At 33.1% G+C, this 230,686-nt stretch carries 186 protein-coding genes, 1 other RNA gene and 2 pseudogenes (2 of these 189 cut by a window edge); 92 read left to right on the forward strand and 97 right to left on the reverse strand.

Annotated elements, in window-relative coordinates; genetic code table 11:
- The 6 genes from NLG42_RS22805 to NLG42_RS22830 form a co-directional block, all read left to right on the forward strand.
- A protein-coding gene (locus tag NLG42_RS22805) for a 3-hydroxyacyl-CoA dehydrogenase/enoyl-CoA hydratase family protein (protein WP_257682503.1) crosses the window boundary here: on the forward strand, positions 1 to 2,372 show its 3' portion. Its footprint begins 19 nt before the window's first position; 2,372 of the gene's 2,391 nt are visible here — the last part of the coding sequence; the start codon falls outside the window, past its left edge; its stop codon occupies positions 2,370 to 2,372.
- Positions 2,373 to 2,470: 98 nt separating this feature from the next.
- Entirely contained in the window at positions 2,471 to 3,652 is a 1,182-nt protein-coding gene (locus tag NLG42_RS22810; RefSeq protein ID WP_257682504.1) for a thiolase family protein, read from the forward strand.
- Between the two features lie 131 nt (positions 3,653 to 3,783).
- Entirely contained in the window at positions 3,784 to 4,134 is a 351-nt protein-coding gene (locus tag NLG42_RS22815) for a four helix bundle protein (RefSeq protein WP_257682505.1), read from the forward strand.
- Between the two features lie 45 nt (positions 4,135 to 4,179).
- Positions 4,180 to 5,985 (forward strand): acyl-CoA dehydrogenase family protein, encoded by a 1,806-nt coding sequence (locus tag NLG42_RS22820; RefSeq protein ID WP_099719345.1) that lies wholly within the window; start codon positions 4,180 to 4,182, stop codon positions 5,983 to 5,985.
- Positions 5,986 to 6,214: 229 nt separating this feature from the next.
- Positions 6,215 to 7,306 (forward strand): glycoside hydrolase family 18 protein, encoded by a 1,092-nt coding sequence (locus NLG42_RS22825; RefSeq protein ID WP_099719346.1) that lies wholly within the window; start codon positions 6,215 to 6,217, stop codon positions 7,304 to 7,306.
- 88 nt (positions 7,307 to 7,394) lie between these two features.
- Entirely contained in the window at positions 7,395 to 9,908 is a 2,514-nt protein-coding gene (locus NLG42_RS22830) for a mechanosensitive ion channel family protein (protein ID WP_257682506.1), read from the forward strand.
- Positions 9,909 to 9,966: 58 nt separating this feature from the next.
- Here the strand turns inward: NLG42_RS22830 and NLG42_RS22835 are convergent, their stop codons facing one another.
- From NLG42_RS22835 to NLG42_RS22850, 4 genes are all read right to left on the reverse strand, one after another.
- Positions 9,967 to 10,452 carry a hypothetical protein gene (locus NLG42_RS22835; protein ID WP_257682507.1) on the reverse strand — a complete coding sequence of 162 codons (486 nt, stop codon included), beginning with the start codon at positions 10,450 to 10,452 and terminating at the stop codon, positions 9,967 to 9,969.
- 87 nt (positions 10,453 to 10,539) lie between these two features.
- Positions 10,540 to 11,436, reverse strand: coding sequence for a transporter (locus tag NLG42_RS22840; protein WP_257682508.1), 897 nt, complete (start codon positions 11,434 to 11,436; stop codon positions 10,540 to 10,542).
- Positions 11,437 to 11,567: 131 nt separating this feature from the next.
- Complete coding sequence (locus NLG42_RS22845) at positions 11,568 to 12,089, reverse strand: DUF4251 domain-containing protein (protein ID WP_257682509.1); 522 nt, start codon at positions 12,087 to 12,089, stop codon at positions 11,568 to 11,570.
- 62 nt (positions 12,090 to 12,151) lie between these two features.
- Positions 12,152 to 12,589, reverse strand: a complete 438-nt coding sequence (locus NLG42_RS22850; protein WP_089058714.1) for an META domain-containing protein — start codon at positions 12,587 to 12,589, stop codon at positions 12,152 to 12,154.
- Positions 12,590 to 12,801: 212 nt separating this feature from the next.
- Here NLG42_RS22850 and NLG42_RS22855 point away from each other — a divergent pair, with 212 nt between their 5' ends.
- Positions 12,802 to 13,329 carry a superoxide dismutase family protein gene (locus NLG42_RS22855; RefSeq protein WP_089058713.1) on the forward strand — a complete coding sequence of 176 codons (528 nt, stop codon included), beginning with the start codon at positions 12,802 to 12,804 and terminating at the stop codon, positions 13,327 to 13,329.
- A gap of 108 nt (positions 13,330 to 13,437) precedes the next feature.
- The gene (locus NLG42_RS22860; RefSeq protein ID WP_089058712.1) at positions 13,438 to 14,640 is read left to right on the forward strand and encodes an LETM1-related biofilm-associated protein; all 1,203 of its coding nucleotides are present in this window, start codon (positions 13,438 to 13,440) and stop codon (positions 14,638 to 14,640) included.
- A gap of 51 nt (positions 14,641 to 14,691) precedes the next feature.
- Here the strand turns inward: NLG42_RS22860 and can are convergent, their stop codons facing one another.
- From can to NLG42_RS22880, 4 genes are all read right to left on the reverse strand, one after another.
- The gene (gene can, locus NLG42_RS22865; RefSeq protein WP_089053179.1) at positions 14,692 to 15,327 is read right to left on the reverse strand and encodes a carbonate dehydratase; all 636 of its coding nucleotides are present in this window, start codon (positions 15,325 to 15,327) and stop codon (positions 14,692 to 14,694) included.
- 123 nt (positions 15,328 to 15,450) lie between these two features.
- Positions 15,451 to 17,088: a SulP family inorganic anion transporter gene (locus NLG42_RS22870; RefSeq protein ID WP_089058711.1), complete on the reverse strand. Its 1,638-nt coding sequence runs from the start codon at positions 17,086 to 17,088 to the stop codon at positions 15,451 to 15,453.
- Between the two features lie 82 nt (positions 17,089 to 17,170).
- Positions 17,171 to 17,383: a hypothetical protein gene (locus tag NLG42_RS22875; protein WP_233207038.1), complete on the reverse strand. Its 213-nt coding sequence runs from the start codon at positions 17,381 to 17,383 to the stop codon at positions 17,171 to 17,173.
- Between the two features lie 205 nt (positions 17,384 to 17,588).
- Positions 17,589 to 18,068 carry a Dps family protein gene (locus NLG42_RS22880; RefSeq protein WP_089053277.1) on the reverse strand — a complete coding sequence of 160 codons (480 nt, stop codon included), beginning with the start codon at positions 18,066 to 18,068 and terminating at the stop codon, positions 17,589 to 17,591.
- A 109-nt stretch (positions 18,069 to 18,177) separates the two neighbouring features.
- On the opposite strand from NLG42_RS22880, the gene NLG42_RS22885 reads away from it, so the two are divergent.
- Positions 18,178 to 19,119: a LysR substrate-binding domain-containing protein gene (locus tag NLG42_RS22885; protein ID WP_089058710.1), complete on the forward strand. Its 942-nt coding sequence runs from the start codon at positions 18,178 to 18,180 to the stop codon at positions 19,117 to 19,119.
- Positions 19,120 to 19,155: 36 nt separating this feature from the next.
- Here NLG42_RS22885 and NLG42_RS22890 read toward each other — a convergent pair whose 3' ends face one another.
- Positions 19,156 to 19,353 carry a hypothetical protein gene (locus NLG42_RS22890; RefSeq protein ID WP_089053175.1) on the reverse strand — a complete coding sequence of 66 codons (198 nt, stop codon included), beginning with the start codon at positions 19,351 to 19,353 and terminating at the stop codon, positions 19,156 to 19,158.
- Between the two features lie 166 nt (positions 19,354 to 19,519).
- Positions 19,520 to 20,185: a tRNA (5-methylaminomethyl-2-thiouridine)(34)-methyltransferase MnmC2 gene (gene mnmC2, locus NLG42_RS22895; protein ID WP_257682510.1), complete on the reverse strand. Its 666-nt coding sequence runs from the start codon at positions 20,183 to 20,185 to the stop codon at positions 19,520 to 19,522.
- A gap of 310 nt (positions 20,186 to 20,495) precedes the next feature.
- Between mnmC2 and NLG42_RS22900 the strand changes: the two genes are divergently transcribed.
- A complete protein-coding gene (locus tag NLG42_RS22900) occupies positions 20,496 to 21,566 on the forward strand; it encodes a branched-chain amino acid aminotransferase (RefSeq protein ID WP_257682511.1) in 1,071 nt (356 codons plus the stop codon).
- A 253-nt stretch (positions 21,567 to 21,819) separates the two neighbouring features.
- Here NLG42_RS22900 and NLG42_RS22905 read toward each other — a convergent pair whose 3' ends face one another.
- Positions 21,820 to 22,200, reverse strand: coding sequence for a pyrophosphohydrolase domain-containing protein (locus tag NLG42_RS22905; protein ID WP_089053172.1), 381 nt, complete (start codon positions 22,198 to 22,200; stop codon positions 21,820 to 21,822).
- An 83-nt stretch (positions 22,201 to 22,283) separates the two neighbouring features.
- On the opposite strand from NLG42_RS22905, the gene NLG42_RS22910 reads away from it, so the two are divergent.
- From NLG42_RS22910 to NLG42_RS22930, 5 genes are all read left to right on the forward strand, one after another.
- The gene (locus tag NLG42_RS22910; RefSeq protein ID WP_099719356.1) at positions 22,284 to 22,472 is read left to right on the forward strand and encodes a hypothetical protein; all 189 of its coding nucleotides are present in this window, start codon (positions 22,284 to 22,286) and stop codon (positions 22,470 to 22,472) included.
- A 157-nt stretch (positions 22,473 to 22,629) separates the two neighbouring features.
- Positions 22,630 to 23,817, forward strand: a complete 1,188-nt coding sequence (locus NLG42_RS22915; RefSeq protein ID WP_257682512.1) for an SRPBCC family protein — start codon at positions 22,630 to 22,632, stop codon at positions 23,815 to 23,817.
- A gap of 78 nt (positions 23,818 to 23,895) precedes the next feature.
- Complete coding sequence (locus tag NLG42_RS22920) at positions 23,896 to 24,438, forward strand: RNA polymerase sigma factor (protein ID WP_089058705.1); 543 nt, start codon at positions 23,896 to 23,898, stop codon at positions 24,436 to 24,438.
- A 33-nt stretch (positions 24,439 to 24,471) separates the two neighbouring features.
- Positions 24,472 to 24,885 (forward strand): hypothetical protein, encoded by a 414-nt coding sequence (locus NLG42_RS22925; protein ID WP_089058704.1) that lies wholly within the window; start codon positions 24,472 to 24,474, stop codon positions 24,883 to 24,885.
- Between the two features lie 18 nt (positions 24,886 to 24,903).
- The gene (locus NLG42_RS22930) at positions 24,904 to 25,362 is read left to right on the forward strand and encodes a sensor of ECF-type sigma factor (RefSeq protein ID WP_089058703.1); all 459 of its coding nucleotides are present in this window, start codon (positions 24,904 to 24,906) and stop codon (positions 25,360 to 25,362) included.
- Between the two features lie 76 nt (positions 25,363 to 25,438).
- On the opposite strand, the gene NLG42_RS22935 is transcribed toward NLG42_RS22930, so the two are convergent.
- A complete protein-coding gene (locus tag NLG42_RS22935) occupies positions 25,439 to 26,500 on the reverse strand; it encodes a beta propeller repeat protein (protein WP_099719359.1) in 1,062 nt (353 codons plus the stop codon).
- Between the two features lie 237 nt (positions 26,501 to 26,737).
- Here NLG42_RS22935 and NLG42_RS22940 point away from each other — a divergent pair, with 237 nt between their 5' ends.
- The 3 genes from NLG42_RS22940 to NLG42_RS22950 all read left to right on the forward strand — a co-directional run bounded on the left by NLG42_RS22940 (position 26,738) and on the right by NLG42_RS22950 (position 31,577).
- Positions 26,738 to 28,099: a hypothetical protein gene (locus NLG42_RS22940; protein WP_257682513.1), complete on the forward strand. Its 1,362-nt coding sequence runs from the start codon at positions 26,738 to 26,740 to the stop codon at positions 28,097 to 28,099.
- A 134-nt stretch (positions 28,100 to 28,233) separates the two neighbouring features.
- On the forward strand, positions 28,234 to 30,207 hold the full coding sequence (locus NLG42_RS22945; protein ID WP_089058701.1) for a KUP/HAK/KT family potassium transporter: 1,974 nt from the start codon (positions 28,234 to 28,236) through the stop codon (positions 30,205 to 30,207).
- Between the two features lie 149 nt (positions 30,208 to 30,356).
- Positions 30,357 to 31,577: an RsmB/NOP family class I SAM-dependent RNA methyltransferase gene (locus NLG42_RS22950; RefSeq protein WP_257682514.1), complete on the forward strand. Its 1,221-nt coding sequence runs from the start codon at positions 30,357 to 30,359 to the stop codon at positions 31,575 to 31,577.
- Positions 31,578 to 31,657: 80 nt separating this feature from the next.
- Here NLG42_RS22950 and NLG42_RS22955 read toward each other — a convergent pair whose 3' ends face one another.
- Together NLG42_RS22955 and NLG42_RS22960 are read right to left on the reverse strand one after the other, a co-directional pair.
- Positions 31,658 to 32,701 (reverse strand): AMP-binding protein, encoded by a 1,044-nt coding sequence (locus NLG42_RS22955; RefSeq protein ID WP_099719362.1) that lies wholly within the window; start codon positions 32,699 to 32,701, stop codon positions 31,658 to 31,660.
- Positions 32,702 to 32,709: 8 nt separating this feature from the next.
- Positions 32,710 to 33,642, reverse strand: a complete 933-nt coding sequence (locus tag NLG42_RS22960; protein WP_257682515.1) for a CPBP family intramembrane glutamic endopeptidase — start codon at positions 33,640 to 33,642, stop codon at positions 32,710 to 32,712.
- Positions 33,643 to 33,756: 114 nt separating this feature from the next.
- On the opposite strand from NLG42_RS22960, the gene arsC reads away from it, so the two are divergent.
- Together arsC and NLG42_RS22970 are read left to right on the forward strand one after the other, a co-directional pair.
- On the forward strand, positions 33,757 to 34,101 hold the full coding sequence (gene arsC / locus NLG42_RS22965) for an arsenate reductase (glutaredoxin) (protein WP_257682516.1): 345 nt from the start codon (positions 33,757 to 33,759) through the stop codon (positions 34,099 to 34,101).
- A 91-nt stretch (positions 34,102 to 34,192) separates the two neighbouring features.
- On the forward strand, positions 34,193 to 36,655 hold the full coding sequence (locus NLG42_RS22970; RefSeq protein WP_257682517.1) for a TonB-dependent receptor: 2,463 nt from the start codon (positions 34,193 to 34,195) through the stop codon (positions 36,653 to 36,655).
- 153 nt (positions 36,656 to 36,808) lie between these two features.
- Here NLG42_RS22970 and NLG42_RS22975 read toward each other — a convergent pair whose 3' ends face one another.
- On the reverse strand, positions 36,809 to 36,982 hold the full coding sequence (locus NLG42_RS22975; RefSeq protein ID WP_089053158.1) for a hypothetical protein: 174 nt from the start codon (positions 36,980 to 36,982) through the stop codon (positions 36,809 to 36,811).
- A gap of 371 nt (positions 36,983 to 37,353) precedes the next feature.
- On the opposite strand from NLG42_RS22975, the gene fumC reads away from it, so the two are divergent.
- Positions 37,354 to 38,739, forward strand: coding sequence for a class II fumarate hydratase (fumC, locus tag NLG42_RS22980; RefSeq protein WP_257682518.1), 1,386 nt, complete (start codon positions 37,354 to 37,356; stop codon positions 38,737 to 38,739).
- A 122-nt stretch (positions 38,740 to 38,861) separates the two neighbouring features.
- On the opposite strand, the gene NLG42_RS22985 is transcribed toward fumC, so the two are convergent.
- Entirely contained in the window at positions 38,862 to 40,064 is a 1,203-nt protein-coding gene (locus NLG42_RS22985; protein ID WP_257682519.1) for an NAD(P)-dependent oxidoreductase, read from the reverse strand.
- 240 nt (positions 40,065 to 40,304) lie between these two features.
- Here NLG42_RS22985 and NLG42_RS22990 point away from each other — a divergent pair, with 240 nt between their 5' ends.
- Together NLG42_RS22990 and ssrA are read left to right on the forward strand one after the other, a co-directional pair.
- Positions 40,305 to 41,507, forward strand: a complete 1,203-nt coding sequence (locus NLG42_RS22990) for a serine hydrolase domain-containing protein (RefSeq protein ID WP_257682520.1) — start codon at positions 40,305 to 40,307, stop codon at positions 41,505 to 41,507.
- 166 nt (positions 41,508 to 41,673) lie between these two features.
- Positions 41,674 to 42,071, forward strand: a transfer-messenger RNA (tmRNA) gene (gene ssrA, locus NLG42_RS22995).
- A gap of 183 nt (positions 42,072 to 42,254) precedes the next feature.
- Here the strand turns inward: ssrA and NLG42_RS23000 are convergent.
- Both NLG42_RS23000 and NLG42_RS23005 read right to left on the reverse strand, forming a co-directional pair.
- Positions 42,255 to 42,419: a PTS sugar transporter subunit IIBC gene (locus NLG42_RS23000; RefSeq protein ID WP_257682521.1), complete on the reverse strand. Its 165-nt coding sequence runs from the start codon at positions 42,417 to 42,419 to the stop codon at positions 42,255 to 42,257.
- Entirely contained in the window at positions 42,416 to 43,894 is a 1,479-nt protein-coding gene (locus NLG42_RS23005; RefSeq protein ID WP_257682522.1) for a recombinase family protein, read from the reverse strand. The genes NLG42_RS23000 and NLG42_RS23005 overlap by 4 nt, the downstream gene beginning before the upstream one ends.
- A 283-nt stretch (positions 43,895 to 44,177) precedes the next feature.
- Between NLG42_RS23005 and NLG42_RS23010 the strand changes: the two genes are divergently transcribed.
- Positions 44,178 to 45,287, forward strand: coding sequence for a DUF4238 domain-containing protein (locus NLG42_RS23010; protein WP_257682523.1), 1,110 nt, complete (start codon positions 44,178 to 44,180; stop codon positions 45,285 to 45,287).
- Between the two features lie 185 nt (positions 45,288 to 45,472).
- Positions 45,473 to 45,967, forward strand: coding sequence for a hypothetical protein (locus NLG42_RS23015; protein WP_257682524.1), 495 nt, complete (start codon positions 45,473 to 45,475; stop codon positions 45,965 to 45,967).
- Positions 45,968 to 46,006: 39 nt separating this feature from the next.
- On the opposite strand, the gene NLG42_RS23020 is transcribed toward NLG42_RS23015, so the two are convergent.
- From NLG42_RS23020 to NLG42_RS23035, 4 genes are read right to left on the reverse strand one after another with little or no spacing between them, the layout of a single operon-like run.
- Positions 46,007 to 46,252: a DUF2188 domain-containing protein gene (locus NLG42_RS23020; RefSeq protein ID WP_257682525.1), complete on the reverse strand. Its 246-nt coding sequence runs from the start codon at positions 46,250 to 46,252 to the stop codon at positions 46,007 to 46,009.
- A 19-nt stretch (positions 46,253 to 46,271) separates the two neighbouring features.
- Positions 46,272 to 46,946: a YecA family protein gene (locus tag NLG42_RS23025; protein WP_257682526.1), complete on the reverse strand. Its 675-nt coding sequence runs from the start codon at positions 46,944 to 46,946 to the stop codon at positions 46,272 to 46,274.
- On the reverse strand, positions 46,924 to 47,931 hold the full coding sequence (locus NLG42_RS23030; RefSeq protein WP_257682527.1) for an adenylate/guanylate cyclase domain-containing protein: 1,008 nt from the start codon (positions 47,929 to 47,931) through the stop codon (positions 46,924 to 46,926). Before NLG42_RS23030 ends, NLG42_RS23025 begins: the two co-directional genes overlap by 23 nt.
- Positions 47,932 to 47,934: 3 nt before the next feature.
- Positions 47,935 to 48,435: a Pycsar system effector family protein gene (locus NLG42_RS23035; RefSeq protein WP_257682528.1), complete on the reverse strand. Its 501-nt coding sequence runs from the start codon at positions 48,433 to 48,435 to the stop codon at positions 47,935 to 47,937.
- 120 nt (positions 48,436 to 48,555) lie between these two features.
- Between NLG42_RS23035 and NLG42_RS23040 the strand changes: the two genes are divergently transcribed.
- From NLG42_RS23040 to NLG42_RS23050, 3 genes are read left to right on the forward strand one after another with little or no spacing between them, the layout of a single operon-like run.
- Positions 48,556 to 49,242, forward strand: coding sequence for an RNA polymerase subunit sigma (locus NLG42_RS23040; protein WP_257682529.1), 687 nt, complete (start codon positions 48,556 to 48,558; stop codon positions 49,240 to 49,242).
- A complete protein-coding gene (locus tag NLG42_RS23045) occupies positions 49,229 to 49,564 on the forward strand; it encodes a hypothetical protein (protein ID WP_257682530.1) in 336 nt (111 codons plus the stop codon). The genes NLG42_RS23040 and NLG42_RS23045 overlap by 14 nt, the downstream gene beginning before the upstream one ends.
- Positions 49,527 to 50,339: an ImmA/IrrE family metallo-endopeptidase gene (locus NLG42_RS23050; protein ID WP_257682531.1), complete on the forward strand. Its 813-nt coding sequence runs from the start codon at positions 49,527 to 49,529 to the stop codon at positions 50,337 to 50,339. Before NLG42_RS23045 ends, NLG42_RS23050 begins: the two co-directional genes overlap by 38 nt.
- A 188-nt stretch (positions 50,340 to 50,527) precedes the next feature.
- Here the strand turns inward: NLG42_RS23050 and NLG42_RS23055 are convergent, their stop codons facing one another.
- The 4 genes from NLG42_RS23055 to NLG42_RS23070 all read right to left on the reverse strand — a co-directional run bounded on the left by NLG42_RS23055 (position 50,528) and on the right by NLG42_RS23070 (position 53,920).
- Entirely contained in the window at positions 50,528 to 51,523 is a 996-nt protein-coding gene (locus NLG42_RS23055) for a hypothetical protein (RefSeq protein ID WP_257682532.1), read from the reverse strand.
- 137 nt (positions 51,524 to 51,660) lie between these two features.
- Entirely contained in the window at positions 51,661 to 52,650 is a 990-nt protein-coding gene (locus NLG42_RS23060) for a putative phage abortive infection protein (protein WP_257682533.1), read from the reverse strand.
- Between the two features lie 459 nt (positions 52,651 to 53,109).
- Positions 53,110 to 53,643 (reverse strand): GNAT family N-acetyltransferase, encoded by a 534-nt coding sequence (locus NLG42_RS23065; protein ID WP_257682534.1) that lies wholly within the window; start codon positions 53,641 to 53,643, stop codon positions 53,110 to 53,112.
- Positions 53,627 to 53,920, reverse strand: coding sequence for a type II toxin-antitoxin system TacA family antitoxin (locus tag NLG42_RS23070; protein ID WP_257682535.1), 294 nt, complete (start codon positions 53,918 to 53,920; stop codon positions 53,627 to 53,629). The genes NLG42_RS23065 and NLG42_RS23070 overlap by 17 nt, the downstream gene beginning before the upstream one ends.
- 920 nt (positions 53,921 to 54,840) lie before the next feature.
- On the opposite strand from NLG42_RS23070, the gene NLG42_RS23075 reads away from it, so the two are divergent.
- Complete coding sequence (locus NLG42_RS23075) at positions 54,841 to 55,254, forward strand: 3-hydroxyacyl-ACP dehydratase FabZ family protein (RefSeq protein WP_257682536.1); 414 nt, start codon at positions 54,841 to 54,843, stop codon at positions 55,252 to 55,254.
- Positions 55,255 to 55,562: 308 nt separating this feature from the next.
- Here NLG42_RS23075 and NLG42_RS23080 read toward each other — a convergent pair whose 3' ends face one another.
- On the reverse strand, positions 55,563 to 57,281 hold the full coding sequence (locus NLG42_RS23080; RefSeq protein ID WP_199170239.1) for an amidohydrolase: 1,719 nt from the start codon (positions 57,279 to 57,281) through the stop codon (positions 55,563 to 55,565).
- Between the two features lie 648 nt (positions 57,282 to 57,929).
- On the opposite strand from NLG42_RS23080, the gene gndA reads away from it, so the two are divergent.
- The 3 genes from gndA to pgl are packed head-to-tail and all read left to right on the forward strand — an operon-like array spanning position 57,930 to position 61,596.
- Complete coding sequence (gene gndA / locus NLG42_RS23085) at positions 57,930 to 59,339, forward strand: NADP-dependent phosphogluconate dehydrogenase (protein ID WP_257682537.1); 1,410 nt, start codon at positions 57,930 to 57,932, stop codon at positions 59,337 to 59,339.
- A 27-nt stretch (positions 59,340 to 59,366) separates the two neighbouring features.
- Positions 59,367 to 60,896: a glucose-6-phosphate dehydrogenase gene (gene zwf, locus NLG42_RS23090; protein WP_099719370.1), complete on the forward strand. Its 1,530-nt coding sequence runs from the start codon at positions 59,367 to 59,369 to the stop codon at positions 60,894 to 60,896.
- Positions 60,880 to 61,596: a 6-phosphogluconolactonase gene (gene pgl / locus NLG42_RS23095; protein WP_089058689.1), complete on the forward strand. Its 717-nt coding sequence runs from the start codon at positions 60,880 to 60,882 to the stop codon at positions 61,594 to 61,596. The genes zwf and pgl overlap by 17 nt, the downstream gene beginning before the upstream one ends.
- 91 nt (positions 61,597 to 61,687) lie before the next feature.
- Here pgl and NLG42_RS23100 read toward each other — a convergent pair whose 3' ends face one another.
- Both NLG42_RS23100 and NLG42_RS23105 read right to left on the reverse strand, forming a co-directional pair.
- Complete coding sequence (locus NLG42_RS23100) at positions 61,688 to 63,763, reverse strand: arylsulfatase (RefSeq protein ID WP_257682538.1); 2,076 nt, start codon at positions 63,761 to 63,763, stop codon at positions 61,688 to 61,690.
- Positions 63,764 to 64,031: 268 nt separating this feature from the next.
- Entirely contained in the window at positions 64,032 to 66,230 is a 2,199-nt protein-coding gene (locus NLG42_RS23105) for an alpha-galactosidase (protein WP_257682539.1), read from the reverse strand.
- A 1,072-nt stretch (positions 66,231 to 67,302) separates the two neighbouring features.
- Between NLG42_RS23105 and NLG42_RS23110 the strand changes: the two genes are divergently transcribed.
- The 4 genes from NLG42_RS23110 to NLG42_RS23125 all read left to right on the forward strand — a co-directional run bounded on the left by NLG42_RS23110 (position 67,303) and on the right by NLG42_RS23125 (position 76,012).
- Positions 67,303 to 70,545, forward strand: a complete 3,243-nt coding sequence (locus NLG42_RS23110) for a SusC/RagA family TonB-linked outer membrane protein (protein WP_257682540.1) — start codon at positions 67,303 to 67,305, stop codon at positions 70,543 to 70,545.
- A gap of 26 nt (positions 70,546 to 70,571) precedes the next feature.
- Positions 70,572 to 72,272 (forward strand): RagB/SusD family nutrient uptake outer membrane protein, encoded by a 1,701-nt coding sequence (locus NLG42_RS23115; RefSeq protein ID WP_257682541.1) that lies wholly within the window; start codon positions 70,572 to 70,574, stop codon positions 72,270 to 72,272.
- A gap of 141 nt (positions 72,273 to 72,413) precedes the next feature.
- Positions 72,414 to 73,847, forward strand: coding sequence for an alpha,alpha-trehalase (locus NLG42_RS23120; RefSeq protein ID WP_257682542.1), 1,434 nt, complete (start codon positions 72,414 to 72,416; stop codon positions 73,845 to 73,847).
- Between the two features lie 149 nt (positions 73,848 to 73,996).
- Positions 73,997 to 76,012 carry a hypothetical protein gene (locus NLG42_RS23125; protein WP_257682543.1) on the forward strand — a complete coding sequence of 672 codons (2,016 nt, stop codon included), beginning with the start codon at positions 73,997 to 73,999 and terminating at the stop codon, positions 76,010 to 76,012.
- Positions 76,013 to 76,176: 164 nt separating this feature from the next.
- Here the strand turns inward: NLG42_RS23125 and NLG42_RS23130 are convergent, their stop codons facing one another.
- From NLG42_RS23130 to NLG42_RS23175, 10 genes and pseudogenes are all read right to left on the reverse strand, one after another.
- Positions 76,177 to 76,626, reverse strand: a complete 450-nt coding sequence (locus NLG42_RS23130) for a hypothetical protein (protein WP_257682544.1) — start codon at positions 76,624 to 76,626, stop codon at positions 76,177 to 76,179.
- Between the two features lie 280 nt (positions 76,627 to 76,906).
- On the reverse strand, positions 76,907 to 77,239 hold the full coding sequence (locus NLG42_RS23135) for an import component protein (RefSeq protein ID WP_089058681.1): 333 nt from the start codon (positions 77,237 to 77,239) through the stop codon (positions 76,907 to 76,909).
- 48 nt (positions 77,240 to 77,287) lie between these two features.
- Positions 77,288 to 78,661 (reverse strand): annotated as a pseudogene (locus tag NLG42_RS23140) (OmpA family protein); the annotation flags it as partial.
- A gap of 2 nt (positions 78,662 to 78,663) precedes the next feature.
- A pseudogene (locus tag NLG42_RS23145) lies at positions 78,664 to 78,975 on the reverse strand (MFS transporter); the annotation flags it as partial.
- A gap of 268 nt (positions 78,976 to 79,243) precedes the next feature.
- On the reverse strand, positions 79,244 to 80,536 hold the full coding sequence (locus NLG42_RS23150; RefSeq protein ID WP_257682545.1) for a serine hydrolase domain-containing protein: 1,293 nt from the start codon (positions 80,534 to 80,536) through the stop codon (positions 79,244 to 79,246).
- A 4-nt stretch (positions 80,537 to 80,540) separates the two neighbouring features.
- Positions 80,541 to 82,022, reverse strand: coding sequence for a glycoside hydrolase family 10-like protein (locus tag NLG42_RS23155; RefSeq protein WP_089058666.1), 1,482 nt, complete (start codon positions 82,020 to 82,022; stop codon positions 80,541 to 80,543).
- A 581-nt stretch (positions 82,023 to 82,603) separates the two neighbouring features.
- Positions 82,604 to 83,428, reverse strand: coding sequence for an alpha/beta hydrolase (locus NLG42_RS23160; RefSeq protein ID WP_257682546.1), 825 nt, complete (start codon positions 83,426 to 83,428; stop codon positions 82,604 to 82,606).
- Between the two features lie 45 nt (positions 83,429 to 83,473).
- Complete coding sequence (locus NLG42_RS23165; protein ID WP_257682547.1) at positions 83,474 to 86,389, reverse strand: FAD-binding and (Fe-S)-binding domain-containing protein; 2,916 nt, start codon at positions 86,387 to 86,389, stop codon at positions 83,474 to 83,476.
- A gap of 94 nt (positions 86,390 to 86,483) precedes the next feature.
- Positions 86,484 to 88,412, reverse strand: coding sequence for a glucosamine-6-phosphate deaminase (nagB, locus tag NLG42_RS23170; protein WP_257682548.1), 1,929 nt, complete (start codon positions 88,410 to 88,412; stop codon positions 86,484 to 86,486).
- A gap of 138 nt (positions 88,413 to 88,550) precedes the next feature.
- Complete coding sequence (locus tag NLG42_RS23175; protein WP_089058662.1) at positions 88,551 to 89,300, reverse strand: DeoR/GlpR family DNA-binding transcription regulator; 750 nt, start codon at positions 89,298 to 89,300, stop codon at positions 88,551 to 88,553.
- A 244-nt stretch (positions 89,301 to 89,544) separates the two neighbouring features.
- Between NLG42_RS23175 and NLG42_RS23180 the strand changes: the two genes are divergently transcribed.
- The 14 genes from NLG42_RS23180 to NLG42_RS23245 all read left to right on the forward strand — a co-directional run bounded on the left by NLG42_RS23180 (position 89,545) and on the right by NLG42_RS23245 (position 110,676).
- Positions 89,545 to 92,625, forward strand: a complete 3,081-nt coding sequence (locus NLG42_RS23180) for a SusC/RagA family TonB-linked outer membrane protein (RefSeq protein ID WP_257682549.1) — start codon at positions 89,545 to 89,547, stop codon at positions 92,623 to 92,625.
- A gap of 10 nt (positions 92,626 to 92,635) precedes the next feature.
- Positions 92,636 to 94,249, forward strand: coding sequence for a SusD/RagB family nutrient-binding outer membrane lipoprotein (locus tag NLG42_RS23185; protein ID WP_257682550.1), 1,614 nt, complete (start codon positions 92,636 to 92,638; stop codon positions 94,247 to 94,249).
- A 26-nt stretch (positions 94,250 to 94,275) separates the two neighbouring features.
- On the forward strand, positions 94,276 to 95,178 hold the full coding sequence (locus tag NLG42_RS23190; protein ID WP_257682551.1) for a hypothetical protein: 903 nt from the start codon (positions 94,276 to 94,278) through the stop codon (positions 95,176 to 95,178).
- A 109-nt stretch (positions 95,179 to 95,287) separates the two neighbouring features.
- On the forward strand, positions 95,288 to 96,487 hold the full coding sequence (locus NLG42_RS23195; protein WP_089058658.1) for an exo-beta-N-acetylmuramidase NamZ family protein: 1,200 nt from the start codon (positions 95,288 to 95,290) through the stop codon (positions 96,485 to 96,487).
- 45 nt (positions 96,488 to 96,532) lie between these two features.
- Entirely contained in the window at positions 96,533 to 97,360 is an 828-nt protein-coding gene (gene murQ / locus NLG42_RS23200) for an N-acetylmuramic acid 6-phosphate etherase (RefSeq protein WP_089058657.1), read from the forward strand.
- Between the two features lie 158 nt (positions 97,361 to 97,518).
- A complete protein-coding gene (locus NLG42_RS23205) occupies positions 97,519 to 99,024 on the forward strand; it encodes a sodium:solute symporter (protein WP_257682552.1) in 1,506 nt (501 codons plus the stop codon).
- A 114-nt stretch (positions 99,025 to 99,138) separates the two neighbouring features.
- On the forward strand, positions 99,139 to 102,135 hold the full coding sequence (locus NLG42_RS23210; protein ID WP_257682553.1) for a glycoside hydrolase family 3 N-terminal domain-containing protein: 2,997 nt from the start codon (positions 99,139 to 99,141) through the stop codon (positions 102,133 to 102,135).
- A 169-nt stretch (positions 102,136 to 102,304) separates the two neighbouring features.
- A complete protein-coding gene (locus NLG42_RS23215; RefSeq protein ID WP_257682554.1) occupies positions 102,305 to 103,513 on the forward strand; it encodes an anhydro-N-acetylmuramic acid kinase in 1,209 nt (402 codons plus the stop codon).
- A gap of 176 nt (positions 103,514 to 103,689) precedes the next feature.
- On the forward strand, positions 103,690 to 104,961 hold the full coding sequence (locus NLG42_RS23220) for an acyltransferase family protein (protein WP_099719397.1): 1,272 nt from the start codon (positions 103,690 to 103,692) through the stop codon (positions 104,959 to 104,961).
- Between the two features lie 199 nt (positions 104,962 to 105,160).
- Positions 105,161 to 106,021: a penicillin-binding transpeptidase domain-containing protein gene (locus NLG42_RS23225; RefSeq protein WP_257682555.1), complete on the forward strand. Its 861-nt coding sequence runs from the start codon at positions 105,161 to 105,163 to the stop codon at positions 106,019 to 106,021.
- A gap of 454 nt (positions 106,022 to 106,475) precedes the next feature.
- A complete protein-coding gene (locus NLG42_RS23230; RefSeq protein WP_257682556.1) occupies positions 106,476 to 108,203 on the forward strand; it encodes a tetratricopeptide repeat protein in 1,728 nt (575 codons plus the stop codon).
- A gap of 171 nt (positions 108,204 to 108,374) precedes the next feature.
- On the forward strand, positions 108,375 to 109,124 hold the full coding sequence (locus tag NLG42_RS23235; protein ID WP_257682557.1) for a hypothetical protein: 750 nt from the start codon (positions 108,375 to 108,377) through the stop codon (positions 109,122 to 109,124).
- 96 nt (positions 109,125 to 109,220) lie between these two features.
- On the forward strand, positions 109,221 to 109,637 hold the full coding sequence (locus NLG42_RS23240; protein ID WP_089058648.1) for a hypothetical protein: 417 nt from the start codon (positions 109,221 to 109,223) through the stop codon (positions 109,635 to 109,637).
- Positions 109,638 to 109,668: 31 nt separating this feature from the next.
- Complete coding sequence (locus NLG42_RS23245; RefSeq protein WP_257682558.1) at positions 109,669 to 110,676, forward strand: TQO small subunit DoxD; 1,008 nt, start codon at positions 109,669 to 109,671, stop codon at positions 110,674 to 110,676.
- A gap of 71 nt (positions 110,677 to 110,747) precedes the next feature.
- Here NLG42_RS23245 and NLG42_RS23250 read toward each other — a convergent pair whose 3' ends face one another.
- From NLG42_RS23250 to NLG42_RS23360, 23 genes are all read right to left on the reverse strand, one after another.
- Positions 110,748 to 111,650, reverse strand: coding sequence for an ROK family protein (locus NLG42_RS23250; protein WP_257682559.1), 903 nt, complete (start codon positions 111,648 to 111,650; stop codon positions 110,748 to 110,750).
- A 130-nt stretch (positions 111,651 to 111,780) separates the two neighbouring features.
- Entirely contained in the window at positions 111,781 to 113,241 is a 1,461-nt protein-coding gene (locus NLG42_RS23255; RefSeq protein ID WP_089058645.1) for a glycoside hydrolase family 125 protein, read from the reverse strand.
- A gap of 4 nt (positions 113,242 to 113,245) precedes the next feature.
- Positions 113,246 to 115,531 carry a GH92 family glycosyl hydrolase gene (locus NLG42_RS23260; protein ID WP_257682560.1) on the reverse strand — a complete coding sequence of 762 codons (2,286 nt, stop codon included), beginning with the start codon at positions 115,529 to 115,531 and terminating at the stop codon, positions 113,246 to 113,248.
- Positions 115,532 to 115,581: 50 nt separating this feature from the next.
- The gene (locus NLG42_RS23265) at positions 115,582 to 117,858 is read right to left on the reverse strand and encodes a GH92 family glycosyl hydrolase (protein ID WP_257682561.1); all 2,277 of its coding nucleotides are present in this window, start codon (positions 117,856 to 117,858) and stop codon (positions 115,582 to 115,584) included.
- 311 nt (positions 117,859 to 118,169) lie between these two features.
- Positions 118,170 to 120,080 (reverse strand): beta-mannosidase, encoded by a 1,911-nt coding sequence (locus tag NLG42_RS23270; protein ID WP_257682562.1) that lies wholly within the window; start codon positions 120,078 to 120,080, stop codon positions 118,170 to 118,172.
- A gap of 518 nt (positions 120,081 to 120,598) precedes the next feature.
- Entirely contained in the window at positions 120,599 to 122,113 is a 1,515-nt protein-coding gene (locus NLG42_RS23275) for a SusD/RagB family nutrient-binding outer membrane lipoprotein (protein WP_089058641.1), read from the reverse strand.
- Between the two features lie 16 nt (positions 122,114 to 122,129).
- Positions 122,130 to 125,219, reverse strand: coding sequence for a SusC/RagA family TonB-linked outer membrane protein (locus NLG42_RS23280; protein ID WP_244281429.1), 3,090 nt, complete (start codon positions 125,217 to 125,219; stop codon positions 122,130 to 122,132).
- A 299-nt stretch (positions 125,220 to 125,518) separates the two neighbouring features.
- Positions 125,519 to 126,529 carry a LacI family DNA-binding transcriptional regulator gene (locus NLG42_RS23285; protein ID WP_089058639.1) on the reverse strand — a complete coding sequence of 337 codons (1,011 nt, stop codon included), beginning with the start codon at positions 126,527 to 126,529 and terminating at the stop codon, positions 125,519 to 125,521.
- A gap of 301 nt (positions 126,530 to 126,830) precedes the next feature.
- The gene (locus NLG42_RS23290; protein ID WP_089058638.1) at positions 126,831 to 127,799 is read right to left on the reverse strand and encodes a type I phosphomannose isomerase catalytic subunit; all 969 of its coding nucleotides are present in this window, start codon (positions 127,797 to 127,799) and stop codon (positions 126,831 to 126,833) included.
- A gap of 290 nt (positions 127,800 to 128,089) precedes the next feature.
- A complete protein-coding gene (locus NLG42_RS23295) occupies positions 128,090 to 130,192 on the reverse strand; it encodes a glycoside hydrolase family 97 protein (protein ID WP_257682563.1) in 2,103 nt (700 codons plus the stop codon).
- A 170-nt stretch (positions 130,193 to 130,362) separates the two neighbouring features.
- Positions 130,363 to 131,238, reverse strand: a complete 876-nt coding sequence (locus tag NLG42_RS23300; RefSeq protein ID WP_089058636.1) for a helix-turn-helix domain-containing protein — start codon at positions 131,236 to 131,238, stop codon at positions 130,363 to 130,365.
- Between the two features lie 192 nt (positions 131,239 to 131,430).
- Positions 131,431 to 133,371 carry an oleate hydratase gene (locus NLG42_RS23305; RefSeq protein WP_257682564.1) on the reverse strand — a complete coding sequence of 647 codons (1,941 nt, stop codon included), beginning with the start codon at positions 133,369 to 133,371 and terminating at the stop codon, positions 131,431 to 131,433.
- Positions 133,372 to 133,617: 246 nt separating this feature from the next.
- Positions 133,618 to 135,657 (reverse strand): protein-disulfide reductase DsbD family protein, encoded by a 2,040-nt coding sequence (locus NLG42_RS23310; protein ID WP_257682565.1) that lies wholly within the window; start codon positions 135,655 to 135,657, stop codon positions 133,618 to 133,620.
- A gap of 145 nt (positions 135,658 to 135,802) precedes the next feature.
- On the reverse strand, positions 135,803 to 138,613 hold the full coding sequence (locus tag NLG42_RS23315; RefSeq protein WP_257682566.1) for a M16 family metallopeptidase: 2,811 nt from the start codon (positions 138,611 to 138,613) through the stop codon (positions 135,803 to 135,805).
- 175 nt (positions 138,614 to 138,788) lie between these two features.
- On the reverse strand, positions 138,789 to 140,171 hold the full coding sequence (locus NLG42_RS23320) for a TlpA family protein disulfide reductase (RefSeq protein WP_257682567.1): 1,383 nt from the start codon (positions 140,169 to 140,171) through the stop codon (positions 138,789 to 138,791).
- 25 nt (positions 140,172 to 140,196) lie between these two features.
- Complete coding sequence (locus NLG42_RS23325; protein WP_257682568.1) at positions 140,197 to 141,669, reverse strand: retropepsin-like aspartic protease; 1,473 nt, start codon at positions 141,667 to 141,669, stop codon at positions 140,197 to 140,199.
- A 6-nt stretch (positions 141,670 to 141,675) separates the two neighbouring features.
- The gene (locus NLG42_RS23330) at positions 141,676 to 142,548 is read right to left on the reverse strand and encodes a thioredoxin family protein (protein ID WP_257682569.1); all 873 of its coding nucleotides are present in this window, start codon (positions 142,546 to 142,548) and stop codon (positions 141,676 to 141,678) included.
- 72 nt (positions 142,549 to 142,620) lie between these two features.
- Positions 142,621 to 144,111 (reverse strand): PKD-like family lipoprotein, encoded by a 1,491-nt coding sequence (locus NLG42_RS23335; protein WP_257682570.1) that lies wholly within the window; start codon positions 144,109 to 144,111, stop codon positions 142,621 to 142,623.
- A gap of 34 nt (positions 144,112 to 144,145) precedes the next feature.
- On the reverse strand, positions 144,146 to 144,919 hold the full coding sequence (locus NLG42_RS23340; protein WP_257682571.1) for a DUF4843 domain-containing protein: 774 nt from the start codon (positions 144,917 to 144,919) through the stop codon (positions 144,146 to 144,148).
- Between the two features lie 15 nt (positions 144,920 to 144,934).
- Positions 144,935 to 146,380, reverse strand: a complete 1,446-nt coding sequence (locus NLG42_RS23345) for a RagB/SusD family nutrient uptake outer membrane protein (protein WP_257682572.1) — start codon at positions 146,378 to 146,380, stop codon at positions 144,935 to 144,937.
- Between the two features lie 10 nt (positions 146,381 to 146,390).
- Entirely contained in the window at positions 146,391 to 149,771 is a 3,381-nt protein-coding gene (locus tag NLG42_RS23350) for a SusC/RagA family TonB-linked outer membrane protein (protein ID WP_257682573.1), read from the reverse strand.
- A gap of 115 nt (positions 149,772 to 149,886) precedes the next feature.
- Positions 149,887 to 151,035 carry a FecR family protein gene (locus NLG42_RS23355; protein ID WP_257682574.1) on the reverse strand — a complete coding sequence of 383 codons (1,149 nt, stop codon included), beginning with the start codon at positions 151,033 to 151,035 and terminating at the stop codon, positions 149,887 to 149,889.
- A 157-nt stretch (positions 151,036 to 151,192) separates the two neighbouring features.
- Positions 151,193 to 151,786 carry an RNA polymerase sigma factor gene (locus NLG42_RS23360; RefSeq protein ID WP_089058625.1) on the reverse strand — a complete coding sequence of 198 codons (594 nt, stop codon included), beginning with the start codon at positions 151,784 to 151,786 and terminating at the stop codon, positions 151,193 to 151,195.
- A gap of 408 nt (positions 151,787 to 152,194) precedes the next feature.
- Here NLG42_RS23360 and NLG42_RS23365 point away from each other — a divergent pair, with 408 nt between their 5' ends.
- The 3 genes from NLG42_RS23365 to NLG42_RS23375 all read left to right on the forward strand — a co-directional run bounded on the left by NLG42_RS23365 (position 152,195) and on the right by NLG42_RS23375 (position 154,376).
- Positions 152,195 to 153,073, forward strand: coding sequence for a helix-turn-helix domain-containing protein (locus NLG42_RS23365; protein WP_089058624.1), 879 nt, complete (start codon positions 152,195 to 152,197; stop codon positions 153,071 to 153,073).
- 72 nt (positions 153,074 to 153,145) lie between these two features.
- Positions 153,146 to 153,979: an NAD(P)H-binding protein gene (locus NLG42_RS23370; RefSeq protein ID WP_257682575.1), complete on the forward strand. Its 834-nt coding sequence runs from the start codon at positions 153,146 to 153,148 to the stop codon at positions 153,977 to 153,979.
- A gap of 4 nt (positions 153,980 to 153,983) precedes the next feature.
- Entirely contained in the window at positions 153,984 to 154,376 is a 393-nt protein-coding gene (locus NLG42_RS23375) for a DUF5367 family protein (protein WP_257682576.1), read from the forward strand.
- A gap of 51 nt (positions 154,377 to 154,427) precedes the next feature.
- Here the strand turns inward: NLG42_RS23375 and NLG42_RS23380 are convergent, their stop codons facing one another.
- Together NLG42_RS23380 and NLG42_RS23385 are read right to left on the reverse strand one after the other, a co-directional pair.
- Entirely contained in the window at positions 154,428 to 155,867 is a 1,440-nt protein-coding gene (locus tag NLG42_RS23380; protein WP_257682577.1) for a glycosyltransferase family 2 protein, read from the reverse strand.
- Between the two features lie 464 nt (positions 155,868 to 156,331).
- The gene (locus NLG42_RS23385) at positions 156,332 to 156,748 is read right to left on the reverse strand and encodes a lipocalin family protein (protein WP_089058620.1); all 417 of its coding nucleotides are present in this window, start codon (positions 156,746 to 156,748) and stop codon (positions 156,332 to 156,334) included.
- A 339-nt stretch (positions 156,749 to 157,087) separates the two neighbouring features.
- Here NLG42_RS23385 and NLG42_RS23390 point away from each other — a divergent pair, with 339 nt between their 5' ends.
- On the forward strand, positions 157,088 to 158,440 hold the full coding sequence (locus tag NLG42_RS23390; RefSeq protein ID WP_257682578.1) for a GH1 family beta-glucosidase: 1,353 nt from the start codon (positions 157,088 to 157,090) through the stop codon (positions 158,438 to 158,440).
- Between the two features lie 308 nt (positions 158,441 to 158,748).
- Here the strand turns inward: NLG42_RS23390 and NLG42_RS23395 are convergent, their stop codons facing one another.
- Complete coding sequence (locus NLG42_RS23395) at positions 158,749 to 159,105, reverse strand: hypothetical protein (protein ID WP_257682579.1); 357 nt, start codon at positions 159,103 to 159,105, stop codon at positions 158,749 to 158,751.
- Positions 159,106 to 160,168: 1,063 nt separating this feature from the next.
- Here NLG42_RS23395 and NLG42_RS23400 point away from each other — a divergent pair.
- Positions 160,169 to 160,372: a hypothetical protein gene (locus tag NLG42_RS23400; protein WP_257682580.1), complete on the forward strand. Its 204-nt coding sequence runs from the start codon at positions 160,169 to 160,171 to the stop codon at positions 160,370 to 160,372.
- Between the two features lie 56 nt (positions 160,373 to 160,428).
- Positions 160,429 to 162,147 carry a tetratricopeptide repeat-containing sensor histidine kinase gene (locus NLG42_RS23405; RefSeq protein WP_257682581.1) on the forward strand — a complete coding sequence of 573 codons (1,719 nt, stop codon included), beginning with the start codon at positions 160,429 to 160,431 and terminating at the stop codon, positions 162,145 to 162,147.
- An 89-nt stretch (positions 162,148 to 162,236) separates the two neighbouring features.
- Here NLG42_RS23405 and NLG42_RS23410 read toward each other — a convergent pair whose 3' ends face one another.
- Positions 162,237 to 162,770, reverse strand: coding sequence for a 5' nucleotidase, NT5C type (locus NLG42_RS23410; RefSeq protein WP_099719440.1), 534 nt, complete (start codon positions 162,768 to 162,770; stop codon positions 162,237 to 162,239).
- 84 nt (positions 162,771 to 162,854) lie between these two features.
- Here NLG42_RS23410 and NLG42_RS23415 point away from each other — a divergent pair, with 84 nt between their 5' ends.
- Positions 162,855 to 163,604, forward strand: coding sequence for a DeoR/GlpR family DNA-binding transcription regulator (locus NLG42_RS23415; RefSeq protein WP_089053032.1), 750 nt, complete (start codon positions 162,855 to 162,857; stop codon positions 163,602 to 163,604).
- A gap of 127 nt (positions 163,605 to 163,731) precedes the next feature.
- Here the strand turns inward: NLG42_RS23415 and NLG42_RS23420 are convergent, their stop codons facing one another.
- From NLG42_RS23420 to NLG42_RS23470, 11 genes are all read right to left on the reverse strand, one after another.
- Entirely contained in the window at positions 163,732 to 164,766 is a 1,035-nt protein-coding gene (locus NLG42_RS23420; RefSeq protein WP_257682582.1) for a DUF2931 family protein, read from the reverse strand.
- Positions 164,767 to 164,774: 8 nt separating this feature from the next.
- Positions 164,775 to 165,053, reverse strand: a complete 279-nt coding sequence (locus NLG42_RS23425) for a hypothetical protein (RefSeq protein WP_257682583.1) — start codon at positions 165,051 to 165,053, stop codon at positions 164,775 to 164,777.
- A gap of 191 nt (positions 165,054 to 165,244) precedes the next feature.
- Entirely contained in the window at positions 165,245 to 166,264 is a 1,020-nt protein-coding gene (locus tag NLG42_RS23430) for a DUF2931 family protein (RefSeq protein WP_257682584.1), read from the reverse strand.
- 64 nt (positions 166,265 to 166,328) lie between these two features.
- Positions 166,329 to 167,981, reverse strand: a complete 1,653-nt coding sequence (locus tag NLG42_RS23435; protein WP_257682585.1) for a T6SS phospholipase effector Tle1-like catalytic domain-containing protein — start codon at positions 167,979 to 167,981, stop codon at positions 166,329 to 166,331.
- Positions 167,982 to 167,983: 2 nt separating this feature from the next.
- Positions 167,984 to 169,840 carry a contractile injection system protein, VgrG/Pvc8 family gene (locus tag NLG42_RS23440; protein ID WP_257682586.1) on the reverse strand — a complete coding sequence of 619 codons (1,857 nt, stop codon included), beginning with the start codon at positions 169,838 to 169,840 and terminating at the stop codon, positions 167,984 to 167,986.
- Positions 169,841 to 169,852: 12 nt separating this feature from the next.
- Entirely contained in the window at positions 169,853 to 170,245 is a 393-nt protein-coding gene (gene tssD, locus NLG42_RS23445; protein WP_257682587.1) for a type VI secretion system tube protein TssD, read from the reverse strand.
- Positions 170,246 to 170,580: 335 nt separating this feature from the next.
- On the reverse strand, positions 170,581 to 172,032 hold the full coding sequence (locus NLG42_RS23450; protein WP_257682588.1) for a TolC family protein: 1,452 nt from the start codon (positions 172,030 to 172,032) through the stop codon (positions 170,581 to 170,583).
- A complete protein-coding gene (locus NLG42_RS23455; protein ID WP_089058604.1) occupies positions 172,025 to 175,192 on the reverse strand; it encodes an efflux RND transporter permease subunit in 3,168 nt (1,055 codons plus the stop codon). The genes NLG42_RS23450 and NLG42_RS23455 overlap by 8 nt, the downstream gene beginning before the upstream one ends.
- 79 nt (positions 175,193 to 175,271) lie before the next feature.
- Positions 175,272 to 176,354: an efflux RND transporter periplasmic adaptor subunit gene (locus tag NLG42_RS23460; RefSeq protein WP_089058603.1), complete on the reverse strand. Its 1,083-nt coding sequence runs from the start codon at positions 176,352 to 176,354 to the stop codon at positions 175,272 to 175,274.
- Between the two features lie 175 nt (positions 176,355 to 176,529).
- A complete protein-coding gene (locus tag NLG42_RS23465) occupies positions 176,530 to 176,901 on the reverse strand; it encodes a hypothetical protein (protein WP_089058602.1) in 372 nt (123 codons plus the stop codon).
- Positions 176,902 to 177,080: 179 nt separating this feature from the next.
- A complete protein-coding gene (locus tag NLG42_RS23470) occupies positions 177,081 to 177,485 on the reverse strand; it encodes a GNAT family N-acetyltransferase (protein ID WP_257682589.1) in 405 nt (134 codons plus the stop codon).
- A 175-nt stretch (positions 177,486 to 177,660) separates the two neighbouring features.
- Between NLG42_RS23470 and NLG42_RS23475 the strand changes: the two genes are divergently transcribed.
- Entirely contained in the window at positions 177,661 to 178,224 is a 564-nt protein-coding gene (locus NLG42_RS23475; RefSeq protein WP_089058600.1) for an outer membrane beta-barrel protein, read from the forward strand.
- 64 nt (positions 178,225 to 178,288) lie between these two features.
- Here NLG42_RS23475 and NLG42_RS23480 read toward each other — a convergent pair whose 3' ends face one another.
- The 6 genes from NLG42_RS23480 to NLG42_RS23505 form a co-directional block, all read right to left on the reverse strand.
- Entirely contained in the window at positions 178,289 to 178,864 is a 576-nt protein-coding gene (locus tag NLG42_RS23480; protein WP_257682590.1) for a hypothetical protein, read from the reverse strand.
- A gap of 172 nt (positions 178,865 to 179,036) precedes the next feature.
- Entirely contained in the window at positions 179,037 to 179,429 is a 393-nt protein-coding gene (locus tag NLG42_RS23485) for an ACT domain-containing protein (RefSeq protein WP_099719451.1), read from the reverse strand.
- Between the two features lie 22 nt (positions 179,430 to 179,451).
- On the reverse strand, positions 179,452 to 180,714 hold the full coding sequence (locus tag NLG42_RS23490; protein WP_257682591.1) for an alpha/beta hydrolase-fold protein: 1,263 nt from the start codon (positions 180,712 to 180,714) through the stop codon (positions 179,452 to 179,454).
- Positions 180,715 to 181,039: 325 nt separating this feature from the next.
- Positions 181,040 to 182,911 (reverse strand): M1 family metallopeptidase, encoded by a 1,872-nt coding sequence (locus NLG42_RS23495; protein ID WP_257682592.1) that lies wholly within the window; start codon positions 182,909 to 182,911, stop codon positions 181,040 to 181,042.
- Between the two features lie 201 nt (positions 182,912 to 183,112).
- Positions 183,113 to 184,693: an NADP-dependent glyceraldehyde-3-phosphate dehydrogenase gene (locus NLG42_RS23500; RefSeq protein WP_089058595.1), complete on the reverse strand. Its 1,581-nt coding sequence runs from the start codon at positions 184,691 to 184,693 to the stop codon at positions 183,113 to 183,115.
- A gap of 75 nt (positions 184,694 to 184,768) precedes the next feature.
- Positions 184,769 to 185,080: a rhodanese-like domain-containing protein gene (locus NLG42_RS23505; RefSeq protein ID WP_071634709.1), complete on the reverse strand. Its 312-nt coding sequence runs from the start codon at positions 185,078 to 185,080 to the stop codon at positions 184,769 to 184,771.
- Between the two features lie 359 nt (positions 185,081 to 185,439).
- Between NLG42_RS23505 and NLG42_RS23510 the strand changes: the two genes are divergently transcribed.
- Positions 185,440 to 186,066 carry a Crp/Fnr family transcriptional regulator gene (locus tag NLG42_RS23510; protein ID WP_089056161.1) on the forward strand — a complete coding sequence of 209 codons (627 nt, stop codon included), beginning with the start codon at positions 185,440 to 185,442 and terminating at the stop codon, positions 186,064 to 186,066.
- 336 nt (positions 186,067 to 186,402) lie between these two features.
- Positions 186,403 to 187,188, forward strand: coding sequence for a sulfite exporter TauE/SafE family protein (locus NLG42_RS23515; RefSeq protein WP_257682593.1), 786 nt, complete (start codon positions 186,403 to 186,405; stop codon positions 187,186 to 187,188).
- Between the two features lie 230 nt (positions 187,189 to 187,418).
- On the opposite strand, the gene NLG42_RS23520 is transcribed toward NLG42_RS23515, so the two are convergent.
- The 5 genes from NLG42_RS23520 to NLG42_RS23540 all read right to left on the reverse strand — a co-directional run bounded on the left by NLG42_RS23520 (position 187,419) and on the right by NLG42_RS23540 (position 192,090).
- Positions 187,419 to 187,874 carry a GNAT family N-acetyltransferase gene (locus tag NLG42_RS23520; protein WP_089056163.1) on the reverse strand — a complete coding sequence of 152 codons (456 nt, stop codon included), beginning with the start codon at positions 187,872 to 187,874 and terminating at the stop codon, positions 187,419 to 187,421.
- 182 nt (positions 187,875 to 188,056) lie between these two features.
- The gene (locus NLG42_RS23525; RefSeq protein ID WP_089056164.1) at positions 188,057 to 188,470 is read right to left on the reverse strand and encodes a helix-turn-helix domain-containing protein; all 414 of its coding nucleotides are present in this window, start codon (positions 188,468 to 188,470) and stop codon (positions 188,057 to 188,059) included.
- Between the two features lie 231 nt (positions 188,471 to 188,701).
- The gene (gene cydB, locus NLG42_RS23530) at positions 188,702 to 189,778 is read right to left on the reverse strand and encodes a cytochrome d ubiquinol oxidase subunit II (RefSeq protein WP_089056165.1); all 1,077 of its coding nucleotides are present in this window, start codon (positions 189,776 to 189,778) and stop codon (positions 188,702 to 188,704) included.
- 2 nt (positions 189,779 to 189,780) lie between these two features.
- Positions 189,781 to 191,124, reverse strand: a complete 1,344-nt coding sequence (locus tag NLG42_RS23535; protein WP_089056166.1) for a cytochrome ubiquinol oxidase subunit I — start codon at positions 191,122 to 191,124, stop codon at positions 189,781 to 189,783.
- Positions 191,125 to 191,496: 372 nt separating this feature from the next.
- The gene (locus NLG42_RS23540; protein WP_089056167.1) at positions 191,497 to 192,090 is read right to left on the reverse strand and encodes an HD domain-containing protein; all 594 of its coding nucleotides are present in this window, start codon (positions 192,088 to 192,090) and stop codon (positions 191,497 to 191,499) included.
- A 228-nt stretch (positions 192,091 to 192,318) separates the two neighbouring features.
- On the opposite strand from NLG42_RS23540, the gene NLG42_RS23545 reads away from it, so the two are divergent.
- The 25 genes from NLG42_RS23545 (at position 192,319) to NLG42_RS23665 (ending at position 216,991) form a co-directional block, all read left to right on the forward strand.
- Positions 192,319 to 193,737, forward strand: coding sequence for an MBL fold metallo-hydrolase (locus NLG42_RS23545; protein WP_257682594.1), 1,419 nt, complete (start codon positions 192,319 to 192,321; stop codon positions 193,735 to 193,737).
- Positions 193,738 to 193,908: 171 nt separating this feature from the next.
- The gene (locus NLG42_RS23550) at positions 193,909 to 194,478 is read left to right on the forward strand and encodes a YeeE/YedE family protein (protein WP_089056169.1); all 570 of its coding nucleotides are present in this window, start codon (positions 193,909 to 193,911) and stop codon (positions 194,476 to 194,478) included.
- 10 nt (positions 194,479 to 194,488) lie between these two features.
- Positions 194,489 to 194,968 carry a YeeE/YedE family protein gene (locus NLG42_RS23555; protein ID WP_257682595.1) on the forward strand — a complete coding sequence of 160 codons (480 nt, stop codon included), beginning with the start codon at positions 194,489 to 194,491 and terminating at the stop codon, positions 194,966 to 194,968.
- A gap of 199 nt (positions 194,969 to 195,167) precedes the next feature.
- On the forward strand, positions 195,168 to 196,745 hold the full coding sequence (locus tag NLG42_RS23560) for a glycerol-3-phosphate dehydrogenase/oxidase (RefSeq protein ID WP_257682596.1): 1,578 nt from the start codon (positions 195,168 to 195,170) through the stop codon (positions 196,743 to 196,745).
- A gap of 227 nt (positions 196,746 to 196,972) precedes the next feature.
- Positions 196,973 to 198,469 (forward strand): glycerol kinase GlpK, encoded by a 1,497-nt coding sequence (gene glpK, locus NLG42_RS23565; protein ID WP_257682597.1) that lies wholly within the window; start codon positions 196,973 to 196,975, stop codon positions 198,467 to 198,469.
- Between the two features lie 17 nt (positions 198,470 to 198,486).
- A complete protein-coding gene (locus tag NLG42_RS23570) occupies positions 198,487 to 199,218 on the forward strand; it encodes an MIP/aquaporin family protein (protein ID WP_257682598.1) in 732 nt (243 codons plus the stop codon).
- A 429-nt stretch (positions 199,219 to 199,647) separates the two neighbouring features.
- Positions 199,648 to 200,109, forward strand: a complete 462-nt coding sequence (locus tag NLG42_RS23575) for a MarR family winged helix-turn-helix transcriptional regulator (protein WP_089056174.1) — start codon at positions 199,648 to 199,650, stop codon at positions 200,107 to 200,109.
- 4 nt (positions 200,110 to 200,113) lie between these two features.
- A complete protein-coding gene (locus NLG42_RS23580) occupies positions 200,114 to 200,746 on the forward strand; it encodes an NAD(P)H-dependent oxidoreductase (RefSeq protein ID WP_089056175.1) in 633 nt (210 codons plus the stop codon).
- A gap of 34 nt (positions 200,747 to 200,780) precedes the next feature.
- Positions 200,781 to 201,347, forward strand: a complete 567-nt coding sequence (locus NLG42_RS23585) for a YceI family protein (RefSeq protein ID WP_257682599.1) — start codon at positions 200,781 to 200,783, stop codon at positions 201,345 to 201,347.
- Positions 201,348 to 201,547: 200 nt separating this feature from the next.
- Positions 201,548 to 202,828, forward strand: a complete 1,281-nt coding sequence (locus tag NLG42_RS23590; protein WP_257682600.1) for a hypothetical protein — start codon at positions 201,548 to 201,550, stop codon at positions 202,826 to 202,828.
- A gap of 298 nt (positions 202,829 to 203,126) precedes the next feature.
- Positions 203,127 to 204,527, forward strand: coding sequence for an anthranilate synthase component I family protein (locus NLG42_RS23595; protein WP_099719463.1), 1,401 nt, complete (start codon positions 203,127 to 203,129; stop codon positions 204,525 to 204,527).
- A gap of 53 nt (positions 204,528 to 204,580) precedes the next feature.
- Positions 204,581 to 205,027: a hypothetical protein gene (locus tag NLG42_RS23600; RefSeq protein WP_089056177.1), complete on the forward strand. Its 447-nt coding sequence runs from the start codon at positions 204,581 to 204,583 to the stop codon at positions 205,025 to 205,027.
- Positions 205,028 to 205,116: 89 nt separating this feature from the next.
- Positions 205,117 to 205,683, forward strand: coding sequence for an anthranilate synthase component II (locus tag NLG42_RS23605; RefSeq protein ID WP_089052999.1), 567 nt, complete (start codon positions 205,117 to 205,119; stop codon positions 205,681 to 205,683).
- Between the two features lie 159 nt (positions 205,684 to 205,842).
- On the forward strand, positions 205,843 to 206,835 hold the full coding sequence (gene trpD / locus NLG42_RS23610; RefSeq protein ID WP_257682601.1) for an anthranilate phosphoribosyltransferase: 993 nt from the start codon (positions 205,843 to 205,845) through the stop codon (positions 206,833 to 206,835).
- Positions 206,836 to 206,884: 49 nt separating this feature from the next.
- Positions 206,885 to 207,664, forward strand: a complete 780-nt coding sequence (trpC, locus tag NLG42_RS23615; protein WP_257682602.1) for an indole-3-glycerol phosphate synthase TrpC — start codon at positions 206,885 to 206,887, stop codon at positions 207,662 to 207,664.
- A gap of 126 nt (positions 207,665 to 207,790) precedes the next feature.
- Positions 207,791 to 208,423 (forward strand): phosphoribosylanthranilate isomerase, encoded by a 633-nt coding sequence (locus NLG42_RS23620; protein ID WP_099719467.1) that lies wholly within the window; start codon positions 207,791 to 207,793, stop codon positions 208,421 to 208,423.
- Positions 208,424 to 208,435: 12 nt separating this feature from the next.
- The gene (gene trpB, locus NLG42_RS23625) at positions 208,436 to 209,617 is read left to right on the forward strand and encodes a tryptophan synthase subunit beta (protein ID WP_089056181.1); all 1,182 of its coding nucleotides are present in this window, start codon (positions 208,436 to 208,438) and stop codon (positions 209,615 to 209,617) included.
- 83 nt (positions 209,618 to 209,700) lie between these two features.
- On the forward strand, positions 209,701 to 210,018 hold the full coding sequence (locus NLG42_RS23630) for a gamma-glutamylcyclotransferase family protein (RefSeq protein ID WP_089056182.1): 318 nt from the start codon (positions 209,701 to 209,703) through the stop codon (positions 210,016 to 210,018).
- 18 nt (positions 210,019 to 210,036) lie between these two features.
- Positions 210,037 to 210,774 (forward strand): carbon-nitrogen hydrolase family protein, encoded by a 738-nt coding sequence (locus NLG42_RS23635; protein ID WP_257682603.1) that lies wholly within the window; start codon positions 210,037 to 210,039, stop codon positions 210,772 to 210,774.
- A 92-nt stretch (positions 210,775 to 210,866) separates the two neighbouring features.
- Entirely contained in the window at positions 210,867 to 211,628 is a 762-nt protein-coding gene (trpA, locus tag NLG42_RS23640; protein WP_089056184.1) for a tryptophan synthase subunit alpha, read from the forward strand.
- A gap of 17 nt (positions 211,629 to 211,645) precedes the next feature.
- On the forward strand, positions 211,646 to 212,191 hold the full coding sequence (locus tag NLG42_RS23645; RefSeq protein WP_257682604.1) for a hypothetical protein: 546 nt from the start codon (positions 211,646 to 211,648) through the stop codon (positions 212,189 to 212,191).
- 176 nt (positions 212,192 to 212,367) lie between these two features.
- Positions 212,368 to 212,997, forward strand: coding sequence for a TetR/AcrR family transcriptional regulator (locus NLG42_RS23650; protein WP_089052992.1), 630 nt, complete (start codon positions 212,368 to 212,370; stop codon positions 212,995 to 212,997).
- A complete protein-coding gene (locus NLG42_RS23655; protein WP_089056185.1) occupies positions 212,987 to 214,306 on the forward strand; it encodes a TolC family protein in 1,320 nt (439 codons plus the stop codon). Before NLG42_RS23650 ends, NLG42_RS23655 begins: the two co-directional genes overlap by 11 nt.
- 12 nt (positions 214,307 to 214,318) lie before the next feature.
- A complete protein-coding gene (locus tag NLG42_RS23660) occupies positions 214,319 to 215,398 on the forward strand; it encodes an HlyD family secretion protein (protein ID WP_089056186.1) in 1,080 nt (359 codons plus the stop codon).
- 3 nt (positions 215,399 to 215,401) lie between these two features.
- The gene (locus tag NLG42_RS23665; RefSeq protein ID WP_089056187.1) at positions 215,402 to 216,991 is read left to right on the forward strand and encodes an MDR family MFS transporter; all 1,590 of its coding nucleotides are present in this window, start codon (positions 215,402 to 215,404) and stop codon (positions 216,989 to 216,991) included.
- Positions 216,992 to 217,224: 233 nt separating this feature from the next.
- Here the strand turns inward: NLG42_RS23665 and yaaA are convergent, their stop codons facing one another.
- The gene (gene yaaA / locus NLG42_RS23670; RefSeq protein WP_257682605.1) at positions 217,225 to 217,983 is read right to left on the reverse strand and encodes a peroxide stress protein YaaA; all 759 of its coding nucleotides are present in this window, start codon (positions 217,981 to 217,983) and stop codon (positions 217,225 to 217,227) included.
- A gap of 426 nt (positions 217,984 to 218,409) precedes the next feature.
- On the opposite strand from yaaA, the gene NLG42_RS23675 reads away from it, so the two are divergent.
- Both NLG42_RS23675 and NLG42_RS23680 read left to right on the forward strand, forming a co-directional pair.
- Positions 218,410 to 219,867, forward strand: coding sequence for a CCA tRNA nucleotidyltransferase (locus NLG42_RS23675; protein WP_129024270.1), 1,458 nt, complete (start codon positions 218,410 to 218,412; stop codon positions 219,865 to 219,867).
- Between the two features lie 18 nt (positions 219,868 to 219,885).
- Positions 219,886 to 220,911, forward strand: coding sequence for a COX15/CtaA family protein (locus NLG42_RS23680; RefSeq protein ID WP_257682606.1), 1,026 nt, complete (start codon positions 219,886 to 219,888; stop codon positions 220,909 to 220,911).
- A gap of 347 nt (positions 220,912 to 221,258) precedes the next feature.
- On the opposite strand, the gene NLG42_RS23685 is transcribed toward NLG42_RS23680, so the two are convergent.
- The 8 genes from NLG42_RS23685 to NLG42_RS23720 all read right to left on the reverse strand — a co-directional run bounded on the left by NLG42_RS23685 (position 221,259) and on the right by NLG42_RS23720 (position 227,977).
- Positions 221,259 to 222,026 (reverse strand): LytR/AlgR family response regulator transcription factor, encoded by a 768-nt coding sequence (locus NLG42_RS23685; RefSeq protein WP_089056191.1) that lies wholly within the window; start codon positions 222,024 to 222,026, stop codon positions 221,259 to 221,261.
- Between the two features lie 37 nt (positions 222,027 to 222,063).
- Positions 222,064 to 222,432, reverse strand: a complete 369-nt coding sequence (locus tag NLG42_RS23690) for a 2TM domain-containing protein (protein ID WP_089056192.1) — start codon at positions 222,430 to 222,432, stop codon at positions 222,064 to 222,066.
- Positions 222,433 to 222,450: 18 nt separating this feature from the next.
- Positions 222,451 to 222,756 carry a 2TM domain-containing protein gene (locus NLG42_RS23695; RefSeq protein WP_257682607.1) on the reverse strand — a complete coding sequence of 102 codons (306 nt, stop codon included), beginning with the start codon at positions 222,754 to 222,756 and terminating at the stop codon, positions 222,451 to 222,453.
- A 2-nt stretch (positions 222,757 to 222,758) separates the two neighbouring features.
- Entirely contained in the window at positions 222,759 to 223,088 is a 330-nt protein-coding gene (locus tag NLG42_RS23700) for a 2TM domain-containing protein (protein WP_257682608.1), read from the reverse strand.
- An 83-nt stretch (positions 223,089 to 223,171) separates the two neighbouring features.
- Positions 223,172 to 223,393, reverse strand: coding sequence for a 2TM domain-containing protein (locus NLG42_RS23705; RefSeq protein ID WP_307774294.1), 222 nt, complete (start codon positions 223,391 to 223,393; stop codon positions 223,172 to 223,174).
- 2 nt (positions 223,394 to 223,395) lie between these two features.
- Positions 223,396 to 224,754: a histidine kinase gene (locus tag NLG42_RS23710; RefSeq protein ID WP_257682609.1), complete on the reverse strand. Its 1,359-nt coding sequence runs from the start codon at positions 224,752 to 224,754 to the stop codon at positions 223,396 to 223,398.
- Between the two features lie 27 nt (positions 224,755 to 224,781).
- Positions 224,782 to 225,402: a hypothetical protein gene (locus NLG42_RS23715; RefSeq protein ID WP_099719474.1), complete on the reverse strand. Its 621-nt coding sequence runs from the start codon at positions 225,400 to 225,402 to the stop codon at positions 224,782 to 224,784.
- Between the two features lie 409 nt (positions 225,403 to 225,811).
- A complete protein-coding gene (locus NLG42_RS23720) occupies positions 225,812 to 227,977 on the reverse strand; it encodes a TonB-dependent receptor (protein WP_257682610.1) in 2,166 nt (721 codons plus the stop codon).
- Positions 227,978 to 228,115: 138 nt separating this feature from the next.
- Between NLG42_RS23720 and NLG42_RS23725 the strand changes: the two genes are divergently transcribed.
- From NLG42_RS23725 to NLG42_RS23745, 5 genes are all read left to right on the forward strand, one after another.
- Positions 228,116 to 228,574: a DinB family protein gene (locus NLG42_RS23725; RefSeq protein ID WP_099719476.1), complete on the forward strand. Its 459-nt coding sequence runs from the start codon at positions 228,116 to 228,118 to the stop codon at positions 228,572 to 228,574.
- 10 nt (positions 228,575 to 228,584) lie between these two features.
- Complete coding sequence (locus NLG42_RS23730) at positions 228,585 to 229,043, forward strand: YciI family protein (protein WP_089056200.1); 459 nt, start codon at positions 228,585 to 228,587, stop codon at positions 229,041 to 229,043.
- Positions 229,044 to 229,052: 9 nt separating this feature from the next.
- Positions 229,053 to 229,628, forward strand: coding sequence for a sugar O-acetyltransferase (locus NLG42_RS23735; protein WP_089056201.1), 576 nt, complete (start codon positions 229,053 to 229,055; stop codon positions 229,626 to 229,628).
- Entirely contained in the window at positions 229,628 to 230,017 is a 390-nt protein-coding gene (gene gloA2 / locus NLG42_RS23740) for an SMU1112c/YaeR family gloxylase I-like metalloprotein (protein WP_257682611.1), read from the forward strand. Before NLG42_RS23735 ends, gloA2 begins: the two co-directional genes overlap by 1 nt.
- A gap of 265 nt (positions 230,018 to 230,282) precedes the next feature.
- Positions 230,283 to 230,686, forward strand: partial view of a chloride channel protein gene (locus NLG42_RS23745; protein WP_089056203.1) — the beginning only. It continues 874 nt past the right edge of the window; only the first 404 of its 1,278 coding nucleotides appear in the window; the start codon lies at positions 230,283 to 230,285; the stop codon falls past the right edge of the window.

Genomic DNA, 230,686 nt, shown 5'->3' on the forward strand with positions numbered 1-230,686 from the left:
AAGTTGCTGTAATTGGATCCGGAATTATGGGTTCAGGAATAGCTTGTCATTTTGCAAATATTGGTGTTGAAGTTTTACTTCTAGACATCGTACCGCGTGAATTGACCGAAGCTGAAGCTAAAAAAGGATTAACTCTTGAAAGTAAAGCCGTTCGCAACCGTGTGGTAAACGAACATTTGGCGAATTCATTAAAATCGAAACCATCTCCTATTTACAGTCAAAAATTCGCAAATAGAATTACAACTGGAAATACAACTGATGATATGGCAAAAATTGCCAATGTCGATTGGATTATCGAGGTTGTTGTGGAACGTTTGGACATTAAGAAATTAGTTTTTGAACAAATCGAGAAATTCCGCAAGCCTGGAACTTTGGTTACTTCAAACACTTCTGGTATTCCAATTCATTTTATGAGTGAAGGACGAAGCGAGGATTTTCAACAACACTTCTGCGGAACACACTTTTTTAACCCTGCGCGTTACTTAAAATTATTTGAAATTATTCCTGGTCCAAAAACTTCTACTGAAGTATTGGATTTCTTAAACGAATACGGCTCTAAATTTTTAGGAAAAACTTCGGTTGTTGCTAAAGATACCCCAGCGTTTATTGGAAACAGAATTGGTATTTACGGAATTCAAAGTTTATTCCACTTGGTAAAAGAAATGGGATTAACGATTGAAGAAGTTGATAAATTGACTGGTCCAGTAATTGGTCGTCCAAAATCGGCTACTTTCCGTACTGTTGACGTTGTTGGTTTAGATACTTTGGTACACGTTGCCAACGGTATTTATGAAAACTGCCCAACAGACGAACAACATGAATTGTTTAAACTTCCTGATTTCATCACAAAAATGATGGAGAACAATTGGTTGGGAAGCAAAACAGGACAAGGTTTTTATAAAAAAGTAGACAAAGATATTCTTTCTTTAGACTTAGATACATTAGAATACCGCGCTGCTAAAAAAGCAAATTTTGCGACTCTTGAACTAACAAAAACTATCGATAAACCAATCAATCGTTTTAAAGTTTTAGTAAAAGGAACAGACAAAGCGGGAGAATTCTACCGTAAGAGTTTCGCTGGAATGTTTGCTTACGTTTCAAACAGAATTCCTGAAATCTCAGACGAATTATACAAAATTGACGATGCCATGAAAGCTGGTTTTGGATGGGAAAATGGTCCATTCGATATCTGGGATGCAATTGGTGTTGCAAAAGGAATTGAAATCATGAAAGCAGAAGGTTTAGCGCCTGCTGCATGGGTTACTGAAATGCTTGCTTCTGGAAGCGACAGTTTCTACTCTGTTAAAGAAGGAGCAACTTATTTCTATAACATTCCTACAAAATCACAAGTAAAAGTTCCTGGACAAGATTCATTCATTATTCTAAACAACATTCGCGAAAGCAAAAAAGTTTGGAGCAATAGTGGTGCAATCATTCAGGATTTAGGAGACGGAATTTTGAACTTAGAATTCCAATCTAAAATGAATACTATTGGCGGCGATGTACTTCAAGCTATCAATAAAGCAATCGACTTATCTGAAAAAGAATATCAAGGTTTAGTTATTGGTAATCAAGCAGCGAATTTCTCTGTTGGAGCTAATATTGGAATGATTTTCATGATGGCGGTTGAGCAGGAATATGACGAATTGAACATGGCAATTAAATTGTTCCAAGATACAATGATGCGTGTTCGTTATTCTTCTATTCCAGTCGTTGTTGCGCCTCACGGAATGACTTTTGGTGGTGGATGCGAAATGAGCTTACACGCTGATAAAGTAGTTGCTGCTGCAGAAACATATATGGGATTAGTTGAATTTGGTGTTGGTGTACTTCCTGGTGGAGGTGGATCTAAAGAAATGGCTTTGAGAGCTTCAGATTTATTCCGCAAAAACGATGTGGAATTGAACGTTCTTCAAGAGTATTTCTTGACAATCGCTATGGCCAAAGTTTCAACTTCTGGTTATGAAGCTTTTGATACTGGACTTCTTCAACATGGAAAAGATGTTATTGTAGTAAACAAAGATCGTCAGATTGCTGAAGCTAAAAAACATGCTTTGATAATGGCAGAAGCTGGTTACACACAACCAATCAGAAGAACTGATGTTAAAGTTTTAGGTAAACAAGCTCTTGGAATGTTCTTAGTTGGAACAGATCAAATGGAAGCTGGAAAATACATTTCTGAGCACGACAAGAAAATCGCTAACAAACTGGCTTACGTAATGGCTGGAGGTGATTTATCTGAAGCAACTTTAGTATCTGAACAATACTTATTAGATATCGAACGTGAAGCTTTCTTATCTCTTTGTACTGAGCGTAAGACTTTAGAGAGAATTCAGTATATGTTAACTAAAGGAAAACCGCTTCGTAATTAGAGAATAAGGTTAAAGAAGCAAGAAACAAGACTTCAAAACAAAGTTTTGTCTTTTCTATTGCCTCTTTCTTCTAATAAATCTTAAAAAAACAAAAACAAATGAAAACAGCATATATAGTAAAAGCATATAGAACAGCAGTTGGAAAAGCTCCAAAAGGTGTTTTTAGATTTAAAAGACCTGATGAATTAGCTGCAGAAACCATTCAGTTTATGATGGACGAACTGCCTGATTTTGACAAAAAACGTATCGATGACGTAATGGTAGGAAATGCGATGCCGGAAGCAGAACAAGGTTTAAACGTTGGACGTTTGATCTCTTTAATGGGATTAAAAGTAGAAGATGTTCCTGGTGTAACTGTTAACCGTTATTGCGCTTCTGGATTAGAAACTATCGGAATGGCGACTGCTAAAATCCAATCAGGAATGGCAGATTGTATCATTGCTGGTGGAGCCGAAAGTATGAGTTTTATTCCGATGGGAGGTTACAAACCAACTCCGGATTATAAAGTTGCTGCCGCAGGTCACGAAGATTACTATTGGGGAATGGGTTTAACTGCTGAAGCGGTTGCTAAACAATACAACGTTTCAAGAGAAGATCAGGATGAGTTTGCTTACAACTCTCACATGAAAGCATTGAAAGCTCAAGCTGAAGGAAAATTCGATAAACAAATAGTTCCTATTACTGTTGAACAAACTTTCATCAATGAAAATGGTAAAAAAGAAACTAAATCATATGTTGTAAACAAAGACGAAGGACCAAGAGCTGGAACTTCTGTTGCTGCATTAGCAGGTTTAAGACCAGTTTTTGCTGCTGACGGAAGCGTAACAGCAGGTAACTCTTCTCAAATGAGCGACGGTGCTGCTTTTGTTTTAATTATGAGTGAGGAAATGGTAAAAGAATTAAATCTTGAACCAATTGCAAGATTAGTAAATTTTGCTTCTTCTGGTGTTGAGCCAAGAATTATGGGTATTGGTCCAGTAAAAGCTATTCCGAAAGCCTTAAAACAAGCTGGTTTAGAATTAAAAGATATTGACTTAGTTGAATTAAACGAGGCATTTGCTTCTCAGTCTTTGGCTGTAATTCGTGAGTTAGGTTTAAATCCGGATATCGTAAACGTAAACGGTGGAGCTATCGCTTTAGGACACCCTCTGGGATGTACTGGCGCTAAGCTTTCTGTTCAATTATTCGACGAAATGAAACGCAGAGGCAGTAAATACGGAATCGTTTCTATGTGTGTAGGAACTGGACAAGGTTCTGCAGGGATTTACGAGGTATTGTAGTTTTTTTTTGGGGAGGAAAGAAGCAAGAAGCAAGACTTACATTTGGGATGTATATATTTTAAAAACATGCCTTTAAAAAGTAGTAAAAAACTTACTTTTAGTTTTTCTTCTTATCTTGCTCAAAAAAAAACATGAGGCACAATTTTAAGAATTTGAAAATTTGGATTTTAGCTATGGAAATTACAAATGATATCTATAAACTAACATCCAGTTTTCCTAAGTTAGAAACATATAGTTTAACAAGTCAAATGAATAGATGCTCTGTTTCAATGCCTTCTAATATTGCGGAAGGTTCAAACAGAGGAAATAAACACTTTCAGCATTATCTGAATATCAGTTTAGGATCATCATTTGAATTACAAACGCAATTACTGATAGCTTTTCAAAATGATTATCTATCTAAAATAAAAACAGAAGAAATAGAAAACAAAATAATTGAATTTCAAAGGATGATATCAGGTTTCATAAATAAGTTAGATTAATCTTTCTTCTTAACTCTTTCATCTTTTAATCTAAACAAAAACAAAATGGCAGATACAATCGAAAAAAACGTAACCCGTGGTGGTCAGTTTTTAGTTAAAGAAACAAAATGCGAGGATATCTTTACACCAGAAGATTTCTCGGAAGAGCAGTTAATGATGCGTGACTCTGTAAAAGAGTTCGTTGACAAAGAATTATGGGCGCATAAAGATCGTTTTGAGAAAAAAGATTACGCTTATACTGAATCATCTATGCGTAAAGCTGGTGAATTGGGACTTCTTGGAGTTGCAGTTCCTGAGGAATATGGCGGGTTAGGAATGGGATTTGTTTCTACAATGTTAGTTTGTGACTACATTTCTGGAGCTACAGGTTCTTTCTCGACTGCTTTTGGTGCACACACAGGAATTGGAACTATGCCAATTACACTTTACGGTACTGAAGAACAAAAGAAAAAATACGTTCCAAAATTAGCTTCTGGAGAATGGTTTGGAGCTTACTGCTTAACGGAACCAGGCGCAGGATCTGATGCAAACTCAGGAAAAACTAAAGCTGTTTTATCTGAAGATGGAAAATACTATTCAATTACAGGTCAAAAAATGTGGATTTCGAATGCAGGTTTCTGCAGCGTTTTCATCGTTTTTGCTCGTATTGGAGATGATAAAAATATTACTGGTTTCATCGTAGAAAACGACCCTTCAAACGGAATTTCAATGAATGAGGAAGAGCATAAACTAGGAATTCGTGCTTCTTCTACTCGTCAGGTTTTCTTCAATGAAACAAAAGTTCCTGTTGAAAACATGTTATCTGAAAGAGGAAACGGTTTCAAAATTGCAATGAATGCTTTAAATGTTGGTCGTATTAAATTGGCCGCTGCTTGTTTAGATGCTCAAAGAAGAGTTACTTCTGGAGCTGTAAAATATGCTAACGAAAGAATTCAGTTCAATACTTCTATTTCATCTTTTGGAGCTATCCGTTCTAAATTAGCTGAAATGGCAACTAATGCTTACGCTGGAGAAAGTGCTTCTTACCGTGCTGCAAAAGATATCGAAGACAGAATTGCTGCTCGTGAAGCGGAAGGAACTACTCACCAAGAAGCTGAATTGAAAGGTGTTGAAGAATATGCTATCGAGTGTTCTATCTTGAAAGTAGCTGTTTCTGAAGACGTTCAATCTTGTTCTGATGAAGGTATTCAGATTTTTGGTGGAATGGGATTCTCTGAAGATACTCCAATGGAAAGTGCTTGGAGAGATGCTCGTATCGCTCGTATCTACGAAGGAACAAACGAAATCAACAGAATGCTTTCTGTAGGTATGTTGATCAAAAAAGCAATGAAAGGTCACGTTGATTTACTTGGACCAGCAATGAAAGTTCAAGAAGAATTAATGGGAATTCCATCTTTTGATACTCCAGATTTCTCTGAATTATTTGCAGAAGAAAAAGGAATCGTTGCTAACTTGAAAAAAGTTTTCTTAATGGTTGCAGGAAGTGCTGTTCAAAAATACGGACCAGAATTAGATGCGCACCAACAATTATTAATGGCAGCTTCTGATATCTTAATCGAAATTTACATGGCTGAAAGTACAATTTTGAGAACTGAAAAATTAGCAAAAGCTCAAGGCGAAAATAAAGTTCAAGAGCAAATTGCAATGGCAAAATTATACTTGTACAAAGCAGTAGACATCGTAAACTTAAGAGGAAAAGAAGGAATCGCTTCTTTTGCTGAAGGTGACGAACAACGTATGATGTTAATGGGACTTAAACGTTTCACAAAATACACCAACTTGCCAAATGTAGTGGCATTAAGAGAAAAAATTGCCGCAAAATTAGTTGCAGAAGATACTTACTGCTTCTAATATAAAAATAGTTTTTAGCTTTTAATTTGTTTAAACCCGCACAACTCCGAAACTGTGCGGGTTTATTTTTTTTGTCTTCCAAGTAAATATACATAAAGATTAAGCGCAATATTTTTGCAACGATTTGCAAAATATTCGTTAAAATTAACTTTTTAAGATAGACAAAATAGTTAAATATCAATTGTATTCCTTTATATTTAGCATTCTAAAAACGCTAAAAAAACATAAAATGAAACAAATTAACCTGATTGTCATGCTTTTGCTGTGCTGCTTATCAACAAATCTTTTTGCACAAAAAAACAAAAAAATGGATATCATTGCTTATTACACAGGCGATGATAAACTAATCAACGAATACGAAGTAAATAAGCTGGATCAAATTATCTTTAGTTTTTGTCATTTAAGAGATGGAAAATTAGGTGTTGATTCTCCTAAAGACTCCATTACTATTAAACATTTAGTTTCTTTAAAAGCTAAAAATCCACAATTAAAAATTATACTTTCACTTGGCGGCTGGGGCGGCTGCGAACCTTGCTCTGCTGCATTTTCGACTGCAGAGGGAAGATTGACTTTTGCAAAATCTGTAAAAGAAGTTAGTGATTATTTTAAAGTTGATGGTTTAGATTTAGATTGGGAGTATCCATCTATCGAAGGTCTTCCAGGTCATTTATATCAGGCAGCCGATAAGCCAAATTTTACAGAACTTCTTAAAATTTTACGCTCAACATTAGGTAAAAAATATGAATTAAGTTTTGCTGCAGGAGGTTTTCAAAAATGTTTAGATGAATCTATAGATTGGAAAGCTGTTGCGCCATTCGTAAATCGTATTAATATTATGAGTTATGATTTAGTAAATGGTTATTCTAAAGTAACTGGACATCATACTCCATTATACAGTACAAATCCAAAAGAAGAATCAACAGACAGAGCTGTTACTTATTTACTAAAACTTGGAATTCCGGCTGAAAAGTTAGTTATTGGAGGTGCTTTTTATACTAGAACATGGAAAAACGTTGCTAATGTAAACAATGGCCTTTATCAATCTGGAGAGCATATTCAAGGGGTTGATTTTAAAAACTTCTCTACTTATTATACAGAAGCTAACGGATGGAAATATTTTTGGGATGATAAAGCTAAAGCGCCTTACTGGTACAATGAAAAAGAAAAAACATTTGCAACTGGAGACGATTTAACTTCAATAAAAGCTAAAACAGAATATGCAAAAGCTAAGAAACTTGGCGGTATCATGTTCTGGGAACTTCCTCTAGATGCTCCTCGCAATGGAATGGTAAATACCATATACGAAACTAGAAACAAATAAAATCAGAATACTAAACAACCTAAAAAAACTTTTTTTAGGTTGTTTTTTTTTATAGTATTTTTGGGGTAACTCCCAAAAGCAAAGTATTATGATATTTTCGACTATAATTCGCAATGCTATTTTTTATAAAAACATCATAATTAACTTTACTGTTTTAAAAATAATTGCAATTGTACTTTTAACTGCCAGTCCAGTTTATACTTCTTATGCTCAAAGTTCACTTCTAGAAGATAGTCTTAAATTAAAAAACGAGATTCCTAAAAATACTAAGATTGAAAGTTTACTCAAATTAGATGAAGAGAAAAGCAGGCAGCTTTACATCGAAAATAAAATAACCAAAAACCATAATTTATTATTTGATGCTATTTCTAAAAACATTCAAGATGCCAATATTATTTTAAAAACGGGTATTGATTACAAAGTTTTTACCACAGAATTAGATTATGCTATCAAACTAAAAAAAACGGCTATAGATGGTATAATCAAAAATCGAAATGATTTTCAAACGCTTAGAAACATAACCGTTACATCGATTATGCTTAATGAATTGCAGACGCGTCTTGAAATTCAGCTTTCAAAGATCAAAAACAACAGCATCGAGTTAAGTAAAATACAAGGGAAAATTGACTCTTTAACAATTCAAAAATCACTTTTTGTACTTCCAAAAGATTCATTGCGAAAGATCCTATATTATGATCGTTATTCTCAAATGTACTCTAATGTCAACTCGCTTAATAAACGATTTAAAGATGCACTTGACAGTATCAGCAAACTGCAAATTACTGCGAGACATTTTAAATATGATCTGCAAAACGACATAATCGAGACCGATAATATTAGGAAAAACGAATTTCAAAATCTATTAGATTCTGATGGAACAATTTTTAGCACCAATTCAAGTGAAATGCCTTTTTATGAATCATTCTTTTACTCGCTTACCAAAGAATCGATCATTTTAATATTCTTCATTTCAAATCATTTTAAAACAATTGTTTTAATGCTTCTGCTTGCAGTCGTTCTAGTCATTTATTTATTGTTTCTTAAAAAGAAGTATAAAAAAGAAGGCGTTTACAATACCACAAAACTTTCCAAACAAATATTTCGACATCCCATTTCGTGTGCCGTATTAGTTTCGTTTACTTTGTTCAATTTTTTCTTCACTTACCCTCCTTTTGCTTTTACAGCTCTTATTTGGTTAGTCTCGATAATTGCTTTAACCATAGTAAATAAAGAATATTTTACACCAAAGGAAAAGTTTGTATGGAAAACTTATGTCATTATTATTCTTCTAGGATTGTATGACAATAATATTCTAACACACTCTGTAAAAGAGGTTATTTTAATTTTAATAATAGCATTTTCATCAATTGCATTTACAATTTATAATCTGAAAAAGAATAAAGAGATTTTAAATCCTTTTTTTAAATACAGCTTATATGTTTTAATAACTTTTGAGACAGCATCTATATTATTCATCTTAATTGGTAAAAACTATAATTTAGGAAAGCTTCTAGCTATAAACGGCATCATAACGGTTTTAATGTATTATTTATTCACCACAACTTACCGTTTGCTTGCTGACATTATAAACTATTCTAATTATTTAAGAGAATCAAACGAAGAGAAATTATTAAACAGCAGCGAATTAGAAAAAATCAGTACCGATCCTAAAATCAATACTTTGTTTGTTCTTGGATGGCTGGTGTCTATAGGCAAGAATTCATATCTTTTTCAAGCTATTCTCGATCCAATTATTAACTTTTTTACAGAACCTCGAAATATTGGCGATTTCAATTATTCTTATCAAAGTATTTTTGTTTTCTTCTTTATCATTATTGCTTCTGTCGTTATTGCTAAAATTGTTGCGTTTTTAACGAGTACTTCTATTAATTCCTCTTCAGGCGTTAAAAAAAATAAATTTGGCAGCTGGATGCTTTTCATACAAATTGCCATATTTAGTGTCGGAATAAGTCTTGCTTTTATATCATCTGGAATTCCTGTTGATCGCTTAACTATTATTATTAGTGCTTTAGGTGTTGGTATTGGATTTGGTCTTCAAACTTTAGTAAACAACATTGTCAGCGGTTTAATAATTGCTTTTGAAAAACCTGTTAACATAAATGATACAATTGAAATAGGCGGTCAAATGGTAAAAATGAAATCTATTGGAATACGAAGCAGTGTTGTGGGAACTTTTGACGGCGCCGATGTTATAATACCAAATGGAGATTTATTAAGCCAACATTTAACGAATTGGACGCTCTCAAACAATAAAAAACGCACAGATATTTCTATTGGAGTCGCGTATGGAACTAATTTAGAAAATGTAAAATCCTTACTAAATGAAATATTAAGAAACCATTCTTTAGTACTTCAATATCCAGAGCCAATTATTTGGATAGCTACTTTTAACAGCAGTTCTATTGATATTGTTGTCAAATATTGGGTTGGGAATATAAATTTTGCAAGTGATGTAAAAAGTGATTTAATTATTGAAATTGATAAAGTTTTTAGAGCAAATAATATCGAAATTCCTTTTCCGCAGCAAGATATCTATATTAAACAAGATCAAAATAAAAGGAAAGACGAAAACGAAAATTGAGCATAAAAAAAAGGCAGTTATTACAATAACTGCCTTTTTTTATGCGAATATAAATCTCTTAATTCAATTTTGCTTTGTCTAATTCTCCAATAAACGGAATTGAATTTTGTATTTCGTTACGAATTGTCGTTTGAAGATAAACTTCTAACTGTATAAATTTTGCAGCATTTATAGATCCAACAGCTTTTTTTGCCTGACCATACGTTTTTGAAAATAACTTTTCGTAGTCAATTTCATTTTTCAAAGCTGCTTTTGCCAGTTGGTCTGCTTTTTCATCAGTTAATGTTGCGTAATTGGCCGCATAATCATTAAGCAATTGAAATTTTGTTTGACCAAGAGCTTTACGCTGTGTTTCATAACTATCATAAACTTTTGTAAATGCTGCAGCTTGTGTATCCGATAAATTCATGTATTCTTTTACAAGATCACTTTTCGATTTTCCATAAACACTTTGTACAACATCTAAATCTTCTTTGAAAGAAGATTGAGCATAAGAAGAAAACGTGGCCGCAGCCAAAATAAAAATAAGACTTAATTTTTTCATAATTTTGATTTTAAATTTGTTCTTAATGGATTATGCATACTCAAATATACTGATTTTTAACACATTAATCGTAAATTTTTTTTCAGTCTAGAAAAATGAATATTGATAAGCCGCTGATAAAGCATAATAATTAAGTCCGTTATTAGTATATGCTCCAACGTGATACTGAAACTTTATAGACTGCCCTTTTGCTATAGGAGTTGAAAATGTTGCTCCTACCCGCCAATTATCAATTTGACTGTCATCAGAAACACCGTCTGTAATTGTTTTTCCGCCAAAGAACCAGTTTGTATTAAATCCTACCCACATTTTATTTTGAAAATAATAACTGGCATGTGCCTGTAAGCTATAAGTTGGCTTTTGTTCTAATTTTTTTCCAAGAAAATCATTATTATTAGTATAAAACCAAATACCGCCATAAGCTTCGGCATATACATGTGCAAAACGTTTTGAAACTCCAATTTCAGGTTTAAATCCCCAACGGTTAGTTCCTATATTAACCTGTTTATCATCATAATATCTACCCGTTGGTATTGAGGTAACCAAACTTACTCCTAAAATCGTTTTTTGCTCAAAATTTCTAAATTCTGTCTTATCGAGTGCCGGCGAACCTAATAAATTAATTCCTAACCGAACTTTCATATCTGCAAATCCAGTTCGTGACCCAGTTAAAACATCACCATTTGTACGAGTTTGAGAACCATCCATGAATGTATAAGGCAAAGCAACCTGCACACGAGCCAATTTATTAGACACCGCAAAAGTTCTAATATAATTCACTGCTAAATTGTGGCTGTGGAGAGTAAAATCTGTAATAGGCAGCGAAGGATCTGTGAGCACATTACCATTCATAAAAACATAACCAATTGCTACAACATTTAAGTCCTTAGCAACATTAGCGTAAACTCTCGGTTCTAAATCTTGGCCGTACGAAGAAAATACCCCGAAGAAAAATAACAATACAAGCAAAAACTTCTCAGACAAAAAACAAGATGACTTTTTTAGCATAAAAATAATTCAGGGCATCATTAATAACAGAAACTCTTTACTCTTTACTCTTTACTCTTTACTCTTTACTCTTTACTCTTTACTCTTTACTCTTTACTCTTTACTCTTTACTCTTTACTAACAACCTTCTTCGGCGCACTTACTACACCATCATAAAAAATAGAAGCCCTATTGTTACTGCTTACAGAAAGAGAACTGTTTCCATTAAAAAAGATCGTAAATACCAAATCATAAACATCATTTCTCCCTTTAACTGTCGCTTTTACAACGTAGTTTTTTTTATTCTTTTCAATCTTCAAATTATAAGGAACTCCTTCAAATTTAATTCCTCCGTCAGTTCCATATCCTACATTATATCCACGTCCAAAAAAGGGTAAATCACAAGTTGTTTTTTCAGTATTAAAATTTAAAAAATAAGTATTATAATCTAAATTAATAATCCTTCCTCCTGTCGGAGTAGTTTTTTGCGCTTCAAAAACAAAATCTTTAGCATCAATCAAAGCCTCAATTTCTTTCTGTTTTTGTAGTTCTCTCTCGGCCTTTAGTTCTTTTTTAGATTTTTGTTGTGCTGAGACAGAAAAATTCAGAAAGACCAGTAATACTAATAAAATAGATAATTTAGTTTTCATCTTTAAATAGCATTTATATTGTTTAACAATAAACCATAATCAAAAAAAAACAGTAAGTAACCTTACTGTTTTTTCGTGAATCTCATCATGACAATATCTCCAGAAATAAATAGAAGTGTTTTCCCTTCATCTGTAATATCATACGAAGTTATTTTTTGAAGTGTATTCATGTACACACTTTCTCCCTGTCCGTCAAGGCACATCATTTTTGTAACCGCCATAGGTTGTGTAAAATCTGTTTTGTTACCATCTAAAACAAGTTTGCCTGTATAGGAATTACAACTATTATTACCCGAAACCTGATTTTCTTTTATATTAAAATTTATCGTTGGTTTTTTATTTGGATATAATCCTTCAAAGGCAATTCTAGGACCTGTAATAAAATTAAGTTCCCAAGTTCCATCAAGTTTAGCCGTTGCATCGCTTTTTTTGCCTTTAGAAGCACTACAAGAAATAAGCATTATACTAAGAAAGGCTAGGATAAAAATTCTTTTCATCATAAAATAAAGTATTAAATTTAAACATATTGAGCCTTTTTTAGAATAAAAATAGAGCTCAAAATCACTACTAATTTACACAATATAATCCGTTTCGTATTGATACTTTCTATAAATTACAAGGAATAGTTTGACTTTTATTTAACTTTTACAACCTCGCTTTGTCGTTATTTTATGTTAAATTTACTTAATATTTAATTTAAATGCCCATAAATATGAAAAAAATAATCGCGTCGTTCGCTATAATTACAGCTTTAGTCATTGGTTGTAAAACAAATACAAAATCAAGTGATGCCAAAACTCTGACTGTAGCTTTAGAACCTAAAAGCAACAGCAAGGTAGCAGGAACGGCAACTTTTACAGAGAAAAACGGTAAGGTGACTTTCACAGCAAAAATATCTGGATTAACACCGGGTGTTCACGCTATACACATTCACGAAAAAGCAGATTGTACTTCTGCTGATGGAAGTTCTGCAGGCGGACACTGGAATCCAACCTTTAAAAAGCATGGAAAATGGGGCGTTGGAGAGTATCACAAAGGTGATATTGGAAATTTCACTGCTGATGAAAAAGGAAATGGAACTATTACAATGACAACTGATGAATGGTGCATTGGCTGCGAGGATGAGACAAAAAATATTCTAGGAAAAGGTTTAATTGTTCATCAAGGTACTGATGACTTTACTACTCAACCAACTGGAAATGCCGGCGGAAGAGTTGCTTGCGCAGGAATTATCAAATAAATAAAGCCTATAACCACTATTTTTTCACAAAAATCTAGTGGTTATTTTATTTTATATTCACACTAAAACAAGAAAAAGATATAGCTTTGCAGCTATAAATTTAAGTCAATGATTAACCCATCTGCACCAGGCTGGATAGACAAGTATTTTAGCGAACAAAAGTTTTCAGAAGCAATCCCTTTTGAAACGACTGATTCGTTTTACTATAAAGTTAGAGAAACTGGTTTTATTTATGGACATATTATTGCAATTGATTCTCGAATTCCAATTCCGATAAAAGGCTGGTTTAAAACCGAAATTTCTAAAGTCGCTTTACTAAATACACTTTACAATGTTTTTTGTTTAGAAAAAAGAGACTTTGAACCTCTGCATTTTATTACCGAAGTTTTAAAATTCTACAAACAAATGAATCCTGAAGGTTTCAATTTGTTTAAAATTTTACTGCCAAAAGATACTCCTTCTTTATCTTTAGAAAATATAATAGATCAAAGAGTACAAACAAACGATAGTATTATCAGCAAAAACTTTTCGCATCTGGTAACCAATGCTCTTTTGTTTATTGATGTTTTGGCATTTAGACAATATTTAGTGCATGGCGAAATTCCCGAAAAATATTTAAAACGGATCGAAGAAACTGTTCTTGGAATTGTTGCATTGGCATTAAAAACCAAAACCATCAAATCTCAGCACGATGATTTGTTAATTAAACTTTTTGAAGCATCTATTCGCTATTCTAAATTCTCAAAAGTTACTGTTGAAACTTTAGAGACTTTACAACTGGACTATTTCAGCAATAAATTAGAGCAATATTACTTAATCGATATGGCCGGAATGGCTTTATGGAGCGATGGTGTTGTAGAAAACGAAGAAGCATATTTTTTGTATTCATTAGGATCAATGATGGGCGTTTCTGATGATTTTGTTACTAAAAGTATCGATACAACAAATACTTTTATTACTACTCATAAAAAGAAAATTCCCTATTTTAACTACTCCAATCCTGTCAAACACTTTTATGATCAAATGACACACAGTGTTGTAAAATTGATTGTAAGAAACAAAAACAGATTGGTTAAGGAAATCATCCAAAGTAAGGAATTAATGGTTTTATTGGCTTATTCTACTACGAGAGATTTGGATGCCAAGGAAAAAAAGAAAGTAAAAAAGCAGCTTTTAGACATTTGCAAAACCATTCCGTCGCTTACCATCTTTTTACTTCCCGGCGGAAGTTTATTACTGCCTATTCTAATCAAGTTTATCCCAACATTATTACCGTCTGCTTTTAATGAAAATCTAGACGAAAACGAATAAAAAAAATCGCCCTTTTGAGGCGATTTTTTCATAACAATTTTCATTTAACTATTAAAGATCAAGCTGATAAACTTCATCAAGCTCTTCATTTGAACTAATATTTACATTTAAATCGGTAACAAACCCAGAATTCAATCCGTAAACCCATCCGTGAAGCATTAAATCTTGACCGCTTTTCCATGCACCTTGTACAATTGAAGTTTTTGCCAAGTTATAAACCTGCTCTTTAGCATTGATTTCAACAAAAGCATTAAAACGCTCTGTTTCATCTTGAATTGAGTTTAAATATTTATCGTGTAAACGATATTCATCTTTAATATGACGAATCCAGTTATCGATAATTCCAACAGATTGCTGACCCATAGCCGCTTTTACACCGCCACAACCGTAATGTCCGCAAACAATAACGTGTTTCACTTTTAAAACATTAACCGCATAATCCAGAACACTCAACATATTCATATCTGAGTGAACAACCATATTTGCAATGTTTCTGTGTACAAAAACTTCACCGGCTTTTGCTCCAATAATTTCGTTTGCAGGAACACGACTGTCAGAACATCCAATCCATAATAAAGGCGGAGTCTGCCCTTTTGCTAAATCAGCAAAAAAATTAGGATCTAATGCTAATGATTTCTCAACCCATTGCTTATTGTTCTCTAGTAACTGCTTATAAAACTCTTTCATTTTTTTGATTTTTTGATTGGTACTTCAACATGCTTAAACATATTAAAAATAACTTACGGTAAAGTTATCTAATTTTCTAATACTTCTCACCATGAAGAAATACCTTTAATTAATATAATTTGTTTAAACTTTTTCTTTTTGTACCATTTCTCTTTTAGCAACATCGTAATAGTGTTCTATAGAGACATGATTATTATTTTCTGGTGTGTTTTCAAGTTCGTAAGCTTCTTTAAATCCTTTCAGCTTCACTTCGATGTTTTCGTCAATAGCGCGTGTTTCTTTAAACTCACGAATTAAATCTAAAACATCATGCGCAATATACTCTGTATCTTCTGCACTAATAACCACTTTAGAATTTTCAGGGATCTCACTCAAAGTCAATTTAATTGCAGCTTTGTTCAAGAAAGAAACTTCTTGTGCTAAATCGATATGAATAATATCTCCGTCTTCGTATTCTTCTTTCTTAAAGCTGTATGCTCTTTTTAAGTTTCCTCTTAATACGAAAATAACACTGATAATAATTCCTAACGCTACACCTTTAAGCAAATCTGTAGCTACAACAAATACTAAAGTTGCAACAAAAGGTATGAACTGATACTTTCCTTTTTCCCAGAAATGTTTGAATGTAGCCGGTTTAGCTAATTTATATCCAACCAAAATTAAAACGGTAGCTAATGTTGCCAATGGAATTTTATTCAAAATAGCTGGAATTGATAAAACACTTATCAATAACAATACACCGTGAATAATCGCTGACATTTTTGATTTTGCTCCTGCATTATTATTTGCAGAAGATCTCACTACTACAGAAGTCATTGGTAAACCTCCTAAAAGTGAACTCACAATATTACCAATACCTTGCGCTCTAAGCTCAACATTTGTATTAGTATAACGTTTTTGAACATCCATTCTGTCCGCAGCTTCAATACACAAAAGTGTCTCAATAGAAGCTACAATGGCAATTGTAATAGCAACTACCCAAACCTGAGGATTTGTAACCGCAGCAAAATTTGGTGTAATTAGAATAGATTTAAATTCGTCAAAAGATTTTGGAACTGGCAATGAAACCAAATGTTCTTTTGCAATCGCCAATGAGCTTCCTGAAGAAACAAAAAATTCGTTTAAAACTACTCCTAGAACAACAGCAACAAGCGCACCTGGAACTAACTTTAATTTCTTTAAAAAAGGAACTTTATCCCAAGAAATTAAAATTACAAGTGAAACAAGTGAAATTACTACTGCTCCTAAATGAATGTGATTAACTACGTCAAACAAGAATGAAAATGAATTACTTCCGTCATTTTGAACGAAAGCCTGATCACCTTCAAAATCTGCATCGTAACCAAATGCGTGAGGTAATTGTTTTAAAATAATGATAATTCCGATACCGGCCAGCATCCCCTCAATAACATTTGTTGGAAAATAATTGGAGATACTTCCTGCTTTTAAGAACCCTAATGCTAATTGAATTAGTCCTGCAATAAAAACAGACATCAAAAACACATCAAAAGCACCTAAATCAGTAATCGCGGTTAAAATAATAGCTGTTAGTCCGGCAGCCGGTCCTGAAACGCTGATATGCGACTGGCTTAAATAACCAACTACTATACCACCAATAACACCTGCAATAATTCCAGAAAATAAAGGCGCTCCAGAAGCCATTGCAATACCTAAACACAACGGAAGAGCCACCAAGAAAACCACTAAACCTGAAGCAAAGTCAGACTTAAGGTTGGCAAAAAGATTAATTTTTTTTGTCATAATACAATACTAAATAAATTATTCATCAAAGTTTTACCGCACTTAATCAAAAATGCAGTTAGTTCAAAATAAATCGGAAGTATTATGCCAAGTTGGGAGGTGGAGCAAAAATGCTCGGAGAAATATTGTCTAGTTTTACAATATTTTCAGACGCGATCGTCTTTTTTTCAATATAAACAGGCATAACAACTTCATGTTGAAGTATTGCTGGATAAACAGCAGCCTTAAGTTCTTTATGAGAATGCTCTTCTTCAGAAAAACTGAAAAATATAGACGTATCCGTGCTTTTCTTCATCACCGTAATAATTGTAGGGGTAGATAAGAAAGCAATGAATATGAATAATAATATGCGAGCAACTAATTTCATTCCAGCAAAAATAACGTTATACAAACAAAATCAAAGCATCCAACCAAAATTTTCATAGAAATTTAACATTCATAAAAAAGACAGAATGTGTAACCTACTCATTCTGCCTCTTATTTCACTAACAAACAAGTTATTACAACTCCTCGTCAAGCCAAGCGTTCATCATCCAGATCGTTTTTTCCTGCTCTGCAATAAAATCACTCATCATCGAATTCGTACCTTCATCGTTAATTTCTGCAGATTTATTCAATATTTCACGCTCAATTTTTAGTAAATCCGATAAAGAACTCACAATTAAATGAACCGCTTTCTCATCATTTGATATGTTTTTTCCAACAGTTAATTTGTTATTTTTAATATAATCCTCAAATGTATGCAAAGGTGTTCCTCCAATTGTCAAAACTCTTTCGGCGATCATATCAATTTTTAATTGTGAATCTGTATACAATTCTTCAAATTTAACATGAAGATCGAAGAAACGTTTTCCTCGAATATTCCAATGAATTCCTCTTAGATTTTGATAATAAACTTGAAAATTTGACAATAGAACATTTAATTCTTTTACTAATAACTCTGATTCTTTTACTGGAAGTCCTAAAATATTTGTTTTCATAATTTTCATTTTTTATAATGAGTTTACTACAAATTTAAGCTAACTTCTTCAAAAAAAACATAAAAAAAAATTATATTTAGTTATTTTTGCATCAAAAAATTCTATTAAAATGACGATAACTCAATTACAATATGTATTAGCCGTTGCAGAGCATAAAAATTTTACGCTTGCTGCTGAAAAATGCTTTGTGACTCAGCCTACTTTAAGTATGCAGATCCAAAAAATTGAAGAAGAACTAAATATTTTAATATTTGATCGAAGTAAAAAGCCAATTCAGCTAACTGATATTGGGCAAAAGATTGTAAACCAAGCAAAAAACATTGTAAACGAAGCGGACCGAATTAAAGATATTGTTGAGCAGCAAAAAGGTTTTATCGGCGGAGAATTTCGATTAGGAATTATCCCAACTATTATGCCGACTCTTTTGCCTATGTTTTTAAATAATTTCATTAAGAAATATCCAAAAGTAAAACTCTTAATAGAAGAGCTTAATACAGATGAAATTATTATAAAACTAAAAAATGGTCATTTGGACGCTGCTATTGCTGCAACTCCGCTTGAAGATGAAAAGATAAAAGAGATCGTTTTATACTTTGAGCCTTTTGTAGCCTATATTCCAGAACATCATAGCAGTTTTCAAAAAGAAGAAATCGAAGTTGCTGATTTAAACATCAATGAAATTTTACTTTTACAAGACGGGCATTGTTTTAGAGATGGAATTTTGAATTTATGCAAACACAGTGCTGATGCTGATCAAAATAATTTTCAAATTCAAAGCGGCAGTTTTGAAACCTTAATAAAATTAGCCGATGAAGGTTTGGGCACAACACTACTTCCGTACTTGCACACTTTAGACTTAAAAGAATCCGATAAACTGAAACTACGAAATTTTAAGGAACCTAAACCCGCTCGCGAAGTAAGTTTAATTTACCCTAAGAGCGAATTAAAAATGCAAATTATTGATGCACTTAGATCAACAATTGCCGGCGTTGTAAAAGGAGCCATTGTTTTTCAAAACGTGCAAATCATCAGTCCGCTGCAAAAGAAATAAAAATAAAAAAGGAGCCAATTTTCGGCTCCTTTTCTTTTATACTTTAATTAGTAGTAGACTTTGTTTTAGTTCTGGTTTTTCAATTATAAAATTTAATAACCATTCTTGCAATTGTTCCATTTCGTATGGTAACAGTGTTTTGATAGCTTTTTCTAATTCTTTGCAGAAAAGTATCGGATCGAAACTTACTCTTTCAAGTATTGATTTCGTGTAATCAAACATTATTTTTGACATAATAAAATAAGATTTTCGGGGGTTATCTATTATTTTAAACTCGAGCCAAATTTAAGCAAATATCATTCATAAAGACAATTTTTAACTTATTTTTTTAAAAACTTTAGCAGCGAATACGTTTTCTTAGTGCATATAAATCAATCTAGAATAATTCTAAATAACTCATTTAGACCTTTTTAAAAGCTCGAAACATCTCTCTTTTCCCAGGAGGTCCTGTTAATTTTTCAACAGTAAATCCAACTTCAATCATGCTTCTTTTAACAACTCCTCGAGCGGCGTAAGTAACAAGAACGCCATTTGGCTTTAAACTATTGTACATTTTCTGAAAAATGGCTGTACTCCAAAGCTCCGGCTGCACTCTATATCCGAAGGCATCAAAGTAAATCAAATCAAAAATTTCTAAATCGTCAATTTCATCAAAAAATTGTTTTCTTTTAGTTAACGAAAATCTTGAATTAATTTCCACTTCTTGATTCCACTCGCTTTCATGCATTTTTTTAAATACTTCCGAAAAACTTTCTGCTTCTAATTCTTGGACATAATTCATTGCCAAAACTTCGCTTGCATCGATCGGATATGCTTCTACTCCAACATAATTAATATTCTGTTGTTTTACTTCAGATTCTAAAAAAGTAATAAAAGCATTTAAACCAGTTCCAAAACCAATTTCAAGAATAGAAACTGGATTACGCTCAAATAATGACAAACCATTTTTTATAAATACGTGTTTTGCTTCCTGAATAGCACCGTGTTTTGAATGATAACTTTCGTTCCATTCTTCCAAATGAATTGTTGTTGAGCCATCTAGCGTTTTAATTATTTCTCTTTTCACGATTTTCAAATTTTACAATGACTTTTCATTGATTTATTGCTCATTTTCACAGTCAAATTTAGTCAAAACAAATGCGTAAAGCCTTAAAAAACGACACTTTTTTCATAAAATCTTTATAAAACTTAGCTAAAATTTTAGGTTTATTATTAGATAAACAAATCTCAGTCAAATGCAGGAATTAATGTAGTTTTACTAAACAAATTATATATTTTTCCGTAATTTTGCATTCAACAAAACCTATTCTTCATCAGATCATTACGTTATATTTTCATTTGAAAGAATACAAATTAGATAAAAACTTTACATAATTATGAGTACAACTCAAACAAGCAAAATTGAAATCAGAAAAGCTACTTCTTCTAAGATAAGCTCTGTAGACTTTGAAAACTTAAGCTTTGGTGCTGTATTTACAGACCATTTATTAGAATGTGATTATAAAGACGGACAATGGCAGGCTCCGGTCATTAAGCCTTATGCTCCTATTTTAATGGATCCATCTTCTAAAGTCTTTCATTATGGTCAAGCAATTTTTGAAGGAATGAAAGCTTACAAAGATGATAATAATGATGTTTGGTTGTTTAGACCCGATGAAAACTACAAACGTTTCAACAATTCTGCTGTTCGTATGGCAATGCCGGAAGTTCCAGAAGATGTATTTATGGAAGGTTTGAATGAATTATTAAAAATCGATCAAGAGTGGATTCAAAGAGGAAACGGAGCAAGTATGTACATTCGTCCTTTTATGATTGCTACAGGACCTGGCGTAATCGCAAATCCATCTGATGAATATAAATTCATGATTTTACTTTCTCCAGCAAAATCATATTATGGAGGTGAAGTAAAAGTAATTATTGCCGAGCACTACAGTAGAGCTGCAAATGGCGGAATTGGTGCTGCAAAAGCTGCAGGAAACTACGCTGCTCAGTTTTACCCAACTAACTTAGCAAACAAAGACGGTTTTCAACAAGTTATTTGGACTGATGATGCTACGCATACAAAATTAGAAGAAGCTGGAACAATGAACGTTTTCTTCAGAATCAATGATACTTTATTAACAGCTCCAACAAGCGAAAGAATTTTAGATGGTATTACCAGAAAAAGTTTAATTGCATTGGCTGAAAAAGAAGGCTTAAATGTTGAAGTTCGTCCAGTAATTGTTTCTGAACTAGTTGAAGCTGCTAAAAACGGATCTTTAAAAGAAATTTTTGGAGCTGGAACTGCTGCAGTTATCAGTGTAATTAAAGGATTCTCATATAAAGGTGAATATTATGAAATGACTCCAGTAGAGAATTCATACGCTTCATTCTTAAAAGAAAAACTAACAAGTCTTCAAAACAAACTTTCTGAAGATACTTATGGATGGACAGTTAAGGTTCAATAATTCAAAGATATTTAAATATAAAAACCCGACAGATTTTAAAAATCTGTCGGGTTCGTTTTTTTTCACAATCTTGTCATTTCGACGAAGGAGAAATCTCCACAAGTAACTCCGCAACGAAAGACCAATCTTTGTAGAGCTTCTAGCGAAGATTTCTCCTTCGTCGAAATGACAAAAATAACGCAAAGCTTTGCGAACTTTACGTTTTTATAAGAACAGTAGAAAAAAACTTAGCGTTCTTTGCGCTTAATCTTCTTTACAACAACTTCGAAAAATCAGGTTTAAAGTAATTTGGCCCTTTCATCACTTTTCCATCTTCACGATAAATCGGTTTCCCATCTTCACCAAGCTTACTCATATTACTACGTTGAATTTCATCAAAAACAGCTTCAATTTTATCCTGCAAACCGTGCTCGATAATTGTTCCGCACAAAATATACATCATATCACCAAGAGCATCAGCAATTTCAACTAAATCATTATTTTGAACCGCTTCAAGATATTCTTCATTTTCTTCTTTCATTAAATTATAACGAAGCAGTTTTTTAGTTTCTCCCAAATCAGCAATTGGAGTATGACTATGACCTATTTTAAAAGCAGTATGAAATTCAGTAACTGCATCTAATTGTTTCTTCATGTTTTTATTTGATTAAATGAAATGGCAAATTAGCAACAATTCGTATACAATTCTCTAAATTTGTCAAAAATAATTTTTAAAGTATGTTTAGTCAAGGACAATTAATTTTCGGACTCTGTTTTTTTATCGCATTTGTAATCGTAATGATTTTCGCTTACCGCAAAGATCTTGTACTTCATAAAGTTTTTTACAAGGGAAATTATAAAGTCCTTATTGCTTTTCTACTTTTTATTGCGATTTTATTTGCGATCAAAATCTTTTTAAAGAGATAGTCAGCCATATTAAACTTTCAAGAAAAGTACAATTTAACCATTCCCCGATCGTTATTTTATAAAGTCCTTTAATTGGAGAAAACGGAATCCAACTTTTATTTTTGTTATTAGTTTGGACTCGCAATAAAATTTATAACTTTACGCAAAACCTGCACAAATGAAGATTCTAAAATATTTATTTCTTTTACTATTATTAAGTTTAGTCGCTCTAACCGTTTTTGTTGCCACCCAAAAAGGGATTTTTTCTGTTGAAAGAAGCAAAGTCATCAATTCGCCAAAAGCTACAGTCTATAATTATGTAAATGATTTTAGAAATTATGAAGATTTTGAATCTTGGTCAACGGAAGATCCATCTATAAAAATGACTTTTCCGAACAAAACCAGCGGAAACGGCGCTTCATTTTATTGGTCGGGTGACGAAGGCAATGGAAATGCAATTACCTTAAAAACAAAAGAAGGTGAAAGCATTGAACAAAAAATGAAATACGACGGCACAGAGGCTGACGTAACTTGGACTTTTAAAGATACTTTAGCAGGAAAAACAAAAGTTACTTGGAAAGCAAAAGGAACTATGAGCTTTTTGTTTAAAATATACACGGCGCTAAATGGCGGTTCCGACAAGGTTATTGGTACTATTTACGAAAAAAGCCTTGCAAATATTGACAAAAATCTAGATTACGAAACAAAAACTTATGCCGTAGAAGTAAATGGAGTTGTAAAGAAAACTGAAACACCTTACATCAAACAGACTTTTACCAGCGAAATTCAGAAAGTAAATAAAAACGCTAGAATTGTAATTCCGAAACTTATTCAGTTCAGCGAGACCAATGGTTTAAGCACAACTGGAAAGCCGTTTATTATTTATCATACTTATGACACTGCATCAGGATTGGCAAAAATTTCGATATGTCTTCCTATAAACAAAGAAATCTCAATTAGTTCTGGAAGTGATATTTTATCAGGAAAACTAAATGGTTTTGATGCTGTAAAAACAACTTTAAAAGGTGATTATTCGCATACTAACGAAGCTATTTCAAAAACAACAGCATACATCAATAATCAAAAGATAAAACCAGAATTAACCTGGTCGCATCTTGAAATTTTATCGATCAGTAAATTAGATGTAAAAAGTCCGTCTAAATTAATAACAGAGATATATTTCCCTATTATTCCTAAAATCGTTCCAGCGACGCCTGTTAGTTCTCCAGTTTATTCGCCTGAACCAGAAGAAGGTGTTGATACTGTGACACATGAAGCGGCAAAACCTGCGGTGACAAAACCAGTAACTCCAAAACCTGCCGCTGCACCAACACAAAATAAAGAAGAAGAGCAATCAGAATTCTAAACTTTTGAAGGTGGTCATTAAACCTTTTGTTTAAAATTCATTCTAACACTATATAAAAGGTTTGATAAATCAAAAAGTTTGACAGACGAGAAGGAATTTATACAACAATTATTAAATCCTAAAACGCAAAATACAGCGTTTCAAAAGCTCCTATCTGATTATCAAAAACCATTGTATTCTCATATTCGAAATATTGTTTTGAATCATGATGATGCTGACGATGTTTTACAAAACACTTTCGTTAAAGTATTTCAATACTTAAAAAACTTCAAGGAAGAAAGCAAACTTTTTTCCTGGATGTATCGCATTGCAACAAATGAAGCTTTGACTTTTTTAAATCAGAAAGCAAAACTAAATGGTATTACATCTGAAAGCCTGCAGAACAAAACAATTGATAATTTAAAATCAGATGTTTATTTTGATGGTGATGAAATTCAGATCAAGCTTCAAAAAGCAATAATTACATTACCAGAAAAACAGCAGTTAGTTTTTAAAATGAAGTATTTTGAAGAATTAAAATACGAAGAAATTTCAGAAATTCTTGGAACGTCGGTTGGTGCATTAAAAGCATCTTATCATCATGCCGTAAAAAAAATAGAAATATATGTTACATCAAATTAAACCTTTTGTAACGAAACTTATCTTATTGTTATTATGAAAGCATTTAAACTAGAAAACGAACCGAAAATACCATCAGGATTTAAAACTCCTGAAAATTATTTTGATACATTTTCGGCAAAAGTTTTACAGCAGATAAACGAAGAAGAGATTAAAGTAATTCCGATTTACAAGCGCAAAAAAACAATGACACTTATTGCTGCCGCTGTAGTTGGTATTGCATTAATGATTCCTGTTGTCAACAATTACAACGCAACTTCAAAAGAACTTGATGAAGCAACTTTAGAAACCTATTTATCTTATCAATCAAATTTGAATCAATACGATTTGCTTCGAGAATTAGACACTAAAGACATTGAAAAGCTGAATAAAAATGTTGCGCTGGAACAAGAAACTCTAGAAGATATTTTATCATCTAATCCAAATATTGAAAATTTAATTTCTGAATAAAAACATAAAAATTAAAATATGAAAACTAAAAATATACTAACATTCCTTCTGTTTTTAGTAAGCTTTTCATTTTACGCTCAAAATGACAAAGCAGATGACAAACGTGAAAAAATCAAAGCATATAAGGTTTCTTTTTTAACAACTGAATTAGAGCTTACTTCAACTGAAGCTGAAAAATTTTGGCCTATCTATAATACTTATGACGACAAACAATATGAACTGCGTCATAACAAAATGAAAACCTACCTGCGTAAACTAGATGATGATAATCTAAGTTCACTTTCAGAAAAAGAAGCAGCAGTATTATTATCACAAATCGAATCTACAGATAAAGAACTTTATCTTTTACGTGAAAAATACACAGCAAATCTTAAAAAAATACTTTCGGCAAAGAAAATATTAAAGCTTAAAAAATCAGAAGATGATTTTAATCGAAAATTATTAAAACAATATCGAGACAAAGCAGGAAAAAATTAAGCTTCTTAAAAATACAACAGCGATAAGAACCCTATATAATAATACTTACTTTATTATTTAGGGTTCTTGTTTTTTTTTACTTAAAATTAAGTCTAACTACTTTATTATGTCCTGCAGCAATTGCCGTATTTCTATTGATAAATCGAACAGTAAAAAACTTCGTATCTGTAGATAATTGCGTCCAATTTTCACCTCCATTTTGAGAATACTGAATTCCCTCAGAGCCTACACAAATAATTTCTTTTCCATTTCCTCCCGGAACATATTGCACACATGATGCATAGCCAAAGCCCATATTCTGTCCAATCAATTCCCAAGTTTTCCCTCCATCTTTTGTAAAAGCTTTGTTATCTACTTTTTTACTCGGATTCTCGTAGTCACCACCAGCAATAAAACCGTGTTTAGCATCATAAAAATCAGCTGTAAAAATACCTGTCATTGTTTTTCCTTGAACAATTGGAGTCTCAACAACTTTCCATGTTTTTGCCTTATCGGCCGAATAAAAAACACGTGCTTTTTTCCCGCCTGAAACCAGCCAAGTATCATTTCCTTTTATAACAACATTAGTATTACTAGCTGCAAAAGCGGCTTCTCCAACTGCATTTGTAGGTAATTTATCGGATAATATCTTAGTCCAAGTTTCTCCTCCATCACGAGTAACAATTATAGAAAAAGTATCTTCTGTTGGATCTCCAATGGCAATACCTTCTTTATCATTCCAAAACTGCATACTATCGTAAAAAACTTTCGGATTAACCTCTTTATAAACCAGTTTTACTTTCTTGTCTTTTTTATCAACGGAATAAAGCAAAGCTGGATTTGCAACACTTAATAGAAACACATTTTTTGAAGTTTGCGCAATGCTTCTAAATTCTAATTTAAGCGTATCACGATAAATATGTTCTTCAAACTTCTCTTTTTTATCTAAATCATAGTAGCCAAAACGAGAATTATCAGCTCCATACCACACTTTATTTTTATCGATTAAGATTGCTCTTATGCTAATTTTATCTTTAAATAAAGTATCTATTGTCATTGATGTAAAACCACTGCTGTAACTAACTTCGGTTTTATAATTAAATGTTCGAAATGACATCAATAAAATAAAAATACCACAAAATAAAACTAGTTTTTTCATATAAATTAAGATTTGGCTGTTGCTAAAATACAATTTATTATAACATTTCAAATAAGTTTTCGCTTTTTTATAAAACAACTTTTTTCTCTCCTTTATCTATCAAAGAAAAACACAATCTTCAAACAACAAAACATAAACATCTGAAATAAAAACACTTAAGGACACATTAAGCAACAAACAAATTTGTGGCATAGTAATTGGATATCTCAAAACATTAATACTTAATATGATTTTATCATGAAAACTAAACTACTTTTTATAGCGCTCGCAGCATTAGTTTTAGGTTCTTGTTCAGCACAAAGCCAAACTACTGTTTACGCAAAAAACTCAGACATTAGTGATAACTTAGATCTTAGAGCGGTTGCTTCAATGTTTGGAGAATCAGCAAATCTTCAAGATTTTGAAAGACGCTTAAATGATCCTAAATATCAAATTTCAAATCTTGATTTAAACGGCGATGATCAGGTTGATTATTTACGTGTGATTGAATCTGTTGAAAACAGAACGCACGTTGTAATTATTCAAGCTGTATTAGATCGTGACGTTTATCAAGACGTCGCTACTATTGATGTAGAAAGAGACAATTACAACAAAGTAAGCGTTCAGATTGTAGGAAACTCGTATTTATACGGTACAAACTACATTTATGAGCCAGTTTATAATGTAGTTCCTGTAATTTATTCTTCGTTCTGGGTTACTAATTACCGACCTTATTATTCATCATGGTATTGGAATTATTACCCAACTTATTACGCCGCTTGGAGTCCATATCCTGTTTACAGATATAGAAATAATATAAATGTTTGCATCAATGTGAATAATAGCTACAACTACGTAAACTACAGAAGAAGCTATAGAGCTCCAGTACTTTATGAATCAAGACGTACTTATGGCTACGAAAGAATAAGACCAAATTATAGTTTCGAACAAAGACACGCTAACACAGGAAACAGATACGATTTAGATCAAAGACGAATTGCAAGCAGAGAATCAAACAGATCTCAAAATACTTATAATTCAAACAGATCAAACACAAACAGAGTATCTTCTAACAGTGATTTTGGAAACAGTAGAAATTATAACGACAACAGATCAACATCTAATAGAAATTATAACAATACAAATCGTTCAACAAATTCTAGCAGAGAAAATTCAACAATTGTATCTAATCCAGTAAGAACAGAAAGCGGCAGAAACAATTCGACTGTTTCTTCTCCAAGAACTTCTTACGAAACTAGAACAAATAGAGTTTCTGAGCAGACAAATCAGCCCTCTAGAGATTATTCTGAAAGCAGAACAAGTTCAAACAATAGAATTAATACTGAAAGAAGTGTTCCAGTTCAAAGAACTGAATCACCAAGAAGTTATTCTGATAGAAGTTCAACAAATAGAACTGTCAATCAATCAGCTGCACCTGTGCAAAGAACAGAGTCACCAAGAAGCTATTCTCAAAACAGAGGCAGTTCTGACAACTCCTCTTATTCAAGACCTCAAAGCGCTCAGCGTTCTGAATCTTCAAGAGGAAATCAGGAATCAAGAAGCAGCCAGCCGCAGAGAGAAAGCAGTTCTGGTTCAAGAGAAGGCGGACGAAGAGGATAACTTAAATATTCTATTTTTTATTTAAAACTAAAAGCACAATTTGGGGATTGTGCTTTTTTTTATCTTTTTAATTATAATTGCTGCTAATTTGTTTTAAAACAGTAAATTTGCAACCGTCTTTTATAAAAATATACATGAGCGCATCGCATAAAAACTTACATAGTAAGTTGTCTATAGGGGGTTTATTGATAACATTAGGGATTATTTATGGAGATATTGGTACGTCTCCATTGTATGTAATGAAAGCCATTCTTGGCGACCATACCATTAATGCCGACATTGTATTAGGCGGTATTTCATGTGTGTTTTGGACTTTGACATTGCAAACCACTATAAAATATGTGCTTATAACTTTAAGTGCCGACAATCACGGCGAAGGTGGGATTTTTGCCTTATATGCCTTAGTTAAGAAAACTAAAATACAATGGCTCATTGTGCCCGCGATTATTGGAGGAAGCGCACTGCTGGCAGATGGTATTATTACACCGCCAATCTCAATTTCGTCAGCAGTTGAAGGTATTAGAGCATTTTATCCTACAATGGAAACTCAAACCATTGTTTATATTGTAATTGCTATTCTTTTTGTCCTATTTACGATACAACAATTTGGAACTAAACTAGTTGGAAAGTTTTTCGCTCCAATGATGTTGATTTGGTTTGCCATGTTGGGAACATTAGGATTTATTCAGATTATGCACTTCCCTGAAGTTATAAAAGCTATAAATCCGTATTACGCTTATCACTTATTATCTGTTCATCCTGACGGTTTCTTTGTTCTTGGTTTTGTATTCTTATGTACTACAGGAGCTGAAGCTTTATATTCAGATATGGGACATTGCGGTCGAAAAAATATTAGAATAAGCTGGATGTTTGTAAAAACGACTTTGGTATTAAATTACTTTGGTCAAGCAGCGTATCTTATTCACCATGAAGGAAGTACTCTACAGCAATTAGGCGGTGAAAACGGGAATCCGTTTTACCTGATTATGCCGCATTGGTTTTTACCATTTGGTATTGTTGTAGCAACTTTGGCTGCGGTTATTGCTTCTCAAGCGCTTATCAGTGGATCATTTACTTTGATCAATGAAGCAATGCGTTTGAATTTCTGGCCAAAAGTAAAAATCAAATATCCTACTGAGGTTAAAGGTCAATTATATATTCCGTCAATAAACTGGTTACTGTTTTTTGGTTGTGTTGGTATTGTACTGCACTTTGAAAAATCAGGAAACATGGAGCATGCATATGGTCTTGCGATTATTTTATGCATGATCATGACTACAATTTTGCTGAATTATTACTTAATCATGAAACGTGTAAAACTGTATTTCATGGTGCCTCTTATTACGATTTACTTATTAATCGAATTCAGTTTCCTTATTGCAAACATTACAAAATTTGCTGAAGGAGGTTATGTAACTTTAATCATTGCGAGTATACTTATTTCTATAATGACGATTTGGTATCTTGCTAAGAAAATCAACAAGAACTATACAAAAGTTGTCAAAATTGACGATTATAAAAAGGTATTAACCGAGTTGAGCGAAGACCTTTCTATCCCTAAATATGCTACGCACTTAGTCTATATGACGAATGCAAATCGTGTTGATGAGTTAGAGGAAAAAGTAATTTACTCGATCCTGCAAAAACGTCCAAAAAGAGCCGACATTTACTGGTTTGTTCACGTAAACATTCTTACTGAACCTTATAAAACACAATATAAAGTTACCGAAATTGCTAAAGACGACATTTACAGAATCGATTTCAATTTAGGTTTTAGAGAACCTACAAAAATCAATTTAATGTTTAGAGAGGTAATTCGTGATATGGTGAAACGCGGTGAAGTTGATATTACGAGCCGTTATGAATCATTGAACAAAAACAATATTATTGGAGACTTTAAATTTGTATTGTCTGAGAAATTTTTATCAAATGACAACGATTTAAGATGGCACGAAAATATCATTATGAACTCTTATTTCTTTATCAAGAAACTGAGTTTGTCTGAAGAAAGAGCTTTTGGCCTAGACAGCAGCTCTGTAAAAATAGAGAAATTCCCAATGGTGCTTCATGCTCCTGAAAACATTGGATTAACAAGAATTATAAAATAACAAACTGCTTGCAGAAACTATTCAAAAAACACTCTTTTAAATTTTATCAGAGTGTTTTTTTTTCTTTTGAAAGAAAGTCAAAGAACAATCAAAATTAAAAATTTAACTTTCAAGCAATTAATAGTACCTTTGCAGCTCAAATATTAGAAATGAGATTACACAGAAATTTAGTTTATACTACCATCGACTCTTTGAATGCAATTTTCAATGAAGGAGAATACGCAGACAAAGTGGTAGCCAGAGCATTAAAAAAAGACAAACGTTGGGGAAGTTCTGACAGGAAGTTTGTTGCTGAAACGATATACGAAATTGTTCGTTGGAAAAGATTATACGCAGAAATTGCAGAAGTTAAAGAACCTTATGACAGAGACAATCTATGGAGAATGTTTGCTGTTTGGGCTGTTTTAAGAGGATATACAATTCCCGATTGGAGACAACTAGAAGGAACTCCTGAAAGAAAAATCAAAGGACGTTTTGATGAATTATCAAAAGTAAGAGCTTTAAAAGAATCTATTCCAGATTGGATGGACGAATTGGGCGCGAAAGAACTTGGCGAAAAAGTTTGGTCGAAAGAAATTACAGCTCAAAACCAGCCTGCTAAAGTTATTTTAAGAACCAATACATTGAAAGGGACTAAAGAAAACTTGAGAAACACGTTGATGGATTTAAATATTGAAACAGAATATTTAAAAGATCAGCCGGAAGCTTTAGTATTAAAAGAAAGAGCAAATGTATTTTTGACAGATGCTTTTAAACAAGGACTTTTTGAAGTTCAGGATGCCAACTCACAATTGGTTGCAGGTTTTCTAGATGTTAAACCTGGAATGCGTGTTGTAGATACTTGCGCTGGAGCAGGTGGAAAAACTTTGCACATCGCTTCTTTAATGGAGAACAAAGGGCAATTGATTGCAATGGATTTGTATGAAAGCAAACTAAAGCAATTAAAATTAAGAGCAAAAAGAAATGGCGCTTTTAACATCGAATACCGCATAATTGACTCTACAAAAGTGATCAAAAAACTGCATGAAAAAGCAGATCGTGTATTAATTGATGCGCCTTGCAGCGGATTAGGAGTTTTAAAAAGAAACCCTGATTCGAAATGGAAATTACAACCTGAGTTTATCGACAATATTCGTAAAGTTCAGAGTGAAGTTTTAGAAAGCTATTCTAAAATTGTAAAACCAGGCGGAAAATTAGTTTATGCAACTTGTTCCGTTTTGCCATCTGAGAATCAAGAACAAGTACAAAAGTTCTTAAAAACTGAAATCGGACAGCAATTTACTTTTGTAGAAGATCGTAAATTATTGGCTTCAGAATCTGGTTTTGACGGATTTTACATGGCACTTTTAGAAAGAAAGAAAGAAATATAAATTTCATCACGATATCTTCGAGATTAAATTCCAAATTCCAGTTTTCAAACTTGGAATTTGGAATTTTTTATTTGGATTCTTTAAGATTGTAAACTCGGTTTACGCAGCAGTTTTCCGTTTTCATTTTCTTTAAACTTCGGAACAAAAACAATTTCTTTCGGCTTTTCGAATTTTCCTAAAACATCAAAGAAATCTGGTGCAAAATCTTGTTTTTCACCTTCAATCACTAAAATTAGTTTTTCACCCAAAGTCGTATCCGGCACACCAGTTACAAAAAAACGACTGTTAATTTTCCCTGCCAACTTCGCTTCTATCTGCTCAGGAATCAGCTTTACGCCGCCACTGTTAATTACATTATCAAATCTTCCTAAAAAGCTAAACTGATTCTCATTTACTAAATCTACCAAATCATTAGTAACAATAGGTTCATTAGAAATTGAAGACACATAAATAATCAAGCAGCCACGATCATCTTTTTCAATCTTTACATTCGGCAAAATTGAAAAGACACTTTCTCCTACTCTTTTGGCCGCAATATGCGTTATAGTTTCCGTCATCCCATAAGTCTCATAAATCTCCGTTTTTAAAGGCAGTAATTTCTCCTCAAGCGAGCTGTCAATTTTTGCTCCTCCAATAATTAACTTTTTAATGTTTTTTAACTTTCCAATCGAATTTTGAACCTGTAAAGGCACCATTGCTACAAAGTCATACTGCTTTTTATTATAAGCCAAAGGCTCTGTACTTGGCACTACAACATCAAGTTCTAAACCTAATATTAAACTTCTAACCAACATCATTTTTCCTGCAATAAACTGAGTTGGCAAACAAAGCAGTGCTTTATCTCCCGGTTTCAAACCAAAGAAATCTCCAGTTGCGAGTGCTGATTGAATCATAGCTTGTTTCTCAAGCCTTACTAATTTCGGAAGACCAGTTGTTCCAGAAGTCGTCATTTCGATATAATCTTTATGATCAAACCAATCCAGAAAAAATTCACCAATAGATCGCTCATATGCATCGCCTTCTTTGATAAAACTATATCCAATTTGACACAAATCTGCAGCGTTCAAGTGATAACCGTCTAATTTAAAATAATTGTGTACATTTTTATGTGTTAAGTTTGGCATGATTGTATTTAATTTGATAATTCTGTTAGATTAATTTTACCTGTTAATTTCTCTTTCCAATTGGTCCAATTGTATTTTTTACTGTAAATAAAAAGCAATATTGGATATACCACAACGACTGGAAAAATGACATCAAAACCAGCTGAAGGTTCTGATAAATCAATAAAAATAGAGTGTGTCTGAAATACTGTCCAATCTGAAGTAACCAATAAAGCTCCCACCAGATTATTCGCGGCATGAAAACCTAAAGCCAGTTCCATTCCCTCATCCATTAATGTAATAATTCCCAGAAGTAAACCTGTTCCTATATAATAAACCATTATAATGTATCCCATTTTTGTAACCTCTGGATTCAAAATATGCATAAACCCAAATATCAAAGAAGTCATCATAAGCGGAAACCATTTATTCTGTGCTAAATTAGCGAAGCCCTGCATTAAATATCCTCTAAAAACATATTCCTCAGTACTTGTTTGAATAGGAATTAAAATTACGGCTATAACTACTAAAATCAAAAACGGAATCAATTTAAAATTCCACACAAACTTTTCTGGCGCTTGAAAATATAAAAATGAAAAACTTGCAATCGAAAAAACTGACCATAACGCAAATGAAAACAAAACACGGCTCCAATCGACCTTTTTACGACTGGTAGTAACCGATAACATGGTTTGATGATGTATGTATTTTACAACAAAATAAACACCTGCGAGCGCAAAAGCAAACGAAAGCATTATTAAAAACAAAGTAAGATTTGGCTCGAATATTTTTAATGCTGCATCGTTGTCCGTTGGAAAACCAGTTTTATCTGAAAAACTTTTCCAAAAAACAGCAATTGTAAAAGGTACCTGCCCAACAAATGAAGCTGTAATAACAAAAACTGAGCCTAGAAGATACTTCCAAAATTTATTTTCAGGTTTAACACCTTGTTCTAAAAACATATATTTAAAATTTTTAAAATGAGAATTCTATTTAAATAGTAAATCCTATTTTTGTTATTGCTAAAATACCGCTTTTTTACAGAACCTATTTCAGCACACTTTAAATATAACAAAATGATACAAATTTATCACAATCCACGCTGCGGAAAATCAAGAAACTGCCTTGCTTTTATTGATCAGACAAATCAAGAATATGAAATAATTCCATATTTAACTGAAACACCAAGCTTTAGTGAATTAAAAGAACTTCTTAAAAAGTTGAACCTGCAGCCCAATGAATTGGTTAGAACCAAAGAAAAAATTTGGATAGAAAACTACAAAGAAAAAACCTTGACTAATGATGAAATTATTCAAGCAATGACAGATAACCCAATTCTAATTGAACGTCCAATTGTTATAAAAGACGGAAAAGCAATTATTGGGAGAGATTTGGATAAAGTGGCTTCTTTTTTAGATTAATACTAAATACCAAATTAACATTTTTTTATGATCTTACACTTTAAACCAAAAGCTACATTTGCGGTCTAAAGAATCAAAGAAACCAAAAAAAATGAAGAAAATCAAATTCGCTGTAATTCTTGTATTGCTTTTTACAAGTTTTTACAACTATGCACAGCAGGGACCGCCTGCAAAAAACAAGGTAAAAATTACTGGAAAAGTTTTAGAAAAAGTTAGTAAACAACCGTTGGAATATGCAACAATTTCAATCACTGCTCCAAACGATACTAAAGTTATTGCTGGTGGAATCACCAATCCAAAAGGTGAATTTGATGTAGCTGTTGCACCCGGAATTTATGATATTAAGATTGAATTTATTTCGTTTAAACCAACCGAATTAAAACAAAAAAGCATTAAAGGAGACACTAATTTAGGTGTTATAAATTTATCTGAAGATGCGGCCCAATTAAATGAAGTTGTAGTTCGTGCAGAAAAATCAACAGTAGAAATTAAACTAGACAAAAAGGTTTACAATGTTGGTCAAGATATGATTGTAAAAGGCGGAACTGTTAGTGACGTTCTAGACAATGTACCATCTGTTTCTGTTGATACTGAAGGAAATGTAAGTTTACGAGGAAGTGACAATATCCGAATTTTAATTGACGGAAGACCTTCTAATGCAATAAATGTTGCAGAAGCTTTACGTCAGCTTCCTGCAGACGCAATTGATAAAGTTGAAGTTATCACAAATCCATCAGCGCGCTACGATGCCGAAGGAGGATCTGGAATCATCAATATCGTCCTTAAAAAAGGTAAAAATCAAGGTTTTAACGGAACATTTATTGCTTCTACAGGACTTCCTGAAGCTTATGGATTAACCGCAAATCTAAATTATAAAACAGAAAAATTAAACTACTTTACTACTTTAGGTTACAACCACAGGACTAATGAAGGAGGAGGTTTAACCAATACATCTTATTTTAACGCCGATGGTACGCCAAAAGGTTTCTTAGATGAAGATCGTGATACCAAAAGAGAATCTGACGGATTTAATGGAAGAGCCGGAATCGAATGGACGGTTGCGCCAAATACTTTCTGGACAAATGCCATCAATTACCAAAACAATTCTGGTAACACAAGAGATTTAATCAATTACAGTAATTTTGATTCTAATCATAACTCTACTGGTAATTCGTTTCGTTTAAATAACGGAGATACCAGCAGTCAGAATGTAGAATATACGTCGAATTTCATTAAAAACTTCAACGATAAAGGACACAAACTTACAGCTGATTTATCTATTTCTAGAAATACAGACAATAACAATAGTATCATTACAGCATCGCCAAATTACAATACAACGCTGAACGATCAGGTACAAAAACAAGTACAATTACAAGCAGATTATGTATTACCGCTTGGAAAAAAAGGCCAATTTGAAGCTGGATATAAAGGAAGTTTTGGCGATTTAAATAACGAATACTTCGTTACAGATGATTCAGGAGCAAAAGATCCAAACCTATCAAACACTTTAGAATACAAAGAGAATATTAATGCTCTTTACACACAATACGGCTTCAAAGTAAACAAATTCTCGTATTTGTTTGGCTTACGTTGGGAAGACACCAATATTCAAGTAAACTTATTAGACAACAACGATTTCAATACTAAAAAGTACAACAACTTGTTTCCAAGTGCTTTTATCAGTTATGAAATTTCAGATCAAAGTAACTTTACAGCAAGTTACAGCAAGCGTTTAACAAGACCTAGAGGTCGTTTCATGAATCCAGCTGTTAACTACTCCAGTAACGTTAACATTTTTCAAGGAAATCCTGACTTAGATCCATCGTTAACAGACAAATATGACATTGGATATATCAAACGCTGGGACAAAGTAACTTTCAATACTTCAGCTTATTTTGAAGATACCAAAGATGTATTCAGCTTTGTTAGAACTCCAAATGGTGAAGAAGTAAACGGAATTCCCGTTATTTTAAGCAGACCTATTAACTTAGGTAAAGAGCAAAAATTTGGTTTTGAGTTTACCTTAAATTACACTCCATTTAAATGGTGGAGAATCAACAGTAACTTCAATCTTTACAACGTAAAAACAACTGGAGAAAATACTTATGTTGATACTAAAGGCAATACAGTAGTACAAAACCTTGACAATCAAGCTAATTCTTGGTTTGCAAGAATCAACTCTAAACTGACTTTACCATACAAAATTGACTGGCAATTGAATGCTACTTACAATGGCGAACAAAAAACAGCACAAGGTAAAAACTTAGGTCAATTTGGAATGAACACTGCTTTAAGCAAAGACGTTATGAAAGATAAGGCAACAATTGCTTTCAACATCAGTGATATTTTCAATTCAAGAATCATGAGATCGTACACTTACCTTCAAAATGACACTACTCTTGAAAGTCAGAGATCATATGGTGAAATGCAATTTCGTAAACGCCAATTCAATTTATCATTTACGTATCGTTTTAACAAACCTAAAAATGATAGAGAAAAAGCACCTAGAAATGACGGCGGCGGTGACGGTGGCGGCGATTTCCCAGGATAAACTATATTAAATTCCAATAAAAAAATCCAAATTCCAAGTGTAAAACTAGAATTTGGATTTTTTTTATTTTTGAAATTTAGGATTTCTGTATTTATACTCCATAAAAAAAAGGACTCGTAAAACGGGTCCTTTTTTTATGAAATCAATCTAAAATTAAATTGATTGTTCTTCTTGTCTTTTTTTGGCTCTTTTTTCTTTGAACATTTCCCAGCTTGCTCCCGTAACCCAATAAGATACGAAACCAACTAAGAAAAACATTAACCAAAACCCTATAGTTAGTACGGTTAAGAAAAGTAAAAAGCCTAAGTACTGTGAAAATTCAAACATGTTTTCCGGAATTTTTGAATGTTACGACAAATGTAAGTTATAAATTCTTCGTTGGCAATAAAATCTAAATCAATTTTCATGAAATAACATTTATACGTATATTTATATTCATTTTAAATAAGCTTTTTTTCAAATCATTATTCAACTGTCTAAATTAGAACAACATGAGTATTTCTAGGAGCTAAAACCCGCTGTCCGCTATATCTTTTGTGTCGAACACCGTCACAAAAGGATGCCGCTTCCATCAGGGCTAGGGCATTCATTTTCAAAAGAAACACATTTTTCAAACAAAAAAGCAACACATTTTATATCTCACAATCGACATTTCACATTAACCGAATACATTTTACAAACAACATAATTATAACAAAATGAAATACAGAATAGAAAAAGACACCATGGGCGAAGTTCAAGTCCCAGCCGATAAATATTGGGGTGCGCAAACCGAACGTTCTCGAAATAATTTTAAAATTGGAAATTCAGGATCGATGCCCAAAGAAATCATCGAAGGATTTGCTTATCTAAAAAAAGCAGCTGCTTATGCAAATTACGATTTAGGTGTTTTGCCTATCGAAAAAAGAGACGCAATTGCCGAAGTGTGTGATGAAATTCTGAACGGAAAATTAGACGATCAATTTCCATTAGTAATTTGGCAGACAGGTTCAGGCACGCAAAGCAACATGAACGTAAATGAAGTAATTGCAAACCGCGCACAAGTTCTTAAAGGCTTTGAAATTGGTGAAGGCGAGCAATTTATTAAAGCAAATGACGATGTTAATAAATCACAGTCATCAAATGATACTTTCCCAACTGGAATGCATATTGCAGCTTACAAAATTATAGTAGAAACCACAATTCCCGGAGTTGAAAAACTTCATGCGACATTGACCAAAAAAGCCATTGAATTCAAAAATGTTGTAAAAATTGGCCGTACTCATTTAATGGACGCTACTCCTCTTACACTTGGTCAGGAAATTTCAGGCTATGCGGCTCAACTTGCGTTTGGACTAAAAGCACTAAAAAACACTTTAGCCCATTTATCAGAAATCGCTTTAGGCGGAACCGCCGTTGGAACAGGGTTAAACACTCCAAAAGGCTATGATGTAAAAGTTGCGGCATATATTGCAAAGTTCACAAACCACCCTTTTATAACTGCCGAAAATAAATTTGAAGCTTTAGCCGCACACGATGCAATTGTTGAAACACATGGAGCATTAAAACAGTTAGCTGTTTCTTTAAACAAAATCGCAAATGATGTTAGAATGCTGGCTTCTGGACCACGTTCTGGAATTGGCGAAATTCATATTCCAGAAAACGAACCCGGATCATCTATTATGCCCGGAAAAGTAAATCCAACACAATGTGAAGCTTTAACAATGGTATGCGCTCAGGTAATTGGAAATGATATGGCAATTGCTGTTGGCGGAATGCAGGGACATTATGAGTTAAATGTTTTTAAACCAGTTATGGCTGCCAACTTCCTGCAATCAGCGCGTTTACTTGGAGATGCCTGCGTGTCATTTGATGAACATTGCGCACAAGGAATCGAACCAAATTATAAACGAATTAAAGAGTTAGTAGACAATTCTCTAATGCTTGTAACAGCGCTAAATACGAAAATTGGTTATTACAAAGCCGCAGAAATTGCTCAAACTGCACACAAAAACGGAACAACTCTAAAAGAAGAAGCAGTTCGTCTAGGCTACGTAACTTCTGAAGATTTTGACACTTGGGTTAAACCTGAAGATATGGTTTAATTGTGAATTGCTAATTAACTCGTTGCGGGTAATTAATACACAAATCATTTAATTATATAAAAAAGAGCTTTCTAAAATTTTAGAAAGCTCTTTTTTATAATGACACAGTTTAGAACAAATAATTATTTACCATCTACATAATCCTGTAAATAACTGAATCTTTCGGTTAATTTACCTTTTTCAGTGATTTTTGCACGTTTTAAAATCCCGTCTTTATCTCCGTTGAAAAAAGCAGGAATTACATGTTCCATAAATTGTTCTCCAAAACCTTCACTTGCATCTTTCGGAATCTCACAAGGTAAATTATCAACTGCCATTACCGCTACAGCAGCTGGATGAAAGAAATCAACTTCTTTATCTTCTAAAGGAAAATAACCATATAAAGGTTCAGCAATCGTCGATGAACGAATCGTACAAGCAATTGGTCCATTAACATCACATGAAATATCGGCCACAACTTTCAACTTACAATCACTCGCATTCAGCATTTCTTTTGTCAAAATCATCGGAGCATTATTAGCATAAAAATGACCTGCAAAATAAATATCTGAAACCTTAGTAAATTTTTCAAAATCTGAAGTATATTCTTCAGGATGATTTACAAAATCTTTAAAATCTAAAGTTTGACCATCAAGTCTTTTATTATATTCTAAAACATCCAACTGAACATAAACAGCCTGCGAGTATTTTTTAGTCAGATAATTATCAATCGTAATCTCTTTTACTTTGATAGCGTCTAAAATTTCTTTTACGCCGCTTCCCACTTTCCCAGTTCCAGTAACAACAAACTTCAAAGCCGGCATTGTTATACGTTTTAAATGCATAATCAAAGCATCTTTTCCTGAAAGGGTTTCTGCTTTAGGAAGTTTAAATAATTCAAACTTTAATCCAAAAGCACGAATTCCGTTATAAACCCCAACCATTCCAGCGTATTTCCCGAAACCAATTAAACGATGATCGTTTGCATCAACAATAGTTTCATGATCATACAAATCAATATTTTTTTCTAAAATTGCCTGTAATAGTTTTCTATTATAAGGTTGTTTTTTGATGGTATGAGAAAAAAAGAAATAGGACTTATTTGGAATTAAATTTTCAACAGGAACTTCTTTCACTCCAAATAAAACATCACAGTTTGAAACGTCATCAGAAACTGTAATCCCCATACTTTTATATTGTATATCCGAAAAAATCCTAATATCAGAACTTTCTACCTCTACGACCGCTTCGTGATACTGTTGTTTCAGTTTAGCCAATTCATCAGGAGCAAACACTACACGTCGATCTGGTGGGTTTTTTCTTTCTTTTATAATTCCAAATTTCATTCAAACAAGTTTAAAACATTAATTAATATAACTTTTTACATCGTTTTTGTTTCAAATATAACAAATTTCGTTAAAGTTTTGTTGTAAAAATACAATTTAGAATGTTTAAAAACCGTTTAAAGCTGACTAACAATCGACTACCTAAAACATTTGTTAATTTTAAGTTAAAGAAAGCCGATTCGCATTCTAAAAATCGCCAAACATAAATATTGAATTCTATATATTTGTTTTTAAAGAACGATGCAAATGATTTTCCTTAAAAAGACAAAGATACCACAAATACTTTTTTCAATACTAGTTTTAAGTTCGTGTGGTAAAGACAAAAAAACAAATACAGCTACTACCTCAACAGTCGAAGATACATTACCTAAAATGAAGCCTTTAGGACCTGAAAAGAAAATATCACAGGCCTATAAAAACTCGGTAACAGGCAGAATAAATCACTTTTATAATAAAAACTGGCCAAACAACAGCATGAACGGCAGTTTTTTAGTTGCTAGAAATGGTCAAATTATATTTGAAAAATACAACGGTTTTGCTAATAAAAATGAAGGAACCAAAATTACTGCCAATACTCCTGTACAAATTGCTTCAGTAAGTAAAGTTTTGACAGCTACGGCAGTTTTAAAATTGGTAAATGCAGGTAAAATAGAATTAGATCAAAAAGTAAATACCATTTTAAAAACGTTTCCATACGAAGACTGTACTATAAGAATGCTTTTAGATCATCGTTCTGGAATGCGCAACTATGCTTATTTCACAGACAGAGATAAATCAGTTTGGGACAGACACAACCAGTTAACCAATAAAGACATTCTAGATATTCTGGCTACAAAAGATATTGGATTAGAATCAAGAACTGGAACTCGTTTCAGCTATTGCAACACTAATTATGCTATGCTGGCACTGATTATAGAAAAAATCACAGGACTTAAATATAAAGAAGCGATGTCTGAAATGATTTTCAAACCTTTAGGTATGACAAATACTTATGTTTTTGATGATGATAAAGACAAAAAAAAGATTGTTCCATCATATAAAGGAAACGGCGTTGAAATTGGTTTTGATTATCTAGATAATGTTTACGGAGATAAAAATGTTTTTTCGACTGTACGCGATCTTTTAAAATTTGACAGAGCTAGAAACTCACCTGATTTTTTAAAACCTGCATTATTAAAACAAGTTTATACGGGATACAGCAACGAACGTAAGGGAACTAAAAATTATGGTTTAGGAATTAGAATGATTAACTGGGAAACGGGACAAAATTTCTATTTTCATAATGGCTGGTGGCATGGTAATACTTCATCGTACATTACTTTAATGAAAGAGAATGTAACGATAATTGCTTTATCTAATAAAATGAACAGAAACACCTATGCTGTTCGTAAATTAGCACCAATCTTTGGAGATTATCCTTTTAATTTTAAAGACGAAGAATAAAATAGTCTTAAAGTCGAAAGTTGAAAAGTCGAAAGTTGAAAGCCGAAAGTCTTAAAAACAGCTGACAATACTGACTTTGGACTTTCGACTTTGGGCTTTATGACTTTTTTAAAAAAATTTTAGTAGAAAGTAAATTCAAATAGCATAAATTTGCAAACTCATTTTTGGGGTCGACTGGTTTTGACAGCAAGTCGAATTGAACAGTAAGCACGTCGAGCATTGAGACCTTGCTCGTAAATATAAGATCTCACACTTTTACACGGCGAAAATAATTACGCTTTAGCTGCATAATCTGAATCATAGTAAGATTGCGCCACGTCTCTACAAGGTAGAGAAGCTGGATTCTCCTAGAAAGCCTTGGTTTGTGGCGTTCTGTCAAGGGGAACCGTAAAAATAAACCTAGATTTCCATGAGCTTCGGGTGGATTTCGAAAATTAAGAAGATAAGTGTTGGGTGGTTGTTTCTGGCCTAGCTCAACAACGAAAATCTAATCAGGAAATAAGCGTGTAGAAAGCTCTTTAGTTGCTTGTTTGGACCCGGGTTCGATTCCCGGCGACTCCACTTAAGGAGACAACTAGTTAATAGTTGTCTCTTTTTTTATAGCCATAAGTCCCCACTTATCTAGCTTTACAGCCACATATTTTAGGTTCGATTTTTTCACGAGGAATCCTTAGTCTTTTAAAACAAACAGTCTCAATGCAGTTCTATTAGAGATGTAATCGGGCAGAATAATGATTCGAAGTCCCGTTAAGGATATAGTATTTTCTTCTCTCTGGGCTTGTCGTAATTTTTTGAGACTAAATATAACAACTCCAATATAATTTTGGCTTCATTTTCGTTTACCTGAATACCGCTCTTAGAAAGAATGGCAATTGCTTTTTCTACCGAAACATTCTTTTCAATAAAGTTCATCTTTTTTCAGTTTTTCGGTTATCCTTTTTTGATAGTATTTTTAAAAATGCTTGATTCAAATTTAAAGATAGATCTCCAGTTTTATAATCAACATTAGTCGGTGGAATAAGATTTACAAGATGTCTTTTATCTGGGACCTCAAATTCAGAAAATCTTTGAAAGATCTCGACTAACGCTTTCTCTTCTATTTGACTTTTTTTATCAATAGCTTTTAATTTAATTAAAATATCACGTACTTCCTTTTTAAGATTTTTGGTATTGACTTGATTCTCTTTTTTTAATTCGTTGTAGTCATCGAGTTTTAATATTCCTGAAATAAATAATTTTCTGCCTTGAGAAAGTGTTAAACTCTCGTCATTTATTTTTCTCTCTAATACTTTCTTAGCAGATAAATAACTTGCTTTCTGTGTCTTTATATTCTGGTCTTCTAAAATATTTTTAAATAATTCAATGGTATTATTTGACAGTATCAACTGTTGAAGCTTCTTTTGATAGCAATCATTAAGAAAAATTGCATTTATCCTTGTTCTGCAGCGATTGCGACAATGGTAATATGGATATTTTTTTAATCTCCCTGCTGAAAAACTTCCGAGAAGTTTTCTATTACAAACAGGACAGGTTAAAACCCCTCCAAGAAAAAACATTGATTGTAAATCATATTTTTTAGCAGTAGTTTTTCTTTTGGTGTTAATAACAGACTGGACCTGATTAAACAAAAACTCAGATATCAATGGTTCGTGTAATCCTTTCACTAGCTGTTCTTCACCAGATTCAAGCTTGACGGGTATAAGCCCACAATAAACTGAATTATGCAAGATCCTGAAAAAGTGTGATCTTGAACATAATAATCCTTTATCTTTAGCTATTTTCATGATTTCAGATATTTTATGATTGTTTTTGGCAACCTGATGAAAAATCCATTTTATAATTTCGGCTTCAGGCTCTTTAGGAGCGATACCTTTTTTGCCGTCCATTGATGTCAAATTGATAAATCCTAATGGTGCTTTACTGGGATATCTTCCCATCAGCTTTGCTCGACGAATACCGTTCGAAGTATTTTGCGCTCTCCTCGCATTTTCTGCTTCCGGAACAGCTAAATATACAGCCAGCATAACTGTGCTTTCCGGCACTGAGAAATCAATTGGCTGGTCAATAGCTTTTGCTGTCGTTTTATATTTCCGAAGCTTTCCAATCATTTCGTAAGCGTATTCAATATTTCGACTAAATCTATCCCATTTGATAAATAAAATATTTTTATCTTCCCCTGATGATTTCTTTTTAATTTCTGAAAATAATCGGTTCCATTCCGGTCTATTGAAATTCTTTGCAGAGTAATCTTCGCGATAAATTCCTTTGATTTCGATATCATAATATTTACAATACTTCAATAATCTATCCTCCTGTTCTGGCAGGGAGTAACCTTTTCTTTTTTGTTCGTCCGTACTTACACGAACGTATAAATAGGCTGACTTCATATAACTAATATTTTTATTCCATTTGCTATTGAACATTTTAAACACATCAAATGATTGATTATAAGAAATCATTCCATACACTACTAAGTAAAACGCCATAAACAACAAAAACATATTTAATCAACTAAAAATCAACAATATATTTTCTCGCAATATTGTATTGATACATTTTAATTGATATATTTAAACAGCATAACTATATCAATTTAAACATCCATGGAGATTAAATTAAATATCACATATTAAATTAAGCCATAAAAAATGCTTTTAAACAGAATATAAAATGGTACAGAAGAAAAAGCAGATTCCGAAAATCCAGCATTTCGTTCCGCAATTTTTCCAGCGTTTCTTCTCTTATGAAAATAATGGGAAAACTATTGGCATGTTTGAGACCAATAGAAATGTTTTTAAAAGTCATATAAAAATATCCTCGCATCTAGGCAAAAAATACTTTTATGGACGTGATGGGGAGCTTGAAAATTGGCTTGCTAAGCTCGAATCAGATTCTGCACCAATTTTTAGAGAAATGTGGGAAAAAGAAAAACTGCCTATTCAACAAAGTGCCAATCATTTTAAAATGCTACACTTTCTTATTGTTTTGGATATTCGAAATCCCATACATTTTAAAATTCTAAAAAACTTTGAGCAAAAACTTCCAAATACTAAGTCTAAAATTAGTGAAGATAATGTCTCTACTGATATGATTCCTGGATTACAGGAACAACAATCCGATAAAGGAAAACTGAATTCACTAAAGTCTGCTGAATTGCTAATACCAGATCTTTTGAGCCTAAAATATAAGCTCATTAAAAATAAAACCTCAAGTCCCTTTATTATTTCGGATAATCCTCTTATCATGTACAATCAGTTTTTAGAAAAAAGAAACTGGAAATTTGGCAGCCAGAGAGACTTTGGACTAAAAGGTCTACAGATGTTCCTGCCGCTAAATGATTCGTATATGTTAGCTGTATATGATTCCGATATCTATAAACTCGGAAACAAAAAAGAGCATATAGTATCGATAGATGATAAAAAGAGTATTGACCAGCTTAACCTCCTGCAATTTCTCAATTCTGAAAATACCGTTAATTTCAATCACAGAGTTACCGAGCATTATATCATTACTCTGAAAGAAAAATCTATGAAGTATAAAAAAGCCAATGATGATTTTATTAGTGTGCATAAAATAAAAGTTCCGAAAGGTAATGATAACCTTATAGCACAAATGATAGAAATGGGTGTTTCAGATTTGAATATTAGGCTAACTCTTCAGAAATTAAATTTTATCTCAAAATCTTGTGCAGTTAAAATGAATTCGATTCAAGATCAATATAGAAAGAATGTAAAATACAAAGGATACACTTACCAAGTATATACAATTACACCGGTTTAGTAAAATTTAAAATAACCATTCCATAAAAGATTGAAATTAAATATAAACATGTATAGGTAATGTAATCCAGATATAGTTGTAGCAAACTGCATCTGTACTACAAACCTTCTCTGTTTATAAATATAAACTTAACGAATTCCTTTTTTCAGATCTAGAACCTTTAAATTCAATTTACTTTACGAAATATGACAAATCATTGGAAACAAACTGGTATTCCTCATAAAGGCTGGAACTTAATCGATGTAATTGATGTAAGGAACGACGGAGAATTAGAAGATGAGACACAATACGAAACTTGCATGATGTGTGGAAATGAAAAAATAAGGTATGTACATATTGTTGAACATTCCGAAGTTGAAGATGAATTCCGTGTCGGCTGTGTTTGTGCTGAAAATATGACCAATGATTATTACAATCCTGGAAAAAGAGAACGAGAATTAAGAAATAGGGCCAGTAGATTAAAGAACTGGCATAATAGAAAATGGAAATTAAGCTATAAAGGCAATTCCTACTTAAAAATAGAGAATCATTTACTTGTAATTTTCAAAGACAAATTTACACAAAAATTCAAAGTCATGATTGACAACACTACCGGCAGCAAATTATTTGAGAATCTTGAGAAAGCAAAACTAGCCGCTTTTAAAGGAATTGAACACTTTAAAAAAAACGGAAAATGGTAAATAAAGATGTGATTAGATACACTAATCACTTCTTTATTTTTAATAATTTTTATCCTTGCTTGATTTGGGATCGTTTCCAGGTTTAACGGTATCGCTATCCCTGATTGGCCCAGCATTTGGCCTGTGAATTCTAACCTCTCCTCCTCCTGAATTTGCTGAAAACTGCTTCGCTAATTTTTCAGCCTCTTTTTGTGTGGAGGTAATTGCCGATGCTCTTTGTCCATTTTCTTTTTGAACATTCCATCCTTCTTGTCCTTTCTTCTGTGTAACGTGATAATTTGACATAGTATATATAATTAAAAATTTATAATTGTTCTTCCTTTATTTTCTTGCTGATACTTTTTGCTAAACTCTTTAATTCAAACAAATCGACTTCCCTTCTTTTTTTGGAAAGGTCCTTAAAAATATAATAAGTACCCTGATGACATCTTTTAAGTTTCTTACCGCTTCCACAAAAACAATCATCATTTCTATATATTTTTGTAACATTAAAAACCGATAAAAATTCAATTACTTCTGTAATTTTCTCTAATTTTAAAAGTTCGCTATAATATTGAAATATCCCCAAAACTCCATGATCAAAATCTCCATTTGCCCATTTACCTTGAGAATCAAAATATATTTGATTAGCCAGGTATGGCAAAACATATATGAGAAAAAAACTTTTAATAGTTATGCCTCTTTGTGAGACTAAATTTTCTTCCTGAAGAGAACAAACACAACAAGATCCATCGTTACTTATATGCCTGTCAGCAATATGCTCAAATTTGTTTCCTGTTTCAAAAAGTCTTGGAAATTCGTGAGGATATCTTAAAGGTACAATTACTTTTATACTGAAACTATCCACATACGTATTTGCACCATCAAATATGTCTACTTCTCCTAAAAGAATTTTAACCTTGTTCTCTACCTCCAACTTCATTTTTGGAAACATTTCCAAAACCGCTTCGATATCATTATCTAGTTTTGATCTTTGCATAAGGCCTATTTTCTCCAACAGTTTCTCTCAAAGAGCTTATATTTGGAACATTTAGTATCTGAGGTTTAATAGTAATATCACCTGAAATTGAGGTAGCTACATATGGTGATGACTTAAGATATTTTATCCAGTCAAAAACATACTGAGTGTAAAAAAAACTATTATCCTGGTCGAAAAATATATAGCGTTTATCAGTTACAACAGAATAAAATTTATCATCAAACTGCGCTCTGTCTTTAACATTCTGTCCCACAATTATTTCATTGCTTCCTGCATAAGCCTGCATCTTAGCCGCTAAGCTCGTATGCAGACTGTAAGTAGCAATCTCACTTGTATCCTCTTTACCAGCAACCCCCCACAGTACCTTGTCATCATCCCCGAAATCAATTCCAATCTTTGTGTATATTCTTTCTATTCCATGTTGCTCAAATACTCTTTTTAAATCATTTTTTACAAAATAACTAAATAAGCTAAGAGCCATTAAACAATGCTGGGTCGCCTTACTTCTGTCTACATTTTTACCTCCAAAATAAACAAACAGCCCATCTCCCTGTATTCTCTGTATGAATCCACCAAAAGCCTGACAGACATTTATGGCTGCCAATTGAATTGTGTTGGTAATAATCATATTGGTTTCCTCATCATACTTTTTAAAAAGATTTGTCGAGCCTTTTATATCAATAAATGCTGAAATGATATAATGTTTTTCAGTATTGGATGTTCCTTTTAAATACGTAAAATCAGGATGATGACCAATTATTTGATTATTTCGGGCAATCGCTCCCATACTTTTTGCAATTGCTGTCAAATCAGTTGAAAGTGACAGTTCAGAACGATTTGAAATATAGTCGCTCATTGTATATTTCTCTAGAGCTACTGCCTTTGTCTGGTCCGAAAATCGAACCGACTCATTTAAATTCTTATGAATTTCGTTTCTATTAAGAGCTTTCTCAATAATGTTTTGATATTTTAAAAATGTTTCCATGTATTATATAATGTTAGTTACTAATGTTAATGCATAAATCAATAGAAGAATAAACTCAATTATTATTAATCTTCCGGCGTAAAAAAGTTTTTTATATTTTGATTGTAAACCACCCGCTAAACTGTAAGCCTGACAGGTCAGATCTTTTAAAAAATTCTTTTCTGACATACCCTTAATTCTAGTTTCATATTGATCAAAAGTGGAATTCCTGACATCCTGAAAAAAAACAACTGACTCACTTTTATCTGATGCACTTTTTAAATAAGGTGTAATGGCAATAAGCGTTATGGTAATACTTGCAACAGCAAGAAATGCTATACTGCCCAGTACGAATACTGAAAAAAAGGTAACATCTTCCGGTTTACTTGAAGCTGCCAATGTTATTATACCTCCAAGGATGGCCGTATTTAAAGCAAGATATAGATTGCTTTTCGTTTGTGTGCTTTCCATATAAACATCAAAGCGGTCAATTATAAATTTCACATGTTCTATTTTTTCTTTCATTTTATCTAAAATAATTTTAAGTTGTATTAATATTTAACTTACAAATCATATATTTGATTTGATATATGAGTCCCCCTCACTCATATACCAAATCCGTTACTAACGCTTTTAGGTATATAGATGGAAACCAAACCAAATGACACAATAGATTTTAAGGAAATATGCAGTTCAGAATTACTGGATTACATTTCTTTTAAATCCGAATATCCAAAAGAAGCCGAATTGGCTTTTGCAGAATTTTGCAGGCGTTTTGAAAAGGATCTGCTTCAGAAAGCAGAAATTTACTGTGTAAGATTTGGCTATAATGAAATCATTGCCTTGGATGTAGCGACCTGCGCTTTTGCCAGAATTTGGAAGTATCCGACATTTGATGTCGCAAAGTCAAAACATAAAAATATTGATAAAGCAATTTTATTATGGATATATCCCATTATGTATACCCAAATATTAAAATTTGAACATGCCGCAACATGTGCAGATCCAAATGAAGAAGAAGCTTTAGAAATAATTACCAATCTGGATAGTCTGGTAGATAAAATATCCGATAGTGATCAAATCGAAGATAAAAAAACCTTAAAAAAGAATTTACAAATTTTAGAAAGTGCCTTTGTAGGATTAACTGAAAAACACAAGATTATTTACCTAACCTATAAAGCATATGAACGAGTTGGAAAGAATATACCTAGAGCCGTGAGTAAGAAACTGCAGGAAACTTTAGATCTTGTTCCCGTTACAATACGGATCTACAAAAGAGACGCTAATAAACATATTGATAACTATTTAAGAGAAAATAATGCAAGAAAATAGTAACCATAATATCAATTCAGAAAATTTAGATACTTATCTGGGCTCAATGGGATTTCTTTATCCAGTCAGTGAAGTACAATTGGACATATTTAATATTCTCTATGACAACTTTGATTTTAAATTAAAAGACATTCATATTGATGTAGATTCCATTATAAATAATAAGATAACCAAAAAGTCAGTCATCCAGCTTAATGAATATGATGCATCGGAGATTAATGAGTTAAAAATGGCAGCTCGAAATGGCAATGAAAATTTATCCCAGGATATAATTGATAAAATGTATGAAAAGCACCGAAAAAAGCGAGATGATGAAAGTTAGTTCTATAATTGGAATTAAAGATTTGGCAGAAACTATAGCATTAGAATATCCAGAAATAATAACTCCTTTAGAGCATATTCTTCTCGAAGAAGATTTAGATTTATATTATGACAATTATGGAAATGCTTTTGACGGAATGACAATCTATGCCGACTCACTGTTTCATGTTCATATTAATACATTTAGGGGAAATAAGCCTGGGAGTCCAAGAGCTCGCTTCAGTATCGCCCACGAGCTCGCCCATTACTTCATTGACAATCATAGGGTCGGATTAAAAAAAGGCCTACTAAAGCCACATCCTTCTAAAAATAATGAGCTTACACACTTTAAGATTGAAAAAGAAGCAGATTATTTTGCTTCCTGTTTATTAATGCCCGAAGAAAGGTTTAAAAAATTTGTCCTAAGAAAAAAATTTGATTTTTCTGTTATTAAAAACTTATCTGAGCATTTTCATACAAGTATAACTGCCACTGCAATACGCTTTGCTGATTTAGGCAATCATCCCATTATGTTAGTTTTTGCTGAGAATGGAAAAATAAAATGGAAAAGCTGCAGTAAAGACTTTCCTTTTCAATATTTACTATACGGCAGCAAAGTTCCAGAAGATTCCGTAATGGGAGAATATTTCTATAAAGACAGGCCATCAACTGGCACGGAAGATGTCTGGGCTGTCGATTGGTTTGATTTTGTTACAGATAGAAACATTCATAGAAAATTTAAAGAACATTGCATACCACATAAAAATTTGACATTTAGTATAATTTGGGAATTATAAATTAAATATTATCTAAAAAAATTAAACTTTTAAATTTTTCAATTAATTCACTCGCATCCAGCTTAATAAAGTTCTGCTAAATCTGTAATCTTTATAAATGAAATTCAATACAAAAAAAAAATAATTTATCTTATTTCAATTAAATTTAATATTCAAATCTGTTGTAGTAGCTACTAGATACTTTACATTTATTGTATTTTCATATTTCCAAATATCTGAGGAACCAAAGTACTGTCGAATAAATCAAATAAATTTTTTCTGCTTTCTTGTGATTTAAAAGTATAACTAACCATGTTTAAATAATTTGGCTTTACATCATCTGTGAATAATTTGAGATTTATACAATCTGTATTCATTTCAAATGCTACACTATTAATATCTAATTCTATAGCCTCTTTATAGGATTTATGATCAAGACTTGGAAAGATATCTTTATACAGGACATTATATTTTGGTTTAAAATATTTAATTAAAGCACCTTCGGTAAAGTTAATTATCTCTTTTTCATTAAGTTCGTTGTTAATAAATTTACGCATAAGTAAGGATGCATTCTGAATTTCATTATCTTGCCTTTTACTTGTTCCACTTAAGCCATCAACAGAGGTATGCATTGTTCTTTCAAAACTTACTAGATTAAGCCAAACTTCTTTATCAGGATTTTTTTGACTTATTTCTGAATAAATTTTCTGAAGAGTTGAATGCTGTTTTAATCTATCGCCTGCATTTCTTTCACCATTTTTACCATATGACTGTCCAATGTACAATAACTCAGCATTCAAATAGTCTGGATGTTCTCTTAAATGCATTGTATAATAAACACTAGATTTAGCAAAAAAGACTTCTTCATCATTATTTAAAATTTTAAAACTCGAAAATGGATATTCTGACTTAATAATAGCATTAGAAAGATTTAAATCTGGAGGATGATGCAATAATACTTCTCGCTCTAAAAACTCACCCTGAATTTGTATTTTGAATGTTAAACGAATTAACTCCCCAAATTCGCATTTTTCGGGGACAATTGTAATTCGCGGCCTAGTCATAATGAAATAAATGTGACATGGAGAATCAATATCATATTCTCTTTGAATTAGTGATCCGTTTAAATCATCTTGTTGACAAAGAGTAATTTTAGACATACGCATTACAATCGAAGACTCAATGAAATTTCGATATTTTTCCATATTTTCGTGGTGTATAATAATTATGGTTTCTCTCCTTTTCTTACACGTCTGCAAGTTATGAAACCAAATATTCTCGGCTGAATGAAAATACGATAACAATAGTGTTGCTTCATTAAATTTGCAAATGGCTGAGACCGTTAGCAGTAGTTTATTTTTTTTCTTAAAGCTTTAATCTCTTCATATTCGTATTCATATAGACTTTCATACTGCACTAAATCATATATTAAGTTAGGTTCTATGTCATTCATACAGCCTAAAGGAATATTCTTTATTAAGTTGTATTTGGTAATTAATTTTTTATTTTCATTTTCTTGCAATATTTCCCATATTTCTCCTAGCCTAGATAAGGAATTTACATAAAAGAGCATTTGCTCATAAGTTGATAATTGAGCACGTAAAGTTTTAACATAAAAATATTTCTTTTTATAATTTAATTCTTTTTTGCAATCATTTATAAAATTTACAGTTTGAAAAAGATGTCTATAATAATGTCCAACTGCATATTGTATTCCTTCAGTTAAATCAATAGACTCATTATTACTAATGTTTGCAGTATCGATTTTATCTAGAACTTTAGTTATTAATTCTGAGCAATATGACATTGCACAAATTCTTTCTTTTAGTGTTTCGTTTTTAGTCAGGTTTGTTCCAAAAAATAAAATTAAATATGCAATATTACTTCGTTCAATTTCTGAGAATTGCCATTCATCTTCTTGCAGTATTACAATTTCATTTTTTAATTTATGGTGACATTCATCTACGTATTTACGTATCTCCCAAAAAGTTTCTATGGAATGTTTGAAAAATTTTCTTTTATTAGTAATTTCGTTTACATTCTCTCTATGAATTAGAAGTAATTGAATAAATCTATTTTCGATTTCTTGCTCTTTTGTGGATTTAATTTGGTAAAATAGTGTTGCAATAAGTAATACAGTTCCTAATAAAGCCAATATTGTGCCTATTAATCCTCCAATAATATCACCAAATTGTCCCCAAATCGCAGGGTCAATTTCCTTTGCATTATGCTCGCCAGTTTTATTTATAAACTGAACTAGGATAAACACAAAAAGTATTGAACAAAAAAGTATTGTGATGTAAAAATTTCCTTTAATATCTCTTTTTTTCATATATTATTAATGTCTTTTTACATTTTTATTCAGTTAGTTTAATTAGTCAACTGAACCCTACTATGCAGAATTGCTAACTTAATTATACTAGCTATAAGATGCATCTAATAATACCAAATCCAAATGAGCTTATGCCATAGATCAGCATTTCTTTCAGGCGAATATAGGAAATATCTTCATTAATTTATTTACTGTTCTAAAGATAAATTATACTATTTATTTATAAAGTGTATTTTCAAACTTAATCATAATTTTTAGATGGAGAATGGGTAGAGCAAACAAAGAAGCCGTAAATGATGTATTCATAAAAAAGTCCGAAAAAAATTTGATTTAAAAGTTAGAATGTAAAAAAATCCTAGATACTATCCTCCCGTCGTATCCCTCCAGTTTTTATGTTATGCAGTATTTAAATTTAGATAAATTTAAAAGGCAACCTATAGGTTGCCTTTTAAACTAAACTTACTTTTCAGTATCTTCTGATTCTTCATCAGGAATTAAACTTTTGATTGTTTCAATTGGCAGAAACATTTTCCCAGTGCTTGGTATCAATATAAAACCATAGCAATTATAGAAATCAATTGCATCTTGGTCTAATGGGTCAACTACTACTGCTCGAATTGCCAAGGTCTTTGAATGTACCACACATTTTTTTAATGCATCAAATAAAAGAATTTCTCCTAATCCTTTTCCCTGTTCCCTCTTATCCATAGCTATCCTGCCAAGTAAGGCTATAGGTATGCTATATGTTTTAGGCACTCTTTTAGTTAACTCAGCAGGAAAATCATCTAATGGAATTGAACCGCTTGACAGCGTATAATATCCAAGTACCTTAGTTGAATCTGCATCTTTGTCTGTTAATACATGACAGACGGATAATAATTTTTGGGCATCCTGCCCCGCTTGCTTGTGAAAATAATCATCTAATAATTCTTTGCCACATTTAAACTCTTTCCTCTTGTGCTCCTTTGAAAGGATTTCAATCTTTAAATTCATTGTTACTGATAAATTTAGTATGGTTCGCTTGAGCCCTCTTAAGTTTATCATTAGCCTTCGGTGGATTTATAATCGCATCTATAAATATCTTTTTGTCCTCTATGGTCTTTAAAACGGTTTCATTGTCTTTAATGATCTTGTTTGCTTCTGCGTTTACACAATAGATTACAAATTCTGATAGATTTTTAAATCCTCTCAGGACTGATGCGTGCTTAATCAACTCCTTATGTTCTTTACTGATACGAACATCGATTCGGTCGTTAATGGTTACCGACATAATCATTCATGTTAAATATGGTTCTACAATTTTGCTATTTTCTTGGTTTAATTTGATTTGGATATTTAATAGTATCTGTTTCTTTATTATTCTTTTTAGAGTTAATTATTCTTTTAATGATAAGTTTTAAATTTGTCTAATGATGCTGTCTTTATTTCTCTTATGAATTTATAGTAATTTATTTTATACTACTTCTTTGTTATTTCCTGAGTTGATATTATTGACATTCATTAAACTTGTTTCCGAACCTCTTTAGTCCTTTAAAGAGTTAGAGTTCGTATCAGTTCTGCAAATGTACGCTTTTTATACGTACAATGCAAGTGCTGCAATTATTATTTATTTTTCATCCATTACTCTTCATGCTTTTTGCATCTATTCTATTGTTTGTTGTTATTATGTTTATTGTGTAATTTTTAATGCTATAAAAAAGTACAATAAGTTCAATTTAACTCTTAACTTCAGCTAAAAAAAATCGATAAGCAAGCTTTTAACTTAAGTAGTAACTATAATTACTAAGGTGTTCAACTGTCGAACACCTTGCGCTATTCTTATAGAATAACTTTTAATAAAAAAAGGTGAGTTTTACCAAAAAAATATTCAAAATATAAAAATGAGTATAAATTCTAACACAAGATCATTTTCTAAAAATCCCTTTAAAAATAAGGTTTCAGGGCTTTTTTGTAAGCTTATCTATAAACATTAATATGGGAATTAGGTGTTCAATTGAGATCCCCTTAATTCCACAAAAAAGCCTGTAAACTTTATGTTTACAGGCTTTTTGTTTTTTAGTTGACAATTTTATTATGTTTTATTGAAAATAACTTTCCCTTAAAATCAAAGACTTTTAAGCGTTTTTGTTTTACAATAAATTTAAGATAAAGCCCAAAATAAATTAATAAATTGCAAAAAATTAAAAAATCATGTTACAAGAAGTTGAAAATCTAATTCCGCATAGAACTCCATTTTTATTTGTAGATAAAATAACATCATTTTCAAAGGAAACAATTATTGGTTTTAAAACATTTGACGAAAGAGATACTTGGTTAAAAGGAAGTGTTCCTCAATCTGATTATATTCCGGGCACAATTTTAATTGAATCAATGGCTCAATGCGGAGGTGCAGGAGTTAAACTTTTAGGAATTACAGATGGAATTTTTGGTCTTGTCAGTATTGAAGATGCTGAATTCTATTCAACTGCAAGGTTTACTGATGAAATAAAATTCGAGATACAGAATATTCGTTTAAGCGAAAAGATAATTAAACAATCAGGAATTGCTTATGTAGAAGATAAAATGATAATAAAAGCGACTTGGATGTGTGTCAAAATACAATAGTGTAATTAATAAAATGCACACTGAATAACACATTTAAGGAATACTTTGCAGACCTGGGTTCGATTCCAGAGACTCAACAAAAAAGCCTGTAAACTCTTTGTTTACAGGCTTTTTATTTTTTAGTTGATTTTTTAATCATTGATAAAAAACTTTGTCACCCTTAAATATATATTAAACCTCAGCTATTTGCTTAACTTTAAACTATAAATCTTACCTTATTATAAATTAATGCATTCTTACTTATCTTAAAGTGAACACATAAAAAAAATTAAATTACATTTTAACTTATGCCATTTTCAAGATAACATCTATTTACTTTTAAATATTGACTTACCATTTTTAATAGTTTCGAGCACTTTAATATCTTTAATTTCCATGTGATCTACTTTTAAAGGATTTTTATCCAGAATTACTAAATCGGCAAATTTACCAGCTTTCAAACTACCTTTTCTGTCTGTCTCATCGTATTGTGAGGCAACATTAATAGTCATTGCCTGCAGACCTTCATACGGAGTAACCCTTTGATCTGCTCCAACAGTCGCTCCTCCTCTAGAGATTCTGTTTACCGCTGACCATAAAACCATCATTTGATCAAGGGGCGCAACGACAAAATCAGTATGATTAGTAGGCTTTAATCCTGCATCAATAGCATCTCTCATCGGGCTTATATATTGTGATTGCTTAAATCCGCGATTTTTCAAGTGAGCTTCATAAAAATAATACGTATGTAAAGTGTAGAATGAGGGACGTATTTTATATTTAGCAAATTTTTGTATCTGATCTTTGCGAATAAATTGCGAATGTATAGATGTTACGTTCCATAGTTTAGAATAATCTCCCTCTCTTGCATATTCATATGCAGTTAGAAAGCCGTCTATTGCAGCATCACCGTTACAATGCAGGATCAAAGGAACTTTTAAATCATAAACCTTTTTTACCATTTGATTTACTTGTTCCTGCGGAAAAGTAAGTTCTCCTTTCCAATCTTTTTCTCCGCTGGGTCCCCCTAAAAGATAAGGCGTAGAAAAATACGCTGTCCTTCCCTGTGGTGATCCATCTATAGTAATTTTCACTCCTCCAATTTTAAATCCTTTATTATACTTTCCCCATTCTGATAAAGGAATTGCTTCAAGTACTTTATCAACATCAGTAATAAAAGGATAAGCAACTATGTCAATAATATTAGCATCGACGTTAGCAACCCTATTCATCGTCTCAATTTGTGAAAAGTGTGATAATCCTTCATGAGCTGTTGTTATTCCAGCCTCTGCATACAACATTTGTCCAGCTTTAGACCAATCAATTTCCTGTTGAGTAGTCATTTTTTCTGACTGTTCCGCTATCGGCAGGTATGCTGTTTCCATAATTAGCCCAAAAGGTTCATTTGTTCCTGGTTTACGAACAATAATTCCTCCCTGCGGTGTTTTAGTTTCAGCATTTATGCCGTATTTTTTTAAAGCTAAACTATTTAGTACCGTTCCATGCATTGATACATGGTCAACACGCACAGGATTATCGGGAAAAGCTTTATCCAAATCATCTCTGTTTAATAACCTCCCATTTGGCATTACAGTATCATCATATCCGTAACCAACTACCAATTCTCCTTTTTTTATATTATGTTTCTCAACAAATGTTCTCAGTGCTGTAATAATACTTTCAACATCTTTTCCTACACCTGAAGGTGGTGCATATAGCTGGCATTGATTAGCAACTGAAAGCGAATTTATATAATGGCTGTGCGGATCTAAAAATCCTGGAAGCATAGTACTGCCTTTTAAATCAATCAAACTTGAATTTTCTCCTGCTGAATTAATAGCTTCATCTTTATCTCCAACATATAAAATTTTTCCGTCTTTCACGACTAAAGCCTCTACATAATTTTCCTTATCTCCATCCATGGTAAGAATATCGCCTCCATAATAAATTGTAGCCGTTTCATTGGCTGCCATATTCTTAGATTCTTTATTACAACTTGAAATGATTATCAAAATGCACATCAATAAAAAAATAGTACTTCTTTTCATGGTTTTAACTTTTTTGATTAGATACGACTATACTTCAGCTAACTTAAAAACTAACAAGCCTATTAATAGATTAATAGTCAGAAGAATAAATATAAAAAAATAAATTGTATTTCAATAAACTAAACACCATTTAAAGTAATATAAAAACTACACATTCATCGGATCATTACTATCAGTTTATCTATTTATAAGGTAAATGAAGCTTATTTACTAAAAAAAAAAAATGACGCAGTAACATTAAGGAAAATTTTGCGCATCTGAGTTAATCAATTTTAAACCTCATTCATTAATAAAAACTTTACTCCTAACTTCAGCATTATTGCAATTATTACCTTTTAGTTGACAGCATGCAATTTCTATTCAAAAAACATTATGAAAACAGCACTAAATCTACCTAAATCAATCTAAAATCCTAAAACAAGTGTGTTTTTCATACTTAAAAAAGTAACACTACACAACCTTAAAGAGAACCGCCAATTCTATATTGTTTCACCATTTTTCTCTAACTTAGCACGGTAAATCTTAAAACGTAAGATTCAAACAAATTTTGTTTTTCTGCAAAGAACTGAATGAAAAAACGTTACTGTATTTTCTCTTACATTTTTTTCAAAAAAACATTCTTCTAATAATTTTAGTTAATTGAAAACTATGAGCAAATTTGATTTTGGAATTGTAGGTCTAGGCGTAATGGGTCGTAACCTGCTTTTAAATATTGCCAGCCATAACTTTGCGGCTGCAGGTTTAGATTTAGATACTGAAAAAGTTAATTCTCTTCAACAAGAAGCAGGTCCAAACGACACTATTGAAGCAACAACTGATGTTAAGCATTTTGTATCGCTTATTAAACAGCCAAGAGCTATTATGTTATTGGTTCCTGCAGGAAAACCAGTTGACAGCGCAATCGCAAGTTTATTACCTCATTTAGATAAGGGAGATATTATTATTGATGGCGGAAATACTTATTTTACAGATACTGACAGAAGATTTTTAGAATTATCTTCTAAAGGAATTCACTTTTTTGGAATGGGAATTTCCGGCGGTGAAAAAGGAGCAAGATTTGGTCCTGCAATGATGCCTGGAGGAGATCAAAAAGCGTACGAAAGACTTCGCCCAATTTTTGAAGCTATTGCTGCAAAAGTAGATGGTGAACCTTGTGTAGAATATTTAGGAAACGGATCTGCTGGAAACTATGTGAAAATGGTTCACAATGGAATCGAATACGGAATCATGCAATTGATTTCTGAAATTTATGACCTAATGAAAAGAGGTTATAATTTGGATGAAAATACGATTCAGAAAACATTTGAAGAATGGAATGAAACGTATGACCTTAAATCGTATTTGATCGAAATTACAGGCAAAATCCTGAAACAGAAAGACGAAGACGGAAGTCCGCTGATCAATAAAATTTCAGATTGGGCAAAATCTAAGGGAACAGGAAAGTGGACTTCGCAAAATGCGATGGATTTACAAGTTCCAGTTCCAACTATCGACGCTGCTGTTGTAATGCGCGATATGTCTAAAACTAAACCAGAAAGAATTGAAGCTGCAACTAAATTAGTTTGGAATACAAATCAAACTGATGTGAACACAAGCGAAGCAATTGATGCATTAAAATCAGCATTGTACTTTTCGATTGTCGTAACGTATGCACAAGGATTAGCACAGCTTCATACTGCTTCTAAAGAATACAATTATGGATTAAATCTAGAAACTGTTGCCAAAATATGGCGCGGAGGCTGTATTATTCGTGCCGCTATTTTAGAGGATTTCAGAAAAGCATTTGTTACAAAAGCAGATTTACCAAACTTACTTTTAGATTCTGGAATCGCTTCAAAATTAACGGATAACCAAGCTGGAATGAGAAATGTAATTCAATTTGCTGTGCAAAAAGGAATACCTGCGGCAGGACTTATGAATTCATTAGCTTACTTTGACGCTTACAGATCTGAAAATCTGCCAACGAATTTAATTCAGGCGCAGCGTGATTATTTTGGAGCACATACTTACGAACGTATTGACAAAACTGGTGTTTTCCACACACAATGGTCTGAATAAAGAACTTTAAACAACACAACACACAAAATGGGTAAGTTCAAAAATATAAATCCAACTATCATTGTAATTTTTGGTGGAACTGGAGATCTGGCAAAGAGAAAGCTCTTTCCCGCTTTTCAAAATCTGTATCTTGATGGCCGTATGTCAAAAAAGTTTCAGATTATTGCTCTTGGAAGAGCAGAAAAAAGCGACGAAGAATTTCGCAGCTATGTCTTAGAAAACCTAAATACATTCTCGAGAAAAAAAGGTCTTTCGGACCCAGAAACTCAAAAATTTCTTTCTCATATTACCTATCATAGTCTTGATATCGACAAAGAAGAATCTTATATAGGATTAAATGAGAAAATAAATACTATTGATCAGTCTTTTGGAGAACGAGCTAATCGTCTTTTTTATCTTTCGATTACGCCGTCTTTCATTTCAACTATTTCTAATAATATCAAGAAAATTGGTCTTGCTGCAAATCCTAAGCAAGATCGTATTATAATCGAAAAACCTTTTGGTTACGATAAAACTTCTGCAATTGCACTTAATGAAATGCTTTCGCAGACATTCAAAGAGGAACAGATTTATAGAATTGACCATTATTTAGGTAAAGAAACTGTTCAGAACATCTTAGCTTTCCGATTTGGAAATTCGATGTTTGAGCCTTTATGGAGCCGAAATTTCATTGATTTTGTTCAGATTACCGTAGCCGAAGAAGTTGGTGTAGAAGAACGCGGTGGATTTTATGAAGGTGTTGGTGCTTTAAAAGATATGATTCAGAATCACCTTCTTCAAATTTTATGTATGACTGCTATGGAAGCTCCGGCTTCTCTTGAAGCAGATGATATTCGAAACCGTAAAGCTGATGTTTTAAAATCTATTCGACGTATCAAACCAGATGAAGTCGATCATTATATTGTAAGAGGTCAATATGACGCAGGAACTATAAAAGGAAAACCGGTTCCCGGATATCGTCAAGACAAAGGAATTGCTCCAGATTCTAATACAGAAACCTATGTTGCAATGAAAATTTATCTCGACAACTGGAGATGGCAGGGAATTCCGTTTTATCTGCGCACAGGTAAACGAATGGAAGAAAAACAATCTTCTATTATTATACAGTTTAAACCCGTTCCACATTCTGCATTTTCTTATGGAAAAGAAGGTATGACACCAAATAGATTGATTATCAACATTCAGCCGGAAATGGATATTAAACTGCAGTTTATGACTAAAAAACCGGGCTTGTCTCTTTCTTTAAGACCGGCAGAAATGGTATTCGATTATTTTGCCTGCTCTACAATGTCACCTGAAGCTTATGAAACATTAATTGCCGATGCTTTGGCAGGAGATCCTACTCTATTTATGCGTTGGGATCAGGTAGAACAAGCTTGGGATGCAATTGATACCATTCAACAAGTATGGAAAACTACAGCGCCTGATAATTTCCCTAATTATAAAGCAGGAAGCTGGGGACCTGAAGAGGCTGATGAATTATTGGCACGCCAAGGACACAAATGGATCCCAAATAAACAAACAAAAGAAGAAGTTTTAGATGATACAGATTTATAATAATACTGAAGAAATTAATATCGCAGCTGCAGACCTTTTTATTGCAGCGGCACAAAAAGCAATTGCTGAAAAAGACAAATTTACAGTAGTTCTTACAGGAGGTTCTTCTCCTGCAGGAGTTTACAAATTACTAGCTTCTGACGATTACAAAAACAAAATAGACTGGAGTAAGGTTTTTATATTTTGGGGAGATGAACGCTGGGTTCCGCTTAATGATGATTTAAGTAATGCTAAAATGTCTTATGCAGCATTACTAAGCCACGTTCCAATTCCTGCAGAAAATATTTTCGAAATGTATAAAGACAATGTTACACCAGAAGATTATGCTGCTGCTTATGAGCAATCTATTAGAACTGTTTTAGGCGATGAAGGAAAGTTTGATCTTATTTTATTAGGAATGGGTGATGATGGTCATACAGCTTCTCTTTTCCCTGGGCAAGCAGTATTAGAAGAGCAAAATAAATGGGTTGATGCCTATTATCTTGAACCTCAAAAAATGTTCCGAATTACACTTACTGCTCCGCTTATAAACAAAGCTGAAAAAATTATTGTAATTGCTTTTGGAGAGAAAAAAGCACCTGCTTTAAAAGAAGTAACAACTGGCGAATACAACCCAAAAACTTATCCGATGCAGTTAATTAAACCTGTTTCTGGAGAATTATTATTTCTTGTAGATAAAAGCGCTGCTGGAACGAATTAAGAAATTGTTTTTAAAACCAATACAAAAAAGTTTATGCTTTAGGCATAAACTTTTTTGTATTTAATATAGATGCAATCCATTAAAGAGTTTGTTACTTTGCTGAATAGAATGACTCTTTATCTCCCAAAACTTTCCAGTCACTTGCTTCTTTTCCTTTCCATTTTATACTTATAGTCTCATTAGTATTACTTTGTTTCAGCACATAAATTGAAACAGGATGATAACCTTCTTTTAGATTTACCTCCTGAATCAGCTCTTTATTCGATTGATAACCAAAATCAGCATCAAACAAACTTGCATTATGTAAACGCATATAAGCTTTTCCAGATGTTTTTAATGAAAAACTGTATTTTCCGTCGGCAGGAACTTTTATATATCCTTTGTAAAGGATCATTCCGGTTTTAGTTGTTTCTGCTTTGCCATTTAAAGAAGTACTTATTTGGCTGGATTGTGCTTTTAGTCCTTTGTCTGAAACTACCCAAGGAAAATCCCCTGAAAAAAATTCTTGTTTGAATCCAGATAAAAGTTTTCCCGAAATTTTAGCGGCAGGAATTAAAGCATCATCATAAGGACGAGGTGCTTCTGCATCTGCATGACGCGTTTGTAAAACGGAAGCCTTCATTTGCAATTGCATATTTTCGAATTCAGGTTTAACTGCTAAATTATTTGTCTCTTTTGGATCATTTACAACATCGTAAATTTCAAAATTATCTTCGGCTGATTTAATATCATAACGAACTCCTGAGAAATTCCCCATTCGTATCATTTGCATTTGTCCGCGTTTTCGGTTTTTGTGTGTCGAATTATCATTTTTAAAATCCGGTGTTTTACCATTTTCAAAGTATTCTACATATATTAAACTCTGCTCCTGTTTTCCTTTTCCAGTTAATGAAGGCAGCAGCGAAACACCATCGGTTCTAGCAGGAGGAATAACTCCGGCTGCCTGCGCAAACGTAGCCATCCAATCTGATAACATTGACGGAGTTGTAACCACTTTTCCTGCTTGAATATGTTTAGGCCAATTTGCCAAAACAGGCATACGAACACCACCTTCCCAACAATCTCTTTTAATACCATCAAAAGGACCATTACTAGAGAAAAATGTTGGTACGAATCCAACAAATTGTGATGGCAAATAAGACTCAATAGATGCACCATTATCTGATGTAAAAACTACCAGTGTATTTTCGTCTATTTTTAAATCTTTTAATAATTGAAGTATATCGCCCACTCCATCATCAATTCGGCGATTGGCAGTTGCATATCTTTTAAAAGTATCCGGCCACGGCACCTCTTTTGTCACTGCATTATTATCATCATCATAAACCGCATTTGCATAATCACTGTGCGTATAAGAATCAGGAATACCAGAAGCTGTGTTAATCATATGTCCCGATTTTCCTGTCCATTGCAAACCTCCATTTAATCCTTTTCCGCTTGGATATTCTTGTGTAGGCAGCTCTAAAACTGCATGAGGAGCATCATACGCTAAATACATAAAAAAAGGTTTCGAAGCATCCTTACTTTTCGTATGCTCTATGATTCTTTTTTTTGCCACTGCCGTCCATAAATCAGTTGTATAACATTTTGCTAAACCTTCGGCCACATTATTATAGTCGTCATAAACTTCTCTTTTGCCACGATACAAACCCTCAACTGGATAATGTTCATGTCCGTCAACGTGTCTCATATAACCAAAATACGAATCGAAACCACGTTTTAAAGGATGTGCAGGCCAATTTGGTCCCGTTTCTTCAACTCCTTGTAATCCCCATTTTCCTATAGCCATAGTTTGGTAGCCGGCTTGTTTTAAAACTGTTGCCAGCGTATGATTGTCTTCTAATGCTTTGTCGAATTGATTGTCTCTAATTTGAGCATTTCCTTGATTTACACCTGTCAGCAAAGAACTTCTAGAAGGTGCGCAAACTGGAGCATTACAATATTGTTGTGTAAATATGGCACCAGAAGCGGCCATCTGATCTAAATAAGGAGTAATTTGATACGGTTTTGACGGATCATTGCTTTTCATTCGCTGATTTTGAAAAAATACACCTATATCACCATAGCCCATATCGTCAACTAAAATATAAATGATGTTGGGCTTTTTCTGCGCAAAGAGGGAACAGCTTGCAAAACATAAAATGATTAATGCTTTTATTTTATTCATATTTCAAAATTTTATTTTTTTACTTAAAAACTTCAGCTCTAAATTTTTAATCCACAAATCCATAATTATCTTATGAAAAAATTTATAAAACAAAATACAGTGTTTTAAGCATGAAAAACAAAAAATACCTACCAGAAAAATCGGTTTGTTTCACTTAAATCTATTTATAAAACATTAGATCGTAATGATTGCCAAACAAAAAAGCAGCTCTTTACGGAGCTGCTTTTTAATCTTTTTATAATTATCAATAACTTATACTTTATTGCGTTTATATTTGAGTAATCTCTAGAACTACACTCGTTTCTACTTTTGATGAAGAAACTCTTAATCCTACATTCATTAAATAATCTCCAGTATACGATTCTCCTGATTCTTCAAGAGTTTTCTTTGCTTCCGGCATTAAATTAATTTCCTCAACTTTATAACTTTTGTTTGGATCTAATCCTTGAAGACGAACTAAATTATACTGGGGATCGTAAAGCGGATACAAGGTATAAGAAAACAAAACTGCTTTACTTTTTGCATTATCAACATACATTAAAACTGCACGGCTTTCATCATACGGCGATACAATTCGGTACATGTCACCATGCCAGATTACAGGACTCAATCGCTTATAATTTGCAACTGCATCTTGACAGTATTTCAATTCATTTGGTTTCAGTTCTTTTACATTAATATCAAAACCTAACTTGCCCATCATAGCTACATCGGTTTTAAATTTGATCGACTGATTTCCCCACGATGTTACGTGATTACAAATTGAAAAGGCTGGAAAAAACTGCGAATAACCCCATTGAATAAATACTCTATTAAATGGATCTGTATTATCACTTGCCCAAAACTCAGTAAAATATTTCAGAAGCGCATAATCTGTTCTTCCTCCGCCGCCAGCGCAAAGCATCATTGGCAGATTTGGATATTTTGTTTTAATCCTGTCTAAAACTTTATAAAGTCCATTGGTATATTCAATAAACAAATGTGACTGCTGATTTTTTAAATACGCAGAATATGCATTGGTCATCATTCGATTGCAATCCCATTTAAAAAATGCTACACCAGAATTTGTCTGCATAACATCGTCTACTGTTTTAAAAACAAAATCCTGTACTTTCGGGTTGCTTAGATCTAAAACCAGCTGACTGCGATAATAACTTTCGGGTCTATTTGGAAGCTTTAAAACCCAATCCGGATGCTTCTCGTATAATTCACTTTTAGGATTAACCATTTCGGGTTCAATCCAAATACCAAACTTTACTCCTGTTTTCTCTGCTTCTTGAATTAAGAAACCAATACCATTTGGCAATTTAGTTTTAGTAGCCTGCCAGTCTCCTAACCCTGATTTATCGCCGCTTCGCGGATATTTATTTCCAAACCAGCCATCATCCAATAAAAACATATCGACACCAAGCGTTTTGGTATCAGCAAACATATCTGTTAATTTTTTTTCATCAAAATTAAAAAAGGTTGTTTCCCAATTGTTCAATAAAGTCAATCGAGGTTTTTCACCATCTTTTATACCATATTTCCCTGCCCATTTGTGCAGGTTTCGACTCGCTTGTCCTTTACCTTTATTCGAAAAAGTATAGATAAATGACGGAGTTGTAAATACTTTTCCTGGTTCAAGACTGTATTCTGACGCAAACGGATTAATTCCTGAACTTATTCTAAGTGAGTTTTTATTATCTAATTCAAAAGCAAGTTTAAAATTCCCAGACCAAGCAATCGTTCCTGCCACAATTTCTCCTGAGTTTTCTTCTGCTTTCGAATTAAGAGACAAGAAAAAAACAGGTGTTTGATACATATTAGTGCGAACTCCCAATTTTGAATCGATAACTTTTGTGCCGCTAGTTAATTCCGTTTCCAGCATTCGTGCCTCTTTGGCCCAGTCACCGTGAAATTGAGTTAACCAATAACGATCAGCATCAAAATGAAGCATTGAAGAGGCATAATTGTATAACATTATTGGTTTCTTTTCGTGATGCACAATTTCCGTCCATTGTTCAACAATATTCTCATTATAAAAAGCCTTATAATGCAGCGTCACTTCTACTGGATATACTTGATCTTTTAATTTTATAATGGTTTCTGTTGTATTGTCATCTATTTTATCGACACGATGGCTCACATAAGTTAACTCTAAAGATGCATTTCCGTCGTTATGAGTTACGCGTATAGCAGATTCGAACAAATTATCAGTTCCATAAGTTGGGTACGCCAAATGCCTCAAATTATTCAATGGATTTCCGTCATTTATTACAAATGATTTTGTGTTTTCTTTTGAAAGTGCATCATATCCAGAATTTCCGTTAAGCTTTGCTCCTAAGTAAGTTTGATACAGTAAGCCATTTTTTCCTGCTTTTAAAATCAAAGCCGAATTTTGTGTTTCAATCTGTATTTGTTTCTCTTGTGCGCCAGCTTTATAAACTAAAGCAGTAAGCACTAATAAAAAGATTATTTTTTTCATAAAAGGTAGTTGGTAGTTATAAGTAGTTATTATTATAAGAATTGAAATCTCATTTTGGTTTTATGCTTGTAAAGTGTAATCTAAGCAACAACTGCATCCTATTTTATAATTGAATCAACAGGTATTAACTTGAGTTCTTGCATTATATAATTCACAATAAACTATATTGTTTTTTCTGTTTCTATTATTTATTTGTGAAAAATGAAATTCAAAAATATTACAATCACATTCACAAACATACTAGTACCTACCAGTTTCTTTTTAATAAATGCTGCACTCTGAAAAATAATCTTGGTTTGAAATAATTTAAGAATGCTAAAAAATCATCATTTTACTGAAAACTCGATCGATAATAAGGATTTTAAAAAAGCAGTTTGAACGATCTCACTCAAGATGTAAGAAGCCAGAAAAAAAACCTACCAGTAAATTGAGTTTTTTTTACTCGTTTTAAATAACAGAAAAACAAATAGAGGTTAACAAACTGATAATGCATAAGTTTCAACCGTTTTAAGTCTAAAAAAACAAATTTTAAAGTGAACTGACACAATTTAAAACAAGCTTATTCTTACACCAATTTAACTTTTTGATACTGGTATGGTTCAAAAATTAGAAAAATTGGAAACAATCGTAAAACTTAGCAAATTTTTTTTTTGATACTATATTATCCATTTTTTCAAAAAACGAGCTGCTGTTTTTTACTCCATTCTAAAGAGACAAAAATTAGTGTTTCCGCTTTTAGATTAGCTGTGAAATATTTTCACCTATAAAAATAATCAGCAAATTCCGTCATTCTAGCTCCTTTCCTGTTTTATGACTTATATTCATATATTATCCACTTTTTTTTCATATTACACTAAATTATGATAATATTTTAAACATATCGCAAACAAACTGGTAGGTACTGGTATGAAAAAATACAGAAACCTTTATAATTTTGATTTTCAATTTTATCTCTTTCTGTAAACAATCTGCACTACTCTATGCATTTCTGTTTGTTTTCTTAAAATGAAAACGAAGGATATTATGAACTAGAACCAGAGAGTACATTACTAACCAAAAACCGTTTTTACAAATGAAATTTTTAATCAAAGACAAACCAACAAACGATTGGCTTTCTTCTGAGTTTTGGAAGACTGCCAAACTAACATCTGGATTGCTGATCGCGATGACTTTACAAGTTTCGGCAGCAACAGAATCAAAGAACGCTTCATTTTTTTCGAAGTTAAACAGTACTTCAATAAAAGGAAATAGCAGCACAGAATCTATTCTGCCGATTTCTGAAATGACAAAAATCTCTTTTTTAGCTGCAGAACAAAAAACTATAAAAGGAAAAGTAACTGGAACAAAGGGAGAACCGCTTCCAGGTGTTAACGTTATTCTAAAAGGAACAAAAATTGGAGTCACTACAGACTTCGACGGAAATTTTACGATTGAAGTTCCTGACTCAAACAGTATTCTTGTCGTTTCATTTACAGGCTTTGTAACTAAAGAAGTCAGTGCTGCAAATGCCGCGAATATTCAACTAGAAGAACAAAATCAAACTCTAAATGAAGTCGTTGTTGTTGGATATGGTACTCAGAAAAAAGGATCAACAACTGGCGCTATTTCATCAATCAAAGGAGCTGTATTAACACAAAATGCATCGGCAAACGTTTCAAATGGAATTGCCGGTCGTATGTCTGGTGTTATTGCAAACAATCGTTCTGGAAGACCTGGCGATGACAGCTCGACTTTATTAATTAGAGGATTCAACTCATTTGGAGGCGGTACAAGTCCGTTGATAGTCGTAGATGGTATTCCTGATCGTGATCTAAATAGGATAAATCCTGATGATATAGAATCAGTTACTGTTTTAAAAGATGCTTCGGCAGCAATCTACGGTGTTCGATCTGCAAACGGGGTAATTTTGGTTACTACAAAAAGAGGTAAAGTTGGCGCTCCAACTATAAAAGTTGACGGATCGTATGGCATTCAGCAGTTAACGAGAATAGATGAAAGGGTTAACTCGTGGCAGTATATGACGTATTACAATGAACTTAATGCTAACAAAGGTACAACACTTCCTTATACGCAGTCTGATATCGATAAATACAAAGCGGGCAATGATCCTAATCATACCAGTACAGACTGGTTACGACAAACGTATCGAAAAGATGCTCCTCAATCAAACGTTTCTCTTTCTGTAAATGGAGGTAACGATCAAGTGAAGTATTTCTTTTCTGGGCAATATCTAAACCAAGAAAGTAATCTTAGAGAAAGTGACGAAAGATACAGACAGTTTAATTTGAGATCTAATATTGATGTCAATATATCTTCAAACCTGAAAGTTAACCTTGATATTGCTACTCGAAAAGAAGACAGAAATTATCCTGCGGTAAGTATGTCAAGCATTATGCACGAAACTGTCAGCATGTATCCGTTCATTCCGGCATACTGGAAAAATGGTTATCCTACTTCGGGAATTGCAAATGGAAGAAACCCAATTTTAATGTCTTCTCCAGCTGCCGGTTACGATAAGGTTTTAAACTTAATTGTAAACCCAAAAATAGGATTTGATTTAAAATTACCTAAAATTACTGAAGGTCTTTCCTTAAATGGTTATGCTGCATTTGATTACAATGTTAGAAGCCAAAAAAAATTCACTAAACCGTGGGATGCTTACTCGTACGATAAAACAAATGATAGTTACAACAATGTAAAAAACAGCACGAGTATTACAAGTGTTTATCAGAATGAACAAATTACAAATCAAAATACTTATTTCATAAAATTAGCATACGATCGCAAATTCAACAAACATGGTTTTAATGCTTTTGTTGGATATGAGCAGAATACAACTGACAAAACGGAAACTTCTGCTTATAGAAGAGACTTATTGAGTGATCAATTAGATCAAATTTTTACTGGAAGCACCAAAGGGCAAAATGCAACAGGCGGCGCTTATCAAGACGGAAGGGAAAGTTATTTAGGGCGTGTTGCTTATAACTATGACAATAAATATTTTGCTGAATTTTCTGCACGTTACAATGGATCATTTAATTTCCCGTCTTCAACACGCTGGGGAATGTTTCCTGCAGTATCTGCAGGTTGGAAAATATCTGAAGAACCTTTTTTCAAAAACAACATAAAAGCAATCGATCAGCTTAAAATAAGAGCTTCTTGGGGAAAAATGGGTAATGATGACTTGAGCGAATGGATTAATGGTGTATTTTATCCAAACCAATATCTTTTCTTGACAAGATATCAGTTAACTACAAATCAACAGAATTACACTTATTTTGGTTCAGATTATACCTTAAACAATAGTATATATCTTTCGTCTACACCAAATCCTAATATTACGTGGGAGATTCAGAACTCAACAAATATTGGTTTTGATTTTGCTTTCTTAAACAACAAATTGACGGCAACTTTTGATTATTTCAGCAACAAAAGATCTGATATTTTAGCAGCAAGAAACGCATCGGTTCCTTTATTCACAGGATTAGCACTTCCTAAAGAAAATATTGGAGAAACGGTTAACAGAGGTGTTGACTGGTCGATAAATTATGGTGATAACAGTCATAACTTTAAATACAATGTAGGTTTTAATCTTACTTATGCACAGAGTGAGGTATTATTTCGTGACGAAGCTTCAAACATTCCTGAATGGCAAAAATCAACTGGAAAAGCAATCGATTCTTGGTTAGTTTATCAAACAAACGGTATTTACCGCACACAAGCAGATGTTGACAATTCGGCTCATTTTGAAGGTGCTAAACCTGGAGATATTTGGGTAAAAGATACAGATGGCGACGGCAGCATAACATCTAATGATAAAGTTAGAATTCCAGAATCAGCTACGCCAAAAATTGCTTACGGTATTCCGATGAGAGCAGAATACAAAGGTTTTTCAATCGACTTACTTTGGACAGGGCAGTCACAGGCTAAACAAATGATTCTTCCGCAAGGTCAAGGAGCAATTGTAGCACCGCCAACATGGTTATACAATGACAGATTTACAGCAGATAATCCTAATTCTAAATATCCTGCAGCTTTCAATGATTCAGATAATAGAAATAATATTCCAGCTGATTTCTGGTTAAGAGATGCTTCTTTCTTTAGATTAAAATCATTAGAAATATCTTATGTATTACCAGAAAAAGCACTTTCTAGATTTGGAGTTTTGAATATGAGATTTTATGCAGGAGGAACTAATATATTTTCTATTGATAATATGAAAAAATACAACAGAGATCCTGAAACTAATAATACTACGGGAGTTAATTACCCTCAAACCCGCATCTACAGAGTGGGCGTAAGTATCGAACTATAATGCTGCAACCAAAAAAATATTTAGACATGAAAAATTATAAAATCAATAAACTAATAGATATGAAAAAGAAGGTATTTATCCTTACTTCTTTTCTTATGATAATTACCTCTTTCACTTCTTGCAGTGAAGATCCGTTAGACAAAGTTCCGTTAGACTCTTATACCGATGCAACGGTTTGGAATGATTTGAAACTTGCTGAAGCTTTTGCAAACAATCTATATACTGTTTTACCTAGTACACAGCACAATTGGAACAATAGAACAAATAGAAGCTGGATTTTATCGACTGCTTGTGACGAAGCTTTTAATAATTTTAACGATTATGATATTTGGACTTTAAATTCAGGAGCTCTTACACCTGATAACGCAAATGATTTTGATATCTGGAAACCAACATATGCTACAATTCAAAATTGCAACATCTTTTTATCTCGAATTGATAAGGTTCCGGGAGACGATGCCACTCGCAACAGATTAAAAGGTGAAGTAATTTTTTTAAGAGCTTATTCTTATTTTAAATTAATAAGCGATTATGGAGGAGTTCCGCTTATTACGGTTCCTTTTGATCTGAATAGTAATTTTAAAGTTGATCGCAGCAGCTATGATCAATGTGTTGATTTTATTGTAACAGAGTTAGACAAATCTGCTGAGTTACTGCCTTTAACTGCTACTAGTCTAGGAAAAATCACAAAAGGTGCCGCACTAGCCATCAAATCAAGAACGTTACTTTATGCAGCAAGTCCGCAATGGAATACTTCTAATGATTTAAACAAATGGAAAAAAGCATCTGACGCCGCAAAAGCGGTTATGGATTTAAATCTTTATCAGCTTTATGATAAAAAGTACGAAGATCTTTTTACAACCGATAATTCTGAAATTATCTGTTCTCGTTTGTCTAGTAAAGATCCACAATGGAGCGCTTTTAACGGTGTAGAAATGTTTAATTCTCCAAGTGGTTTTCACGGCTGGGCAAATTTTGCGCCAAGTCAAAGTCATATCGATGCTTATGGAACTGCTGACGGAAAAGACATTTCTGATCCAACATCTGGTTATAATCCTCAAAAACCATATGTAAACAGAGATCCGCGTTTTTATAAAAACATTGTGTACGATGGACGTGCTTATGGAAAACCAGAATTTTTTAAAGATCGCTATGATGTTGGAAGTTCAAATAAAGCTGAATTTTACGAAGGCGGATTAGATTCTCCTCAAGGATGGGATACTTGGAATGCCAGTAAAACACGTTATACCTTCCGCAAATATTGTGATACAACCTACAATTATAATAGTGAAACACAAACGAACAAAGCTTGGATTATTTCTCGTTTAGGCGAAATTTACCTTAACTATGCCGAAGCACAATTTAAACTTGGTAATGAAGGCACAGCGATTCAATATCTAAATGTGATAAGAAAACGTGCAGGAATAACAATTCCGCTAGCAGGTTTAACTGGTACTTCTTTAGAAAAGAAAATTCGCAATGAAAGACAAGTCGAGTTATGTTTGGAAGGATTCCGCTACTACGATGTTCGCCGCTGGAAAATTGCCGAAGACACCGAAAACAAGCCTTTGATGGGAGTTGTTATTACGAAAAACAGCGACGGTTCAAAAACATATACGTACACAAAAGTTCAAGAGAGAATTTTCAAACCTCAGCATTATTTATTACCTATTCCAAGAGATGAAACTAATAGAACAAGTTTGGCTCAAAATCCGGGTTATAATTAAAAATCGATACTCCCCCAAAGTATCGTTTATTTAAAACTGAGAAACTGCAAACCCACTTTATTTGTTGTGTGGGTTTGCTTTTAAATTTCAATTCTACCATGTTATTTTATTCTAAAAGTAATCCAAACAGAAAACAGCCAAATGAAAAATGTACTTATAATTACTGCTCTAAATTGCTTTTTCTTTTTTAATGGATTTGGTCAAAATACTGCAACTTTCAAATCTACAGATCCAGCAATTGAACTGGCTTTTGAACGTGCAAAAAAAATGGCTTTAAGTTATAAAGGAAATTCAAACGATCCTGCAGGTCCTTGGTATGAAGCTGCACTTCCTGCACGATCTGCTTTTTGTATGCGAGATGTATCACATCAAAGTATTGGTGCTGAAATACTAGGATTAAATAAAGAAAATAAAAATATGCTTTCTTTATTTGCACAAAACATTTCTGAAAATAAAGACTGGTGTTCGTATTGGGAAATCAACAAATACGGAAAACCTGCGCCTGAGGATTATAGAAATGATAAAGAGTTCTGGTACAATCTAAACAGCAATTTTGATGTCATTTTTGCGTGCTGGCGCTTGTATCTATGGACTGGTGATGAAGCTTATATCAAAAATCCAGAATTTGAAAACTTTTTCGAAAAATCGGCAACGAACTATATTGAACGCTGGGTATTAGATTCAGACTCATTATTATCCAGACCTGAATTTCCAAATGCTGGTGTTTCATTTAATATAGAAGACGATTTCCAAAGATGCCGAGGACTTGCTTCTTATTCTGAAGGAATTCCAGGGTTAAAAATGGGAGTTGATTTGGTGGCAGCAATTTACCGCGGATTGTCAACTTACGCTGCTGTTTTAAGACAAAAGGGAGATTTTCAAAAAGCAGAATTCTTCGAGAAAAAAGCTGCAAAGTACCAACAGCAAATAGAACAAATTTGGTGGGATGATTTAACTTCAACTTACAATGTTATTTATACTGCTGACGGGAAATTCAGCAAAGACGGAGGTGAACTCTTTTTACTATGGTTTGATGCCTTAAATGACAAAACCCGAATTAAAAAAACAATCGAGCATATTGTTTCGCAAAAAACAAATGTCGAGAGTTTATCTTATCTCCCCTTTTTATTATATAAATATGGTTTTGAGGATAAAGCTTATCAATATATTTTACACTTGACTGATCCTGAAACAAAAAGAAGAGAATATCCTGAAGTTTCATACGGCGTAATTGAAGGCGTTATACATGGCTATATGGGAATTGAGCCAGATGCTTTAAACAAAAGAGTAACTACTTTACATCGTATAAAAAATGGAATTGCATCTCAAGTAGATAATTTATCTGTTTTAAACACTGTATTGTTTGTAAAACACGAAAATCAAAAAACAACAGTTCAGAACAAAGGAAATATTACGATACAATGGCGGGCAATGTTCTCTGGAAATTATGATACGCTGTTTGTAAATAATAAAAAAATTACCGCCAAACATGATAAAGATGTTATGGGAAATGTATGCTCTTTTGTTGATGTCTCCGTAAATTCAGGACAACAACTAAGTGCATCTTTTAAATAATAACTTAGCAAAAGCAATATTTATCAAAACGACAACACATACAAGTACTACTAACACGATAGATAAAACTTTTGGCGGTAATTATCCAACAGAATAAGCAGCCTGAAAAATGGCTTTTTGCCCCTTATAGAAATTAAAAAACAATTGTAATGAAGAGATTATTTACCAAAACCCGAAAACATTTTTTATTTGTCGCAGCCGCACTTTGTTTTTTTACCAGTAAGCTCTTTTCACAAGAAGAGCGCCGCTGGCAGATTGACAAAGACGGGGCTATTTCTTGGCAGATAAACAACAATATTCCGCATAAAGATCATATCGAAATGAGTGGTAAAAAAATCTCCTGCGTATTACGATATGGTGTTGCTGCAGACGGAACGTTTCAGGCGACCCGCAGTTTGGTTTGGCCAATGCTGAGAACCATCCCAAATAATACCCATGCCAGTTTTACGCGTCAGCTTGCGCAAGATGCTTTTGATTTGGTGACGGTGAATTACAAACCTATTGCTTCAGAAAAAGTCACTTCATTAACGCTGAACGGAACATTATTAGTTAAAAGTAAATCGGGTAATACTCTCGAATTAACGAGACAATTTTTCCCGTCAACAACCTTATCTGGATATTGTGAAATTTATACCATTAAGAATATTTCTAATAAAACTTGTGTTATAGAGATTCCAAAATCAAATGCCATTTACACATCAGATCCCGCAAAAGGAACTGAAGGAAGTTATAATTTGCATGTAGATCTTTTTAATCACGGAAATTTTAATCTGCAGACAAATGAAACAATTCGTTTTTCTGTTTTCTATTCGGCAGGTAAAACAAACGAACAAGTTCCAGTTGTAAACATTGAAGAAGAAAAAGATAAACGCTTAAAATTAATCCAGGAAATTTGGGATAAACTCATTATAGAAACACCTGATGAAGTTTTGAATACAGAATTTGCTTTTGCCAAAATCAGAGCTTCTGAAAGTATTTTTGAAACTAAAGGCGGACCTATGCATGGTCCTGGAGGAGAATCGTATTATGCCGCTATCTGGGCAAACGATCAGGCAGAATATATTGGTCCTTTCTTTCCGTTTTTAGGATATGAATATGGCAATCAAGCATCGTTAAATGCTTATTTGCAATTTGCTAAATTCATGAACCAAGAATATAAACCTATTCCAAGTTCGATTGTCGCCGAAGGAACTGATATCTGGGATGGTGCCGGTGATCGAGGCGATGGCGCAATGATAGCCTACGGAGCAGCACGTTATGCACTTTCTAAAGGAAATGCAAATGAAGCTAAACAATTATGGCCATTGATTGAGTGGTGTTTAGAGTATTGTCATAGAAAACTAAATTCTGATGGTGTTGTAACTTCTGATTCTGATGAACTCGAAGGACGTCTTCCTGCTGGAAAAGCTAATCTTAATACTTCTTCTTTGTATTATGATGCTCTTAACTCTGCTGTATATTTAGGCGAAGCTTTAGGCAAAGACAAAACGCAGCTGAAAAATTATAAAACTGAGGCTGAAAAATTAAAAATAGCTATTGAAAAGTATTTTGGAGCTAAGGTAGAAGGTTTTGAAACTTATAAGTATTACAAAGAAAATGATGTTTTAAGAGCCTGGATTTGTACTCCGCTGACAATGGGAATTTATGATCGAAAAGTGGGAACTATAGATGCTTTGTTTTCTCCAAGATTATGGACAAAAGACGGTCTTGCCAGTATTGCCGGTGATAAAATATTTTGGGACCGCTCGACTTTATATGCTTTAAGAGGTGTATTGGCAGCGGGAGAAACGGATAAAGCACTGGATTTTTTACATTATTATTCGAACCGTCGTTTGTTAGGAGATCATGTTCCGTATCCTGTAGAAGCTTATCCTGAAGGAGATCAGAGACATCTTTCTGCCGAAAGCGGTTTATACTGTAGAATTTTTACAGAGGGATTATTTGGCATTCGTCCTACTGGTTTAAGCAGTTTTGATTTTACACCGAGGCTTCCAAAACCTTGGCCTGTTATGAAACTGCGTCAAATACATGCTTTTGAAAAAGATTTTGATATTACTGTTGAAAGAGTGAATAAAGAATTGAAAGTAACCCTCTCTAATGGAAAAAAAATAGTATTTACCAAACTGATTAAAGACGGAAGTACAATTAATATTCCTCTTAAATAAGACGATAGTTTTTACAAAAAAGGAGCTTCAAAAATATTGAAGCTCCTTTTATTTTTTTTTCTTACATAGATATACTTTGTGCATTTTGCTCTAGTAAAAGCCTCCTTTCAGAAGCCAAAATCTATCAGTATTATATATTAAAATACTTTTACATACTGGATTATTTATACAAAATATAATACTGTTTTATATAAGTCATTTGGCTGAATTTCTGTTGTTTCTGCGTTCAAAACTTCTGTTTGAATAGTATCATTTTTTGGTTGGGCAGCATTTTTAAAATATACCTTCAAGTCATTAACAATTCCCCTTTTTGTTTGGTAACCACTTAGCGCTACCAAATCATTAATCTCTTCTAGACCAGCTACATTGCTATACAATAATTTATCAAATAAACAAACTAAAGCAATTGTTCCTTTCTTTTCCAGCTTCAAAAATTCAACCAATTCTTGATGGCTGTAAACTACAAATATTGATCTGTTTAAACCTTGAGATTTCTGTTTTTTACTATTCAAAAATGAATCTTGCGTAAATTTAAATTCATCCGCAAAATTATTTTTAAACATTTTTAAAAACAATCCTTTATCGTCCCTTACTAAAACTTGTATCTTTTCCATCGTCAATTTCTTTACAATTAATACTCCCTAAACTGAGCTGATTACAGCTCATCAAAATTTCATTTTAGGTTTCGTATTTGTTTTTCTTTTTTGATTTATATAACCTTGATAAACAAAGACAAAAGTATTTCACTTCAAAATTAAACACCTCCACAATAAGACATAAAAACCTCATAATAAGACTTTTATTCACTACACATTTTAAGGAAATATTTTGTAAACAACGAGATAATCTGATAAAAGCATTGTACTATATTCTTTCAAGAAAAGAATAGAAAATTTAGTATTTAATAAAGTTAAATCGATCAACAAACATTGATCCGATTAATGGTATTGGTTTTCTTTTTTGGTTGACAGCATTAACAATCCCAACTATTAAAACAATCAATACGCCAAAACTTAAAATGGTAAAGAATGTTGAAATTACAGGATTAATTGAAAAGATTGGAATAAAAGCGCTGCCTAATACTGCACTGAAAACACCCAACCCAAAGGACTGTTTTAGATGATATTGTGCAAATGAAGATCTTCCTCCATTATGATAAACAAGAAAAGAAATTACCCATCCTACAAGTGTTAAGTAACTAATTATTGATATGGTTTTCCGGCTCATTCTTCTCTTGTTTATCTAGATTTTTTTAAATTTTTAATTAATTATATTTTATAGTTTCGTGATTATAAATTCACTTCTTCTATTCATTTGATGTTGTTCTTCGGTACATTTTACACCATCAGAACATTCATTTACAAGTTGAGTTTCACCATAACCTTTACCTGTTAATCTGTTTGGTGAAATACCGTTTTTTACCAGCCATTTAATTGTTGATTTGGCTCTTCTGTCAGAAAGTTTTTCGTTGTACGCAGCTGTTTGACGGCTGTCTGTATGCGAACGAATATCTATTTTCATTGTTGGATATTGATTTAATACATCTAGAATTTTCACCAAATCCAAGGCCGCTTCTGGACGAATATCTGATCCATCCAAATCAAAATAAATCATTTTAATATCAAAACATTTCCCTAAATCATCTCCTATTGCAACCTGACATGTAACTTTATCCAGCGAAATTGGTAAATACGTTTTTCCTGTTTCTGTTCCAATCGATGTACGAACTTCTTTAGTTGCATAATCTGTTTTTTCAACTCTTACATTATAGCTTTTTCCGCATTCAACAGAAAAACTGTAAAATCCATTTAAATCTGAAATAACAGTACTTTTCAGCACCTGCATATTATCATACAATGAGACTTTGGCACCAGATAAAATAACTCCTGTCTGCGTATCTGTAATAATACCGTTTAACTCCTGAACACAATCCAATTTACGCGTTTCTAAAAACTTATAAATATCATCAGAACCTTGTCCGCCGTCTTTATTTGAAGAGAAGAAACCTCTTCTAGATTTAGTATCAATAACAAATGCAAAATCATCTTGAGGAGAATTGATATCAGCTCCTATATTTTTAATATTTGTTATTTCATTCCCGCTTATTTTACCAACAAATACATCTAAACCGCCAAGTCCAGGATGACCATCTGAAGCAAAATAAATTTCGTTATCAGCTGTTATAAACGGAAAAGTTTCTTTTCCTTCAGTATTAATTGTTTTACCTAAATTCTCTGGAGAACCATAACCACCGTTTCCATTAATACTTACTTTATAAATATCTGACTGCCCAAATGTTCCCGGCATATCAGATGCAAAATACAAGGTTTTTTCATCAGAACTTAAGGCTGGATGCGCCGTACTGTAAGTATCACTATTAAATGGAAGTTCAATAATGTTCGTCCATTTGTTATTTTCAAAAGTTGCTTTGTATATTTTGATTAAAGTAGTTTTATTACCATCTTTTCCTTTTTTGCCGTCAATAAAATTGTTTCTTGTGAAATAAACCGTTTTCCCATCTTTTGTAAAAACCGGCGTCGATTCGTTGAATTTAGAATTGATTTTAGATTTTATTTTTTCGGGTTTATTTGGATTAAAATCTGCATCAATATCAGCTTGATAAAGATTTGTAAAATGTTCACCTGTCCATGTGTCAAATTCTGAGAAAGCGAGCAAAACAAAGAACCAAGACTGAACAAAAACAAAGCAAAAATAAAGACTTTTTTGGTGCCAAATTTATCCGATAAAAAGCCGCTTACCGGCATAAAAAGCGCCAGTGTTAAAACATAACTAATAATTGCATTTTGCATATCGAGCGGAGACTCATGCAGATCTTTAGCAATAGAAGGCAGCGAAGTATTCAAAATTGTTGAATCAAGCATCTGCATAAAAATAGAAGTCGCTAAAATAATGGGTAACACTTTTTTTATCGCTTCACTGTTTTGCTCTGTAGTTACTGTCATCATTCTTCCGTTTAGGCTTGAACTCTTTTGTTTTATTCTTTCTGAAAAAAGTTTGACAACCAAACTTCTATTTCATCCTATGAATAAAGATACAAAAAACATCCTTGCGCATCGTAGACTACTTTTCATAGCCACTTTATTTGCTGCTTTATCTGCCACAACTCGAGCGATAGCGAACAGGCGAAGCAATTACACGAATTATTTTTATTTTATGCAGATTTAGGAGGTTTAATTTGTGGAAATTCGTGTAATTAGCGGCAAACTATTTTTATTTGTTGATTTGTCTCCAAATTTTGGTGCTAAAGTCATCTTTATACATTAACCTGTTTGTTCTTGTTGGATTTACGCGATTGGTCAGAATAATCAAAAACCGGTTAGTATCCCGATTCATAAAGAAAAAAGTTCCTGTAAAACCCGTATGTCCAAAATCATTCGCTTTAAAAAACTCATCTGGTTTACGTTTATCAAAACCAAGTCCGCGGTAAATTCCCTCTTTGGCAAGAGGAGAATCTGTAAATTCTTTTACCACTTTTGAATTTAAAATTTGTTTTCCTTTATAATTTCCATTGTTCATAAGCATTTTGCAGATAACAGCAATCGATTCTGCATTTGCAAACAAACCTGCATTACCAGAAACACCGCCAAAAATAGCAGCAGCTTCGTCATGAACATATCCTTTAATAGTGTCTTTTCTAAAAAAATTATCTAATTCAGTTGGCATTACATTTTCTATCGAAGTCCATTTTAGCGGATTATATCCAATTTTCGAAATTCCTAATTCAGTATAAATTTCATTTGTCAATTGATCTAATTTTGAACCTGTTTTTGCTTCGATCATTTGTTTTACCAAAAGCAAGTTTAAATCGCTGTACAAATATTTTCCTCTCGGATTTGTATTTGCCTTCGCAATCCTTTCATAAACAGACGGATAAAATTCTGGATTCAGCCACATGTTTTTATAAATCTGAATCCAATTTTGCTTTGGCTCAAAAACAAGATATTTTGAATCGTAAACGATGTTTTTGTTTACATACATATTATCAAAAGACTCAACATATTGCTCGGATTTTTTACTGCTCAATAAAGGCGAATTATCTGGTGTAGAAAGCAAGGCTTGATAAAAAGTGATACTTGGCGTTAATCCAGAAGTATGCGTTAGTAATTCAAAAAGCGTTAAATCGGCAATTACAGTGTTTTTATAAAACGGAACAATTTTACCTACTTGGTCTGTAAGCTTTATTTTGTTTTCTCCAACCAAACGCATGGTAACAAGCGTTGCTCCTAAAACTTTAGACATCGAAGCTAAATCGAAAACATCGCCTGTTTTTACTAATTGTTTTTTAGTATAATCATGATAACCGTAATTTTTGGATATCAAATTAAAATCTCCTGTGCCTACGATAATCTGTGCTCCCGGAAAAAAACCTTTTTCAAGGGCATGATTCATCATCGAGTCGATATAAACTTCGTTTCGTTCTACTTTTACCGACTCAAGTTTCTGTGCTTGTATCGTACCTAAGGAAATCAGAAAAACAGTAATCAGTAATACACTTTTTCTCATTATTTTATTTCTTTATAAATTCGACTGGAGCACTTTCTGTCTGCGTCTGACTTAAAGCGGAAACAGCATATACATAATTTTCTAAAGCAGCATTTGGAACTTCTAATTTTACGGCTGTTGTTACATAATAAATATTTACAGCATTAGAAAAATCGGTTATCTTACCTTTTGGAAATCTATAAATTACGTATTTCTTATCATTAATTCCTGCTTTCCATGTAAGTGTTGCTTTATCACCTTTTTGAGCAATCACAGCATTTGTCGGCGGTTGCGGTTTTATTCTTGTAATTCTGTTCGCTTCGGGCGTTAAGGCAATGTATTTGTATTGTTTTTCGATAAGAGCATTTCTTAATGTATCTCCTTTTTTAAGAAATGAGTTTGCTGTAAAATGCATCGAACCATCTATTTGAGGCATCGTACGAATCATTTCAATCTGTTTTACAATTTGATCTGGACTTCTCCATTCTGGTTCTTTTGCCGTTTTTGAAATTTTATAATCGCCGTGTCCAATATACACATTAGTTCCATATTTGTGCGCTGCCCACCATTTTGCCAAAACTTCAAAATTAGCTCTGTCAAAACCAATGTGCCAATACAATTGCGGTGTTATATAATCGATCCAGTTTTCTTTCTGCCATTTCAAGATATCGGCATACAAATCGTCATAATTAGTCGCTCCTGCTCTGGTATCAGAACCATCTGAATCTTTTGCAATATTTCGCCACACGCCAAAAGGTGAAATTCCGAATTCAACTTCCGGTTTATTAGCAATTATGGTATCTCGAATTTGTTTGATGATTAAATCGACATTGTCTCTTCTCCAATCGTCTTTATCTCTAAATTGTCTTGGCTCTTTTGCAAAAGCTTTTTCATCTGGAAACTCTTGTCCCTCGATTTTGTATGGATAAAAATAATCGTCCATATGTATCGCTTGAATGTCATAATTTCGAACTATTTCACCGACTACCGAAGCAACAAAATCTCTGGTTTCTTTATAACCCGGATTAAAATATCTCGATTTCCCATACGTCAAAAATAATTCTGGTTTCTTAAAATACAAATGAGTTTTAGCCAACACTTCTTTAACTGTATCTTTTTGTACACGATACGGATTTAGCCAAACATGAACATTCATTCCTCTTTTTCCCGCTTCATCAATCATCATTTGCAGCGGATCAAATCCTGGAGCAACGCCTTGAGTTCCGGTTATCCAATGCGATGCTGGTTCTTTTGTCGATTTATAATAAGCGTCGGCAGTTGGGCGAATTTGAAAAATTACAGTATTCAAATTATTAGATCGTAAATTATCCAAAATGGTAATCATTTCAGATTTCATCTGCTTGTCTGATAATCCTGGTTTAGATGGCCAGTCGATATTATCTACAGTCGATATCCAAGCGGCACGCATTTCTCTTTTTGGTGATTCCTGACTGAAAGTTTTCGTTTGAAACAGCAGTATCAGCATTAAAATTTTTAGACTTTTCATAAGTACTATTTTGGGTTATTTAGTATAGTTTGTATTTATCGTTGAAAAATTTAACCGCAATCCCGATAACTAACGGGGTTAAAAATTCACACAAAGTTCGTTAAGTTATGTTTAATTTGTCTTTTAATCTTTATGCATTTTTTCTCTCGCAGATTTGCCAGATCAAGCAGATTTTAATTTGTTGAAATTCGTGCAATTAGCGGCAAACAAAAATCCTTTTAATCCTTTTAATCAGTGGCTGTTTTTTCTCTCGCAGATTTGGCAGATCAAGCAGATTTTAATTTGTTGAAATTCGTGCAATTAGCAGCAACAAAAATCCTTTTAATCCTTTTAATCAGTGGCTATTTTTTTTACACAGATTTGGCAGATCAAGCAGATTTGATTTATTGAAATTCGTGCAATTAGCGGCAAACAAAAATCCTTTTGATCCTTTTAATCAGTGGCTATTTTTTTTTACACAGATTTTGCTAAATTAATTCGTGACTAAAAAACCTAACAGGTTTTGAAAACCTGTTAGGATAACCAACCAAAATTTATGCGCTCTTTTTTATTTTACAAAATCACAACACACAATCTCTTACTTAACTTTTATTTTTCTCATTGAAAAAATTATTAAAGAACAACAATTGAAACTTTAAAGAGTTTTCCCAATATTCTATGTTATGCTGCCCGGGACGCTCGATATAATCGTGATTTATTTTTAACGCCAGCATTTTTTTATTCAGTTCGCGATTTACATCGATAAAAAAATCATCGACACCACAATCAATAATCAATTTTAAATGGTTGTCTTTTACCAAATCAAGCATATTGGTAACCGTATTTTTATCCCAATTTTCAGGAAATTCGGTTATAGAACCAAGTCGCTTTTTGATATCCCACTTTTCAGGAAACGGACGAAAATCTACTCCGCCGCTCATACTTCCTGCTGCACCAAATACATCCTGATGTTTAAAAGACAAATACAAAGCTCCATGTCCACCCATGCTCAAACCAGTTATAGCTCTGGCTTCGCGAGTTGCAATTGTTTTGTACTTTTTATCTATAAAAGGAACTAATTCATTGATTACATAAGTTTCATATTTGAAAGCAGGATCTATCGGACTGTCAAAATACCAGCTTGAATAATTTCCGTCGACACCAATTGCTATAAAACCGTATTGATCAACCTGCCTGCCAACTTCTTTAAAGCTTTTTACCCAAGTTGCATAATTCCCGCTGTATCCATGAAGTAGATACACGACTGGAAACTTCTTTTTGCTTTTTTTATATCCATCAGGAACAATTACACAGGTTTTTATGTTCTTATTCATCGAAGCACTAAAAACTTGAATCGTATCAATTTTAGCCGCTTTCGCAGAAAAAAATACGATTAAAAGAAGTAAAGTACAGATTGCTTTTTTCATAAAACTTGCTATTATTTAACTCATTAAGTTTAATTTATAAAAAAATTATTTCAAACAATCTCTTAAAATTGTTACTGGATGCATTGCTTTTCTATTTGTCCCGTCAAAAATTTGATGACGGCAGCTGGTTCCTGCAGCCGCGATTGCCGTTTTTGAATCGGTTGCACGAATTTTTGGAAACAAAGTATCCTCTCCCATTTGCATACTAATTTCGTAATGTTCTTTTTCATAACCAAATGAACCCGCCATTCCGCAGCAGCCAGAATTGTAAATTGTAACCGTGCTGTTTTTGGGTACATTCAGCATTGCAAAAGAAGCTTCAATGGTGCTTAATGATTTTTGATGACAATGTCCGTGAATCTTTATCGTTTTTTCTGTATCCGAAAATTGTCCAGAATGAATTTTTCCTTTTGCAATTTCTGCTTTAAAAAACTCTTCGACAGTAAAAACATTTTTCGACAGTCTTTCGGCACTTTCTTTATCTTTTGCCAATCGCAGATATTCGTCTCTAAAAGTCAATATTGCCGATGGCTCGATTCCGATTAATGGAATATCTTCAGAAATTAAATCCTTGAAAATATTCACATTTTTATTCGCAATTTCCTGCGCTTCTTCCAAAAAACCTTTTGATAAAAAGGCTCTTCCGCTTTCTTCATGATCTGTAATAATAACTTCGTAACCTAATGCGGTCAGAAGTTCATAAGCATCAATTCCGACTGAGACATCATAATAATTGGTAAACTCATCGCAAAAAAGATATACCTTCCCATTTTTAAATGAATTGGTCTCTGCTTCTTTTTTATTTTTTTCGTACCATTTTTTAAAAGTTTTTGGTGCTAAAAGCGGTACTTGTCTTTTGGGTGCAATTCCCATACTTTTTTTAACCAAAGGTAAATTAGCAACAAAATTGGTCATTGATGGAGCAATGCTTCCAAACTTATTCAGTTTCGAGTTGAAAGCAAAAATTTTATTGCGAACAGAAAATCCGTTTGCTTTTTGATATTGGTATAAAAATTCTGCTTTTAAAGTTGCTACATCAACATTACTTGGGCATTCGCTGGCACAGGCTTTACAGCTCACGCACAACTCAAACACTTTATATAATTCTTCGTGGTCAAATTTATTGTCTTTTTCAGAATGGGTTAGATATTCTCTCAGCGCATTTGCTCTGGCACGAGTCGTATCTTTTTCATTTCGAGTAGCGCGATAACTCGGACACAAAGTTCCTCCCACCGAAGGCAATTTTCGGCAGTCGCCAGAACCGTTGCATTTTTCGGCAGCCCTCAAAATCCCTAAACTATCAGAGAAATCCTGAATCGTTTTAATTTCTGGTTCTACTCTTCCCGCTTCAAAACGAAGATTTTCATCCATTTTAGAAGCATTTACAATTTTTCCAACGTTTAAAATAGTGTTGGGATCAAATGCTTTTTTTATTCGTTTCAGCAGTTCATAGTTTTTATCCCCAATCATAAAAGGCAGAAATTCTCCCCTTAAAATTCCGTCACCGTGTTCACCGCTTAATGAACCTCTGTATTTTTTTACCAAATGCGCGACTTCCGTGGATATATTTCTAAACTGGTGTAATCCTTCTTTTGTTTTTAAATTTATCTTCGGACGCAAATGCAATTCTCCCGCTCCAGCATGCGCATAGTAGATGGCACTTTGTCCGTGTCTTTCCATCATCGCCGCAAAATCGGCAATATAATTTGGCAGATCGCTAAGTTCAACTGCGGTATCTTCAATAGAATCGGCCGCTTTATCATCGCCTACAATACTTCCTAAAAGTCCTAGACCTGCTTTTCGAACCTCATTTACTTTATCAATATCAGCTCCATAAATTTTAGGCAGAGCATAACCAAAATTATTATCTTCAAGATCTTTAATCAAAGCATCAGCCTGCAATTCGGCATCTTCCATACTAATATGTGATCCTACTTCAAGCATAATAACTGCTTTTGGTTCTCCCACAATAAAAAATCTATTTTTAGATTGTTCTCTATTGGTTTTAGTACAATCTAAAATGGTATCATCCATCATTTCGCAAGTGTACAAATGATGTTTCATTGCTGTAACCACAGCTTCTAAACTTTCATGAATCGTATGAAAATGTGCCACAACCATAATACTGTTTGTTGGCGGTAAATCGTCAACTTTCAAAGTAATTTCGGTTGTAAATGCCAAAGTTCCTTCACTTCCGCAAAGTAACTTTCCTAAATTAATTGTACTTTCTGTTCCCGAAAATAATTCTGATTTTAACAGCGCATCAATAGCATAACCTGTATTTCGTCTGTGAATTTCAGGCTTTGGAAATTCTCTATTGATTTCATCCTGATTTTCTTTATTGGAAAGTTCGTCGTAAATCGTTTTGTAGATTTTATTTTCAAGCGAATCGCCTTTTGTCTTCTCTATAAATTCTTCGGAAGACAAATCTTTAAAAACAGCAATACTTCCATCACTTAAAACTGCTTTTATCTCAACAATTTTATCTCGGGTAACGCCATAACGAATCGAGGTTGTTCCTGATGAATTATTCCCCACCATTCCGCCGATCATGCAACGATTTGTAGTTGATGTAGTTGGACTGAAAAATAAACCATAAGGTTTTAAATATAAATTCAATTCATCGCGAATTACTCCGGGCTGAACTGTTATGGTTTTCTTTTCGGCATCAAAAGCGACAATTTTGGTAAAATGTTTCGAAACGTCTACAATAATTCCATTTCCTACAGTTTGACCTGCGAGAGAAGTTCCTGCGGTTCGCGGTGTTATTGAGATATTATGTTGTGAAGCAAAGCGAATGATTTTTACAATATCTTCTTCGGTTTTAGGAATAGCCACAGCTTCTGGCATAATTCTATAAGCAGAAGCATCTGTAGCGTACAGTTTTTTATGAAGATCATCATAAAAAAGAGTTCCTTCCAGCGAATCAGATAATTGTTGTAATTGGAGTAAATCAGGCATTATTTGATAATTGGTTGTTCGAGTAATTTAGAAAGTTGGATACCAAACAGGCTTTAAAAGCCTGTTTGGGTATTGATCCTAATCTTTGTATTTATTAATAATCAAAACGTTTAAAAGCTTCGATAGCTTCGTATTCTGCCAATCCTAATTCATCATATAAAACTGCCGTGTTTTTATTACGATCTTCGGCTCTTACCCAAAATTCTCTCGAATCATTTCCTTGAAACATAACTCGGTCTTTTTGAGATTGATGGTATAAAATGGCATGACGTTTCAACAGTACTTCTGATGGAGAAAGCGGAACGGCCATATCAATTTCATGAATATCCCATTCGTGCCAAGCGCCTCTGTATAACCACAACCAGCAGTCATCCATATATTTCTCAGGTTTCAATTCTTTCAAGGCAGCAAAAATCGCATTTAAACATACTTCATGCGTTCCGTGAGGATCTGCTAAATCTCCTGCTGCAAATACCTGATGTGGCTTTATTCTAGCGATAATTTCTTTTACAATGGCAATATCTTCTGGTCCTAATGGATTTTTCTTGACTTGTCCTGTTTCATAAAACGGAAGATCTAAAAAGTGTGTATTTTCATCTTTTAGTCCGATGTATCTTGTTGCTGCATAAGATTCTCTTCTTCTAATTAATCCTTTCAGTTTTCTAACGTCGAGAGAATCGATTTGATTTTCTGATTTGTTGTTCAAAAACTCAATTACAGATTTAAAATTGATATCATTTGGAAGATTTTCTCCTGCAAAATCGTTGCAAACTTCAGCAAATTTAAGTGCTTCATCGTCTGTAACGGCAATATTTCCAGAGGTTTGATACACAACATGTACATCGTGTCCTTGTTTGATTAATTTTGAAAAAGTTCCTCCCATAGAAATCACGTCATCATCTGGATGCGGACTAAAAAGGATAACTCGTTTTTTAGCTGGATTGGCTCTTTCCGGGCGATGAGAATCATCTGTGTTTGGTTTTCCTCCCGGCCATCCTGTAATAGTATGCTGCAGAATATTAAACATGTTAATATTCAAATCGTAAGCTGAACCTTCCTGAGCCAAAAGATCAGACATTCCGTGATTGTTATAATCTCTGTCTGTAAGTTTTAATATGGATTGTTTAGTTTCTTTACAAAGCCAAACGATTGCTTTACTTTTTAATTCTTCAGTCCAAGTACATTCTCCAACTAACCACGGAGTTTCAAATCGGGTTAATTCTGATGCTGAAAATTTATCTAATACAAAAGTAGCATTTGAATGATTTTGCAGGAAAGTTGCAGGAACTTCTGAAGTTATTTCGCCTTGAATTGTTCTTTTAATTATCGAAGCTTTGTTTTGTCCCCAAGCCATAAGTACAATTCTTTTTGATCTAAGAATTGTAGAAACTCCCATAGTGATTGCTCTTTTTGGAACATTGTCAATACCATTGAAATCAGATGAAGCATCGACTCTTGTAATATGATCTAAAGTAATAATTCTAGTTCCAGAATTGATATGAGAACCTGGCTCGTTGAAACCAACGTGTCCAGTACGGCCAATTCCTAAAAGCTGAAAATCTAATCCGCCGGCATCTTTTATTTTCATTTCGTAATCAACGCAATACTGATTCAGTTCGTCTATTGCAATTGTTCCGTCTGGTATATTTACATTTTCAGGTTTAATATCAATATGATTGAATAGATATTGATGCATGAAATAATGATAACTCTGGCGATTCTCCTTGCTCATAGGATAATACTCGTCTAGATTAAAAGAGATTACCTTAGAAAAACTTAATCCTTCTTCTTTATGCAGACGCACCAATTCTTCATACACTTTTATAGGCGAAGAACCTGTCGCAAGACCAAGTACACACGATTCATTGCTTGCTTGTTTCGATCGTATTAAATCAGCAATTTCATGAGCAACAATTTTTGAAGCCTCAATTGAACTTTCAAAAATTACGTTGTGATTTTTTTCAAATCGGGTTTCTTCAAATTTTCCGGGTATATCGTAAGTCAAAGAAGCATTGGTTTTCATAATCTATTCTATTGGTTAAACTTTTTTGGTTTAACAAATATATACAAAAAACAAACCGATTTCATTATTTTGCGTGATTTAACAAAATAAAATCAAAATAATGCAACATAATGCAAATTAAACAAAGCGAAAAATTAGTTATAATATAAAAACACCTGATTTTCTATATTCCTCCAGCCTTTCATCTTCAGGATCCAATTCTGTAACAATTGTATCTAATTGATTAAGATCGCAAACTACGTGCGGCATCTTAGTATTTAACTTATTTGAAGAAAACATTGAAACAACTCTATCTGAAGCTTCTATCATCGCTTTTTTAACAATTGAAATCTCATATCCAATCTCGGTAAGACCTTGTTTAATATTGATACTGCTGGCACCAATAAAGCAAATGTCGGCTTTAATTTTAGACACAACCTGAATCACATCCATACCAATTGTAACCATTGCGTTTTTTTGCATTTTACCGCCAATAAATATTAAATCAATATTTGGATGTTGTGACAATTGCATTGCGATTGGCAAACTGTAAGTATAAATAGTTGCCTTTAAATCTGAAGGAATTAATTTTGCAAAAACCAAATTTGTACTTCCTCCGCTCATTATAATAACTTGGTCATCATGCAATAAAGATAATGCCTTGGTAACAATTTTTTTCTTTTCTTCTTCCGCAGATATTGCAATATTAAAAAGATCAACAGATTTCTCTGTAACCTGAACAGCTCCGCCATATACCTTCTCCAGCAGTTTTTTACTGTCCAATTCATTCAAATCTCTTCTTATTGTATCTTCTGACAAATCCAGAGCCAAAGCCAAATCTGTGGTGACAACTTTCTGTTCTTCAATGAGCTTAGTCATTATATATTTATGTCTCTCGGCTTTCAGCATATTTTATGAATATTAAAATTCAACACAAATATATCAAATATTTCAATTGCAAGAAGATCTTCTACAGAAAACCGCAATAGTCTGCATTTTGAGAGTTAAAAAATAAAATCAGAAACAATTAACATCTAAAACATGCGTTATTTTGCGGTATTTGAATAATTTTTTGAAAAAAAATACACAATCCCGCATTTATTTGAAAATATTTTCTAAATTTCGCCATTCTAACCAAAACAATTAAGCCAATATGAAAAAAAAGTATTTAGTTCTTTTACTTTTCTTTTTCGGAATACTCGCAGGTTATTCCCAAAATTCAACCGTAAAAGGTAAAGTCACAGATGGTAGTGGAAACTCATTACCGGGAGCAAACATTTTAGTTCAGGGATCTAAGGATCAAACTTCAACAGCTGCCGATGGAACTTTTTCGATAAAAGCACGTCAAGGTGATGTTCTTCAAGTGTCTTACATCGGTTTTAACAACAAAGAAGTTATTGTAAACGGAAATGATTTAAAAATTGTTATTTCTGAAAGTGCTCAAACATTAAACAATGTAACAATTGTTGGTTCGATGGGTATTGTACGTAATAAATCTTCTTTAGGATATGCTGTTCAGGAAGTAAAAGGGAAAGAAATTGCAGACACACAACGTCCTAACTTTGCTACTGCATTACAAGGTCGTGTTGCAGGTTTAAATGTAACAAGTACTTCTGGTGCACCGGGTGCTTCGGCAGCCATTCAATTAAGAGGAGTAAATTCGCTTAGCGGAAGCAACTCTCCTTTGTATGTTGTAGATGGTTTACCTGTAAGCAACGAAACAATGGATCAAGGTTTAACTATTTCTAATGCTCCAAACAGAACTCAAGATTATACCAATAGAGGTGCAGATATTAATCCAGACGATATTGAATCTGTGGTTATCTTAAAAGGACCTGAGGCTGCAGCACTTTACGGAATGCAGGCTGGAAATGGTGCAATCGTAATTACTACTAAAAAAGGTAAAAAAGGAGTTGGAAGACTTACTTATTCTACAAATACAAGATTCGATAATTTATACCGTTTTCCAGAAACTCAAAAAGTATATCAAAGAGGTTCTGATGGTGTAAACAACCCAGACTATAGAAGACAATTTGGAACGGCTTACGAACCGGGAACTCAATTTTATAATAATGTTGAGAATTTCTTCAAAACTGCAGTTTCAACCAATCATAACCTTTCGTTTGAAGCGGGTACAGAAACTACTACTTACCGATTATCTCTTTCTAACTTAGAGCAAGAAGGTGTTGTGCCAAATACAGGTTACAGCCGTTTGACTGCAAATTTAAATGCTACTGCAAAAATATCTTCAAAATTAAGATCTGAAGCTAGTTTTAGTTTTACAAAATCAGACAATCAAAAAGCGGCAAAAGGAGCTGGATCTGCTGTACAAATTCCAGGTGTAAGAGATGCAGGATATTTACTTTCGCTTTTAACATGGCCGACAAATGATGATGCCAGTAATTATTTAAACACTGACGGCACAAGAAGAAAAATTACTAGCGGTGCTTTAGATACGGAAACTGATAATCCGTTCTGGGATGTAAACAAAAACTTATCTGAAGATTTTAATAACCGTTTTGTTACCAATGTTGGATTAGTTTACGACCCAACTTCTTGGCTTAACTTAACTGGCCGTGTGGGCTGGGATGTGAATTCTGCTCAAGGTTACAGAGCTATTCATCCAGAATCTGCCGCAGGAATTACTCCTGGAGGTTATATTGAATCATACTATTCTAATACCAGTAATTTAAACACTACTTTATTAGTTACTGCTAAAAAGTCATTTGGAAAATTCAACACCAAACTTATGGTGGGTAATTCTGTTAATGATAATGATTACAAAATTTTATCTACAACAGGAAGCCGTTTCTTCGATCCTAACTTCTACTCTATCAATAATACTGATGCTACAACGCAAAGATCTCAAGAGAGAATTATTCAAAGCAAAATTATTGGTTTCTTTTCTGAGGTGAGTTTAGATTATGACAAAACTGTTTATTTAACATTAACTGGACGTGAAGACTGGACTTCTGTATTACCAGATCCGTTTTTCTACCCTTCTGTTTCAACGAGTTTCGTTTTCACAAACTTAAACGGATTGAAAAACAAAGAAATACTTTCTTACGGAAAATTGAGAGCTTCTTATGCAGAAGCTGCTAATATTCCTTCTCCATATTCTGCACAACCTGTTTTCAATCCGCAATTAACTACAGATGGTGGTTATGCGTATGGTGTTACAGGAGCAAATGCGAATTTGAAACCTGAATTCCGTAAATCATTTGAATTAGGTACAGAATTAAAATTCTTTAACAACCGCGTTGGATTAGATGTTGCTGTTTACAGCACAAAAACAATCGATCCGATTCTAAAAAATATGCGTTTAAGCTACGGAACAGGATTTGTTGTAACTTCTGCAAACTTTGGAGATTTACAAAACCAAGGTTTAGAGATTACTTTAAACGCATCACCAATTAAAAAAGATAATTTCTCTTGGAATGTAAGTGCTAACTTCAGCAAAACACGTTCTGAATTATTAAATCTTCCTTCTGTTATTTCTGAATACTATGTTTCAGATACTTGGCTTTACGGAAATGTTCGCGGCGGAGTTACAGTTGGAAATCCGTTAACGACTTTAACAGGAAATGATTATTTAAGAAATAATGCAGGTGACCCTTTAATTGATCCAAACACTGGTTATGCTTTAAAAGATCCAAACTTTAAAATTATTGGAGATAGAAATCCTGATTTTATGCTTGGTTTGCAAAACACTTTTACATACAAAGATCTTAGTTTATCATTCTTGTTAGACATAAGAAAAGGTGGTGATATTTACAACGGAACTGAATTCTATTTGTACCAAAACGGTTTATCGACTAAAACTTTAGATCGTGAACAAACAAGAATTGTAAAAGGTGTTTTTAGAGATGGTTTAGAAAATTCAGCCACTCCAACACAAAACAATATTCCAGTAAGACCAAGTGTTCAAAACGAATACTACAGAACTGGTGCTATCGATGCTGATTTTATCGAAAAAGATATTAACTGGTTAAGAATGAGAGATATTACTTTAAGCTATCAAATGCCTTCTGAAATATTGAAAAAAACATTCATTAACGCACTTTCTCTTTATGTAACAATGACCGATGTTTTTATCATTACAAATTATACTGGAGCTGATCCTTCGGTTAATGGAACTAATGCTTCAACTGGAGGTGCTGGAGGAACAGGTTTTGACTTTGGAGTAGTTTCTACACCTAGAGGTTTGAACTTAGGATTAAAAATCGGACTTTAATTAATTGACCATGAAAAATATTAAAACATATATAGCCGCATTAGGTCTTGTAGCCACAATGATTTCTTGCAACGACTTAGAAGATATAAACGTAAATCCAAGTTTTCCTGTTGATGTTTCAGCACCAGCTTTAATGTCTCCAATCGAACAGCAAATGGCTGTAGGATTACAATTTGACAACAGATGTTTAGGACGATACACTCAAAATTTCAGTACGGCTACTGCTGGCGCTGTAGGAAGTGAATGGGACCGTTTTGGATATCAATCAAATAGTGATACAGGTGGTGAAATCTGGAAAATGGCGTATTTTTCTATTGGTTTAAACTTAACTAAATTACAGGAAAAAGCAGTTTCAGAACAACGTCATGATATTACTGGAATTGCTAAAGTAATCAGAGCTTGGTCTTGGCAGGTTGCAACTGATTATCATTCTGAATTAATTAATTTTGATCAAGTTTTTACTTCGCGTCTTTCTTTTGATTATGTTCCTCAGGAACAAGTATATGCTGAAGTAGTTCGTTTATTGAATGAAGGTTTAACAGATTTAAACCGTACAGATGGAAATGTTTCTCAGACTTATACTGCCGGCGGAGATAAAATGTATGGCGGAGACCGTACTAAATGGGTTAAGTTTGCTTACGGAGTTTTGGCTAGAAACTTAAACAATCAAATCAATAAAGCTTCTTACAACCCAGATAAAGTAATTGAGTATTGTGATAAATCATTGGCTTCTAATGCAGATAATGCTTTAATTAGATACAACGGAACTGTTTCTGCAGACATCAATTTTTACGGTCCTGGAAGAAATAATTTCAATACTTACCGTCAAACTGATTTTGCTGTGAGAACAATGGACGGAAGTCTTTTTGGAGGCACAAAAGATCCTAGAATTTCTAGAGTTTTGGTGCCGTCAGTAGGTCAATCTGAATTAGCTCCAGCATCTTCTACAAATCCAGATCCGAGTAAATATACTTTTAATGGAAACCCGTTAAATACTACCGCTTCTACAGTTGCGACAAACGTAAGCAGAATTCCAAATATTTATGGAACATATACTGCAGGAACTATTACAACTCCGGGAAGATATCTTTTTAGAGATAAAGCGAATTTCCCTTTAATGACGTATTCAGAAATTCAGTTTATTAAAGCTGAAGCTGCTTTTATAAAAGGAGACAAAGCCATGGCTTTAGATGCTTACAAAAAAGCAATTGATGCTAATATTGATTTTGTAAATACAAATACTGTTGTAAGTACAATTTTCCCTATTACATCGACTATTACGGCTGCTGAAAAAACAGCATTCTTAACCAATGTCAACATCGTTCCAACGGCTGCAAACTTGACAATCAGCCATATCATGCTTCAAAAATATGTAGCTTTATTTGGTTACGGTATGCTAGAAACTTGGACAGATTTGCGTAAATATCATTATAACGCAGATATTTACAAGACAATGAATTTTGTGCCAAACGGAGGTTTATTTGTTGACAATAATGGAAATTTACCATACAGAGTTCGTCCGAGATTTAACTCAGAATATGTTTGGAATTTTGATGCTTTAAAAGCGATTGGAGCTGATAAGGTAGATTACCATACTAAAGAAATGTGGTTTTCTAAAAATTAATGTCTTAAAAACTAAAAATCTATTAGATGAAAAATATATTTAACACCATAAAAAAGTCAATTATTCCAATTCTTGGAGTACTTGCATTTACATCCTGCGGCGACGAAAACGACCAGACTCCTTATCAGAGTAAAGACGGAATTGCAAATGCTTCTAACGTAAAATTTGTTCACGCAGCTGTTGGTCCAAATGGAACTAATTTTCAAATTAATTACTTTACAGGAACTGAAAAAATTTCGGCTGTAAGTGCTACAACCGGAGTGCCAGTCGGGATGAGTTATGGCGCTCAATATCCAGTGCCAATCAATTATGTTTTGATGAAACCGGGTACACAACCTTTAAGCGTTTTGACGCCTGCAACTCCTGCAGTCAGCATTTTCAATGGAAATATTGCTACTGAAACAGGAAAATATTATACGAGTTTCTTAGTATCAACACCGCCGTCTGTTACGCCGCCGGTATATTCTCTTTATCAAATAAACGACGATTTGGCTGTTGCTGATTTAGACAAAACTAAAGCCTATATTCGTTTTATAAATGTTATCAGTAATTCGGCACCTGCAGGTTATGATTTAGGATTACTTAAAGAAACATCAACTATTGGTACAACGCCAGTTACTACAAAAGAAGTTTATACCTATAGAAATGTAACATTTAAGGGCGGTAACGAAAAATACATTGCTATTGAGCCGCAAGACCCAATAGATACAAGAGGATATCAATTGCAGGTTCGTGTTGCAGGTTCTCCAACAAATGTTCCAGGAACAACTACAGGAACAACAATTGCAAACCTTGCCAATTCACCGGCAAATACTGCTTTTGTCCCTAGAGCAGGAAGAGTTTACACAATCTATTGCAGAGGAATTATCGGCGGATTACCAACTGCAACTTTAAATGCACCATCTGTTACTTTTATAACAAATAAATAAGCTTAAAAATCGAACCACTTCAATCAAAAAGTGGTTCGATTTAATTATCTTATTTTGTTTTTTCTCCTTTATTAAACGTAATTTTAATAGTAATTTAAACTTTTGTATTATGTTTCAAGCCTTTAAAAAAATCACTTTTATTCTATTTTTAATTGTTTCGAATGCATCGAATGCAAATTCGTCAACAGAAATTATTAAAAATAAAATCAATGATATCAGTAATGAAATTAAAACAGGAGCTGATAATTTCGAAAAATACATTCCTTTATTAAAAGATAAAAAAGTTGGCATTGTTACCAATCAAACCGGTCTTTTATCCAACAAAAAACATGTAGTAGATTTTCTATTAGAGAAAAAAATAAACATTCAAACCATCTTTGCACCAGAACACGGTTTTAGAGGAACTGCTGATGCAGGTGAACATGTAGTTGACGGAAAAGATTCAAAAACGGGATTATCCATTATCTCTCTTTACGGAGATAATAAAAAACCTAAGCCAGAACAATTATCTGGAATCGACGTGATGGTTTTTGATTTACAAGATGTCGGCGCACGATTCTATACTTATATTTCGTCTTTACATTATGTTATGGAAGCTTGCGCAGAAAACAATGTTCCGCTTATAATTCTGGACAGACCAAATCCGAATGGCGGAATTGTAGACGGTCCTCTTTTAGAAAAAGAATTTACCAGTTTTGTAGGTATGCATCCTATTCCGCTGCTTCATGGAATGACTATTGGTGAATATGCAAAAATGATCAATGGAGAAAAATGGCTTAAAAACGGCGCTCAATGTAAACTTACCGTAATTCCTTGCGTTAATTATAATCGAAAAATGGATTATAGTTTATTAGCAAAACCATCTCCGAATTTACCAAACGATCAATCTATAAATCTGTATGCAAGTTTGTGTTTGTTTGAAGGAACGAACGTAAGCATGGGACGCGGAACCGAAAAACAATTTCAAATTTATGGCTCGCCTTACTTGACAAAAACCAATTTCAGTTTTACTCCAAAACCAAATTTTGGAGCCAAAGATCCAGTTTATAATGGTGTCGAATGTTTTGGCGAAGATTTGACAACTTATCCTAAATTAAAACAACTGGAATTGAAATGGCTGATTAAAGCGTACCAAAATACCAGTGATAAAACTAAATTCTTTAATCCTTTTTTCACAAAACTAGCGGGAACTAAGAAATTACAACAACAAATTGAAAGCGGAACTTCTGAGGAAAATATCAGAAAAAGCTGGGTGAAGGATTTAGAAGCCTTCAAAAAAATGAGAATGAAATATCTGATCTACCAATAAATTTTAATGCAGTAAAGAAAAATTAAAAATTAAAAAAAATCAAAAATGTCAAAAGCAAATCCAGATACAGAAAGAGAATCTCTTTACTCAAATTTAGATAAAATGAGTACCAACGAACTGCTTTCAAATATAAATAATGAAGATAAAAAAATAGCAGCTATTGTTGAAGAACAAATTCCGAATATTGAAAAATTAGTCGATGCGATTGTTACAAAAATGAAACTTGGCGGAAGACTTTTTTATATTGGAGCAGGAACATCAGGCAGAATTGGAGTTTTAGATGCTTCAGAATGTCCTCCTACTTTTGGCGTTCCCGACAATTGGATTATTGGTATTATCGCTGGTGGAGATTCTGCTATTAGAAAAGCGGTAGAAAATGCCGAGGACGATGTTGACCAAGCCTGGAGAGATTTATCTGCCTACGACATTTCGAGTTTAGACGTAGTAATAGGAATTGCAGCTTCTGGAAATACTCCTTACGTTATTGGCGGATTGAAAAAAGCACGTGAGAACAAAATCGTAACCGGCAGTATTTCATGCAACAGCGGAAGCTTGATTTCTAAACAAGCAGATCATCCTATTGAACTAATTGTAGGGCCAGAATTCTTGACAGGAAGTACTAGAATGAAAGCAGGAACTTCTCAAAAATTAGTCTTAAACATGATTTCAACATCAGTTATGATTAAACTGGGAAGAATCTACGGCAACAAAATGATCGATATGCAGCTGTCTAACAAAAAGTTAGTTCAAAGAGGTGTAGAAATGATTGTTGAAGAACTTCAGATTGATGAAAAAACAGCATCAGATTTGCTGAAAAAACACAAAAGCGTAAGAGCTGTTTTATTGGCTCAAAATAAAAATCTGGAAATCTAATAACCAAACCATTCAAATCTTTTATAGATTTATACAATAAAAGTTTAAATCTAAACCTAACAGCTTTTATAGTCTGTTAGGTTTAATCTGCAAAGCAGTACTATTTTTTAAACTTTATTTCTCGCTATTCATAAAACCAAAACCACTAAAGCTATAAAATGACACCAAGTACAATCCTCCTCCTTATTATCATTTATTTCGGAACATTATTCTATATCTCGCATAAAGTGAGTAAAAAAGACAGTGGAAATGATGCTTTTTTTACGGCTAATAAAAACTCTAAATGGTACTTAGTAGCTTTTGGAATGATTGGTACAGCTCTTTCTGGAGTAACTTTTATATCGGTTCCCGGAGAAGTTGGTGCGGCAAGCGGTGAACAATTTAAATATTTTCAGTTTGTTCTGGGTAATGCTATAGGTTTTCTAATAATTACAAAATTATTATTACCGTTGTATTACCGAATGAATTTAACCTCTATTTATGGCTATATCGAGCAAAGAATGGGCGTTTACAGTTACAAAACGGCAGCTTCTATTTTCTTGATAAGCAGAACCGTAAGCTCTGCCTTCAGACTTTATTTGGTTGTAATTGTTTTGCAGCGATTTGTATTTGATTTTTACAATATTCCTTTTGCATTTACCGTATTCATGTCATTAATTCTAATTTTTTCTTATACCTATAGAGGCGGTTTAAAAACGATAATTATTACGGATACTTTACAAACATTTTTCTTAGTTACATCTGTTTTTCTTACTATCTATTTTATTTGCGATCGCATGGATTTAAGTGCCGTTGGAGCATTTGAAGAAGTTAAAAATAGTAACTATTCTAAAATTTTCTTTTTTGATGATTTTATGGGAAGTAAATTCCATTTTATCAAACAAATAATAGGCGGAATGTTTGTGACTATTGCTATGGTTGGATTGGATCAGGATTTAATGCAAAAAAACCTGAGCTGTAAAAATATCGGCGAAGCACAAAAAAACATGTTTACATTTACAGGAATCTTTGTAATCATCAATATTTTCTTTTTAAGTGTTGGCGCCTTGCTATATATTTATGCTAATAAAAACGGAATCGCAATTCCAACTGATTTACTTACAGGCAAACCTAGAACCGATTTACTTTTTCCTGAAATTGCGCTGAATCATTTGGCTGTAGTTCCTGCGATTGTATTTTTACTAGGAATTATTGCAGCGACTTTTGCAACAACAGACTCCGCTTTGACAGCATTAACGACTTCTTTTTGTGTTGACTTTCTAGGAATGGACAAAGCCGAAAACAGTAAGAAAAACACAGTAAGAACAAGACATTTAGTACACATTAGTTTTTCAATTCTGATTTTCTTTGTAATCATTATTTTCAATACCATCAATGACAGCTCAGTTGTTGGAATGATATTTAAAGTTGCATCTTATACTTATGGTCCGTTATTAGGTTTATATGCTTTTGGATTGTTCCAAAAATCAAGACATGTAAATGATAAACTAGTTCCAGTATTATGTTTACTTTCTCCTTTGTTCACGTATTTGATCAATGAAAATTCGAAATTATTATTTTCAGGATATGTATTTGATAATGAATTAATAGTGATAAACGGATTAATAACGTATTTAGGATTATACCTGACAAGTTCACGAAGCAGCGAGAAAATATCTTTTTAAACTATATAAAAAGCAAGCCCAATTTGCTAAATAAAATAAAAGCTCACCCATTGAAAATCATCTTTTAATGGGTAGAAGCTAATTAAAACCTATTCGTTCAAAACAAAATATATTATGAAAAATTACTTCATAAGAATCAGCCTATACACCGCATTTCTTTTTTTGATTACCAATTGTGCTTCTAAAAAAAACACTGCAATTACAGCTGTAAAAACAGATATTCCTTTAAAAGATACTGTTGTTTACAAACCAAAAGCCGCATCTGAGAAAAAAACTTTTTTTAAAGATTCCGACAAAGAAACGGCTTGGGTTGATAGTATTTACAATAAAATGTCGGCGAGAGAAAAAATAGGCCAGCTCTTTATGATTTCGGCTTATTCTAATAAAGATTCCGTACATACAAAAGAAGTCAGTGCCTTAATTCAAGATTATAAAGTAGGCGGATTAATTTTTTTTCAGGGTGGGCCAGTTCGTCAGGCAAAATTAACCAACTTGTATCAGTCAAAATCAAAAGTGCCATTATTCATTGCTATTGACGGCGAATGGGGATTGGGCATGCGTTTAGATTCGACTTATATTTATCCTTGGAATATGACTTTGGGAGCTATTCAGGATTTGAGTTTAATTGAGAATGTTGGAAGAAATATGGCGAATGAAAACAAACGTATCGGAATTCATTTCAACTTTGCTCCTGTTTTAGACATTAATACCAATCCGAAAAATCCAATTATTGGCAACCGTTCTTTTGGAGAAGACAAAGTCAATGTAAGCAACAGAGCCATTGCTTTGATGAAAGGCGTGCAAGGTCAAGGTGTTTTTTGTACAGGAAAACATTTTCCAGGACATGGTGACACCTCTGTAGATTCGCATAAAGCATTACCTCTAATTGATTTTTCGAAAGAACGACTTGAATTGGTTGAATTATATCCGTACAAAAAAACTTTCGACGAAGGTTTAGTTTCTGTAATGGTGGCACATTTAAACATTCCAAGTTTAGAGCCGCAATCTAATATTCCATCTTCTGCTTCTTATAACATTGTAACCAATCTGCTTCAAAAAGAATTAGGCTTCAACGGTTTGATTTTTACTGATGGTTTGGCAATGAAAGGTGCGACTGATTTTAAAGGTCCCGGAGATTTAGAAATAGCTGTTCTTCTTGCTGGAAATGATATTTTTCTTGGTCCTGATAATGTACCCGAAGCTTTTCAAAAATTAGAAGAAGCTTATGCTCAAGGTGTAATTACTGAAGAACGTTTAGCACATTCCGTAAAAAAAATATTGCATTATAAATTTAAAGCTGGATTAAACAAGTACAAACCGATCGATATGAATAATATTTATAACGATCTTAATCCGACGCAAAATGACGCTTTGCATTATAAACTTTACGAAAATGCGATTACCGTTTTAAAAAATGAAAAAGAAATTCTTCCCATCAAAAACTTAGATCAAAAAATTGCGTATGTAAAACTAGGAGATGATGTTAACAGCACTTTTGTAACTACTTTAAAAAAATATACTGAAATTACAGAAGTATCAAATACTAATATTGACAGTTTAAATCAAGAACTAAAAAATTACGATACTGTAATTATCGGCTTTCATAAACTAAATAAAACTTGGGAAAAGCAGAATTTCACTGATACTGAATTGCTTTGGCTGCAAGAAATCGCTAAACACAACAAAGTGATTTTGGACATTTTTACAAAACCATATTCATTATTGCCTGTTACTAATTTTGACGATATTGAAGGATTAGTTGTTTCATATCAAAACTCAAATATAAGTCAAGTTGTTTCTGCAGAAATACTATTTGGTGCTGTCGATGCAAAAGGAAAACTGCCTGTATCGATTAATGATTCGTTTAAGGTAAATGACGGTTTATCAACGGAAAAAACAAACCGTTTAGGATTTACAACTCCAGAAAATGTGGGAATGAATTCTGCTGTTTTATCTAAAATAGATGCGATTGCTCAAAAAGCAATTGACGGAAAAATGACTCCTGGAATGCAAGTATTGGCTGCTAGAAAAGGAAAAGTTTTTTTTCAGAAATCATACGGTTATCACACCTATGACAATCAAAAAAAGGTTACCAATTCAGATTTGTATGATGTTGCTTCCATTTCGAAAATGATTTCTACATTGCCAAATGTGATGCAATTGTATGATAAAAACAAAGTGACTTTAGATACCAAACTAAAAGATATGGTTCCGTTTTTTGCAAAAACAAATAAAGAGAACATCATTTTCAAAGATTTGTTAACGCATTACGCCGGACTGCAGGCTTGGATTCCGTTTTACAAAGCAACGCTTGATAACGATGGCAAACCTTCTGCAAAATACTATCGCAAAACAGCTGATTCTAACTTTTCGACAAAAGTTGCAGACAGCCTTTTTATTCGAAATGATTATCACGATACCATCATGAAAATCATTGCAAAAAGTCCAGTAGCCGTAAAAAAAGAATACAAATACAGTGATTTTACTTTTATAATTTTAAAAGAATACTTAGAAAAGAAAACACATAAAAAGCTTGAAAATCTAAGTAAAGAAAACTTTTTCAGTACACTTGGCATGAATAATACACTTTACAATCCGCTAAATAAATTTGATAAAAACAGCATTGCTCCTACTGAAATTGATACTTATTTTAGACATCAGCTTATTCAAGGATATGTTCACGATATGGCTGCCGCTATGGAAGGCGGAGTTGCTGGTCATGCAGGAGTTTTTTCTAATGCTATGGATGTTGCCAAAATGATGCAGCTGTTTTTACAAAAAGGAAATTACGGCGGTAAACAATATTTTTCTGAACAGACATTTGATGCTTTCAATACTTGCTATTACAAAGACAAAGGGATTCAGAGAGGTTTAGGTTTTGACAAAAGAGTTGGAAAAGGCGGACCAACTTGCAGTTGTGTTTCTGAGGCGAGTTTTGGTCATACTGGATTTACAGGAAACATAGCTTGGGTTGATCCAGAAACAGAAATTGTTTATGTATTTTTATCCAATAGAACTTATCCAGAAGTTGTAAATGACGAGAATAAATTATCTAAAGGAAAAATTAGAGAAGATATTCAAAAGATAATTCAGGACGCTGTTATCAAATAAAAAAAGTTCTACTTATACAAAATCAAAAGGTTAAATAAAATCTGTAATAAATTAACCATATAAAAAATATAAGTTCATTTTAGAGTTTTCTCAAAATACTGCTTAAGTAAACTTATAATACTTACATGGTTTAAAAAAGTATATTTAATGCACTTTTAAAGTAAAAATTATGAATGCAAATTTAGAATCACTGTATGAAATCGCAAAAAAGCCTTCCCGAATTATTGTTGGGTTAATGTCTGGCACCTCTTTGGATGGTTTAGATGTGGCTTTGTGCAAAATTACTGGTTCTGGAGAAAACACTGAAGTTCAATTATTAGAATTTGATACAGTCGATTATTCAGAAGAAATAAAATCAGAAATCAGAAGCGTATTTGCAAAACCTACTATTGATTTTCAGAAACTAGTTTTATTAAATGAATGGATCGGAATTCTTCATGCTAATATGATTCTCGATTGTTTAAATCGTTGGAAAATCCCAACTTCAAAAGTTGATTTAGTAGCCTCGCACGGGCAAACCGTTTTTCATGCTCCAAAAATTCTACATCAGTTGGAAAATTTTACAAACGGTACTTTACAAATTGGAGATGGAGATCATATTGCTGTAAAAACTGGAATCTTAACTATTTCAGATTTTAGACAAAAACATATAGCTGCGGGCGGCGAAGGTGCACCGTTAGCTGTTTATGGAGATTATTTTCTGTTTAGCAAAAAAGGCGAAAATCGCATTATGCTTAATATGGGCGGTATTGCCAATTTTACTTTTTTACCCTCCAATCATAATCCCGAAGAAGTTTTTGTAACGGATACAGGAACTGGAAATACTTTAATTGATGCTTTTATCAGACTTTCATTTCCTGATAAAGCGTATGATAAAGATGCTGAAATTGCAAAAAAAGGTACTGTAAATCTATCTCTTTTAGAAGCTTTAAAAGCTGATGATTTTTTTCAAGCGCCATTTCCAAAAACCACAGGTCCAGAGCTTTTTAGTATTGAATATGTGAGAAATGCGCAAACTAAAAGCGGCACAAAAAATATTTCTATTGAAGATTTATTAGCGACTTTAACTCGATTTAGTGCTGAAACGATAGCAGAAGCCATAAATTCAACAATCAGTAATACAACTTATCCAATAGAAAGTTTTACTATTTATATGTCTGGCGGAGGCGCTCATAATCCGTTGTTGACAGGCTGGCTGAAAGAACTGCTGTCTTGTACTTTTACTAATACTGATTCGCTTGGAATTTCGGGCGATGCAAAAGAAGCAATCTTATTTGCCATTTTAGCAAACGAAACCGTTTCTGGAGGAAACTCTGATTTTGGATCCCGTAAAAGAATTCCATCAGTATCAATGGGAAAAATTTCTTTTCCATCATAAACAAACACTCTAAAAGTCTACCGTATGAACACAAATATTATAAAACAATTTGAACACAAATTTCACAAACAAATTAGTGACAATTAGTGCAATCCGTGTTACTTTTTATAATTGTATCCGTACAGCAGCTTTAAAAGTTCCCTTTTAAATAATTAACAGAACCCAAAACCAACCCAATGACAAAAGAACGCTTAACCTCACTGGATGTATTTAGAGGATTTACAATTTTATTAATGACTATTGTCAACAATCCTGGAAGCTGGGCTTCTATTTATCCGCCTTTAGAACATGCTGAATGGCACGGCTGCACTCCTACTGATTTAGTTTTTCCTTTTTTTGTTTTTATAATGGGAACTGCAATACCTTTTGCAATGCCAACAAAGCATTTTGATGCAGCTGTATTCAATAAAATTTTGGTTCGTTCTCTTCGAATTTTCTGTTTGGGATTATCTCTAAACTTTTTCAGCAGGATACACTTATTTGATTTAGAAGGAATCCCATTATTACTCATTCGATTAGCCATAACTTTTGCCGTTGCTTATGCTCTTTTAGGAAACTTTACTTTAAAGGTTAAAACGTATCTTGTTTTTGGAATTTTTACGTTGATGATTTTTCTTGCTTACAGCAAATTAGAAGCTTTTGAAGATGTTAGAATTCCCGGCGTTCTTCAACGAATTGGTATTGTTTATTTCTTTGCTTCGTTATTGTACTTGAAAACAAATTTAAAATCACAGCTTTTAGTTCTTGCTTCGATATTAGTGGGTTATTATATTTTAATGGCTTTTGTTCCCGTTCCCGGAGTTGGCGCTGCCAATTTTGAAAAAGAGACTAATCTTGCGGCATGGTTAGACAATTTAGTTTTAAATGGACATTTATGGAGCGTATCTAAAACTTGGGATCCTGAAGGAATTTTAAGCACTCTGCCAGCTATTGGCACAGGAATCCTTGGAATGTTTATTGGACAGATTTTAAACTTACAAATTTCTAAAACTGAAATCATAAAAAAACTTGCCATTTCAGGAATTGTTTTGTGGGCTCTTGGTTTACTTTGGAATATTATTTTCCCAATAAACAAATCGCTTTGGACAAGTTCATACGTTTTGTATACGGCCGGAATTGCAACAATATGCTTAACCTTGCTGTATTATATTATTGATGTTGCCAACTATAAAAAATGGACAAAATTATTCTTGATTTGGGGTGTAAATCCAATGATTGTATTTTACTTTTCTGGTGTAATTCCAAGAGTAATGAGTTCTATAAAAATGCAAAGTCCAGATTTAACTGGAGAAGAAATCAATCTTCAAACCTTAATTTACAAATTTTGGATTGTGCCGTGTTTTGAAAATCCAATGAATTCGTCACTTGCTTATGCGATCTCTTATGCTATTTTCTGGTCATTGATTTTATGGGTTTTCTATAAAAAGAATTTAATTTTTAAGGTGTAAAAGACTTTGTTTTTTTGTCACGAATTGACACTAAATTTTTTATTCTAATTAAGTAAATTGATTATTCATTTGAATAATTTAATTCGTAGAAATTCGTGACTCGAGCGACAGCGAACAGACGAAGTAAATTCGTTGCAAAACTTTTCACAAAACCACATCTGAAACTAAAAAAAAGTCCGTGTAATATTAAAGGAGCAAAATGAATTTGAAACAATTATTTACGGTATTTCTTTTTGCTGGGTTTCTTTTCTCTTGCTCATCCAATCTACAAAAAGGTGATCGCACAATTATATCAAACCGTGATAAAATTGTCGTGCATTCTGATTTTAAAAAATATTTTGACAACTGCAATGTCGAAGGTTCGATTGCCATTTATGATAACAATAAGCATAAATGGATTTTATCTGACACGATTGGCACCAAGAAAGAAACACTTCCTGCATCGACTTTCAAAATTATTAATCTGCTCATAGCATTAGAAACAAAAACTATTTCCAGCGAAAATGACGTCGTAAAATGGCCGGGAACTACAGATACTATAAAATATGGTTATCGTCCCGAGATTTACCATGACATAACGGTAAAAGAAGCTTTTGAAGTTTCTGCAGGCTGGGCTTTTGTGGAGTTGGCAAAGAAAATTGGAAAGGATAATTACAAAAAATATTTATCATTGTGTCATTACGGAAATCTCGATATGTCGCAAACGGATGCCGATTTTTGGAATTTTGGCAACTTTAAAATTTCCCCTCTTAATCAAGTCGAATTTCTAAAAAATCTGTACGACGAAAAGCTTCCATTTTCAAAACGTAATATGCAGATTGTAAAAAAAGTAATGCTGACGGAGCAAAATAAAGGCTACTCTATTTATTCGAAAACGGGTTGGACAAGAGAAAACGAAATCAATACTGGATGGTGGGTTGGCTATATTGTAAATAATAATGATACTTATTTTTTTGCAACACGTCTTTTACAAGATCGAAAAATTAATAACGCAGCTTTCGGAAATTGCAGAAAGGATATAACGAAATCTATTTTTAAAGATTTAAATATCGTTAAATAAATTCCGTTTTTGCTACAGTAAATTTCCTGTGAGCGTTTATACAGTTTTAAAAACTGTGCTAACAAACATTCCGTTACTGGAACTATTGCCACTGTTAATCAGCGCTGGAACTATTACTGCATTTACTATAAAATCGAATTGGACTGTCTTATATTGGGGGACAACAGTTGGGGCAATAAAATTTTCTACAGTTACCACAGCAGTTCCTAACGCTGAAAAATGAGGCCGCAAAAACATCTCAATTTGCGGTATATACGAGCTTTTTCAAGTTCGGATATTGTTGTGGCAAAACTACTCTAGAAAGAATTTAAACGATAAAAAGTGAGGGGGACAAATAGGGGACATTTACGTTTAGAAATCTAACAAAATCAATACATTATGTTTTTTGGTTTAGAAACGTAACTTTTTTCGCTATTTTTACGATCCCAAAAACAAAAACCACAACTAAGAAAAAATGTTTTCAAAGAAAATCTACTGCATCGCTTTAGTCTTTTTTGCCTTTCTATTAAAAGCACAAAACGCTCCTATTCAAATTTCTTTTTCAAAAAATGAAATTAAAAATTATGAGGCCGTATTAAATCAGGAAAAATCTTTTGAGAAAGATACAGTGGCATTAAAAAACTTTTTAAAACCACTGCATCAAAATAAAAACTACAGCGTTTTTTATGAGGCACTACTTGCCAATGGATACAGTAATTTTTATAATGCAGTAAACAAAAAAAGCGATTTTCATTATCAGCAGTCGATTAAAAAAGCGGCACTTTTAAAAGAACAAAGCACTGAAATTTGGACACAGCTTAATTATGTAAGTTATCTTTATTATTACAGAGATTTCATAAAGATGACTCCGCTCCTTCTCAAAGTAATTGATAAGATTGAAAAACTGCCAGCCGAAAAAATAATCTTACCAGGTGAATCTTTCAAAAAAATTGGATGGATTATGCAAACACTTGGCGATTATAAAGAGGCGGCATACTATTTAGATCTTGCCCAAAAAAATGCTCCTAAAAAAAGCATCGAATATGCTTCGATAACAAATGCTATTGGTGCAAATTATCTGCATACTTCTGATCTTAAAAAAGCGGAATATTATTTTTTACAAACTGCCAAATTATCGCAGGAAATTCAGAATAAAGTGCGCTATGCTAAAGCTTTGGGAGATTTGGCACTTGTAAAACAAAAACAAGGCGATTTTAAATCGGCTATCTCATTAGTCAAAAAAGACATCAGTATCTCAAAAGCTGAAAAAAGCTACCAGAACACAATGTATGCTTCTATTTTACTGGCAGAACTATATTTAGATGACAACGATTTTACTAAAGCAGATCAAGCTTTAAAAGAGGCTGAGAATATTGTGTACTCAAAAACTTATTTTGAAAAATCAGAACTTCAAATCATTCAGCTTAAATTGAGAATCCTGCAGCATCAAAACAAAGCTGATGAAGAATTAATTTTAAGAAGACGAATGCTTGTTCTTGAAGATTCTCTTAAAAACAAAGATGGTGATATGGCTATCAACAAAGTAAACTGGATGATTCAAAAAGAAAAATTTCAGCAAAATATTAATCGTACAAACGAACAATACAAGAATGAAATTTCGATAAAAAATGTTTATGCCGTAATTATTATTCTTGCTCTTTCCTTATTGATTTTTCTTATTTTTAATTTTAAAAAGCATTTAAAAAACAGACAGATTGAATACAGCGAAAAGGTCTTTTCGTTAAAGACAGAGAAAATAAAAAATGAGCAAAAATTATCTGAAGCAAATGAAAATTTAGATGCGCATGCCGCTCATTTGAAAGAAAAAAACAATCAAATAAAAAGTTTAAGATCTGAAATAAATCAAATTAAAAATTCATCTCACAGCGATTCTGAAAAAGAAAATCTGAATATTTTACTTGAATCGCATTTGATGACGGAGGAAAACTGGAAAATTTTCAAAAAAGAATTTCAAAAAGTACATCCCGAGTTTCATCGTTTACTGGAAGAAGATTTTCCTGAACTTACAGATTCTAATAAACGAATTCTATTACTGCAAAAACTAAATTTTAATAATACTGAAATCTCCGAATTATTAGGGATAACACCTGATGCTGTAAAAAAATCCAAACAGCGTCTTAAGAAAAAACTCGGCGATAAATTCAATATACTTTTTGAGCATATTAGTTCTAAAATTTCATAAATATAGAATCTTAAATGCTGTCTAATTTGAAATTCGAATATATTCTAAAAGTAAAAAGAGAACTTAATTTTTAACTGTACCTTTATAAAAAATTACAAAAACAGAGCCTTTGCACAAATCTGCATGAGGTTCTTTTGTCTTTCAGAACTTTTTTTATAAACGATTTGATCAATGAAAAAAAGAGAAAAATTAGAAATCATCCGAAAACACTATCCTTATGCTTTAACTACTATTGATTATATCAATAAAGTAATTGATTATGTTGAAGAGAAACTAGATTTAGAACCATCACAAATCATATTGGCTGATAGTATTTGCAGTGATGATGTAAACAGCATTCAATATCCTGCAAGAGCTCTGGAGTTTTTAGGTCCTTTTAAAATGGGCGGTTTAGACGGTTTTCCATTTACAGGATTAAGCGGCATGGCAGCTTTTGCAAGTCATGTTCCTGATGATGGGGCTGTTTTTATTTATTATGGGCCTCACATTGGTATTTCTAAAGAAGGAATTGTTGGAAAAATTAATCGCATTGGACAAACAGAGAAGTCGCTTTGCTGTGGAGCGGCAACCGGCGCGCTTAACAAATTAGCCGATAATACTATAAAACCAGGAAATGTAACGGAATTGGATTATCAAATGAATATTATTGAGCAAATTTTATTCAAGCAAAAAGATAAAATTATAAACTCAGAAATTCCATTGATAGAGTCAACCGAAGTAATCTATCAAGCTATTGATGATCGCATTCAAGAACTGATCGCGGCAACGAAATACAATTGTAAATATATCATTCTTGTTGGTGCAATTTTAATTAACAGCGACAGCGATATTGGTTCGTTTTCGGCGGCAAAAAGATTTGAAATTATCAATCTAAAAACGGGTGTGAGAGAAAATATTATCACCGTTTTAAATCCGGAATAATAAAAACAAACGCTGAACTTGTTTATTGAGTTGAAGCAGCTGTTAATGTTATCTAAAATCAATGCGAGTACCGTTTTTTAAACTTATTTTTATAAAATGAATTGGAAAAATTACATCACTTTATTTCGACATCTTAAACAGCTTTTGCTAGTTGTAAGTTTGGTGTATGCTTTTTCTAATTGTCAGATTAAAAAAACTATTCTGCATTTTACCGCGATCGATTCAATCGAATTTTCTCAAAAAACTCAAACTCAATTACCGCAGTTTGGATCTTGCAGCAGCAGTTTAATTCATAAAAACACTTTTGTAAAAAAGGTTATTTCTACACCGCAAATTCCAATTTTACCTAGAACACTTTCGTTTTATTCTCCTGTAAATGAGAATGCTGTTTTTACTAAAGTTCAAGTTCGTCCTGCTTTCGAATTCGGCAAAAAATCTACTACTTATCCTCCTATGTTTATCGTATTTAAAAATCTAAAAATTGCACTAAAAGCGAATTCAATTACAGCTTAAAACAATTTTTTATTTTTAAATTTTATACTGCATGATACAGCAAAAGAAATCTTTTGACACTGCGTCTTTGGCTACTTTATCGTTACGATTGGTAGTTGGCTGGACTTATTTTTCGGCATTTTGGAGACGTCTTATTTTAGAAAACAAATTAATACCTGAAGAAGCAGGTTACATTGGCGAGAAATTCAATCACTTTTTACCCAATTCTCTGGGGTTAAAACCCATAATCGAATATTTAGTTACGCATCCCGAAGCTTTATGGTATGCAATGGTAACTTTTACCATTGTTGAGGGAATTGTAGGTTTAGCATTAATTCTTGGTTTTTTCACCCGTTTAATGAGTATTGGAATATTCTTATTAGCATTTGGAATTCTGCTCGCTTCGGGCTGGATTGGAACAACTTGTTTAGACGAATGGCAAATAGGAATTTTAGGCTTAGCCGCAGGATTTACTTTATTTATAACCGGCAGTAACTATCTTTCGTTAGATTCTTATTTTATTTCGAGAAAGTTCCGTTTTACTAAAACAAAATGGTTTAAATTTCTAGGTTCTGGACCGCTGAATTTAGCTGCATACAAGCGGCTTATTTTAGTAATCGTTGCTTTTATTGCAGGTCTTACTTTGTATACTAATCAATATTTTCATGGAGGCGTTTTTGGAACATTGCATAATAAATCAGTAAAACCAAAACTGGAAATCAGCAATTTTAAAATGCAGAGTACAGAAATGACTTTTGATGTTTATCGAGTTGAAGGTGTTGATGTTTATGGTTCTTTTTTGATTGGTATTTCGCTTCAAGATTCATCTGGAAAATATCTTTTACAATTGCATGGAGCTGATTTAGCAAAATTACCTGCCACGACTATTGACAATCATTATGTTGCCAAAATAAAACCCGGCGCTCATAGCTTGATTATTCCGCTTGGTGCAAAAGCAACAATGCGACTTCCGATCGATCGTAAAACAATGTCTGACAAAGAACATTACACGCTGACTTTAACAGATATAAGCGGTCTAACGTGGAGTGCTCGCCTTTAGTATTTATAAAAAAAGCTGTCCGAAATTATATTTCGGACAGCTTTAAAAATAGAATATTCTATAATTGATTATTATGCTTTATAAAGCATACTTGTGGCACCTAATAAAGCTGCCTGCTCATTATCTGTAGAAATAGAAACTAGGATTTTACTTCCTGCTTCTTTAATTTTTTGATTGAAAACAGGCAAAAAGAATTCGCTTGCATTTGCAATTTTTCCTCCAATGATAAAGCTGTCGGCACCAAATTTTTCTAACCACGGAAGAACAATTGCTGCCAAGTCTTGTCCCATTTGTTCAAATACTTTTACAGCCATTTCGTCGCCGTTTTCCGCCAAATTAAAAAGCTCTAAACCATTGTTTACTTTTTTTCCGCTTAAAGCGAAATAACCAGCCAAAAGTCCGCGAACCGAAACATAATCCTCAGCAATACCTTCTTTGTACGGAAGATCGTAAATTTCACCTTCTTTTGGTACTGAAATACCTGTACTGATTGATTCTCCTTTGTCAATAAAACAAGCGCCAAGTCCTGTACCAAGTGTAATGGCCATTACTTTTTTAGAAAGATTTTCTGAATCTTTAAAAACTTCTCCTTTTCCAAAACAAACAGCATCATTTTCAAAAAGAATTGGAAAATCACTAGAAAGATCTAGTTTATCTTGAAATAAATCGCGCACATTCAATCCGTAAAAATGTTCGTACTTAGATTGGTCTTTTATCCAGCAAATTCCGTTTGTATAATCAAATGGTCCCGGCATACAAACAGCTAATCCTGAAGTTTTTTCGACTTTAGAATTTTTGAATGATGTACGAATTGCTTTTTCCCAAATAGTCATAACCTCTTCCACAGGCATATTAGAATCAAAAGACTCTTTGTGCAGTGAAAAATCCATCACCTTCATATCTACTATATCAATTATCGCTGCGGTGATATGTGTGCCTCCTATATCTAAGCCAACGGCATACTCTTTATTCATTCTTGTTTTTTTGTTTTTGGAATTGAACCATTATGGGGTCAACTAAATTTTAGTTTTGATTCTTTTTCACCAGTAAGAGATTAAGTCTAACAGCCTATTTTTCTTAATCTCTTGATGGCAAATTATTGTTTTAAATGTTTTTATCTTTTAAAATTTGTGGATAATGAATACTGGTGTGTACGATCATTTCTCCAAAAAGTGTATTTGCCCAAGCAAACCATTTTCTAGTAAATTTTGCTACGTCGTCTTTATGAAAAGATTCGTGCATAAAACCAGTATCTGCATTTGTCTTGATTAAGTTGCTTATACATGCTTTTATTTCTTTTTCATCAACACTTGTAATCGCTCTTAAAACAATACTCATTGGCCAGATTGTATCGGTTCCTGTGTGTGGTCCGCCAATACCTTCGCCAGCTTTTCCTTTGTAGAAAAACGGATTATTCTCTGAAAGCACTACTTTTCTTGTGTTTAAATAAAGCGGACTGTCTGGTTCGATTGCTCCTAGATACGGTAACGATAATAGTGACGGCACATTAGCATCATCCATCATATGGAAACTTCCGTATCCGTTTACTTCAAAAGCAATGATTTTTCCGAATTTTGGGTGTTCGATAATTGCGTTTTCTTCTAATCCTTTCTGAACTTGTCCTTGCATTTCTTTTGCTTTGGCAACTAAATCTTTATCTAATAAAGCTGGCAAAGAGAAAATTTCCTGAAGATATCCTAATACTTCAATTGCAAACATATTACTTGGAATTAAATATCCAAATAAAGTACTGTCGTCACTTGGTCTAAAAGTCGAAACAATTAATCCGCATGGTTTTACAGGATAACCGTAACCTCCTAAAGGTACTCCATCTGTAGCCCAAGCTGTAACTCTTTGAAAATTGTATGGCCCTTTATCAGTCCAGCGCTGTTGTTCTTTAAACGTTTGTAAAACCAACAACATAGCTTCTTTCCATTTGCTGTCGAACAAACTTATATCTCCAGTTTCTTTCCAATAACCGTGTGCCAGTCTAATTGGGTAGCATAAACTGTCAATTTCCCACTTGCGCTCATGAATTCCAGGCTGCATTTTGGTCATGTCATTTTTCCATTCGCTTACCTGATTAAAATCTTTATAAAAAGCATTTGCATAAGGATCTAACAAAATACATTTTGTCTGACGGTTGATTACTCCTTTTACCAATTCAGCCAGTTTTTTATCTTCTTTTACAAACGGAATATACGGCCAAATTTGCGCTGTACTATCACGTAACCACATGGCATCAATATCACCTGTAATTACATAAGTATCAGGTTTACCGTCGATGATTTCAAAATCTACAGTAGTATCTAATGTATTTGGAAAACAGTTTTCAAACAACCAAGCCAGTTCTGGGTTAGCTATTTGTTTTTTGATTCTTACAATAGCAGCTTCAATAGCTTTACTTGTAAACTTTCTTTCGGCTGCAGGAGGTCTTTTTGTAATAAAATCTTTTAATGCAAAATTGAAAGTATCCGATTGCATTCCGAAAGCATCTGTTTGGATGGCCAATAATCCTGCTGAAAATATCCCAGCGTTTTTTATGAATTTTCTACGTGATTGCATAATATTATTTTGAAGTTGAATAAGAATATGGAAAAGCGTTTGCTGAAGTTCCTCTTTGTAAATTTGGTGTATCGCTCATGTCAAAATTTAATTCGCCGCCTTTTAATACATCAAAATGATTAATATAATTTTTTGAGTAAGCTGCGTTATTCCATTTTAAATCTTGAGCATATTTATTAGTTTCAGAATTTTTTTGTGCGTTAATCACCAATTCTTTTCCGTTTTCTAATTTTAATGTCAGCTTTTTAAATAATGGTGCTCCTAGAACATATTCTTCCGTTCCTGGGCAAACTGGATAGAATCCCATTGCAGAGAATACATACCAAGCTGATGTTTGTCCGTTATCCTCATCACCACAATATCCATCTGGAGTTGGTTTGTACATACGGTTCATTACTTCACGCGACCAATATTGCGTTTTCCAAGGTTCACCTGCATAATTATACAAATAAATCATGTGTTGAATTGGCTGATTTCCGTGCGCATATTGTCCCATATTCATAATCTGCATTTCGCGAATTTCATGAATAACTGATCCGTAATAACTATCATCAAAAATTGGCGGTGTTGAAAATACCTCGTCTAATTTTGCAGTAAATTTCTTTTGTCCTCCCATTAAATCAATCAAACCTTGTACGTCATGAAAAACGCTCCAGCTGTAATGCCATGCATTTCCTTCGGTAAAAGCATCTCCCCATTTAAACGGATTGAAATCTTTAGGGAAACTTCCGTCTTTATTTCTACCGCTCATTAATCCGATTGATGGATTATAAAGATTTTTATAATTCATCATTCTTTTTTCGAATAAACTGATTTCTTTTTTAGGACGATTTAATGCTTTTGCTAATTTCCAGATTGTAAAGTCATCGTAAGCATATTCTAATGTTCTAGCTGCATTTTCATTGATTTTCACATCATAAGGCACATAACCTAAAGTGTTGTAATACTGTACGCCGCGTCTTCCAACAGCATCCATTGGTCCTTCGTTGTTAGCACCGTGTAATAAAGCTTCATACAACTTGTTGATGTCATATCCTCGTAATCCTTTGATATATGCATCAGAAACTACAGAAGCTGAATTATTACCCACCATTACATTTCTAAAGCCCGGACTTGACCATTCTGGCAAGAAACCGCCTTCTTTATAATCGTTGATTAATGCTTCCTGCATTTCTTTGTTTATAGAAGGATAAACTAAATTCAATAATGGATATAAGGCACGGAATGTATCCCAAAAACCTGTTCCTGCATACATATAACCTGGCAAAACTTTACCATTGTACGGACTGTAATGTACAATTTCTCCTTTTGCGTTTATTTCGTATTGTTTTTGAGGAAAACATGCTGTACGATATAAGCAAGAGTAGAATGTTTTTAATTGCTCGTCGCTTCCGCCTTCTGCGGTTAATTTTCCTAGAACTTTATTCCACTCTTTTTTAGATTCTGCTACTGTTTCTTTAAAAGAAGCAGTTCCTAATTCATTTTTCAAATTCAACTCAGCTTGTTCTTGACTGATAAAAGAAGAAGAAACTTTTACATTTACTATTTCTCCCTTTTTAGTTTTGAAACCTACAACTGCACCAACGTGATCGTCTTTTAATTCTAATTTGTCTTTTTCTAAAACTTTATCATGCCAAGTATAATTGGTTGTAAAAGGTTTGTCGAACTGCAGTACAAAATAGTTTTTAAAGTTCTCAGGAACTCCACCGCTGTTGCGAGTAGTGTAACCAATAATTTTATTTTCTGATGGAATAATTTTAATATAAGAACCTTTATCAAAAGCATCAATTACAATTGAAGATTGTTCATTTTCTGGAAATGTAATTTGAAAATGCGCTGCTCTTTCTGTTGCAGTTATTTCTGTTGTAACATCATAATCTGCAAGGTAAACGCTGTAATAATATGGTTTAGAAACCTCGGCTTTATGACTGAACCAGCTTCCTCTTTCGTCTTCTGCAAAAGTTAATTTTCCAGTAACCGGCATGATAGAAAACTGTCCGTAATCGTTCATCCAAGGCGACGGCTGATGTGTTTGTTTAAATCCTCTAATCTTATCTGCTGTATAAATGTAAGCCCATCCGTCTCCCATTTTACCCGTTTGCGGAGTCCAGAAATTCATTCCCCAAGGTCTGCAGATTGCAGGATAGGTATTTCCGTTTGAAAGACTATGCAAAGATTGTGTACCCATTAACGGATTTACATATTCTACCGGATCTAATGCTTTAACCTGTGCATTTACAAAAATGCAGCACTGTAATAGTCCTAAAAAAATTAAACTTTTTATTTTCATATTCTGTCTTGTTATCCTATTTCTAAAATCTATGTTCTAAAATCTTAAATCTAAAGCGGTCTATCTGCTTTTTTAACACCAAAAGTTGTCGATGGTTTACTTCCCATATACAATTTTAATTCTCCTCCTTTTACAATCATATCATGTGTGATATATGATTTTGTATATGGTTTTCCGTTAAACTCAGCTTTCTGAATATAAATATTGGTTTTGCTGTTATCAATCGCTTTTATTGTAAACGAAATTCCTTCTTTATGATGAATTACTGCTGAATTTACTAACGGACTTCCCATAACGTAAATTCCATTTGCTGGATTAACAGAGTAGAATCCCATTGATGATAAAACATACCAAGCAGACATTTGTCCTAAATCTTCATTTCCGCACAATCCATCAGGTTTTGTAGAATAGAATTTCTCATCGATTTCACGGATTAATTTGGCTGTTTTCCAAGGTTGTCCAACATATGCATAAAGATATGGAATATGGTGGTTTGGCTCATTTCCTTGTGCATATTGACCAATTAAACCACTAATATCTGGAGATATTTCTTCGCCTTCTACTTTATCTGTTATTAAAAATAAGGAATCTAATTTTTTAATAAATTTATCTTCACTTCCAAACAATTCTATTAAACCATAAGGATCTTGAGGAACTAACCAAGTGTATTGCCACGCATTTCCTTCTACATAATCGTCCTTTCTATGTGCTGATGAAAGCGGATTAAATGGTGTTCTCCAATTTCCATCTGTCAATTTACCTCTCATGAATGTAGTTTCTTTATCGAAATAAAGTTTGTACAAATTGGCTCTTTTTGAGAAATAGTTATAATCCTCTGTTTTACCAAGATCTTTCGCCATTAACGCTATACAATAATCGTCGATTGCATATTCTAAAGCGTTTCCAACAGATTCTAACAATTTATCTGCAGGAATGTATTCTAGTTTTTGCACATAATCCATTCCTTCACGCGTTTGCATCGCTGTTTTTTTGATGGCTTCATAGGCTAATGCAACATCATAACCTCTATATCCTTTCATGTAAGCATCAACAATTACGGCGATCGAGTGATTTCCGTTCATTGTATTGGTTTCGTTACCCATTAAATGCCAAACTGGTAATCTGCCTTGCTGCTGATAAATCGCTAAAAATGATTTTACGATGTCGTTAATTTTTTCTTGTTGCGTAATGGTATACAATGGATGCAAACCACGGTAAGTATCCCAAAGTGAAAAAGTCGTGTAGTTTGTAAAGTTTACTTTTTCGTATACTTTTTTGTCTGTTCCTCTATAATCTCCGTTTACATCATTGAATATTGAAGGTGCAAACATGGTATGATACAAAGCGGTGTAAAAAACTTTCATTGTTTTATCGTCTGCTTTGATCTGGATTTTATTTAACTCTTTATTCCATTTTGAAGTTGCTTGTTTTGCTACAGCATTAAAGTCCCAATTTGGAATTTCGGCTTTTATATTGATAACTGCATTTTCATAACTTACAGGTGAGATTCCAACTTTTACTAAAACTTCTTTACTTTTTAAAGTTGTAAAATCTAAAACTGCTTTCATTTTTAGACCTTCACCTTCGTTTCCGCTTACAGAAGTTTTATCATCGTACAATGCCATATTTGAAATTGGCTCAGAAAATTCAATTGCAAAAAAGACACGTTGATCTGCCGCCCATCCTGATGAATATCTATATCCTACTAGAGTGGTTTCGTTTACTTTTTTTATAAACGTTTTTACAGGTTTGTCCCATCCTACACCGTCTGCAAGGTCTAATAAAACGTGATTGTCTTGAGCAGTATTAAAAGTGTATTTATGAAAACCTACTCTTTCGCTTGCCGTTAACTCTGCTTTAATTTTATATTTATCAAGCAGTACGCTGTAATATCCTGCTTTACTTACTTCATTTTCATGAGAGAAATAAGAACCGTAACCTGTTGCCATATCTTCTTTTGTTCCTTTTGTCAAAGGCACTTTTCCTGATACAGGCAATAAAAGAATATCGTTTAAATCTCCAATTCCGGTTCCGCTTAAATGAGTGTGTGTGAAACCTAAAATAGTATTACTGGCATAATTGTAACCACTGCACCAATCCCAGCCTTCAAAAACATTTACTGGTCCTAACTGCACAGCTCCAAAAGGAACATTGGCACCTACAAATACGTGACCGTGACCGGCAGAGCCAATAAACGGATTTACATATTGGGTATAATCTGAATTTGTTTGTTTTACCTTTTTTTCCTGTGAAATAACAGGATTGGCAAAAAACAGGTTTAGAGCTAAAATACCGCTAAAAGCAATTTTGTTGTACTTTGTAAACATATTTTTTTTATTTAGATTCTGAGATTCTGAGATTCTAAGGTTCTGAGATTCTAAGATTTGCTAATTAAACTTAGCACTTCAGAACCTTAGCTTCTTAGAAGCTTTTTATTTGTACTTATTCAAAACATTATATAGAGACTAGACTTTCACGGTTCGTTTTCTTATTTTACTCTCAAAAGAATAATCTAGAACACAAAAAATAACCGCAAAGAGCGCAATGACTCTCGCTAAGTTCGCAAGGTAAACAGATCCACTAAAGTGCGTCTATACACAAAAACCTTTGAACCTTTGAACCTTTGCAGCTTAGTACCTTAATACCTCTTCAAAACATCATATAGAGAATAAACTTTCAGGACTGGCTTTGTTATTTTGCCTTCAAAAGAAATTGTTCTTTCTTCGCCCTCTTTTAAATCTATATAATTATCGCTCCATTTTCCTGTATAACCTTTTATCGAAACGTATACATATTTTGCGGCTTTTGAAGCTTTTAAAATCACTTTATTTCCTTTTACTTCCCAAGTTATTTTTGGGTCTTCCAGTTTTAAATCAATTGGACGTGTAAGATCAATTTCTGGTGTTTTATCATCTCTATACGCTTCTTTCATGGCGTACCAAGCTGCTTTTGGCTGTCTGTCATAATAATCCGTTACGCTCCAGCTTGCAACAGGCCAGCAATCGTTAAGCTGCCATACTAATGTTCCCATATTATAAGGCGCTTTTGAACGGTGAATGCCTATAATATTTTTTAATGAATAGTATTGCAAACATTGTGTGAGGTAAGTATAATCCTCAACACTCATTTTCTTTATTTTGTCAGAACTAATAAAGTAGCGATTTAAATACGAATCTAATTTCATGAATCCTTTGCCGGCTTTTTGATGCGCTTGCAAAACATCCGAATATAAATATCGGTCTTCTGGTAACGTAAATTTTTCTATTGAAGAGTAATTTGGCATAGCCTGCATTCCGTACTCGCTTACAAAACGTCCCGTTTTATTCTGCACCGCTTCAATATCTTCAAGTCCCCACCAAGTTCCCCAATAATGGCTGTCACCTTCTGTAATGCTTTTTGCTTTTGACCAATGGAATAAAGGTGATGAACTTATATATGGTCTTTTAGGATCGACTTCTTTTACCCATTTTGGAATACTGTCTTGAAACAAACGAACGTAGTCTTTCCATAATCGTGTCGAATCTTGCTTTGACATTTTCATGCTTTTTTGCCATCCCCAGCTTTTAAAAGCTTCATCGATTTCATTATTTCCGCACCATAAAACGATGCTTTTGTGATGACGAAGACGTTTTACCTGATATTGAACTTCTTTTTTTACATTGTCAAAAAAAGCATCATCTCCCGGTACCATTGTTCCTGCGAACATAAAATCCTGCCAGACATAGATTCCGTTTTTATCACATAAATCATAAAAATAATCATCTTCATAAACCCCGCCTCCCCAAATACGAAGCATATTCATATTGGCATCTTTGGCAAGTGCAATTACTTTTTCGTACTCTTTTTTGGTTACTCTTGACAAGAATGCATCTGATGGAATGTAATTTGCCCCTTTCATGTAAACTGGCTTGTCATCAATTTTAAAGTAAAATGATGCTCCTTTATCATCAGGCTGTTGTACCAATTCAATTTTTCGGTCTAAAACATATGGTTTCTCAGGAGTTTTTACATCATACGCTTCTAATCTTGGCGTTTTCCAAATTCCGCAAGTTGTGAATTTTGGTCCCCAATCCCATCCAAAATGGTATTGTGCTTTACGCACATAGGCACGAGGATTATCTGGAATTACAAACGGAAAATCTTTTTTGGCCAATGAATCAACAACATTTTGTGCTGATTTAAAAACGACCACTAAATCATTTTTTCCCGGCTTTAAATTCTTTTTTACGTCAACACGCCACTGACGAAACATATTGTCAGCCTTTAAAACCAATTGATTATTTAAATAAACGGACGCGTAAGTATCTAATCCGTCAAAAACTAATTCAGTATTTTTTTTATTTAAAGTTGCAGCACTTACTTCAAAAGTGGTTTTATATTCCCAATCTTTCTTTTCAATCCATTCCAGCTTTTTTTCATTGTCTCTGTAAAATGGATCTGGTATTAATTTATTGTTGAGTAAATCTGTATGAACTTCACCGGGAACAGAAGCAGGATACCATTTTGTAGTTTTGGTTTCTCTGTACTGCCATCCTTTTTTTAATTCCATGTTTTGCGCGTTTGCCACAAATGAAAAATTTGCCAGACAAATACTCAAAACCCAATAAAAGTTCTTTTTAAACTCCATTATAACTCAATACTTAATTATTATGCTTTTGCAACTTAATCGTTGGCAGTTTGAGAAGGAAAACTACGTCTCCACAATCCTCCCTCTCTTTTGGGCTTTTAATACGGAATAACAGTAACTAACAAAATATTCTGAAAATCATTTTCCCTTTTACAGCTGCCAAGTTTTATCTTTTAAATTGTTTATTTAAGATTTTCTATTACACTTCAATAATTAAAAAATTAAGATCACTCAATTGTATGTTCTTTTGAAAGTAATTCCATCTTTTTCAGCATAAGCTCTTTTGTCTTTTGCGAAAAAAAAGGTATTAAAACTACAGAACTAATTATGGATACAAACCCTCTAATTTAATGAAAATTGAAATAGGAAATTAAAAATAAGCCGGGAGGTACTCATACTCCTCCCGAGCTTATTCAACTTAACTAACCAAAATTTTAAAACTACTTATCCCACCAAATTCTCGTTGTCATTAAATCCAACCCTTGGCGTTGTACTGCTTCTTTATAATTCACACTATTTGTGATTAACTCTGACTGATCATAAATTAATCTTCTTGGAATAGTTCCTTTTGTTTCTCCTGTTGGATCATTTACCGGAACTAAAACTGGATATCCTGTTCTTCTGTATTCTGAAAATGCTTCAAAACCATTAAACAATAAAACAATCCATTTTTGAGTAATAATTTGTTCGATTTTTTGAGCTTCAGTTCCTGTTGATTTAAAAGGGTGAGCCGTCATGTAATCGTTGTATTCTGTAAGAGTAACTGCTGGTACTTTGTCTCCAAAAATAGTCAGTACCTGCATTGCAGCTCTTACTCCATCTTCATAATGCTTTTGTGCTGATCCGTTTACATTCCATCCTTTTACCGCTGCTTCAGCTAAAATAAATTCTACTTCAGCGTAAGACATAATTAATGTAGGAGCATCTAAACGTAATACTGTTGACGTATTAGGATCTGAGAAAAGTCTTTTGTCTCCACCTGGAAATTCTCTTGCATCGTTTGCAAGGCCTTGCTGGCTTGCTGGAGAATTATTTCCTGTTGCTTCAAGTTTTGCTAATATTCTTAAACGTGGATCGTTATTGTTTTTCAAATTATCGATAAACGTTTTACTGAATTTTGTATTTGCATCACCTTTATTCAAGTCATTCCTAACCCATGAAGAAGTTATTGGGTTTGTTTTAACTCCTTGTGGTCCTGCATCATGTCTTAAAACTAAGCTGTCATCATTTGAAGTAAAAACTCCTTTAGCAACAGCTTTCTCAACATATTGTTGTGCTTTTGCAGGGTTTACTTTAGATAAACGCATTGCAACTCTTAACATCATTGAATTAGCTAATTTTTTCCATTTAGCTACATCACTTTGATAGAACAAATCAGCGTTGCCTACAAATGCTTTATTAGCATCTAAAGCGCTTCCTGCTTCATCTAATTCTTTTAAAAGATCATTGTAGATTGCTTCTTGAGTATCATACTTTGGAGCATAAACTCCTCCGTTGTATCCTTTTCCAGCTTCAAAATAAGGAACATCTCCATAAGTATCTGTTAACTTTTGAAACAAGAAAACTTTCATGATTCTTAAAGCCTGAATAGCATTAGCATTTTCTGGTGTATCTTTTATAACAGATAATAACTGAAAAATCTGATTCAATCCTTTACCATACGTTTCTCCAAAAAGTGCTCCTGAATATTCAGATGAATAGGTATATTTTGACCCTGAACCACTTAAGGATGAAAATTGCTGTACAATTTGCGCAGCATAAATATTATTTCCTCTTGTATTAGAAAAGTCTTGTCCGTCAACATAAATCTCAGCAAGTGTAAACATAGATTTTACAGCTGGATCTGTCAAAGCATTTGGATTCTGATTCAATTCTTCGAATCCTTTGTCGCATGAAGCTAGTGTCATTGCACCAACAATCGCAACACAGAATATTTTTATAAATTTATTTTTCATCTTTCAATTTTAGTTATTAGAATTTAACATTAAGAGTTAAACCAAAATTTCTTGTCAATGGCATAGATGCTCTTTCAAGACCTTGTGCATTACTATTAGAGTAGTTAGACTCTGGATCAATGTTTGGCACTTTGTCATAAATTGTCCATAAGTTATGAGCAGAAAATGCTAAACTAACCGATTGAAATGGTGTTTTTGCAAGATTTGCTTTTGGGAAATTATAGCTGAAAGAAACCGCTCTAAGTTTAATAAAATCAGCATCGTAAACGAAGTTTGATGTTACATCACTATAACTTCTCCAGTAATCGTATGCAGAAACTGTAGTGTTTACAGGATTACCGTTAACATCTGTACCACTTACTGCTACACCGCCTTCACGACCGCCAAGTGTTTGCTCTGTTAATCCGTAACGAGTTCCTAACTGGTTTGTTGCTGAGTAGATTTCTCCTCCAAATTTAGCATCAACAAAAATTGAAAGTGTGAAATTTTTATAAGAGAAATCATTTGAGAATCCCATAGACATTGGCGCTACACCTTGTCCCGCGATAATTAAATCTCCTCTCATGAATCGGCCGTTAGTGTCAAGTACGATATTTCCTTTTGCATCTCTTAAATAATCGTAAGCTTTGATTATTCCAAATGGCTGTCCTTTTTCTAAAACTACAGAAGCTCTAGAATCTCTATTTCCTTCAAGTGTTTTTGTTGTAATTTTATCAGAAAGATTAAGTACTTCACTATCGTTGTAAGCAAAATTATATCCAACATTCCATGCAAAAGTTGGTGTTTTAATTGCTTTTACATTGATTGCAAATTCAACCCCTTTGTTTAGGATTTCACCCACGTTGATTTTTGTTGTTCTATAACCAGATGCTTGAGAAATATCTGCATCAGTAATATCGTTAGTTGTTTTCTTGCTGTAGAAAGTCAAATCTGTACTCACTCTATTATTGAAGAATGTATTTTCGAAACCAAATTCGATTGTACTAACGTTGTAAGGTTTTAAACCTCTGTTTGGAACTGTATCTCCATTAACTCCTAAAATTGGCTGACCTAAAGAATCTGTTTGTCCATCAGGTGCAGAATATGTTAATGCTAAAGCATAAGCGTCTGGCAAAGCTCCACCAACATTACCCCAACCTGCTCTAATTTTACCATAAGACATCCATTCTGGCATTTGGATAATTTCAGAATAAATTAAACTGGTACTTACAGATGGGTAAAAAGTACTGTTGCTTGATGGATCTAAAGTTGAGAACCAATCTTGACGACCTGTTAAACTAACATATAAGAAATCTTTGTATCCTAAATCTGCAGAATAGAAAAGTGAGTTAACTTCGCTTTCTGAGAATAATTTTTCTGTTTTGTCAGGTTGTGTATTTCCGTAGAAATATTTGAATGGAACAATAAAATTAGTTCCTCTCATTTTAATTCCGCTAAATCTGTTGTGTTGACGGTTAGCTCCAATGAAAGCATCTAATGAAAGATTCTCAACAATATTACCTTTGTATCCTAAATAAGCAGAAGCATTATATTCTGTACGTCCTTCTACTCTGTTCTCATATGATCCTCCTGGGCTGTAGTTAATTCCTGTAGGCTCAATTTCAGTGTATTCGTAGTTGATATCATCCATACCAATAACACCTTTTGCGTAAATTTTATCAGTAATGTTATAATTTACTTTTGCAGAACCGATAAAACGTTTTCTAAGATCATTATTTAAATCTTCTTGTGTTGCAAAATATGGATTCGTTTGGTAAGTGTTTGATCCAAAATAATCAGCTTCACCTCCATTTGCATCGTAGCCATTACTTAACCATCTGATATCTGCTCCTGGATTTAAGAATGTTGTAGTATACGAAGCATTTCTAGGAGAATCGTTCAAATAAGGTCTGTTTTGACTTTTCTCTGTAATATATTGTACATTCGTTTCAATACTAATTTTTTTGTTCGGAGACGAGTTCAAACTTAAAGCCACGTTGTTTCTTCCAAAGTTTGTTCCTGGTAAAATAGACTCATCTTTTGTATTTCCGAAAGACAATCTAAAATTAGTTGTTTCGTTTCCTCCAGAAATTGCTAAAGTATTACTGAAAGAATATCCAGTTCTGTAGAAATTTTTTACGTTATCTTTCCCGTTTGCTTGGTACGGTCTAGTAGTTCCATCAAGTGCAAGAGTAGGTTTTCCGTCATATTTATCTCCCCAACCTAATACATATTTTTCTCTAAGATCTCCTAAATTATTAAATCTTGTAGGAACTCCGTTTACAGGCTCTCCTGATCCGTATTGATCTTGCCACTCTAAAAGACTAATTGGTGTATTGAATGTAGAGTTTGTGCTAAAATCTACTCCAAGACCAGTTCCGCTTTTTCCTTTTTTAGTTGTAATCAAGATAACACCATTTGATCCTCTGTATCCGTAAAGAGCAGAAGCGGCACTACCTTTAAGTACTGACATAGAAGCGATATCGTCTGGATTGAAAGAAGACATACCATCACCTTTATCAGCTCCACCCCACATACCAGCATTTCCTTGCTGACTGTTATCGATTGGAATACCATCTACAACATACAAAGGCTGGTTTAATCCAGAAGCCGAAGTTGCTCCACGAATTACAACACGGCTTGAACCTGATGGTCCAGAAACTGGTGCAGAAACGTTAACACCGGCAATCTTACCTTGTAATGCGTTCCCTAAGTTAATTTCTTTGTTTTTTGTTAGTTCTTCTCCTTTAAGTTCCCCAACAGCGTATCCTAAACTTTTCTTTTGTTTTTTAACTCCAAATGATGTTACAACAACATCTTTTAGTTCTTGTACATTTTCTAATAATACAACTGATATTTTACTTTCGCCTGGCTGAAGTACTATCGTCTTTGATGTAAAACCTATCGAAGACACATTTAAAGTAACCGCTCCTTCTGGAACATTCATTTTAAATCTACCTTCTGTATCTGTAATTGCACTAAACGGTTTTCCTTGAACCTCGATAGATGCAGCAATGATTCCTCTGTTCTGTGCATCTGCCACTACGCCTGTTATTAATCGATTTTGCGCCACAGCTCCTAAGCTGCACAACAATACCATTCCTAACACTGCTAATATTCGTTTCATAAGCTTTTTTTTTGGTAATTGGTAATTTGTTTTGTTTTAACGTGATTGTTTTTAAATAATTAATAAAAATTTGAACTCAATTTTAATATTGCACTCATAAGGCATACGCCCAACAAATACAATGCTTTAATAGCAACGTAAACATTCCTATAACTTTTAGCAATCGATATAGTAAACAGCTCAAAAAAATTAACACAATACTTGAATATTTCGAACTTAAATTACTAAAACGATTTAGTAAAATTCCTAAAAAAAAACGAATCGTTTTTTTCTTTTTTTTATGATTATGCTCTTAAAAATTAAACTGATTCTCTAACAATCAATTCTCCTTTTTTGAGACTTTTTTCTATTTCAAATTTCTCCATATCAGTCATCTGACTCAACAACAATTGTATCGATTTGACCGCAATATCATTAATAGGCTGCGAAATGACTGTTATTTTTGGTGTATGAAGTTTAAAACTGTCATGATCATCAAAACTAATAACCGAAACATCGTCTGGTATCGTTTTCCCAACCTTTTTAAAAGCCTGTAAACCTGCAAGCCCCATATAGTTTGTTAAAAACAAAACAGCATCAATTTGCGGATTTTTTTCTAAAAAACTTACAATCGCTGCAACTCTGGTTTCTTCAGTGCTGTTGTAATCCATGTGAAGTACCAGCGAATCATTATAAATACCAGCTTCTTTTAATGCATCTCGACATCCGTCTTCTCGCGATTTCATCTGAATCATTTCAGATGTGATATTGACAATCGCTATGTTCTTACGACCTTTATTGATCAAAAATTTTGCTGCAGAATTTGACGCCTCATAATTATCCATTACAACATGGCTCACATTTTGTCCTGCAAAATATCGGTCAATTAATACTACCGGCTTTTTTAATCTCAAAAGCAAATCAATACTGCTTTCTATATTTTGTGTCGGAGTAATAATAAACCCATCCACATTTGCCTGCAGTAAACTATGTATTAACTCCTCAGAACGTTCATCATTACCACCTGTACTGCAATAAAAAACGCGATAATCAATATTTCTCGCTTCATCTTCTATTACCCGCGCAAGATCAGCAAAAAACTGATTCGAAATATCCTCAACAATTAACCCGATAGATCTCGTTTTACCTGTTCGAAGACTTGTCGCTATCATACTTGGTCGATAATTAAGTTTTTCAGCAACTTGCTGTACTTTTTTAATTACCGCCGGGCTTATCCCCATCTTCTCTCCTTTATCATTAATAACAAAAGACACCGTAGATATAGAAACCTCAGCTTCTGTTGCAATATCTTTAATAGTTATTTTTTTCATCTAGAGAGTTAATTTTTCATTAAGCTGTTATTAACGATATCACAAATATAACTAAAAATAGTTACTAAAACGATTTTGTAGATATTATTTTAAACAAATCATTATTTTAAAGCCAATAATAATCATATTTAACAGTAATTATATGTGTTTTTAGCATTAATCGTTATTTTTAATAAGATAAAAACGGCATAATTTTAATATGAATATCCTTTTATTAAGAATCTTTACTGAATTATTAACGGGCAATTTAACTCTTTTTTTTGGTTTGCAGCTCTTTTAAATCAAATTAACACTTATAGTTTTACGAAATATAAACTTCTAAAATTGAAGCTTCTCCTTCTAACACATAATTACGCATTCCTGCAGGAATTAAAACGGTATCGCCTTTTTTATATTGATAACTAACATTTTCATATCTAATCTCAAAAGTCCCTTCAATACACATATAAACTGTAAAAGTTTCTCCGTCTTTGTTTCCTTCAATCTTGCCGTCTAGCGGAATAATATTTGTTGTAAAATAAGGACAATCTACAATTACATTCGATTGATTAGATACTGTTTCGTACTTTTTATGTGTATCTACTTTATTGTAATTGATTGCATCAAGCGCTAAATCAACATGTAATTCTCTTGTATTTCCTTGAGCATCTTTTCGGTCAAAATCATATAAACGGTACGTAATGTCAGATGTCTGTTGAATCTCTGCAACAACCAATCCTGCTCCAATTGCATGCACCGTTCCAGTTTCTAGAAAAAATACATCACCAGCTTTTGCTTTTACATCATCAAGAATCGAAACCAAAGTTTTATTGTTTAGATTTTCTAAATATTCTTCTTTGCTTGAGTCTTCTTTAAAACCAACAATAATTCTTGCATCTGCGTCGGCCTGCATAACGTACCACATTTCAGTTTTACCAAAAGAGTTATGACGTTCTTTCGCTAATTTATCATTTGGATGTACTTGTATTGATAAATCTTCGCGTGCATCTAGATATTTAAAAAGCAACGGAAATTGATTGCCAAATCGAGCATAAACGTTTTTTCCTAAAATATCATTTGGAGACTTATCAATAAGTTCTGTCAATGATTTTCCTTTTAATTCTCCATTCGCCACCACACTTACATCACCTTCTACTGTAGACAATTCCCAGCTTTCTCCTGTAATAGAAGAAACAATAGGTTTATTAAGAACCGTTTTTAATTTTTCGCCTCCCCAAATTCTTTCTTTCAAAATTGGTTCAAACTGTAAAGGGTACATTTTCGTATTCATTTTTTATATTTTTTAATTTTTATTTTTTTGCCAATAATTTCACTAATTATCACTAATTAATTCGCACATAACTTAAATCTGCTTAATCAGCATGGAATCTTTTTTTACCACTCCCGATAGCTATCGGGATAAAAGGATTAAAATGATTTAAAAAAATCTGCTAAATCTGCCATCCCGATAGCTATCGGGAGCGTGAAACCTTTTCTGCCACAGATTAGAATGACTAAAAAAAATCCGTGTTTATCTGCGTTTTCGCGATAGCGAATCCGCATCATCCGCGTGCCATTTTTCTACTTTATAGAAATCGCTGCGCCTCCGCTTGATGCTAGTTTTTGTTTCAGTTTTGTTTTACTGTTTACCGTTACTTTTCGAATGTTGTACGATTGCGGATTAGTTTTATAATCTGCCGTTTTTCCATCTTCATAAATTGTAGCTGTAAAGTTTTTTCCCGCTGGAAGAAAACTAAAATCAATTAAAGCTGTACGTGAATTTTCATCTGTAATTGCCCCCACAAACCATTCTTGTTTGCCTTTTGTTTTTCTGGCAATAGTAATATAATCACCTGGTTCAGCTTCTAGAATATAAGTTTCATCCCAATCTAAAGCGACATCTTTTATAAACTGAAAAGCGTCATTAAACTTTATATAATTTTCTGGTAAATCGGCAGCCATTTGCAACGGACTGTACATTGTAACATACAATGCCAATTGCTTAACAAGCGTTGTGCTCAATTTATTTTTCTTCGCTCCGTAAACTGATAAATCACCTTGAAAAATTCCTGGAGTATAATCCATTGGTCCGCCCATTAATCTTGTAAAAGGCAAAATTGTAGTGTGATCTGGATGAATTCCTTCCATCGATTCAAACTCAGTTCCACGAGCTGATTCTTGCGCAAACCAGTTTGGATAGGTACGATGCAAACCTGTTGGACGAACGGCTTCATGTGAATCTACCATAATTTTATGCTTAGCAGCTTCTTTTGCTACATAAGTATAATGATTTACCATTTGCTGTCCGTCGTGATGTTCTCCTCTTGGAATAATTGGCCCAACATATCCTGTTTTTACAGCATTGTAATTGTTATCAACCATAAAGTTTAAAGCATCTTTCAACTGTCTTTCATATTCAGAAACTGATGATGTTGTTTCGTGATGCATGATGATCTTAACGTTTTTCTTCCCAGCATAATCGCTTAATTCTTTCACATTAAAATCTGGATATGCTTTGGTAAAACTATAAATATGTTCTTTTTTAAAAGCAGTATTATCTTCCCAGCCTTCGTTCCAGCCTTCTACCAAAACAGCATCAAAACCATTTGATGAAGCAAAATCTATATATTCTTTTACATGCTTAGTATTTGCTCCATGTGTATTATTTGGTTTTAACTTAGAAAAATCCGTTTTCCCAATTACAACATCCTGATTGTCTGAATACGCCCAAGTAGATCCTCCGCCTGTAAAATATTCCCACCAAACACCAATATATTTTACTGGTTTTATCCAAGAAACATCTTCAAAAGCACAAGGTTCATTTAGATTCAAAATCATCTTTGATGATAGAATATTTCTAGCATCGTCACTTACAACAATAGTTCGCCATGGCGTGAAACTTCCTGTTTGAATATATCCTTTATTGCCAACTGCGTCTGGAACTAAATGTGAACTTAATGAATACGTTTTGTCATTTACATTAAGGCACATTGCCGGAAAGTTTTTTAGCGCAGCTTCGTGAATATTAATATAAAGTCCCTCATTTGTCTTCATCATTAAAGGCGTTTGAGCAGCTAAATTTTTAATTGTTGTTTGCGCAGCTAATGGAACATGTGTTGCATCGTAAACCAAAGACTGCATTTCTGATATTTTTGAAGTTGAATAACTATATTCATTAGTATCATAATCACCCGGAATCCAAAATAATTTATGATCTCCTGTCAAATTAAATTCAGTTGTTTCTTCTTGAATAATAAAGTGGCGCAAATTGTCTTGCACCGGAAATTCATATCTAAAACCTAAACCATCATTAAACAAACGAAAGTAAATAGACATTTTTCGTTTGCTCTTTTCTTGCACAAGATCAACTTTTAATTCATTGTATTGATTTTGTATTTCTTTTTGCTCTCCTAAAACGGGTTTCCAAGTACTATTTTCCGACTGAAATTTCGTTTCGGCAACTTGAAAACCTTTATTCAATAAAATATCAGACTTTATAACAAAACCCATTTTGCTTTCTTGAATTACTGCTTTTTGTTTAAAGTTTAAAGTATAAACCGGTGTTCCGTTTTGATCTAAATGAAATTTCATTGTTAAGTTACCATTAGGAGACTTAAGGTCTTGCGCAGTAACAAATCCGACTAAAAACAATATAAAGAAGCAGCTAAAAAATGTATTTTTCATAAGATAATTTGAGAGAGTAAAAATTCCTAAATCGATTTAGTAAAAATAATAAAATAAATTAAAAAGCAATACTTTGTAGAAAAAAATAAATATAATGGAATAAAAACGCGGTTTAAATTAAGAATAATCTTTCGCGTAAAAAGAGAAAAAGAAATGTAATTTATTGATTTCTATAAATTTTGAAGTCGGCGATAATCTGTTGGAGAAATAGAAGAATGTTTTTTGAAAAAACGTCCAAAAGCAGAAACTGAATTAAATCTAAGTCGATAAGCAATATCACTTATATTGATTGCTGGATTTCCTAATAATACGACGGCTTCTTTTAACAAATGGGCATCGATAATTTCGTGCGGAGTTTTGTCTGCTGCTTTTTTGACAATCTGAATCAGATATTTGTTTGAGATATGTAATTTCTGAGCATAATAACTTACTCCCTTATGCTGTGTTATATTATTCATAACCAGATTAAGGAACTGGAAATAAGTATCTTTCGGATTACTAGCAATTGAAACTGTTTCAGGTGCTTCTTTTGGTAATAATTCGGCTGTTTCTAAAAGCAGATTAAATATAATGGTTCTTACAATTTCATCTTTAAACTTCAAATCGGCCTCAATTTTACTTTCAAGGTATTTCATCAATTTAATCAGCTTTTTGGCATCTTGCTCTTTGAGTTGTATGAGCTCAAATGATCTGTCTTTAAAAAAAGCCAGTCTTTCAATGATAAAAGGATCAGATATGTATTTAAGCAGAAATTCCTTTTCAAAAAACAGCAATTTCATTCTAAAGTCTTCACTGTTATTATGAAAAGCAATAATGGTTGCAGGTCTTGCAATTAGTAAAGTAAATTGTTTTATATCATGTTGATGTCCGTCAATAGCAATATCGATATCTCCTTCAGTACAAATACACAACGAATAATAATCCATTCGAAAAGGCTTCTGAGGATATTCCATTTGTTTTTTACCCGAAGAAACATAATAGGGTAACTTATTATCAACCTCAAAATAGGCTAATGTATCTCTTATTTTATCGTAAGGTTGATCCATCCTATATAAATCCTGCTTAAATATTGTTTTTGGAAAACTAATTTACGTATAAAAATAAGCATTTATTAGGTATAATTCCTTATAAAACATGACCTTTTAATAATTAATTAAACTTAATTCATGCAAAAATGACGCTAAAGCAAAAGCCTTAACGTCATTTATTTGAAATATGATATTATATACAATTACGTTTTAATCTCTGATTCCTCCTATCCAATGTTTTAACTTATTTAATTGTTCATTAAAGAAGGATTCGTGCTCTTGCCCTTCATCAGCATTTTCAACAAGCAGATGTTCGTAGTAAGTTCCTTTTAGAAATTTTCTTAAAAGTCCTTCACCTACTATTGGCTCATAATCGTTTAATGATTGTGCAGCTTTAAGCAAATGACGAATATCGTATTGCAGCGGATTAATGTCCGGCACCTGTTTGTTCAGATTCAATAAGTCGTAAACCGCTATTCTGGCAGTTCGTACAGAACTTTCCATTGTAAATACAATATCATTATTGGTTTCTACAAACTGCCCTACTAATCCTAAATTGGTACAGCCTTCCGGCACTACTTGCGGACGATCGCCTTTTGCTCTCGGCATAAACATAGACGTGATATATGGCATATAAGAACTTCTAACAATGGTATTTTCTACAATATTGTCTAGTTGATCAATGATTCCTAAATGATACGCTAATTCAGCCAAAATCTCATTTCCAGTACATTGCGGCATTGTTTTTTTGACATAATCACCTTCTTTGTCCATAAAAAGGGCATAGACCCAAATTACTAAAATATCATCCGGCTGGTCTGGAAAATGAGGTTGTCTATTACAAGTAAAACTCATTAACCATTTTGAATCGCTGATAGTTACAATTCCTCCTGTTGCCGTTTTTCCTGAGTACGGATCGTTGACACAAAGTTCTTTTACTTTTTCTACAAAGGCAGAAGGTTTACAAGTAAGTGTAGCCGATTCCCAAGAAGATTTTGCAATGTTACCACAGAATTTTTCAGGTTTCCCGAAAACAGGTGATTTAGCGGCTAGATTTTTCCATAATTTCCATCCGGCACTTTGTCCGCTCGTACCATTGTCTAAACCTATAATTGGAGCATTTTTATTATCTCCGTAAAAGGTATCTTCGGTCATAGAACCTGTTGTAGCAATTACATAGTTATCTTTACCTACAGGAATTCTTTCTTCTTTCCCGTTTTTTTCGATAATAATAGCTTCCACTACTTTGCCTTCGGTATTACTGTGAATATCTAAATCTTTAACGAGTGTGTTTAAGTCAATTTGTACGCCTTTACTCTGAAGAAATCTTCGAAGCGGTGTAATAAAGGTATCGTATTGATTGTATTTTGGAAAAACGAGACATGAAAGATCTTTCATTCCGTCGATCGCATGCAGAAAACGGTGCATATACAATTTACATTCTAATAAACTGTGCCAGTTTTCGAAGGCAAACATAGTACGCCAAAAGAACCAAAAATTACTATCTAAGAAAGATTTACTAAAATAGTCTTCGATGGTTAAATCGTCTAAATCTTCTTTCTTTTTAAGGAGCAATTTTATAATCGCAAGCTGATCTTTTTTCTCCAATCCAAATTTACTGAAATCTTTAATTTGTCCTTTATTATGAATCAATCTCGCTTTAGAGTAATTAGGATCATTATCATTAACCAAACGGTATTCGTCTAATACGCTATACGGTTCAGGAAGTTCTAAAGCTGGAATATCCTGAAAAATATCCCAAAGGTTTTCATAAGTCATATCCATTTCACGTCCGCCGCGAATAATATAACCATCTGTAGTATTTCCGGCGCCATCAAGTGATCCGCCATCTACGTGAAGCTGATCAAGAAAAATAATATTCTCACCTGGAACATGAGCGTCACGAATAAAATAATAAGCCGCTGCCATTCCTGCAATACCGCTTCCAACAATATAAATTTTACTGTCTTTATACGATTTTGAAGGAATCCCTTTGTTTCGCTGATAGTTTCCAATTTGATCTGAAAAAGGCATTGTTTTTTCAGGTGTATTAATTTGAACCTCTTTACTAGAGTCCGGTTTGTGGTTCACATTTCCATATTCTTGAGAACCATTAAGTAATTTATCGAATTTTGAAGTGGTAGAACTCATAACTAATCTATTTTTGATTTACTCAAAGTTAAGACTAGCCCGAAGATAATGTGCATCCCGAAATTCGGTAATACTATCCCCAAATTCTTACTTATTTATTTGCTGTATTTCTTTCTGTACCCATTTTTTATTGAGTCCCAAAAATTACTCACAAAAACGCCAAGCAGCCTATTTTCATTAGAAAACCTAAAAAAATTGGAGGCTTGGCGAGATTAAAAAATAACGGTCTAATTTTCTGTCTATGCTTTATTTAAAATTAGAAATTCCGCTTTTCAGCCAATTATAATAATTCTCAATATCAGGATTATAAGCAGACGGCTCTGTAAGATTAGCACTTTTATGATCAACTATTACATAAAACGGCTGCGCATTTGCTTTATAGGTTTTAATTTGCAGATCACTCCATTTGTTCCCGACGGTTTTGATTTTCTTCCCAGTGGTTTCAGAAATATATTGTTCCTTTTCAGGCAGTTCTTTTTTATCATCCACATATAATGAAATCAACACAATATCATTTTTTAACACTTCCAGAACTTTCGAACTAGACCAAACCAGTTCCTCCATTTTCCTGCAATTTACACACGCATGTCCCGTAAAATCAAGCAAAACGGGCTTTCCTGTTTTTTTTGCAAATTCCATTCCCTTGTCATAATCATGAAAACTGATGAGATTTTGAGGACCAAATTCTGCTCCTTCAGGTAAAAGTACTTTTGATACAGAAGCATTATTAGAATTTCCAAATCCATTTGGAGATTCACTGTACTGCATTGGCGGCGGGAATCCGCTGATGAGTTTAAGAGGCGCACCAAAAAGACCAGGAATTAGATATATGGTAAAACTTAGCACCAATAATCCAAATGCTAATCTTCCTACTGAAATATGCTGTAACGGAGAATCGTGCGGCAAGGTAATTTTCCCGAATAAATAAAGTGCCAAAACTCCAAAAACTGCAATCCAGATTACAAGAAAAACTTCTCTTTCCAGCCAATGTAATTGCAGCACCAAATCGGCATTAGATAAAAACTTAAAGGCTAAAGCCAATTCAAGGAAACCTAAAACTACTTTTACCGTATTAAGCCATCCGCCTGATTTTGGTAATGCATGCAGCCACCCCGGAAAAGCGGCAAATAAAGAAAAAGGTAATGCAATCGCCATAGAGAATCCTAACATTCCAATAATAGGCGCAATTCCGCCTTTTGAAGCAGCTTCCACTAATAATGTCCCTACGATTGGTCCTGTACACGAAAAAGAGACAATTGCCAAAGCCAAAGCCATAAAGAAAATCCCAATTAATCCGCCTTTGTCTGCCTTCGAATCGACTTTGTTTGCCCACGCATTCGGAAGCATAATTTCGAATGCTCCTAAAAATGAAAAGGCAAAAATCATTAAAAGCACAAAAAAGATCAAGTTAAACCAAACATTTGTTGAAAGTGCATTTAGAGAATCTGCTCCAAAAGCCCATGTCACAACAGCTCCCAAAAAAATATAAATAGTAATAATCGCAATTCCATAAAAAACGGCTTTTCTAATTCCCTGCGATCTTGTCTTGCTTTGTTTGGTAAAAAAACTGACTGTCATTGGAATCATCGGAAAAACACAAGGCGTTAACAACGCAGCAAATCCTGAGAAAAACGACAATAAAAAAATCGTCCATAAACTTCTCGATACTGTTTTTGGTTCGTTTTTCTTAATTTCTTTTTGAGGCGTTTTTACAATTGTTGCTGCAATTAATTTTTCTGTTTTTTCTTTTACCTCAACTGCAGCAGGTTCAGTAACCTCTATTTTTGTTTCCGTTTTTAAAGCAGCTTCTATTAAAGTTTTCGCTTTCGCGGAAGGACTCACAGTAAACTCCAATTCATCTGAACTTGGCGGAAGACAGTTTTCGTCATTACAAACCATAAATTCAACATCTGCATTGATTTTGAATGGTTTTGATGAAAGTATTTTAATGCGTTGTCTAAAAGTCGTTTCTTTCTCAAAAAACTTAATCTGCATTTTGAAAACAGGATCATTAACCGTTTTTCCTTTTTCTTCTTTTACAGCATCCATTAAAAGGAAATCTGCTCCTTTAATAAAATTAAAACGTGTTGGAATTGGACCTCCGTCAGAAACTTCCTGGCTGTATAAATGCCAGCCAGATTCTATAATAGCTTTTGCCTGCAATTCGTATTCAGTATCAGAAATTTTCTCGACACTGGTTTTCCATTTTATGGGATTGTATATCTGAGCCTTTGCTAATATGGAAAACAACAGGAAAAAGCCCAATAAAAAAATGTTTTTTTTCATGGGTTAAAATCTTTAAGAAAGAGGGTTGAATAGCAAAAAAACAACCCTCTAAGTAATCCGCTATGCAAACAAAATTGCTTACTAATTCAAAAAAACTATTTGATAGGGAAATACAAATTAAACTTTGGTAATAAAAAGAATCAGTTTATTTTAATGGTTTGAAAACGACTTCGTAAGATTTTGCATTTTTAAAAAAAGTATTTGCAAAATCCTGAATGTCTTTTACCGTAACTGCATTTACAATATCAATGTAATTTTTTGGATCATCCATATTAATATTATTTTCAAAATAATTGAAAATTAGATCCATGCTGTTAAAATTAAAATTTTGCTGATCTGCTTTTGCTTTGATATAGTTCTTACTTGTTTTTTCAATATCTTCATTCGAAATATTTCCTTTTCGGATTTTATCAATTTCTTGATATACAATTGGCAATAAATGTTCTACTTTATCTGCGTCACAATCAAATGCTATATTGAGGTTAACAGTAGGTTTAGGAAGCTTTACTAAACTTCCACTAACCTGTGCGCCATATGTTCCTCCTTCTTTTTCTCTCAGGCTTTCGGTATATCTTAAAGTTAAAATATCACCTAAAAATGAAGCCAGAATTATATTTTTTTGAGAATAAGGAAAGTTGTCCTGAAACTTAATTTTAACGGAACTCTTTGGTGTTTCCATTTTTATAAAAACATCTGTGTCTATTTTATTAGAAACCCATTCAACTGTATCATCCCTAAACTTCTCTTTCCTTTTTATTCCAGGTATACTTGCAATATATTTTTCTAATAAAGGTTTTAAAACTTCAGGTTTAATGTCACCCACAATATAAAATGTAAAATTGCTTACATCTGAAAAACGATCCTGATAGAAAGATTTCATTTTATCAAAAGATAAATCATCTATAAATTGTTGATTTACTATGCGAACTTCTGGATTGTTTTTACCATAAATAGCAAAACTTAAACTGTCCTTCATTTTAGATGAAATATCATTTTGTCTATTTTTCAAAGAATTTTGTATGTTTTGTTTTAACAAATTGTACTGGTTCTGATCAAATCTTGGTTTGGCAAAACGTAAGTAAACCAATTGCATCATCGTTTCTGCATCCTTTGTATTTGCACTACCTGTAACTCTTTCTGACAAATTATCAATATCAGCCAAAACATTTACAATCTTTCCTTTTAGTACTTTTTCTAAATCGGTACTCGAAAATGATGCAACACCTGACATCATTGCCAGATTTGCAGCACCAGCAATTGAGGGTTTATCTTTAGAGGAATATAAAGAAGATCCTCCAGAACTTTTTGCATTCAGCGTGACCCATTTTTTATTCTTATCAGCAAATTTATAATGCACTTTTATACCATTACTTAATATGTAGGTAGTTGCTCCAATTTCTTTCGTTTCTTTTTCAGAAACAATTTTTCCGGGTTTTAAATCCACTTCTTCCATAAGAGATTTAGCAACAAAATCATCTACATATGGCTGTAATGATGGATCGTTTTCTGCTTTCTGAATAATATCAAAAGCTTTTTCCTGTGTTAAGTTATTTTCGTTTTCTACACCCCTAACTGTAACAACTCGGTTTTGCGAAGTATATAATTTACTTATTTGCTCTTGAAGATTTTTAGTGTCAACATTTTTTAAAATGCTTTTTACCATTTCAAATTCTGTTTTTGGATCAGCAATTATTTCATGATTTAGATAATCATCTTTTACCATTCCGATAACTTGCTTGTGTGAAATCTCGTTTAGCTTTTCTAAATAATTTTCGTAACCTGAAATAGTTTCTGTAACCGCTCTTTCAATTTCTCCTTGAGAAAAACCAAATTTGTAAGCTCTAACCCATTCGTTCATTACCATTGCTAAAGCTTCCGCTTGCTTTTCTGGTTTTGGAGAAACGCTCAACATCCACATATCGTTAAGTCTCGTATATTTTTGAAACCCTATTTGTGCACTTTTAAATGGACATTCTTGTTTTTGAGCCATTTCTGCCAGACGATTATTCAAGATAGAAAAAGCAAGGCTTCTTTCTGTTGATTTTTCTAATTCGGCATAAGTTCCTGTCGGTTTTTCTGAAACGTGACGAATCATAAAACTGATGTTAGAAGCCGAAATTTCTTTATCTAAAGCTAGTTTAAAAGTTGGCTCTGCCCTTTCTGGAATTGCAATTTCAAAACGTTTTTTAGGATTTACTGGTGTCGGAATATCTGCAAAAAGCTTCTTGATTTTGGCTTCAATTTCATCCGCATTAATATCTCCCACAATTGCGATTGCTTGCAAATCTGGGCGATACCAATCTTTATAAAAATCTTTTAAAACCTGATATTTAAAGTTTTTAATGATTTCCATGTCACCAATCGGCATGCGGTCTGCATAAAGTGAATTGTTGTAATAATAAGGCGCCAGCTGATTGTAAATTCTTGCTCCTGCATTTTGTCTCGTACGCCATTCTTCGGTAATTACACCGCGCTCAGCATCGATTTCATCATTCGTTAGAGACAAAAAATTAGACCAGTCATGCAAAACCAATAAACAAGTATCGACAACTCCGCCATCTTTTGAAGGAATATTGTCTAAGTTGTAAACCGTTTCGTCTGTACTGGTGTACGCATTGATATTTTTTCCGAAAACAGCTCCTTGTTTCTGAAGTGTATTCAAGATTCCTTTTCCTTCAAAATGTTTGGTTCCGTTAAACGCCATATGTTCCAGAAAATGCGCCAAACCTTTCTGCTGATCGTTTTCTAAAATCGAACCCACATTTTGAATAATATAATAACTTGCTGTATTTTTATTAACCTCTGTTGGGTAAATATAATACGTCATTCCGTTTGGCAGAATTCCTTTTTTTATTTTCTGATTGACTGCAATTGGATCTGCTGCTTTAAAGTTTTGTGCTTGCGACAAGTTTATAAAACCTGTCAGAAGCAGAAGAACTATCGATATTTTTTTCATTTGTTTGCTGTTTTAAATATTTTTAAACACATAGAAACATAGTTTAGCTGCCTATAAAAAAGGCATTTCACTTAATATTAAAGAACATAGCTGCTATGTGGAAAATCTTGATTCTAAAAATATCTCATTTTTTTGATCTGTGATTCTATGTGTTAAAATATTTTTATGTGTTTATTTAGCTCTTCAATAGTTTATCCAATTGTTCTCTTAATTCTGGATTTGACGGACGCAAAGCATCTGAATTGATAATGTTTCCTTTTGTATCAAACAATAAAAATCTCGGAATCGCATTTACATCGTAATTTTTAGCTACATCAGATCCAAAATCTTTATCTGCCATTAACTGAATTCCTTTTAATTGCTCTTTGGTAACAAAATCTTTCCATTTTTGCGCATCTTTTGGTTTGTCAAGTGAAAGACTTACAAATACAATATTTTTTCCGTGATAATCTTCTTCGATTTTTTTCATGTGAGGAATCTCTGCTTTACAAGGTCCGCACCAAGTTGCCCATAAATCGATATACACATATTTTCCTTTGAAATCAGAAAATGAAACTGGTTTATTATTAATATCATTATATGTAAAATCTAATCCTTTCTGACCTACATTTTTATGAAGTACTTTTTCATATTCTAATAAAAATGATTTGCTTGTCGCAGAAATCATATAAGGTTTTATGCTTGGTGCAATTTTTTCATATTCTTCAATTTTCATTCTTGAATTTGCTACTACATCACGTAAATACACATCTTTTAGCGCAGGATCTGTAATATGATTTAATGTTTCAACAATATCTAAACGCTGTGGAACTGCGGCACCGCTTACACTTACATAAAAGAAATAATTTGACATTAAAGCAACACCGTTATGTAATTTTAACAAATCTGGATCTGTAAACTTTTTATCTGTCTGCCAAGTTTTTATAACTGCCGGACGGTCGTCTTTATCTGGAAATGCAGTTCTAGGCATTCTGAAAAAAGTATATGTCGATTCTTCAACATCTGTTGCTACAGCCAGTTTTAATAGCTTATTGAAATAAGCATCTTTTGTATTTATTGTTTTAGAAAATTCATTTGCTTTTGCAACACCTTTATCAAGCCAAGGATAAAAATCTACGTAAGTTACATTTCCTCCAAGTCTTGCAAATGGTGCAAATTCATTATATATTTCATTTGCTTTCTGAACCAGAACATTCTGTCCTACATTTTTTCCACTCAAAACATAATGCTCTTTATTAATAACCAAATTGATATCTAATTTTGGTTCTAAATACAAACGGATTAACTGAGTTCTGTTTTTAAACTGTCCGTAATCAATATAATAAAAGCCAGCAGCTGAAACTGGTGTCATAAAGCCAAACTCCCCAAGCGGATTAACTTTAGCGGTAGCAGCAACGGCTGGCTTTCCATCTTCAACATTGTAAAGTGTAACTTCTTTAGTCTGAAAATCTGGAATCGAAATTGTTCCTTTAATTACAGCATATTCTGAAATGCTGCCTGCAAAACTCATTTGAACCGTTACAAAGGTCAAAATGAAATAAAAAATGTGTTTTTTCATGATAGTTATTTGTTTTTTGATTGTTTTAAATTGAAATACGCATCGACTGATCACCTTGTTCGATAATCAGATCTTTACTTTCTTTATTATTTTTTAGTTTTTTAAGATTTTCTGGTTTCAATAAATCTTTCGCTTCAAAATCATTAATCTGAGTGATTTTTGCTCCAATTTTGACTTGCTTCAAGTCCTCATTTTGCTGGTCTATAACTCGTTTTACTATAAGATTCTGGTTTTCGTCAAAATCCAAATCAAGTCCGGCGATATAAAATGAAAAATTCTTTTTAACGTTTTTATTTGGTTCCAAATAAACCGTTTTATGGAGTACATCAATTGTAAAATTGAAACGTTTTATTAAATCAATCCCCAAAGATCCATCGGCGTACGCCCAGTTTTTATTGGCTTCTTCATATTCCTGAACTGCAATTGTTACATCTGAAAAATTATTTCCATTAATAACAACATTTGGTATTGCGCCGCCTACAATTTTAGTTTGCTTTCCTAAACTGTAATTAACAGATGTGTATTCTGTTTTTAAACTGTTTTCCAGATTATTTTTATGATTAAAAGGTCCGTATGCAATTAAGTCATAACCCGCGCCGGTATCAAAAGTAAAATTGCCTTCGACTGTCTTTTTATCTTCAAACGTCAGATTCATTTTTACTACCGGAAGCCCTGATTTATAATCAAAAACTAATGGTTTTGCTTTTCCCAAATAATTGAAATTTCCAAAATTGTACAAATCAATTGTCATCGTATCAAAATTGACAGATGTGATATAGTTGCGCAATAAATTGGCGCCAAATAATCCGTCGTAAACGCCATGTTTTGGAAAAATGACCAAACCTTGATTTTTTAAAACCTGATCGCCAATAAAAATGGTATTATCTGCTGAATATTGTACTTGCTGGCTTCCGCCGACTACAGATGCCGATTTGCTTTTTGTAACTACAACTCCTGCTTTGTAAGCGCTGTCTGGATTTAAAGCCATTCCGTCTGCGCCTGTATCAAAAAGCATTAAAAATTCGCGATCGGCTTTGTTTAATTTTATTTTAATGGCAATTCCGTTTTCGATAATTTGAAACGGAATACTGACCATTTTTTTTACCTCAGCATTTCGATCTACTCTGTATAATCCGTCAAAAAAAGTAACATAGCGTATTTTGTTTTCTTTATTGAAAACTACTTGAGTGGGTTTCTTTTCTTTTCCTTTAAAACAAAAATCAGCCGAAACAAAAGTTTCGTCTTTAATTGTTGCCGATTTTCCAATTTGGATAGAATCCAAAACTGGAAAAGCATTAAAAATAGTATTTAAATAAAATTCATTTGAGGAAGAATCTCCAGCGCCTACTGTAAATTCAGGCGCCAGAAGATTTTTTATATCATTATAATTTTTATTTTGGAAAGCTTTTTCAAAAGATTCAATAGATTTTTGAACGCTGTTTTGAGCGTAAACTGAATATCCAAAAATCAATATTGAAAATAAAAATATCTTTTTCATTTCGATTTACTTTTGTAAAGAAGAAGGATTAACAACCACTTTTTCTACTCCAAAATCTTTCAACAAAATACCCTCAAATTTTGTCCAGTCTTCCGTAGAATAAAGCGGTTTCATTTCTTCAAGTAATTTTTTGAAAGCTGGTAAATCATTCGCTTTTTCGAATTCTTTTTTCTTACGCTGTAAAATGGTAAATACATGATTGGTCACACTTCCAGAACCGTAATCTTTATAAAGCTGTTTTGCATTCTTTAAATAAAAATCATCGTATTGACGTCCGATTCTTAAACCGCTAATAATAACGAAAGGAACTTCGGCACTTAATGAAGGCTGTGCTTTTAAATAGGCATCCGCAGTTTCAAAAGAAACATTTCTTTTTCCGTTCAAATAAGCCTCTTTGTAAAAATCAGGATACTCTTTTTCTTGAATTTTCGTACTATACTTTTTGAAAATTCCTTTTTTAGCTGCTTCTTTTGCATTTTGCAGTAAAGTTGTGAATTGTTCTACGTTTTGAAAACCGCTTTCAATATCAATTACTTTTCCATCTGCATTCATAAATAAAAAAGTCGGAAATCCGGTAACACCATACTTCATACATAGTTTTTTACCGATTTCTTCTTTAAGAATATCGGATTTGAAAGTCACAAAATCAGCACTTAAAATTGCAGCAACTTTAGGATTTGGAAATACGTCTTTGTCCATTTGCGCACAAGGCATACATCCGGTAAAATACAAATCGACAAAGATTAATTTTTTCTCTGTTTGGGCTTGTTTTTTGGCTAATTCCCAACTTTCGTCAGTTGATTGTGTCTGTGCTTTTAAGGCAATAGAAGAGTAGGCAAGCAGCAAAACTGCACTTGCGATTTTAAAAAAACGTTTCATAAGATGTGGTTTTTAAGAAACCGAATGAAGAATGAATTTTGCTCTTCATTCGGCTTTATTTAAGGTTTTTAGTTATCTACCGCGGTATGCAACATCAACAATTTTGCATAAACCTTCGTATTTGTTTAATAAAATTAAATTACCATTTACCGGAGGAACTTCATAGAGTTCTAACTTTCCGGTTGTTCCATAACTTCCAACAATCAAATATTTAGTTTTATTAGTAGCTCTTGGATTGAAATTGATATAGGTAATTTCTTCCGCACCTTTATCCAGCATCAATTTAGCCGTTTGGGTTCCGTTATCATACTCATATAATTTGCCTCCAACTGCATAAAACAAATATCCAGAATCTGGACTCACAGCAAATTTTGTTGCTTTATCAAAATCAGGTGCATTCAAAATTTCCTTGTAATACACTTGTGCCAAAGCTCTATTGAAACGAAGCAAATTGAATTTTCCACTGCTTAGGTTTTTCAGAACTGCAAAGTTCTCGCTTTGATTGAAAGCAGAAGTCGTCATATAAATCAAATCAGAATTGGTATTATTCCAATCTAAAGAGTTATCTGAACCTGTAACAGGAGGCATTGGTGCACAGGTACCTTTTGAAGCGGAGTATCTTACAAATCGTCTGGCTGTCTGATCATAAAAAACTGGCGTTCCAAGCGTACCACCGTTCTCTGCAATAAATGGCGCTGCATAAAAAGTTTTAGTTTCAGATTCTAATTTGTTTTGGGGCAGACCGTATTTTATTTGCAATACTCTATAATAGTAGTAAATATCTCCTTTACTGTAAATTAGATTTTCGCCGCTTGCGCTAGATCTCATAAAATCGACTCCAAAATTGGTAGGCAGCGATCCTCCTACGGTTTCATATGCTAAATTTTGTGCTTGTGTCCATCCAAAAGAATCCGGATCTAGTCTTGCTGTTCCGTTTTCTGTTGTGGTTACATAAACTCCATAAATTAATGGCGAAGATATGGGCTGATTAAAGCATTCTACATCTACTGCTTTTCCTGTTAACTTAAGAGCTGAACCTGCAGCATCTAATACATCTGTAATAATACGAGGCGTTGCTACGCCAGGAAGAATTGATATCATATCCAGACGTGGTTTTCCTTCGGCATCACCAATAATCATCCAACCTTCATAAATGGCAGAAACAACATTTAGAGTAAAAGGCTCATGCTTCCAAGTTATTCCGGTAACTTTGTCTTTTACAAAATAATAAACGGCATATTTTGCAGGTGGTAACTTTAATTCGGCATCAAAATTTTTATTTGTACCTATTACAGTTTTAGAGTCCATTACAAGTTTTACCGGATTAACAGCTACCCATTCATAAGTATAGCGGTCAGGATCGGTACTATCATCTAAGGTCGCATTTAAATTTGGTGTAATTTTAAGTTTTTCACCCGTATAAGCAGTATACGATTCTTCTATTCCTGTTGCTTTGATTTCGTTGATTTCGTTATAATTGTAATTTCCCTCATCATCGGCACAACTGCAAATCAAAACAAGCAATGCCGAAAGAGCTAAATGAATTTTTATATTTTTTAACATCTTGTTATATTTTTTAGTTTAAAATGAATGCGTTTTACGGAAAGATCATTTCTTTTCCATCATCTTCATAAATAATGTTTCCCGCTGCCTTTTGATCTGCCAGATAGCGTTTCATGTAGTTTTGATAATACTGTATATCTGGAATTGTCAACCCCGATGATCCAAGTTTCTGATTAAACATACTTGGTTCTAAATGCATTAAATCGCACATTAAGAAAAATTTCTTTGCTGTAAAAACTCCTAAAAAGCCGGCAAACCATCCTGGCGGCTGCGATAATTTATCATCAAATGCTAGTTTATATGAAATATGACTCATCGTTTTGTTGGTAAGAAAATTGATTACCTTGCTTTTCATATTAGTAGTAAACGATTCGTTTTCTTCTAAATTTAAGATCAGCAAAAAGCTATTCGTTTTCATATCGGCAGTTCTGTATACTTTCACCTCAATTGAATCAACTTCTTTACCGGCATGCATGACAATATTATCAGGAAGCTTAAAATGAGTTCCTTCTATGGCTGTACTTTTTGAATCGATTGCAACTTTTATTTTTCTGTCGACATCACTTACCTTTCCCTGTACTCTAATAGGAATTTTGTAAATACGATCTACTACTGCTGCTTTATCCAGTGCAAAACTAAATCCTGTACTATCTGTAGTAATTAGCATCCCGTTTGCTGGAATTGCAAAAACAGATGGCGAAAAATAAATATTATCTGTATTGTGATAGTTTTCTATTTCTTCTTGATTACATGAAGTAAATCCTAAAAAGAATAAAAATGCAAAGCTTAAAATCAATATTTTTTTCATGTTTATCTTTTTAAATTATTGAAAGTTGATTTCGGCATCTGGCAAAGGCACAACATATTGAAGCGCTCCCATTGTAATATTTCCGGAAGCTGCTGAACCATTTGGTATTGCAGTGGTATTATTTCTTTTATAATAAAAGAACAACTGTCCCTCGCCCATAAATTCTTTCCTGTATTCTTTAGTAACTTCTGTCGCCAAAACTGCTGTACCAGCTAAGTTTGTTAATCCTCTGTTATAACGAAGCGTATTTAGTAAAGCGATACCATCTGCTGATACTGGTGCGGTTTCTGCCGCAATTAGATACATTTCTGAAAGCTTGAACATTGGGATTTGCAAGCGAAAAACCATTCTAGTTTCTACTACATCTGCATATTTAAAAAATGTTTTTTGTGTTTTTCCACCCACAACAGGAATCTTCCAACTCGGCAGGCTTCGGTAATCATTATCATTTGACTCAAAAACAGTATTTAATCTGTTCAATAATGGAGCATAAATCATCGCATCTCCTAACTTAGAATCAAATAAATCTTCTTGTGTTTTATACAAAGTGTAATCACTTAAAGCAAAGAAGTTCTCTGAAGAAAAAATTTTGTCGGGATTTGCGGGATTTGTAGCATCTAAAAATGCAGTCCAAGGGAAAAACGTCGTCGATTTTGTAAAGTTAATCACTTCATTTGCTGCTGTTGATGCTCCGGTTTTATCTCCAGCGTATAAAAGTACACGTGCTTTTAAACATTTTACAGCAAGATAATTCATTCTCATACCTCTATTTTGAGAATAATAAGGATTTGCATTATAGTCGTTAGTAGCTTTGTACTTTCCAGTTGTCAGGATTGGGTCTTTTTCTAACAGCGTCAATGCCGCATCAATGTCTGCCAATATCTTGCTCATTGCATCTTTTGCTGACAAAATTGGATTATTTGAAGTCGCAGGTGCATCATAATAAGGAATTGAAGGCATAGAAGGATCTACTTTGTAGATTGGGCCATATAATCTCAGCATATCAAAATGCAGCATGGCTCGTATTGCAATTGCTTCACCTGTTAAAAGATTTGCTTTTTCCTGAGAAACAATTCCACTATGCTCTTTCAGACTTTCCAGAAATTTATTAGCCGACAGAATTGTAGTAAAAGCTTTTTGCCAAATTTCTGTGAAAACTTTTTTTGGATTGGCTTCCGCATAAGCGTATAAAGCCATTTTAGTTTTTGTATGCGAAGACGGCATATTGTATTGCTGCCCTAAAATATCTACTGCATCCATTGTAAGTTGTCGGCCATAAAGCTCATCAGATGCCAGCATCATATAAAGTCCGTTATGCACATTCTGCATTCCAGCTTCATCCTGAAATATCTGAGATTCTAAAATTTTATCCTGAGGCACCACATCCAGAAAATTACTGCAGCTTACTGCCGAAAACGCTATCAGGATTGATAATGCAATTTTATTTAAATACTGATTCATAATAATGCTATTAAAATGTTACGCTTAGACTTAAAGAGAAAATTCTTGAAAAAGGATAGCTGATCCCTCGTTCGGCTTTCATAGTCGAAACTTTGAAAAAATCATTGGCATACGCATTAAATCCTAATCCGGCCATCCCTGATTTCTTCAGCCATTCTCTGTTGGTCACTCTATATCCTATACGAAGAGCTTCTCCGGCTATAAAATCGTCTTTTTGAATAAAACGGGAAGAAATAGGAGTTACACTAGTCATACTGATTGCCTTAAACTGAGCCATTTGTCCTGGTGTCGTCCAACGATCTAAAAATGCTCTTGCATCCTGATTTTCAAAAATATTATCTGAATTGATATTTTCTACTTTGTTGTACAATGCTGTATTAAATCGATCTGCACCAAAACTATAACGGATAAAAACTCCGATATTAAAGTTCTTATAATTAAAAGTTGTAGAAACAACTCCTGTAGCTATTTCTCTTGAATTCCCCATTACAACCTCATCTTTTTTATCTAATACAAAAGTGGTTTCTCCGTTTTTCTTTAAGAAAACTTCTCGTCCTGTTCCAGGATCAATTCCTAATGAAGGTACTGCCCAAAGATCATTTGTACTGGCACCATCATAATATCTGGTAAGACTTGTTGTTTTTTTAGCAGCATCATTTAAAGAAGCCAGTGCATTATTAAAACCTCCTAATTCATTTTCATTTGTGGTTGCTGTTAATCCGATACCCCAAATAATATTCTGTCTTAAGTTGCTGATGATATTATAATTTGCTTTTAGTTCTAATCCACGGGTAGTGATATAACCCACATTTAAAGGATAAGCAGTTACTCCTGTCGAAGCAGCAAGATCTATAGCAACAATTTGTGGTGAAGTCTGACGCTTATAAGCTCCCAAAGTCATTGTAAATCTATTTCTAAACATTGCCAAGTCTAAACCTAAAGATAAATCTTCTGTTTTTTGAGGCTCCAAATCAGCATTTGATAATTGAATAATATTTAATCCCGCTCCAAAAATATTAGTGTTAGGATCGTATGCATAAATATCATGAGATGCATATCCTACCAAATTTTGATTTCCTGTTTGTCCAAAATTGGCACGAACTTTAAAAATGTTGATAATATTTTGATCCATCTTGAACTCATTGTTGATGTTCCATCCTATACCAACACCCCAATACGGTGAATATTTTTTATTGGTTCCAAAGTTTGTCGCTCCTGAAATTGTCTGAGTAAAATCAAACAAATATTTTCTGTCATAAGCATAGTTAACCTGGTTAGTCAAATCAACACTTCTAACTAATTCATTATCGACATACGGCTGTGAATTTTTTTCAAATCCAAAAGCAAAAGACGGCTTTCCAGGAACTCCTAAAGGGAATCCTCTTAAGATAGAACCGTAAGCATCATAATTTGTTTCGTATGCCGAAGCTCGTATTGTATAATTTACAGAATGAACATTATTGAAAACATTTGAATACGTGCCTCCAATGTTTGCATTCCATTTATTAGTCAAATAATCTCTTCTTCTATATTTTCCTTTCTCAGATGGAATATCTAATATATATCGTGTATCATCCGGCGAAATAAACTCTGTTTTCTGTTTATCAATTCTTGTTACAGAAATTGCGGCAGTTGTTTTTATATGCGGATTGAAATCGTAATTAAGCGCAAAGTTGTTCGTAAAATTAAATTCGCCGCTTTTATTAAAACTATTCAATCTAACATTGTACAAAGGGTTTTCTGGCTGATTAATAATCATCTCGCCTGGCGGCAATGGTGATGAAGATCCATCTAAATAGCGGGTTGCCACACCATATTCATTATATTTTTCGTAGTATGGACTCACTTTTGCCCAAGTCGCAAAATCACCATAAGGAGATTCCTGATTGTCAGCTCCTGAAACCAATAAATTATTATTGATACTTAATTTTTTTCGTTTGTATGTTATATTGGCACTATAACCCCAGGTATTATGTTCAGTACCTTTCATAGTTCCTGAAACGGTTTTGTAATTTCCGGCCAAATTAAATCGAAATTCTTCTGATCCTCCGCCAATGGTTAAACTATGTCCAGATGTTAACCCCATTTGAATGGGTTCGTTAAGCCAATAGGTATTAACACCACGACGTACTGCTGCCAAACGCTGGTTATAAACGTCATTCCATTTATAAACAGTTGGTAAAGGAGTTCCAATATTTGGCGTATATGCTCCCGAAATTCTTTCGAATTCTAGTTTTTGCTCTGCATTCATTAAATTATAAACACTCAAATCAGCAAATTCGTAAGAGGAATTATAAACATAAGAAAGCTGTAGTTGTCCAGGAACTGGTTTATTGGTCTCAACAACAACAACTCCATTTGCTGAACGTGAACCGTACAATGCTGTAGAAGCAGCATCCTTAAGCAAAGTAACGCTTGCAATTCTGTTAATATCTAAATCAACAATCTGCTGTAAAGTAGTTGGAAATCCGTCCAAAATAAACAACGGTTGATTTGGATCTTCTTTAAACTGATCGTCTACCTGATTAACAGACAAACTCGTTTGCCCTCTCACCTCAATTACAGGTAATACATTTGGATTAGAACCTGCAATATTATTGTTCAAAACAATAAAAGAAGGGTCTAAAGTTTTTAAAGCTTGAACCACATTTTGTGTAGAAATCTGTCTTAATTCTTCACCTCTAAAGGTTGAAACTGCTCCAGTAATCAATTCCTTTTTACGTACAGTAACTCCGGTATTAACAACAACACCTTCTAATTCATTTCTTTCTTCAGAAAGTTTAATGTTAATTACTTTTCTTTTGTTAACATCAACAACTTGCGCACGATGTCCAATATAAGTAAACAAAACTTGTCCGTCTTCTGGAGCTGTAATACTGTATTTTCCGTCAAAATCAGTTTGAGTGGCTGCGCCGGTACCTTTTACTTTGATATTTACACCTGGAATAGGATCTCCTTTATCATTAGTAACAGTACCTTTTATTTCAATCAATTTTGACTGAAAAACAAGTTCATTTTCTTTTGGTACTTTTCTAACTATAATTGTATTTCCATTTGAAAAACTAAAATCAAAATCTTTACTAGAAAAGGTGTTTTCTAAAAGGTCATTCACTCGGATTTTTCCTTTTTTAAGATGTACTTTAGGCAATTTTTTAAATAAATCTTCCTGATAAATAAAAGTATAGTTGGTCTGTTTTGTAATAATGTCAAAAACTTCATCTACAGACACCGTTTTATCAGCGGCAATTACAACTTTTGTGTTTTGTGAAAATAGATTTACGGGAGAAAAACCAAAAATTGTAGTACAAAACAAGAAGATAAAAGTTCTCATAATGTTAATAATTATCCTCTTTCTAAAATAGAAATAGGCACTGGTTAATTTAAATTTCATAAATTTACATGTTAATTGGTTGGTTGGTTAATAAAACTGACTTACTGATTAATACACAGAAAGGGATAAAGCGCAGTACGGTGAGAGGTCTAAACTTTAATCCCTTTTCTTTTTTTTATTTGATTATAATCTTATTATCTTTTTTCTCATAGGCATTAATAAAATTGATATTCTTGATGGTGGTTAATATGTCTTCTAATTTTTGATTTTTATTTAAAACCCCGTTAAACTTAACATTGCCAAGTGCAGGATCTGCAAATACAATATCTACATCGTACCATCTTGATAATACTTTTGCAATATCCTTCAGCGGCATTCCTTTAAAAACAAACAATCCTTTTCTCCAAGAAATTTCATTGTAAACATCCACTTCAGAAACTGCAATATTTCCGTTGTACTCCGTTATTTTAGACTGCTTGTTTGGAGTTAAAATTTGTTTTTGTGCAGCATTGCTCACAGCAACTACTCCTTTTACCAAAGTGGTATAAATAGCAGGTTCGTCTTTGTAAGCCTTAATATTAAACTCGGTTCCAATAACCTCAACATTCTGCTCTTGAGTTTTTACTTTAAATCTCGAACCTTTGTGTTTTGTGCTTGGCGATACTTCAAAATAGGCTTCTCCATAAACTAGTTCTACTTGTCTGGTTTCGCCATCGACAAAAGCAACAGGATATTTTAATTGCGATTCCGAATTCAGCCATACTTTCGTACTGTCAGCAAGCTGTACAAAAAACTGCCCGCCTCGTGGAATCGTTAAAAGATTATTGGCGCTTGCCGCAGGTTTCCCATTTGAATTGTAAACTAGTTTTTCTCCGTTGCTGGCAGCATTTCCTTTTGTATACGATTTCCCTTTTTCTAATGCAATTACAGAACCATCTTCTAATGTCAGCGTTGCTTTATCGCTTCCTATTAAAATTTCTTTATGAGCAACTGCAGGAGTTTCTATTTTAAGAGGATTTATTTTATTTATAATTAAAGAAATAGAAATCAATAGTAACAGCGACGCGGCCATTGCCATAAATTTAAATTTAGTCGTAGTATAAAAAGGCTGCATAGGAACTACTCTATTTTCTTCTGCTTGGATGGCATTTTGAAGACGAGTTCTCATTTTAAATTCTAGTTCGTCTTTAGCTCCCAGAGTTTTATCCCATTCATTATCTGTTTGAAAACTTTCGTAATAATTCAATAATTTATTATTCTCCTCGAGATTGGTATCACCGGAAAGATATCTATTTAGTAACAGTAAGAAATCCTCTTTTTTCATTTTTTATTGTATTATTTCGGGAGTATATAAGATAAGTAACCAAAAAGGAACATACCCCCTAGTCCAAATTGTATTTTTTTGATTTTTTTTGAAAAAAAAGTAAAAAAGAAGAAAAATCACGCATCACTACCCCATTCACTGCATTTTTGTTTTGCTGCTAAAAGATATTTTTTGACAGCCATAAAATCATAGCCATGCTCATACTTTCACCCATCGAAGATCTGATGGTATGTAAGGCTTTTGTAATATGATTTTCGACTGTTTTTGTAGAAATATTAAGCCTTTCAGCAATTTCTTTATGACTCAGCTGTTCTTCTCGGCTTAATTTATAAACGGCCTGACATTTTTCTGGAAGTCCTGCAATTATTAAATTAAGCTGCTGCACAAGTTCGTCGTGCATTAACTGTGTTTCTGGAGTTGTAGATAAGAAACGTTTTTCTAAATCATCAAAAAGTTCGACATGAACTTTGTCTTTGTTTTTTCTCAGATGATTAAAAACCTGATATCTCGCACAGGCATACATATAGCCTTTTAGTGAAATATGAATTTCTATTTTTTCGCGGTTGTGCCAGATATTCATGAAAATATCCTGAATAATATCTTCACACAATTCTCTATCTTTCAAAACATTATACGCAGACATAAATAAAGACTGCCAAAACTTATTGTACAATTCAGTTAAAGCAGTTTCATCCCCATTACGTAAGCGGTCTATTAAAATGACATCTTGATTTAGGTCTGGTTTTGACAATTGATTTTAGTTTGAAAAGGTAAGTTTCAGCAAACATAATAAAATATTTGAATATTTTTAATTTGTTATGCCCCAAGAACTTTAGTTGTCATTTTAACATTTATTTTTGATTTACACCAATTTTACAGCTCTTTTAAAATAATCTAAAAATACAGCTTTCAAAATGTAAATTTTTCAAGTTTTTTAAAATAAAAAAAAGAATTTCCTAAAAATTTTAGCAAAACATTAATAGATTTACTCTTAAAATTAAAATGTTAAAACCATTTTTCATGCAGCTAATTTCTTTAAATCTATAAAAATAAATTTACTGTCACTTCTATTTTGCTTACAAACGAAACACTCCTAAAATACAGGATTAAAAAATAAATAGTACCTTATCCTACTTTTTCAAAACTATATCTTCCTGCTATGACAACAGATATTATAGAACTGAACGATTTTATTGTGCTGATAGAACAATCTAATACCACAAAAACAATAATTCAAAAATGCGAAATCGACGGCGATGCAGTGGGTTTTGCTTTTTATGGTTCTGGTAATGTCGAATTAGAGATCAAGCATAATGATCAAACTAAATATTTGGTAAACACAACAGGTCTTGCCATTTGTTTTTTTGGTAATCAAAAAGTAGAATTCTCACATAAAATAGAACCTGATAAACCTTTACAGTCTATCAGTATTTTTACAAAACCGAAACATTTAAATTCCCTTCCGCAGGCTGAAAGAGAAATTTTTGAAAATCATCTGCCGCAATTATTAAATCCGAAAGAGCATTTTGTAAAAGGTCCGTCTTATTATATGACACTCGACATGCAGCTTGCCGTTCAAAAAATATTCAACACTACTTACAGCGGCAATACAAGACTTTTGTTTTTAAGAAGTCAGATTAATGAACTCTTAGCTCATTTTTTTGCTCTTTTAACTTCTGAAACAAAAGCCGATTTTTCTGAAATAGACAAAAACAAACTTTTCAAAGCAAAAGAGATTGTCACAAACAGTTATTCAAAACCACCTTCAATTACTCAATTATCTCAAATGGTTGGTTTAAACAGTAATAAATTAAAAAAGAATTTTAAGGAGCTTTTTGGTATTCCTGTTTTTAAATATGTGCAGGAAGAAAGACTTAATAAGGCATATGAATTATTGCGCGAAAGCGAAAAAACAGTACAAGAATCGGCATGGGAAGTGGGTTATGAAAGTTTAAGTTCGTTTTCGAATGCATTTCAGAAAAAATTCGGTCAACGTCCAAATGATGTAAAACAGCAGTTCTTTTCAAACAAATCATAATTCTTTTCAAACAAATGATTCCTTTTTAATCTAATCAACTTTGTATCAGTATTCATTTAAAAAGATATTGATATGAACAAGAAGAAAATTTTAGTCTTGGGTTCTAATGGAAAAACAGGACGCAGAGTTGTTGAAAGATTGCAAAATAATTCGGATGTTGAAATTCGTTTAGGTTCACGAAATGAAAAAATTCCGTTTGACTGGGAAAAACCTGAAACATGGAATGCAGTACTTCAAAATATTGATTTGGTGTACATTACTTTTCAACCCGATTTAGCTATTCCTTCTGCTGCAGAAGCGATAGAAAATTTCACAAAACTCGCGACAAAAAATGGTGTGCAAAAAATGGTGCTTCTTTCTGGAAGAGGCGAAAAAGAAGCTCAAATTTGCGAAGAAATTGTAAAAACAAATGCTCATAACTGGACAATTGTACGTGCCAGCTGGTTTAATCAAAACTTTAGCGAAAGCTTTTTCTTAGAGCCAATTTTGGCTGGATTTACGGCACTGCCAAGAGTTGAAGCGCTTGAACCTTTTACGGATGCCGATGATATTGCCGATGTTGTAACGACTGTACTTTTGAATGAAAGCCATAACGGAAAAACTTACGAATTAACTGGTCCAAGATTATTGACTTTTAAACAGGCTGTAAATGAAATTGCAGAAGCCAGCGACAGAAATATAACTTTTCAAAGTTTATCTCTCGAAGAATATACACAGATGTTACGAGAATATCAGGTTCCTGAAGATCACATTTGGCTCGTAAATTATCTGTTTGAACAAGTATTAGACGGAAGAAACTCTCACATTACTCAAGATATTGAAAATGTACTTGGACGAAAAGCGAAGGATTTCAGCCTTTATGCAAAAGAAACTGCCAAGACTGGAATTTGGAATCTAAAAGTTTAAGATCATGCGATTTTTTAGAGCCTTTTTTTCGGGAATTTTAGTTTGGATCGCAGTAAGTCTTTCCTTTTATGTATTAGAAAAAGTCTATTTTTTAGAAGAATCTTTTTTATGGCAGTCAATCCTTACCACAATTTTTATTGTATTTTTTGCCATTGGAGCGGCTAAGTTTTATTATCTGAAAAAATATAAAATTAGTGGTTTACAATTAGGAATTATAATGTCTGCTACAGCATTAATTCTAGATGTTTTTATAACAGTCCCTTATGTTGAAATTCCAAACGGCAGGAGTTACGAAAGCTTTTTTACAAGTCCGGTTTTGTGGATCTTAGCTTTTACAAATGCTTTTACGGTTTATATATGGAAAAAAAAGCAAGACATAAAAAAAACTCCTGTTTAGTGGTAGACAGGAGTTTTCAGAATTAAATATAAATAGTAGTTTGCGAAAATATTAACCTCTAGTAAGCCATCCTTTTTTACGAGCCGTAATTATTGAATATGGAGCAATCCAAAACAATCCGAAGGTATAAAAAACGCTGTATGAATAAGCCCAAAATGATTCTGCCAAAGAATATCTTTTGGCATAGAACAACATTGAAAAGCTAGACACAATCAATATTCCTAAAAGCGTTGCACTGATAAATAATAAAGGATGTGTTGCTATAAAATAAAACATAAAAATCAAAAACGGATACGTCATAATAATTCGCAATGTTTGATCTGTACACAATAATCTGGCTCCAAATTTAGACTCTTTTCTAAAATCTTTAAAGACATATTTCAGCATCATAATATTTTCACGAACATTACTTCTTCCCCATCTTATAAACATTTTATACAATCCAGTATAATCTTCTGGAACATTTGTAAGTACAATGGCATTTCGTTGAAACAATACATGTTTTCCTTGTTTTAAAATCATGTTTGTCATAGCGCGATCTTCACCAATGTCTGATGGCTGTCCCATAAAAGTTTGCTCAATCCATTCTGGCAGACATTCAAAAACTGTCGTACTGCGATATGCAGCCAAAGCTCCCGGTGTGCACAGAACAGACCCAAGCATACTTTCGGCAGAACGCATAAACTCAAAACTCATTACAAAACTTACATTCAGCATTTTTGGTAAAATTGCTTTTTTATTATTCAAAACCTGAACATTTCCAGCAACGGCACCACATTTTTCATTGGTAACAAACGGGCTTACTAAATTTCTTAAAGTATCTTTTTTAACGATTGAATCACTGTCAACCGTTACAAAAATTTCACCAGTTCCTAAATTAAAACCACGGTAAAGTGCATGACGTTTTCCTTGGTTTTTAGGCTGTTGAAAAATTGCTACACGATCACCCAATTTTACTTTTGCTTGTTGAATCCAATACCAAGTATCATCTTTGCTTCCATCATCAATTGCCAAAAGCTGCAATTTATGTTCAGGAAAATCACTATTGGCTAAACTCATCAAAGTATCATAAACCAATTTACCTTCATTGTAAGCAGGTACAATTACCGTACAAGTTGGTAATAATTCATCAGATACTGATTCTACAGGTTTGTATTTCAAGTACAGAAATAAATTATAAAGAAAAATACCGCCTTTAAAAACAAACAGAAAAACAGTAATCCCTAAAAATATAAGTCCGCCAGTCGAATTTATTCTTTCAAAATGAAGCTGATCAAAATCAGGTTGAAACTGAAATACAAAAAAAGCGCCGGTAAGCATTAGTAAAAAAGTCCCTGCAAGTACCATAAATCCGAAAGGACTTGTTGGTCGTTCGATATGTTTTTTTGTTTTAGTATTGTTGCTTTTAAAAATTGAAGTGCTTATTTGTGCGTCTTTGCTTATATCGCTGCCGGCATAAAATTGCTTTGAAATAATTGATTCACTTTCCATGTCTTATTTGTTGTATTAATTCTGTTTATTGGCTTTTATTAAAATGATATTGATTTTGTGCATTTACTTAAATAAGCGCTAAAATTTATTTTTTATAAAAGATTGACATGTACCCAATTTACAAGCCGCGTGCCATAATGGCTTTTGACTGAATTTTAGGATGTTACAAATTAGGACACAAAAATGAAGTGTGTATTTTTTTTACACATGTAAACAGTTTACACACTAATTGTGCGCTGAAAGTGCTAAAAATAAAGGGATTTTTTAATTACGAAGAGGTGTAATTTAAATACTAAAACGAATAATTTAGTATAAAATTGTCTTGAATATGCAGCAAGAAGACCAAAAAATATTTCCTCATACATTTACATTCCCAAAAATGTAAATTTGAAGGTATTATTATAAAAGTAAAAAACGGAAATATCTTAAAAAGTTATTTCCGCTTTTATGTAAAATAAGTTGTATTATCTGGTATAAACCGTTATTTCACCAGTAGTTTTATCCTTCAATTTTAATTCCTTATTAGTAAGGTTCATTATATCGCTGGTTGTACTTAAATTACCAATAGTAATCGTTAAATCATTATGAGATCGTACGTAAGTTCCGCTCGTTTCTGTTAAACTGCAATCAGTACCTTCATAATCACCAATAACTGCTTTATTACTTAATCTAAGATCTAAATAATCTCTAGTACATCCTGCTGCATTTTCTGGAGCATCAATTAATACTTCCTCTCCACCAACAATTTTTCCTGTTTTGCTTAAGTTATATTTTCCTTGTATCGGAATTATTGTTTCTCCCTCATTATCATCACTGCTGCAAGAGACGGCGAACATTGCAAAGCTTAAGGCTAATACGAATATTATTTTTCTATTTTTCATGTCGACTTTTCGTTTAAAGTTATAGTGACTAAATTAAAAGTATATACTTACAAAAAGTTTCATGATTATAAGAATGTTTTACATAAATATCATTTTAGTTACATTTTCAAAAACTAAAAAAGAAGTCAATAAAAAAACAGCAGGTTTAATTTAATCATTTGATAATAATCACTTTACAATAAATTCACATTAGTTTTATTAATTTGATTAAAACTAAATATCATGAAATTCTTTAATCTAAATTTTCTAGTTTCATTCAAAGAATGGCTTTTTTTAAGAGCGATGCAGTCCTCTTTCCTTCATTAATAAATAGACTTTAATAAAGGAAAATCCGATTGAATGAATAAAGTTGAAAACTCATTTTTGAACAAAAACCAATTTGGTGAAGATTTCTTGTGGGGTGTTTCTACCGCCGCTTTCCAAATTGAAGGCGCACATGATGCCGATGGAAAAGGTTCTTCTATCTGGGACGTTTTTACTTCTCAAAAAGGAAAAATAAAAAACGATCATCATGCCGTAACTGCTTGTGATTTCTATAATTCGTACCAAACTGATATTGATTTAATTCGCGAATTAAACATTCCTAATTTTAGGTTTTCTATTTCGTGGCCCAGAATCATGCCCACTGGAGTTCATCCTGTAAATCAAGCGGGAATTGATTATTACAATAAAATTATAGATTCACTGCTTGAATCTGGAATCGAACCTTGGATTACGCTTTATCACTGGGATTTACCACATGCTTTAGAATTAAAAGGAGGCTGGACGAACCGAGAATCTGTTACTTGGTTTTCGGATTATGTCGCTGTTTGCGCTCATTATTTTGGAGATCGGGTAAAAAACTGGATGGTTATCAACGAGCCTTCTGTATTTACCGGAGCTGGATATTTTTTAGGTATTCATGCACCCGGAAAAAAAGGAATTTCCAATTACCTAAAAGCCATGCATCATGTAACACTGGCAACTGCTAAAGGCGCAAAAGTATTACGAAATGCAATTCCTGAGGCTAATATTGGAACTACTTTTTCATGCACACATATTGAACCTGCGACGCAAAATGCTAAAGATATCGAAGCGGCAAAACGTGTAGATACTTTACTGAACAGAACTTTTATTGAGCCTATTTTGGGGCTTGGTTATCCGCAAAAAGATCTTCCAGTGCTTAAAAAACTCAATAATTATATCCTGGAAGATGATTTAAATAATCTCGATTTTCATTTTGATTTTATTGGTCTTCAATGTTACACTCGCGAAGTTGTAAAATCGTCTTTATTGATTCCTTACATTGGAGCTGAATTGGTAAGCGCTGATAAACGAAATGTTATTTCGACCGAAATGGGTTGGGAAGTTTATCCGCCTGCGTTGTATCACGTTCTAAAAAAATTCAATGAATACAAAGGCATTAAAAAAATAATCATTACCGAAAATGGCGCTGCTTTTGCGGATACGGTAACCAACGGAAAAGTTTTTGATATTAAACGAACGCATTATATTCAAGATCATTTAGAACAAATCTTAAAAGCAAAAGAAGAAGGCTTAAATGTAGAAGGATACTTTGTTTGGAGTTTAACAGATAACTTCGAATGGGCTGAAGGCTACAATGCCCGCTTTGGATTAATTCATGTGGATTTTAATACTCAGAAACGAACCATTAAAAACTCAGGTTTATGGTTTAAAGATTTTTTGTCGTAAACCTACATAAATAGTCTAACCGCAAAGATCGCAAGTTTTTACATTAATCATTTTTAGAAAACACAAAGTTCGCAAAGCTTTGCAATAATCCTTGCTTTGTGAACTTTGCCTAAATATTAGCTCTCGATAACTCAATGTTATTACGTTAAGCGTTTTTTTTCGAATACAAGCTATTATAGAATTTCTTATTTATTTTGAAAGCTCCAGCGGAGCGAAATATTTATAGCTCAATTTATTTCCATGCATAAAAAGCTCCAGAGGAGCGACATATTCATAAAAAACAATAAAGTCATATAAATCAATTTAATCTAAAAATTATATTGTCTTTTTAAGATTCCAACATGAAGCTTACCATCCGTTTTTAAGTGCGATACTACGCGAATATACTGCTCTTCGGGATATTTTATTTCATAACTAAAAGTTGTATCTTTTGCTTTAATCTGAAGCAGATGTTTTCCTTCATCTGAGATTGGCAGTTCTACTGTTTCATACCCCGGAATTCCGCTTGCCGCTTTTAAATTAATTTCTTGAACTTTCTTTTTATCCAAAAGTATTTCCAGCTTTACGTTATCAAGTTTACTATTTGTAGGTTGTTCGAACGAAACAACATATTTTTTACAACCAAACGTGCATAACACAATTAATACTACTAGAATTTTTTTCATAAAAGATGTTTTTAAATTGAGAGAGACAAGAAATTAAGATCTCTATTATTATTTTATAAATATAAATAATTTTATGACAATCAATCCGTCCTAAAAACGAGTTTTACTGCTATAAAAAATAAAGTTATTAAAAGGGAAAAATCCAGAAAATTTATCGCTCAAAAAGCAAAAAAAATCACTTATTTTACTGGTTTTTATTAGGTTTACTGATTATTTTTTCTTATCTTTATAGTATAAATAACAGATCATATATGCCAAAAAACAAACAATTTACACGCCTTATTTTCCCTTTAAAAAATTATATTTTTACGCATTTTACTCTTCAAAATGCTTTTCGATTTCCTTTAGAAAATATGTCGCCTTATCTTTCTTCTGCACAAAGTTCAAACTTGCAGAAAACAGCTGAGCGATTGCTCTCTTTCCAACCTTAATTTTTTTTTCTCGGATATATTTTCTGATTCATTTTTCTAGAAAATATAAACGTACAATTTAGAAAAGATTTCCCTTTTGGGAATGTTCTTTCGACGCCTCCTTTTTATTATTCACCAAAATATTTTTTACATGCCATTATTTTTGACTTCTACAATTAAACTCTTATCCTCATTTTCAATTTTTGCTTCAACTCTATATTATTTCTGCATTTTTTAATCGTTCGAAACCAACTTTTATCGGACTTTTTGCATCTATAATACTATAGATTTATTTGAACTTAAATACCATTTAATAATTTAAACTAGACTTTGTATACTTTTTTTCTGGGAATTCTCGGGAAACTCAGGAATACGCGGGAATTCTGGGAATCCCTTGCCAGTAAAGGCTTCAAAGCGCCTTTACTTTGCACCAAGAAATTAGTTCAAGTTTTGTCTGCAGACTAAAACAATATTAAAAACTAGTTCTAATTACAGCGTGAAAAACTGTAAGACCAAGTTTATTCGGGAAGTATAAACAACGTCTTACTGTTCTACACACTTTACTTCCCAAAACCTATTTGGTATTGCCTTAAAAAATTCTGGATCAACTCCAGACGGCCATACCTATGTCTAATTTCTAAAAATAAATCAAAATGAAAAAACTTATACTATTTATCGCTTTTGCGTTATTGTTCACTATATTTTCTTGTACTCCAGACGAGTACGAAACGCAGCCAACTAAAAAAATAGAAAAAAAAGATGGTTTTGCTGCAGGACCTGGTGAAGATCTTCCTCCTGATGGTGAGGATGGTCCTGGTGATAAAGATACGCCGCCGCCGCCGCCTACTAAACCATAATTAATATATGTTTTTAGTATCTAATAAATTACTATTTTCGGGGAAAGTAAACTTATATGTTACGGTCCCCGTTTTTTTATTTTATTATACTTCTTTTCCTTTTTTCCTGTCAGGAAAAAAAGCCTCTTACTACTAATCTTGAAACTATAGAAAAACAGGCGCTTAGCTTAAGAAATAAAGCAATTGAAAATTACGAAAAACAAAACTTCAACGCCTCCTTCTACGAGTTTAATAAATCCAAACAACTTTACGAAATTTTAAAAGACAGTGCTAATATTGGATATATACTTATTCAAATAGCAGGTATTCAAAAAGTAAATGGAGATTATTACGGCACTAAAGAGACTGTAACCGAAGCATTACCTTATCTTAAAAAACATCCACAATATAGAGCTTCTATAAATAATAAACTTGGTATTGCCGACAAAGAACTCTCTCTTTATGATGATGCTATTCTTTACTATAAAAAAGCAGCAAACGAATTAACCGATCCACTAGAAAAACAAGCACCCTTACAAAATATTGCCGCTGTTTATATTCAACAAAAAAAATATGACAAAGCAATACCTCTTTTAGATTCTCTATTAGAATCTCTTTCAAGCAAAGAACTAAAAGCGAGAGCTACTCCATATGACAAATCAATCCTTTTAGACAATTTAGGCTACGCCTATTTTAAAAAAGGAATGGATGAAATAGCCTTCAAGTTTATGAATGAAGGTCTTCAACTAAGAAACGAAGTTAATGATACCTACGGAAGCATTGAAAGTTATCTGCACCTTGCGGATTATTTTGCTAAAAAAGATATTCAAAAATCAAATGAAAATGCGCTTTCCGCTTATAATGCAGCTACAAAACTAAATAGTGTAGATGAAAGATTAGAAGCATTGCAAATTCTAATTTCTAATAATCACAGTACTCAAAACAGCAAATATGTACAAAAGTATTTTACATTAAACGACAGTATCATTAAAGTTCGAAATAACTTTAAAAACAAGTTCGCCAAAATTAAATACGATGCTAAAAAGGAAAAAGATGAGAATGCAACACTTCGTTTAGAAAAAGCAGAAAACCAATTAGCGCTGCAAAAAGCCAACTATCTGAGAATTGGATTTGTAATTCTTTTTATTTTTCTAGTCCTGCTAATAGCCATCTTAATACGCTATTATAAAAATAAAAATAAAGCGATAGAATTTAAGACTTCCTATAATACCGAAACCCGAATTGCTAAAAAAATCCACGATGAATTGGCAAACGATGTATTTCATGTGATTGCTTTTGCAGAATCTCAACCTTTATCCGCCGAAAGTACCAAAGAAAATCTGCTTCAAAAATTAGATGATATTTACGGACGTGTTCGAGGAATTTCTAAAGAAAATAATCGAATTGATACTGGAACTAATTTTACCAACAGCATAAAAGAAATGCTTTCGATGTATAATACCAGCGCAACAAATATTATTGCTACTAACTTAGAAAATATAAACTGGGAAAGTATTGATGATGTAAAAAAGATCGCTATCAGCCGAGTTCTACAGGAATTAATGGTGAATATGAAAAAACACAGTAACGCAAGTCTGGTTGTAATAAAATTTGAAAATGATCCAAAATCAATTCTAATAAACTATAAAGACAATGGTAAAGGTTGCGAAAAAACAAAGATTTCTAAAAATGGTCTCCAAAACGTTGAAAGCCGTATACTAGCTGTTAAAGGAACTATTAATTTTGAAACGGAACCTGACAAAGGGTTTAAGGTCAAAATATCGATACCTAAATAAACTAAATAGAACCGTTTTATAAAAAGCCTTTCAGAATTACTTCCGAAAGGCTTTTACCTTCAAAAAACAACTATTATAACCTTTTAAGCTTATAATGTTTCGTTTAAAACCGCAACCGCTTCTTTCCAGTTATTTACTCTTAAGTGATGCGTTTGGTTTATATTGTGAAATGCCGTAAACATAATAGGTTTACCCATGCAGTAATCTAAATTTTTGCTATGATCATCAATCAAATAATCTGTATTGATGATTCGTTTGCTGCCGCACAAAACAATGTTTTCCCATTTAATAAAAGGAAAATGTTCGCCAAGCCAAGCAACTTTTTCAGCAAGTGAAATTGGGAATTCGGTTGCAGCCGAAACTATAAAAATTTCAAAATTCTCTTGCAGCTTCTGCAAACTTTCAACAGCATCCGGCATTACAGGCAGGCTTCTAAAAAAGTTACCTTTATTTAAAATTCCGTGTAAAAGCTCTCTTCCTTTAAAAGCTTCTTCTTCACTTAATCCCTGAATTCCTTCTTTCGAAAGGTTCATTCCGTATTCTTTATTAAATTGTTCAATCAATTGTGATTCTATATCGGCAAGTACGCCATCCATGTCAACGGCAATAGTTTTCTTTTTCATAGTTTTAATTTTGCGGTAAAATTATGCAAAAATTGCAAAACTTTGCAATTTTTAACTTATTTTTGCAATATAAATTTGCAATCGATGAAAAAAGAAGAACGTCAAAAAGTAATTTTAGAATACTTATCAAAAGAGCATCGTGTTACTTTACAAGAACTTAGCGAGTATTTAAATGTATCGGAAGATACAATTAGACGAGACGTAAAAGAGCTTTCAGATCAAGGTTTGTTAAAAGCAGTTCGAGGCGGTGCAGTTGCGCCATCACCAATTCCGCTGCACTTTAGAAATAGAGAAAAGCACGATCTTGAAAATAAAAAAATTATTGCAGAAAAGGCGCTTCCTCTTTTAAAAGACGGACAGGTTGTTTTTATAGACGGAGGAACAACTTCGCTGGCTTTAGTGGCTAGTTTCCCTTATGATCTAAAGTTAACAGTTATAACAAATAGTTTTCCTGTTGCCGCATTAATTGAGGATTTACCCAATATTGATTTGATTTTTGCAGGAGGAAAAATGTGCAAAACTTCTTTTGCAACTTCAAGTATTGAAACTATTGATTTCTTTCGGAATTTTAGAGCAGACGTCTTCATTTTAGGAATCTGCAGCATTCATCATGAACGAGGTATTACGGGAATTTTATACGATGATTCTATGCTGAAAAAAAATATGATTCAGAATTCCAACTTTGTTATCGCCTTAAGCTCTATTGAAAAAGTAGGGACTGCAGAATCGTATTTTGTGTGTCCAATTAAAGATATTAATGTTTTAGTAACCAATGTTTCACCCGAAGAAGAATCTTTGAAAGCATACAAAAATGCAGGAGTTACAATTGTTTAAAACAAAAAAGCCTTTCAGAATTTCACTCCAGAAAGGCTTTTCTCTTTTTATGACGATAACGAAACTTCAACCTGCATGCTGCCACACGAAAGGATTCGTGCGGTAGCGAGGGCTTTCCTTCTACAAATTAATTGGCAAAATTATTTCCCCTTGCGACGGGAGAAACATACATATAAGAAGGCAAAATCTTTAACAAACTTTTATTGTTTTTTAGCGTTGCACTTATACTGTCGTTAGCGTTATTTACCTTTAATTCTAACAATAATGGATTTGGTTCTAGCAAGGTTTTTAGTTTTCTAAAAGCATTTAAAGTTTCTTCCTCTTTAAAATAAAATTGAGATGAAAATTCCTTTTTACCATTACTCCATGATAAACGGAAACAATCAGGGATTTCATGGAAAATTGGTATTTTTTCAGGTTTCTTACTTTTGAAATACCAATTTTTTTGATTAAAAAAAGTAAAATCGGAATCACTTAAATAAAATCCATTTGGCAATTTAATGTCAATTCTATAAGGATACTGCTCCATTACCAAAGCCACTTTTGTTGATATATTAATAGTTGAAGTAGAATCAATTTGGTCACTTTTATCAAAAATATGCCAGGTTTCGTTTACTTCTTTAGCTTGGTAATTTCCAATTTTTAATTTATTTTCATCATTCGAAATCCATACTGCGAGTTTTCCATTAGGCAATATTTCTGCAAAAAATCTAAGCCTAACTTTGTTGGAATCTTCTTCATAATTTTTTCTTCCATATCGTTTCGTATTCATTCTCAACTGCTTTGCTTTTTCCAAAATAATTTTATATGGTAAAATAAACTTTCCTTTATAAAACTTTTTTTCTGTGTATGAAAACCAACATATTGACAAACTATCAGGATAAAAAACATTTTTTTGAATGTTAATGTAATTTATATCATCCCAGCCATCATCAATTATGTTTTCCTTATTATCGTCATAATTCCAATCTTTGGCATGATGGAAATGGCAACTACTTACTTGAACCACGTTACCTTTGCTACTTAATACGCCACTACCCCATTCAAACCTTTCATCAGCTTTATAATTGTATGTTTGAATAGCAATAGCAGCTAAAATTAACAGTAATAGAATCGAAAGTAATCCGTTTATAATATCTTCGCTTTTATTGAAATATTTCATAATTATAATTAATGTGAAAATGCTTTTCCTAATTGTCCGACATATAAAAATCCTACAAAAAAAAGTGTAAAAAGAATAGCACAAATTAGTATTATGACACCCATTATCTTACGATATTGTGTTTTCTGAGGACTAAAAAAATAAATCAACAATATTAATATCGAAGTAGTTATAGGAGCCGTTAGCGTCGTTACAACTTCAGAATAACTCTCTACTGTATGGTCAAGATAAAACTGTAATGAAAAAGCAATGGCAGATAGTAAAAATAAGGTAACAAATACTTTCATTATGTTATTTTTAATTAAATACATTTCTTAGTTTTTTTTTAAATTTTTAATGTCCGTAACTTTTTTATGATTCTTTTTCCTGATGGCACGAGCGACTCGCTCGTGCATAACTTGAGTTCACAAACGATACGCTCGCACCAGCAAGAGAAGAAATTTTAATAGCTTTATCCCACAACATCTTTCTCATCTTGCTACTTAATGTTTTTATACATCATCTCACCCAGCATACTCGATGACCAGTCGAATATCCTGATACTGTCTGCTTCAAAGGGCCTGCCATTGAGCATAAGCTCGACGTTATTTTCTTTCGATATTTTGATCTGCAAATCGATTTTACCTCCTGATTTTTTAAAAACTTCATTTACTTTTTCCCAATTAAAATAGAGATATGCCTGTTTTTTATCTTCGTCTTTTTTGCCTGTCATCCAGACTACATTAATTTCTGACGGAACTGCTCTTTCTTTATAAGCAGGATCACTAACCCACGGGCGAAGCATACATTCTATTTCGCCATTATAAAACGAAGTTTGAATTTGTATAAGTTCCGTTTTTGAGTTTTCTGAAATCACTACAGGGCGCCAATGGTAGCGACTGCGATAATTATCCCATTTTTCAGGGCTTGCATCTGCAAGAAAATATTCTTTAGCCGCTTCATCATATCTTTCCGAAGTTAAACCATATTTCTTTAAATATTTTTTCTTTATTTTTTCAATAATTACTGTATCTGATAGTATCTCTGCCTGATATCTGCCCAGCTCGATACGCGTAATGCCAAAATTGAGCCATACTACGACCATACCTTTTGGGGCAAAACCAAAAACAAGATCACTGAAACTGTCGTACGCGTTTCCGCTCGAAGATTTGTGTGCCCTGCCTAGTTTTTTGTATTCCTGTGTTTCTCCGTTTTCATCATCTATTCTGGCGTAAGCTCTTTCCATATAATCCTTAATAATATCTATAGGAAAATCGACATTTAAACGATAAAAAACATCTTCATAGCGGGAATAATAAGTAATATCGGCTCCACTGGGAGTGCCGTGCTGTGCTGTCCAAGTAGAACCTGAGTCTCCCCATCTTCCAGAAGAGCTCCCATAAGGCAAACCTGCATAAACCCCTTCTAAAGTTTTTATGGTATCGTAAATAGGAGTTACGTCATATTTGCTATCTGGAGAACATATCTCAACATAAAATTCTGGTAAGTTTTTTTTCATCTGGCATTGTATTATTTGAATAAAAAGTAGTAAGAAAACTATACTGGTTGCAATTTTTATTAGTCTATCCATATTGTATGTTACGGGTTCTTTCTGTTGCTTTTTTTATACCTCCTACTCTGGGACCCAACCCAAATTTAGTTGCACTGGCAGACCAATGCAGGTACTCTCTTCTAAGTGTCTTCAAATCATTTGTATGAATAAAATCCTTATAATGCATTTTTTTTACTTCGGTTACATATTCTTTTTGAACATTTTCACCTTCATTAAACCGTTTCACATATTGATTTCTTACATGCGTACAGGTGTTGATATAATGCACTAACTGTTTGTCTACGCCCATTAAAAATGGGTCTTTTATCTTATGATCATTTATATTTAAAGTTTTATAAAACACATCAAATTGTTTCGAATAATGAAACATCCGATTGAGCGACACTTTATCATACGTTCTGTGAACTGCTTTTTTTATACCTACCAAACCGTAATATCCTACGGAATTATCATTGTACTCTTCTGGTACTTTTTGGGTAAAATCTTTAGTATACGAATGAATAATATGCAATTGATCTGGACTATACCAGCCTTCCTCAATCAATATTTGTTTAAATTTTTCGCATTCTCGATTAAAATAAGGTTCATAAAAAAGATCTACTCTTTCAGAATCATTTTCTACATAACACCCCCCAATATCAGAATGCACTCCTGGCAGCGTGATTTCTAAGCCGTTTATTCCAGCACTGTCAATGTTGGTTAAATCAAAATTATCGCGATGCTCATCATCGGCCGCAAACTGCAATACAAAAGAGGCTTTTTTTACAGCATCTAATCCTAACTGTTTGGTATCGTTATCAATAATGCTGACACCAAAAACTTCTTTGCCTCGATGATCTACCCCATAAGCAGCAACAGTATCGTATAAGCCAACAAATCTGAAAATAATTTCATTAGGATTAAATCCCTGAGCTGCCAGACAGGCGCCAAAAAAGCCATGCTTTTTTACCAGTGCATCCGTTTCATCCGTTTTTGCATAGGTCACTCCCTTCAGACCGTACGGAGGCAGAGCTGTTTCCTTACTGCTAAGCAGTGGTGTATGGGTTACGGCTGGCGTGGTGGCCACATGCAGAAAATGCCTAGCAGCTGTTGCTCCTCGGCTAAAACCATATACATTTACCTCAAGTATCATTTTCTTTCCTGCATATTTCTGTAAACTTTCAGCAGACAAAAAACAAGCTTTAGTCACTTTGGCTTTAACCCCTCGTTCTCCTTCGCCCAGCGGAATTCCTGAGTTGTCGGGCATATTTCCAAAAAAAGTAGTTTCGCTTTCTGAATCTTCCGTGCCAATTCCTTCTATATAAATCCTAATTTGGTTTTGCTTATTTGGGTCTACTGCATCAAAACCACGCGCTACATTAGAATAATCATTGGTATAGCTGTCATCCAGATGATTGGAGTTTTCATGTTCTTTTCCTGCTGCTGTATTGGTTTTATTGTTTTGCGTTCCATCAAAAAACAGGTTCAATCGCACGATTTTTTCATCAGACATTGAATCATTAGGATGAAGTGGCTCATAATTATGATAATTCATACCTTCTTCTCCGTACTGTCTGTTATGTTTGGCTGCTGCTATTGTAAGATCTCCTTCAGTAGCATGTATTTCTATATTGCCAGTAGCCGTTTCGGTTAGTGTTCCTTCTATAATACTTATGATACTCATGATTATCCGTTTTTAGAGGTTTCACCGCTATGATTATTTACATTTTTAGCTCCAAGCATCGTAATATTTTCTTCGGTACTATTTATAAATATTTCTTTAGCGCGTTTTTTTATGTCTTTACTTTCAGTTTCTTTGTTTCCTTTTATCCATTCACGTACACTTCCCATAACAGTAAGTACAAAATCGATCCCTATTGTAAGGGATTTTGAACCTGTAATTTTTTCTGTAAAGCTTCCTCCAATTGTATTGGTTTTATTAAGCCCAACATTGGTACTCATATTTTTACCTGCATTTAAGATAATATCCTCACCAGCTTCCAATTCTATATTTTTAGGAGCTTTAAATCTGATATTTCCGTCTCCATGTACGACTGCAATGGTTTGCCCTTTTTGGCTTTCTATTGTTATGTCGCCCGTAGCATCATCAGTAATAATTCTGTTTCCGCTTCGGCTATGCATTACTGCCTTTATATCATTATTAGGCGTACTGTAACCGCTTTTTTCTTTTCTGCTGGTCATGGTTCCTGTTACAATAGGCAGTTCGGCATTGCCACCTTGAAAATCTACAAAAACGGTATCGCCTATTTCGGGTATAATGTGAGAACCTCTGGCATCGCCTCCATAATATTGCACTAATGGTATATAAGGAGTTGTTTCGCCTTTTGCTTGCTGCCATGGCATTTGTACTTTTATCCCGCTGAGTCCTTCTGGATCTGCGTTTGCTGTTACCACTGCGGTCTGGCTTTTGCACTTTGCAATTAAATCAGGATTTGTTTTGGGTGAGAATGTAGAGCCTGCAAGATTTATGGCTGTAAAATGGTTATGATATCCACCTCCGTCATCACAAATATGCGTTAGTTTGGTCACGCGGTAACTGCTTTCGAGCTGTTTGTCTAAACCTTGTATCGACACATCGTTTCCTATTGTAATGCCGGGAACTTCGCTTGCTGCTTTTACCTGCATCAAACCGCTCATTACAAATCGCATTTTATTTTTCGTATATTTTTCTACAGAACTTCTTCCGTTTGCCCCTGCCGAATTTTGATTGAGCTGCAAGACTGTCTCTTTGGTAAAAACCTGATTGGATTTGTTGACGAAGTTTTGATGAAACCCTTCAACTTCATTTCTGTAATCAAGCGTATTATCTGTGTAATATTCTCCAGCTCTGTTATCATTTTCAATGGTTTTAAACTGTGTGGGCAGCACTTTCATCTCATAACTAAAATCATGCATGTTAATTCCATAAATTAATTTAGGCTGTAATGGTCCGCCTGCATCGCCAAAAGTTATTTTTCGTCCGTTACTGTAAAACCATTCTCCGTTTTGCATAGCCAGACGATTCAGGAAATCAAAATCGCTTTCGTTATACTGCACAGTATAAGCCAGATTGTTTTCATATAAAGGAATAACTTCCATATCTATATCGTAACCTGTTTTTACTTTATTGACAATATCTGCCATTGACATATTGGTAAACGAATTACACTCTTTTGCGCCATCTAAAAGTATCGATGTACTGTTTCCTTTTATCAACATGATTTTTTCCATGTCTTTGTTTCTGGATTTTTGTATTCTTACATTGGTTACAACTCCATAAAACTGCATGATATAATGGTTAGGATTTGCATCAATCATAAGATCATCCAGACCCGGAAGCGGCTTTATTTCTATGCTTATCTTTTCGCCATATAATCGCTGCGAAGCCGGCATGACACTTTTAAATTCTTCTACCAGCAGATCCTGTCTTACTGCGATAGAAAAGCTGTGATGATCGTGTATTTTTTGAATAATTTTTAATTTACTGAAATTGGTAATGGTGGTTTCACCAATTTTTATAGTCGTTACTGTTTGAAGAGCCATGTTGATTGTGCTTTAAGAATTTTTCCAATTGTTTTCAAATAAGGTATTACCAACTTTTATTTCATTGGATGTAATTAAAATTTCTGTGGTCATAGGAACTGTTCCTTCGCTTCTAAAACACTTCTGGAAAGAAATACAATAGGCTTTTTTAAAAATTACATTTTTCATGGTACTCATAGCATCACGGCGATAAAAAATAACTTTACCGTCTTTGGTAATGGTGTGTGAAACCATCCAATCAGAAAATAAATCGGTGTGTGTGCTCTCGACAACAATCCTAACTTGACCGCCTTTTACTTTGTTGGCAGGTTTTCCGTTATTATCTACGCTTTGATTGAAAGTGACATCAAATTCTAAAACATTAAACACTTCATTGTCTAATTCTAATTTGGCTAAAAAACTCATATTTATAGGTATTGATTATTTTACAGGTTTTGTAGATTTACCTTAATCAATTATGAGAAGTGGTATTTAAGTAAATAAATTATTACATATTTATGAAGTAAATATATTAAATAGTTTAAAATAAATAAGAAAAATATTAAATTTAATAATAGGAAGAAATTTAAAAGGCATAAAAAACCCCGAAAACTAATAATAGCTCCCGAGGTTTAGGCTCACTTTTTCAGATCGGTGAATTGTAAATATAAGATAGTTTTCTTACAAAAAATACATTTTTAAAAAAGCCTTTCAGAACTTCACTTCCGAAAGGCTTTTTTTCTACAAATTAACAGGCAAAATTATTTCCATCCGCCGCCCAAGTCTCTGTAAACATGGACTGCAGCATTTAATTGTTCTTTTTTAGTATCTACCAATTCTAGTTTGGCTTCTAATGCATCACGCTGCGTCATCAAAACTTCGAAATAATCTACTCTTGCCGACTTAAACAAATCGTTTGAAACGTCTATTGAAGTATTTAAAGCGTCTACTTGTTTTGATTTAAGATCGTAACCTTTTTGAAGATTCTGAATTTTAGACAATTGATTTGAAACTTCTAAATAAGCATTTAAAACCGTTCTATCATAATTGTATAACGCTTGAAGCTGTCTTGCATTTGCACTCGCAAATTCGGCTTTAATTGCATTTCTGTTAATCAAAGGTGCCACAAGATCTCCTGCCAAAGAATATAAAAGCGATTCTGGCATTGTAAACAAATAAGAAGGTTTAAATGCATTTACTCCAATTGCCGCTGTAATATCTAAAGAAGGATAAAACTCAGCACGAGCTACTTTTACATCTAATTTTGATGCTACTAATTCTAATTCTGCTTGCTTAACATCTGGGCGATTCGCTAACAATTGCGATGGAATTCCAGAACTTACAACAGCCGGCAATAAACTTAAGAAATTAGTATTGCTAGTTCTTTTAATTTCCTGTGGATATCTTCCAAGCAAAAAGTTGATCTTGTTTTCGGTTTCTTTTATCTGCTGTAAAATATCAAACTCCATACTTTGTGAAGTTAAAACCTCAGCTTCAAATTTCTTAACTCCTAACTCAGTTGCTCTTGCCGCCTGCTTTTGAATTTTTACAATTTCTAAAGCATTTGTCTGTAATTTTATCGTTTGTTTTACAATATCCAACTGATTATCTAAAGCCATTAATTCATAATAAGAATCGGCAACTTCAGCGATGAGGTTTGTAATCACAAAGTTTTTACCTTCAACAGTTGCTAAATATCTGTTTAAAGCTGCTTTTTTAGAATTACGCAGTTTTTTCCAAATATCTACTTCCCAATTGGCATACGCTGAAATGGTAAAATCTCCAAGTGGATCCGGCATTTCTTTACCGGGCTTAATTTCGGTAGAAGCGTCACCTGCACCTTGACTCGTATATCTACCCACTTTTTCTACTCCAGCACCGGCACGAACACCAACTGTTGGTAATAAAAGTCCTTTCTTTACACGAATATCATTCTTTGCGATTTCGATTTCCTGTAGAGTAATGTTTAACTCTTGATTGTTCTTCAGCGCAACATCAATTAAATCTACAAGATTCTGATCTTTAAAGTAATCTTTCCAAGCTAAAGCGGCTGTATTATTATTTGCATCCTGAGTTGGTGCTGTTGTTCCAAATGACTCAGGAACTGGTGTGCTTGTAGTTATTGCTGCCTCAGGCGCAGGGGCTTTACACCCTGCAACCGTAAGACAAATACCTAATGCAATACCAAATTGATATGATTTGAATTTATACATGATTGTTGTCAATTTCTTCTGTTAATGGATTTTCTTCTTCATGTTTTACCAGTTTATGTTTCTCGGCAATTTTGGCAAAAATGAAATACAAGCCTGGAATTACAAATACACCGCAAATAGTTCCTATAAGCATACCTCCAGCGGCTGCAGTACCAATTGTTCTGTTACCAATTCTACCTGGACCTGTTGCAAATGTAAGCGGCAATAATCCCGCGATAAATGCAAATGAAGTCATTAAAATTGGACGGAACCTTGCTTTTGCACCTTCCATAGCTGCATCTAAAACCGACTTACCAGCTGCGTGTCTTTGTATCGCGAACTCTACAATCAATACGGCATTTTTACCTAATAAACCAATAAGCATTACCATAGCAACTTGTGCATAAATATTATTCTCTAATCCTGTTAGTTTTAATAAAAGGAATGCTCCAAAAATACCTGCAGGTAATGAGAAAATCACTGATAATGGCAGAATAAAACTTTCATATTGAGCCGCTAATACTAAGTAAACGAATCCTAAACAAATTAAGAATACCCAAATAGCTTGATTACCTTGAGCAACCTCATCAGCAGAAATACCTGCCCAGTCAATGTCATAACCTCTTGGCAATTTTTTAGCAGCAACTTCCTGAATAACTTTAATTGCTGTACCAGAACTGTAACCCGCAGCAGGAGAACCACTAATTTGCGTAGAAGTGTACATATTATGACGTGTAATTTCCGAAAGTCCGTACACTTTTTCTAATTTCATGAAAGCAGAAAAAGGCACCATTTCATCACGATTGTTTTTCACGTACAATTTTAGAATATCATCTGGCTGCGCACGATACTCTGGTGATGCTTGAACAATTACTTTATAGTTAATTCCGAATTTGATAAAACTAATTTCGTAGTTACTTCCCACAAGTGTTGACAAAGTATTCATAGCGTTTTCGATCGAAACACCTTTTTGCTGTGCCAAGTCATTATCGACTTTCATCATGTATTGAGGGAAACTAGAACTATAAAAACTAAATACGTTTGATAATTCTGGCTGTTTGTTCAATTCAGCAACAAAATCGTTATTTACCTGTTCCATTCTCTTATAATCTACAGAACCGGTTTTATCCAATAAACGAAGCTCAAACCCTCCAGCAGCACCATATCCAGGTACAGCAGGCGGTTGGAAAAATTCGATATTAGCACCTGTAATATCTTTACATTTTTCCTCCATTTCATGCATAATCTCAACAACAGATTCTTTTCGATCATTCCAGTCTTTCAAGTTAACCAAACACGTTCCGGAGTTTGCTCCTGTACCTTCAGACAAAATTTCATAACCTGCCAATGAAGAAACTGATTTCACTCCGTCGATATCTTCGGCAATTTTTTGAACTCGCTCTGCAATATTATTAGTTCTTTCTAAAGAAGAACCTGGAGGTGTCTGAATCACAGCATAAAACATTCCCTGATCCTCATTAGGAATAAATCCTGAAGGAACAGTACTGCTTATTATCCATGTTCCAGCACAAAAAACTAAAAGCGCAACAATAGTAACGACTCTTCTATTAACAATTTTACCTAATAGATTTTGGTATTTACCTTGTGCTAAATTGAACTTTTCGTTAAAAGCATCTATAAATCTATTTGCTGGTGTTTTCTTTTTAGGCTGGCCATGATTATTTTTTAACATCATCGCACAAAGTGCTGGTGTCAATGTTAAAGCCACAATACCAGAAAGTATAATCGCAGTTGCCATCGTTACAGAGAATTGTCTGTAAAATACTCCAACAGGACCTGACATAAATGCAACTGGAATAAATACTGCCGCCATTAAGAATGTAATTGCAATAATCGCTCCTGCAATCTCATGCATCGCTTTTTTAGTCGCTTTAAATGGCGAGAGATGTTCTTCTTCCATCTTGGCGTGAACGGCTTCGATAACCACAATAGCATCATCGACGACGACTCCAATTGCCAAAACCAAAGCAAATAACGTAATCAAGTTTAATGAAATATCGAAGAATGTCATGAACACAAAAGTTCCTATCAACGATACTGGTACTGCAATTGCAGGAATAACTGTTGAACGCCAGTCTCCTAAGAAAAGGAAAACTACTAAACCTACTAGAATAAATGCTTCAACTAAAGTATGGATTACTTTTTCGATAGATGCATCTAAGAATTTAGAAACGTCATAAGAAATTTCATAATCCATTCCTTTTGGAAATCTTGTTTTAATTTTTTCCAGTTTAGCTTTAACTTCTTCAATAACCTGATTTGCATTACTTCCAAAAGATTGTTTTAATACAATAGCAGCAGATGGTTTTCCATTCAAATTTGAATAAATATCATACATCGAGCTTCCAAACTCAATTTTGGCAACATCTTTCAATCGTAAAAGCTCACCATTTGAATTTGCTTTCACCACAATATTCTCATATTGCTCTTTTGTTGTAAAACGCCCTGAATATTTCAATACATATTCAAATGCCTGAGAACGTTTACCAGAACTTTCTCCTGTTTTACCTGGAGAAGCTTCTAAACTCTGACTAGATAATGCTTCCATTATCTCATCGGCAGAAATTTTATAAGCCAGCATACGATCTGGTTTCAACCAAATACGCATAGCATATTCACGTGTTCCTAAGATGTCTCCAGAACCAATACCATTTACCCTTTTCAATTCAGAAAGTACGTTGATATCAGCATAGTTATATAAGAACTTCATATCGGTATTTTTGTCTGTACTGTAAAGATTCACGTACATCAACATACTCGGCACTTCTCGTGTAATTTTAATACCTTCTCTAATAACTAACGGAGGTAATTTATTGGTAACCGAAGCTACACGGTTTTGAACGTTAATTGCGGCCTGATTTGGATCTGTACCTAAATTAAATACAACTTTTATAGTCGCTTCACCATCATTTCCGGCATCAGAAGCCATATATTTCATTCCCGGAACTCCATTTAAGGCTCTTTCTAACGGAATAACAACTGCTTTTATCATCAACTCACCATTCGATCCAGGATAATCCGCAGTAACATTCACCATTGGCGGTGAAATTGTAGGGAATTGGGTAATAGGTAAATTTAATACAGACAATACCCCCAAAAAGACAATTATCAGCGATATCACTATCGACAATACTGGTCTTTGAATAAATTTATTAAACATTTTTATATTTTTTAAATGATTAAACTAAAAAGGAAATCAATATGTTAACAGCTCATTTTTAAAAACTGAACACTAAAATTTACTCTGCTTTTAAGCGCAGGTTATTAATTACCTTTTCAGGAGATTCAAATCCGTATTTAATTTTGTCTTTCTCTTTTACCTTCTGAACACCTTCAAGCAAGATTTTATCATTCTCAGTAAGTCCGCTTTTTATCACATACAAATCAGGAATTTCTCCAGTAATTGTAATTTCTTTAGAAGTCACTCTATCATTTTTATCCACTATAAAAACATACTTTTTATCTTGAATTTCGTAAGTTGCTTTCTGCGGAATTACAATAGCATTTTTCAACGGAACGTTCATTTGAACTTGTCCAGTTTCTCCGTTACGAAGCAGTTTTCCTGAGTTTGGGAATCTCGCTCTAAAAGCAATATTTCCAGTTTCATTGTTAAACTCACTTTCGATAACTTCTACATTACCTTTTTCTTTAAAAGTATCACCATTTGCCAAAACCAAATTCACTTTATTGGCCGCACGGTCACTAACATTTGTTTGGTATTGAATATATTCTGGTTCAGAAACATTGAAGTAAGCAAACATTTGACTGTTGTCTGAAAGGCTTGTTAATAATTCCCCTTCATCGATAAGGCTTCCTAATTTTAAAGGAATTCTATCGATCGTTCCGTCAAATGGAGCTCTGATTTCTGTGAATGATAAATGTAATTTTGCCAATGCTACTTCTGCTTTTGCAGATTGTAATTTAGCTTGAGCCACACTTAATTCGTTTTTAGAAACGATGTTTTTGTCTGCTAATAGTTTAGCATTTTGCAATTCGATTTCTACTGATTTTTGTTCTGCCTGCGCTTTAAGTAATTCTGCCTGATACATATTTGGCATAATTCTGAACAATAACTGACCTGCTTTTACAAACTGGCCTTCATCAACGTAAATATTCTGTAAAAACCCTTTTTCCTGGGCACGGATTTCGATATTTCGAACAGATTTAATCTGCGAAACATATTCTTTAGTAAACGAAGTGTCTATTCTAACGGGATTTGTAACCGTGAATTTTTCTGCTTCTTCTTTCTCTTCTTTTTTAGATGTACAGCTAGTTAAGCACACTAAGGCCATAAAGCCTGTGAACAAGATAATTCTTTTCATGATTTAGTTTGGAAATTAAGCGATTGAATGCTTGGAATAAAAATTCCTTTTGGATGATTAAATGCATCAGCCAGCCTTGGTCAGAACTTAACTTTCATATAAGAAGAAGTAAAAAATAAATATACATCAACGAGATATGCAGATCACGACTAGGTAACCGATGTATACTTTAAAATCAAATTCTTAATACTCGTTGAGTAATATAGATAGGATTTGAATGCCCAAAGAGGGGCGTAGAAATTTTTAAACGATTGGAATCATTCGCTGCAGACTGATCTGAAAGTGCCAGATATAAAGTGTCTACCAAACTGTACGAAGCAGTAAAAAACTTATTCGTAAGTAAATTTGTATCATCATTTCCCAGAAGATCTTCTTCAAGATCAATATCAGCATCTTCAATTATTGAAGTTCCGCGATCTTGATTTGTAAATTTAACTCTGTGTTTTTGTTGAAGATGATGATGAGAAAAAGTATTAGCATTAAGATATTGGCCTCCGCCTAACAGAAGCAAATTCATGAATACTAGAAATACTATTAACTTTCTCATTTGGGTGCGAAAGTAATAAAAGTATTAAAACAAAAAAAGGTTTTTTAACAAGGTTTAACACTTATATAAAACGAAAACGTTTTCATTAATTTAATATTCAACAATTTTATTGAAAAACTTACTTTTTTTGAAAGACTATTTTTTTACCCTGTTGCAAATCAAATATTTATAAAACCATACTAAAATAGAATTTCCATTATTGTAAATTCTTGTCCCGCTTTGCTAAAAATCTTAAAAGTATCTTTCATTCCAAATTTCTCATAAAATGATTTTTTATTGCTTCTGGCATTACACCAAACTTTATTTAGATTCTTTTCTTTAGCAAATTGTAAAATATGCTTTAAAAGATCAGAAGCAATTCCTTTTCCTTGATATTCCTCCAAAGTTGCTAATTTTCGAAATTGCATTTCTTCTCCAACTATAAAACAAGAAACTATAGAAACTAATTTATCTTCTATAAAAACTCCAAAATGAAATCCTGAATTGTCTTCTTCAAGTTGTACAAATTCAACAGGCTGATCTGGCCACATTACATTGTGCCTAATATTCCAAGTTTCTGCAGCTGTAATTTCTTTAATTTCCATTCTTTGATTATTTAAAAAACAAATTTACATGAATTTTCAATTTCTATTCTTTCATCTAGAATAAGATGTACTATTCTAGTAATCAATAGAACTCATAAAAAAAGAAAGAAAAAACTTCTAGTATAATTAATTAATATCTACTTTTATAGTATCTAAAAACAAATAAAAACCAGTTATGAAAAAATTCATTTTAGCATTATTTTTATGCGTTAGTATGAACAGTTTTGCACAATTGATACAATTTGGACCTCAGGTTTCTTACAATATCACTTCTCCTATTTCAAGTGATTACAGCTCAAAAAGCTCAGGAACTGCAATGGGTGTTGCGGGATTTGCAAGAGTAAATTTGTTACTTTTTTATGGTCAGGGAGAGTTAGGATACACACAATCTAAATTCAGCCTTTCGCAAACTGGAGCCAGCAGCACTGATTATGAACTATCTGGAACAGATGCTACTCTTATTGCGGGCTTTAAAGTGGTTCCATTAGGAAAATTAGGTAATATTCGCATTTTTGCAGGTTACAACTGGAAAAACTATTCGAGCATTAAAACTAACAATAACCTTAATTTAATTGCAATCGAAAAGAACAACAGCAGTATTCTTGGCGGAGTTGGTGTTGATTTATGGAAACTTACTTTAGATTATCGCTATCTGGCAGGAATATCAGATCTTGACCCTTCTGGTGCAAGTTTAAAAACTGGTATTTCAAACTTCTCACTAGGCTTTAAGTTTTTATAATATAAAAAAAGAGAATATATTATAATAGATTCTCTTTTTTACTTTTGTAAAGTATTGACTTATATTATATTCTGGAAAAATATTTCTCTAAGTTACCGTCTGTAATTTTGCTAAAACCTTTTTCATTTTGGCTCCCAATATTTACGACATGCAGTACTTTAGATTTTTCATCAACAGAACAGCTCCAAATTGTACCATCTGACAAAATAATTGCAGAGAATAAACAATCTGATTTATCTTTATTATAATAAACCAGATTCTCTTTTTTAACAAGCTTTTTTACTTTTGATTTTCGATCTTGTTCAAAAAATAAAATTTCATTCTGATTTATTTCTACCAGCTCGTCAACCGTTTTGTTTTTAAAACTATTTTGAGCATCAAGAGTCCAACTTGGTTTATCGCCTGTCATTAACCAAGTTCCGTATGCCTTCTCTAAAATATTACTTCTAAGAATTTCTTTTAAAGTATCAATTCTTTTTAAAGACTCTTGCCCTATTTCATTTTCAGGCTTAAGTTTTGAAGCAATTGAAAATTGATCCAATGCATTTGGGTAATCTAAATTTTTCAAATAAGAAAGGGCAAGTTCGTACTTATTTTTTTGAAATTTACATTTGGCATCGTTCTGCGCTGTGTTTTTCATCGAAATAAACAGAACAATTAAAAGTAGGATTTTTTTTCATTAATTAAAATATGTAGGTTATTTTTTATTTTTTTACAAAAGTAACAATAAAAAGACATACAATAAATGATATTCTCCATTATTAACATATTTACCTCCTAAAAACAATGAATCTCAAGATAATTTTCCAAAATTACTTTGAAAACGAACTTAAAATCTCCATTGCTCTTACGGTATCTTTTCTATCAATAAAAATATGATCATGATAATACGCCGCAACAACATTACAGCTTATTTCGTGTTCTGAAAGAGCATTAGAAAATGCTGCTGTCAATCCAATTGCTTCTAACGAGGAATGAACGGAGAGTGTTATCCATGACATTACCACAGAATATTCTAAATTTAATTTTTCTGCATTTTCTTTTTTCAAAATTAGTGTGAAAGCCTCTTTCTCTTTAAAAAGCATTTCAATTTCATTTAGATTTATATTCTCAACTTTTTCAATTTTACAAAAAACATAATCACCCAAGTTGTGTTCGGGCTTCATGTTTTTAAGCAATTTCTGTAAATCTTTTTCTCCTGACATTTTACTTAGTATTAAAGATTAATTATTTCAATAGTCGATCTATTTTTTCTTTCGTTTCTGGAAAATCTTTATCTAAAACGAGCACTTTTTTATAACTAGATATTGCATTTTCTTTCTCGCCATTTGCAGCATAAAAATCTCCAAGTGAATCATAAACATTCGGGCTTTGCGGATAATTGGCAACATTCAACTTAAATAAATATCCCGCCAATTCCATATCTTTTTTACCAAGCGATTGATACGCATAAGCATTAACTGTACTTTCTGGTACACTTACTGTGTAACCTAAATGCTTTGAAACATCGGTAAAATGTTTCTCTATTTTGGTAAAAACAGCTTTATTGAAATTGATTCGATCTGATATAGAAAGTTCTAATTGATTAAATTTAAAGATAAAACGAATAGCGTCGTAAGTCGCAATTAAGGGCACTGAACCATGATTGTCATCGTTATAATATTTATACCCATAATTAAGATTGCTTTTTTTATTCTTATTCAAAAAATCATTAAAATCTAAAATCGATCTAATGTGTCTCGTAAAAACCGTAGTATCTCTTCTTACCTTTACGATATTCATGTTTTCATCCATTGTGTTGGCTGCTGCCATAAACAGAGAAACATTCGATAAATTCTTTGTTTCTAATTTTTTTGTTGTTGCCGCTAAAAATTTTTGATGATCCCACCACATACTTGGATCAATAGCCGCATACGAGTTGAATAGATTAGTATGATTGGTTAAGATATTTATAGCCGTTAACCCTCCAAATGAATGTCCTATTAAGGTTTTATAAGGTGCTGTCGGATATTTAGTATCGATATACGGAATTAACTCTTTTTCGAGAAATGCTGCGAAGTTTTCGCCGCCGCCAGATTGCTCGCTTAAATTTTTAGGCACAAACGGAAGATCTACATCTGAATGTGTTGGAGTTAAATCACGATTTCTATTTGTATTTGTGATTCCTACAACAATCATTTCAGGGCAATTTGTATTGCCGTTAATCTCACTTAGCTGTTCAATTATTCCAACAGTTGAGGTAAAATGTGCATCGCCGTCAAGCAGATAAACAACAGGATACTTTTGTTTTGCAAATCCTGTTTTTTGAGCACTTCTTGGAAGATGTATCCATATTTTTCTATTCTCATTCAAAACTTTGGAAAAAATACTATCCACTGTTCCAATTTCGATTTTCGTTTTGCTTTGAGCAAATCCAACAGTTGTCAGCATAAAAAGAACAAATACTGCTATTTGTTTTTTCCTTAAAATATTCTGTAAACTTATTTTCATAATTGATTGTGTTTATTTTGAATAATAAAAAATTCTGCATTAATCCTGATGAAGGATTTAATTACTTTGTCTACTCGCTTCACTCGGATCTTAAATATTTTATTTAAACACATAGAAACATAGATTTTACGCCTAGAAAAGAATACAAAAAGAAACACATTTCTTTCACATAGATATGCTTTGTATATTTTAATTAAGTAAAACGCCTTTTTTATAAGTAAGAGCCTATGTTTCTATGTGTTAAAATTAATTACTCCTAACAGATTATTCTAAATTAATAAAAAAAAGCCGTCTTAAAATTAAAAAAGACGACTTGTTTTATTTATTAGTTAGCTGGCCAGCTATTATTTATTGGTGTTGCATCCATAAAAACACCACCATCCAAAGTAACTTTTTTAATTTGCTTTTTAGTATTAATCGTTACTCTTGCTGTTTTTTGATTTCTCTCCCAAACTGCAGGAGTTTGATGAAACGTTTCGGCTGAGTTATCTTGATAAATCACATTCACATCAAACGGAATCGCAAAACCTCCTGGATTTGTTATAGTGACAACATTTTTTGAAACTTCTTTTATAGAAATATCTATATAATTGTTTGTAAAAAACCAGTTATTAAAAAACCAATTCAAGTTTTTTCCTGAACCTGTATTCATCGAATAAAAATAATCCCACGGAATAGGATGCTTTCCGTTCCAAGTATCCATATAATGATGAAGCGATTTTTTAAACAAATCATCTCCAAGCAAATCCTTTAAAGCTAAATAAGAAAGAGATGCTTTTCCGTATGAATTGTTTCCGTATCCTGCACCTGAAACTTGTGTAGACATTGAAATTATTGGCTGATCTTCTTCTGTCGATAAATCGGTAATGTATTTTTTCACTCTAAATCCTTTGTAAAATTTATCCGCCGCATCTTTTCCATGTTCAGCAATTTTAATCAGATATTCAAAAGTTGTAGCCCAGCCTTCATCCATAAAAGCATAACGCGTTTCGTTGATTCCCATAAAAAACGGAAAATAAGTATGTGCTACTTCATGATCTTGAACCAATTGTGCTAATAGAGGATCTCCCATATGAGAATCGTTACACATCATTGGATATTCCATGTCTGCAAAACCTTGAAAAGCTGTCATTTTAGAATATGGATATGGAATTCCAGGCCAATTATTTGAAAACCAATCTAAAGCAAACTGATTATTTTTAACCGAATTTACAAAATCAGTTCCAGTGATATTGTAAGCAGCTTGAACGCTTGCACGTCGATTTGTTTTTTTATCAACCAAAACACTGCTGGCATCCCATAAATAGTGATCGCTTAAACCAAAACAAACATCAGTAATATTGTTTGCTTCAAATTTCCAGACATTCCAATCGTTTTGTTTCGTTACGATTCCGCTTTTCATTTCCTGCTCATTTGCAATATGCAGAATTTCATCTGTCACATATGATTTTTTCAAACGTGCAGCAAACTCAGGCTGTAAAACCTCATCAGGATTTAAGAAATCTCCTGTTGCATAAACCACATAATTTTTAGGCGCTTTTACAGAATAGGTGTAATCATTAAAATCGTTGTAAAATTCCTGACGATCTGTATGAGGTATTCTGTCCCATCCATTATAATCATCAAAAACCGAAACTCTAGGATAACTGTAAGCTGCAAAAAATGTAGTTTCGTCGATTTGTCCTTCTCTTCCGCTTTCTTTTGATAAAGGATAATTCCAATCTATATTAATGGTAACTTTAGATTGCGGCGCGATTGCTTTTTTTAGTTTAACATTTCCAACAGTTCCCCAGTTTCTAGCATCTTCTTTATAAACTTCATTATCCACTTTTAGAGAAGTAATCGTTAATCCGTTGCTTAAAAAATCATCGCTTACATCGCCTCCTCTTGGTGAAGTTGGTTTATGCAGATTATTTACAAATCGAATAACAAGATTATCTAATGATTTATTACTGTTATTCTCGTAAACAATAGTTTCTGTTCCGCTTACTACTTTTGTTTTAGCATCTACGGTAATATCCATTGTATATTTTCCATGATTCTGCCAATAATTTTTTCCCGGCTTTCCGTCCATAGAACGAGTTCCTTTTTCGTAAGCTTCTTTTATATTTCTAGGCATATAAAGTTCTTGTGCAAAGCCTGTTTGCGTCAAAAACAAAAAAGCAATAAATGCAATACGTAATAATCTTTTATTCATAAACTGGTTTTTGATTTGATAATTTAAATTGATTTATATAAGACCCAATTTTCAAAACAATGTTACAAAACTTTATAAAATTACAATTAAAAAAAACACAGTACCAAAGCTTCTTAGTTCTTATAGAGTCAGTTAAAAATAAAAACCGCCCAATTCTAGAAAGAAAAGGACGGTATCTACAATTAATATATAACCTTGATGCTACAAAATATAATCGGTATTTATAAAATTTGATTCTTTGCTGTTTAGCAATTCCTGCAGAATTTCATTGTTATAAGCGATATCTTTTGAAGCGACAAACGTACGAATTGAGAAAGAACGCAAAGCATCTGGAATACTTAAAGTACCCACTGCAGAATCTTTACGACCTGTAAATGGAAAGGCATCTGGTCCTCTTTGACAAGAACTGTTGAGGTTTACTCTGCAAACTAAGTTTACTAAAGCATCAATAAGCGGCGCAAGAGTTTTAATATCTTTTCCGAACAAACTTACCTGCTGTCCGTAATTTGATTCAGCCATATCTTCTAAAGGTTCTTTAATATCTTTAAAAGAAATAATTGGAACTACAGGACCAAACTGTTCTTCATGGTAAACGCGCATTTTACTGTTTACTGGATATAAAACGGCTGGAAAAATGTAATTATCAGTATGTTTTCCGCCTTTTTCATTCAAGATCTCAGCTCCTTTGTGAACTGCATCATCGATTAATCCTTGAATATAATGCGGTTTATCTGTTTCTGGAAGCGGTGTTAAAGACACTCCTTTTTCCCATGGATTTCCAAATTGTAATGCATCAACTTTTTCAGAGAATCTTTTATTAAATTCTTCTCTAATTGATTCATGAACATATAAAACTTTTAATGCCGTACATCTTTGTCCGTTAAAAGATAAAGTTCCGGTAATACATTCTTGAATTGCCAAATCTAAATCGGCATCAGGTAAAATAATCGCAGGGTTTTTAGCTTCTAAACCTAAAATCAAACGCAGTCTGTTTTTATTTGGATGCTGATCCTGCAAAGCAATTGCCGATTTACTGTTTCCAATTAATGCTAAAACATCAATTTTACCAGATTTCATAATCGGAGAAGCTACTTCACGACCACGACCATAAACGATATTGATAACGCCTTTTGGAAAACTGCTTCTGAAAGCTTCTAACAATGGCGAAATACATAAAACACCATGTTTAGCCGGCTTAAAGATCACAGTATTTCCCATAATTAAAGCGGGAATCAATAAGGAGAAGGTTTCATTTAAAGGATAGTTGTAAGGTCCAAGACACAACACAACGCCAAGAGGTCCACGACGAATCATGGCATTCACACCTTGTACTTTTTCAAAATGCGAACTGCGTCCGTTTAATTCTTTATAACTCGCAATAGTATCATAAATATATTCAACTGTTCTATCAAACTCTTTTTGAGAATCACCCAATGATTTTCCAATTTCCCACATCAAGTACTTCACGACTTCCTCGCGGGTTTCTTTCATTTGATTAACGAAATTCTCCATACACTTAATACGGTCAGCAACTTTCATTGTTGGCCATAAACCTTGCCCTTTATCATAAGCAGCATTTGCAGCTTCAACTACTTCTGCTGCTTCAGTTTCTCCCATAAATGGAATAGAGCCCAATAAAGTAGGTGTATATTTTTCTGTAGAAGAAATCGTCGAAAACACGGGCGTAGTTTGTCCTGACCAATGTTTTAATTCTCCATTTACAAGGTAAGTATCTTGATTTATCAGGGATTTAATTTCAAATTCTTCGGGTATTAAACTCATAATTTGGTTGTTTATTATTTGGTTATTAATAGCATTATAATGAAAAAAGAGGCTTTAATTGCCTCTTCTTCTCTTTTATGGTTGTACGGTTTCGCCTTCCCAATCCAGTATACCACCAAGCAGATTATAGGCATTTTCGATACCTAATTCGTTCATAATCTGACAAGCTTTGGCACTTCTCGCTCCAGAACGACAATACACATAGTAATTTTTGTTTTTATCTAATTCTTCAATTTCATAAATAAAACCCTGACCTTTATTGATATCAATGTTTAAAGCATTTTCAATATAGCCATCATTAAATTCGTCCTCAGTTCTTACGTCCAGTATAACTGCATTCTCGTCAGCAGCCAGCTGATTAACCCAATCTTCTTGTGATAAATTCATAATAAATGTGTTTTTGTAAAATTACGACGTTTCTACTCATGAAAAACGTACCAAATGCGATTTCGATTATTATTCTCAGAAAACGTTTTAGAGAAATTATTATAATCAGTGAAAGGCAAATTTACTCACTATTTTTAAAAATATAACCTATAAAATCGATAGAAAATAGGATTTTTTCATTTAAGCAAAATACCTGTTAATTATAATTTTACCACAATTAATGCCAGCAGAATCCATTATCTTTGTAAAAAATTATAATTTTTTATTCGATTTTGACAATAATACCAGCCTAAAACTTTACAATTTCTCATAAATTAATTAGTGTGAATTTGTGAAATTCACGGCAAAAAAAAGATACAATGCAACATTCATTAAAAAATACATTTCCTAATTTCTCCAGTGAACTTATTGCTACTATTGAAGAAAACGGAAGTCTTCAAGATTTTGAAGCTGGAACAATTTTGATGCGAACCGGACAATACATTAAAAACACGGTTTTGATTACTAAAGGAAAAATCAAAATTTATCGCGAAGGCGAAGACGGCGGTGAGTTTTTAATGTATTATCTTCAGCCTGGACAAGCCTGTGCTATTTCGATGATTTGTACAGCGAAAAGCGAAAAAAGTCAGATCATGGCAAAAGTAGTCGAAGATGTTTCTGTCATGATGATTCCGTTGCAAATGATGGATAAATGGATGATGGAACACAGATCTTGGTACGAATTTGTAATCGAAACTTACAGAAGCCGCTTTGAAGAAGTATTGGAAGTTGTTGATAATATCGCTTTTCGTTCTATGGATGAACGTTTAGAATTTTACTTAAAAAGACACTCTGATACCTGTGGTTGTTCAGAAGTCAATCTTTCACATCAAGAAATCGCAACAGAATTAAATACATCTCGAGAAGTTGTTTCGAGATTACTAAAAAAAATGGAACAGCGAGGTTTAGTCAAACTCAACCGAAATCAGATTGAACTTTTGAAATAAGTTTGCCACTAATTTCACGAATTTGATTTACTAAAACAATTGTCAGTTCGAGCGTCTCGAGGCTTCGGGAGAAAACTCGTAAAGCATTTCGACTTCGCTCAATGTGACAAACCAAACTTCAATTCTAAACACATAGAGACATAGTTACTTTGTCTTAATATATAGATTGAAATGAATAATATATTATTTACACATAGCTATGTGTCTATCTGTTTAAATTTATATGCCCAGAAAAATCCTTTTAATCATAATAATCTGTGGTAAAAAATCACTTCTGTGATAAATGTTACTGTAGATCTCTAATTTCCGAGGCAACTTTGCATAAAAACAAATATAATGGAATACTTAGGCTATTTTGCTTCAATCATTATCGGAATTTCTCTGGGCTTAATTGGCGGCGGCGGTTCTATCTTGACTATTCCTATTTTAGTGTATTTGTTTAAAGTAAATCCAGAACAAGCAACTTCGTACTCTTTATTTATTGTTGGCTTAACCGCTTTATTTGGCAGTTACAGCCATTATAAGATGGGAAATCTAAAACTCAAATCGGCATTGTATTTTGCAATACCTTCTGTAATTTCAATACTGATTATTCGTGAAGTTATTTTTCCTAAAATTGCTTCTACCCTATTTTCTATTGCCTCTTATTCTGTTTCAAAAGATTTTCTGATTATGATTGTCTTTTCGGTTTTGATGATAACAGCGGCGATTTCGATGATTCGAAAACCACAGCTTGAAATAAAAACTGCCGAAACCAATTATCTCCAATTAAGTTTAATTGGCTTCTTGGTCGGAATCGTCACAGGATTTCTTGGAGCCGGCGGTGGATTTTTAATCATTCCTGCTCTTTTATTCTTTGCCAATTTACCAATGAAACAAGCCGTAGGAACCTCATTATTGATTATTACCATTAATTCCTCAATAGGTTTTGGAGGTGATTTATATATAGGAACTCCTATCGATTATACTTTTTTACTAGGTGTTTCGGGAATGGCACTTTTAGGAATGTTTATAGGAAGTCAGTTTTCTAAAAAAATAGATGGAACAAAATTAAAACCGCTTTTTGGCTGGTTTGTTCTCATAATGGGATTTTACATTATTACAAAAGAAGTTTTATTTTAATATGGATTTCTTTCCCGCAGATACAACAGATTTGTAAAGATCTTTAAATATTTCCAATTTAGTTTACTTGTAGAGATCTTTGTCAAAGTCTTGAATTTTGACAAAGATCAAATTAAAAAATCCGTTTATTTTTCAAAATAAACGGATTTTTTTTTAGGGTACTATATTCTTGATCGTATTTATCTTTAATTTAATACGGCTGTCAAAATTAACAGATTAAATCCTGCTGTTTATTTATCTGTTCGCCACCAATGGTAATAATTATGTAATCCGTCATATTCAAATCCACAACGCGGATACAACTGATTGCCTATATCGTTTGTTTTTTCTGTTTCCAACATCAAACCACAGGCGTTTGTTTCCTCACACCATTGTTTGCTTCGATCAATTAATGCGACAGACAAACCTTTACCACGAAAATCAGGATGTACAAAAAGATCACTAAGCAGCCATTGCTTTTGCAATTTTGTATAATGAAATAGTTTATAAAGCTGTACAAAGCCAACAGCTTTTCCGTTTGTGATCGCTAAAAAAATGTCTGATTCATTATTTAACAATCGTTCTTTTAAAAATGCTTTTCCTTTTTCTACATCAGATTCCTGACGGTAAAAAACACGATAAAGATTAAAAAGTTCTGCTGCTTCATTGAGATCTTCAAGACTTGCTTTTTTGATTTTGTAATCCATTATTATAAAATGTTTTAATTAAAAAAGCGAAAATATCTTAAAGATCAAACAACTTTATAGTCCAGTTTATTTAAAACATGGTCATCCAGCATTTCTGCAAAAGTATTCCTCTATAAAACTAAAAAATCCGTTTATCTCTAAGGATAAACAGATTTGTATTTTTTAGTTAAAACTTAAAGTTCTCACTTTTCTTTTTTCAATAATTTTTCTAAATATTCGACTTTTTCTTTTTCAGCCTGAACTAATTCTTTTTCAGCCAAAACCAAACGCTCGTAAAGTTCAACCATCTTATCCAAAGGATTGAATGTACAAGAGTTATTCGTTATAAAACTACCTGAAACAGTTTCATTAAAAGTGTTAAAATAATTAATCACATTTTCTTCAGAAAAATTTTCAATTGCTTCTATTGTAACGCCAAGCACTTTTGCTATATCTAAAAGTCTTTCACGATCTACAGTTTCACTCGATTCAATATTCGAAATAGTCTGCTGGGTAATCCCCATTTCAAATGCTAATGCATCCTGCTTCATTCCTTTAAGCTCTCTAATTCGGCTTATGTTTCTCCCTATATGTTTTGATCTTTCTGCTACACTCATAATTCAAAGATATTTAAAATTCTTTAAAATTTTCTGTTGTGGTAAAATACAAATCCATCTTTGTAAAATACAATTTCAGAAAATTCAAAAACAAAAGTACAATTTTTCCGATAGTTAAGAATAAAAAACCTCCAGTTAAAACTGGAGGCTTTTCCTATAATTAATTTCGTAAAAATTAGCGCAATTGCTTCGCCAGTTCGCTGTCGCTCGGGTCGCGGCTATAAAAACATCTTAATGCTCGCCATACCCAATATCATCCATTTTTCCGCTAAAAACTTTATACTGAATAATAAAGTAAATAACAACTAAAAACAGTGCTATAAAAAACCAGCTCAATCCAACATTTAATCCATATTCGTGAGCTGCAGTATTGTAAATTGTCAGCGAAGGATTTACATTATTTGTTGAAGGTAAAACATTTGGGAAAATTGAAACCGCTGTTGAAGCAAATCCGCCTAATAAAAACAAGGTTGAAAACAGAAATCCGTGACCGTCTTTTTTAAACGAGCGCACTTTAAACAATCCTAAAATTCCAACAAAAGTCAAAAGCGGAAAAAACCAAAGAATAGGATTTTCTATAAAATTATGAAACGGTTTAGGTTCTATAAAATGCCAAATTTGCAAAGAAATACAAACTAAAACCAAGAGTACAATATTCAGTTTAAAAACCACATTTTTAAGCTGCGGATTCAAAGCGGAATTTGTTTTGTAAATAATCCAGTTCGCACCATGAATTGTTAGCGCCACAACGCTCACAATACCTAGAAAAAGTGTAAACCAATCTATAATTCCCAATTCACTTGCCTGCGGACTAAAAGTTGGATTCCATAAAGGCAGAAAGAAAAAATGCGCTTCTTGTGTAGAAACACCGTTTTGCACCATTCCGAGATTTACGCCGCGAACAATATTTCCTAAAGCAATCCCGAAAAAAAGCGCCAAAAGTAAACTTGCAACCCCAAAAGCTTTATCCCAAATTGTTTCCCACATTGGATGATGAATCTGCCCGCGCATTTCAAGTCCGATTGCGCGAAAAATCAAAAGCCACAAAATCATAATCAAAGGCAGATAAAACCCGCTGAAAGAAGAAGCATATAAAGTTGGAAAAGCAAAAAACAAAACACCTCCCGCCGCAATCAGCCAAACTTCATTAGCATCCCAAAACGGACCAATAGCACTTGTAATTGCTTTTTTATCCTTTTCTGTTTTAGCAAAAAATAAATGAATAATTCCTGCTCCAAAATCATAACCGTCTAAAACCAGATAAACAGCCAGAATTCCCATTAAAACTACGTACCAAAAAAATTCCATACTTATATATTTTCAGTTATGCCATCTTGATGAGGGCCTTTATTGATAATTTTTCCAATCAAAAGCAAAAACAACATGCCTAGTAAAAGGTATAAACCAATAAAACCAAGCAATGTAAACAAGGTATTTCCAGATGAAACTGTTGGCGAAGCACCAGCTGCAGTGCGCATTAAATTGTAAACAAGCCAAGGTTGTCTTCCTAATTCGGCCGTATACCAGCCCGTTGTATTAGCAATGTACGGAAATGGCATCATGAACATTAACGACCATAAAATCCATTTGGTTTCAAACAATTTCCCTCTGATTAATTGAAAAAGTGAAATCATCATTAAACCGATAAACACTGTTCCAAGTCCCACCATAATATGATAAGCATAATATAAACCCGAAATATTAGTTGGATGCAGATCTTCTTCAAATTGATCTAAACCCTTTATTTCCTGCTCCCAGTTTCCATAAGTCAGGAAACTTAGAATATTAGGAACAGCGATTTTATTATCCAATTTTTTATCTTTTACGTCAGGCTGACCTATTAAAACAATTTCGGAACCTTTCTTTTCTGTGTGAAAAATTCCTTCCATTGCTGCAAAGGTTACCGGTTGGTATTTTACGACATTTTTCGCCAGTAAATCTCCCGTTGGCATTGCAACGATTATACTCGAAATCAATCCGAAAATCACTCCCGTTTTCAAGAACAATTTCCCAAAAGAAACATTCTTTTTACTTAAAATATAGAAAGCTCCAATTCCTGCAACAACAAAAGAACTTGTTACCATAGAAGCTGCCTGATTATGAAGATAGGAAGGCCAAAGCCACGGATTTAAAAACAAAGCTTGAAAATTATTAAGTACAAATTTTCCATTTTCGAGAATTTCATAACCTACAGGATTCTGCATCCACGAATGTGTTGCGATAATTAAAAATCCGCTCGCCCATGAACCAATGCAAATTAATAATCCTGTTACAAAATGCCATTTATGTCCCAGGAGTTTTTCTCCAAATAAAAATATACCTAGAAAAGAAGATTCTAGAAAGAATGAAAACATTCCTTCCATGGCAAGCGTCTGACCAATAATTCCTCCAGTTAATTCGGAGAATTTTGCCCAGTTGGTTCCAAACTGAAACTCCATAGGAATTCCCGTTACAACACCCATTGCAAAATTGAGGGCGAAGATTTTCATCCAAAAATGGGTGGCGTGATTGTATTGTTCGTTTTTAGTTTTTAAATATTTCCATTTGAAGTACACAATGATCAAGGAAAGACCCATTGTAAGCTGTGGAAAAAGATAATGAAAAGTAATGGTGAAGGCAAATTGCATTCGGTCATAAAAGAGCATTTCTTCCATAAGTAGTAATTTGTTTATGAAGTTCCACAAATTTAACCATTACAACCCGAACAAAGCCCCTTAAAAAAAAGTTTATCTCCCGATATTCGTTAAACTTTTCAACAATTTTAAAAGTATGAATTACACTTATGCTTTATGATGAGTGTGTCTCTATTTGTCATTTCGACAAAGGAGAAATCACACTAGAATTTCTACAACGAATAGAAATATACGTTGCGGAATCTCGCGTGTGATTTCTCCCTTCGGTCGAAATGACAATATTGCGTATAATTTTATGTGCTTAAACATAGCTCGTGGTTTCAACCACAGAACGCAACGTAAGAAATACATAATCATGATCTGTTTCCCACGGTTGAAACCGCAGGCTATATTTTATTCTTTCTTCAAAATTCCTTTTTCAACACTTTCATTAATTAAACCTTCTGCATAGTTCCATAGAGAAGTTGAACCATTTTTAATTACACTTTTTTTCTCGTAAACCTTATCATAATTCACGTCAAACTCTTTCCATGTTCCGCCGTTATTTGATGTGTTCTGAAGCAAAGGTTCCAATCTGTCCATTGATCTTGCAAACTTGGCTTCATTGGTTTCTCCGGCTTCAAACTCTTCCCAAATAGAAATTAATTCTTCTGCTTGGCTTTTTGGAAGTAAACCAAAAATGCGATTCGCAGCCAATCGTTCCTCATCAGTATTATCATGACTTTTTACCGTATCATAAATAAAAACATCACCAGCATCTATTTCTACAATATCATGTATCAAAACCATTTTTACCACTTTCAAAACGTCAATTGGTTCATTTGAATGTTCTGCCAAAACAATTGCCATTAAGGCTAAATGCCAGCTGTGTTCTGCATCATTTTCGCATCGGTCGCTGTTGAATAGTTTTGTTTTGCGCTGAATGTATTTTACTTTATCAATTTCTTTTATAAAAGCAATTTGATCTAATAAGCCTGCTGTGTTCATATCAATAATTTTCGTCAGTTGTAAAATTACATAGATTTTTTTCCACCATATAAGTTATATCAGTTCATTTTAGCAAAACGCAGATTACGCATGCCTTAAATTTACTTATATCACTTATATGATAAAAATTCCTTTTTTAGACAAAATCAAATTTCTGTAACATTAGTCACCCATTTTAAGAAAAAACTAGGTTACCTTTGTCTTCCCTATATTTTTAGAATTTATATCATGAAAATAGAACAAATTTACACCGGATGCCTTGCTCAAGGTGCTTATTATATTACATCAAACGGCGAAGCTGCGATTATTGATCCGTTGCGAGAAATCCAGCCTTATTTGGATCGTCTTGAACGCGATCAGGTAAAATTGAAATACATTTTTGAAACGCATTTTCACGCTGATTTTGTTTCTGGACATATTGATTTAAGCAAAGAAACGAAAGCTCCTATTGTTTACGGACCAAACGCTGCCTGCGAATTTGACTGCATTTCTGCAAAAGACGGTCAGGAATTTAAAGTTGGAAAAGTAACCATAAAAGTACTGCATACTCCGGGACACACTATGGAAAGTGCTACTTTTTTACTGATTGATGAAAACGGAAAAGATCACGCTATTTTTTCTGGCGACACTTTGTTTATAGGTGATGTTGGTCGTCCTGATTTAGCTCAAAAAGCAGCAGGAATGACTCAAGATCAGCTAGCGGGAATTTTATATCATTCGTTGAGAGATAAAATCATGACTCTGGCTGACGATGTAATTGTTTATCCAGCGCATGGTGCGGGAAGTGCCTGTGGAAAAAACATGAGCAAAGAAACAGTTTCGACTATTGGAAATCAAAAAGCAACCAATTATGCTTTGCGCGCCAATATGACCGAAGAAGAATTTATTAAAGAAGTTACCGATGGTTTATTGCCTCCTCCTGCTTATTTCAGCATGAATGTAGCGATGAACAAAGGCGGTTACGAAAGCTTTGAAACGGTTTTGCATAACGGAATGAAAACAATTAAGGTCGAAGAATTTGAGGCTGTTGCCGAAGAAACCGGAGCTTTGATTTTAGATACTCGCAAAAGTGGTGATTTTGCAAAAGGATTTATTCCGCAGTCTATTAATATTGGAATCAATGGTGATTTTGCACCGTGGGTTGGAACTTTAATTGGTGATGTAAAACAACCAATTATATTGATAACCGAAGTAGGTCTTGAAGAAGAAACAGTTACACGCTTGAGCCGCGTAGGTTTCGATTCGATTATCGGACATCTAGAAGGTGGTTTTGAAGCTTGGCAGAAAGCTGGTTTTGAAATTGATACCGTAAACCGAATCTCAGCAGAACAATTTTCAAAAGAATTTAACATCAAAGAAGATAAAGTTATTGATGTTCGAAAAGAAACGGAATATCAAGCTGAACATATTGAAGATGCTTACAGCAAACCTCTCGCTTATATTAATGACTGGGTAAAAGACATTAATCCAAATGAGCATTTTTACCTGCATTGTGCTGGCGGTTACCGCAGTATGATTGCGGCTTCTATATTACAAGCACGTGGATTTAGAAATTTTTCTGAAATTGACGGCGGTTTTGGAGCAATCTCAAAAACAGAAGTTCCAAAATCAGATTTTGTTTGTCAGAGCAAGGTTTTGAAAGCATAAACATTGAACATATAGTTTAACCATATAAGTTATATAAGCACATTTTCGTTTGGGGCGTTTTTATGTACGCTTCTTATATTTGCTTAATTTTTCTAAGTCATATAAGAAACTCCAACTTATAATTTCTTATATAACTTATAAGGTAAAAAACACTTAATATTTTAATTATATATGAGTTTACTAGAAATTTTAAAAGAACCTTGGCCTTGGTACGTTTCAGGCCCGTTGATTGGTTTAACAGTTCCTATTTTATTGATTATCGGAAATAAATCTTTCGGGATTAGTTCTTCGCTTCGTCATATTTGTGCGGCTTGTATTCCTGCAAATATTTCATTCTTTAAATACGATTGGAAAAAAGAAAGTTGGAATTTATTCTTCGTTTTCGGAATTTTTCTTGGCGGAGTTATCGCTGCTTATTTCCTTTCAAATCCAAATCCTGTTCAAATTACTCCTGAACTTTCAGAGCAGTTAGCGACTTACGGAATTACTGATCATTCTGGTTTAGTTCCAGCACAATTATTCTCTTGGGAAAGTTTATTAACGCTTCGCGGATTTATAATGATTGTTGTAGGCGGATTTTTAGTTGGCTTTGGAACACGTTACGCCGGCGGATGTACAAGCGGACACGCGATTATGGGAATTTCAAATTTACAATGGCCTTCATTAGTAGCAACAATCTGTTTTATGATTGGCGGTTTTGTAATGTCACTTTTGATTTTACCTTATATTCTTTCACTTTAAAATTTCAAAAATGAGTAATTTAGAAAATAAAAATACAGACACGGAAGGAATCAACGGAAGTCAAATAAAAGATTCAGGATTCGCAAATCTTAAATATCTTATTGTTGGAATTCTTTTTGGAATTGTATTCGTAAAAGCAGAAATTATCAGCTGGTTTCGTATTCAGGAAATGTTTCATTTGCAATCTTTCTTTATGTATGGCGTAATCGGAAGTGCAGTTGTTGTTGGTGTAATATCTGTTTTTATCATTAAAAAATTCAATATTAAAACCCTTCAAGGAGAGAAAATCGAAATTCAGCCAAAGACTTTCAGTAAAGGACAAATCTACGGCGGTTTATTATTTGGTTTTGGATGGGCAATTACTGGAGCTTGTCCTGGGCCGCTTTTCGCTCAAATTGGTACTGGCGTAACTGTAATTTCAGTAACCTTATTAAGTGCCATTGCAGGAACTTGGTTTTATGGTTTGATTAAAGACAAACTTCCTCATTAAATAAAATTCTTTTCACATATTATAACCCGACAGATTTCTAAAACCTGTCGGGTTTATTTTTTTCAGAACTTTGGTTCACAGCTTCTTTATAGACAAATTTTCTTATTAAGAGTATTTCTTCGTTTTTGTTTCATTAAGTTTTATTAAGTTTACTATACCAGATTTTATCTTACAAAAAACACCAATAAATCGATACTATATGAAACGTTCAGAACAATTGTCGAAACTAAAAAATACCGAACAGTGGGATGTAATTATAATTGGTGGTGGAGCAAGCGGTCTTGGAACTGCTCTTGATGCGGCAAGCAGAGGTTATAAAACAATCTTACTTGAGGCGGTCGATTTTGCCAAAGGAACTTCAAGCAGAAGCACTAAATTAGTTCACGGTGGAGTTCGCTATTTAGAGCAGGGAAATATACATTTGGTTATAGAAGCTCTAAAAGAAAGAGGATTACTCGCTAAAAATGCTGGTCACTTAGTTAAAAATCAATCTTTTGTAATTCCCAATTACAATTGGTGGGGCGGACTGTTTTATACTACTGGATTAACTATTTATGATTTACTCGCTGGGCGTTTAAGCTTAGGCCGATCAAAATATATTTCGAAGAAAAAAACAATCGAAATGCTGCCAACCGTAGAAGAAAAAGGTTTAGTAAATGGTGTTATTTATCATGACGGACAATTTGATGATTCTCGTTTGGCTATAAACCTTGCTCAAACTGCAGTAGAAAAAGGAGCTTGTCTTTTAAATTATTCTAAAGTTGTAAACTTATTAAAAGATGATAAAAACCAAATTATCGGTGTTGAAGCAATAGATCACGAAACTGGTGATCATTATAAAATAAAAGGCGCAGCAATTATTAATGCAACCGGTGTTTTTACAAATGCCATTATGAAACTGAACGATACAGTTTACAAAAAGTATATTGTTCCAAGCCAAGGAATTCATCTTGTATTTGACAAATCATTTTTACCAAGCGATCACGCTTTGATGATTCCTAAAACAAGTGACGGACGAGTTTTATTTGCGGTACCCTGGCACAACAGAATTGTAGTTGGAACAACTGATACCTTAATTAGAAAACACAGTCTGGAACCTATTGCGCTTGAAAGCGAAATTGAATTTGTGTTGGAAAATGCACAGCGTTTTCTAGCAAAAAAACCAACAAGAGCCGACGTTTTATCCGTTTTTGCAGGTTTACGTCCTTTAGCGGCTCCTGAAGAAGAAGGAAAAAGCACCAAAGAAGTTTCGAGAAGTCATAAAATTATTGTTTCTGAAACGGGTTTAATAACAATTACCGGCGGCAAATGGACAACATACAGAAAAATCGCTGAAGACATTATAAATAAGGCAATCAAAAAAGGCAAATTACCTAACAAGCCTTGCGTTACAGAACATCTTTCTATTCATGGAAATAAACCCACTACGACTTTAGAAAGAATGAATCATTTGTACATCTATGGTTCTGATGTTCCTGAAATACTAGAATTACAAAAAAATGAACTGGAATTAAAAGAAAAACTTCATCCAGATCATGAATTTACAATGGCAGAAGTCGTTTGGGCAATTCGCTATGAAATGGCAAGAACCGTTGATGATATTTTGGCAAGACGTGTACGCTTATTGTTCTTAGATGCCAGAGCTGCTATTGAGTCTTCAGAAAAAGTGGCAAGAGTACTGGCAAAAGAACTCGGACATGATGAAGCTTGGATACACAAAGAAATTTTAAACTTTAAAGGAATTTCGAAAGGTTTTCTTTTAAAAGAATTTCAATAGACTTTTACTAACTTAAACCCGTTGGATGGAATTACTTTTAACACATAGAAACATAGCTTTTGCAGTCAAAAATTAGGCGTTTCACTTTTTTTAAATATACATAGCCGTGCTATGCAAAAGAAACGTGTTTCTTTTTGTCTCCTTTTTTTAAACATAAAATCTATGTTTCTGTGTGTTAGATTTTTTTTCAATTATAGCCAACTGGTTAACTTAAAAACATATAAACCATGCAGGAAAAATTAATTTTAGCACTGGATCAAGGAACTACTTCCTCAAGAGCTATAGTCTTTAATCATGGCGGAGAAATTGTAAGTATTTCGCAAAAAACTTTTAAGCAAATTTTTCCAAAACCAGGATGGGTAGAACATAACCCAAACGAAATTTGGTCTTCTCAAATTAGTGTAGCCGCAGAAGTAATTGCTAAAGTAGGAATCTCTGGTAGAGAAATAGCTGCAATTGGCATCACCAATCAACGAGAAACTACAATTGTTTGGGATCGTGAAACAAGTGAACCTGTTTACAATGCAATTGTTTGGCAAGATCGCAGAACTGCAAAATATTGTGACAAACTAAAAGCACAAGGACATGCCGAAATGATTCAGACAAAAACTGGATTACTTCTGGATGCCTATTTTTCTGGAACTAAAGTAAAATGGATTTTAGACAACGTTCCCGGAGCACGAAAAAAAGCGGAAGAAGGAAAACTTTGTTTTGGAACTGTAGACACTTGGCTTATATGGAAATTAACCCGAAGTAAATTATTTATGACGGATGTTTCTAATGCCAGTAGAACTTTACTATTCAATATACATACTTTAGAATGGGACGATGAGTTGTTAGAACTTTTTGATATTCCAAGAGCCATGCTGCCTGAAGTAAAAGAAAGCAGTACCATTTATGGAGAGACTTCTACTACCCTATTTTCAACAAAAATTCCTATTGCCGGCGTTGCAGGAGATCAGCAAGCAGCACTTTTTGGTCAGTTGTGTACAACTTCAGGAATGATAAAGAATACTTATGGAACAGGCTGTTTTGTGTTAATGAATACAGGGACAAAGCCTATTCGTTCCACAAACCATTTATTGACTACTGTAGCCTGGAAAATTAACGGCAAGACAACCTATGCTTTAGAAGGAAGTGTTTTTGTTGGAGGTGCAGCTGTGCAATGGTTAAGAGATGGTGCAAAAATGATTAATACATCAGAAGAAATAGAAACGCTGGCAGCCAGTGTTCCTGATAACGGAGGTGTTTATTTTGTCCCAGCACTAACTGGTTTAGGAGCTCCGCATTGGGATCAATATGCTAGAGGTGCAATTTTTGGAATAACAAGAGGAACCACCAGTGCACATATTGCCCGAGCTACTTTAGAAGGAATTGCTTATCAGGTTAATGATTTGCTAAAAGCTATGGAAGCAGATTATGGAGGAAAAGGAAAAGAATTAAGAGTCGATGGCGGTGCAGCAACCAATAATTTACTAATGCAATTTCAATCAGACATTTATGGAAAAACCGTTACAAGACCCAAAACACTCGAAACTACAGCTTTGGGTGCCGCATATTTAGCTGGACTTGCTGTAGGATACTGGTCAAGCTTAGAGGATCTAAAAGAACAATGGTCAATCGATCGCGTATTTTCTCCACAAATGCCAAAACCAGAAGTAAATAAATTGGTAAAAAACTGGAATAAGGCCATTGGACGTGCATCAGACTGGATTGAAGAATAAAATTAAAAAACAAAAATATGACTCCTTTTACAGCAGAAATTTTAGGCACGATGTTAATGATTTTATTAGGAAACGGCGTTGTTGCAAACGTTGTACTTAAAGACACTAAAGGAAATAATTCGGGTTGGATTGTTATCACCACCGCTTGGGCATTTGCTGTTTTTGTAGGCGTAACTGTTGCGGGACCAATAAGCGGCGCACATCTAAATCCGATTGTTACACTCGGTTTGGCTCTTATTGGCAAATTTGCTTGGAATTTAGTTCCTGCTTACATTCTCGCTCAAATGATTGGCGCAATGTCAGGAGCCTTTTTAGTCTGGTTATCTCATAAAGATCATTTTGCAATAACCGAAGATGAAGGAACAAAACTCGCCTGTTTCTCTACGTCACCAGCAATCAAAAATAATATATCAAACTTAATCAGTGAGATAATTGCCACTTTCGTTTTAATTTTTACAATCTTTTATATTGCAGGACCAAGTTTAAAAATTACAGCCGATTCTAATGCTGCAATTGGTTTAGGAACCATTGGAGCTCTTCCAGTAGCAATATTGGTATGGGTAATCGGTCTGTCTTTAGGAGGAACCACAGGTTATGCCATAAACCCTGCAAGAGATTTAGGTCCAAGAATTGTACACGCGCTTTTACCTATAAAAGGAAGCAGCAATTGGAGATACGCCTGGATTCCAATTGTAGGACCAATAATTGGATCTTGTTTAGCGGCTGCTTTATATTTGGCACTTAATTAAAATGTCATATAACCGATAAATCTCTCCTATCGCGGACTCGCGTGAGGGATAGGAGAAATCCTGCCGAAGCAGTGCGGATAGCCCGACAGCATTGCGATAAGAGGGCGTATATGCGTTCAGTACTTTTGCCCGCTTATCGCAATGGTGGCATGTCCTGCTAGTAAAATATGCACCATTAATTTTAATGTGTTTCGCAAAATTTTGTCAAGTTTTGAAACTTTGACAAAGCTAAGTTCACTTTAAACTATCGTTAAATATAGAAGAGACCTATTTTTAAACTAAAAATTTATTCTATTTTTATACTAATTATATAGAGTTTATAAGCTTTCTATTTTGTTCTAATTCAATTAACAAAAATTTAACATGACACTTGTATATACAACTATTAAAAGTTATACATTTGTATATACAAATTATACACTTACGACTATGACAATTGAAGAGGTTATTAAGAGTACAGTTAAGATGGATAATGCGAAAAAAGTTATTCTGAATATCATGTACACACAGAATGTGATTCAGGATCATTTCAACGATTTAATAAAACCGTATGATTTATCTGGAGAGCAATATAATGTGTTACGTATACTAAGAGGACAAAAAGGAAATCCTGCTAATATGTGTGTAATACAAGAACGCATGCTGGCAAAAACAAGTAACACAACACGATTAGTTGACAAATTACTGCTAAAGGAATTTGTTACTAGAAATGTATGTCCGAACAATAGACGAAAAATTGAAGTGTTAATTACGCAAAAAGGATTAGACGTTTTAAAAGAATTAGATCCGAAAGTAGATGAGCACGAACGCGCATTTGCAGAGAATATAAATCCTGAAGAATTAGAATTATTAAATCAATTATTAGAAAAATACAGAACCCAACAAAATTAATATTATGAGCACATTATTAGAAAATTTGAACTGGAGATATGCAACAAAAAAGTTTGATGCGACCAAAAAAATATCTGCAGCAGATTTAAATACATTAAAAGAAGCTGTTAGATTAGCTGCTTCTTCATACGGACTACAACCTTTTAAAGTTGTTCTTGTAGAAAACCCAGAAATTAGAGAAAAATTAAAAGCTGCGGCTTGGGGACAAACTCAAATCACAGATGCTTCTAATTTATTTGTTTTTGCAAATGATTTAAATGCAGGACCAGAATCTGTGGCTGCTTACATTAAAAACATCAGCGAAACAAGAGGTCTTCCAACTGAAGCTTTAGGCGGATTTGCAGATATGATGAACGGAGTTATCTCAAACTTATCACAAGAAGCTAAAAACATCTGGACTTCAAAACAAACCTATATTGCTTTAGGAACTTTATTGGCTGCTGCTGCTGAGTTAAAAATCGATGCTACACCAATGGAAGGTTTTAATCCAGCACAATTCAATGAAATTTTAGGTTTCGATAAACTAGGCTTAAATGCAGCAGTTATCGCAACTGTAGGTTACAGACATGATGAGGACGAAGCTCAACATTACAAAAAAGTTAGAAAATCTCAAGAGGAATTATTTATCACTATATAATTATTATTATTAATCCAAAATCAATTTTAACAACATGAAAAATTTAAAAACAATTGCATTAGCATTATTCGTAGCAGCGGCTAGTATTTCAGTAAATGCTCAAACTAAAAAAATCGATGTGAAAGCATCTACTATCAAATGGGTAGGTAAAAAAGTAACTGGAGAGCACTCTGGAACAGTAAACTTTAAAGAAGGAGCTGTAGTTTTCAAAGGAAAAAAATTAACTGGAGGAAACTTTACAGTTGATATGACTTCATTAACGGCAACTGACTTAACTGGAGAATACCAAGGAAAATTAAACGGTCACTTGAAAGCTGACGATTTCTTTGGAACTGATAAATTCCCAACTGCAAAATTAGTTTTCAAAACTATCGGAGCTAAAGCAAATGACGTTTATACTGTAACTGCAGACTTAACTATTAAAGGAATCACTAAACCAGTAACTTTTGATATTACTGTAAAAGGAAACACTGCAACAACTGCGTTTAAAGTTGACAGAACTAAATACGATATCAAATATAACTCTGGTAACTTCTTCCAAAACTTAGGAGACAAAACTATCAATGACGATTTCGAATTAGCTGTAGCTTTAAAGTTCTAATTTAAGACTTACTAATTCATATATAAGAAAAACCCTAACAGATTGATTCTGTTAGGGTTTTTTCTTTTAAACTTTTCAAAAACATAACGTTCTTAATACTACAATAACGCTTTCATAATAACTACAGCCATTTTGATTAACATTCGGCTTCTACTTTTGAGCATCTTAAAAATCAAAAACTAGAAATCAAAATCGTAGTTATGAAAACAAAAATACATATTGTACTTTTTACGCTTCTAAACGCTTTTCTTCTTCAAGCGCAGCAGCAGCCAAAAGGAATTTTTGGCAGCACAAACTGGATGAACAATTGGACTAACTTTAAACCTGCAAATACTGAATATAATGAAGCTACCAATATTATTGCAGGAAATATTGACAAAGACACCAAGTTAGTAAAACGCAATACTTATCAATTAGTTGGCGTTGTTTATGTAACAAATAATGCAACTTTAACAATTGAACCTGGAACCGTTATTCGAGGAGATGACAAAACCTGCGGTACTCTTATAGTAACAAATGGAGCCAAAATTATCGCCGAAGGTCTTGAAACTGATCCTATCGTTTTTACTTCAAACAAAGAAATTTCGGAAAGACGTCCAGGCGACTGGGGTGGAATTATTATTCTAGGTAAAGCGCCAATAAATTCTCTTGGCGGTGTTCATATTCTTCCTTTCAATTTAGAACCTATGTTAAATCACTACGGAGGTTCTGATGCTGAGGATAACTCTGGAATTTTAAAATATGTGCGAATTGAATATTCTGGTCGTAAATTAAGTGCTTTAAAAGAGTTAAACGGACTTTCACTCGCTGGTGTTGGACGAAAAACCACTTTAAGTAATATACAAATAAGCTTCTCAAACGATGATTCTTTTGAATGTTACGGAGGTGATTTGAACCTAAACAACCTTATTTCTTATCGAACTACTGATGATGATTTTGATTTTACGCAAGGTGCACAAATCAACATTAATAACAGTATTGCAATTCGTCATCCGTTTTCATCAGATATTTCAGGATCTAGATGTTTTGAAGTTGATTCATATGATAAAATTGAAAATACGGATATGACAAAAAAGATGACAAAGATAAACGCAAACAATATTACGTTAGTCAATCTCGAAGAAAACAATCAAGGTTTAGTAAGAGAATCAGTTTATGTGAGAGAAAATACCTTTTTCAATTTAAACAACAGTATTGTTTCAGGCTTCTCTCCTTTTGTTTTATTAGAAGGAAATATTGGAAACGGCGAAGTAAATTTGTCTAAATTAACTTTTAAAAACTTAATTATAAACAATTGTACAGGTGGTATTACAAGCGAATCTTCGGCTAGTAATTCGACAATTCAAAACTACTATACTACCGCTCAATCGAACATAGAATACACAAAATCTAAAAATACAGAGCTTTTTATGCTTCCAAATATTAAAAGTAATCCAGATTTTAGAGCAAACGTAAACAACACGCTGGCTATTGGAAATTAAGGTCTTAAACAGGATTTGCATTTTAAAATTTAACAAATTTCTAAATTTAGAAAAGTTTTTTTTGAATTTTTATGTATTCTAATCCAATTTACATTTATATCTTTGTGACATCAAAATAAGAAAATGAAAACAATAATGAACAATACTTGGTGGTGGAAGAATTTACGTCAAACGTCGTGAACGAAGCTTCCTATGGTACTGTAAAACTATAAATATAAAAGGCTTGTCATCACGACAAGCCTTTTTTTTGATAAAAACTTAAGCAAAAACGAAATTAAAAACTATAAAACAACATACTTTGAAACCTTTTATACTCAATACACATTATAAACAAATTCTGGCTGACACGATTACGCCGGTTAGTATTTATTTTAAAATAAGAGACAAATTCCCAAACAGTTTGTTACTAGAAAGTAGTGATTATCACGGAAATGATAACAGTTTCTCTTACATCTGCTGCAATCCGATTGCAACAATTAAAATTGAAAACGAAATCATTTCAAAAACTTTTCCTGACGGAACAACGGAGCAAATTTCGATTGATGCAACAACAAATATTCCAGAAGTAATTCAGGGATTTTCAAGTCAATTTAAATCAGAAAAAAATGATTTTAAATTCATCAATAACGGTCTTTTTGGATATATTTCTTATGATGCAGTTCGTTATTTTGAAAAAGTTTCAATTGCAAAAAAAGACGATGCAACTGTAATTCCAGATGTATTTTATGCTGTTTATCAAAACATAATTGCGATCAATCACTTTAAAAATGAAGCTTATATATTCTGCCACAGTGTTGATGGAAGAAATAACATTTCAGAAATTGAGCAACTGCTTCAGTCTAGAAATATTGCTTCTTACAAATTCACTAAAGAAGGCGAAGGTTTCTCAAACTTAACCGATGAAGAGTTTAAACATAATGTCGCTTTAGCTAAAAAACACTGTTTCCGCGGAGACGTTTTTCAATTGGTTTTATCGCGTCGTTTCACACAAGGTTTCAAAGGCGATGAATTCAATGTTTATAGAGCCTTAAGAAGTATTAATCCATCTCCTTATTTATTCTTTTTTGATTATGGAGATTTCAAAATATTTGGTTCTTCACCAGAAGCACAAATTATCGTAAAAAACAGAAAAGCTGAAATTCATCCAATTGCAGGAACTTTTAAAAGAACTGGAAATGACGAGCGTGATGCACTTTTAGCCAAAGAACTTTCTGAAGATAAAAAAGAAAACAGCGAACACGTAATGTTAGTTGATTTGGCAAGAAACGATTTAAGCCGTAACGGTCATGATGTAAATGTTGAGAAGTACAGAGAAGTTCAGTTTTTCTCGCACGTAATTCACTTAGTTTCAAAAGTAACTGGACATTTACACGACAAAGCAACTACAATGCAAGTTGTTGCAGATACTTTTCCGGCAGGAACTTTAAGCGGAGCACCAAAACACAGAGCGATGCAATTAATCGAAGATTACGAAAAAACCAACCGTAATTTTTATGGAGGTGCAATTGGCTTTATGGATTTTGAAGGTAACTTTAATCATGCCATTATGATTAGAACTTTCCTTAGCAAAAACCATCAATTGCATTGTCAGGCTGGCGCTGGAATTGTCGCTAGTTCTGACGAAGAAAGTGAAATGCAGGAAGTTTACAACAAATTAAGAGCATTAAACACAGCTTTGGAGATGGCAGAGAAAATTTAGTTTCAAATACTTTAAACTTTAAAAACAAACCTAAAAACCATAAACAAAAAACTATGAAAAAATTAATTCCATTTGCTGCTGCAGTTTTATTATTTACATCTTGTGAAACGAAAAAAGAATCAAATGCGATTCCGATAGCAGGAACCTGGCGTCTTATATCAGCTGAAACGACTGAAAAAGATTCTACGTTTTCTACTTTCAATTCAAAAACAAAAATGATTAAAATTATAAATGATACCCATTTTGCTTTTTTCAATCATGATTTAAATAATGGAAAAGACAGTACTGCTTTATTTTTTGGCGGCGGCGGAAAGTACACTTTAAAAGATAGTACTTACACTGAGAACTTGGAATTTTTTAATAATAGAGAATGGGAAAACAACAAATTTGAATTTACTATAAAAATCAAAAATGATACACTGATTCAAAAAGGAATCGAAAAAGTAGAAAAGTTAGGCGTTGATCGAATTATAGTCGAAAAATACGTTCGAGAAAAATAAGAAAATTTAGTTTCAGGTTTTCTTTGTTTCAAGTTTCAAGTTGTTGGAACGTGAAACTTGAAACTTGAAACCTAAAACAAAAATACACAATGAAAAAAATATTAGTTATAGACAATTACGATAGTTTCACTTATAATTTAGTGCACTATTTGGAAGATTTAAACTGCGAAGTAACCGTTTACAGAAATGATGAATTCGAAATTGATGAAATCGCATCTTTTGATAAAATTTTACTTTCGCCGGGACCTGGAATTCCAGATGAAGCTGGTCTATTAAAAGCAGTAATTGAAAAATACGCACCAACAAAAAGCATTCTTGGCGTTTGCTTAGGGCAACAGGCAATTGGAGAAGTTTTTGGCGGAACACTTTCAAATCTTGACAAAGTATATCATGGTGTTGCTACAAATGTAAAAACAGTAGTTTCAGATGAAATTTTATTTGAAGGCTTAGGAAATGAGTTTGAAGTTGGAAGATACCATTCATGGGTTGTTGACAGCAATCTGCCAGAAGTTCTTGAAGCTACTTCTATTGACGAAAATGGACAAATTATGTCGTTACGTCACAAAAAATTTGATGTAAGAGGCGTTCAGTTTCACCCAGAAAGCGTGCTGACACCAAAAGGTAAAAGGATTTTAGAGAATTGGATTAATAGTTAAGACTAGTCAAAAGTTTTAAAGTCGAAAGTCATAAAGTCAAATATTAAAAACTTAGTCTTTCCTATTAAAACTAAAAAACATTAATCAATTTTAAAAATAAACGTCAAAAATAAGAAGACTTTAAGACTTTCGACTTTATGACTTTAAGACTCAAACAGAATGAAAACTATATTAAACAAATTAATCAATCACGAAGTGCTTACTAAAGAAGAAGCAAAAAACGTATTGATTAATATTTCAAGCGGTCAATACAATCCAAGTCAGATTTCGGCATTTTTGACCGTATTTATGATGCGAAGCATAACAATCGATGAACTTTCGGGTTTTCGTGAAGCTTTATTAGAATTGTGTATTCGCGTTGATTTATCGGCTTACAACACCATCGATTTATGTGGAACCGGCGGTGACGGAAAAGACACTTTTAATATCTCTACTCTAGCTTCATTTGTTTCGGCAGGAGCTGGAATTAAAGTTGCCAAACATGGAAATTATGGTGTTTCATCAATTTCAGGATCAAGCAATGTGATGGAAAAAATGGGAATTAAATTCAGCAACGATCCTTCATTTTTAGAAAAATGTATCGATAAAGCTGGTATTTGCGTTTTGCATGCTCCCCTATTTCACCCAGCAATGAAAAATGTTGGACCAATTCGTAAAGAATTGGCAGTAAAAACATTCTTCAATATGCTGGGACCAATGGTAAACCCGTCATTTCCGCAAAACCAATTGGTTGGTGTTTTCAATCTAGAATTAGCTAGAATGTATGCTTATTTATATCAAAATACCAATGTAAATTTTACCATTTTGCATTCACTTGACGGCTACGATGAGATTTCTTTAACTGGTCCTACAAAAATTATAACAAGTCATATGGAAGGAATGTTGAATCCGGAAGATTTTAACGTTCGTCTTTTATCACAAACCGAAATCGAAGGTGGAAAAACGATCGAAGAATCGGCAGCAATATTCACCAATATTATTTCAGGAAAAGGAAACGAAGCCCAAAATAATGTGGTTTGTGCCAATGCTGCAATGGCAATTTCAACTGTTACAAAATGTTCTCCGCAAGAAGGATTTGAATTAGCAAAAGAAAGTCTTTTCTCTGGAAAAGGGCATCAAGCACTTAAAAAACTACAAGAGTTATCTCTTTAAAATTAAAAACTTAGTACCTCAGTACCTTAGAAACTTAGCACCTTAAAAAATGAATATTTTAGATAAAATAATTTTCGATAAACAAAGAGAAGTTGTTCTTAAAAAATCGATTATTCCAGTTTCGCAATTGGAAAGTTCAGTGTTTTTTGGAAGAGAAACAATTTCGTTAAGCCAAAAACTAAAAGCAAGTTCAACTGGAATTATTGCAGAACACAAACGTCGTTCTCCATCAAAATCAATTATAAATCAAAGTTTTACTGTCGAAGAAGTAGTTAAAGGATACGAAAATGCAGGAGCTTGTGGAATTTCTGTTTTAACAGACGGGAAATATTTTGGAGGTTCACTTGACGATTTACTTTTGGCAAGAGCGAGTGTAAATATTCCGCTTTTGCGAAAAGAATTTATTGTCGACGAATATCAGATTCTTGAAGCAAAAGCTTTTGGTGCAGATTTAATTCTTCTGATCGCAGCAGTTTTAACAAGAGAAGAAATAAAATCGCTGTCTGAGTTTGCAAAAAAACTAGGATTAGAGGTTTTATTAGAAGTTCATAATCAGGAAGAATTAGAAAAATCGATTATGCCTAGTTTAGATATGATTGGCGTAAACAACCGAAATCTAAAAACATTCGAAGTAAGCTTGGATTTCAGTAAACAACTGGCATCGCAAATTCCGGATGATTTTGTAAAAGTTTCTGAAAGCGGGATTTCGTCAATCGAAGCCATTCAAGAATTAAAGCCTTACGGATACAAAGGTTTCTTAATTGGAGAAAACTTCATGAAAACCGATAATGCTGGCAAAGCTGCAACGAATTTTATTAAACAGCTTTAAATTTTTGTTGCCACGAATTACACAAATTAACACAAATTGAATTAGTGGAAATTCGTGCAATTAGCGAGTAAAAAAAAGAAAACAAAATTAGTGTCTTAGCGCCTTCGTGGCAAAACAAATATAAAAATGAAACTCAAAATATGCGGTATGAAATACCCCGAAAACATTCTAGAAGTTGGAGCGCTCCTGCCCGATTATATGGGATTTATTTTCTGGGAAAAATCCGTTCGATATTTTAACGGAACCATTCCTGAACTCATAAAAACCGTCAAAAAAGTGGGTGTTTTTGTCAATCAAAGTCAGGAAGAAATTCTAGAAAAAACAGCAAATTACAATTTACAAGCCGTTCAGTTACATGGAAATGAATCGGTTGATTTTTTATCAGAACTAAAAAAACAACTGCCAAATAAAACCGAAATCATAAAAGTTTTTTCGGCCGATGAAAACTTCGATTTTGAAGTTATAAAACCCTTTGAAGCTGTCGCTGACTATTTTCTGTTTGACACAAAAGGTAAACTGCCGGGCGGAAACGGAACAACATTCGACTGGACTATATTAAAAAAATACAATTCGGATAAGCCATTCTTTTTGAGCGGCGGAATCGGGATTAACGAATTAAAAGCCATTGAAGAAATTTCAAAAACAAATTTACCTATTTATGCTGTCGATGTAAATAGTAAATTTGAAATCGAACCGGGGCTTAAAAACAAAAATCTATTTAGCAATTTCAAACGAAAATTTGATGTTGCCAACTTTTAAAATTGGAATAAAATGAATTTTAACGTTAACGAAAAAGGATATTACGGAGAATTTGGCGGAGCTTATATTCCAGAAATGCTATATCCAAATGTAGAGGAATTACGCCAAAACTACTTAAAAATTACCAGTGAACCAGGTTTTAAAGCTGAGTTTGATAAACTTTTAAAAGATTATGTTGGTCGTCCTAGTCCGCTTTATTTTGCGAATCGTTTATCTGAAAAATACAACACAAAAATTTACTTAAAAAGAGAAGACTTAAATCATACGGGCGCTCACAAAGTAAACAATACCATCGGACAGATATTAGTTGCGAGACGTTTGGGCAAAAAACGAATTATTGCCGAAACGGGAGCTGGTCAGCATGGTGTTGCAACCGCAACGGTTTGTGCTTTAATGGGCATGGAATGCATTGTTTACATGGGCGAAATAGATATTGCTCGTCAGGCTCCAAACGTAGCTCGTATGAAAATGTTAGGCGCAGAAGTTCGTCCAGCACTTTCGGGTTCGAGAACTTTAAAAGATGCTACAAACGAAGCTATTCGTGATTGGATTAATAATCCGGTTGACACACATTATATTATTGGTTCAGCCATTGGACCTCATCCTTATCCAGATATGGTGACGCGTTTTCAAAGTGTAATTTCTGAGGAAATAAAATGGCAGTTAAAAGAAAAAGAAGGACGTGAAAATCCTGATTATGTAGTGGCTTGTATTGGCGGAGGAAGTAATGCAGCAGGAACATACTATCACTTTTTACATGAACCAGAAGTAGGTATTATTGCCGTTGAAGCAGCTGGAAAAGGTGTTGACAGCGGTCATAGTGCTGCCACAAGTAAGTTAGGAAAAGTAGGTGTTATTCATGGCTGTAAAACGCTCTTAATGCAAACTCCTGACGGACAAATTACAGAACCGTATTCTATTTCTGCAGGATTAGATTATCCAGGAGTTGGTCCTATGCACGCGCACTTGGCACAAACCGGACGTGGAGAATTTTTCTCTGTTACTGATGACGACGCTATGAATGCAGGTTTACAGTTAACAAAATTAGAAGGAATTATTCCTGCAATTGAAAGTGCACATGCCTTTGCAGTTCTAGATCAAAAGAAATTTAAACCTACAGATATTGTAGTAATCAGTCTTTCTGGCCGCGGCGATAAAGATTTAGATAATTATATTGATTATTTTAAATTGTAATAAAAATCGTAATTTGGAACGTTTTCCGCAGCAACGGATTAAAAGATATTTAACGCAGACAAATAACGAGAAAAATAATAATTATGGAACAGTTATTCTCTTACGGAACATTACGTTCAAAAGAAATTCAAATGCGAGTTTTTAATAAACTATTAACCGGAACTCCCGATCAGCTTCTTGGCTATAAATTAAAAAGCCTAAAAATTGAAGAAGAATTTGGAATGGCAGATTATGTTGTTGCAATAGCAAGTGAGAGCCTTGCAGATACAATTCACGGTGTAGTTTTTAATGTTACTCTTGCAGATTTAGCTAAAGTAGATTTATTTGAATCGAATGCTTACAAAAGGGTTAAAGTAACGTTGAACTCTGGAATTTCTGCTTGGGTTTATACGGAAAATTAATAATTGTAAAAACAGAAAATGATTCTAGCTGCTGCGCAAACAAAACCAACGCGAGGAAATATTGAAACTAATCTACTGGATCATTATAGTCTAATTGAATTGGCAGTCCAAAATAAAGCGCAATTAATCGCTTTTCCCGAAATGTCGATTACTGGTTATGAAAGAGAAAATGCAAAAGAACTGGCTTTAAAAAAAGAAGATTCACGTTTGAATCATTTAAAAAAATTAGCTTTCGAAAATAACATTACAATTATTGCCGGTGCACCAATTGAAATTGAATCCAAATTGTTTATTGGCGAATTTGTAATTTCTCCAGACAATTCGGTTTCAATTTATACCAAACAGTTTTTACATGAGGGAGAAGATGAATTTTTTCAACCTTCTTTCGATTACAATCCAATGCTAGAAATTGAAAAACAAAAGATCTCATTTGCGATTTGTGCTGATATTGATAATGCGCTTCATCCAGAAAATGCTAAGAAAAAAGAAACTGATATTTATATAGCCAGTATTTTCTTTTCGCCAAACGGAATTCCGAATGCGTATCGCGATTTACAAAATTATGCTGAGAAACATAAAATGAATGTTTTGATGTCGAATTTCAGTGGAGAATCTTGGGGAAGTCCGTCAGCAGGTCAAAGTGCTTTTTGGAATAGTAAAGGAGAATTAGTTGGGCAAATGAATGAATCAGATTCTGGTTTATTAATCGTAGAAAAACAAAATGATAATTGGAAAAGTAAGGTTTTAAAAAATTAAAAATAATGCCACAGATTTCACTGATTCTCACAGATTAAATTATTAAAAAAATCATTGAAATCTTTCTAATCTGTGGCACAAAAAACATAACAATGAACAGAATAACTCAAAAATTACAAGAAGACAAAAAAATCCTTTCGATCTATTTTTCTGCGGGATATCCAAACTTAAATGATACCGTGCAGATCATTCAGGATCTAGAAAAAAACGGCGTTGACTTAATCGAAATTGGACTTCCATTTAGTGATCCTTTGGCAGACGGACCAACGATTCAGGCAAGTTCGACACAAGCACTGCATAACGGAATGACGACTCAAATTCTTTTCGATCAACTGCAAAACATCCGCGAAAGCGTAAAAATCCCGTTGATTATTATGGGATATTTTAATCCGATGTTACAATACGGAGTTGAAGCTTTTTGCAAAAAATGTGCTGAAATTGGCATTGACGGATTAATCATTCCAGATTTACCTGTTGATGTTTATGCTGATGAATACAAAGCAATTTTCGAAAAATACGGATTGCTTAACGTATTCTTAATTACACCGCAAACTTCGGAGGAACGTATTCGTTTTATTGACAGCGTTTCAAACGGATTTATCTATATGGTGAGTTCTGCAAGTGTGACAGGATCTCAAACTGGTTTTGGAAATGTTCAGGAAAGTTATTTTGAAAGAATTGCGAACATGAATCTGAAAAACTCTCAAATTGTAGGTTTTGGAATTTCGAATAAAGAAACTTTCAATCAAGCAACCAAATATGCAAAAGGTGCTATTATTGGAAGTGCTTTCATCAAGCATTTAAGCGAAAATGGCAGCGGGAAAATTGCAGAATTTGTTGGAGAGATTCGATAAATTATAGATCAAAAAGAATGAAAAATATAGTTTTATTTACAATTATAACTGTGCTATTCTTATCATGTCAAAATGGTAAAACGAAAGTAAGCACATCAAAAATTGTAAATAAAACTAACTCCGTAGACAAATCTAAATTCCACTATAAAAATCTGACCGTTGATATAAAAAACACAATTGACACAATTCAACCCAAAAACATTAAAGAATTATTTGGTGTTTGGAGTATAGATTCAATAGCCAATGTTGGAGGAACAATGCAAGATGAGAAAATAATCCAGTCACAAATTGGTCATGAATTATTAATTAGTGAATCACAATTATCATTACGTTTTCTAAATGATAGTTTTAAAATTGACAACCCTAACTATTCATTAGTAAAAAATACTGAAACAAAAGGCACGACTCTTTGGTATGGCTATAAAAATTCCAGAGAATTTATAACCTCTCTTAAAGTAGATGAAAGCCGTTATTTTGAAATCGTCAATAATCATGAGTTAGCTTATTTTTATGATGGAAGAATTTATCTTTTTAAAAGAAAAAGTATAATCTTTAAAGAGTAAGTTATTAAAATCATTTGCATTAAAAAAACATGTAAAAGCTGAAATACTAGGTGTTTCAGCTTTTTTTTATCCAAAATTAACGCTAACTTTCTATGTTAATATTATGTTAAAATAAATTTAAACAAGTGTTTAATTTAAACAAGTGTTTAATTTTGCATTCGATTAGAAACAACATCATGTCACACATCGAACTAAACGATAAAAAAATTCAGATTCTAAACGTTGCCGAAAGGTTGTTTTCTGAAAAAGGATTTGAGGGGACGTCAATACGGGATATTTCGAAAGAAGCAAAAATCAACATTGCAATGATTTCGTATTATTTTGGGTCCAAAGAAAGATTACTGGAATCTTTAATTATTTACAAAACTTCGGATTTAAAATTACAACTGGAAAATTTATTACAAGAAAATCTGGAACCGATTGAAAAAGTCAATAAATTAATCGAAATTTACATTAACAGAATCAGTTGTAACAAAGGGATTTTCAGAGTTTTACATTTTGAAATTAACGCAAAAAAAAGAGAAAAAAGTTTTATTGCATTTACAGAATTAAAAAAAGGGAATCTAAAATCTGTTGAGAGTATTATTACTCAAGGTCAGGAAAAAGGTGTTTTTAGAAAAGATGTAATCATTCCGCTTATTACGCCAACTATCATAGGAACGTATTTTCACTTTCATATGAATAAACCTTTCTTCGTAGAGTTACTGAACTTAAATACAGAAGCATTGTACAATGATTACATTAAAACCAGTCTCACAAAGCACATTCAACAAACTATAAAAGCGCTACTTGTTTATGAAAATTAGTCAATTAATGCTCTTTGGAGTATTCTTTATCGGAATATCTTCAATAGAAGCACAAGAGAAAACAAGTTTAACCTTAGACGAAGCCGTAAAAATGGCTTGGGAAAAAAGCAACGAAGTTACGCTTGCCAATACTAAGGTAAACACTAAAAAACACGAGCTTACAGCCGTAAAAAACAATCAATATCCTGATTTAAAAGTTTCTGGTCAATATCAGCGTCTTACAAAAGCATCTATTGATATGCCTAATCAGGATAAAAGTGCTTCTTTGGCATCTCCTGATCGTGCAATGCTTGGAATGGCGAACTTGAGTTTACCTATTTTTGCAGGATTCAAAATTCAAAGCAGTATTGATGCTTACGATAACTTATACGAAGCAGAAACTGCCAATGCAGCAAAAACTAAAGAAGATGTTGCATTAAGAGTAATCACTTATTACACGGCATTATACAAAGCTCAAAAAACACTTGATGTTTTAAATGAGAATCAAAAAAGCGCTAAACAGCGTGTTACTGACTTTATAGAATTAGAGAAAAACGGAATTATTCCGAGAAACGATTTGTTGAAAGCACAGTTGTTGGTTTCAAAAACACAATTATCTATTGATGAAGCTACAAACAACTTAAACAATATCAATTTTTATCTGACAACTTTATTGAAATTAGCTCCAGAAACAAAACTTCAGGTTAATGAGGATGATTTCTTTAATTTAAAAACAAACAATGCACCAACATCTGATGCGATTGCTTTGGAAAGCAGAAAAGATCTTGAAGCTGTTCGCTTGCAGCAAAAAGCTTCAGAGGCAAACATTAAAGTCGCAAAAGCTGGATATTATCCTTCTATTTCTTTACTTGGAGGTTACACTGCTTTTGATCTTAAAGATATTATAACGGTAAAATACGCTATGAACTTTGGTTTAGGTTTATCGTATGATTTATCGGGAATCTTAAAAAACAGCGCACATGTTAAAGAAGCCGAAAGCAGAGCTCTAGAAGTAAAAAACACTGAAGCAATTATGACTGATCGTATAAAGGTAGAAGTTCAAAAATCTATCGAAGATTATGATTTAGCTATCAATCAAAGTGTTGTTTACAATGAAGCATTGCAACAGGCTGCTGAAAACTATAGACTTGTAAAAGATAAGTTCGACAATGGTTTAGCAGATACCAATGATTTGGTTGAAGCGGATGTTGAGCAATTAAGTGCCAAAATTAACACCGCTGTTTCTAAAGCAGCAATTATTCAAAAATATTACGAGTTACTTTCAGTATCAGGACAATTATCACAATCATTCAATCTTTCTAAAATATAATCGACAGCTCTCATGGAAAAGAAAAAGACAAATAAAAAATTCATCATCATACTAACCGTTTTGGTTTTGGCGGGAGGAACATACGGAATATCTAAATACCTACACGCTCAAGGACACGAAGAAACGGATGATGCTCAAATTGAGAAAAGAATGAATCCGATTATTCCTAGAGTTTCAGGATATATCAGTAAAGTTTATGTGAAAGATAATGATTATGTAAAAAAAGGAGATACTTTATTTACTATCGATAAGAGAGATTATCAATTAAAAATTGATGAAGCAAATGCTGCTTTGTTAGGAGCTGAAGGACAATACGAAGCTGCAAAAGCAGATATTGGAAGTGCATATGCAAGTATTTCTGTTTCTGATGCAAATATGAAATCTGCAAGCGGTTCTATTGAAAGCGCAAAAATTAGATTGAGACAACTTACAAACGATTATAACCGTTATAATAATTTGTATAAAACACATACTATTACAAAACAACAATATGAGCAAGCTTTAACTGCAAAGGAAGAAGCTGAAAATCAAGTACGTGTTTTACAACAACAACAAAGAGCAAGTTCTTACCAAAAATCGGTAATTGAATCTAAATCAAAAGCTTCTGATAAACAAACAGAAGTTGCTGCAGCAAACATCAAAAAAGCAAAAACAATGCTTGATGTTGCTCACTTGAATCTTTCTTATACTGTAGTTACTGCAGCAATTGACGGTCAGGTTTCAAAAGTTGATATTCAGCCGGGACAATTGGTACAACCGGGACAATCTTTGTTTTACATCATCAATAATAACGAAGCTTGGGTTGTAGCAAACTTTAAAGAAACACAATTAAACAAAATGATTGTAGGTCAAAAAGTAAGTTTAAAAGTTGATGCTTACCCTAACTATGAGTTTAAAGGTACAGTAACTTCTTTCTCTCCAGCAACAGGATCTCGTTTTTCATTATTACCTCCTGATAATGCAACAGGAAACTTCGTAAAAACAATTCAGAGATTACCAGTAAAAATTAGTTTAGATGAATCAAACGATCCTGAAAAAGTAAAACTTTTAAGACCAGGAATGAATGTTGATGTAGACGTACATTTAAAATAAAACATGGCAGGAGCAGTACAAGCAGACGACGATTTAGTAGAATACGGTTATAGACGTGTTATCATTACGATTACGGCAGTACTTTGTGCACTGCTGGAAATTGTTGATACGACGATTGTAAACGTAGCGCTGACAGACATGCGCGGAAGTCTTGGTGCTACCTTGACTGATGTGGCATGGGTAATTACAGCATACGCAATTGCGAATGTTATTGTAATACCGATGACGAGCTGGCTATCACAGCAATTTGGAAGACGTAATTATTTTGTGGCTTCTATCATTATATTTACGGTCTGTTCTTTTTTGTGTGGTAATGCCACAAATATTTGGGAACTTGTAGCCTTCCGATTCGTACAAGGTATGGGTGGAGGAGCATTACTAGTAACAGCCCAAACAATTATTACTGAAAGTTACCCAGTTGCAAAACGTGGAATGGCACAAGCTATTTACGGAATGGGTGTAATTGTTGGACCTACTCTTGGACCGCCTTTGGGAGGTTATTTAGTAGATAATTATTCTTGGCCTTATATTTTCTATATCAATATTCCGTTAGGGATTATCGCTACTATTTTGGCTTTAACTTTTGTGAGAAGTCCGAAATATGGCGAAAAACTGAAAGCTAATCAGGTTGACTGGTGGGGAATTATTTTGTTGAGTGCCTTTATTGGTTCTTTACAATTCGTACTAGAACACGGACAGCAAGACGATTGGTTTAACGATCCACTTATTGTAACTTTAAGTGTTGTTACGGTTCTTGGATTAATATTATTTATTTGGAGAGAGTTAACCTATAAATATCCAATCGTAAACTTAAGTGTTTTAAAAGATGGGAATTTAAGAATTGGAACTGTAATGTGTTTTATTCTTGGTTTCGGTTTATACGGATCAACATTGATTATCCCAATTTACACGCAATCAATTTTAGGATGGACAGCTACTGATGCAGGATTATTATTAATTCCAGGATCTATTACCACAGCTCTTATGATGCCATTTGTAGGTAATATGATTCAGAAAGGTGTTCCTCAAGGGTATATGGTTGGAGTAGGATTCTTTATTTTCTTCTTGTTTACCTTTATGATGTACAGCCGTATGACTCCAGACACAGGTGTTGAACATATGTACTGGCCTTTAATTTTAAGAGGAATTGGTTTAGGATTACTTTTTGTTCCTATTACAACACTTTCGCTTTCGACTTTAAAAGGAAAACATATTGGTGAAGGAGCTGCTTTTACTGGAATGATGCGTCAATTGGGCGGATCTTTTGGTATTGCGATTATTACCACTTTTATCACACGTTTTAGTCAAACACACAGAGTAGATCTAATAAACAACTTAGATCCTGCAAAATATGATGTGCAGCAACGTATTACAGGAATGCAGCACGCTTTTATGGCAAAAGGATACAGCGCAGATGTTGCTTTAAAGAAAGCGTATCAAGCGATAGAATATTCAGTAATGAAGCAAAGTACCGTAATGGCTTACATGGATATTTTCTTATATCTTGGAATCATGTTTTTATGTTGCATACCGATTATTCTCTTTATCAAAAAAGGGAAGAACAAAATTAGTGCAGCCGACGCAATGCATTAATAATAATAATTTTATAATACGCAGAAACGCCGAATTCATCATTTAGAATTCGGCGTTTATTTTTTTAATTTAACCGCAAAGTGCGCAAAGGTTTTATTTATAAGAAGCCATAAAAACGCAAAGCTCGCAAAGCTTTGTAATAAAAACTTTGCGAACCTTGCGTAAATCATTGCGTTCTTTGCGGTTAAAAACCTAAGAACCTTAGTATCTTAGAACCTCAGCTCCTTAAAAAGTTATCTTGTAAAAACCAAGTGATTTCCTTTTGAAAGATTAGCATCAAACTGATATCCTTCATAATTAAATCCTTTTAAGTCGTCGATAGTTTCTGCATTGGTATCAATTATATAACGTACCATCATGCCTCTCGCCTTTTTTGCAAAGAAACTGATCATTTTTAATTTCCCATCTTTGTAATCTTTAAAGTCTGGAGTAATTACTGGAACTTTCAAAGCTTTTACATCAACTGCCGAAAAATATTCATTACTCGCTAAATTCACGAACAATTCGTCTTTTTTCAATTCTTTATTTAAAGCTTTTGTAACCACAGGTTTCCAAAACTCATGAAGGTTTTTGTATTCACCAACAGGCATTTTTGTTCCCATTTCTAAACGATACGCCTGCATTAAATCAAGAGGTTTTAAAAGTCCGTAAAGTCCAGATAAAATTCTAAGTTTATCTTGAAGCACCTCTAATTTTTCTGATGGTATTGTATAAGCATCTAAACCGGTGTAAACATCTCCATCAAAAGTAAAAACCGCAGGACGTGCATTCTCTGGTGTAAAAGGCGTTTTCCATTCTTGATTTCGTTTCCAGTTTAAATCGGCAAGCTTACTTGAAATTGACATCAACTCCGATAATTCAGCTGGCTTTTTTTGTTTTACAACTTTATGAACCACTCTTGCTTCCTTTAAAAATGATGGTTCTGTATATTGAGAAGTTGGTAATTCTTTTTCAAAATTTAAAGACTTCGCTGGCGATATAACTATTTTCATTTGTGCTTTTTTGTATGATTCAAAAATACAAATTGAAATTTTAAAAATTGATTATCCTAATTGATTTGTTCGATGAAGATATAATTACTCTATATATAAAGTTCCAGAGGAACGAAATATTTATAGAATTAATATCCGTTTAAAGAAATAAAGCTCCAGCGGAGCGACAGATTCTTTATAAAAACAAATGTCGCTCCTCTGGAGCTTTAAATGAAACCTATAAATAAACCCTATAAATATTTTGCTCCGCTGGAGCATTCTCAATTCAAAAACCTTCAACAAAAGTAATTTGCGGCAACCCTTTTTCTCAATTCATAAAAATCAACATCAAAAACTATTAATTTCTTCAAAAAAGTGAGCCATAGATTGTAATAGGCATTTTCTATGTTGTAAATTTGCATGCGTTTCATTTCTTAGAAGTATGAAATGTGTTTTTATTCAAAAATTAGTGAATTCGTGGCTATACAAACAAATTATAAAACTGCTTTACAAAATAAAATTTTCGATATCATCTCGAAAGCTTCTCAGGAACTAAATGTTGACAGCTATGTTATTGGCGGTTTTGTTAGAGATTTACTTTTAAATCGAGGTTCTAAAAAAGATATTGATGTTGTAGCGGTTGGCAGCGGAATCGAATTGGCTTTAAAAGTTTCTGAATTACTTCCAAACAAACCAAAAGTTCAGGTTTTTAAAACTTATGGAACTGCAATGTTACGCTTTGAAGACACTGATATTGAATTTGTTGGCGCCCGAAAAGAATCTTATAATTTCGACAGCCGAAATCCAATTGTAGAAAACGGAACACTTCAGGATGATCAAAACCGTCGTGATTTTACGATCAATGCATTGGCTTTATCTTTAAACGAAAACAACTTTGGAGATCTTTTAGATCCTTTTGACGGTTTGAAAGATTTAGAAAATAAAACGATAAAAACTCCGCTGGATCCAGATATTACTTATTCTGATGATCCGCTTCGAATGCTTCGTGCGATTCGTTTTGCAACACAATTGAATTTTGAAATTGAAGAAAATTCATTGAATGCAATTACTAAAAATGCTGATCGTATTAAAATTATTTCGGGCGAGAGAATTGTTGACGAATTAAATAAAATTCTTTCAACAGATAAACCTTCAACCGGATTTTTACTTTTATATAAAACAGGACTTTTAGATTTAATTTTACCTGAATTAACAGCGCTGAATCAGGTCGAAGAAATTGAAGGTCATACGCATAAAAACAACTTTTATCATACGCTTGAAGTGGTTGATAATATTTGTCCAAATACAGATGATGTCTGGCTGCGCTGGTCGGCATTATTGCATGATATTGGAAAAGCACCAACCAAACGTTTCAGCAAAAAGCAAGGCTGGACTTTTCATGGACATGAATTTTTAGGCGGAAAAATGGCAAAGAAAATCTTCGAACGCCTGCACATGCCTTTGAACCATAAAATGAAATTTGTTCAAAAAATGGTTATTATGAGTTCTCGTCCAATTGTTTTGGCGCAGGATATTGTTACCGACAGCGCAGTTCGTCGTTTGGTTTTTGACGCTGGTGAAGATGTTGAAAATTTAATGACTTTGTGCGAGGCTGATATTACAACCAAAAATCCATCGAAATTCAAGAAATATCATAAAAACTTTGAAATCGTTCGCAAGAAAATTGTAGAAGTGGAAGAGCGCGATCATGTTCGTAATTTTCAACCGCCAATTTCCGGTGAAGAAATTATGGCAATTTTCAATTTACAGCCATCACGTGAAATTGGAGTTTTGAAAGAAGCGGTGAAAGAAGCAATTCTAGAAGGCGACATTCCGAATGAATATCAGGCGGCTTACGATTTTGTAATTAAAAGAGCCGAAAAAATGGGCTTAAAAAAAGTATAAGAATAAGTATTTAATAAAATGAAAAAAGAGAATAAATCAGTAATCATTTGGTTGCTTTCAGGTTGTGTTTTATTGTTTTTAATGGTTGTTGTAGGCGGTATCACACGTCTGACCAATTCAGGTTTATCAATGACGGATTGGCATTTGGTAACCGATACTTTCCCGCCTTTAACGGAAGCCAAATGGAATGAGGCTTTTGAGCAGTACAAGAAGTTTCCTGAATATCAAAAGATTAATATACACAATGATTTTCAGCTCTCAGATTATAAATTTATTTATTTCTGGGAATGGTTTCACCGTTTCATCGGGCGTATTATTGGTTTGGTATTTTTTGTTCCTTTTGTTTATTTCTTAATCAAAAAGAAATTAGATACTGCAACGATCAAAAAGTGTATCGTACTTTTGGCAATGGGCGGTTTTCAAGGTTTCCTTGGATGGTTTATGGTTCGAAGCGGTTTAATTGACAATCCAGATGTAAGTCATTTTAGACTTTCGCTGCATTTAACTTTTGCTTTTATAACTTTTGCTTATACACTTTGGGTAGCGTTGGATTTGATTTATCCTGAAAGAAATATCAACAAAATATTACCATTACGCACTATTGCACGTTATGCTTTGGTCGCTTTATTAATACAAATTATTTATGGCGGGTTTGTGGCTGGATTAAATGCAGGATTAATTCACAATCACTGGCCTTTAATGAGCGATGGAGAATTTATGCACGAATCAGTTCTTATCGAACAATCAAGTTTAATAAAAAACTTAATTGAAGGTAAAAGCGGTGTTCAATTTGTTCACAGAACTTTTGCTTATGTAGTAGTTGCAATTATACTTTTTCTTTATTTTAGAAGTAAAAAATACACGCTTACCAATACACAGTCAAACGGAATCAAAACTTTGGTAGCATTTGTATTTATACAGTTTCTTCTAGGAGTTTTCACTTTATTATACAGTGTGCCTTTGGCTTTAGGATTAATCCATCAGATTATGGCATTCTTCCTTTTAAGTGCTATGACTTTTACATTGCATCGACTGAGTAAATAAATTCGAAATATATTTACACAAAAAAAGCTGTCTCAAAAGGACAGCTTTTTTGCTGTATAGATTATTGACAAATTTATTCTTCGATAAACCCCAGCGGGGTAAAATATTTATAGAGGTACAATTCGATAAATAATAAAGCTCCGGAGGAGCGACATATATTAAGAATGTAGAAAAAACATGTCACTCCTCCGGAGCTTTATATTATAAACATTCATTCTTTGCTATAAATATTTAGCTTCTCTGAAGCTTACAAAAAAAGCTGTCCTTTTAAGACAACCTCTTTTTGCGACATAGATTTTAATTAAATGAATTAAAATCAGCTGAATTTCTATATTTTGATTTAGATTTTACCCAAGCCAAGTTTTGAAATCTTGTACTTTTTCTCGGCTTACTATTACCTGATCTTCTTTGTAAGTTGGTAAGATAACTTTTAAACGAGAATTTGTATAGACCTGAATTTCTCTAATTGCCTGAAGCGGTACAATAAATTTTCTGCTTACGCGAAAGAAATCCTTTTTATCTAATTCCTGTTCCAGGATTTCTAAAGTCGAATCGATTAAATAGTTTCTATTATCAAAAGTATGTATGTATGTTCCTTTGTTTTCACTAAAAAAACATTCGATTTCTTCGGTTGTTATTACTTTTAAATGTTGTCCTATTTTAACGGTAAATCTCTTTTTGAAACTTTTCTCAAAAGGATTCGACAACATTTGACGTATCTGCTCAAAGTCCAACTGAAGATTCTGATTTCCTGAATCTGTTTTAGGAATTCGTGCTTTATACTTTACAACTGCAGCTTCTAGATCGTCTTCATCAATTGGTTTTAAAAGATAATCAATACTATTCAGTTTAAACGCTTTCAAAGCATACTCATCGTAAGCTGTGGTAAAAATTATGGCGCTTTGAATATTTATTTTTTCAAAAATCTCAAACGATAAACCATCTGATAGCTGAATATCTAGAAAAATTAAATCTGGATGTTCATTATTTGTAAACCAATGAAGTGATTCCTCTACAGAATGCAGCATTGTTTTTACAGTTATATCTAATTTTTCAAGTTTTCGCTGTAATAAACGTGCAGCTGGTTTTTCGTCTTCTATAATTAATGTGGTCATTTAATGCGGTACAAAGTTTAAAATATACAAGTTAAAATTACTCCCATTTTTTCTTATTCTGAGCTTCTTTTTCCATATATTTTTGGATTTTTCTATCTTCCCAATCTTTATTAAAGAAAATATCTGGGCCAAAAACGGTAAAGGCATGAATGGCTAAAGCAATTCCCCAATAAAATGCGGTTGAATAAACTTCCCAATCTCCAAAGCCTCGAATTTCAATACGATTGCCTATGAAACCATTATTTAAATTTGAAATAATGATAATGATATTCACTATAATGTAAACCTTAAGATGCGAGTAAAATCCTTTTATTCTTCTTACTTTTCTGTACGCAGCATTAAAGCTTTCATCAGTACTAAATTCATCTCCATATTCTTCATACATACGTCTTCTAAATCGTCCCATTTTATTTTGATTTAAAAATTATTGCCATTTATTTTTATTCCATTTTTCTTTTTCCATAAACTCTTTGATTTTCTTTTCTTCCCAGTCTTTTCCTAAAACCGGAAATAGGTCAAAAACCCTTAATCCATGAAAAACTACTCCAATTCCCCACCACAACAAAGGCCAAAAAAACCATAAATATTCTGGTGATGTGTACAAATTAACGAAAATCAAAATCGCATTTACAAATATATAAGATGCTAAATTTCCATAAAAACCTTTAATATCTCCGACTTTCTTTTTCGCCAAAAAATATTTATCCTCTTCACTGTATTTCATTTCCATGATTACTCCCATTTTTGTTTTTTTTCTCTTTTTTCTAAAATACTTTTCATTTTACGTTTCTCCCATTTATCTCCAAAAATTTTAGCAGAGACAAATAAATCAATCGCTGAACCAAAAAATACGGTTGACCAAAGAATCATTACAACTCCATTTAAAAATTTAGCAGGAAACACATTCAAAGGCAATTTATAATACTCTTTTAAAACAAAAAGTACCAGCGCTATAATGTAAAAAAATGAATGAATATAAAATGATTTAAGCTTTACAACCTTTTTGCTGGCTAACTGCTGTAATTCATATTCTTCCTGATCACTATTACAATTCGTTTTCATCTTTAGTTTGAAGTTTTTTGATTTTTATCTTTTTCTAAAATTTCTTGAATCTTTCGTTCTTCCCATTCTTTATTAAAAAACGGCTAGTATCCAAAAACTTTCAATCCATGAAAAACCACTCCTATCCCCCAGCCTCCAATACACCAAATGAACCATAAATATTCTGGTGAAGTCACAAGGTTGATAACAACTAAAACTATGGTTACGAAAATAAAAACTGCCAAATGCTCATAAAATCCTCTAATTTCTTTTACTTTTTTCTGAGCCTGGTAATAGCGTTCCGCTTCTGTATAATTTGGCTTCATGATTATTTCCAAGTTTGCTTGTTTTTTTCTTTCTCTAAAATCTCTCTAATCTTTCTTTCCTCCCAACCTGTGCTGTAACCATATACTTTAAAAGCATGCATTACAACTCCAAATCCCCAGCCTAAAGCTGAAAACCAAAACCATTGAAATCCTGGTGAATATCTTAAATTAACAAAAGCTAATATTGGAATTACACAGCAATATGAAATTACATTTCCATAAAACCCTTTTAATTCTTCTACTCTTTTTTTAGCTCTAAAATAAGCTTTAGTTTCATCGTTATAATCTGCATTTGTTTCCATAACGTTAATTTGTTTTGTTAAAATTGGAATCTTAACCGTGAAATTTTTCTCATCTTGTTCGATCATCACATTTCTGTTGGTCACGATTGCATATCGACTTACAATATTCTGTAATCCAACTCCTTGTCTATCTTGAAGAACTTCTTTTTTCTGAAGATCGTTTTGAATGGCTAAATAATCTCCATCAATAAAAATTCGAATGTGAAGCGGTTTTTGCTCACTTACCACATTATGTTTTACCGTATTTTCGAGTAAAAGTTGTAATGAAAGCGGAACTACTTTTGCGTCAGGATTTATGTTTTCTACTGGCAATTCGTAGAATAAACTATTTTCAAAACGCATTTTCAGCAGATTCATATAGGTTTTTGCAAACGACAATTCATCTTCTACAGAAACCAGTTCTTTATCTTTCTGCTCCAAAACGTAGCGGTAAATTTTTGATAACGAAGTAGTAAAACGCTGTGCATTATCTGGATTTTCTTCGATCAAAGAACTTAAAACATTTAAGCTGTTAAAAAGAAAATGCGGATCGATCTGATTTTTCAAACTCTCGAATTGTGCATTTGCTGTTCCTGCTATAATTTTTTGCTGTGTTATTTCAATTTTAGAAGCTTGTTTCCATTTTACCATAAAACTTCTGGCTTGCATGAAAGTAGAAACTCCTAACGAAAGAATGATATAAAAAAGATGCACCCAAAGCATTCTTCCTCCTAAAAACACGTCTAAAGTTACGTTTTGCAAAACAACAAAAATGAAATAGTTTATCCCTAAAACTACAGGAACCGTGTACAAAACAGTTACCAAGATCCCGTAGTAAACTCTTAAATTTGTCTGCTCCAGCCAATCCCATTTTTTATCTAAAAGAACATTAATGTAGCCATTTCCAAAACCTAATCCGAAAGAATAAAGGCAGCTTATAAAAAAAGTAACAAGAACATTTTTAACATTTAAATCCTCTCCTAAAAAAGCTGAAAATATAAGGGCAAAAACCATGGCTATTTTAAAGCAAACGATTGTTCCGCTTTTTATATCAGAAAATGTGTTTCTATGGTCTTTCATTATAATCCGCTTAATTTATTACTATTTTTATTTACAAGTTTTTTGAACTTCTAATGCTCTTTCTAAACCCCATTTTGGAGAGAAAGGCGTTTCCGGTTTAAAAGTACCAAAAAGTTCGATAGATCTGTTAACTTGTTCGCAAAGTGGTTTTGTATCAACTCCTGTCCATTTTGCTCCTCCCAACTGATAATCAGCTTCGCCAAAAACAGCTCTCGGATTATTTGGATCTAATGCTTTTGCAGTTGCATAAGCTTCCATCACTTTAGCCGAATATTTCATTCCGTTTGTCATTGGATCAGAAGCTACATAAGCTGTGTAAATTAAAGCCTGCATAACATACAACTCTGAATTATTTAAATCTTTAATCATTTCAGCATCAATAGCATCTTGCGCTTTTGTCAATAACAAATCAATTTTAGTTTTATCTTTTTCTTTAAAAGCCGATGTAGTGTTGATTAAAGCTACATAATAATTTGGCAGATAACTTGTTTTTTCCGCCGCCGCAATTCTTTCAAACAATGCCGAAGCATCAGCATTTTTTCCTTCTTTCCAAAGCCCAAAAGCTTTTGTCATTCCTTGTTCAAACTGTGTTTGTGCAGATAATAAACTGCAGATAAATAATGTGATAATGGTAATAATCTTGGTCATGATTTCTTTTTTTTAAGGTTGTTTTTTTTTAGGTTCTGAGTTGCTAAGGTTCTAAGTTTTTTCTTTGTGTATTAGAATCTTAACTTCTCCATTTTAATTGATGATTAAAACTTTTTTTTAGGTTCAAAACTGTAAAGTTACAGAGGTTCATTTTATTACTACTATTCATAAAACTCTGAACCTTTGTTACTTTGATTCTTTGTCCCTATTAATTTATACTTCAAAAGTATGTTGGATTTTACTGTTTTAAAATTAAATGATACTGAGTTGTTGATTTTTGCTGCTGAATTGTTTTTTATTAAGATTCTGAGGTTCTGAGATGCTAAGGTTCTAAGTTTTTCGAACAGCAGAAATCTTAGTATCTCAGTCCCGAAGCCTCGGGATAGCAACTTAGCATCTATTCCACGAACTACAAATTCTTCAACTGATTCTCATTTTTATTCTGGCTGATAGTCCAAAAGAAACCAACAAAGAAAAATCGATCTGCGGTTGGCACTACGGCTTGTCTTTGATATACTCCGTTTGGATCTGGTAATTTTGCATAATCATATCCAAAAACATTCTGTGTTCCCAAAATATTCGAAACGGAGAAATAAAGGATTTTTTGTGTTGTTAATATATATGCCCAGTTGAAACTCAAACTATTGTATGATTTTGTTTTTCCGCTCATAAATTGTGTCTGATTCGGATCATTATAAGGACGTCCTGAACTGTAGTTATTTGTAAAACCTATTTGTGATTTCCAATCCGTAATAAAATATTTTGTTACTACAGATAAAGTATGATTTGCAATAAAACTTGGCGTAGCCATTGTTGGATAATTCTTGTATTGTCGTTCAGAATCGATATAAGAATACGAAATCCAATACTCTAAGTTTTTGTACAAATTACTGTCTCTCCAATATAATTCTAAACCTTTTGCATAACCTGAACCGTTATTATTAAAGACTGAATTGTATTTAATATCTCTTGTGTCATATTGAACTAAATTCCTGTAATCTTTATAATAAAGGTCTGCTCTAAAAATCTGTCCCGGTTTTGTAAATTGATAATTCAAAATATAATGACTTGCTTTTTCGCTTTCAAACTGATGGTATTTTGAATATTTAATATAATCTACAACTGGTGTTTGAGAAAAATCTCCATAAGCAAATGAAAGCTGGCTGGTTTTTGAAAACTTATAGGCTATTGAAGCTCTTGGCGCAATATTATTTTCATTTAATAAACTGTTGTTCGAATATCTTAAACCAACTTTCATTGCCAATCTTTTAGAAAATAAAATATCTCCTTCTGTATAAGCCGCAAAAATGTTAGAATCATATCCGTTTGTAACATCGATAGAAATATTGTCATTAAAATTTTCATCGAATTTTGTAATGAAATAATCCGCTCCAAAAGACAATTTAAAATAATTTGAAACTTTTTTGCCAAACTTCAATTTCAATTGTGCTGCATTTTCATCAGCATCAATATCATTTATATCATATTTTGTTTTGTTTTTACTGTATCCATAACTAATTCCTGTAGTTAACTGCCATCCAGTTCCAAAAGTTCCTTTGTAAGAAGAATTCAAATAAAAATTATTGTTATTCAAATCTGTTCTGATAGGTTTTTCGAAGTTGATATTTTTCTGATTTAAATCGAATTTCTCCGAATCAAAAGCGGCATAAAGTTTAAAGATTCCGTTTGTAAAATTATATCTGTAAACTGTTTCACCGCCGAGAGACTGATACGGATTATTCCAATCTACGTTTTGAGGAATCACTTCCTGATATGGCGCTAAGTTTATGTAAGCCATATTTACACTCAACGAGCTTTTTTTCATTTTTTGAGTATGTCCTAAACTCAAACCTACAGTCATTAAACCAATATCTGTTTTATTATGATCTGCTTCGTCCTGCGTATTTAAAAGTAAAACACTCGATAATGCTTCGCCATATTCTGCAGAATAACCTCCAGTCGAAAAAGAGATTCCGCTAAACAACATTGGAGAGAAACGGCTTCGAGTTGGCAAATTATTTGTTGTCGCTCCGTAAGGCTGCGCAACTCTAATTCCATCTACAAAAGTCTGAGTTTCGTTTGCTTCTCCACCACGAACAAACAAACGCCCGTCTTCACCAACAGATTGTGTCCCTGGTAAAGTTTGTAATGCTGCCACAATATTTCCATTCGAACCTGCTGTCGTAAGAATATCTAAAGGTTTTAAAACTGAAACTCTAGCTTTATCTCCAGACTCTAAAGTTCCGGCTGTGATTACAACAGCATCAAGTGTATTTATATTTTCTCTTAGTTTAACTGTTTGATCTTTATAATTTGTTACATCGATTTCTTTCTTGTAGGTTTCAAAAAGCAAAAAACTCACTACAAGAAATTGATTTCCAGTTGCACTTGTTTCAAAAGAAAACTCACCTGTTGCAGAGCTTGTTGCTCCGTCATATGTTCCGTCTAAGTAAATATTAGCACCTTGAACAGGTCTTCCTTTTTGGTCCAGCACTTTTCCCGAAATCGTATTTTGAGCAAAAATAAATGCGGTAAAAAATAAAAAGGTAATTGTAAAAAATAACTTGGTTTTCATAACATTGGTTTTTGTTACAGCAAATGTATTTTAACATTCAGCGTTAAAAAATATATAATAACCGAACTGTAGAAATTTATGTCTGAGTTGTAATTTACTTTATTTGTATATTAGCTTTGAATTGCAAAACTATCAATTATGTCAGAAAGCAAGAGAATTTCAAATCTATATCAATCCATTTATAATGGAAATCCATGGCTGGAAGTTACTTTGGCACATACTTTAGAAAATGTAAGTGCTGAACAAGCTTACAAGAAACCAAATCCTAATTTAAATACGATTTGGGAAATTGTAAATCACCTGATACAATGGAGAAGAAATATTTTAAAACGTGTTCAGGGAGAAACAATCATAACGCCGGATCATAATTATTTTGTTCCCGTTTTAGATCCGTCCGAAGCCGCTTGGGAACAGTCACTTCAAAATTTGGCTAAATCACAAGAATCATGGAATTCGTTTTTTGAGGATTTTGACGATGCTGATCTGGCAAAAATATATGCTGCAAACAATCACACGTTCTACGAACATATACACGGTATAATTCAGCATGATGTTTATCATTTAGGGCAGATTGTTATTTTGAAAAAACTTCTTTAAAAATAGTGTTATGAAAAACTCTCTCTTTTTATTCGTTTTTTTACTGCTAAATGCAATTGGATTTGCGCAGGAAACTGAAGTTAAATTTGATGAAAATTTAGCCAAATCTTTGAATGCAGATGAATATGGAATGAAAAAATATGTTTTCTGTTTATTGAAATCTGGAACAAACAAAACGGCCTCAAAAGAAGAAACCAAAAAACTTTTTGAAGGTCATATGGCAAATATCAACAAACTAGCCAAAGAAGGAAAACTGGTTGCTGCCGGTCCTTTTATGAAAAACGATCGAAATTATCGCGGCATTTATATTTTTAATGTAGAAACTGTTGACGAAGCAAAAGCTCTTGTTGCAACAGATCCTGCCATAAAAGCCAATTTGCTTGAAGCTGAATTAACACCGTGGTATTCGAGTGCGGCTTTGCAGGAAACGGTAAAAATACATGAGAAAATTGCCAAGACAAAAATGTAATCTCTTTATATGAAAACAGAAAAAGAAAAAATGATTGCGGGAGAATATTACTTACCAGGAGATCCTGTTTTAGTAAAAGACCGCCGAAAAGCAAAAATATTATTGCATACATTAAATGTAAAAGAATACCGCTTGACTAAAAAAGCAAAAGAAATTTTAAAAGAATTAATTCCTAATTCTGGCAGCAATTTTTATATCGAACCGCCTTTTCATTGCGATTATGGATACAATATAACTTGCGGTGACAATGTTTATTTTAACGTTAATTGTGTTGTTCTTGATAGTTGTCCAGTAAATATTGGATCAAATGTTTTTTTTGCACCAAATGTTCAAATCTACACCGCAACTCATCCGCTTGATGCTGAATTGAGAAAATCTTTAGAAAACGCAGAACCAATTTCAATTGGCGATGATTGCTGGATTGGCGGAAATTCCGTTATTTGTCCCGGCGTAACAATTGGCAAAGGTTGTGTTATTGGTGCAGGATCCGTTGTTACAAAAGATATTCCTGATAATTCTCTTGCCGTTGGAAATCCTGCCAAAGTAATTCGAAAATTAAATCAAGAACCTCAACAAAAAAACTAATGCTTACCTTAAATAAAATCCATCATATTGCCATTTTATGCTCGGATTATCAAAAATCTAAAACTTTTTATACTGAGATTTTAGGACTCTCTATTATTAGAGAAATCTATCGTGAAGAACGCCAATCGTACAAACTTGATTTGGCATTAAATGGCATTTATGTTGTAGAATTATTCTCTTTTCCAAATCCGCCGCAGCGTCCTTCAAGACCGGAGGCAGTTGGTTTACGACACTTGGCATTTGAAGTAATTAATTTAGAAGAAACTATTGCTTTCTTAACTTCAAAAAACATAGAAGCTGAACCTATCAGAATAGATGAAACGACCGAAAAACGTTTTACATTTATTGCTGATCCCGATTTATTACCAATTGAGTTTTATGAAAGATAGAAACTAAGGTTCAAAGGTGCAGAGGCTCAAAGGAACAAAGGTTTTTCTCTTTTTTTTATTTTATAGAACGGCTTGAAATAAGAATCTTTGAACCTTTGCTGCTTTGAATCTTCGCCCCTAAACAACCGATATACAAAGAAAAACACACTGAAAGAATTTTCTTGTTTATATACATTTTAACACACTATATTGAAGATTTTCTATTAAAAACCGATTTTGATGCTTAATTTTGTAATCCGCATAAAAAACCTGCGACTTACTTCTGATGAACAAAACGGCGAAAATCAAAAAAAATCATCAATTTATCAAATTCCGAAAATTAGTTATTGTATCTGTTTTAATTGGCTTTTTATCTGCCTTTTTAGGAATTTCACTTAAAAAAATCACTGAATATTACGAAGAAATCTTCTTTCACGAAGTATCGGTTCATCCAATATTCTACATTATTTTTCCAGTTTTCGGATTGTCTGTAATTTATTTCCTGAGACAATATCTCTTTAAGAAAAAAGAAAATAAAGGAATTAAAGAGGTTTTTGAAAGTACAAAAACCAAAAAAAATCTTCCTTCTTATAAAATTCCATCACATTTTATAAACGGTTTAATCACTGTTATTTTTGGCGGATCAACAGGAATAGAAGTTTCTACAGTTGTAGCTACTGCAACTATTGG

Origin of the sequence: Flavobacterium plurextorum (assembly GCF_024638035.1) — a bacterium.
Lineage (GTDB): Bacteria > Bacteroidota > Bacteroidia > Flavobacteriales > Flavobacteriaceae > Flavobacterium > Flavobacterium plurextorum.

Coding starts and splice junctions, on each gene's coding strand:
- NLG42_RS23225 (WP_257682555.1), top strand. CDS start 105,161: ATGAATTTGAAACAATTATTTACGGTATTTCTTTTTGCTGGGTTTCTT.
- NLG42_RS23675 (WP_129024270.1), top strand. CDS start 218,410: ATGTGTTTTTATTCAAAAATTAGTGAATTCGTGGCTATACAAACAAAT.
- NLG42_RS23015 (WP_257682524.1), top strand. CDS start 45,473: ATGACAAATCATTGGAAACAAACTGGTATTCCTCATAAAGGCTGGAAC.
- NLG42_RS23045 (WP_257682530.1), top strand. CDS start 49,229: ATGCAAGAAAATAGTAACCATAATATCAATTCAGAAAATTTAGATACT.
- NLG42_RS23455 (WP_089058604.1), bottom strand. CDS start 175,192: ATGTTTAATAAATTTATTCAAAGACCAGTATTGTCGATAGTGATATCG.
- NLG42_RS23190 (WP_257682551.1), top strand. CDS start 94,276: ATGAAAAATATATTTAACACCATAAAAAAGTCAATTATTCCAATTCTT.
- NLG42_RS23060 (WP_257682533.1), bottom strand. CDS start 52,650: ATGAAAAAAAGAGATATTAAAGGAAATTTTTACATCACAATACTTTTT.
- NLG42_RS23380 (WP_257682577.1), bottom strand. CDS start 155,867: ATGGAAAGTGAATCAATTATTTCAAAGCAATTTTATGCCGGCAGCGAT.
- NLG42_RS23160 (WP_257682546.1), bottom strand. CDS start 83,428: ATGAAAAAAGCAATCTGTACTTTACTTCTTTTAATCGTATTTTTTTCT.
- NLG42_RS23590 (WP_257682600.1), top strand. CDS start 201,548: ATGAAAACAAAAATACATATTGTACTTTTTACGCTTCTAAACGCTTTT.
- NLG42_RS23205 (WP_257682552.1), top strand. CDS start 97,519: ATGACACCAAGTACAATCCTCCTCCTTATTATCATTTATTTCGGAACA.
- NLG42_RS22915 (WP_257682512.1), top strand. CDS start 22,630: ATGAAGATTCTAAAATATTTATTTCTTTTACTATTATTAAGTTTAGTC.
- NLG42_RS22880 (WP_089053277.1), bottom strand. CDS start 18,068: ATGAAAACAAATATTTTAGGACTTCCAGTAAAAGAATCAGAGTTATTA.
- NLG42_RS23110 (WP_257682540.1), top strand. CDS start 67,303: ATGAAATTTTTAATCAAAGACAAACCAACAAACGATTGGCTTTCTTCT.
- NLG42_RS22855 (WP_089058713.1), top strand. CDS start 12,802: ATGAAAAAAATAATCGCGTCGTTCGCTATAATTACAGCTTTAGTCATT.
- NLG42_RS22930 (WP_089058703.1), top strand. CDS start 24,904: ATGAAAACTAAAAATATACTAACATTCCTTCTGTTTTTAGTAAGCTTT.
- NLG42_RS23040 (WP_257682529.1), top strand. CDS start 48,556: ATGGAAACCAAACCAAATGACACAATAGATTTTAAGGAAATATGCAGT.
- NLG42_RS23635 (WP_257682603.1), top strand. CDS start 210,037: ATGATTCTAGCTGCTGCGCAAACAAAACCAACGCGAGGAAATATTGAA.
- NLG42_RS23400 (WP_257682580.1), top strand. CDS start 160,169: ATGAAAAAACTTATACTATTTATCGCTTTTGCGTTATTGTTCACTATA.
- NLG42_RS22975 (WP_089053158.1), bottom strand. CDS start 36,982: ATGTTTGAATTTTCACAGTACTTAGGCTTTTTACTTTTCTTAACCGTA.
- NLG42_RS22905 (WP_089053172.1), bottom strand. CDS start 22,200: ATGAAGAAACAATTAGATGCAGTTACTGAATTTCATACTGCTTTTAAA.
- NLG42_RS23730 (WP_089056200.1), top strand. CDS start 228,585: ATGAAAAACTCTCTCTTTTTATTCGTTTTTTTACTGCTAAATGCAATT.
- NLG42_RS23515 (WP_257682593.1), top strand. CDS start 186,403: ATGGAATACTTAGGCTATTTTGCTTCAATCATTATCGGAATTTCTCTG.
- NLG42_RS23195 (WP_089058658.1), top strand. CDS start 95,288: ATGTTTCAAGCCTTTAAAAAAATCACTTTTATTCTATTTTTAATTGTT.
- NLG42_RS23185 (WP_257682550.1), top strand. CDS start 92,636: ATGAAAAATATTAAAACATATATAGCCGCATTAGGTCTTGTAGCCACA.
- NLG42_RS23050 (WP_257682531.1), top strand. CDS start 49,527: ATGAAAAGCACCGAAAAAAGCGAGATGATGAAAGTTAGTTCTATAATT.
- NLG42_RS23585 (WP_257682599.1), top strand. CDS start 200,781: ATGAAAAATTTAAAAACAATTGCATTAGCATTATTCGTAGCAGCGGCT.
- gloA2 (WP_257682611.1), top strand. CDS start 229,628: ATGCTTACCTTAAATAAAATCCATCATATTGCCATTTTATGCTCGGAT.
- NLG42_RS23250 (WP_257682559.1), bottom strand. CDS start 111,650: ATGAATAAAGAGTATGCCGTTGGCTTAGATATAGGAGGCACACATATC.
- NLG42_RS23080 (WP_199170239.1), bottom strand. CDS start 57,281: ATGAAAAGAAGTACTATTTTTTTATTGATGTGCATTTTGATAATCATT.
- NLG42_RS23075 (WP_257682536.1), top strand. CDS start 54,841: ATGTTACAAGAAGTTGAAAATCTAATTCCGCATAGAACTCCATTTTTA.
- NLG42_RS23000 (WP_257682521.1), bottom strand. CDS start 42,419: ATGAACTTTATTGAAAAGAATGTTTCGGTAGAAAAAGCAATTGCCATT.
- NLG42_RS23365 (WP_089058624.1), top strand. CDS start 152,195: ATGACAACAGATATTATAGAACTGAACGATTTTATTGTGCTGATAGAA.
- NLG42_RS23470 (WP_257682589.1), bottom strand. CDS start 177,485: ATGGAAATTAAAGAAATTACAGCTGCAGAAACTTGGAATATTAGGCAC.
- NLG42_RS23570 (WP_257682598.1), top strand. CDS start 198,487: ATGACTCCTTTTACAGCAGAAATTTTAGGCACGATGTTAATGATTTTA.
- NLG42_RS23420 (WP_257682582.1), bottom strand. CDS start 164,766: ATGAAATATTTCAATAAAAGCGAAGATATTATAAACGGATTACTTTCG.
- NLG42_RS23630 (WP_089056182.1), top strand. CDS start 209,701: ATGGAACAGTTATTCTCTTACGGAACATTACGTTCAAAAGAAATTCAA.
- NLG42_RS22825 (WP_099719346.1), top strand. CDS start 6,215: ATGAAACAAATTAACCTGATTGTCATGCTTTTGCTGTGCTGCTTATCA.
- NLG42_RS22950 (WP_257682514.1), top strand. CDS start 30,357: ATGAGATTACACAGAAATTTAGTTTATACTACCATCGACTCTTTGAAT.
- trpD (WP_257682601.1), top strand. CDS start 205,843: ATGAAAACTATATTAAACAAATTAATCAATCACGAAGTGCTTACTAAA.
- NLG42_RS23295 (WP_257682563.1), bottom strand. CDS start 130,192: ATGAAAAATACATTTTTTAGCTGCTTCTTTATATTGTTTTTAGTCGGA.
- NLG42_RS23580 (WP_089056175.1), top strand. CDS start 200,114: ATGAGCACATTATTAGAAAATTTGAACTGGAGATATGCAACAAAAAAG.
- NLG42_RS22830 (WP_257682506.1), top strand. CDS start 7,395: ATGATATTTTCGACTATAATTCGCAATGCTATTTTTTATAAAAACATC.
- NLG42_RS23020 (WP_257682525.1), bottom strand. CDS start 46,252: ATGTCAAATTATCACGTTACACAGAAGAAAGGACAAGAAGGATGGAAT.
- NLG42_RS23440 (WP_257682586.1), bottom strand. CDS start 169,840: ATGGCTCTTCAAACAGTAACGACTATAAAAATTGGTGAAACCACCATT.
- NLG42_RS22875 (WP_233207038.1), bottom strand. CDS start 17,383: ATGAAGAAAAGCACGGATACGTCTATATTTTTCAGTTTTTCTGAAGAA.
- NLG42_RS23260 (WP_257682560.1), bottom strand. CDS start 115,531: ATGAAAATAAAAAGTTTAATTTTTTTAGGACTATTACAGTGCTGCATT.
- NLG42_RS23680 (WP_257682606.1), top strand. CDS start 219,886: ATGAAAAAAGAGAATAAATCAGTAATCATTTGGTTGCTTTCAGGTTGT.
- NLG42_RS23150 (WP_257682545.1), bottom strand. CDS start 80,536: ATGAGAAAAAGTGTATTACTGATTACTGTTTTTCTGATTTCCTTAGGT.
- NLG42_RS23105 (WP_257682539.1), bottom strand. CDS start 66,230: ATGAAAAAAATAATCTTTTTATTAGTGCTTACTGCTTTAGTTTATAAA.
- NLG42_RS23540 (WP_089056167.1), bottom strand. CDS start 192,090: ATGAACACAGCAGGCTTATTAGATCAAATTGCTTTTATAAAAGAAATT.
- NLG42_RS22940 (WP_257682513.1), top strand. CDS start 26,738: ATGAAAACTAAACTACTTTTTATAGCGCTCGCAGCATTAGTTTTAGGT.
- NLG42_RS23605 (WP_089052999.1), top strand. CDS start 205,117: ATGAAAAAAATATTAGTTATAGACAATTACGATAGTTTCACTTATAAT.
- NLG42_RS22910 (WP_099719356.1), top strand. CDS start 22,284: ATGTTTAGTCAAGGACAATTAATTTTCGGACTCTGTTTTTTTATCGCA.
- NLG42_RS23575 (WP_089056174.1), top strand. CDS start 199,648: ATGACAATTGAAGAGGTTATTAAGAGTACAGTTAAGATGGATAATGCG.
- NLG42_RS23435 (WP_257682585.1), bottom strand. CDS start 167,981: ATGAGTATCATAAGTATTATAGAAGGAACACTAACCGAAACGGCTACT.
- NLG42_RS23245 (WP_257682558.1), top strand. CDS start 109,669: ATGATACAGCAAAAGAAATCTTTTGACACTGCGTCTTTGGCTACTTTA.
- NLG42_RS23555 (WP_257682595.1), top strand. CDS start 194,489: ATGAGTAATTTAGAAAATAAAAATACAGACACGGAAGGAATCAACGGA.
- NLG42_RS23390 (WP_257682578.1), top strand. CDS start 157,088: ATGAATAAAGTTGAAAACTCATTTTTGAACAAAAACCAATTTGGTGAA.
- NLG42_RS23475 (WP_089058600.1), top strand. CDS start 177,661: ATGAAAAAATTCATTTTAGCATTATTTTTATGCGTTAGTATGAACAGT.
- NLG42_RS22835 (WP_257682507.1), bottom strand. CDS start 10,452: ATGAAAAAATTAAGTCTTATTTTTATTTTGGCTGCGGCCACGTTTTCT.
- NLG42_RS23495 (WP_257682592.1), bottom strand. CDS start 182,911: ATGAATAAAAGATTATTACGTATTGCATTTATTGCTTTTTTGTTTTTG.
- NLG42_RS23490 (WP_257682591.1), bottom strand. CDS start 180,714: ATGAAAATAAGTTTACAGAATATTTTAAGGAAAAAACAAATAGCAGTA.
- NLG42_RS22885 (WP_089058710.1), top strand. CDS start 18,178: ATGACGATAACTCAATTACAATATGTATTAGCCGTTGCAGAGCATAAA.
- trpB (WP_089056181.1), top strand. CDS start 208,436: ATGAATTTTAACGTTAACGAAAAAGGATATTACGGAGAATTTGGCGGA.
- NLG42_RS23275 (WP_089058641.1), bottom strand. CDS start 122,113: ATGAAAAATAAATTTATAAAAATATTCTGTGTTGCGATTGTTGGTGCA.
- NLG42_RS23665 (WP_089056187.1), top strand. CDS start 215,402: ATGGCAGGAGCAGTACAAGCAGACGACGATTTAGTAGAATACGGTTAT.
- NLG42_RS23230 (WP_257682556.1), top strand. CDS start 106,476: ATGTTTTCAAAGAAAATCTACTGCATCGCTTTAGTCTTTTTTGCCTTT.
- nagB (WP_257682548.1), bottom strand. CDS start 88,412: ATGAAAACCAATGCTTCTTTGACTTACGATATACCCGGAAAATTTGAA.
- NLG42_RS22870 (WP_089058711.1), bottom strand. CDS start 17,088: ATGACAAAAAAAATTAATCTTTTTGCCAACCTTAAGTCTGACTTTGCT.
- NLG42_RS23395 (WP_257682579.1), bottom strand. CDS start 159,105: ATGAAAAAAATTCTAGTAGTATTAATTGTGTTATGCACGTTTGGTTGT.
- NLG42_RS23130 (WP_257682544.1), bottom strand. CDS start 76,626: ATGGAAAAGATACAAGTTTTAGTAAGGGACGATAAAGGATTGTTTTTA.
- NLG42_RS23125 (WP_257682543.1), top strand. CDS start 73,997: ATGAAGAGATTATTTACCAAAACCCGAAAACATTTTTTATTTGTCGCA.
- NLG42_RS23650 (WP_089052992.1), top strand. CDS start 212,368: ATGTCACACATCGAACTAAACGATAAAAAAATTCAGATTCTAAACGTT.
- NLG42_RS23480 (WP_257682590.1), bottom strand. CDS start 178,864: ATGAAAAACACAGCGCAGAACGATGCCAAATGTAAATTTCAAAAAAAT.
- NLG42_RS23510 (WP_089056161.1), top strand. CDS start 185,440: ATGCAACATTCATTAAAAAATACATTTCCTAATTTCTCCAGTGAACTT.
- NLG42_RS23425 (WP_257682583.1), bottom strand. CDS start 165,053: ATGAAAGTATTTGTTACCTTATTTTTACTATCTGCCATTGCTTTTTCA.
- yaaA (WP_257682605.1), bottom strand. CDS start 217,983: ATGAAAATAGTTATATCGCCAGCGAAGTCTTTAAATTTTGAAAAAGAA.
- NLG42_RS23030 (WP_257682527.1), bottom strand. CDS start 47,931: ATGGAAACATTTTTAAAATATCAAAACATTATTGAGAAAGCTCTTAAT.
- pgl (WP_089058689.1), top strand. CDS start 60,880: ATGATACAGATTTATAATAATACTGAAGAAATTAATATCGCAGCTGCA.
- NLG42_RS23690 (WP_089056192.1), bottom strand. CDS start 222,432: ATGGGACGATTTAGAAGACGTATGTATGAAGAATATGGAGATGAATTT.
- NLG42_RS22860 (WP_089058712.1), top strand. CDS start 13,438: ATGATTAACCCATCTGCACCAGGCTGGATAGACAAGTATTTTAGCGAA.
- NLG42_RS23710 (WP_257682609.1), bottom strand. CDS start 224,754: ATGAAAGACCATAGAAACACATTTTCTGATATAAAAAGCGGAACAATC.
- NLG42_RS23025 (WP_257682526.1), bottom strand. CDS start 46,946: ATGCAAAGATCAAAACTAGATAATGATATCGAAGCGGTTTTGGAAATG.
- NLG42_RS23645 (WP_257682604.1), top strand. CDS start 211,646: ATGAAAAATATAGTTTTATTTACAATTATAACTGTGCTATTCTTATCA.
- NLG42_RS23500 (WP_089058595.1), bottom strand. CDS start 184,693: ATGAGTTTAATACCCGAAGAATTTGAAATTAAATCCCTGATAAATCAA.
- NLG42_RS23215 (WP_257682554.1), top strand. CDS start 102,305: ATGAATGCAAATTTAGAATCACTGTATGAAATCGCAAAAAAGCCTTCC.
- NLG42_RS22945 (WP_089058701.1), top strand. CDS start 28,234: ATGAGCGCATCGCATAAAAACTTACATAGTAAGTTGTCTATAGGGGGT.
- NLG42_RS23520 (WP_089056163.1), bottom strand. CDS start 187,874: ATGGATTACAAAATCAAAAAAGCAAGTCTTGAAGATCTCAATGAAGCA.
- NLG42_RS23155 (WP_089058666.1), bottom strand. CDS start 82,022: ATGAAAAGTCTAAAAATTTTAATGCTGATACTGCTGTTTCAAACGAAA.
- NLG42_RS22900 (WP_257682511.1), top strand. CDS start 20,496: ATGAGTACAACTCAAACAAGCAAAATTGAAATCAGAAAAGCTACTTCT.
- NLG42_RS23685 (WP_089056191.1), bottom strand. CDS start 222,026: ATGACCACATTAATTATAGAAGACGAAAAACCAGCTGCACGTTTATTA.
- trpA (WP_089056184.1), top strand. CDS start 210,867: ATGAACAGAATAACTCAAAAATTACAAGAAGACAAAAAAATCCTTTCG.
- NLG42_RS23550 (WP_089056169.1), top strand. CDS start 193,909: ATGAGTTTACTAGAAATTTTAAAAGAACCTTGGCCTTGGTACGTTTCA.
- tssD (WP_257682587.1), bottom strand. CDS start 170,245: ATGAGTTTTTTAGCCAAATTAGAATTAGACAATGAAGTGTTTAATGTT.
- NLG42_RS23705 (WP_307774294.1), bottom strand. CDS start 223,393: ATGAAGCCAAATTATACAGAAGCGGAACGCTATTACCAGGCTCAGAAA.
- NLG42_RS23465 (WP_089058602.1), bottom strand. CDS start 176,901: ATGAGAAAGTTAATAGTATTTCTAGTATTCATGAATTTGCTTCTGTTA.
- NLG42_RS23600 (WP_089056177.1), top strand. CDS start 204,581: ATGAAAAAATTAATTCCATTTGCTGCTGCAGTTTTATTATTTACATCT.
- trpC (WP_257682602.1), top strand. CDS start 206,885: ATGAATATTTTAGATAAAATAATTTTCGATAAACAAAGAGAAGTTGTT.
- fumC (WP_257682518.1), top strand. CDS start 37,354: ATGAAATACAGAATAGAAAAAGACACCATGGGCGAAGTTCAAGTCCCA.
- glpK (WP_257682597.1), top strand. CDS start 196,973: ATGCAGGAAAAATTAATTTTAGCACTGGATCAAGGAACTACTTCCTCA.
- NLG42_RS22850 (WP_089058714.1), bottom strand. CDS start 12,589: ATGATGAAAAGAATTTTTATCCTAGCCTTTCTTAGTATAATGCTTATT.
- NLG42_RS23300 (WP_089058636.1), bottom strand. CDS start 131,238: ATGGATCAACCTTACGATAAAATAAGAGATACATTAGCCTATTTTGAG.
- NLG42_RS23305 (WP_257682564.1), bottom strand. CDS start 133,371: ATGAGTTCTACCACTTCAAAATTCGATAAATTACTTAATGGTTCTCAA.
- NLG42_RS23330 (WP_257682569.1), bottom strand. CDS start 142,548: ATGAAACGTTTTTTTAAAATCGCAAGTGCAGTTTTGCTGCTTGCCTAC.
- NLG42_RS23355 (WP_257682574.1), bottom strand. CDS start 151,035: ATGAAAAAAGAGGATTTCTTACTGTTACTAAATAGATATCTTTCCGGT.
- NLG42_RS23220 (WP_099719397.1), top strand. CDS start 103,690: ATGACAAAAGAACGCTTAACCTCACTGGATGTATTTAGAGGATTTACA.
- NLG42_RS23175 (WP_089058662.1), bottom strand. CDS start 89,300: ATGCTGAAAGCCGAGAGACATAAATATATAATGACTAAGCTCATTGAA.
- NLG42_RS23695 (WP_257682607.1), bottom strand. CDS start 222,756: ATGGAAATGAAATACAGTGAAGAGGATAAATATTTTTTGGCGAAAAAG.
- NLG42_RS23545 (WP_257682594.1), top strand. CDS start 192,319: ATGAAAATAGAACAAATTTACACCGGATGCCTTGCTCAAGGTGCTTAT.
- NLG42_RS23325 (WP_257682568.1), bottom strand. CDS start 141,669: ATGAAAAAGATATTTTTATTTTCAATATTGATTTTTGGATATTCAGTT.
- murQ (WP_089058657.1), top strand. CDS start 96,533: ATGTCAAAAGCAAATCCAGATACAGAAAGAGAATCTCTTTACTCAAAT.
- NLG42_RS23560 (WP_257682596.1), top strand. CDS start 195,168: ATGAAACGTTCAGAACAATTGTCGAAACTAAAAAATACCGAACAGTGG.
- NLG42_RS23285 (WP_089058639.1), bottom strand. CDS start 126,529: ATGAAAAAAATAACTATTAAAGATATTGCAACAGAAGCTGAGGTTTCT.
- zwf (WP_099719370.1), top strand. CDS start 59,367: ATGGGTAAGTTCAAAAATATAAATCCAACTATCATTGTAATTTTTGGT.
- NLG42_RS23290 (WP_089058638.1), bottom strand. CDS start 127,799: ATGAATACGAAAATGTACCCTTTACAGTTTGAACCAATTTTGAAAGAA.
- NLG42_RS23240 (WP_089058648.1), top strand. CDS start 109,221: ATGAATTGGAAAAATTACATCACTTTATTTCGACATCTTAAACAGCTT.
- NLG42_RS23410 (WP_099719440.1), bottom strand. CDS start 162,770: ATGAAAAAGAAAACTATTGCCGTTGACATGGATGGCGTACTTGCCGAT.
- NLG42_RS23280 (WP_244281429.1), bottom strand. CDS start 125,219: ATGAAACGAATATTAGCAGTGTTAGGAATGGTATTGTTGTGCAGCTTA.
- NLG42_RS23620 (WP_099719467.1), top strand. CDS start 207,791: ATGAAACTCAAAATATGCGGTATGAAATACCCCGAAAACATTCTAGAA.
- NLG42_RS23115 (WP_257682541.1), top strand. CDS start 70,572: ATGAAAAATTATAAAATCAATAAACTAATAGATATGAAAAAGAAGGTA.
- can (WP_089053179.1), bottom strand. CDS start 15,327: ATGAAAGAGTTTTATAAGCAGTTACTAGAGAACAATAAGCAATGGGTT.
- NLG42_RS23720 (WP_257682610.1), bottom strand. CDS start 227,977: ATGAAAACCAAGTTATTTTTTACAATTACCTTTTTATTTTTTACCGCA.
- NLG42_RS23100 (WP_257682538.1), bottom strand. CDS start 63,763: ATGAATAAAATAAAAGCATTAATCATTTTATGTTTTGCAAGCTGTTCC.
- cydB (WP_089056165.1), bottom strand. CDS start 189,778: ATGGAATTTTTTTGGTACGTAGTTTTAATGGGAATTCTGGCTGTTTAT.
- NLG42_RS23660 (WP_089056186.1), top strand. CDS start 214,319: ATGGAAAAGAAAAAGACAAATAAAAAATTCATCATCATACTAACCGTT.
- NLG42_RS22935 (WP_099719359.1), bottom strand. CDS start 26,500: ATGAAAAAACTAGTTTTATTTTGTGGTATTTTTATTTTATTGATGTCA.
- NLG42_RS22820 (WP_099719345.1), top strand. CDS start 4,180: ATGGCAGATACAATCGAAAAAAACGTAACCCGTGGTGGTCAGTTTTTA.
- NLG42_RS22890 (WP_089053175.1), bottom strand. CDS start 19,353: ATGTCAAAAATAATGTTTGATTACACGAAATCAATACTTGAAAGAGTA.
- NLG42_RS23010 (WP_257682523.1), top strand. CDS start 44,178: ATGGTACAGAAGAAAAAGCAGATTCCGAAAATCCAGCATTTCGTTCCG.
- NLG42_RS23210 (WP_257682553.1), top strand. CDS start 99,139: ATGAAAAATTACTTCATAAGAATCAGCCTATACACCGCATTTCTTTTT.
- NLG42_RS23525 (WP_089056164.1), bottom strand. CDS start 188,470: ATGAGTGTAGCAGAAAGATCAAAACATATAGGGAGAAACATAAGCCGA.
- NLG42_RS23165 (WP_257682547.1), bottom strand. CDS start 86,389: ATGCCTGATTTACTCCAATTACAACAATTATCTGATTCGCTGGAAGGA.
- NLG42_RS23120 (WP_257682542.1), top strand. CDS start 72,414: ATGAAAAATGTACTTATAATTACTGCTCTAAATTGCTTTTTCTTTTTT.
- NLG42_RS22990 (WP_257682520.1), top strand. CDS start 40,305: ATGCAAATGATTTTCCTTAAAAAGACAAAGATACCACAAATACTTTTT.
- NLG42_RS23265 (WP_257682561.1), bottom strand. CDS start 117,858: ATGTTTACAAAGTACAACAAAATTGCTTTTAGCGGTATTTTAGCTCTA.
- NLG42_RS23700 (WP_257682608.1), bottom strand. CDS start 223,088: ATGAAAACGAATTGTAATAGTGATCAGGAAGAATATGAATTACAGCAG.
- NLG42_RS23415 (WP_089053032.1), top strand. CDS start 162,855: ATGAAAAAAGAAGAACGTCAAAAAGTAATTTTAGAATACTTATCAAAA.
- NLG42_RS23005 (WP_257682522.1), bottom strand. CDS start 43,894: ATGAAGTCAGCCTATTTATACGTTCGTGTAAGTACGGACGAACAAAAA.
- NLG42_RS23385 (WP_089058620.1), bottom strand. CDS start 156,748: ATGAAAAATAGAAAAATAATATTCGTATTAGCCTTAAGCTTTGCAATG.
- NLG42_RS23310 (WP_257682565.1), bottom strand. CDS start 135,657: ATGAAAAAAAACATTTTTTTATTGGGCTTTTTCCTGTTGTTTTCCATA.
- NLG42_RS23715 (WP_099719474.1), bottom strand. CDS start 225,402: ATGACCAAGATTATTACCATTATCACATTATTTATCTGCAGTTTATTA.
- gndA (WP_257682537.1), top strand. CDS start 57,930: ATGAGCAAATTTGATTTTGGAATTGTAGGTCTAGGCGTAATGGGTCGT.
- NLG42_RS22970 (WP_257682517.1), top strand. CDS start 34,193: ATGAAGAAAATCAAATTCGCTGTAATTCTTGTATTGCTTTTTACAAGT.
- NLG42_RS23725 (WP_099719476.1), top strand. CDS start 228,116: ATGTCAGAAAGCAAGAGAATTTCAAATCTATATCAATCCATTTATAAT.
- NLG42_RS22845 (WP_257682509.1), bottom strand. CDS start 12,089: ATGAAAACTAAATTATCTATTTTATTAGTATTACTGGTCTTTCTGAAT.
- NLG42_RS23375 (WP_257682576.1), top strand. CDS start 153,984: ATGCGATTTTTTAGAGCCTTTTTTTCGGGAATTTTAGTTTGGATCGCA.
- NLG42_RS23270 (WP_257682562.1), bottom strand. CDS start 120,080: ATGGAATTAAAAAAAGGATGGCAGTACAGAGAAACCAAAACTACAAAA.
- NLG42_RS22955 (WP_099719362.1), bottom strand. CDS start 32,701: ATGCCAAACTTAACACATAAAAATGTACACAATTATTTTAAATTAGAC.
- NLG42_RS23345 (WP_257682572.1), bottom strand. CDS start 146,380: ATGAATCAGTATTTAAATAAAATTGCATTATCAATCCTGATAGCGTTT.
- NLG42_RS23065 (WP_257682534.1), bottom strand. CDS start 53,643: ATGAATTTAAAGATTGAAATCCTTTCAAAGGAGCACAAGAGGAAAGAG.
- NLG42_RS23320 (WP_257682567.1), bottom strand. CDS start 140,171: ATGAAAAAACACATTTTTTATTTCATTTTGACCTTTGTAACGGTTCAA.
- NLG42_RS22815 (WP_257682505.1), top strand. CDS start 3,784: ATGAGGCACAATTTTAAGAATTTGAAAATTTGGATTTTAGCTATGGAA.
- NLG42_RS23505 (WP_071634709.1), bottom strand. CDS start 185,080: ATGAATTTATCACAAGAAGATTGGGTTAATCAGCTGGCTGCTGACGAG.
- NLG42_RS22960 (WP_257682515.1), bottom strand. CDS start 33,642: ATGTTTTTAGAACAAGGTGTTAAACCTGAAAATAAATTTTGGAAGTAT.
- NLG42_RS22810 (WP_257682504.1), top strand. CDS start 2,471: ATGAAAACAGCATATATAGTAAAAGCATATAGAACAGCAGTTGGAAAA.
- NLG42_RS23255 (WP_089058645.1), bottom strand. CDS start 113,241: ATGCAATCACGTAGAAAATTCATAAAAAACGCTGGGATATTTTCAGCA.
- NLG42_RS23180 (WP_257682549.1), top strand. CDS start 89,545: ATGAAAAAAAAGTATTTAGTTCTTTTACTTTTCTTTTTCGGAATACTC.
- arsC (WP_257682516.1), top strand. CDS start 33,757: ATGATACAAATTTATCACAATCCACGCTGCGGAAAATCAAGAAACTGC.
- NLG42_RS23655 (WP_089056185.1), top strand. CDS start 212,987: ATGAAAATTAGTCAATTAATGCTCTTTGGAGTATTCTTTATCGGAATA.
- NLG42_RS23535 (WP_089056166.1), bottom strand. CDS start 191,124: ATGGAAGAAATGCTCTTTTATGACCGAATGCAATTTGCCTTCACCATT.
- NLG42_RS23450 (WP_257682588.1), bottom strand. CDS start 172,032: ATGTATAAATTCAAATCATATCAATTTGGTATTGCATTAGGTATTTGT.
- NLG42_RS23135 (WP_089058681.1), bottom strand. CDS start 77,239: ATGAGCCGGAAAACCATATCAATAATTAGTTACTTAACACTTGTAGGA.
- NLG42_RS23350 (WP_257682573.1), bottom strand. CDS start 149,771: ATGAAATTTAAATTAACCAGTGCCTATTTCTATTTTAGAAAGAGGATA.
- NLG42_RS23335 (WP_257682570.1), bottom strand. CDS start 144,111: ATGTTAAAAAATATAAAAATTCATTTAGCTCTTTCGGCATTGCTTGTT.
- NLG42_RS23340 (WP_257682571.1), bottom strand. CDS start 144,919: ATGAAAAAAATATTGATTTTAAGCTTTGCATTTTTATTCTTTTTAGGA.
- NLG42_RS22925 (WP_089058704.1), top strand. CDS start 24,472: ATGAAAGCATTTAAACTAGAAAACGAACCGAAAATACCATCAGGATTT.
- NLG42_RS23055 (WP_257682532.1), bottom strand. CDS start 51,523: ATGGAAAAATATCGAAATTTCATTGAGTCTTCGATTGTAATGCGTATG.
- NLG42_RS23485 (WP_099719451.1), bottom strand. CDS start 179,429: ATGTCAGGAGAAAAAGATTTACAGAAATTGCTTAAAAACATGAAGCCC.
- NLG42_RS23315 (WP_257682566.1), bottom strand. CDS start 138,613: ATGAAAAAAATATCGATAGTTCTTCTGCTTCTGACAGGTTTTATAAAC.
- NLG42_RS23070 (WP_257682535.1), bottom strand. CDS start 53,920: ATGTCGGTAACCATTAACGACCGAATCGATGTTCGTATCAGTAAAGAA.
- NLG42_RS23235 (WP_257682557.1), top strand. CDS start 108,375: ATGAAAAAAAGAGAAAAATTAGAAATCATCCGAAAACACTATCCTTAT.
- NLG42_RS23035 (WP_257682528.1), bottom strand. CDS start 48,435: ATGAAAGAAAAAATAGAACATGTGAAATTTATAATTGACCGCTTTGAT.
- NLG42_RS23460 (WP_089058603.1), bottom strand. CDS start 176,354: ATGAAAAGAATTATCTTGTTCACAGGCTTTATGGCCTTAGTGTGCTTA.
- NLG42_RS23405 (WP_257682581.1), top strand. CDS start 160,429: ATGTTACGGTCCCCGTTTTTTTATTTTATTATACTTCTTTTCCTTTTT.
- NLG42_RS23430 (WP_257682584.1), bottom strand. CDS start 166,264: ATGAAAAAAAACTTACCAGAATTTTATGTTGAGATATGTTCTCCAGAT.
- NLG42_RS23735 (WP_089056201.1), top strand. CDS start 229,053: ATGAAAACAGAAAAAGAAAAAATGATTGCGGGAGAATATTACTTACCA.
- NLG42_RS23370 (WP_257682575.1), top strand. CDS start 153,146: ATGAACAAGAAGAAAATTTTAGTCTTGGGTTCTAATGGAAAAACAGGA.
- NLG42_RS22985 (WP_257682519.1), bottom strand. CDS start 40,064: ATGAAATTTGGAATTATAAAAGAAAGAAAAAACCCACCAGATCGACGT.